The sequence below is a fragment of the Bacterioplanes sanyensis genome, from assembly GCF_014652515.1.
Classification (GTDB): domain Bacteria; phylum Pseudomonadota; class Gammaproteobacteria; order Pseudomonadales; family Oceanobacteraceae; genus Bacterioplanes; species Bacterioplanes sanyensis.
In genome coordinates this window covers 1-180,280 of the sequence record NZ_BMYY01000001.1, presented here as the reverse complement: position 1 = coordinate 180,280, position 180,280 = coordinate 1, and the positions used below count along the sequence as shown (strand labels likewise).

The window sequence follows — 180,280 nt, the reverse complement described above, 5'->3', positions numbered from 1 at the left end:
AGGAATTATTACCCTTCGTTGGCAACCCTCGGCAAAATATACCGCTGGGCATTCAAATGAAGCTGATGGATTACCTCGAACTGGTCGACTGGACTGGCCGCATTATTCGCCACGATAAACGCGGCGCTATTGCCAAAAATACGGCGGCCATTCTCGATCGCTTAGGCATTGATGACCAGCAATGGTTAGAGATGACCCAGCATTTTGAAGACTGTTTTAAAACCTTTGCCGGCGGTGAAGAAAAATTACGCCAAGCCTGTGAAACACTGAATTATCAGCGCCCGCCAGGGCTTAGTCGCTGCCGTTCGTTACTCAACCGATCAGCCTGACGACACCTCCTTCCACTGCATTCAGCATTATCAGGGCAGTCTGAGGGCAACACACACCCAAAATCGCTCAATGATGCTAGCAATTCATTACACTTCCTCTTCTACAGCCACTCTTCCCGCAAAGTCATGTTGCTGAAAATTGGACCACCAACAAGATGTATCCTTAGAAAATTAATAAAATGGGTGTCTCAACAATGCTTTTCTCAACAATCCTCATATAATGGGTGTCTCAACAATCACTCAACAATCCATCAACAATCCTTGGTGTCTCAACAATCCTTCCCAGAGAACTCCAACTCTGTGTCGCCGATTTTTGCTGTAGCTGGCTAGAGCGGCAAACCGGCTTCGTGATCTGAAGCCCTCTGGCGATCCAGAGCGGGCACCGCATTATTCAGAGGTGCCTTAAGTTTTAATGCCGCAGCCATCGGCCTGAGTGAGCAACACTCGGTCATGCAGCCCTTTGCTCAGGTACGCCAGGGGGCCCTGCCCATCGTGCAGTTGCCAGCTGAGCGCCTTGCATGGACGCAATCCCTGTTTAAACAGTTGCAAACCGAGCTGGAAAACAATAGCCCCTTGGAAGTGCTGCACGCTTTAATCACTTTAATAGTGCACGAAGCCCAGCAAGGGCATCACCTAAGTGACAAGCAGCTGGGGCTAGAGACGCGCATAGGTAAAGCATTGCGCTTTATCGAGCAGCACAGCCAACAGGGAATATCACTAAAAGATGTTGCTCAGGCAGTGCATTTAAGCCCGGCTCACTTGGCGACAAAAATGAAAAACACCACAGGCTACAGCGTCGGCCAGTGGATTAATAAATACCGCTTAACTACCGCGTGTGAGTACCTGATCAACACAGATAACACCGTTGAGCACATTGCCTCGGAACTAGGCTGGAAAGACGTAACCCACTTTATTCGTCAATTTAAAAAAGCACATCAAATAACGCCGGCGGCTTGGCGCCGCCAGCAACGAGCCCATTAGCTGGCTCAATTAGCTGGCTCAATTAGCTGGCTCAATTAGCTGGCTCAATTAGCTGACTTAGCCCATCAGCTATTTTCGATCACGCCTTGTTTCATATCGTGCAATACATCACGCAAGCGAGCAGCCTCTTCGAAGTTCAAATCTTTGGCGGCCTTAAACATTTTGTCTTCCACTTCGGTGATGCGCTTCACCAGTTCACTGGCGTTAAGGCTGCGCCAATCATCACTGTACCCGGCTGCATCTTCCGCCACCTTGCGGCCCTTGCCGCGCCCGCGACCTTTGCCTTTTTTACCCGGCGGTGGCGCAGCTTCCAAGATATCCTCGACGGACTTTTTCACCCCTTGCGGCGTAATGCCATGCTCTTCATTAAAGCGTACTTGCTTTTCACGCCGACGATCGGTTTCATCCATGGCTTTTTGCATGGCATCGGTTATGCGATCGGCATATAAAATGGCTTTACCGTTCAGGTTACGGGCAGCACGGCCAATGGTCTGAATCAAAGAGCGCTCAGAGCGCAAAAAGCCCTCTTTATCAGCATCAAAAATCGCCACCAATGAGACTTCTGGAATATCCAAGCCTTCACGCAACAAGTTAATACCGACCAATACGTCAAACTCGCCCAAGCGCAAATCACGGATGATTTCGACCCGCTCGACCGTATCAATATCCGAGTGCAGATAGCGCACACGCACTTTTTGATCGTGCAAAAACTCGGTTAAATCTTCCGCCATGCGCTTGGTTAATACGGTAATTAAAACCCGCTCACCTTGTTCTACACGCTGGTGGATTTCATGCAATACATCATCGACTTGGCCCGTGGCTGGGCGCACTTCCACTTGTGGATCAATCAAGCCTGTCGGGCGTACAACCTGCTCCACCACCTGATCTTGATGATCATGTTCATATGGGCCGGGCGTTGCCGAGACAAAAATACACTGAGGTACAATCGACTCCCATTCTTCAAAACGCATGGGGCGATTATCCAGCGCCGATGGTAAGCGAAAGCCAAACTGCACCAGGGTTTCTTTGCGTGAGCGGTCGCCGCGATACATGGCACCTATTTGCGGAATCGTCACGTGCGATTCGTCAATAAATACCAAGGCATCATCGGGAATGTAATCAAACAGCGTGGGAGGTGCCTCACCTTCACCCCGGCCTGATAAATAACGCGAGTAGTTCTCGATGCCCGAGCAATAGCCCAGCTCTTGCATCATTTCCAGGTCGTACTTAGTGCGCTGCTCCAGCCGCTGGGCTTCTACCAACAAATTATGGTCGCGGTAATACTGCAGCCGCTCATCCAACTCTACTTTAATACCGTCAATCGCATCTAAAATACGCTGGCGCGGTGTAACGTAGTGCGTTTTGGGGTAGATCGTTACGCGTGCCAAACGATTCAGCACTTCACCGGTGAGTGGGTCAAAGCTGGAAAGTTGCTCCACTTCGTCATCAAACAACTCAATTCGAATCGCTTCTTCATCCGCTTCGGCCGGAAACACATCAATCACCTCACCGCGCACTCGATAGGTGCCGCGATGAAAGTCCATATCGTTACGGGTGTACTGCAGCTCGGCCAAACGTCGCAAAACACTGCGTTGATCGATCTGATCGCCACGCACCAGATGCAGCATCATTTTTAGATACGAATCCGGGTCACCCAAACCATAAATCGCCGATACGGTGGCAACGATGATGGCGTCTCTGCGCTCCATCAATGCTTTGGTGGCCGACAAGCGCATTTGCTCAATGTGCTCATTTACCGACGCGTCTTTATCAATAAAGGTGTCCGACGATGGCACGTAAGCTTCTGGCTGGTAGTAGTCGTAGTAAGAGACAAAATATTCCACCGCGTTGTCGGGGAAAAACTCTTTAAACTCGCCATACAACTGCGCTGCCAACGTCTTGTTGTGAGCCATCACAATGGCTGGCCTGCCGCAGCGCTGAATCACATTGGCCATGGTGTAGGTTTTGCCAGAGCCTGTGACCCCCAGCAAGGTTTGCTTCAGCAGACCACCCTCGACGCCTTTGACCAATTGTTCAATGGCGTTGGGCTGATCACCGGCCGGCGCATACTTGGATGACAGCGCAAATGCTTTACTCATCAGGTTTCCAGTGCTATCACATTTGGTTTAAGATTATACGGTTTTTTTGCTGGCAGCCGAGAGGTTATAGCAACCTGATTGCGGCCGCTGCAGACAATTGATCTGACGCTCATTGTTTGCCAGGGCTGTGGCTGTCTCACTCACTGCGTCATGAGGATACATATTTTGGACCTGCAATTGTCTGATCGCGTTCAACAGATCAAGCCATCCCCCACTCTGGCGGTGACCAATCGCGCAGCAGAGCTGCGTGCGGCTGGCAAAGACATCATTGGTTTAGGTGCCGGCGAGCCGGATTTTGACACCCCGGCGCACATTAAGCAGGCCGCCATTGACGCAATTAATAATGGCTTCACCAAATACACCGCCGTCGATGGCACACCGGCGTTAAAGCAAGCCATCATCGCCAAGTTCAAGCGCGACCAAGGCTTAAGTTACGAGCCTAACCAGATTTTGGTGTCGTGCGGTGGTAAGCAAAGCTTCTTTAACATGGCCCTGGCGCTGCTAAACCCAGGCGATGAAGTGGTGATTCCAGCGCCGTACTGGGTGTCTTACCCGGACATGGTGAAAATCGCCGAAGGCGTGCCGGTTATCATCGAAACCGATCAGCAGGCGCGTTTTAAAATCACTCCAGAGCAACTGGAAAACGCCATCACAGCGAAAACCCGCTTGGTGGTATTGAACAGCCCCTCTAACCCGTCAGGCGTTGCTTACAGCGAAAGCGAGTTAAAAGCGCTGGCCGAGGTGCTGCGCCAGCACCCGAATGTGATCATCGCCACGGACGATATGTACGAGCACATTTTATGGGCCGAAGGCGGTTTTCATAACATCGTCACCGTATGCCCAGAGCTGTATGACCGCACGGTGGTGATGAACGGCGTATCCAAGGCCTACAGCATGACTGGCTGGCGCATTGGCTATGTTGGCGGCCCAGCCAAGTTGGTGGGGGCAATGAAAAAGATTCAGTCGCAAAGCACCTCTAACCCGACGTCCATCGCCCAGGTAGCCGCGCAAGCAGCTCTGGAGGGCGATCAGGCGTGTGTTGGCGAAATGCTCAAAGCCTTTAAACAACGTCACGATTATGTGGTCAGCGCATTGAATGAGCTGCCAGGCGTAGACTGCGTTGAAAGCGACGGCACTTTTTATGCTTTCCCAAGCTTTAAAGGCGCCATGGCCAACGCCGGCATTGAAACGGACGTTGAGTTCGCAGAAAAAATGCTCAACGAAGCCGAAGTGGCGCTGGTGCCGGGTTCTGCCTTTGGTACGCCAGGCCACATGCGCTTATCCTTTGCCACTTCGATGGAGGTGCTGGAAAAAGCCATCGCTCGATTGGCCAAAGCGCTGGGTTAAACCACACAAAAAAGCCGCTGCGCAAATAAAAAAGCCGCTTCGTTTGAGCGGCTTTTTTTAATCACCAATTTTTTATCAGCCAGCTTTTACCAAGCTTTTTTTACCACCCAAGGGTTTCTTTGATAAACGGAATGGTTAAGCGCCGCTGTGCAGAAAGCGAGGCTTGATCGAGTTTTTCCAACACATCAAACAGGCCCTGGGTCTCTTGTGGCCCTCGCGTTACCAAAAAACGCGCCACTTCATCCGTGAGGTTCAGCCCACGGCGATGCGCTCGCAGCAACACCGCTTGAATCAAATCCTGTTGCTCCAGTGGCTCCACCTGATACACCATGCCCCAACTCAAACGCGAGGATAAATCCGGCAACGCCACGCCGACGCGATTCGGGCCTGCATTGGCTGCGATCAGCAAGTGGCTCTGGCGATCGCGAATGCGGTTAAACAGGTGAAACAGCGCCTCTTCCCAATCGGCGCGCCCCGTCACGGCTTGCAGGTTATCGAGCGCGACCAGCGGTAACTGATCAAGGCCATCCAGCACTTCTGGGCTGTATTCAGCCAACTCATCCAGCGGCAAATAAACGCTTTGATGGCCCAAGCCCTCAGCATAGTGACAGGCGGCTTGTAAAAGATGACTGCACCCCACACCGCGATTACCCCATAAATACAAATAGGGCTCGCCATTGATCGTCCATTGCTGCTGCAGCGACTGTACGATTTGGGCGTTAGGGCCATCGTAATAATTGGCGAAGCGGGCATCGTCCCGCAAAGATACCGACAGGGTTAACTGCTGGTGATGGGTTATCGACTTTGCCATTGCACCACCCCTGGTTGCTCGGTTTGCTGAAGGCGTTTATCCAGCGACAAAACTCCCCACACTTGCGGCCAAGGAGCAGCCAGCTGCAGCTCCAGTTGCAACTGTGGGCCATTCGCTGCCAACACCTGAACCTCATCGATGGCGACATTGGCTTTTAAATATCGCAGCAGCATTTGATAATCGGCAAAACTCGCCACACCATCGACCGCCAACGAAAAGCCGCCACTGGTTTGCACCTGACGCCGCACGGCATAGCGAGCAGCAAAATAGCGCGCTACCTGATCCGCGACGCCTTGCATGGCGGCACCCGCATCGTTGGCCACCACACTGATCGGCCGCCATTGCTGCTGATGCCAGAGCTGGCCGTCGTAACGCCACTGGCCATTACCGGCTGCGGCTAAACGCCCAGCCAAAATGGCATCGTGGCGGTAGCGCTGACTGGCATCAATGATGCGATCTCGAAATGAACCCCACACCGCCTCGACGGGCAGCGCAATTTCATCTTCCAAATCCAGGGTTGGCCACAATACCGGTAAACCACGCTCATGCATGGCGCGATCAGCTTGTACTCGCCACAACGACACATCCTGACCCAGCAGCATGCGCAGTGGCCCTTCTTCAACGGCTTGCCATACCAGTAGCAGCGGGCGCGTTTGCCCCCACACTGGTTGACCGGCATCAATCAGCAGCTGGTCGATCAAGTTGCTGGCAAACTGCACCTGTAATAACAAAGCATCGTCAACCGGATCGCGACGATAGCTAAAGCTTTCCACCAGTTGCTGCGGCGACGGCGATGCCTGCTGCAACAGCTGCACGCTATCGCGGCTGCCCGACACCTTCACCAGCACCTGCTGTAAGGCTTGCTGCAACCCTTGGTTGCGGCTGTTTTCGGTTTGATCCTGCACCATCACACTGACCTGATACAGGTCACTGACGGTCACGGCCTGGGCAGCGGCAGTCCAAAGCCAGCCACACCAAAACCAACACGTGAGTAGCGCTGCGGTTCGCACGCATTTGCTCCCAGCTGCTCAAAATGAGCGGCTATTTTGCCACGGCGTGTAAATATAACCAGTGTCTTTATCACATCCCCCATCAACGGCTGCTTAAGAGGAATATTTGACCAACTCGTTAGCTTTAAACCCTTAATGCCGACGCGGCCTGGCATCCAGGCCATAAAGTGCCAACACTGGCGACGAATCCTGCCAGTCGGGATGCAGGGGGGCGGACAAATCGTTAGAATACTCGCCAATTTTGGCTCCGCTGTTGCAGACACCAGGGCCAGCCCAGGTTAACCGTGCCCGCTTCGGGCCATGCCATGAGTACATCCGCATGAGTGAAAAACAGTCCCTTAGCTACAAAGACGCTGGCGTTGATATTGATGCTGGCAATGCCTTGGTTGAACGCATCAAGGGCGTTGCCAAACGCACCCGCCGCCCAGAAGTAATGGCCGGCCTCGGTGGCTTTGGCGCACTGTTTGAACTGCCACAAGGCTATCGTCAGCCAGTGTTAGTTTCTGGCACAGATGGCGTGGGCACCAAGCTGCGTCTGGCGATGGATCTGAACAAGCACGACACCATTGGCATCGATCTGGTGGCCATGTGTGTGAATGATTTGGTGGTCGCCGGGGCTGAGCCGCTGTTCTTCCTCGACTACTATGCCACTGGTAAGCTCAACGTCGACGTGGCCGCAGCGGTGGTCGAAGGCATCGGCGTTGGTTGCGAGCAAGCCGGTGCCTCGTTGGTGGGCGGCGAAACCGCAGAAATGCCAGGCATGTACGAAGGTGAAGACTACGATCTGGCCGGTTTTTGTGTCGGCATCGCTGAAAAAGACGATTTGATCGACGGCAGCAAGGTGCAAGCCGGCGACAAGCTCATTGCTCTGGCCTCCAGCGGCCCACATTCCAATGGCTATTCCTTGATTCGTAAAATCATCGAAGTGGCCGACGCGGATTTAAGCGCCGACCTCGATGGCCAAAGCATCGCTGATGCTTTAATGGCGCCGACGCGCATCTACGTGCGCTCAGTGCTGAAGCTGATTAACGCCAGCGACGTGCACGCCCTGTCACACGTGACTGGCGGCGGCTTCCAAGAAAACATCCCGCGCGTTTTACCAGAAGGCTGCAAAGCCATCATCGACACCAACAGCTGGCAATGGCCCGCCGTATTCGAATGGCTGCAACAGCAAGGCAATGTCGACACCCTAGAAATGTTCCGTACCTTTAACTGTGGTGTTGGCATGATCATCGCCGTGCCAGAAGACAAAGCCGACGCCGCCGTTGCCTTGCTCAACGCCGAAGGCGAGCAATCTTGGATCATCGGTGAGCTGGCCGCGCGCCAGGGCGATGAGCCAGCGGTTGAATTCACAGGGCAGCGTGCATGATCGAAGAGCGCAACGCCGAGCAAGAGCAAAAACCGCGTCTGGTGATACTGATTTCTGGCAGTGGCAGCAATATGGAAGCCATTGCCGATCAAGTGCGCAAAGGCGACATCGATGCTGAAATCGCCGCCGTGATCAGCAATCGCCCCGAAGTGGCCGGCCTGCAAAAAGCCGCGGATCGCGACCTGGAAACCCAGGTGGTGGATCATACCCAGTTCGCCAGTCGCGATGAGTTTGATGCCGCACTGATGCGCATGATCGATCAATACCAGCCCGACCTGGTGGTATTGGCCGGCTTTATGCGTATTTTAACCCCCGACTTTGTGCGCCGTTATCAGGGCCGAATGCTCAACATTCACCCGTCGCTGCTGCCCAAATATCAGGGTTTAAATACGCACCAGCGCGCGCTAGAAGCCGGTGATGCCAAGCACGGCGTGACCGTGCACTTTGTCACCGAAGAGCTGGACGGCGGCCCCAATGCCATTCAGGCGGAAGTGCCCATCTTCGATGGCGACGATGTCGATAGCCTGCGTTCGCGCGTGCAAAAGCAAGAGCATGTTATCTACCCCATCGCCGTGAAGTGGTTCGTGCAAGGACGACTCAGCACCGACGGCAAGCAAGCACTGCTCGATGGAACACAGCTTCCAGCCAGTGGCGTGGTACTCGGCAGTTAATGTCCGTCGCCAACTAAGCGATGCGCCGATATAGTGGGCCCTCAAGGAAGTCTTTGAGGTGCCCATGCGTCACACCATCGCAACCATCGCGTTTTCTCTAATGACGGGCCTAGCCAGCGCTGACGCCCGCCATGAGACCAGTTCAGAAGCCAATGAAGCGCTTAATTCTGAGCCCGCTGCAGCGCACGAATCTGAGTCCAGCTCAGGCCAAAACACAGGTATAGCCCCCTACGAAGCGCACTACTCTACCGAGTGGAAAGTCGGCTGGTTCAGCATCGACATCGATGCCAAGCGCCAGCTCAAGCAAACCGATGACGGCCTGTGGCAACTCAGCTTTAAAGCCGAAACCGGCGCCGCCGCACTGACTGAAACCTCCACGCTGCGCTATCACGACGGTCGCTTTTGGCCACAGGACTACCGTTATCGCGCCAGCGGCTTATTCAACGAGCCTGACCGCAGTCTTAGCTTTGACTACGACCAGCAACAGGTGATCGATGGTGAGCGCGACGACAAAGTCTATGACAACGGTTGGATCGCACTCGAAGAGCAAGGCGAGCCCCAGGCCCCCCACGACAACTTGAGCTACATGCAGCAAGCCGCTATTGATCTGGCCGCCGGCAAGCAGACCTTTGCTTACGCCGTGTTTGAAAAAAACAAAAGCAAGCCATTTCGCTTTGAAGTGGTGGGCGAAGAAACGCTAGATACCGCCATCGGCCCACTGAACACCGTGAAAGTGCGTCAAATACGGCGCAGCAATAAACGCAAAATCTACGCCTGGTTCTCCAAACAACATCACTACACCTTGGTGCGCCTGGTGGATCGCAAGAATGGCGACAAGCGCTATCAGATCGACATCGAGCGTCTAGAAATGCAGCCTACAGCCACCACCACGGCGGTAGAACACTAGGGTTTTTCCTGCCTGACAGCTGACGCGCCAGCGGCCCTCGGTTACACTGCGCCACCGCACAGACTTGCCATAGGATTCCAGCATGCGACTCAGTGACCGCGATATTGAACAACGCCTCAGCGATAACAGCATTGTTATCGAACCGGCCCCAGCGCCCCAGGCCATTGCCGGCATCAGCGTAGATTTGCGACTGGATCATCGTTTTCGAGTGTTCAGCAACAACTCGGTGACGCACCTGGATTTGTCCGGTGACCGCGATCAGCTGGAACGCGACATCGACCGCATCATGAGCAAGGAAATCGAAATCACCGATGGCAACTCCTTATTCATACACCCGGGCGAGCTGGTGTTGGGGGCCACGCTGGAGGCCGTCACCGTCCCTGACGATTTGGTTGGCTGGCTCGATGGCCGCAGCTCACTGGCACGCTTAGGACTGATGGTGCACGTCACCGCTGGCCGTATCGATCCAGGCTGGGACGGCCAGATCGTGCTTGAGTTTTACAACAACGGTAAATTGCCCCTGGCACTGCGGCCAGGCATGGTGATTTGTGCCATGTCATTTGAAACCCTAACCAGCCCGGCCATTCGCCCCTACAACAAGCGTGATGACGCCAAGTATCGTGGCCAAAAAGGCGCCGTCTTTAGCCGTATCGCCAAAGACTAACCACGACATTTCGCTAAAACCGTTCAAAAAACCAACAACATCAATAAGTTAGAAAACTTTTTTAGAAAAAAGTGTTGACAGTAACGGGGCTGATAAACATAATGCGTCCCGTTCCAACGAAGTTCCCCGATAGCTCAGTTGGTAGAGCAGTAGACTGTTAATCTATTGGTCGCTGGTTCAAGTCCAGCTCGGGGAGCCACTTCTTATTTTTCCTTTTGTTTCAACTCCTTACGATTTGTTTACGGGCAAAGCCCTGCTAAACTCGCCGCCGTTTCCGGCCTCAGGAGTTCGAAGTGCCTCAATTTCTGCCTTATGTGTTAACCGCTGCCTTGGTGGCTTTGTCTGGCTGCAGCCTAAATGCAAGCAATCCCCAAGCGACTGCCACAACACCGGTTATCAACACCCAGCAACAGCAGCAAAGCCGCCAGCAGTTTGATCAGTACTGGCAGCAATACCAGCAGCTGCGTTATGAGCACAATCCATTACTGCGCAGTCAACTGAGCACCCAAAGCGACTTCGACTGGGATGACTTATCTGACCAAGGCTTCGAACAGCGCCTGCAAGACTGGCAGGATCTGCGCCAGCAACTGAATGACTTGCCGCGAGCAGCCCTGACGAACCAGCAGCGCCGCCGCTACGATGCTCTGCTAACCGAGCTTGAGCAGCGCTTGCTGAGTGTGCCCTTTCGCACCCTGGCACTGGATTTAACCGGCCCGCAAGCTTGGCAGCGCGTGATTCCCCACACATTGACCGAGCATCATCCGGTGGCCAGTATTCGTGACGCCCACGACTACATCGACCGCCTACAGAGCGCTGCCGCTCTGCTAGGGCACTGGCAACAGCTATGGCAAGCCGCCGAGCCTGCTTTCTTGCCGCCACGCACTGCCTTTGATCAGGCTCTGGCCGACATCGACGCGCTGCTGACGGGCGCGCCCTTTACAGGTAAAGAAGACTCGCCGCTGTGGGCCGACATCAACACCAAGATCGTCGCCCTGCCCATCTACCCCAGCTCCGAGCGGGTATTAAAGCAGCGCGCACAGAAAGTACTGGAAAACGAGTTACAACCTGCCTTACAGCAGCTGCGCAACACCCTGACTAAGTTGCGCAACCAAGCCACTGACGCACCGGCTCTGAGCCAGCATGAAGATGGCCTGCGCTACTACCAGCTACTGTTGAGTCGCTACAGCGATAGCCACTGGGATGCCCAGCACTGGCACGATCAAGCACAGCAGCGTGTACGCGCCCGCCAGCAAGAATGGCTACAAGGCGGCGAGTTAACCGAAGGCCAAACGTTTAGCCAGATACTGGCAGCAGCGCCGCGCATTACTGACCCGCAAGCCGCCGTCGTTAAACAACGCGAGGTTTTGCGCCAAGCCGCGACTGACTTGGCCGTGCGCTTGGCCGACGTCAAACTGCCGCCCTTGGCCGTCAGTGCCGTTGCCTCCAACGCCCAGCCATGGGCCGATATTACCAGCTACCGGCCTGGCCACTATCGCATCAACCCCAAAGCCTTAAACCAGCTCAGCGAGGCGCAGCTGGCCGGCTTAAGCCTGCGCCAAGGCCTCGCCAGCCATTGGCAGTATTACTTCAGCCAGCAACCCCAAGCCGACTACTTGCTGGCCTCTCCGGCCACCGTTGCCGGCTGGCAAGCCTATGCCGCCCGCCTGATGCTGTATCGCAACCAACAATGGCGCCGTGCCGTGGTGTTAGCGGAGTTAAATGATGCCTGTATGGCGGTGGTGGATACCGGACTGCATGCCTTGCAATGGTCATATCAACAGGCCGAGAACTATCTAAGCCGCAACTGCAACCTGTCAGAAGCCCAGCGCCAGCAGCAGCTGATGGAAATTCAAGACCAACCCGGGCGCGCCGTCGCCGCTTTGGCCGGCCTACAACACTGGCAGCAGCTGGGCGAGCAAGCCGAAAAAGCCAGCTGGCTAGAACAGCTGTTGCAGCAAGGCCCACTGCCATTAGATGACTTGCTCACCGACGCCCAGTAACCCGAGCCAGTAACAAGCGGCGGGCTTTAAGCCCGCCATGCTGCTTATAAGCGAATGTTAACGCCCACCATCCAATAAGTGTCGTCACCCGGCGTGGCACTGGTGCTCACCGCCGTGCCGCCACTGCTGTCGGTGGCTTCGATTTTGCGATTGCGCAGCGTGCCAAGCTCTGCGTTGAGCCAGAAATGCTCGCGCCAACGAAACTCCGCGCCTAAGCCAATGCGCCAATTGGTGTAGCGCACATCAAAGCTGTCATCAGGCAATGCATCGTGTTTTTCGCGCCATACGCCACCCCCCGGGCGGGCATGCAGGTAGGTTGAAAAGTCGCGGCCCCAACGGGTTTGAATACGAGTTTGCGGAAAGCCGATCAGCATCTCGGTGCCGCCAGCACTTTTCAGCGCCACCCCCAGCACCGGCCGAGGATTAAAATTGCCAAACTCGCGATCGACAATGACGCCAAACTGCCAAAACCCCATGCCCTGCATGCCACGATAGACGCGACCGACCAGCTCTAAATCAGCGGCCAAGTGGTCTGAATCAACGCCGTCTAAATCCGTCATCAACCCAGGCTCAAAGCGCACCATAAAACTGGTGCCGCTGCCGCGGCGTTGCTCGTAGCGAATCGGCACCGACAGCCAGTAGTACTCTTTATCTGCGGCCGTCACGCCTTCCCAGCGAAACTCAGTGCGATCGAGGTGAAACGCCGTGGTGACTTGCTCTTCACCGCGCTGCCCCTGCTCGATGGGCAGCGTCAGGCTGATGGTACTGCTGCCAAACTCAGTGCCCGCGCCACTGTCCGGCGAGCCACCCGCCTCATTCAACCAGTGCAAGCCATTCGCTTGCGCCGGCACGGGCATAAAGGCGGCTAAGGTAGCGGCGACACAGCAAAGGCGCAGCCGATTATTCAGTAATGTCTTCATAAGCTTCCTGAACACTGTTATAGCTGGCCAGCGCGGCCGTGGCTTGGTCATTATTCCGTACTTTTTCCAGCGCGGTCAGAACGTCCTTAACCTGATCCAATCCGGCCAGCAGCTCGCTATCGGCGCCGGCGGCTTGCTGTTGCTGCTGATAATCCTCGATAAAGGCCATGGCCTGTTGCTCGGCTTCTCGTTGGGCGACATTGGCTGGGCCATCCATATTGCGCAGCACTTCAATCACATTGGTGAACTGCGCCTTCAACTCAGAATCTGCCTGCACCTCACGGCTCATGACTTGCTGGCTCAAAAAAGACTGGGCTTCGCTGACCGCCGAGACTTTCTGTTCAACGCCCCCCAAGGCCTGATAATCAGCCGCACTGATCAATCCCCCCTCATACAAGCGCTGAGTCAGAGCAGCAATTTGATCGCTGCGAATGGTGCCACCGAAAAACTCGGCGCTGATTTGGCTGAGTTGCTGACTTTTGTAGGACAGCGACACCTGATCGGCGTAGCTGCTGGGCAAACGCTCAGCATAACCTTGCTGCGACCAAGAGGCTTTGGCCGCCGCCACTCGCTCGCGCCCCGCTTGAGCGAGATCGGCGGCCGAGGGGCCGCTTTGTGAATCGTTTGTGGTCTGAGGTTGACCACTTTGCGGTGCTGTTGTTTGGGTGGTAAGGGGCAGATTTGAAGTCGTATTGACGTCCATGAGCTCGATCCTGATCGCCTATCTAACTCTGCTACAGCAAAAGCTAAGCCAAATGAGCAAAAGCTAAGCCAAATGCGACCATTGGCCGAGAAACGCGCCATCGCTCCATTCTCGGCGGCAACGGCGGTAAAGCTTTACCGCCGCAGCGGCTAATCGTTACTGTCGTTTTTGTCGTTAGAGCGACTGATATGGCGGCGCACACTGTGCACCCCCCAATACACCACGCCCAACACCACGGGCAGTGAAATGCCTTTCATCACATCGGTATTGAGGCCAATGCCGTAGGCTTTCATGGCATCAAAGCCAATGCCGAGCAGCGACAGCATGTAGTAGCCGATGGCCACCACGGATAAGCCCTCAACGGTTTGCTGCAAACGCAGTTGCAACTGGCTGCGGCGGTTCATCGACGACAGCAAGTCTTGGTTCTGCTCTTGAATGGATAAATCGACCCGCGTGCGCAGCAAGCTGGTGGTGCGACTGACGCGGCGTGATAAATCCTCTAGCCGGTCGCGCACCGAGGTGCAGGTTTTTATGCCCGGGGTTAAGCGCCGCTCCAAAAACTCCCTTAGGCCTTGCATGCCCTCAATTGGCCGCTCTTTTAGCTGAGTTAAGCGGTCTAACACCAGATCGTGATAGGCCAAGGCCGCTGCAAAGCGAAAATTGGTATCGCTGCGGTGCTGCTCGACTTTGGCCGCCAACAGCGACAACTCTTGCAGAAGCTCGCGCTCGTCACGCTCGGAGTTGATGTCAGAAATTTGCTGATTAAGCTGCGCCAGACTGGCTTCCACTGGCCCCAAGGCGTGGCCCATGCGCCGTGCGATCGGCAATGCCACCAACGACATCAAGCGATAAGTTTCTAGCTCAAACAAGCGCTGCACCAAGCGCCCGGCCTGATACGGTGTGAGCTGACCACGGTTGGCCAACATGCGGCCAAAGCCGTCACTGTGCAAGCGAAAGGCCGTCCACACTTGAGACTGATCATCGGCCACGTGCGCACCCGAGACCCGCTGACCTTCAAACCACTGGTGCAGCTGCTGCTCTGACGGGGCGTAATCAACCACGGCCAAATTCACTGCCACCAACAGCTCGCCTGGCATCGCGGCCAGCCAGTCTTTAGGAATAAAATTCAATGCTTCTTGCGCAAAGGGCTCCACCTGGCGACAAATAAAGGTGAAGTTGGCAAACTCCAGGTGGCGCTCCCAACGCAGCTCAAAACCACCAAAGTCCTGATATAAGCAGGACGACTCCGGACCCGGCGCAGGCACACTAAAGCGCCGACACAAGTCCACCACATGGGCATGCAGCGCTTCGCGATTGTCATCCAGCAGCACGGTAAAATGCGCCACTTGGCAGTTGCTATCGATGATAGGCGACGGCCGATTGTGCAACTCTTCGTACAGCGATGAGCGCCATGGGTGCACTTTTAAGGCAATGGCCGGTGCAGCAATGTCCGGGCTTTGCGGCTGACTATCGAGCAACGAGGTGTTCATGACGGCATCCTAAAAATATGGGCTAAAAGCTCGGAAATACGTAGGGCCAGCATTCTAGCCAGCATTCGATGTTAGAACCAAGCGCCAAAACCAAACACTAGGGCCAAGCTCATGCCTGGGTGAAAGACACAGCAAAACACTGTTGACCGTGCTTTCAAGCCTTGCAGTTTGCTGGCCGCGCTGGCGCAATAACGGTTTTTATCATTGAGTTAGCATGAAGTATTCCTGGTCACACCCACCTGCACACACACTTGAGCTCAGCGTCGGGCCTGAACACATCGATGTGCTCGGCCATGCCAATAACTGTGAATACCCGAAATGGATGGAGGCCGTCGCCTGGTCCCACTGCCACGCACTGGGGTTGCCTTTTGAACGCTGGCAGCAAATTGGCTTTGCCTGGGTCGCCCGCCATACCGAAGTGGAGTATTTAGCGCCAGCACTGCAGGGCGACCAGTTGATCGCCGGCACCTGGATTGGCGACAACGACGGCCGCTTAAGCATGACCCGTCACTATGAAATTTTACGCGCCAGCGATGGCAAACTGCTGGCCCAAGGCTTAACCCGCTGGGTATGCATCAACCTCAGCACACAAAAGCCAGCGCGCATGCCAGCCGAGTTTAAGGCAGCGTTTCCAGCCTCTGAATAAGGCCCGCCGCCAGCTCTTCCAGGCCGTCGTTACGACCCGGGCTGAAGCCAAAGCGAGCAATCACTAACTCATGCTCGGGCAATACCATCACATATTGCCCATCATGACCGCGCGCCCAAAACACCTCAGGTGGCAGCTGGTTAAAACGGCGGTTGCCGTCGGCTTGGATGCCGTTAAGCCAAAACCCCATGCCGTAATGCTGATCTGGGTTGTGTGTCACGGCGGTGGTGGCCATTTTCATCCAATTGTTCGGCAAATTATTGGCTCGCCCATGCCAGCCATCCAGCCACCACTGACCTACTTTCAGCCACTGCCGTGCCGTCATGTAGCCATAGGAAGACGCCACCACAGTGCCACTCGGGTCACGCTCCATCACCGCGCCAGTAATGCCCAGCGGCCGCCACACCTGCGACTGCAGCCAGGCATCCAGAGGCTGGCGCAACGACTGCTGCAGCAACGCCATGGCCAGGTTGCTATCGCCACTGGAATAGGCCCAGTGAAAGCCAGGGCGATGCAGCTGTGGTTGGCTGGCGACAAAGGCCGCCATATCAGGCTGGTGATACAGCATATTGGTCACGTCATCACCCGGCTGATACCACTCGCTGAACTCCAAGCCGCTGCTCATTTGCAGCAAATGACGCAGCGTCAGCTCGGGCGGCAACTGGGCGAAGAGTGTGTTTGCCGGCGTATCTGGATGCAGCTCGCCGCGCTCAACCTGCACACCCACCCAGCTGCTGAGCAGGCTTTTGTTCATCGACCAACCAAGCAAGGGGGTCGTCACCGACACAGGCTCCCGGTAGCGCTCGACCAGTAAGTTGCCTTGATACGCAATGGCGATGGCCATGGTTTGGCGACGCTCGTCGGCAGGCTCAGCAAAGGCTTGATTCAATAGTTGTGTCAGCCAGGCCGGTGTTGGTTGCGGCTCATGCCGCCACAACGGCACTTGGCTTCTAGGTTCTAATGACTGCGGCTCATTGCTGTGCACCAAAGGACCCGTCATTAGCGTGCATCCACGGCCACTGCGGAATTGCGCCTGGCGCTCATAGCCCAGCACGGTGGCGGTCACCTGATGGGCAGCTGGGTCAATGTGGTAGTCGATCCAGTCAGATAATGGCTGCAGTGCCGGGGCAATGGCTTGCTGCTGTAACCAATCCGCCGGCAGTTGCTGTACCCACAGGCCAGAGCACAGGGTTTTAGCGGCATAACCTGCGACCACGGTGCGCCCCAAACTCAGGTACAACAGTGGCCCGCCAAGCAGCACCAGCACAAACAGCAGCAGTAAAAAGCGTTTTATCGAGCGCATGGCGCTGCCTCCTGCTGGGCCAACACATCGGCTAACGATAGCTTCAACGCCGCCGCCCCCTGCTCCACCAGCTGCTGACGCCAGTCACTCAGCTGGGCATCGGCTTGCGGGCGCAACTCGGCCAGGGTTAGGTCCTGACACAGCAAAGCCATGCTGATATGGGCAAGATCCGGCACCAGCACCCAGCCCTGCTCTTGTTGGCGCGTTACTAGCCCTAAGCGCTGCAACAGCCGCAGCTCATGCTGGGCGTAACGCAAGCTGTCTTCATCAGCGCACTGGTGGTCATTTTGGAGCTGTGCCAATTGGCTCAGCACCTGCACCCTGAGCGACAAGCGGTCGGTGGTTGTGGGCGAGGCTTTTCCCTCAGCGTCCTTAGCCAAGGCGTAACTCAGCTCGGCGCCAAACAACAGCAAGCTCCAGGACAAGTACACCCACAATAAAAACAAAGGCACGGCAGCAAAAGCGCCGTAAATAAGCTGATAAGAGGGAAACATGCCCATGATTTCAGCAAATAAAAACTTGCCCAGCTCGAACACCGTGGCGACCAATAGCGCTGCCAGCAAGGCCGCACTGAGCGGTACCCGACAGTTCGGCACCAGCATGTACAAACAGCCAATCGCCGCCGTACTCAGCAACCAAGGGATGATTGAGGCCAGCTCCAGCCAGGCTCCCACGTCTTCGGCCCACAGTGGCAGGGATGCCAAAAACGAACTGGCCGCAAAGGCGGCGCCAAACAGCATGGGTCCGAGGGTTAGCACCGCCCAATAGCGGAAAAAGGTATTGAGGCCGGTGCGCGGTCGCTCCACCTGCCAAATGCGATTGAACTGCAACTCAATGGTGCGCAGCAGCATCAGCGCCGTGACAAACAAAAACAGCGCACCGACCCAGGTCAGCTTGCGCGCCTGGCTGCTGAACTGCTGCAAATAACCAGAAATCACATCACTGCCTTCGGGCATGACGTAAGCCAGCAATTGCTGATTGGCCTGCTCGCCCCAGTGTTGCAACGCCGGAATGGCACTGAGAATGGAATAAGTCACGGTAATGACGGGCACCAGGGCAAACAGCGTGGTGTAGGTGAGCGCACCGGCGTCTCGGCGACGCTCGGTGGCTTCAAAGCGCTGTAAGGTGGCGGTGAATATGCGTCGATAACGGGCCAGTAGCCGGGACACGTCTTTCATGTCATTCCTTGTTAAACTAGGGCGTCAATTTTCCAACCGCAGGAAGAAGCATGAGCGAAATCCGCATCTATCACAATCCTCGCTGCAGCAAGTCACGCCAAACCCTGGCCTTGTTGCAAGAACGCGGCATCGAGCCCGACGTGGTGGAGTATCTTAAGCAGCCACCGTCTGCCGCCGAACTGGCCGACGTCATTAACAAACTGGGCATCGCTCCACGCCAGTTGCTGCGCACCAAAGAGGCCGAATTTAAACAAGCGGGCCTAGACAGCGATGCACTCAGTGACGACCAAATCATCGCCGCCATGATCGAACACCCCAAACTGATAGAACGGCCGATTGTCATTAACGGCAACAAGGCCCGCATCGGTCGCCCACCGGAAGACGTACTGGAGATTCTCTAACATGGCCACGCCCTATGTGCTGGTGCTGTATTACAGTCGCCAGGGCAAAACCGCGCGCATGGCGCAGCACATTGCCCGAGGTGTTGAACAGATTGACGGCATTGAGGCACGACTGCGCACCGTGCCCGATATTTCCGCCAACTGTGAAGCCACAGAGCCAAGCGTGCCTGAGCAAGGCGCCGTGTATTGCAGCCTAGAAGATCTGCGCGATTGCCACGGCTTAGTGCTCGGCAGCCCCACCCGTTTTGGCAATATGGCAGCGCCGCTAAAGTATTTTATCGACAGTACCAGCAGCCTATGGCTGACCGGTGCCCTGATCGATAAACCGGCGTCTGTGTTTACTTCCACCGCCTCCTTGCACGGCGGCCAAGAAAGCACCCTGCTCAGCATGGCCATGCCGCTGCTGCATCACGGCATGCTGTTCTCAGGCTTGCCTTACAGCGAAGCAGAGCTGCTCAGCACCAACGCCGGTGGCACACCTTATGGCGCCAGTCACTGGGCTGGCGAGCAAAGTGAGCGTGACCTCACCGAGCAGGAGCTGGCGCTGTGTCTAGCCCAGGGCAAGCGCATGGGCCGCTTAGCCAAAGCCTTGAGGACAGAAGCATGAGCCGCAACACCTTGCTGGCCTACCGAGCACAAATCACCTTTTTTGTAATCATGGTGTTGTACCCGCTTTACAGCACCTTGAGCAACGCACCGGCCAGTGCCGACAGCGCCGCCGACTATGCCGTGGGGGTATTGTGGTGGCTGTTTAAAGTGTTGCCCCTGCTGCTGTTTATTCCCGGCCTCTGGCAGCGCTCACACAAAGCCAGCGCTTGGCTGTGCTACCTCGCCATTTTGGCTTTTGCCGTGTTGGTGGGCGTCGGCGCCAGCCCCATTATGATCATCGCCGCCTTAGGGCTGTTTTTAGCCAGCATGCTGTTTACCCGCTGGGCCAAGGCCGATGCAGCCCAAGCCAGTGAAGCCCAAACCAATGAAGCACCGTCAGGTTCAGATGAAGCCAACCCAACACGTGATAGCCATTGATAACGGAGAACATGATGCAACTGAACGTTTATCTATCCGGTGAAATCCACAGCAACTGGCGTGACGCCATCGCTGAAGGTGTCAAAGCCGCCGGCCTTAACGTCACCTTGACCGGCCCCAATACCAATCACGCCGCCAGCGATGACTGCGGTGATGCCATTTTGGGCGCGGAAGAATCCAACTTCTGGAAGGACCACAAAGCCGCCAAAATCAACGCCCTGCGCACACGCAAGTTGATTGCCGACGCGGACATCGTGGTGGTGCGTTTTGGTGATCAGTACAAACAGTGGAATGCCGCGTTTGATGCAGGCTACGCTGCAGCCTTGGGTAAATCCTTAATCGTGCAGCACGACCCTGCGCTGACCCACCCGCTGAAAGAAGTTGATGCCGCCGCACTCGCCGTGTGTGAAACACCACAGCAAGTGGTGGAAATCCTTAGCTACATTCACCGCGATCAGTGAATGGGAAACAATAAGGGCAGCCAATGGCTGCCCTTAACGTGCTTGGCGTTACGGCGACTACTCGGCTTCGTCGTCCCAATCACCATCGGTATCGTCATCGGCGATTTCCGTCACCACAGGCTCACCGCACTTCACGCACTTGCCTTCGATGTACACCACGCCGTCCAGCTCATATTCACGCGGCTCTTTCATGCCCAAATCGGCCTGCATGCACTCGTTGCACCAGGTTTGGCTTAAAAAAGCTTGCTGGTCTTCTTCATCGCGGGCGTAAAAATCACGTTCGGTCGCTTCCATAAATCTTTGATCTCTTAGTGTGCGTTAACGCCGGCATTGTAACGCCCAATCCGCATAATTGCGCCCCTTCTGATGGCTAAGCCATATTTTACAGCTGCGCTGCTTTGCAAGGCGGCAACGACAGGCAACGACTTGCTAAAAAGTCGCCCAACTTTACTGACCTGACAATTTCTTATCTAATGTGTGGCCTTCTACAACCCCTTACCCACTTTACAGGAGTGCCCATGGCTGCCCTGCTACCCGACGTTGACCCAGACGGCCTGCTCGAATATTCCGTGGTTTTTACCGACCGCTCTTTGAACCATATGTCGCAGCAATTCCAGCAAGTCATGCGCGATATTTCAGCCACCTTAAAAGACGTGTATAACGCCGCTCATGTCGTTGTCGTGCCCGGTGGCGGCACCTATGGCATGGAAGCCGTTGCCCGCCAGTTCGCCCATGGCGAAGACTGCATGGTCATTCGTAACGGTTGGTTCAGCTACCGCTGGAGCCAGATTTTTGAAATGGGCGATATTCCCGCCTCCTGCAGCGTGATGAAAGCTCGCCGCACCAGTGAGCATGCCACGGCTCCTTTTGCCCCAGCCCCAATTGACGAAGTCGTGGCTGAAATCGAAGCCCAGCGCCCAAGCCTGGTGTTTGCCCCGCACGTTGAAACCGCCTCCGGTATTTTATTGCCAGACGATTACCTTAAAGCCATCAGCGATGCGGTGCACAAGGTCGGCGGCTTGTTTGTACTCGACTGCGTCGCCTCGGGCACGCTGTGGGTAGATATGAAAGCCATCGGCGTCGATGTGCTGATCAGCGCGCCGCAAAAAGGCTGGAGTGCCTCACCTTGCTCGGCCTTAGTGATGCTCAGCGAAGCCGCGACTCAAAAGATGGAACAGCGCCAAAGCAGCAGCTTTGCTTGCAACCTCAAGCAGTGGCACATGATCATGCAGGCCTACGAAAATGGCGGCCACGCGTATCACGCCACCATGCCCACCGATGCCTTGCTGAAGTTCCGCGATACCATGCTGGAAACCAAAGAATACGGCTTTGATAAAGTCCGTGATGAGCAACTGGCACTCGGTGCAGCCGTGCGGGAAATGCTAGAGAGCAAAGGCATTATCAGTGTGGCTGCCGACGGCTTTAAAGCACCGGGCGTGGTGGTCAGTTACACCGACGACCCGGCGATGCAAAATGGCAGCAAATTTGCTGCATTGGGCATGCAAGCCGCAGCGGGCGTGCCTTTGATGTGCGATGAAGGCGAGGATTACCGCTCTTTTCGCATCGGCCTGTTTGGCCTCGACAAGCTGCACCACGTTGAGCGCAGCGTTGCCAATTTAGAGCAGGTCATTGACCAGCTACTGAGCGATTAAGCACTCAGTGAACTGACAATGTCGGCGCAGGCTTGCGCCGGATCCGCCGCCTGAGTGATCGGGCGGCCAATCACCATATAACTTACGCCTTGCTCCTTAGCTTGCTGTGGCGTTAACACCCGGCGCTGATCGCCCTGCGCGCTGCCGGCTGGTCGAATCCCGGGCGTCACCGTCAAAAACTCAGTGCCGCAAGCTTCACGAATCAAACCCACTTCCTGGGCCGAGCACACCACGCCATCCAGCCCAGCTTGCTGCGTTAAACGCGCCAGGCGCTCCACCTGCGTCAGCGGCTCAACATCCAAGCCAATGCCGGCCAAATCGACCTGCTCCATCGAGGTCAACACGGTGACGCCAATCAGCAGTGGCTGATGGGATTTCTTCTCCAGCTCGTCACGCGCCGCCGTCATCATGCGCATGCCGCCCGAGGCGTGCACATTCACCATCCACACGCCCAAATCCGCCGCTGCGCCCACCGCTTTGGCACAGGTATTGGGAATATCGTGAAATTTCAAATCGAGAAACACATCAAAGCCCAGCTGCTGCAGTGCTTCGACCACCTTGGGGCCAGCGCTGGTAAACAGCTCTTTGCCGACTTTAACGCGACACTGTTGGGGATTCAGTTGTTTAGCAAGAGACAGTGCAGAATCGGCACTGGAATAATCCAAAGCGACCACCACAGGGGAGGTGCAGGAGGATGAGGTCATAGTTTCAGCCTGGCAACGGGCGGCTGAGGCACGAACGAGCCCAAGGTCGACCAGCTTTTGCAGCTGGGGCAGCGCCAGTGAGGTTCGGTTGCCTTAAAGCCGCAGTGATTACATACGAACCTAGGTTCGCTCTCTACAATGCGGCGCAGGATACCATAGACCACCAGCAGCTGCGATTTATCCAACTGTTGGCGATGACGCATCACCAGCTCCACCAAGGCAAAAAAGCCCTGATTGGAAGGCTGCGTGGTTAACTCCTGCAGCAACTGGCTGATGGCAGCCGACGCATCGCCTTGCTCTGCCTCACATTCGAGCTGAGCAATTAGGGCCGGTACGTAGTGGGTGTCGCGCCAGTGTTGGCCCAAATAGCGCTCTAATCCATCGAGGTCCTGCAGTTGGCGAAAGCAATCCACCATCGGCTCCAGCGTATGAATAATCGCCTGACCATCGACATCCACGGCGCGCAAATAGCAGCGCACCGCTTCGCGCAACTCACCCTGGACATGCGCTAAATCGCCTTGCACCACCCAGGCTCGAGCGCAATGCGGATCCACCTTAAGGGCACGCTTACACAGCTTGTGCAGTTCGAGAAAATCATCTTGCTGGCGCGCTTGCTCAGCCATTTCGCATGCGGCATGGGCAACCCGGCGCGCAATCGTGTCATCGCTGGGGAGTTTTTTGCGCTGATGCAGATCGAGAATTTGCTGCCAATCGCCTTCTTCTTCATACAGCTCAACCAGAGCAAAAGCGGCTTTCTCTTGCACCCGTCCTTTGCTATCGAGCAGCTCTAAAAACAAGCGCTCAGCCCGATCGAGCAAACCGGCATGGGCGTAATCCACCGCTAACTCAAGCTCCAGCGCCTGCATCGAATGCTTGGGCAAATCGGTGCGTGCGAACAGCGACTGGTGAAGATGAATGGCGCGGTCCGCCTCGCCTTTTTCACGCAGGCTGCGGCCGAGTTTGAGCAGCAAATCGAGGGCATCGTCATCGAGCTGTGGAACATTGAGAAAACGCTCCAGCGCAACGTCATTAGCTTCTGCTAACAACAGCTCAACATTGGGAATCCAGTCGGGTTCAGGAGGTTTGCTCTGGCGTGCAAATCGATACCCAAAGCCCCAGCCGATGGCAACACCGGCCAACAGCAACAGGTATACCAGGGCGGAATCCATCATAATCCAGGTTTGGACGCTCGCTCTTGCAGCTGTTTGACTTCACGCCGCAAACGGCGCAATTCAAATACTTGCTTGGCTTTGCCGAGAGAAGATAACAAATAGCCGGCGATGGCGCCCAGCAGCAACACTGCCCCAAGCCACAATGACAAGGGCGCTTCAATAACGGCACCGGTCAGTAAATCCACTGCCACCGCTTCACTGTTGTTGGCGGAAAAGGCAATGGCATACACCAACACCAGGACAAACAGCACAATGCTGATGCCCACTTTGAGTTGTCTCATAACGTTCTCTTCAGGCTTCGACTTCCATGGTGTGATTGACCTGATCACGCAGTTCTTTGCCGGGTTTGAAATGTGGCACGAACTTGCCTTTCAGCTCAACCGTCTCACCGGTTTTTGGATTACGCCCTATCCGTGGCGCCCGGTAGTGTAACGAAAAGCTACCAAAGCCACGAATTTCTATGCGATCGCCAGATGATAATGTCTGCGACATATGATCCAACATAGCCTTCACCGCCAACTCCACATCTTTGCTCGACAGCTGTGGCTGACGCGATACGATTCGCTCGATTAATTCCGATTTAGTCACTGGATGTCCCTCCATGCGCCCATGGTCTGAGAATAAATCCAGTTAAATCATGCAGTTAGCCTGAGAGATTTGCAAGCAATCAGTGTCTAAAAAATCAACAGGGCAGGTTTTGACCTCTAAACCCCGTAAAACCGAGCGTTATAAGCACTTTTCCCTCTATAAAAGATGGCATCAAAGAGTGATTGAGAAGATTTTTGGCACGAAGAAAGCTAATTACACCCCCACTGAACGCTTGAGGGACTCCACTCGGCGACCGCCGCATTGCTTCAATGGTGCTTTTCGAGGAACACACATCAGGGACGCGGGTATCGCATGATGGCCTGGAACCAGCATCGACATGGGCGATGGCTTGAAGGATGGCCAGCATAACATGATGGCATGGAGCCAGCATCAACATCGCCATCGGCGATGGCCCAAAGGGTGGATAGCACGGACGCTATCCATACAGCAACGCCGGGAGCGTTGATGAACGCACGCAAGTGCGGCCCAAAGGGTGGATAGCACGGACGCTATCCATACAGCAACGCCGGGAGCGTTGATGAACGCACCTCAGTGCGGCCCGAAGGGTGCCCGCCAGGGATGGCGGGCATAGCATGATGGCATGGAGCCAGCATCAACATCGCCATCGGCGATGGCCCGAAGGGTGGATAGCACGGACGCTATCCATACAGCAACGCCGGGAGCGTTGATGAACGCACGCAAGTGCGGCCCAAAGGGTGGATAGCACGGACGCTATCCATACAGCAACGCCGGGAGCGTTGATGAACGCACCTCAGTGCGGCCCGAAGGGTGCCCGCCAGGAACGCGGGCATAGCATGATGGCATGGAGCCAGCATCAACATCGCCATCGGCGATGGCCCGAAGGGTGCCCGCCAAGGATGGCGGGCATAAAAAAACCCGCCGAAGCGGGTTTTTTCTAACAACCGAACTTATTGCTGGTTCAGCTGCTCTTTGATCAGGTCGCCGATGGTGGTTGGACCAGTCGCTTCCTGCTCAGCTTTCACGCGCTGCTCTTTCAGAGCGGCACGATCTTCAGCGCTGTCTTTGGCTTTCACAGACAGGCTGATGGTGCGGTTCTTACGATCAACAGAAGTGATCAGGCCTTCAACCTCATCGCCTTCGTTCAATACGTTGCGCGCATCTTCAACCTTGTCACGGCTGATGTCTGAAGCACGCAGAGTCGCTTCAACACCGTCGGCCAGTTCAACAGTCGCTGCTTTCGCATCGATTGCAGTTACTTTACCGGTAACCAGCGCGCCTTTGTCGTTTTCTGCCACGTACTCAGAGAACGGATCGCTTTCCAGCTGCTTCACGCCCAGTGAGATACGCTCACGCTCTGGGTCGATAGACAGGATAACGGTTTCCAGCTCGTCACCTTTCTTGAAGTTGCGAACTGCGTCTTCACCGCTGTCGTTCCAGCTGATGTCAGACAGGTGAACCAGACCGTCAATGCCGCCGTCCAGACCGATGAAGATACCGAAGTCAGTGATTGACTTGATCTTACCGCTGATCTTGTCGCCTTTGTTGAACTTGGTACCGAAGTCTTCCCAAGGGTTAGTGGTGCACTGTTTGATACCCAGAGAAATACGACGACGCTCTTCGTCGATGTCCAGGATCATCACTTCCACTTCGTCGCCTACTTGAACGACTTTGCTTGGGTGGATGTTCTTGTTGGTCCAGTCCATTTCAGACACGTGAACCAGACCTTCAACGCCTTCTTCCAGCTCCGCGAAGCAGCCGTAGTCAGTCAGGTTGGTAACACGAGCTTTAACGCGCGCGCTTTCTGGGTAACGCTGAGTGATGTTCACCCAAGGATCGTCGCCCAGTTGCTTCAGACCCAGTGAAACGCGGTTGCGCTCACGGTCAAATTTCAGCACTTTAACGTCGATTTCGTCACCAACTGCAACGATTTCGCTTGGGTGCTTGATGCGCTTCCACGCCATGTCGGTGATGTGCAGCAGGCCATCAACGCCGCCCAGATCAACGAAGGCACCGTAGTCAGTCAGGTTCTTAACGATACCCTTAATAGACTGACCTTCTTGCAGGCTCGCCAGCAGCTCTTCACGCTCTTGAGAGTTCGCAGCTTCCAGCACGGCACGACGAGAAACAACAACGTTGTTACGCTTGGCGTCCAGCTTGATAACTTTGAATTCCAGCTCTTTGCCTTCCAGGTGTGCAGTGTCGCGTACTGGACGTACGTCAACCAAAGAACCTGGCAGGAAGGCACGGATGTTTTTCAGGTCAACAGTGAAGCCACCTTTAACCTTACCGTTAATGATACCGGTAACCATTTCGTCAGCTTCGAAGGCTTTTTCCAGCTCTTTCCAGCTTTCTGCGCGCTTGGCTTTTTCACGAGACAGTTTGGTTTCGCCGAAGCCATCTTCAACAGCTTCCAGAGACACCTGAGTTTCATCGCCAATGGCTACTTCCAGTTCACCACTTTCGTTCAGGAACTGGCTGCGTGGGATCACGGCTTCTGATTTCAAGCCAGAGTTCACCGTTACCCAGTCGCTGTCGATGTCGACAACGGTACCGGTAACGATTGAGCCCGGTTGCATGTCCAGTTCTTTTAAGGATTCTTCAAATAAGTCAGCAAAGCTTTCGCTCATGGATAATTCCTGTCTCAGTCAGTGCCCAGGGACGGACCCTGCGCGCAGTCCAAATGGTCAGACATTTGGAGTTAGTTAAAGTCAAAGCTGAATGCGCTCGCTGTGCTGACCAACGCATTCACTTTATCTCAGATCAGTCCTGCCTGTTGTACCCGGGCCATCAGTTGATCGCAGACCTCGTCAATGCTAAGGGAGGTGCTGTCGATGACGACGGCATCGTGGGCAGGCTTTAATGGCGCGACGCTGCGGTTGCTGTCACGCTCATCGCGAGCTCGGATGTCTTCGATAAGGGCGGGCAAACTAGCACTTATTCCCTTTTCAGTCAACTGGCGAAAACGCCGTTGCGCGCGCTCCTCGGCACTCGCCGTGAGGAACACTTTGACACCGGCATCCGGGAACACCACGGTGCCCATATCACGGCCATCGGCAATCAAACCGGGGGCTTGGGCGAAGTCACGCTGACGTTGCAACAAGGCATCTCGTACCGCCGGCAAAGCCGCTACCTGAGAAGCCAAGCTACCGACTTCCTCGGTACGAATGGTCGTCGTTACTTCTTCACCGGCAAGAATGACAGCCACGCCGTCTTTGCCCGGTTCAAAGGTCACGTCCAAATTCGCCGCCACCTGAGCGACTCGTTGTTCATCGGTTAACTCCACCGCTTGGCGCTCAGCGGCCAAGCCAGTGATGCGGTACAAAGCACCGCTATCGAGCAGGTGCCAACCTAACGTCGCCGCCAAGCGTGCGCATACCGTGCCTTTGCCAGCGCCGGATGGGCCATCGACGGTGATTACCTTCATGCTTCCTCCTCGACCACAGCAACCGACATGCCGCAGCCATTGGCCAACTCAACAAAGTTAGGGAACGAAGTCGCGACGTTGGCGCAGTCCAAAATGCGAATCGGCGCACTGCCACGCAGCGAGGCAACAGCAAAACTCATGGCAATGCGGTGGTCGTGATACGTGACAATATCGCCACCGCCAAACTGACCGTCAGCGCCCATGCCTTGAATCACCGCACCATCATCCGTGCCTTTGGCATCGACACCCAGCGTCACCAAGCCATCGACCATGGCTTGAATGCGGTCGCTTTCTTTAACACGCAGCTCTTCTGCGCCGGTCAAAATGGTTTCACCCTCGGCGCAGGCGGCGGCCACAAACAACGCCGGGAACTCATCAATCGCCAGCGGCACCTGATCTTCAGGAATATGAATGCCCTTCAACTGGGCGCTGCGAATGCGAATATCCGCCACCGGCTCGCCGCCCACTTCGCGCTCATTGAGCACCTCAATGTGGCCGCCCATGGCTTTAAGAATATTGATCACACCGATGCGAGTCGGGTTAATGCCGACATGCTCCAAGGTGATATCTGAGCCTGGCATGATGCTGGCCGCCACCATAAAGAAGGCTGCTGAGGAAATATCCGCCGGTACGTCGATGTCACATGCCGTCAGCTCGCCGCCACCTGTGACCGTCGCCGTTGAACCCTCGACCTGCACCTCATAGCCAAAGCCTTTTAGCATGCGCTCGGTGTGGTCACGCGTTGGCGCCGGCTCAGTGACCGAGGTTTCACCCTCGGCGTACAAGCCTGCCAGCAGCAAACAGCTTTTTACCTGGGCGCTGGCCATCGGCAAGTCATAGTGAATGCCACGCAGCTCGGCACCGCCACGAATGCGCATCGGCGGTCGGCCACCGTCAGCGGTGTCCACGCTGGCTCCCATCAGCGCCAACGGGTCAGCGACGCGGCCCATTGGGCGCTTGCTTAACGATTCATCACCGGTCATTTCAACGCTGAATTTCTGACCCGCCATCAAGCCTGCCAGCAAGCGCATCGAAGTGCCAGAATTGCCCAAATACAAAGGCCCTGGCGGTGGTTGCAAGCCATGCATGCCAACACCGTGAACGGTGACGCGGCCGCGATGCGGACCTTCGATCACAACGCCCATATCGCGAAACGCCTGCAAGGTCGCCAGACTGTCTTCGCCTTCCAGAAAACCGCTGACTTCGGTCACGCCCTTGGCCAGCGAGCCCAACATAATCGAACGGTGAGAAATCGACTTATCGCCCGGCACACGGAACTGACCGCTCAGTGCCTGCCCCGGCGTGGCAACGTAGGTAATAGTGGCTGTTTTCATAGGCTCAACATAGGCCCTGCGGGCCAGCATTTTAGAAAAGTGGTCACGCGCGACTTTGGCTCGGGTCAATACGCCCATTACCTGGGTCTGATCGTCACGCTCGATGCTCTGTCTGAGTTGGCTAAGGTCGTGCTGAAACATATCCAACACCGCCAGAATTTGCTCGCGGTTGGCAGAAAAGATATCCCGCCACATGATCGGGCTGCTGGCCGCAATGCGGGTAAAATCGCGAAAGCCGCCAGCGGCGTAGTTGAAAATTTCTTGGTTTTCATCGCGACTGGCCAAGGTATCGACCAGGTTGTAGGCCAGCAAATGCGGCAAATGGCTCGTGGCAGCCAGCACCTCATCGTGATGACGCACTTCCATCTGCTCAATATCAGCACCCGCCAGCTGCCAGGCAGCAATCACGGTTTGCAGCGCCTGCGCATCGGTATGAGGCTGCGGGGTAATGATGACTTTGTGGCGCTGATACAAACTGGCATCTGCGGCTTCAACACCACTGCGCTCAGAACCGGCAATGGGATGCCCTAGTACGAAGCGATCGAACTGAGGACCAAACGTCGCTGCCACATCGTCGGCAACGGAGCCTTTCACCGAACCGACGTCGGTCAAGATGGCACTGGCCTTCACCACCGGCTGCAACTGCGCCAACACCTCACGCACGGCCTTAATCGGCACCGATACAATAATAAAATCGGCATCCGCAGCGACTTCGGCCAGCTGCTCGCTGTAATCGTCAATAATGCCGACGTGCTGCGCCTGCTGCATGGAATCGAGATTGCGATCAAAGCCAGCGACCGACTGCACCGCCCCGGCTTCGCGCAGAGCTTTTACCCAAGAACAGCCGATTAAACCCAAACCAATAACGGCGACTCGTCCTAACTGCACCGTCACACCGCTTCGCCTTGTTGCAACACCTCAGTCAGCATGTCGATAAAGCGCTTGTTTTCCGCTTCTGTGCCGATGGAAACACGCAAGTATTCCGGCATGCCATAACCGCCTAACGCTCGCACGATAACGCCACGACGCAGCAACGCCTGATTTATCTCAACGGCGTTTTGCAAACGTACGCAAATAAAGTTGCCCACCGATGGCAAATAATCCAACCCGAGCTGCTCAAATGCACCGATCAGCTGTTTCATACCGAGGCGATTGGCAGTGATGCTGCGCTGCACATGGGCTTGGTCTTTCACCGCTGCCACCGCCGCTGCTTGCGCGGGCGCATTGACATTGAACGGCGGCCGCACACGATTTAGTAGCGCTGCCATTTCGCTGCTGCTAACACCAAAGCCCACCCGCAAGGCAGCCAAGCCATAAGCTTTAGAAAAGGTGCGCGTCACCAGTAAGCGTGGAAAATCCGCCAGCAAGCGCACGCCATTTGGGTACTCCGCCTCATCGACGAACTCAAAATAGGCTTCGTCCAAAATGGTGATCACATGCGCTGGCAACTGCGCCAAAAACCCACGAATCTCGGCCTCAGATAACCAAGTACCAGTGGGGTTATTAGGGTTGGTAATAAAGACCAAGCGTGTCCGTTCGTCGACCTGAGCGGCCATGGCATCCAGGTCATGGCCAAAGTTTTTGGCGGGTGCCTCGCGCACCTCTGCCGAAACGGCCGTGGCGTTTAAGCCATACAGCGAAAAGGCATGCTCGGAGACAACGATGTTATCGCCCGGCTGCACAAAAATACGGGTAACAAAATCCAGCAAGTCACTGGAGCCGTTGCCCAACGTGATCTGCGCAGCCTCCACCTCTAACTGCTCCGCCAAGGTCTGGCGCAACTCAAAACCGCCGCCATCCGGGTAACGACTGAGCGAGCCAACGTCTTGCATCGCAGCCAGCGCCATCGGGCTTGGGCCAAGGGGGTTTTCGTTACTCGCCAGCTTGACGATGGAAGCCGGATCAAGCCCCATTTCCCGTGCCAAGTCAGACACAGGCTTACCGGGCTGATAAGGGTGCAGAGCTTTCGCTCCGGGGGTGAGCAAATCAGTCAGAGTCGTCACAATACTGCCTTTGGATAAGAGCCCAGCCATTTAAAGTCGACGGCTTTGCTTTGAATTTCTGCCAGCAAGGGAACGATGCTTGCGTCGTCGCGATGCCCTTCAAAGTCGATAAAGAACACGTAGCTCCAGGTTCCGCTGCGCGATGGCCGGGTTTCAATGCGTGTCAGGCTGATGCCCTCACGATGAAACGGCTCTAACACGTGATAGAGCGCACCGGGTTCGTTGCGGCTGGCCACCAAAATAGAAGTTTTATCGTCACCGCTGGACTGCGTTGGCTGCTGTCCAACGATCAAAAAACGCGTGGTGTTGTCTGGCTGATCTTCAATGTTGGCGTGCACCGGCTTCAGCGCATACAGCTCAGCCGCTGCTTCACTGGCAATGGCAGCCGCGCCCGGCTCTTGGCTGGCACGGCGCGCCGCTTCCGCATTCGATGCCACCGCAATGCGTTCAACATTGGGGTAGTTTTGATCGAGCCACAAACGACACTGGGCCAAAGACTGGGCGTGCGAATAAATCCGCGTCACGCTCGTCTCAGGGCTCGAGGTGAGCAGGTGGTGATGAATGCGCAGTGTGACTTCGCCGCAAATCAGCAAATTGGATTCCACAAAGCTGTCGAGGGTATGGGTCACCACCCCTTCGGTGGAGTTTTCCACTGGCACCACGCCAAAGTTGGCGGCGCCGCTTTCAACTTCACGAAACACATCAGCAATGGAGATTTGACCGACACAGCTGACGGCATGGCCAAAATGCTTGACCGCCGCTTGCTGGGTAAAGGTACCCTCAGGCCCCAGATACGCCACGGTAAGCGGCTCTTCCAGTGCCAGGCATTGCGACATCACCTCGCGGAACAAGCGCGCCATGGACTCATCGCCCAACGGGCCGCCGTTGCGTGCCATGATCTTGCGCAGCACTTGGGCTTCGCGCTCAGGGCGATAAAACACCACCGACTCACCAGGCGAGCAATATTTTTGCTTCACCTCAGCGACCTGCTGAGCACAGCGGGCGCGTTCGTTGATTAACTGCTGAATCTGTTGATCAATGGCATCAATTTGATCGCGCAGGGCGCCCAGCTCATCCGCTTCACTCATGTTCTTTACCCATAACGGCGGGCAAAGTCGCCCATGAAATCGATCAAGGCATCCACCGCGGCTTCAGACACTGCGTTGTAAATGCTGGCACGCATGCCGCCAACACTGCGATGCCCAGCTAAGTTGAGCAGGCCTGCAGCGGTGCTTTCGGCCAGGAAGGCGGCATCTAAGCTGTCATCGGCCAAGGTAAAGGGCACATTCATAATGGAGCGATTAGCAATGGCCACCGGGTTGGCGTAAAAGTCGTTGCCATCAATAAAATCGTACAACTTCGCCGCTTTGCGGCGATTGACAGCCCCAATAGCCTCAAGACCACCCTGTTGCTTCAACCACTGAAACACCAAGCCGGCCAAATACCAGCTGTACGTCGGCGGCGTGTTGTACATGGAGCCGTTATCCGCCGCCGTCTGGTAATTCAGCATCGCCGGCGTGTTTGCGTGGGCTTTGCCTAGTAAATCCTCGCGCACGATGACCACGCACAACCCTGCCGGGCCTATGTTCTTTTGTGCACCGGCGTAGATCAGGCCGAAGCGCGACACATCCAAAGGCTCAGACAAAATCGATGAGGAAAAGTCAGCCACCAAAGGCACATCACCGGTTTGCGGAATGTAGTCAAAACTCACACCGCCGATGGTTTCATTGGGGCAGTAATGCACATACGCCGCATCGCTACTGAGCTGCAAATCAGCCTGAGCCGGCGCCGACGCGAAATCCGTGCTAGCCGCCACATTGACGTCGCAGTAGCGCTTGGCTTCGGCAATGGCCTTTTTCGACCACTGCCCAGTGTTGATGTAATCCGCCTGCGCTTTGTCGCCCAGCAAGTTCAGCGGCACCATCGAAAACTGACTGCTGGCACCGCCTTGCATAAACAGCACTTTGTAGTTGGCCGGCACCTGTAACAGGTCGCGCAAGTCTTGCTCGGCCTGCTCAGCCACCGCAACAAATTCCTTGCTGCGGTGGCTCATTTCCATGATCGACAGACCTTTGCCGTGCCAATCTGCCATTTCTTGCTGCGCCTGTTCCAACACGGCGGTCGGTAGTGCCGCAGGGCCAGCGCAAAAGTTATGTGCGCGCGTCATTGTGTTACTGCTCCGTCTGGTTATCCGCTGCTGGGCTATCCCCATCAGTACCATCAGCGCCTTCAGCTGGCGCAGCATCCGGGTCTTCTTCAGACCCAATGGCGCCGTCATCGGCTTCACAAATACGTTCAACACCGATCAGTTTTTCACCGTCAGCAATGCGAATCAGGGTCACACCTTGGGTGTTGCGGCTCAGTTGTGACACACCGTCGGTACTGGTGCGCACCAAGGTACCCTGGTCGCTCACCAGCATGACCTCATCACCACTGAACACCTGCACAGCGCCTACCAAGGCGCCATTGCGCTCGCTGCAGGCCATGGCGATCACGCCCTGAGTGCCACGCCCTTTGGTCGGGAATTCTTCCACATCGGTGCGCTTGCCAAAGCCACGCTCGGAAGCCGTTAACACCGAGCCACCTTCTTGAGGAATGATCAGCGAGATCACACTTTGGCCATCGCCCATACGAATACCACGCACACCGCGTGCCGTACGGCCCATGGCGCGTACATCGGATTCTTTAAAGCGCACGGCTTTGCCGGCATCGCTGAGAATCAACACATCCTGGCTGCCATCGGTAATGGCTACGCCGACCAGCCAATCGCCGTCATCCAGCTCACAAGCGATCAAACCGCTGGAGCGTGGGCGCGAGAACTGATCCAAGGTGGTTTTCTTCACCGTGCCTTTGGCGGTGGCCATAAACACGTAGCGGTCAGCGCTGTATTCCGGCACCGGCAAAATAGCAGTGATGCGCTCACCTTCTGACAGGTTCAGCAAGTTCACAATCGGACGGCCTTTCGCCGCGCGACTGGCTTGTGGAATGTCGTACACCGTCAGCCAATACACCTTGCCAGCATCAGAGAAACACAAGACGGTTTCGTGACTGTTCACCACCAACAAGTGTTCAACAAAGTCTTCTTCTTTCACCGCCGTTGCCGAGCGGCCTTTGCCACCACGGCGCTGAGCCTGATAGGCAGACAATGGCTGGGTTTTGGCATAGCCACTGTGCGACAGGGTCAACACCAGATCCTCCTCTGGGATCAGGTCAGCCATGGTTAAGTCACGTTTCACCGCGATGATTTCAGTGCGGCGCTCGTCGCCGTATTCAGCACGAACGGCTTCTAATTCTTCGCGAATCACCTGCATCAGGCGCTCAGAGCTGGCCAGAATGTCTAGGTATTCGGCGATTTCTTCCAGTTTTTGCTGGTACTCTTCGATCAGTTTTTCATGCTCAAGGCCGGTCAGTTTTTGCAAACGCAAATCAAGAATGGCCTGAGCTTGGCCTGGCGATAAGTAATAGCGGCCATCGCGGAAGCCATATTGCTCTGGCAAATCATCTGGACGACAGGCGTCTTCGCCGGCGCGCTCCAGCATATCCAGCACATCACCTGGTTCCCAAGCCGTGGCAATCAAGCGCTCTTTGGCCTCAGCACCGGTGGGTGAGGATTTAATCAGCTCGATGACCGGGTCGATATTGGCCAGCGCCAACGCCAAACCTTCGAGGATGTGGCCACGCTCACGTGCTTTGCGCAGTTCATAAATGGTGCGGCGAGTCACCACCTCACGGCGGTGCTTAACGAAGGCTTCCAGCAGCTGCTTGAGGTTCAGCGTTTTCGGCTGACCGTCGACCAGCGCCACGGTATTGATGCCAAACACGGTTTGCAGCTGGGTCTGGGCGAACAAGTTGTTCAGCACCACCTCGGGCATTTCGCCGCGACGCAGCTCCACCACCACGCGCATGCCGTCTTTATCGGATTCGTCGCGCAGCTCGGTAATGCCTTCGAGCTTTTTGTCTTTGACCAGCTCAGCGATTTTTTCAATCAAGCGCGCCTTGTTCACCATGTACGGGATTTCGGTGAACACAATGCTGACTTTGCCGCTGGCGTCGTTTTCTTCGAACTGATGACGGGCGCGCATGTAAATGCGGCCACGGCCAGTGCGGTAAGCCTCAACAATGCCATCGCGGCCGTTAATAAAGGCCCCCGTCGGGAAATCCGGACCCGGGATGTATTCCATCAACTGGTCGATGTCGAGATCTGGGTTATCGATCAAGGCCAAGCAACCGTTCATAACCTCAGTCAGGTTATGTGGCGGAATATTGGTCGCCATGCCCACGGCGATACCCGAAGAACCATTCACCAACAGATTGGGGACGCGCGTTGGCAGCACTTCTGGAATTTGCTCAGTGCCGTCGTAGTTGGGCACCCAATCGACGGTTTCTTTGTCGATATCGGCCAGCATTTCGTGGCTGAGCTTGGCCATGCGCACTTCGGTGTAACGCATCGCAGCAGCGGAGTCGCCGTCGATAGAACCGAAGTTACCTTGACCGTCCACCATCAGGTAACGCATGGAAAAGTCCTGCGCCATCCGCACAATGGTGTCGTATACCGCCGAGTCACCGTGTGGGTGGTATTTACCGATCACATCACCGACCACACGGGCGGATTTCTTGTACGGTTTATTCCAGTCGTTGCCGAGTACATTCATGGCATGTAGAACCCGGCGGTGCACCGGTTTCAAACCATCGCGAACATCTGGCAACGCTCGCCCCACGATCACGCTCATGGCGTAATCGAGGTAGGACTGTTGCAGTTCGTCCTCAATGTTAATTGGCAGAACTTCTTTGGCTATGTCACCCATACGTTTTCGGCCTGTTTGTGCGAATCACCGGACGTCTTCTAGCGGCTGTGGTGATACGGTCCTTGTTGATGCTCCAGCAGCGCCGAGAGGCACTGCCAGCTTGTGCAATGAAGCCCGGAATCATACCACAAATCAAATAGATACCTAGGTGGCACAAAACATCTCAATGGCTGGTGAAAGCAGTAAGATGGCTGCGCTTAAACAGCACCATGGTTATACTGGCCGCTACGTTAAAGGATGCAGGTATTATGCAAGCGGATCTGATTATTCATGCCCGCTGGCTGGCCACCATGGCCGAGCCCAGTCAGCCCATCACAGAACACCAAGCTGTGGTCATTAAAGACGGCACCATTGTGGCCGTTGAAGACAGCCACAACTGCCAGTGGCAGGCCTTAGAAACACTGCAACTCGACCAGCAAATTTTGCTGCCCGGATTTATCAATGCCCACGGCCACGCGGCCATGAGCTTGTTCCGCGGCATGGCCGATGACCAACCGCTAATGACCTGGCTGCAAGAGCACATCTGGCCCGCCGAAGCGCGCTGGGTCGATCACGAGTTTGTGCGCGACGGCAGCCGCTTGGCCATGGCCGAAATGCTGCTCTCCGGCACCACCACCTTTGCCGATATGTATTTTTATCCGGCCGCCTGCGCCGAAGCCGCCATTGAAGCCGGTATGGGTGCGGTGATCTTCACCCCCATTTTGGATTTTCCCACCAACTTTGCGCAAAACGCCGATGAATACATTCGCAAAGCCATCGCCTGTCGCGACGACTTTCGCACCCACGAGTTACTGACCTTCGGGCTCGGCCCACATGCGCCCTACACGGTATCGGATGAGCCACTGCGAGAAATCACTACCCTCGCCGACCAACTCGACATGCCGGTGCAAATTCATTTGCACGAAACCGCCTTTGAAGTTGAGCAAAGCCTGGAGCAACGTGGCTGCCGACCCAGTCAGCGGCTGGCAGACCTGGGCTTTTTAACCGAGCGAGTCAGCTGTGTGCATATGACTCAGATCGATGCCAGCGATATTCAGTTGCTGCAGCACAGCGGTGCTTCTGTGGTGCACTGCCCAGAGTCCAACTTAAAACTGGCCAGCGGTTTTTGCCCAGTGCAGCAGTTGCTCGACCACCGTATCAACGTCGGCATCGGCACCGATGGCGCCGCCAGCAATAACGATTTAAACCTGCAAGGCGAGATGAAAACCGCCGCCATGCTGGCCAAGGCCGTGGCCAACGACGCCGCCGCCCTGCCCGCCTGGCAGGCATTGCACAGCGCTACATTAGGCAGCGCCAAAGCACTGGGCATCGAACAACAGACCGGCTCAATCGAGGTTGGCAAGCGCGCCGATCTGCAAGCCATTGCCCTTGATCAACTGCCACAACAGCCGCTGTTCGATCCTATTTCGCAACTGGTGTACACCGACGCCAGCCGTCACGTGCGCCATGTCTGGGTTGCTGGTCGCAGCAAAGTGCGCGATGGCCAGCTCACCGCTTTTGATGGCGACACACTGTTACAGTTAGCTAAGCAATGGCAACAGCGCATTGGCGCTCAATGATTCGTGGAGACAAACATGACCAATACCGCAGAAAATCGGCCTAGTACCGATAACGGCAATGTCGACGCCGCTGAAATTGCCAAATTTGAAGCCTTGGCCAGTCGCTGGTGGGATAAAGAAAGTGAATTTAAGCCGCTGCACGACATCAACCCGCTGCGCGCCAACTTTATCGATGAGCTCGCCCACCTGGCCGGCAAAAAAGTACTCGACGTCGGCTGTGGCGGCGGCATTCTGAGCGAAAGCATGGCGCAACGCGGTGCCGAGGTAACCGGCATCGACATGGGCGAAGCGCCACTGAGCGTTGCCAAACTGCACGCGTTGGAATCCGGCGTTGCCGTCAACTACCAGCGCATCGAGGTCGAAACCTTGGCAGCCGAGCAGCCTGCCAGCTTCGACGTAGTCACCTGCCTAGAGATGCTAGAGCACGTGCCAGACCCAGCGTCTGTGGTCAAAGCCTGCTTTGAGCTGGTTAAGCCAGGTGGTCAGGTGTTCTTCTCTACCATCAATCGCAATCCTAAGTCCTACTTATTTGCCATCATCGGTGCAGAGTACGTGCTGCGCTTGCTGCCTGCTGGCACCCACGACTACCACAAGTTCATCAAGCCCAGCGAACTGGCGCACTGGTGTCGTGAAGCCGGCTTGGATGTCACCAAGATGACCGGCATGACCTACAACCCGCTGACCAAGGTTTATAAGTTGGATGAGAGCGACGTTAGCGTTAACTATCTCATGGCCAGCCAAAGGCCAGCGCAATGAGCACACTGCCACGCCCCGCAGCGGTATTGTTTGATCTTGACGGCACCTTGGTAGACACCGCACCGGACTTTTTCGGCGTGGTTAACGAGCTGCGCCAGGCCAGCGGCTTTACCGCCCTGGCCGACGACGTGATTCGCGCGCAAGTCAGCAATGGCGGTGCAGCCCTAACACACCTGACCTGGGAAATAGACGACCAACATCCAGAGTTTGCCCAACGGCGCCAGCAGCTACTGGATCGCTATGAGCACCAGGTCGGCCGCTCCTGCACATTGTTTGATGGCTTTGCCACCGCGTTGCAACAATTGCAGCAACACGGCATTGCTTGGGGCATTGTCACCAACAAACCCAGACGCTACACCGAGCTGCTGCTAGAGCGCATGCCTCTGGGCTGCGAGCTGGTCATTTGCCCAGACGATGTCAGCCGCGCCAAACCTCACCCTGAGCCACTGCTGCTGGCAGCCGAGCGCCTTGCCATTCCACCCCAGCAATGCTGGTACCTTGGCGATCACGAGCGCGACATCGAAGCCGGCCGCGCCGCGGGCATGATCACACTGGGTTGCCGCTTTGGCTATTTATCTGAGCCAAACGCAGCCGACCACTGGGGCGCAGATGCCGTGTTGGAGCACGCCTCTGATCTGACCACTCTGTTATCCATCTACTCTCAAGAGACAACATGACTGCCACACAACCTTTATCTGGACGCAACATTCTAGTGACCGGCGCTGGCTACGGCATTGGCCGTGAAGCGGCTCTTACCTATGCTCGAGCCGGCGCCACTGTGCTGCTGCTGGGCCGTACCCAGGAAGCCCTCAACGACACCTACGATTTGATTGAGGCAGAAAATCTGCCGCAGCCGGCGGTGTTGCCATTTGACCTGGAAAATAATGATGAAGAGGCGTTTCGCGAACTGGCCGACTTGATCGAGCAGCATTTTGAACACCTCGACGGCGCTTTACTCAATGCCGGCGTACTCGGCCAACGGGCGCCACTAGAAAGCTACGACTGGAACACGTTTCAGCGCGTGATGCAGGTGAACGTCAACGGTCAATTTCTTCTGCTCAAGCACACAGTGCCACTGCTGCGCAAAGCGCCCGCCGATGCGTCCATCATTTTAACGACCAGCTCCGTTGGCCGCGAAGGTCGCGCATACTGGGGTGCTTACAGCGTTTCTAAATTTGCCACCGAAGGCTTAATGCAAGTGCTGGCGCAGGAGCTGGAGAACACCAGCCAAATTCGCGTTAACTGCATTAACCCAGGCGCCACGCGCACCACCATGCGCGCTGCCGCCTTTCCAGGCGAGGATCCATCCACCGTGGCCGCACCGGCCGATATCATGGAGTTGTACCTGCACTTGATGTCGCCCGACTCGATTGGCACCCACGGCCAAGGCTTGGACGCTCAACCCAAGCGCGCACCAAGCCAAGGGTAAGCCTCCTGGGCAGATCCTTGCCGCCGGCGGCAAGGTCTGCCGAAGAACGGGCAACGAATGAGCGCACCGCAATAAAAACGCCAGAAATTCGTTGCCAGAGCCGCAAAGCCAAGTCATCAATTTGACTTAAAATACAAAAACACTTCTGTCAAAAAGCCAACTTTTTGCCGCCAGATTTAATCTACCCCCCCTAACCTTTTGATTTTAATAGAATATTTCTGCCTATCGAAACTGGCACAGAACTCGCTTATCAGTGCTCAGAACCCGATCAGTATGAGGTGACTCATGGTGAGTCCATTACACAGCGACAGTCGTGCAGAGCTTCATGACGATAAAATCGTCACCAGCATTGGCGAGCTAGCGCCGCGCCCAGACTTACAGCCCGAGCTTTTGCTGCGTCTGACTGGCAAGCTGCAGACCACATTAGAGTTGCGCCAACTGCTGGAAATTTTCTTTACCGAAATCCAGCAAGCCGTACTGATTGATGGCATGACCTTCCATCATGCTCGCCAGGAGCTGACACTCAGCCAAGGCAAGCAAAGCGTGCACAGCATCAGCTATCGCCTGCAAACCCAAGGCGACTATATGGGCGATTTGAGCTTTCAGCGCAGCACCCGCTTCCGCGAGCACGAGCTGGCTAATATTGAAGGGCTCATCACCACGTTGGTGTACCCAGTGCGCAACGCGCTGCGCTACCACTCAGCCGTAGCAGCCGCCTTTCGTGACCCATTAACCGGTGCCGGCAACCGCGCAGCACTGGACCGTACCTTAAAACGCGAAATCGAGCTCGCTAAGCGCCACGAGCATCAGCTATCTCTGCTGATGCTGGATTTAGATTGGTTCAAACAGATCAATGACCAACACGGCCACAGCTGCGGTGATCGGGTGCTGCAGCAAACCGTGAAGTGCATCAGTGCGTCGATTCGACAAACGGATATGTGTTTTCGCTATGGTGGTGAGGAGTTCATCATCGTGCTGTCCGGCGCCTGCGCTGAGGGCGCACAGACCATTGCCGAGCGCATCCGCCAGGGCATCGCGGGCCTGACGTTAAGCGGAAGCCAAGGCCCCATCACGCTCTCTGCCAGCCTGGGCTGTGCCACTTTGCGCGGCGATGACGACAAGGACAGCTTGCTGCATCGCGCCGACGAAGCGCTGTATGCCGCCAAAAGCGGAGGACGCAACCGGGTCATCAGCGCCTGATGCCCGGTTGAAAACGTTAGCGAGGGGCTTTGGTCCGCCTCTTTGGCTTGGCTTCTTGGCGTACTTTCTGACGCTTTTGCACGCGCTGAAAACGTTCCTTTTCTTTGCCCGCCAAGCGTCGAGTAGCCTTACGCTCTAAACCCACCATGTCGGCCAAATCGTTGATTTCACGCTGCTGCAACTCGACCCAGGTGCCGACCGGAACGTTGGCTGGCATAAAGATGCAACCGTAGCGCACGCGCTTCAGGCGACTGACCTCTACCCCTTGGCTTTCCCACAAGCGTCGAACTTCGCGGTTTTTGCCTTCCATCAGCACCACGTGAAACCACTTATTCTGGCCTTCGCCGTCAAAGAACTGCACGTCGGTAAAGCGCGCCATGCCATCCTCTAGCAATACGCCTTCTTTTAACCGCGCAATCATGTCGTCATCAACATTGCCACGCACCCGCACGGCATATTCACGGTCCACGCCGCTGGATGGATGCATCAACTTGTTCGCCAACTCACCGTCGGTGGTGAACAACAGCAAACCAGTGGTATTGATATCCAAGCGGCCAACGTTGATCCAGCGCTCACCGCGGGTATGAGGCAAATGATCGAACACCGTCGGTCGGCCATCTGGGTCTGTGCGGGTGCAGACTTCGCCTAATGGCTTGTTGTAAGCCAGTACGCGTCGCGTGCGACCCGCATCGGCCAATTTAACCGTACGACCGTCCACACGGACGACGTCTTCGCGCCCAGCACGGTCGCCCAGTTGTGCCTTAACGCCGTTGACCGTGACTCGACCATCCGCGATCCAGCGTTCCGCCTCCCGGCGGGAAGCAATGCCAGCGTCGGCCAGCAGCTTCTGAATTCTCTCGTTCATGCATTACTCATTTTGGTTAGGGGCCGACTCGTCGCCATCTTGGTCGGACGCATCGGTGTTGTTATCGGTGGCAGGCTCATCCTCTTTTGCCTGCAAACGCGCCAAGGCTTGCTGCAAATCTGGCGCTGCGGTGGCATCTTCATCATCGTCACGCTTAAACACACCGGCTTCGACCTTGGCCACCAAGGCGGCGGCGGTGTTGAGATCTTCTTCGGTTTCCGCCAGCACATCGGCACCGCGCTGCTCCACCTCTTCTTCGCTGCTGAACTCATAGCTGCCCGGTGTGTCTTTGCGCACGTCAGCATCATCACCCAACTGCAACTTGCGATTGGCATCATCCAGTTCGCGAATGTCTTGCAAGCTGGGCAGCTCTTCTAAGCTTGCTAGCCCAAAGTAATCGAGAAACTGACGCGTGGTGGCGTACATGGCCGGCCGGCCGGGTACATCACGATGGCCAACCACTCGCACCCATTCCCGCTCCAACAAGGTTTTCATAATGCTTGAGCTGACCACCACGCCACGCACATCTTCGATGTCGCCACGGGTAATGGGTTGACGATAGGCAATCAAGGCCAGAGTTTCCAACAGCGCACGCGAATAGCGCTGTGGTTTTTCGTCCCACAGGCGCGCCACCCAAGGCGCCACCGCCGGGCGCACCTGCAGGCGATAGCCAGAGGCGACTTCAACCAGCTCCAAGCCTCGCGGCTTCAGTTGCTCGCGCAGTTCCGCTAAGGCTTCGCGCAGCTCTTTCGGCGTGGGCACTTCGTGCTCTTCAAACACCGACTGCATGCGCTCCAGCGATACCGGCGTGCCTGCCGCAGCCAGTACCGCTTCGATAATACTGGCCAGAGGTGGCCGATCATGACTCATCGCTGCCGTTCTCCATTATGCTGGCCTCTATTTCGCCGGCCTCCATGTCGCTAGTCTCGGTGATACTTGCTTTGGCACGCACATAAATCGGCCCCAGCACTTCTTGTTGCACCAACTCCACCAACGACTCTTTGACCAGCTCCAAAATAGCAAGAAAGGTGACCACCACACCCAGCTTGCCTTCTTCCACCTCGAACAGGGTTCGAAAGGCAACAAAGTGGCCACCTTGCAATTGATCTAACACCTGTGACATGCGCTCACGGGTAGACAGCTGCTCGCGCTGCACTTCGTGGTGCTCAAAGCGTTCTGCACGGCGCATGATGCCAGCCATGGCCAACATCAGCTCGCGCATATCGATATCTGGATGAATGCGTTCCTGAATGCGCTCTGGGCCATCCACTTGCGACACAAACACGTCGCGCTCCAAACGTGGCAACGCATCCAAGTCTTCGGCGGCGGTTTTGAAGCGCTCGTAATCTTGTAAACGGCGAATCAGCTCAGCGCGCGGGTCTTCTTCCTCCTCACCATCGGCGTCTTTTTGCCGCGGTAGCAATACCCGGCTTTTGATTTCCGCCAGCATGGCGGCCATCACTAAATACTCGGCCGCCAACTCCAGTTGCATCGCTTTCATCATATCGATGTAGGCCAGGTACTGGTCGACAATGTCGGCGACATGAATTTCCAAAATGTCGAGGTTTTGCTTGCGAATCAGGTACAGCAACAGATCCAGAGGCCCCTCAAATTGCTCAAGGATCACTTCCAGCGCATCGGGCGGAATGTACAAATCCAGCGGCAGCTGGGTCATCGGCTGCCCTTGCACCAGTGCAAACGGCATTTCCTGCTGGCCTCTTGCCTGCTGGTCTCTTTCCTTTTGACCTAGCGCCTGTTGAACCTGCGCCTGATCTGGGGGCTGCTGAGTGCTCTGCGGCTCTGCTTCCGTCGTCATTCCGGCTCCTTCAGAAGACGTCCTGCACCTGATTCAGTGGTCGACACTTAGCTGCGGCTCAACGAATAAATACCAACCGCTTCGCGCAGCTGTTGCAGCAATGGGCGACTGATGGCTCGTGCTTTGTCAGCTCCCATTTGCAGAATGTCTTCCACATCTTGCGGGCGTTCCATCAAGTCGTTGTAACGCTCACGCGGCTCGGCCAACTCTGCATTCACCAGCTCAAACAATTTGGCCTTGGCATCACCCCAGCCAATGCCATCGGCAAACGCCTGGCGCATTTCAGCCGTTTGCTCACTGCTGGCGAAGGCTTGCCAGATCTGGAACACAGTTGAGTCATCCGGATCTTTCGGCTCACCTGGCTCTAGCAAGTTGGTTTTGATTTTATTGATGTGTTTGCGCAGCTGCTTTTCGGTTAAGAACAGCGGAATGGTATTGCCATAGCTTTTGCTCATCTTGCGACCATCCAAGCCTTGCAAGACCGCCACATGCTCATCCACCTGATAGTTGGGCAAAGTCAGCAATGGCTGTTTTTTGCTGGCAAACAAATGATTAAAGCGTTGTGCCATGTCGCGCGCCATTTCGATGTGCTGGATCTGATCCTTACCTACCGGCACCTGATCGGCGTTGAACATTAAGATGTCAGCCGCCATCAACACTGGGTAGTTAAACAAGCCCATGGTAATGGCCTTATCGGCGTCTTCGCCTTCTGCCAGGTTGGCATCCACGGCGGCCTTGTAGGCGTGGGCGCGGTTCATCAAACCTTTGGCGCACACACAGCTGAGCAGCCAGTTGAGCTCGGGAATTTCGTGGATGTCCGACTGGCGATAAAACGTCGCCTGCTCAGGATCCAGCCCCAGCGCCAACCAGGTGGCAGCGATTTCTTTGGTTGACTGGTGCACGGCCTTGGGGTCTTGGCACTTAATCAACGCATGAAAATCGGCCAAAAAGAAGAATGACTCGCTGTCACCCGTCTTGCTGGAGGCGATGGCCGGACGAATGGCACCCACATAGTTGCCTAGGTGCGGCGTTCCGGTGGTGGTAATTCCGGTAAGAACCCGTTTCTTACTCATGATGATGGCTAGCCTTGCTGTTCACAAAGCTGGCCATGATACCGGAAGGCGATACTCAGAGAAACGCCGACGCGTCGCCTGCGCCCTGACGCGTCACGACGGCGGTTTCTTCGGTCATGTCGACCACAGTGGTGGCCTCAAAACCGCAATAGCCGCCATCGATCACCAGCTCCAGCTGATGCTCCAAGGTTTGGCGAATGTCGTACGGGTCCGACAAGGGCAAATCATCGCCTGGCATAATCAGCGATGTGGTCATCAACGGCTCGTCCATCTCTGCCAACAAGGCCATGGCAATGGGGTTATCGGGCACGCGAATGCCGATGGTGCGTTTTTTCGGGTGCATCAACAGGCGCGGCACTTCACGCGTGGCAGGCAAAATAAAAGTAAACGCGCCTGGGGTATGGGCTTTTAATAAGCGGTATTCGCTGTTATCGACTTTGGCAAAAAACGATAACTCGGATAAATCACGACACAACAAGGTAAAGTTGTGCTTCGAACCTAACTGGCGCAAACGCTGCACCCGCTCGGTGACGCGCTTATCACCAATTCGACACGCCAAGGCATAAGCACAATCGGTGGGAATCACCGCCAGACCACCCTGGCGTAATATTTCAGCCGCTTGCTTGATTAAGCGCGGCTGCGGGTTTTCTGGGTGTATTTGAAAAAACTGACTCAAAACGAACTCCTAAAAACGTCAGGCACTGCGAAAATGCTGCCAGACGGGCTCGATGTCTGCCGGAAATGCCGGCATCACACCAAGGTCAATACCAAAGCGATTAGGACCATGAAAATCACTGCCGCAGGAGCCGAGTAATTCGAACTCTTGAGCCAGCGCCACCATGCGCCTTTGCTGATCAGCATCCATATTGCCATAACTGACTTCCAGCGCGCGGCCACCGGCATCAATAAAATCAACGATACAAGCTTTTAATTTGGTGCGGGTCATTTTGTAGATATGCGCATGGGCCATCACCGCAATGCCACCGCCATCGACGATCCAACGCACGGCATCGCTGAGCGCTGGCCAATTAGCTTTAACATCACCTGGCTTGCCCGCGCCGAGGTATTTTTTAAACGCCACCGCCATCGACGGCACTAATTGCTGATCGAGCAAATACTGAGCAAAGTGTGGCCGCCCTACCAGCTCACCGCCGGCATATTCCTGTACTCGCGACAGCGGAATATCCACCTTCAAACGCCGACTTAAACGCTCAGCAATCACCACTGAGCGCTGCTTGCGTGCCTCCAGTTGTGCCGCCACCGCCGCCTGCATGGCGTCGCTATCCGTGTCCATATCCAGACCGACAATATGAATGGTGGCGCCGCCCCAAACGCACGACAGCTCAATGCCAGACACCAGGCGTATTTCATGTTCTGCCGCAGCGGCTCTCGCCTCGGCCAGACCGTCAAGGGTATCGTGATCGGTGAGCGCCAAAGTGGTCACACCCTGGCCAGCGGCACGCGCCACCAGTTCAGCCGGTGGTAATTTGCCGTCAGAGGCGGTGGAATGACAATGCAGGTCGAAGGCTGAAGTCAAAGCTGACACTTCCTGATTTCGCAATATAGAAAGTCATAGTATATCCTGAGCGCCATTCAGGCGAGCGGGTTGTCTACCCACCATGATCGCCGCTGGGCTTACTTAAAAGCCATAAACATAAGCGCTGATAACCGATATAAAAAAGGATCAATAGCATGAGCATGTGGTACGCCATTATCAGCGAGGATGTCGCTGACAGTCTCAGCCAACGCCAGAGTGCCAGACCCGCGCACCTGCAACGCTTAGAGCAGCTCAAACAGCAAGGGCGATTGCTGGTAGCAGGGCCCCACCCAGCCATCGATAGCCTTGAGCCTGGCGAAGCCGGTTTCAGTGGTAGCTTGGTGATCGCTGAGTTTGATAGCCTAACCAGCGCCCAAAAGTGGGCAGATGAAGACCCTTATGTCGCAGCCGGCGTCTACCAAGCCGTGACGGTAAAACCGTTCAAAAAAGTCTTACCGTAACCCCACGGAGAGGAACATCAGGTGAAATATCTAATCAGTTTTGTGGCCGCGATGCTGTTAACCACTGCGGCACAGGCCGTCGAGAAACGCTACGTTAAAGACGAGTTATGGTTGCCGCTGCGCACCGGCCCAGGGCAGGAATATCGCATCATCAAATCGCTGCAAAGTGGCGAGCATTTAATCCTTATCGAACAGCCAGAAGATTCCGATTACACCAAGGTCAAAACCGACAAAGGTGATGAAGGCTTTGTGCTGACGCGCTTTTTGGATGACGAGCCGGTGGCCAAAGAAAAATTAATTCTGGCGCAGCGCGAGCTGGAATCGGTACGCGAGCAACTGCAGCAAGCAGAACAACAGCGCGACGATTTACAGCAACAACTGAGCAGCACCAGCAACAGCTCTGAATCTCTGCAGCAGCAAAATATGGAACTGCAACAAGAGCTCAATCGCATTACCGCGATCTCTGAAAATGCGCTGGCGCTGGATGAGAAAGCCAAAAAACTTACCTTGCGCAACCAGGATTTAGAAATTCAGGTAGAAGCCCTGACCGCCGAAAACGCTCAACTGCGCGATGACAACCGCTACACCTATTTAATCTACGGTGGCGGCTTGGTCGTTATTGGCATTTTTGCCGGTCTGGTTCTGCCGGCCCTGCGCAGCAAACGCAGCAGCAGCTGGGTATAAGCTTCAGCGCATATCTCAAAGCCCGGCAGATTCAGTCTTTGCCGGGCAACTCACAATGCCCCAAGGATTGCTCAAACTGAGCCGCATCACGCAAGCGGCGCTTAAGGTCGGCTGCATCTGGAAACCCGCCGTCTTCACGCCGACACCAAATGCGCCTATCGTCGACCCAAACCTGAAACTCGCCCTGCTCACCTGGCTTTAAATGAACGCCCGCCAACTGCCCTTTAAATGTGCTGAACAGCTCCTGAGCATACCAACCTGAACGCAATGACCATTTACAGCCTTCACAAAAGACAATGGTTACCGTACTTTTGCTGTGACTCACTGTTAATCTCCGGAGGATTCAAGATGCGCCAGTATATCGCATCCGCCCTGCTACTGACTGCTGCCATGGTCAATGCAGAAAACACACCCGTGGTGGTCGAGCTGCAAACCACGGCAGGCAACATCGTATTGGAGCTAGACCGAGAAAAAGCGCCTATCAGCGTTGAAAACTTCCTCACCTATGTCGAAGCCGACCATTACGACGGCACGATTTTTCACCGAGTCATTGCCGACTTTATGGTGCAAGGCGGTGGCTATGACGAAAAAATGAGTAAAAAAGCCACCTTACCGCCGATTAAAAACGAAGCAGACAATGGCCTAACTAACGTACGTGGCAGCGTTGCCATGGCGCGCACCGCCGTGGTAGACAGCGCCACCAGCCAGTTTTTTATCAATGTTAAAAACAACGATTTCCTCAACCATGGCGTGCGCGATTTTGGCTATGCCGTATTTGGCAAAGTCACTGCCGGCATGGAGGTGGTCGACAGCATTGCTGCCACCACCACCGGCATGCGCGATCAGCCAGTTGAAAATATCGTGATTAAAGATGTGATTGTTAAAGGCGCCGCTGAATAATTCAGAGATGCCTAAAAGAGATGCCTAAAAGAGGTGCCTAAAATAGGCATCGCGAGCTGGCTGATGTAGCGGTTGAGTTATATCAACCGTTCTCTGACTTACGTGCTGGCTGAGTTATATCAGCCGCTCTCCAACTTATGTACTGGTTGAGTTAAATCAGCCGCTCTCCAACTTATGTACTGGCTGAGTTAAATCAGCCAGTACAGTAACAACGGCAAGGTCACAAACGATATCAGCGTCGACATCACCACCATGCCGGCCACCGCCTGAGGGGCGCGCTGAAAGCGCTCAGCAAACAAATAATTAAACACCGCCACCGGCATAGACGCCTGAATTAACACCACGCCCCGCTCACTGCCTTCTAAGCCCAGCAGCCATACCACCAGCAACCCCACCAGCAAACCACCACCGATGCGCATCGCGCTGTAAAACAGCGCCTGACGCCACTGACGTACCTGCAAACGCCTAAGCGATACGCCCAGGGTAATCAGCATCAAAGGAATGGCCATGCCGCCAATCAGCTCGACCGAATTAAACACAGGCGCAGGCAACTGCCAGTCAAACCACAATAACCCCAGCGACAAAAACACCGAGTATAAAATCGGCATTCGCAGCAGCCCTTTTAAGCCGCCGGCTTGGCGCCCGCCAGCCAACAAAATGCCGACCGGAAAATGCGCCAGCGATAGCACCATAAAAAAAGCCAACGCCAACGCCAGCCCCTCCTGACCAAAGGCCAGCAAGCACACAGGCAAACCCATATTGCCAACATTGGGAAACATAAACGATGGCAAAAAAGCGCGCACGTCATGGCCGAGTAAGCGCGGAATCACGCTGCCCGCTAACGCCATCAAACCAGCCACCAAAATGCACGCCAGCGCTGTGCGCTGAAAAGCTTGCTTATCCAACTCCACCGACGCCATCACCGACAGCATCAGGCAGGGCGCCCCCACATACAGCACCAGCCGTGAAATAAAATCCGGATCAAACCCGTGGCCACTGCGGGCCCAGAAAAAGCCAATGCCAGCACACGCCAACACAGGCGCCATGATGGAGAAAATGTCATATAACATGAAAAACTCGAACATTGATTGCCTAGCAACGGCCTTCTCGCCGCCTCCGCCCAGCATGGTAAAGTCGACACCTGCCTCTGTCTGCTGAAATATGCGCGGTGTACACTAAAGGCGAATACGCAACGCATCAGACCAGACCTTATTGTGAGCTCCCAAACCCCTTCGACCATCGGCCCAGCACAGCTCGACTGGCGCGATGATGGCCAGCCTGTCGCCCGCCAGTTTGGCGATACCTATTTTTCTGTCGACGACGGCCTCAACGAAAGTCGCTATGTGTTCATGCAGCACAACGGCCTGCCACAGCGCTTTGCCGCCAGTGATTGTCCGCGCAACTTTCGTATCATTGAAACCGGCTTCGGTACCGGGCTTAACTTCTTGGCCACTTGGCAAGCCTTTGCTGAGCACGGCCAAGGTTATTTGCACTTCACCAGCATCGAAAAGTACCCCCTCGACCGCGAACAGCTGCACCGAGCATTGGCGCTGTGGCCTGAACTCAGCGAGCTGGCCGAGCAACTGCTCGCCCAGTACCCCGTTGCCGTTACCGGCGTGCATCATTTGCATTGGCCGCAGCAGCGCGTCCGGCTCACGCTGGTGTATGGTGATATCGCCGATGCCTTACCAGAGCTGCAAGGGCCGGTGCATGCCTGGTATTTGGATGGCTTTGCACCGGCCAAAAATCCACACATGTGGAACGACGAGCTCTTCAAACAACTGCGTCGCCTCAGCCACGCCGGCACCACATTGGCGACCTTTACGGCCGCAGGGTTGGTTAAGCGTGGCTTGCGAGGTGCAGGTTTTGCGGTACGCAAAGTCGCGGGCTTTGGCCGCAAACGCGACATGCTGTGCGCCACCTATCAAGCCAGCTGCGGTCCGGAGCGGCCCGCCAAATTGGCATTAAAACCCTGGCAACGCACACCGACACAGCACACAACCGTCCGCCAGGTCACTGTGATTGGCGCAGGCTTGGCCGGCTGCAGCACTGCCAGAGCGTTGGCAGAGCGCGGTTATGGTGTGACCTTGATTGATAGGCTGGGCGTTGCCCAAGCGGCCTCAGGCAACCCCCAAGGCGGTCTGTACATCAAACTTGCCGCCGGTGACAACGCCGTGCACAGTGAGTTTTATCGCAGCGCCTACGGCGCGGCCTTGGCCAGCGTCGAACGCACGCTAGGCCCAGCCGCCGACAATCCGCACTGGCGTCAGTGCGGCGTCTTACAGCTGGCCTACAGCGATAAAGAGCAACAGCGCCAACACAGCTTTATGCAGCGTCAGCAGCCACCGCCTGAGCTGCTCTATGCCGTTGACGCCCAGCAAGCCAGCCAACTCGCCGGCATCAGCCTACCCGCCGGCGGCTTGTTCTTTCCCAAAGCCGGCTGGGTCAGCCCTGTGGCCTACTGCAACGCTCTGATTCAACATGCCAACATTAGGCTGCACCAAGGCGATGTGCAGACCTTAACGGCCAGCGCCAGTGGTTGGCAGATAGAAACCAAAGATGCATCTTGGCACAGCCCCCACGTCGTTGTTGCCAACGCGTATGACGCACGGGCACTGCTGCCGGACGCCTACTTGCCCATCAAGCGCATTCGCGGCCAATTGAGCCTGCTCAACGCTGACAGCGTGCCATCTCCGCAGGTGGTGTTGTGCGCTCGCAGCTATATGCCGCCGGCCCATGCAGGGCAGTTATGCTTGGGGGCCACCTACAATCTGCGCGATGATGACCCAGATGTACGCGATCAAGATCACTTGGCCAACCTGGCACATTTGAGTGATTTTGGCATCACCAGTGACACGGCCGAGATCTGTGGCGGTCGCGTTGGTTTTCGCTGCACTACACCCGATTATTTGCCCATGGCAGGGCCGGTGGTGGATAGCCAGGCCACCCTGCAGCAGCTCGCGCCAATGGTGAACAACGCCAAGCACATACCGCAAAACGATATGCCTTATCTACCTGGGCTGTGGCTTAACATTGGTCATGGCTCGCGCGGACTCGCCTCTGCAGCTTTGTGTGCCGAGCTTATCGCCGCGCAACTCGACGGCGACGGCTTGCCTGTTGCCACCAGCGTCGCGGAGGCACTGGCACCGTGTCGGTTTTTGCTAAGGGATATGATTCGAAGAAAAGTCAACGCTCAAGATTGGGGGCTTAGATCACCCGCTTGATGGACTGGCGGCGACGCATGTCTTCACGGGCCTGCTCGCCGTTTTCGCGGATCTCGCGCATCAGTTGCGACATTTCCTGACAGCAGCGGCGAATGTCAGCCAACTGCGCCTTCATCGCGTCAATGTCAGCAATGGCTTCATGCACTCGACGCCTGAGCCGCCGTTGCTCAATTTCAGTAATTGGCTTCATGTCGCCCCTCCATTGCTCAAGACGCTGAGCACCAACACAACTGCTTCCAACTGCTTAACTCGGCTGTCGACCGTGCTGGCGCACCACCTCAGCCATTTCAATGTGACAGCTACCGGCATCGGGGTCAAACAATAATACCGCTTTGCCCTGCTGCAGCTGCACTAACACCTGCTGCTTTTTCTGCTCCCAACTGACGTCGTAGTCGCCATAATCTGTGCCTTCGCGGCCAACAAACTCAGCCAATACGCCATCTAGAGCGTCTGCACTCAAACGCTGATAGGGAATCTCGATCACGCCATGGTCGGGCACATCATCAAACGGCAAAACCAGCCTCCCGCTCCCATTCACAGCTCATCCGCAGCTCAGCATCAGAAGGCTCATGACCGGCCTCGACCGCCCAGCTAAAGGTATGCTTACCCGCCAGTTCGGTTTCCAAGTGCACCGTCGCCGATACCCAGTACATGCCCTTGAGCAAGTTCTCAAACTGTGACAGCCAATGCTCCCATTCGTACTCAACCGCCTTATAGGAGGCAGCGAAGTGAATCAACTGTGAGTGATAAGTGCCACTGAACAGGTCTTCGCCCGGCATAGAAAACATTTCCCGGCACAGAAGCGTCCATTCGTCATCAACGCCCAACGGCAGGGTCTGGATGGCACGCCAGTTGGTGCGTCTTTGCAACCGGGCGGTAAATTCATCGCTGCTGGGAATATTACGGATCACGCCGTAAACCACGGATTCCTGATCAAATTGTGACACACTGGGTTCCTTATCCTGCCCGCGTACGGGTGACTACAAGCGGTATCGCCATGCGACCCTGCCTGCATGATAGCGAAAACCTCATAGCCAGCAAACCGAAGAGTCGTCAGTGGCCCCCAAAAAAGAAAAACCCCCGCAGAGCGGGGGTTAAATACCGAGGTCAGTACTATTTGGTGACGACATCAAAGATGCGTTGTTTAACGTAGCGCCCTGGGGCGTCCTCGATGGCTTTTAACTCACCCGTGCCAGGCTGACGCGCCGGCACTTCATCCATATCGCCTTGCTTTAACACCCATTGTTGCCAATCCAACCACCAAGAGCCTTCGTGGTTCGTGGCGGCTTGGAACCACTCCTCAGGGTCGTCAGCAATTTTTTCATTGGTCCAATAACCATATTTATTGGCCTCAGGCGGGTTCACAATGCCAGCAATGTGACCTGAGCCACCTAATACAAAACGGTTTTTGCCGCCCATTAATTTTGCCCCCGTGTAGGTGGCTTGCCACAGAGCGATATGATCCTGCGCGGCTGAAATAAAGTAGGTGGGCACTTTAATTTGGCGCAAGTCCAACTTAACGCCATCCAGCTCAATGGCATCCTTCTCAATCAGCAAGTTGTGCAAATACATATTGCGCAAATAGAAGGAGTGCATCGCCGCAGGAAGATTGGTGCTGTCAGTATTCCAATACAACAAATCAAACGCCGCCGGCCGCTCGCCCTTCAAGTAGTTATTGATAAAGAATGACCAAAACAAATCATTTTCACGCAGGGTATTAAAGCTGAACGCCATTTGTCGGCCATCGTAATAGCCCAAAGCATTCATTTGCTTTTCAAGAGCAGAGATAGCGGTTTCATTAATGAAAACACCAATTTCACCCGGCTGAGAAAAGTCCGTCAGGGTAGCCATAAAGGTGGCAGCTTTAATGGGCTCTTGTTTTTTCTTTTTCAGGTAAGCCAGTGTGGCTGCCAACAAAGTACCGCCCAAGCAGTAGCCAATGGCATTCACTTCTTTCTCACCGGTGGCTTTTTCGATCGCGTCTATCGCCGCCAGTGGACCTTCTTGCATGTAGGCGGTGAAATCTTTATCACGCAATGAAGGACCAGGATTCACCCAAGAAATCATAAACACCGTATGGCCTTGGTCTACCAGCCATTTCACGAATGAGTTTTTATCCCGCATGTCGAGAATGTAGTACTTGTTGATAAATGGCGGAATGATCAACAAGGGGCGTTTAAAGGTTTTTTCGGTGCTGGGGGTGTACTGAATCAGCTGCATTAAATCATTCTGATACACCACCTTACCCGGTGTCGTCGCCAAATTGCGGCCTACTTTAAAAGCACTGGTGTCTGTCATGGCAACATTCAGTGCACCCTTGACACTGGCTTCCATGTCTTCCGACAACTGTTCTAAGCCCTTCACCAAGCTACCACCGCCGGTTTCCATGGCTTTGCGGATCACTTCGGGATTCAGTGCAGCAAAATTGGTGGGGGAAACGGCATTGACGTACTGGCGGGTAAAATACTCAACTTTCTGCCGTGCATGATCGCTCAAACCATCGGTGTCATGCACCATTTTCATAATGGCTTGCGACTGCAGCAAATACAGTTGCTTAAGAAAATCAAAGACTGGGTTGTCTTGCCATTGCTCGTCTTTAAAGCGACGGTCAGAACGTTCAGGCACCACCACGGGCTCGGCTTCTTTGCCCATAAAACGCAGTAAGGTGCTTTGAAACAGCTCTTGTTGCTTTTTCATCAGCTCCATTTGATCGGCCACAATTTTTTGTGGGTTCGACATCATGGCTTCACCCAGCTCACGAAAAGCATCGGTAAAATCATTCATTACTGATGCCGCGGGATCGTCAGCTGAGGTTTGTTGACTAATCACCTTTTCCATCACACTGCTGTATTGCTCAGTGGCTCGCAGCGCCATATCGTAAAAATCTTTAATCGCGGTATCTACCGCTTCCTTTTGCCCTACGCTCATACATCACCCTGAAAAGTTCACCCATAAAAAAGGCCACCCGAGGGTGACCTTTAGTGCAGTGAGACCCGGCAGTTGGGTTGACCGGGTGCATCACACGGCACCTGCCACCAACAATCAGGCGGCAGTTTTCTTAGCAGAGGACGCTTTGGTTGCAGCGGTAGTTGCGGTTGCGGATGCCGTTGTACGCGCTTCTTCCATGATGCCTTCAACCTGAGTTTTAAACTCCATTGCCATATCAGACATGGCTTTCGCATCTTCCATGATTTTTTTATTCAGAGCAGTCGCCGCTTCAGCCTGAGAGGCAGTGTAAGCGCGCAGGCTGTCAGTATCTTTAACATCAGCGGCTTTTTTCATCTGATCCAGACCCATTTCAGCGTAGGCTTTAATCGCGCCCAGTTGAAAGTCTGTCATCTTCTCCATGTTATCCACGAGCAGAGTATTGAACTTGCTCATAGGTGCGTACATGGTCTTAGCCTGCTCCGCAAAGGCGTTCAAAATATTCTCTTGCATGGTCTAGCTCCTTCAAAGGTTCTATTGCCGAAATCGGTCATCCGATGGTAGCCGAGTATATCTTACAGTTCGATGACGACCGCCACCGAAAGTAACGACAGCTTGACTAAAATCATGCTTTGTTACTAGCCCTTTAGAATGGACGGGAAGATCAGTAACATTGGCAGTTAAAAATGTCCTGAATTGTCGTATTTATTAGACGACTTTATTCATTTTTATCACCGCCTTTAGAACCAGACATCATACTGAACATCATCTTCTGCATCTGATTCATGGTATTCATTCCCTCTTGCATCATCGGCTGATACAAAGACATGGGGTCATAGCCGTCTTCGCCAGAATGCATACGTTTTAGCATCTGGTCAAACAGCTCGCGCTGAAATTCAGCTACGTCCGGCAAACCAAGTACTCGACGAAATTCCTCGGGTGTCATATCGAAAGTTATATTAATTTTCATAGTAATCCCTATAAAGAATATATGTGACGGCTCCTTCCTTTTTACACCCCTGCCTTTCCTTTTTACACCCGTGCCTTTTCTTTTTCCGGTATTTTTTGACTCTCTTGCCCCTAAAGGCGCTTCGGTAAGCCCAGCGCCACCAAGGCGGCTATAAACGCTAAACCCGCGGCCGCAGTAAATACCCACTCACCCCCTAGGCTTTGCCAATAAAGCCCACTCAGCCAGGCACCTATCGCTCCGCCCAAGCCAAACCCTAGGCTGGAATAAATCGCCTGCCCAGAGGCCAACAAGTTGCCGGGGAAATAATGCTGAAGGTAGCGCATCGACACCGCGTGCATGGCAGCAAAGCTAAATGCATGCGCCAACTGCACCATCACCAACCACCACCAGTTTTCTACCTGTAACGCCGTTAACCACCAGCGCAATGCCGTCAAAGCAAGCGCCAGCACAAACCAATTACGCCAGCTAAAGCGCAGCATAAAGCGATGAAACTGCCAGAAGAACACCACCTCAGCCAATACCCCCAAGGCCCACAGCAGGCCCACAGGCGTACGACCGTAGCCCGCCTGCTCTAAATAAATAGAAAAGAAGGTGTAGTAAGGGCCAAAACTCACCTGCAACAGCACCGTCATCAGCAGGAATAACCACACTGGCCGCTGACGCAACGTCTGCCAAACACTGCCCTGCCCATGAGCAGACGGCTGGCGCTCAGTCTGACGTGCCGGCAAACTCCAGGCATTGAGCCAGATCACCAACATAAACAGCCACATAAATAGGGGCAGCCAAGCCAGCGACACGCGTTCTAATACCGCTCCCATCACCACCACGGCAACGATGAAGCCGATGGAGCCCCACACCCGAATGCGACTGTAAACATCAAGGCGATCTTTCACCGCCTGCAGCGTCAACGCCTCGTATTGCGGCAGCATGGCTGCCCAGAAGAAGCCGTAAGCCAACATAACCGTCGCCATGGCAGCAAAGCTTTGCGCCCAGATAATGGCGCTGAAACTGACCAAGGTCAGCAACCCCGCTAGGCGAATCATCGGCAGCGGCGATGTCTGACGGCGGCCCACCATGGCCCATACATTCGGCGCCAAGATGCGCACCAGCCCAAACAAGGCCATCAGTGTGCCGATATCACTGGCATCGAAGCCACGGTGCTCTAGAAACAACCCCCAAAACGGCGCAATGCAGCCGAGCAAGGCAAAATAGAGGGCATAAAACAAAGACAGGCGTTTAAACGGCAGCCAGTCGGCTGCCGCATCATGGACTTGGGTGCTCACTCGTGGCCAGGTGCCTGAGCTGCAATGACGGGGGTAGTGACGTTAACATCGGCATTTTGGCCTCGATGGCGCAGCCAATGGTCGGCCAAGACGATGGCCATCATAGCCTCGGCAATGGGCGTTGCACGAATACCCACGCACGGGTCATGACGACCTTTGGTCACCACCTCAATTTCGTTGCCATTGGCATCAATGGAGCGGCCGGGGATCACCAGGCTGGAGGTCGGTTTTAAAGCAATGTGGGCAATAAGGTCCTGGCCCGTGCTAATGCCACCCAGCACACCGCCAGCGTGATTGCTTAAAAATCCCTCGGCCGTCATCTCATCGCGATGCTCGGTGCCTTTTTGCGCCACCACATCAAAGCCATCACCGATCTCGACGCCCTTCACCGCATTGATGCTCATCAGCGCGTGGGCCAAATCGGCATCCAAGCGATCAAAGATAGGCTCGCCCAGACCTGGGAACATGCCACTGGCGACCACGGAGATTTTGGCGCCCACCGAGTTACCCTCTTTGCGCAGCTCGGTCATGTAGGTTTCCATCGCCTCGACCTTGCTGGCATCGGGGCAAAAGAAGGGGTTGTTGTGCACTTCCTGCCAATCGAACTGCTCGATTTTAATCGGCCCGAGTTGCGACAAATAACCGCGCACTTCAATGCCCTTAGCGGCGAGAATTTTTTTAGCGATGGCACCCGCCGCTACCCGCATGGCCGTTTCGCGTGCCGACGAGCGGCCACCGCCGCGGTAATCGCGAAAGCCGTATTTGTGGTTATAAGCGTAATCGGCGTGGGCTGGGCGAAAGGTGTCAGCGATGTTGGAATAGTCTTTCGAGCGCTGATCGGTGTTTTCAATCAGCAAGCCGATCGGCGTGCCCGTGGTTTTGCCCTCAAACACGCCCGACAGTATCTTGACTTGATCCGGCTCGCGACGCTGGGTGGTGTAACGCGAAGTGCCGGGCTTGCGCCGGTCCAAGTCGGCCTGCAGATCGGCTTCGCTTAGCTCAATGCCAGGTGGGCAGCCATCAACAATGGCGCCCAGCGCCAAGCCGTGACTTTCGCCAAAGGTGGTCACGGTAAAGCTTTTACCAAAGGTATTTCCGGACATACGATAACCCGCTTATCAATAATTATTCGGTGGTTGCCAACGCATCTAACTGACGGGCATGTAACACAAACACACCATGGCCGCCGTGCTCAAAATCTTGCCAATCAAAGGCGACGTCTGGGTAGGCCTCGGCCAGTGCTGGCCAGCTATTGCCGACCTCCACCACCAGGACGCCGTCATCGTTCAAGTAGCGGCGTGCCTGAGCCAGCATGATGCGGACTAAGTCCAAACCGTCAGCGCCGGCGGCCAGTGCCATTTCTGGCTCGTGGTGATATTCCGCTGGCAAACAGGCCATATCATCGGCGTCGACGTAAGGTGGGTTCGACACAATGATGTCGTAGCGACCTTCGGCAGCGGCAAATAAATCCGACTGCAACACCACTACCCGGTCTTGCATGCGATGACGCTCTATATTGGCCTCGGCCACTTCCAGGGCATCAAACGATAAATCCAGCAGCTCTACCTGGGCTTGGTCGAACTCATAGGCGCAAGCCAAGCCAATGCAGCCGCTGCCACAGCACAAATCGAGTATGCGCTGCGGCTGGCGCTCGGTGGGCCAATGGGGCGCAAAGCGCTGCTTAATCAGTTCAGCAATGGGAGAGCGTGGTATTAACACCCGCTCATCGACCCAATAGGGGTGCTCGCAAAACCAGGCCTCGCCGGTTAAATACGGGGTAGGAATGCGTTCATTAATGCGTTTTTGCAACAGGCTGGCGACCTGGGTGCGCTCTTCTGTGGTCAAGCGAGAGGTGCGCCACTCAGACGGCATGTTCCACGGCAGGTGCAAGGCATGGCTGACCAGCACCAGGGCGTCATCCCACGGGGTGTTGGTGCCGTGGCCAAAATACACATCGCTGGCAGCCAACTGACTGGCTCCCCAACGAATGAAATCCTGCAGAGTGTGAAGTTCGGCAACGGCCGATTGAAGCTGTGTGTCGGTAATCATGCAAGGCGCCAGCGGCCGGTTAAAAGGGGGCTTAGTGTAATACTTTCGCCGCCTGGCTTCACCCCGGGCGCTTACCATAAAGGCTGGTGGTGCCCGCTTCGAGTGCATCCAGCGCATCGGCGGCCACCAGCTGGCCCAGGCGAATCATTTCATCCGCGCGATAAAACTCGTACATTTCACAGGCTTCGGCCGGCATAGACACCAGCAAATCGGGCGGGTAACCGGCCAGTTTGAATTGGCTCAGCGACGACTGCATGATCTCGAACATCTGGTTGATCACTTCCAGCTTGCTGAGGTTTTCATTGGCTTGCTCGCTGGATTTGCTATCCAACCATTGGCTGGCCTTGCTGATAACGCTGTCGAACCAGTCCTGTTTTTGCTCGGCGCTGGGCTGCTGACTGGCCTGAAACGCCGGCGGCACCGGCGTATTGGCATTGAGGTCGACGGCAATAATCAGCTCAGCATGAGCCGATACACACGGAATGATGGGCAGTGGATTCAACACACCGCCGTCTACCAACAAACTCGGCCGGCCGTTACCACTGTCGAAGGGTACGGGCATGATCAAACTGGGAATCGCCGCCGAGGCGCGAATGGCATGATTAAGATCGCCGCGCTGAAACCACACTTCTTTTTTACGCGTCAGGTCGGTGGCAACGGCGGTAAACGGCAGCGCCATGTCCTCAATTTGCTGCCCTTCTAGCATTTCGCCGAGTTGGCGAAACACCCGATCGCCGCGCACAGCACCGCTCGACAGCAGCGACAAATCGACCAAGCGCAGCACGTCCAAATAACTCAGGCCACAGACCCATTCACGCAGCTGCTCTAGCTTGCCGGCACAATAAAAGCCGCCAACAATGGCCCCCATCGACGAGCCAGACACAGCAACAATGTTGTAGCCACGCCGTTCCAGTTCATCGATCAAACCAATGTGGGCATAACCTCGGGCGCCACCGCTGCCCAGCGCCAGGGCGACTGTTTTTTTTGCCATCAGCGTCGCCCCGGCCAAAACACAAAGCGCAGCGCCGGCTGCAAACGCTCACCCGGCGGCAGGGTCAAAGCCCCTAATCCGGTCACGTTGATATCGTATTGGCCATCAAACACGGCCGCACGCAGTTGCTGCGCTAAGCGCTCAGAGCAGCGCATGTTTTCCGCCATATCCGTGGCATCGTAGCAATGCACCACCAGATGCAAACGCTGCTTAACTCCAGGAGCCAAGGCTTTTAGGGTATCCACCAACACCTGACTGGCATCTTCATCAAAGCGCTGATTGCTGACGGCAAATCCCGGCAGCCAGCCATGACTATCGGCTAACACCTGTTCAATGCGACTGCGTTCTAAATCATCTCCGGCGACGGCATCGCCGGTAACGATATGGTCGACGTTCACCATGACCTGTCGCGTTGCCCGACGCACAGCGTACACCACCCAAATGTCGTTCAGCTCTGCCGTGCGCGGCGACATCACCACCATCAGCGACTGGTCTTTTTCACGCCCAACCAAACGGCTGTTAGAAAAGACCTCGTTGGCCCAAAAATGACTGCTGCCACAATCCAGCCCTTGGCATTGATACAATACTTGCTTTCCATCCAGCTGCTGCTGATAAAACTGCACCACTTCCTGCAATTCGATGCCGCTCGGCATGGTCCACACCCGGCGCTGCAGTTGACCGGTTAAGCGCACCTCGCGCTCGCCGAACGTAGTCGCCTGCGAGCGTTTCAACTCCGACAACACCAGTCGGTAATGGGAGGCTTGGGTGCTCTGCTCATCGGTGAGGCGAGCGCCTGGGTAGGCAGGCAATGCCAAACTGGCGGCGGCACTCAACAGCCCCAGCCACATAACAAAAATATGCAGTAACGACGGACAGCGGCGGTTTTTCATAGGCAGAAGAAAATCCTTGACGACAGTCAGCGCAGATTAGCACGAGCTGTCACGTCAGACAGCAGGGTTTCTGTGCGGTTCAGTCAACGCAAGCGGCCACGGGCAAAGCGTCTCAGCCCCGCCTGATGGACCAGGCTGGTATGAGTATGGGCATGGCAAATGGCGATGGCCAGGGCATCGGCGGCGTCGGCCTGCGGCGTGCCCGGCAGCTTTAGCAGTTGGCGCACCATGATTTGCACCTGCTCTTTGCTGGCGCTGCCCTTGCCCACCACCGATTGCTTAATGGTACGAGGCGCGTACTCCGCCACTTCCAGTTGCTGGCGCACTGCAGCCACAATGGCCACCCCGCGCGCCTGACCGAGCTTAAGGGCCGAATCAGCATTGCGCCCCATAAAGGCCTGCTCAATGGCAAACTGCTGTGGACAGTAGCGTTCGACCAGTTCCGTGATGCTGCTGAACAGTTTATCCAAGCGCTCAGGCATAGGGCCATCGCCCAAGCGAATGCAGCCACTGGTAACATATTCCAACTGTTGCCCCACTGCATTGACCACACCAAACCCGGTAATGCGTGAGCCCGGGTCAATGCCCAATATCAGCACCGTTATTGCCCCATGCGCTTATCGATACTGTCGCTGGGCGTCAACTGCCACTGGCGTCCGTTATCGGCGTTGGTAACGGTCACTTGCTGCCAGCCACTGGGCAGCATGACCTGCAAACACGGCGAGGTCATCACTTGCGCCTGCATCATGCCCGGCTGAGGGCGGCGTTCACGGTAGGTCAGCGCTAAGCTATCGCCCTGCCCCTCTTGTGCGACGACATCAATGCCATAGCCGGCCGTCGGACGCTCACCCAGGGCAATGGTTAATGCCCGCTGCTTAACCGTGACACCGACCGGATCGGCGCAATGGTTGGTCTGACTCATGGGCAGACGCAGCGACTGTGCCGGTACCGTCGTGCAAGCACTGAGCAAAGCAATGACAAAAAAAACAGCAAGGCGTGACATGACAGAGCCTCCGTGGCGTGGTCTGTGGCGAGAATAGGCCCGCAGTATACAGAAAAGCCCGACGACGCTGCAGCATCGCCGGGCTGAGTGGGCCGTGACCGCCTGTTACTGGTGTTTAAATACCAGCTGCTCGTTTTCTACCTGCGCAACGATATGGCTGCCCGGAGGAAACTCGCCAGCCAGAATGGACTGCGCCAACGGGTTTTCAATGCGCCGCTGAATGGCACGCTTCAATGGCCGAGCGCCGTACACTGGGTCGTAGCCCACCTCAACCAACTGATCGAGGGCGGCCTCGTTCAACTCCAACGTCAGTTCGCGCTCCGCCAAGCGGCCTCGCAACAAATCCAGCTGAATGTCGGCAATGCCGCGAATCTGCTCTTTTTGCAGCGGGTGGAACACCACCGCTTCATCAATGCGGTTGATAAACTCCGGCCGAAAATGGCCACCGACAATCTCCATCACCGCATCGCGCATGGCTTCATAGGGTTGGTCCGCAAACATGGTTTGAATGACGTCCGACCCCAAGTTGGAAGTCATCACCAGCACGGTGTTTTTAAAGTCAACGCGCCGGCCCTGACCGTCCGTTAGCTGACCGTCGTCTAACACCTGCAGCAGAATGTTAAAAACATCCGGATGCGCTTTTTCGACTTCATCAAGCAAAATCACCGAATAGGGCTTGCGACGCACCGCTTCGGTGAGATAGCCACCCTCTTCGTAGCCCACATAACCAGGAGGCGCACCAATCAAACGCGCCACTGAGTGCTTCTCCATGTACTCCGACATATCAATGCGCACCATGGCGTCTTTGCTGTCGAACAGGAAAGTCGCCAGTGCTTTGCACAGCTCAGTTTTACCAACCCCGGTCGGCCCTAAGAACAAGAACGAGCCGTTAGGCCGGTTGGGGTCACTCAACCCCGCGCGTGAGCGCCTTACGGCATTGGACACCGCACTGATCGCTTGGGCTTGACCGACCACCGCTTGTTGCAACATATCTTCCATTTGCAGCAGTTTCTCGCGCTCGCCTTCCAGCATTTTGCTCACCGGCACGCCCGTCCATTTAGACACCACTTCGGCAATTTCATCCTCAGTGACCTTGTTGCGCAGCAGAGAAAACTCCTGGGTACCGCTGCTTTCGGCTTCATTGGCAGAGGCCAGTTGTTTTTCCAGCTCCGGAATGCGGCCGTATTGCAGCTCCGACATTTTTTGCAAATCGCCGGCGCGACGGGCCGTTTCCAGCTCTTGCTTGGCTTCTTCTAACTGCTCTTTGGCTTGCGAGGCACCTTCCAACAAGGCTTTTTCTTTTTTCCACACCTCTTCCAAATCGACGTAGGCAGTGCCAGCTTTGTTGATCTCTTCATTTAAGTCGTTGAGACGCTTTTTGGCGGCGTCGTCTTTTTCTTTGCGCAGTGCTTCGCGCTCGATTTTCAGCTGAATCAAACGCCGTTCTAACTTGTCCATTTCCTGCGGTTTGGAATCGATTTCCATGCGAATCACCGACGCCGCTTCGTCTACCAGGTCGATGGCTTTGTCCGGTAAACGGCGATCCGTGATGTAGCGCTGCGATAACTTAGACGCAGCAATGATGGCGCTGTCGGTAATTTGCACCCCGTGGTGCACTTCGTAGCGCTCTTTTAGCCCGCGCAAAATAGCGATGGTGTCTTCAACGCTGGGCTCATCCACCAGCACTTTTTGAAAACGACGCTCCAGGGCGGCGTCTTTTTCCACAAACTCGCGATATTCATCCAAGGTGGTGGCGCCCACGCAATGCAGCTCACCGCGAGCCAAGGCAGGCTTCAGCATATTGCCGGCATCCATGGCGCCATCCGACTTGCCAGCGCCGACCATGGTGTGCATCTCGTCGATAAAGAGCACAATGCGGCCTTCTTCTTTGGCCACGTCTTTTAATACCGCTTTCAGGCGCTCCTCAAACTCCCCTCGGTATTTGGCACCGGCCACCAAAGCGCCCATGTCCAACGCCAGAATACGTTTATTTTTCAGGTTTTCTGGCACTTCGCCGTCGATGATGCGCTGGGCCAAGCCTTCGACCACAGCGGTTTTGCCCACGCCCGGTGGGCCAATCAATACCGGGTTATTTTTGGTACGGCGCTGCAACACCTGCACCGTGCGACGAATTTCATCATCACGACCAATCACCGGGTCAAGCTTGCCGGCTTCGGCGCGCTCGGTCAGGTCGATGCAGTATTTATCCAGCGCCTGGCGATTGTCTTCAGCATTGGCGTCGCTGACGCTTTCGCCGCCACGCATGTCTTTGATTGCAGCAATGACTTTGTCTTCGTCTAAGCCCGCTTCTTTTAAGGCTTTGCCAGCGGCACCGCGGTCTTGCAGAGCGACCTGCAGTAACACCTCACTGGAAACGTACTGATCACCCAGTTGCTGTGAAGCCTTATCAGCCAAGTTCAAAATGCGGCCCAGCTCAGGTGCCAATTGCACGTTGCCGTCCGGCGAGCTGACCGTGGGCAAATCGCTGAGTGCCTGGCGCAAGGTGCGCTCTAACGCCGGCACTTGCACGCCCGCACGGCGCAGCACATCTTTTACCGAGCTGCTGGGCTGCTCCAACAGGCACAGCAGTAGGTGCACGGTGTCTATTTGGTTGTGGTCATGCCCCAGCGCCAAGCTCTGACTCTCGGCCAGAGCGTTTTGCAAGCTGGTGGTCAGTCGATCCATTCGCATGGCGGTGTCTCCTGTTATTCATCTCTTAGGGTGAGATATGTGGTTACATGAGAAAAATTCAACAAAATAAAAATTTAAATTCTGAAAACTAATAGTATTCATCGAGTTGGCTGGGCGCGCCTTCGTTGGCGTACAATCCACAGCCACTCCATTTGCACGGTTCGATGCCAATCAAATGGGGGCTGACGCCAAGATTCGCAAGCACAACCCACGGTCATTTAGTCACACACTGCGCCCTAGGAACCGAAACGTGAACCACTCTCTGCGCCTCGGCGCTGCTTATTTGCTCGCCGGTGAAGCCTTACTCGCCATCATGGCGGCGCTGATCAAGCACTTATCGAGTGACCTGAGCACAGAACAACTGCTGTGGTTTCGCAATGTCGCCGGGCTTTTCGTGCTGTTGCCGCTGGTGGTGCATCACGGCCGCGACCTGCTGCGCACTCAAGTATGGCATTGGCATTTGCTACGCGGGGTGGTGGGCGTCAGCGCTATGTATTGCTACTTCTGGGCACTGGCCCATATGCCGCTGACGGAAGCCTTTCTGGTGAAATTATCCAGCCCCTTGTTTATGCCACTGCTGGCCTGGTTATGGCTGCGCGAGCCTGCCGGACGCCGCAGCTTGGTGGCGCTGTTGGTAGGGTTTGCAGGCGTAGTGACGATTCTTCGCCCAGGCAGTGATGCCGAGTTCACTGCCGTGGCCCTGATCGGTTTATTGGGCGCCGTATTGGCAGCGCTGGCTAAAGTGAGCATTCGCCGCATGTCGGCCACCGAACCCAGCGCTCGCATTGTGTTTTACTTCGGTGTGATAGCCTCGCTGATCTCAACGCCCGGTGCAGTACTGAACTGGCAACCCGTGAGCCCACAGCAATGGTGGTTGATTCTATTGCTGGGGCTGATCGCCACCTTGGGCCAGCTGGCATTGACCAAGGCCTACCGCCTGGCACCGACGGGCAAGGTTGGCGTCTACGCCTACAGCGCGGTTATTTATGGAGCACTGATGGGCTGGCTGATTTGGCAAGAAGTACCGTTATGGACCACCTGGGCAGGTGCCGTGCTGATCATCAGCGCTGGCATCATCAACCTGCACCAGCAGCCAGCCGTGGCGGCTACGCAGCAAACCCGTAGCAAACCCGTAGCAAAAGCGTTGCAAAAACGTGATTCGCGATGAGAAGGTTTTCACAGCTTCAGGCAAAAATACGATAAAGCATTGCGACTAAAGTCTAACAGCGTCGAATATCGGGTTATTATTTCCTAAAAATTAAATATACTGATATTCGATTTGCATTATTTAGGTTTTAGTCATCAATGTCCCGCATAGATTCGTTGCAAACATTTGTCGCCGTTGTTCGCTCGCGCAACTTCACCAATGCCGCTGACGCTCTGGGTGTTACCCCATCGGCGGTGAGCAAGCAAATCAGTGGCTTGGAAGAGCGCCTCGGCGTGCGCCTGCTTAACCGCACCACACGCTCGGTGAGCCCGACCGAAGCGGGGCAACTGTTCTACCAACATTGCGAGAGCATCCTCGAATCGATTACTGAAGCCGAAAAGTTGGTCACCGACTTTGATGTTACACCGCGTGGGCGCTTGCGCATCACTGCTATGTCTAACTTCGGCCGCCGTGAGCTGGCGCGCATTTTTAGCGACTTCTCTGAGCAGTACCCAGACATCAGCTTTGAGCTGCATATCTCGGATCGGCCGGTAGACATTGTCAAAGAAGGCTATGACTTCGCCCTGCGCATTGGCAGTTTGGAAGACTCCCGCCTGATCGCCAAACCGGTGGCTGAGCAAAAAATTGCCGTGTGTGCGTCGCCGGCTTACTTAGAGCAATGGGGCCGCCCGGCCACCTTAGAAGACCTGCAACAACACCGTATCTTGGTGGTAGCCAACGCGGAATATGCCCGCATTAACTGGCTGCGCCAGTTTGAAAAAGACCATGGTTTCACCCTGTCGACCATTGAGCGCAAGCTAACGGTGAACGACATCGACCTGGTGTACGAGGCTTGCTTAGCGGGCATGGGCATTACCGCATTGCCCACCTACATCGCTGAAAAGCACCTGCAAAATGGTGAACTGGTGGAGTTGTTTGGCGAGGTCGACATTCCAGTGCGCACCATCAAGGTGGTGTTCCCGCAAAATCGCTATTTGGCCAATAAGAGCCGTGCATTTCTCGATTTCATCACCGCCTACTTCGACGCTCAGCAGGCGGGCTGAGTTTTCAATCGTCTGCGTCGCCGCTGTGATGCGGCGCGCAGCGCTCAAGAAAAACCCTGGGGATGCGCGCGATCTTGCGCTCGTCGTAATCAAAAAAGACAATGCCGATTTTGGCCAACGCCACCACGCGTTCATCCGCTTGGTTTTCGACGCGATAGATAAAATCGCAGCCGTACTTGTTGAAATCCGTCAACCCCAAATGGAACGTGAGCACCTCACCAACAAACGACTCGGCCTTAAACGACACCACCAAATCGGTAACGATCAAGCCAAGGCCGGCGATATTGAACTCACCAAAGTCATGCTCGCGTAAAAAGCGCAGCCGCGCCTCGTGCAGCAAAGACACCATGCGATCGTTGCCCACGTGGTTGCCGTAGTTAATGTCAGATACCCGCACGTCCAGTTGAGTGCTATAGATAAAAGCGTCGGGCAGTTCAAGATTGACTCGGGCCAAAACAGTCTCCTGCAAATGATAAGAGGTACTTTCCGCGACCGACTGGTAACTACCGAAGTGAACGATCAAGCCGGAATTCTTGCACGGTTATGCGGTCGTAACCGAGTTGGCGTGGAAAATAGCGACGCAACTAGGCGACAGCGCCTAGGATGACAGGCATTGGTAGATCCCGTAGCATCGTGGGTAGGCATGATAACGATGCTCTGCGGTCAGCACAAACAGCACCCACAATAAGGAACATGGCGACCATTATGCATTTTTTACTGAAATCTTTATCCACCAGTCTACTGCTCAGCATCGCCCTGTGCAGCCAGGCACTGATTCCCGATGTCGCCCCCGGCACTGCCTTTGAACCGGTGAATCCAACCCGCCAGCACGCGCGGGTAACGCAACAAATCATGACCCATTTACTGCGCGGTCACTACGATGACCAGCGCCTGGATGACCGTTTATCGGAACGCGTGATGGACATCCTGCTTGATCAAATGGATCCGTCCCGCAGCTACTTAATTGCCTCCGATGTCGCCAGTTTTCGCCGCTATCGCCATCAGCTCGACGATGCCCTGAGCCGCAGCGATTTGCGCCCGGCCTTCTTTATGTACAATCGCTTGCAGCAGCGCGTATCTGAGCGCCTGTCTTTTTTATTGCGTGAGCTGAAAGACAACGGCGACAAGTACCGTTTTGACGGCGATGAAACCCTAGAGCGCGACCGTGAAGACGCCCCTTGGGCGACCAGCAAAGCAGAGCTGGATGCCCTGTGGCGCAAGCGCCTGCAAAACTCCATGTTGAACTTAAAGCTGGCAGGCAAAGAGCAAGAAGAAATCATCGAACTGCTGCAAAAGCGCTATCAAAACCAGCTCAATCGCATTCATCAAAATACCGCCGAAGACGGCTACCAGCTGTTTATGAATGCCGTGGCCCATGCCTTTGATCCGCACACGCAGTACTTTTCACCGCGCAACACTGAAAACTTCAACATCAACATGTCGCTGTCGCTGCAAGGCATCGGCGCCGTGCTGCAAAGTGAAGACGAATACACCAAGGTAGTGAAACTGGTGCCCGCAGGCCCAGCTGACAAAGCCGGCACATTGAAACCAACGGATAAAATCATTGGTGTTGGTCAAGATGAAGACGGCAGCATCGTTGATGTTATCGGTTGGCGCTTAGATGAGGTCGTCGACCTGATCCGCGGCCCCAAAGGGACCGTGGTGCGACTGCAGGTCCTACCCAGTGATGGCACCCAAGCTCCCAAAGAAATCGCTATCGTGCGCGATGAGGTCAAATTAGAAGAGCAATCGGCACAGAAAGACATCATTGAGATCCCTGGCCAAGACGGTAACGTCACACGCTTAGGGGTGATTGATATCCCGACCTTTTACATCGACTTTAAAGGCCGCATGGAAAACAAGCCGGATTACCGCAGTACCACGCGCGATGTTCGACGCTTATTGGGTGAGCTGGTAGAAGAAGGCATCGATGGCTTGGTGATTGATTTACGCAACAACGGCGGCGGCTCACTCGAAGAAGCCGTCACCCTAACGGGCCTCTTTATCGAAGAAGGTCCAGTGGTCCAAGTACGCAGTAGCCGTGGCCGCATTGAGGTGCTACCCGACAGCGACCCAGAAGTGTTCTACAACGGGCCAATGACGGTGTTGGTAAATCGTCTCAGTGCTTCGGCTTCAGAAATCTTTGCCGGTGCCATTCAAGACTATGGCCGCGGCCTAGTGGTGGGTGGACAGACCTTTGGCAAGGGCACCGTGCAATCTCTGCGTTCGCTCGGTCACGGCCAGCTGAAAATCACCCAGGCTAAGTTTTATCGGGTATCTGGCGATAGCACCCAACACCAAGGGGTGATCCCAGATATTTTGTTCCCATCTTTGTTCGACAAAGACAAAATTGGCGAAAGTGCGTTGGAGGAGGCCCTGCCATGGGACGCCATTCGCCCAGCCGATCATCAGCGCTTTGGCAGCCTGAAAGAGGCTTTGCCGGCACTGCGTCAATCACATCAACAACGCATTGAAGACAACCCAGACTTTCGCTATCTACGCCAACAAAAAGCCCTGCGCGAAGAGCTGGCTAACCAAACCGAGCTGACGCTCAATGAGAAACGTCGCCGACAAGAGCAAGATGACATAGAACAGCGTCAGCTAGCGTTAGAAAACGAGCGCCGCAAAGCCAAAGGCATGAAGCTGCTGGCAAGCCTAGACGAGCTCGAAGAAGAAGCCGATGACAGCACCTCTAGTGTCGAGGGCAGTGGCGCACCACCAGAAGCCAAAGCAGACACAGACAAAGCCAGCGATAGCAAAGAAGCACAACAAGAAAATGCCGTGGAGGACGCACTGCTGACCGAGGCAGGCCGTATTCTAGCCGACTACATTCGCCTAAATCAGAGCAAGCAAGCGGCATTTACCGCCCATCGCGAGCAGCAGCCATAAGGCTGCTGCATCAGCAGGTTAAGCCTTTGAAAAACATCACAAAAAAGTGTTGACAGGGAAAAGTAGCAAACGCATAATACGCGCCACTTGAGAGGCACAGCCCTTGAGAGTAATTTGGCTATGTAGCTCAGTTGGTTAGAGCACAGCATTCATAATGCTGGGGTCACTGGTTCAAGTCCAGTCATAGCTACCAAATTCTAAAAACCGGTAAGTATTAACTTGCCGGTTTTTTTTGCCTTATCAGCACGCCCTTTCGCCAGCGCCAGCATAACAGTGGCTACGGGCGAACATCCGCACTTGTGCTCCAAGACTTTCATCTCAGCTGCCGCCCGCCATAGCCTCAACAGTATCATTTTGCTGCCGTTTTGGGGTGAGAGATAACAGCACCCTCGAATTGACCGTCACAGATACTAGCAGTAGCTTGATAGACGACTGACAGTTCCTTGCAATCATGCCATCACAGGCCTGATGCAGAGCAAGTATGGTCAAAGCAAAGCAAGGTTAAGCTAAGCGCTCAATACACCAAGGAATCACCATGCTCGACTGGGTCACCTACTCCTCCTTTACTGAAATTGCGGCGCTGATGATGTTGGCCGCCGTGGTCGGCTTTATCGGCATTTTGCTGCGCCAACCCCTCATCGTCAGCTTGATCGCAGTTGGCTTACTCGCCGGGCCATCCGGCCTAGATGTGGTGCACTCCACCGAAAAAATCGAACTGTTATCCCACCTTGGCATCGCCGTATTGCTGTTCTTGGTGGGGATTAAGCTCGACGTCAAACTGATTCGTTCCATTGGCGGCGTCTCAGTAATGACCGGCCTCGGCCAGGTGCTGTTTACCTCCTGCGTCGGCTATGCCATCGGCTTAGCCCTCGGCTTGGATCACATTACCAGTGTGTATGTGGCCGTAGCGCTGACCTTTTCCTCCACCATCATCATCGTCAAATTGCTGTCGGATAAAGGTGAAATTGACTCTCTACACGGCCAAGTCGCACTGGGCTTTTTGATTGTCCAAGACTTAGTCGTCGTCATCGCCATGGTGGTGTTGGCGACCATTGGCATCGGCGGCGGCAAAGGCGGGGACTCGCAATCACTAGGTCAAGTCGCATTATCCGCCACCGCCCTGCTGGCCTTTGTGGTGATTTTTGTGCGCTACCTAGCTGACCCGCTCACACGCATGCTGGCACGCGCACCTGAGCTTTTAATGATTTATGCCATGGCCCAAGCCGCGGTATTTGCAGCCGTGGGCAAACTCGTAGGCCTGGGTATGGAAGTCGGTGGTTTGCTGGCCGGGGTGGCGCTAGCGTCGACCCCCTATCGCGAAAGCATCGCTGCACGCCTGGCGCCACTGCGCGATTTTTTATTGCTATTTTTCTTTATCGCGCTGGGCTCAGCGTTAGATTTATCTGCCCTAGATACCCATATTGTTAGCGCCCTGGTTTTTTCGTTGTTTGTATTAATTGGCAACCCGTTAATCGTACTCGCCATCATGGGAGCGCTGGGCTATCGCAAACGCACGGGCTTTTTGGCGGGCTTAACGGTGGCGCAAATCAGCGAGTTCTCACTCATCTTCATTGCCATGGGTATCAGCCTTGGACATTTAACCTCTGACATTCTCGGCCTGGTGACCCTAGTCGGCATCATCACCATTGCCGCCTCGACCTATATGATCACCTACTCGCACCATTTGTATGACTTCCTTGGCCGCTGGCTGGGGTGGTTTGAGCGCGAGGGCGCACCGCGTGAAAGTCATCTGGAACAAACCGAAGACCAAGGCTATGACATCATCATCATCGGCCTCGGTCGCTTAGGAACAGCCCTTGCCAGTCAGTTAACCGAGCAAGGCATTCGCGTTATGGGTGTCGACTTTAATCCCAAAGCCATTCGCCAAAGTAAAAAACTGGATATTCGCGCCGAGTACGGCGATGCCACCGATGCCGCTTTTTTATCTGAGTTACCACTGGGCAAAGCCCAGTGGCTGGTCGCTACCATGCCACAGCACCACTTGGGGCTAACGGCCGAAGACACACGCAAAACCCTGTTACAACAAGCCAGAGCTGCAGGCTTTGCGGGGCGCTTGGCGATGGTCTCGCACCACTCACAGGAAAGCGCTGAGCTGCTAAATCTAGGAGTCGACCTCGTGTTAGAGCCCTTTACTGATGCCGCGCAAAGAGCTGCAGAAGTGCTGCAACAGCAGTTAACAGCACCAGACACACTGCCGCCAGTTACTCCATCACAGCCTGACCATTCAAACTCTGCCACTGCTTCGCAAGGGAACAAGCCATGCTGAACTTCAATCACATCTTATGCGTCATTGACCGCGACTTTGACCCAGACAGTGCGGCCTTTCGCCGTGCCTTATCTCTGGCCCAAGGCCAACAGGCAGATCTCACGCTATTGCTGGTGCTGCCGGATTTAAGCCAGTTAATCAGCGTCGATGCCGAACAACGTCGCGAACTGGTAAAACAGCAATGCCAGCAGCATATCGAACAGCAGTTGCAACGCGTTGATGACGCCAGCCAGGTTGCAGTGAAAGTAGCCATCGGCAAGCGCTACGTGCAAACCATCCAGGCAGTGCTGGCCTATGGCTATGACCTAGTGATTAAAGTGGCACAGTCGCCGTCCTGGCTTGATCGTTGGCTCGGCAGTGACGACATGCACCTGCTGCGTAAATGCCCGTGCCCTGTTTGGCTGTTGCGCCCAGACGATAAGGACGATTACCAGAATATTGTCGCTGCGGTCGATTTATCCGCCCACGAAGACGAAGCTCGCGACCTCAATGATGACATCGCCAGCCTAGCCAGCTCGGTGTGCTTATCTGATTTCGCTGCACTTCATATCGTCAGTGTTTACGATGCGCCCGAGGCAGGCTTCGTCAGCATGTGGGCCGATGATCCGGAACGCGCGCAACAACGCCTATTGGATCAGGCATACCAGCAGCACGAAGTCTCCATGCAAGGCTTAACCACTCGCCTACGCGAGCGTTTGGGCAGTGATACTTACCAGTACCTGCAACCCAGCACTCACCTGCGGCGTGGCATTGCCAGCCAGCAATTGGTGGAAGAAACCCAAGCACAGAAGGCTGACCTACTGGTGATGGGCACCGTCGCCCGCAGCGGTGTACCTGGTGTGATTATCGGTAACACAGCCGAAACCGTACTGAGTACAGTGAACTGCTCGGTATTGGCGATTAAACCGCGAGGTTTTATCTCACCCGTCACCCTGTAACACGACTTTCAGCCCTGATCGCAAGCAGGTTCAAGCCTGCTGCCCTTCAGCCACTATACTGAGGAGATATGCTTTCAAGGGGGCTTTATGCTCACGCGCTTTGCCTTGCTATGGCTACTCAGCACAGGTGTTCATCTTACGAGCCAGGCCGACGAGCTGACCGTTGGCTTGGGCAGCTACGATTACCCACCGTTTTATTATCAACAAGGCGATCAGCTTACCGGTGCCGCCATCGATATTGCCGAAGCACTGGCGCAGCAGCTGGGCCACACACTCAAGTACCAGCGCATGCCCTTTGCTCGCGTACAACGTGAGCTGGCCTCCGGCGGTTTGGATATGGTGGTATTGTTTTTTCGCACCCCAGAGCGTGAGCAATACGCTCTTTATGTCGATGAGCCACATCTAGTGGAGGCGAGCTATTTGCTGGTTAATCCACTGGCGGGAGATTTCCCAGCCAGCTTTAACGGTGACTTTGGCGACTGGCGCAACTACGTATTTTTGTCTGTACGCGGCTACTTTCATGGCGAAGGCTACGCCAAGGCTGACTTTCTACGCAAGGTAGAGGTCAATAATGAACAAGAGCTATTACAACGCCTAACGGGGGATCGCCCTTTGGTCGGCTTAGGCAATAAAGCCACCCTGCTTTATCACGCTAAGGCCCTCGGCCTGACGGATCGCTTTCGCTTTATTGAACCCGCGGTCGATGTCGGCTACGACCACATGGCCTTTTCTCGCCAGCACCCCAAAGCAGAGTCATTGGCGCAGGCTTTCAACCAAGCGTTAAAAGCGTATAAGAAAACGCCGCAATATCAGCAGATACTGCGGCGCTATCAGGTAAGTAGTGGAGTCAGCCGGTAAGCCGGGTTCTGTCGTGGACAATCATTCGTCTAGGCCTGCAATCACTCGCAGGCTCCAGCAACCTACCCGTTCCCAGCGCGGGCCACGCCTATAGGGAACCTATTTGGTCTTGCTTCGGGTGGGGTTTACCGTGCCACGAGCTGTTACCAGTCGCGCGGTGCGCTCTTACCGCACCCTTTCACCCTTACCTGTGCTTTGCCTTAGCAAAGCCATCGGCGGTCTACTCTCTGCTGCACTTTCCGTAGGCTCGCGCCCCCCAGGCGTTACCTGGCACCTTACCCTGTGAAGCCCGGACTTTCCTCCCCCTGCAATGCAGGCAGCGATTGTCTGGCCAACTCCGGCGGCGGACTATACCGGCAATGCCTGCCGCCGTCTATCTTTGCTCCACCCTGCATTTTCTCAACCTGGCATTTGCTCAACCCGGAGTGATCGGTGGCGGGTCCACATCCGCCGTCGGCTCCGGCACAGGTTTGTGCTCACGACTCAGATACACGCCAGCAAAAATCAGCGCCACGCCGGCCCATTGCCCAATCGTGAGCTGATCCCCCAGCAACAGCACAGCAAATAAAACCCCAAATGCCGGGATGAGATTCACATAGCCCGCCGCTACCGTAGTTTTCACGTGACTCAGTGAATAGTTATACAGGCCATAGCCACCCAGGGTAACGATCACCCCCAAGTACAACAAGGTCGCCCATACCTCCATGCTGATGGCCGCAGGCCAAGGCGACAGCAGCGCCAATGGCAAGAAGAACACGCAGCCAATCAAAGATTGCATGGCGGTCAAAAACAGCGCCGAGTAGCGACTGGTCAAATGCTTAATGAGCAAGGTGTAGGCCGTCGCCGCCACCATGGCCAGCAACTCCAGAAAGTTGCCTAACAGCGGGTTCGGCGCTTGCTCGGTGCTGGCGCCGCCGACCGTCATCCAAATCACGCCGACCAGTGCCACTGCAAACCCCAGCCATTGGCGCATCAGCACTTTTTCAGTGAACAGCCACCAGGCCGATACCGCCACCATTAAGGGCAGCAATGCGGTAATCATGCCCGCCTGGCTAGCACTGGTGTACTGCAGCGCCCACGATTCAAAAATAAAGTACAAACAAGGCTCCATCAGCGCCATGGCACCCAAATACTTCCAGTCTCCGGCGCGGTACTCAAAGCCCTTCAGCACCCAGCGAGCCATCAGGGTAAAAGCCGCCAGACCGATGCACATGCGCAAAAATACCGCCACCATCGGCGACAACTCGGTCACCACCAGCTTCATAGCGACAAAACTGCTGCCCCAAATGGCCATGGCCACCAGCAGCACCAAGTGAAAGCGCAAGGGATGATGATTCATAACAACCTCAAAGGAGAAAGCCTGACAGCCGCTGCCAGGCCAAAGAAAACCGCGGACTTTTATCAGGCCTTGCCTTGCAGTTCCAGTGCTTTTTGATACAGGGCTTTTTTATTTTCACCGGTCAGCTGGGCAACAATGGCCGCCGCCTTTTTCGGGGGCAGTTCGGGCAACAGCAGCTTAAACAGCGCGTCGGTATCAATGTCGGTGGCCGGCGGCGGATTGTCATGGCCACTGACCATGACCACAAACTCACCTTTTTGCTGGTCAGCGTCGCGCTGGATATCCAAGCTCACCGAGGCCAAGGTCCCGCGATAAAAGGTTTCAAACGTTTTGGTTAGTTCACGCGCCACCACCGCCGGGCGTTCACTGCCCAGCTCGGCCTGCATGACCTCCAGGGTTTCTAAAATGCGATGCTTGGATTCATAAAACACCAAGGTGCGGGCTTCGTACTGTAAGGCCCGCAGTTTTTCTTCACGCGCGCCGCGCTTGTGTGGCAAGAAGCCTTCAAAGGTAAAGCGGTCGGTGGGCAGACCGGCAGCGCTCAGCGCCGTAATAATGGCGCTTGGGCCAGGCACAGGCACCACGGTCACATTTTGCTCGCCCAATGCCTGCACCAAGCGGTAACCCGGGTCTGAAATCAGCGGTGTCCCGGCATCAGAAACCAAGGCAATGGAGCGCCCTTGCTGCAGGTGCTCCAACACTTGCTGAATGCGATCGCTCTCATTGTGATCGTGTACCGATAACAGCACTTTGCGCAGCCCCAGGTGCTGCAGTAATTTCTGAGTGTGTCTGGTATCCTCGCAAGCGACGATATCGACCCCGGCCAACACCGCCTGCGCGCGGTCGCTAAGGTCGGCCAAATTGCCAATCGGAGTGGCCACCACATACAGGGTGCCGGCATTAATCACTTGAGCGGAAGTCATGCGAGGAAACTCTTTGTTAGCCGGGAGCGGCCCGGTCAGAAACCCATGGTCGACGGCACGCCGTCTGTTGTTGCTGGCCGTGTTACCGACCATCGTACTATTGCCCGGCTGCGCCACCTCACCGAGTGTGGCGCCAACGACCAGCGTCGAAGCCGAGCCATCGGTGGATCAGCAGCTGGACGCCGTCGCCCAGGCGCTGAGCAGCGGCGAGTTTGGCAATGCCGCGGTGCAATTGCAACTGCTACAAAGCAGCGAACTGAACTCAGCTCAAAGGCTGCGCTGGCATTTATTATCCGCTGACTATGCCTTGCATCGCAGCGATGCCGATGCTGCTGCCGAGCACCTCAATTATTTACGCCATCACAGCATTCGTTTAAACGACGACCAACAGCAACGCTTGGGGCTGTTCAAAGCACGCTGGCACGAGCTGCAAGGTAAGTTCTTTGAAGCCGCACGAGAGCGCGATTTTATCAGCGAAACTTTAAGTGAAAGCTACTGGCAGCAAAACCATGACGCCCTGTGGCAGAGCTTGCTGCAGTTGAGTGAACTGGAGTTGTTGTCTTGGGCGGAGCGCTACCCTGACAGCCGCTTCGGGCAATGGCTGCAGCTCGCCGCGATCAGCAAAAACTCGCAGCTCACCCTAGATGAGCACCTGCAACACGTGGAGCAATGGCGCCAACAATACCCAATGCACCCAGCCGCCGTTACCTTACCTGGCAGCTTGGCATTGCTGGCCGATTTAGCCGCCAATCGACCGCAACAAGTCAGCTTACTGCTGCCGCTCAGTGGCCCGCTGTCCAAGTCGGGCAAGGCTGTGCGCGACGGCTTTATGGCGGCTTATTACGACTCGCTCAGTAAAGGCTTCGCCACGCCGTATGTACAGGTGTTAGATAGCCAGACCGTCGGTGATATTGATACTGCGTATCAACGCGCTTTGATGAATGGCTCACAACTCATGGTCGGCCCCTTTAACAAGCTCAATGTGCAAGCCTTGCAACAGCGGCAACAATTGCCCCTGCCCACACTGGCACTTAACTACGGCGACCGCGACCAAGAAGTCATCGCCAAAAACCTCTATCAATTTGGCTTGGCACCCGAAGACGAGGCCCGCCAAATTGCCGCTCAAGCCTGGCAAGACGGCCATCGGCGGGCACTGGTGCTCACCCCACAAGGCGATTGGGGCGAGCGCATCTATCAAGCCTTTGAAGCCGAATGGAAAGCCCTGGGCGGCAGCATTGGCGAACACCGCGCCTACCCCAGACTGCAAGACTACAACCCAGAGATTCGCGCCCTGCTCAACGTTGATGACAGTCAGGCACGCTTTAAGACCATACGCCGCTTGCTGCGCCGCCCAGCTGAGTTTGAACCACGCCGCCGCGACGATGTGGATTGGGTGTTTATGGTCGCTTTGCCACAGCAAGCGCGGCAGATAAAACCCACCTTGGCGTTTAACTTTGCCGCCGATTTGCCCGTTTATGCCACCTCACACTTGTATTCAGGTCATCCGCAACCGAGCAAAGACCGCGATTTAAACGGCATTCAGTTTTGCGACATTCCCTGGCTATTGGAAGATTCAGCCTTGCATGATGAGGTCGAAACCAGCCTGCCCGACGGCCAGGGCGCCTACGCACGCTTGTACGCCATGGGCGTGGATGCCTTTCGCTTGGTACCGCGCCTGACGCAGCTGGAGGCCTTCCCCAACAGCCAATTATTCGCCAGCACTGGAGCGCTTAATTTGGATGCCCAACGGCGCATTCACCGTCAAACACGCTGTACGCGCTTTCGCTCAGGTCGCCCGGAGCAGCTCGCCGTTACGCCCTAATGATGTCCACGCGATAAGGAGGTCGCCGTGTTCGATTGGATTAAAAACAACCGTCGCGCTTTTGGCGAGCACATAGAGGCTGCGGCGGAAGCGTTTTTACGCCAGCGCGGGCTCAAACCGGTCACCCGCAACTATCAGATTCGTGGCGGTGAAATCGATTTGATCATGCGTGACGCTGAGGTACTGGTGTTCGTTGAAGTGCGCTACCGCAAGCAAGCCAGCCACGGCAGCGGCGCCGAAAGCATTACCGCCAGCAAACAACGCAAATTGCGCTTAACCGCCGAGCACTATTTGCAACAACACCATGGCCAGCAGCTGCCGGACTGTCGCTTTGATGTGATTTCTGCCAGCGGCGAGCCGCTGGTGTTTGAGTGGTTAAAGAACGCTTTTTGAGCATTGTTTAGCCAATCGCTGTGCTCTGAGCCGCATTTCCACCTGCCGCAAGCGCGCGATCACCGCAATGAAGCTTTCTGCGCCTGCGCTTTTTATTTAACATAAGCCCCTTGTTTACTCTGGCAGACTTCAGGAGTCTCTCTTGCAAGACCGCATCATCAGCCATTTTGGCGCCAGTATCGAAACCAAAACTCTGTCTGCCGAAGAGCTGCCACCTTACATTGAGCAAGCCGCTCAGCTCATGGTTGAAGCCTTGTTGCAAGGCGGCAAGATTCTCAGCTGCGGCAATGGTGGCTCGGCCGGTGACAGCCAGCATTTTTCGTCGGAGTTGTTGAACCGCTTTGAACGTGAGCGACCATCACTGCCGGCCATTGCCTTAACCACAGACACGTCGACGCTGACGTCCATTGCCAACGACTACAGCTACAACGAAGTGTTTTCCAAACAAATTCGTGCCCTCGGCAATCCGGGCGATGTATTGCTGGCAATCAGCACCAGTGGCAACTCTGCCAATGTGGTGCAAGCGATTCAGGCAGCCCACGAGCGGGAAATGATCGTCGTGGCACTCAGTGGCAAAGACGGCGGCCACATGTCGTCGTTGTTGACCGGCGCCGACGTGGAAATCCGCGTCCCCGCCGACGTGACCGCTCGCATTCAAGAGGTGCACCTGCTGGTGATTCACTGCCTGTGCGACTTGATTGACTGTGCCTTGTTTGGCGAGGATTGAGGCACATCTAAATCGTTCGGTGCCCGCTCTGGATCGCCAGAGGGCTCGAGATCCCGAAGCCGGTTTGCGCTCTAGCCAGCTACAGCAAAAATCGGCGACACAGGGCTAGAGTTCTCTGGCGTTCCCCTTAAAGCGCGGGCGGCAGGCCCTCACAACGCCGTTGGTGATGTTGAAAAGGGCTGGCCATTTCCTGCCCTCGCCGCTTTATTCTGAACCCCTGACGCACTCGCGCAGAGCAGCGCGGAACTGTTCAGAGCTGCCTTACTCCTCCTCACCCTTACGGATCAAAAACTGGTATTCACCGTCGCTTTCCTGGCTGGCCAACAGCTCGTGGCCAAGAAAGTTACAAAACTTAAGAAAGTCACGTTCGGTGGAAGGATCGGTGGCCACCACCGCGATCACTTCGCCTATCGCCATATCATTAATTTGGTTATGCAGCATCATCACCGGCTCTGGGCAAAACAAGCCGCGGGTGTCGAGCTGCTGATCCGCCTGCTGTAAATCAATGGTCATTCGATCTCCTTAAAACATTTAGCCACGGGCTGTAATTTGGCCATTGGCAATCACTCGCCACAGCGGCCATAGCGCCAATGCACACAAACCCGCTGCCACTACAAAGTGCCCATCATACCCCAGCTGACTGGCACTGACGCCAGACAGAGCCGACGCCAACAGGCCAGCCACAATCACCAAACAGCTTTGCAACGCATAGTCAGCGGCTTCATGCGAGGGGCGGCAAAAATCCATCATCACCGTAAACAACGCCGCCGTGGCCATGCCGCCGGCCATATGTTCTAGGCCCACCGCCAGGCTGATGTGCAACCAATCGGGGGCTGGTTGGCCATAGATCCCGAGGTAACTCAACAGGGCAAAGGCCTCCAAGATTAAAAAGCCCAACAGCGCTGTCTGGCGCCCTAGGTAGCGAATTGACCAGCCGCCTAACACCGCCCCCAACAAGCCGGCCACAAAGCCGTAGGTTCCCAACAACCAGCCCAAATCTTCCAAACTCAGGCCGGCATCAATCAGCAGCGGCCTGACCATTTGCGTGCCAAAGGCATCGCCGGCTTTGTAGCTGATCACCATCAGCAGCCACAGCCCAATGCCAGGTTGTTGCATCAACTGTCGCCATTGCTGCCATACCGAAACCTGAGTGGGCTGATGGGGTTGCGGCTGAAACGACCACAGCGGCAAAGTTGCCAAGGCCAACAGCGCCGCTAACAACAATACGCTGGCTTGCCAGCCCCAGTAACTCAACGCCACTACCAAGCCGCCACCCGCTATGATCATACCGCTGCGATAGCCCGCCACTTGCAACGCATTGCCTAGGCCGCGTTGCAGATAACTGATGTTCTCCACCGCTAGCGCATCGGTGGCGATGTCTTGAGTGGCAATGCATAAGTTCAGCAGTAGCAATAACGCCACCAACACCAGCATGCCGTCGGCTATCCAATACGACAGCGGCTGGCTGGCCACCACCAACAGCAAGGCCACGGCGCTGTAGTTCATCGCTAATATCCAGCTGCGCCGGTATTCGCCGCCATATAAGCTCACACGATCGAGCCAAGGCGCCCACAAGGCTTTTAGCGCCCAGGGCAGCGCCACCAGCGACAATAAGCCAATCACGGTTAAATCCAGCCCTTGCTGGCGCAGCAAGGCCGGCATGGCCTGACCAAAAAAACCGTGCGGCAAGCCTTGGGCCACATACAAACCGGCCAGGGCGATCCATTTGTTCATTGGCTGTTTCTCTGACTCATCTTTTTAACTCAACTCTCTGGCGCATGGCGGCGACGATCATAGCCCAGCCAACCTTTGCCTTCGAAGCATTAATCCGTGACACAGATTGGCGCGCCGGTATGTTTATGGTACAAAAGTACAACTTTGAGCCTAGGCGAATCCTTTGCTGACCCATTAGCAAGCTGCCTTATGCTCAGCACAATAATAAACAGCCTGACGTTGCCATCGGTGCCTATGGTGCTGAGTTAAGGCTAGGTACAAGCAGGACACGGCCATGAATGACAATGCCTATTTTTCAGCGCTCAGCCAGGCGCTGCAGCGCGCAGATATCGCTCGACCGGTGTTGGTGATCGATAAGCAGCGATTGGATCACAACATTGATCACCTGTTAGATATCATCAACCAAGGCTTCGCCTATCGCATCGTCGCTAAATCACTGCCGTCAGTACCTTTGCTGGATTACCTCATGCGCCGCACAGGCAGTAATCGGCTGATGTGCTTTCATCTGCCGTTTATGATGCAACTGGTGGAGCAGTTTCCAGCAGCAGACATTTTACTTGGCAAGCCCATGCCGGTGGCGGCGGCTCAGCGCTTTTATCAATGGCACCAAGGGCGTGCGGAATCCCTGTGCTTCGACCCAGATATGCAGCTGCAATGGCTCATCGACGGCCCAGAGCGATTGGCACAATACGAAGCGCTGGCACGCTCGCTCAACACCACACTGCGCATCAGCTTGGAAATCGATGTCGGCCTGCATCGCGGCGGCTTTCACTGCGATGAGCATTTTGACCACGCCGTGCAGCAAATTACCGCCAGCGAGCATCTACAGCTGGCGGGCCTGATGGGTTACGAAGCACATATCACCAAAATCCCCGGCTGGCTGGGTGGCCCAGAGAAGGCCCTGGCTCAGGTTCAATCCAGCTACCAAGGCTTCTGTCAGCGCATCACCCAACTGCTGGGTGAACAGGCGTTAGACGACTTATGTTTGAACACAGGAGGCAGCACCACCTACCCGCTGTATCAGCACACAGGCCCGCAAAACGAGCTGTCGGTGGCCTCAGCGCTGGTAAAACCGACGGATTTTGACGTCGACACCCTAGAGCACCACAGCCCGGCAGCTTTTATTGCCACGCCGGTATTAAAACGCTTCAGCCAGCCTGAAATCCCCATGGCGCCTAGCATTTCAAGTGTTTTACGCCGCCTGGGGCTGCTGCGTAGGGAAGCGTGCTTTATTTACGGCGGCAATTGGCTGGCCAGCCCTTGTTACCCCAAGGAGGCTAAGCGCTCGTCGGTGCTCGGACACTCCAGTAACCAGGAAATGTACGAACTGCCAGACCATTGCCCATTGGCGATGGATGATTTTATGTTCTTCCGCCCCAGTCAAAGCGAGGCGGTATTGCTGCAGTTTGGTGAGCTGGCGGTGTACGACGATGGCGCCATTGATGAGTGGTGGCCGGTGCTTAACTACCCGCCCTCCGAGCACCCGGCGCCCGCCGCACCCAAGTTCGCCCAACGCCCCACCGCTACTGAAAAAGGATAACTCTGTGACCGTCATTCTCGCTCTCGCCCTAGTGTTGGTGCCCGCGTTGCTGGTGCTGTTGTGTCAGCGCATTGCATGGCTGGATAAAGTCGGCGTGGTGGTGCTGTCGTTTGCTAGCGGCATTTTAATCTCAGGCCTGCTGCAGCCGGCCAGTTGGTTAGCCGATGGACAAGTGTTGGCACTGCAAAGCCAGGTGTCGGAGGTGGCCATCGCCCTAGCGCTGCCACTGCTGCTGTTTTCCATTGACGTCAAAGCGTCGCTGTCGATGGCCGGCGATACCGGCAAAAGCATGTTGATTGCCTTGCTGGCCGTCATGATCACCAGCGCCGCTGGCGCGCTACTGTTCCAAGATCATATTGCTCAGATTTGGCAAGTAGCGGGCATGTCCGTCGGCGCCTATACCGGCGGTGGCCCTAATATGGCGGCGATTAAAACCGCCATTGAAGCCGACGAAGCCATCTTCGTCACCATGACCACCTACGACATTTTGTTATCAGCGCTGTTCTTGTTGTTTGTAATGACCTTGGCCAAGCCAATTTTTTCCCGCTTCTTACGCCCGTTCGATAGCCACGGTGAGCATGCTTACCACGACGATAATCCGTTCTCACACATGGCCGATGAAACCGCAGGTGCCTATCGGGCGTTAGTGAGACGTTCAACCCTGTGGCAAACCGTGCAAGCATTGTTACTAGCAGGTGTGGTGGTGGCTGCAGCCGTATTGCTGGCAGGATTGTTCCCCGCTTCGATGCAATCGACGTTAACCATCATCGGCATTACTACGCTGGGTCTGGCCGCCTCTTTTATTCCTTATGTACGTGCCCTGGCCAACAGTTTTCAGCTGGGTATGTTTTTGATTCTGGTGTTCTGCTTCACCATGGGCACCATGACAGATACCAGCATCATTACTCAGCTGGATATGAGCCTGTTTGCCTACATTGCTTTTATTTTAATTGGCTCCATGCTGCTGCAAGCGCTGTTGTGCCGCTGGTTAAACATCGATACCGATACGTATTTAATCACCGCCTCGGCGGCCATTATGTCGGTGCCCTTTATTCCGGTGATCGCTGGCGCACTGAAAAACCGCGACATTATTTTGCCCGGCTTTGCCGCCGCGATTTTGGGGTATGCCATCGGCAATTACCTCGGGGTGATGGTGGCTTATGCCACCCGTGCGCTGTTGTAACCACGACTTCCCGACGGTGCCACAGCGCTTTACCATAGGCCCCTTTTTTTGAGGTGGCCTATGTCGTTGACCTATTTGTTAGACGAGCCCGAGCAGCCCTGTGACAGCGCTATTATCTGGCTACATGGCTTAGGTGCCAGCGCCAACGATTTACAACCCTTAATGCCATTGCTGCGCCGCCAACCGGGCTTGGCGGGGCTGCGTGGTATTTTGCCGCAAGCGCCCATGCGCCCTGTCACCATTAACGGTGGCCTGGCCATGCCAGCCTGGTACGACATTTTGGCCGCCACCCCTGAGCGGGTGATTAACCAGCAGCATTTGTTGGAAGCCGCAGCGCAAGTGCAAGCTTTGGTTGACTCTTGCGAGCTGCCAGCTGAACGCATCGTCATTGCGGGGTTTTCCCAGGGCGGTGCGGTGGCTTACCAAGCCGCATTAACCAGTACCGTCGCCGTTGCTGGACTGGTGTGTTTGTCGACGTATTTGGGCGGCAAGCCAGACGCTCCAAGGCAAGATATTCCGCTGTTGGCGATGCACGGCAGCCTGGATGAGGTCGTGCCGGAGAGCCTAGGGCTGAACAGCGCCGATTGGTGTTGCCAGCAAGGCCTGATGGTGGACTATCAAAGCTACCCGCAAGGCCATGAAATCGGCATCAGCCAAATCAAAGACCTGGCAAAATGGCTGGCGACTCGACTGACACCCTTGCAGCCAGCACCCTAATACCTGAGGCCAGCGCCCTAATACCTGAGGCCAGCGCCCTAATACCTGAGGCCAGCACAGTAGCGCCCTGACGCTAAAGAGCCTTTCTGCTATTCTGTGCCGCCGTTTTCCACCCCTATTCGGAGGCCGCCGTGGTTACCCTATATGGCATTAAAAACTGCGACACCATGAAAAAAGCACGCACCTGGTTGGAGCAGCACAACATCGAGTTTGCATTTCACGACTACAAAAAAGACGGCCTGCCTGAAGCCTTAGTCGACCAATGGCTGCAGGAGCTGGGCTGGGAAGCGCTGATCAACCGCCGCGGTACAACATGGCGCAAACTGCCAGAAGAATTACGCGATGCCATGGATACCGCCAGCGCCCGTGCCGTGATGCTGGACAACCCATCGATTATCAAGCGCCCTTTGCTGGAAACCGGCAATGGCAAGCATTTGGGCTTCAAAGCCGAGCATTATCAACAACTGTTTAACCTGTAAAAGGACACCATTATGACTGCATTTGCCCTGGCCATTGGCGTTGGCAGCAAGAACTCGAACGGCGACTGGCTGGAAGTGTTTTATCAGCAGCCTTTGCTGCACCCAGCGGATGATCTGATCGCTGCAGCGAAAAGTGCCCTCGACTATCAAGGTGGCAACGAGGCATTAGAAGTCGATGGCGGCGAACTGCTGGCTTTTGCCGAAGCCATTGAAGCGACTTACCCAGAGCAAGCAGCCCTGGCACGCGCCTGCACCGAAAGCGAAAAGCCGGTGGTGGTCACCGTATTGGCCAGCGATGAGCAAGCCAGCTCAACGCCTGAGGTCTACCTCAAGCTGCACCTGTTGTCGCACCGCTTGGTTAAGCCGCACGGCATTAACCTGACCGGCATTTTTGGCCTGCTGCCCAATGTGGCCTGGACCAACAAAGGCGCCATTGACCTGGCCGACCTGCCGCAAGCACAGCTGCAAGCGCGCTTACAAGGCGAGCTGCTCAGCGTGAACAGCGTCGATAAATTCCCACGCATGACCGACTACGTGGTGCCAACCGGCGTGCGCATCGCTCACACCGCGCGTGTGCGTTTGGGCGCTTACATTGGTGAAGGCACCACGGTCATGCATGAAGGTTTTGTTAACTTCAATGCCGGCACTTTAGGCACCTCGATGGTGGAAGGCCGTATCTCTGCCGGCGTGATGGTGGGTGACGGCTCCGATTTGGGCGGTGGTTGCTCAACCATGGGCACCTTGTCGGGTGGCGGCAACATCATCATTTCTGTCGGTGAAAAATGCCTGCTGGGCGCCAATGCCGGTGTTGGCATTCCGCTGGGCGATCGCTGCACCGTTGAAGCCGGTCTGTACATTACCGCCGGTACCAAAGTGCAGGTGCTGGATGATCACCGTGAGGTCGTGGAAACCGTTAAGGCGCGCGATCTGGCTGGCAAGTCTGACCTGCTGTTCCGCCGCGACTCCACCACAGGTGCGGTGCAATGCGTCACCAATAAAACCGCCATCGAGCTGAACAACGAGCTGCACGCCAACAACTGATGGCCAAAGCCACACCACAGCTGTGGTGTGGCTGTCATAACTGGCAATGCCACCCGCCAGACGCTATACCTTAGGGCACGTCTAACAGCCTCCGGACTCGCCTTAAGCACCTATGGATAGCACCCTGATTTTCGTTTGCTGCATCGTTATTCTGCTGATGCAACTGGGCTTTCTCGCTCTTGAAGCCGGTCAGGTGCGTGCCAAAAATATCGTCAATGTCGCCTACAAAAATCTGTTTGATTTAGCCATCAGCCTGCTGCTGTTTTGGTTATTGGGTTACGGCGTCATTTTTGGCTGGGAAGAGGAAGAAGCCCTAATCGGCCAACTCTTCGCTCATCAACTGGATGGCCCGCAAGAGCCGCTGTTTTTCTTGCTGCAGGCCCTGTTTTGCGCCACCGCCGCCACCATTATTTCTGGTGCCATTGCTGAGCGCGGCTCCTTGAGCGGTTTTTTGTTGATGGTGGCATTAACCGGCGGCTTAATCTACCCCGTGGCCGCCTTGTTGGTGTGGGGACAAAGTCAGATTCCCATTGCCTCTGGCTTATACCATCTGGGTTTCCGTGACCTTGCCGGAGCCACTGTTGTCCACGGCGTGGGCGGCGCTGTGGCCTTGGCGGCTATTATTCTGATTGGCCCGCGCTTAGGCTTTGCTCGTGACAGCAAACCCAAACCCAGCCAACCATTGTTTGCCATCTCTGGCACGGTATTAATGTGGATTGGCTGGGTCGGCTTTAACTGCGGCGCCTTGTTGTTATTGTCATCACAGACCTATCAGGTGGCGGTAAACACGCTACTCGCTGGTGGCGCGGGCTTTATCTGTGCCAGCTGGTTGAGCTTGCGTCAGTTTGGCTTTGTTCATCTTGGCTGGGCTTGCAACGGCATCATCGCCGGGTTGGTGTCGGTCACCGCCGCCGCCGACGTCATCCATGCTTGGCAAGCCGTTGTGATCGCCGTTATTGGCAGCGCCATCGCCATGTGGGGTACTCTGTGGCTGGAGAAATATGGCATCGATGACGTGATTGCGGTGGTGCCAACCCATTTATTCGCCGGTATTTGGGGCACTTTGTGTGTTGGTTTGTTTGGCAATTTGGAGCTGCTGCAAACCGGCCTGACTCGCCCGGTTCAAGTCACAGTGCAAGCCATTGGTAGCCTAGCGCTGGTGCTGTGGGCCTTTGGCTGTGCTTGGGTGTTCCTGACGCTGTTCAATCACATGGTGCCATTGCGCGTTAGTCGGCAAACCGAGCTGGATGGCCTTGATCGGCATCTGCACGGAGTGGATGCCAAACTGCTCGATCGCGCGCTGATATTGCAGCATAGCGACGCACCAACACAGACGAGCCCGCCACCTAGGGCAACCAAGACCGCCGATGACACGCCAACAACAGCAGCGATCACGGAAGCCCCCAGTACAGCCATGAGCGGCAGCCACCGCAGCCTGCGTCAGCAGCACAGCGAGCCGGCCAGTTTATCCGACCTCACTCACCCCAGTGCTGCGCAAGAACAGGTTTTTAACCTGCATAGCAGCCTTGAACAGGCGTTAGACTTGTGTCTGCCCAACATACCGGCGCATATTTGTCTCACCCGTGAGCTGTGTTCCAAGCCAGCGTGGATTTATGCCTGCCCAAACCAGCTCACCCAGGTCATTATCAACCTGATTAATAATGCCATTGATGCCATGCCTGCCAACGGCATGTTACGCCTAGTAAGCCAACAACAGCCCGGCAGTGTGTGGCTAGATATTATCGACACCGGCAGTGGCATACGCAGCTCCGACTTACCGCGTTTGTTCGATGCCGACTTCACCACCAAACCTCAAGGCAAAGGTGAGGGCCTAGGGCTAAGCATTTGCCGAGAGCTGGTGGAACGCTTTGGTGGCCGCATTGCAGTCATGTCACAGCCGGGCAAAGGCAGCCGCTTTAGGCTGATTTTCCCTGCAGCTGAGCCACCAGCTGACCTAGGGCCTGCAGCGCCTGAGCCGTCGCCTCGTTCCAGTTAACGGCACAGTTGAGCCGAATACAGCTGCGAAAATGATCGCTATTGGAGAATAAGTCTCCCGGCACAATGCTAATCGAATGCTCCGCCGCCAAGTGATAAAGCTCCATGGCATTGACGCTCGGCGGCAACCCTAGCCATAAAATAAAGCCGCCACGCGGCTCATTTACGCGCGTAGCAGCTGGAAAGCCGCGGGCGATGCCATCCAAAAACTGTTGGCAGTTATCCGCCAAACGACGCCGCAGTTGGCGCAAGTGGCGATCATACTGACCATTTTGCAAATACGAGCACAGCGCATGTTGTGACAAGCTGCTGGCAGAGAAGGTTGTAAACGTCTGATTTTCAATGACCTGGCGATACCAGCGCCCAGGTAAGCACCACCCCACACGTAACCCGGCTGCTAGGGTTTTAGAAAACGACGAGCAATACAAAACTCGGCCATCGTCATCAAAAGACTTTAATACCGACATCAAAGGTGGCTCCTGACGCGCGCCCGGAAAGCCCAGCTCGCCGTAGATGTCATCCTCCAGCACCGCAATATCGTATTGTCGCGCCAGAGCCACCAGTCTGCGCTGCTGCTCCGCCGGCATGGAGGCACCGGTCGGGTTGGAATAACGCGCCGTTAAAGCAATGAGCTTGATCGGCCAGCGCTGCAATGCCAGCTCCAAAGCATCAATACTCAAACCTGTGTTTGGATCGGACGGAATTTCGATGATTTTAAGCCCCAAAAGACCAGCAATTTGCAAGAAGCCGTAATAGCACGGCGACTCCACCGCAATGACATCCCCTGGCTGCATGGTTGCCCGCAAGCACAAGGTCACAGCCTCGGCGCAGCCATTGGTAATGACGATATCGTCCTGATGACAGCGCACATCGACATCGCGCATCCGAATGGCGATTTGCTGGCGCAACCCCGCTAAACCCGGTGAAAACTGATATTCGACAATTTGCCGAGTGTTAAACCGGCTGACCTTGTTGATATGGGTTTGCAGTGGACGCAGCGGCAGCATGTCAGGCGCAGGCACGGCAGCACCAAAGTTAATCTGCCGTGGCTCATTCAGCCGTGCCAACATGCGATTGACCAGCTCAGCTTTGGTAAAGGTCGCCGGCTGCTCGCTGCTCGTCAACGGTGCCGATGGCGGCAACATCGCTTGCCGTGCCCGCACAAAATAGCCCGACTGTGGCCGCGCACGCAGCCAGCCTTGATCTTCCAGCCAGGCGTAGGCTTGGGTCACAGTGGAAATGCTCACACTCATATGACGGCTCATATGGCGAACGCTCGGCACTCGCTGACCGACGCTGTAAACGCCGGCGTCGATGTCTTCCATCAGTTGATGGGCCAGTTGTTCGTATAGCGGCGTATCCAGTTGTCGGTTCAGCATGGGTCTTCCCTCCGTACAGATGAGAATATTAGCGCGGATACCAGCAACTGAACCGGTACAGTTGTCACTCAGATTACCATCACAATGATTTGGCCTTATTGCTACGCTCGTCATCTCAACCCAGTTACACTGCGCGTCCCTTGAGCCACGACCGTGAGTGCCGGACCATGCAAGACAGCCACTGGAAGCCTTTTACTCTCAATGAACTGCACACTGTTGTGGGCGATTGCTCAGGTTGGTTTGTCGATGGTGGCGAAGCATTGGATTTATTCCTAGGCCAGAAGACGCGTGAGCATGGGGATCTGGACATAGGCGTGCTGGCGCCGTGCGTGCCGGAGGTGCTGTCCAGACTCACGCGGCCGATATCTGACAACATAGTTTTCAGGTCTTCATTGCCAATCGCCAGCTACAGCCGTTAGCAACAGAGATTGATCCGCAGGATTACAACTACTGGGTCAGCGATGGCCAGCACTACAAGCTGCAGATTCTGGTATACGCCGTTCAAGATGAGCGCGTGCACTTTCGCAGAAACCCTGAAATCTCCTGGCCATTAGAGGCGTTAATTCTGGAAAAAAACGGCGTCAAGCTCATCAACCCGTTGGTGAGTTACGCATTCAAAGTCACCTGTTCTGCGCCGCAACCCAAAGACCTGCAAGATATTGCGCAGCTGTCGCACTGGCTGGGCCAGCATAGCGAATAGGCATAGCGAATAGATTGTTCCCTGCTGTGACTGCAATGTATCGTCAACGGCCCGTGACCGGAGCTGGCTTGACCGAGTAAACTGGTCAACCTTTATGCAATCGGTGTGATCTTATGTTCTGGCGCGGCGCAAAAAAATGGCTTTTGGTCACTGGCGTGCTGGCGAGCTTGCTTATCATTTGGAGCTGCACCAGCTTGCCACGCAATCAAGCCCTCACCCAATCCGCGCACTACAGCGATGGCCAGTTTCGCAATACGGTGGCAGAAACCGAGCGCTCGGTGACTGAGGTCATTGGCATTTTCTGGCATGTACTAACCGCCGATGAAATCATGCCAGTGCCCGACCAGCCCATTCCGGTGCAACCGCTCAGTCGTGAATGGTTTGAACAGTTACCCAGCGATGAAGACGTGGTGGTGCGCCTCGGCCACTCCAGCATTTTAATGTCGCTGGGCGGCGACATCTGGTTGTTTGACCCCATGTTTTCACGCCGCGCCTCCCCCGTTCAATGGGCTGGGCCCGAGCGCTTTCACGCACCGCCGCTCAGCATTGACGAGCTGCCCAATATCAAAGGCGTGCTGATTTCGCACAATCATTACGACCATTTAGACCAGGCCACCATTGAGCAGCTAGTCGCCAAAACCGAGCATTTTTATGTGCCGCTGGGGCTAGGCCAGTATCTCAGTGACTGGGGCGCAAGCGCTGAGCAATACAGCGAATACGACTGGTGGCAGCAACGCCAAAGCGGCGATACCACTGTTATCGCCACGCCAACGCAACACTTTTCCGGCCGTGGCCTGCATGACCGCGACGAAACCTTGTGGGCGTCTTGGGTCTTGATTCACGCTGACAAGCGCTATTACTTCAGCGGTGACAGCGGCTACTTTGACGGCTTTAAAACCATTGGCGAGCGCTTCGGGCCATTTGATTTAACCATGCTAGAAAACGGCGCTTACAACGAGCGCTGGCGCTACGTGCATATGTTCCCGCAAGAAAGCGTGCAAGCGCACCTAGATTTGCGCGGCAAGCGCATGTTACCCATTCACAACAGCACCTTTGATTTGGCCATGCACCCTTGGTACGAGCCACTGGAACAAGTTAGCCAAGCCGCCTTTCAACATCAGGTCGATCTGATTACGCCGCGCATTGGCGAACCCGTGTACTTAAACCAGCCGCAACGCTTTGCCGCTTGGTGGCGGCCGATGATGCCGGATGGCAACGTGCCGGATACCGAGATACCAGGCAATAACATGCCAGCTGAGCAAGTGGCCGTCAGTGGCTTGTCGAACAGCGACGAAGACCGTATAAAGCCCGCTTTGTGACAACGATCAAGCAGTGATGAACAAAGCCAAACGCACCGAGATTTTTGCCCGCTTGCGGGCTGAAAACCCTGAGCCGAAAACCGAGCTGGAATACAGTTCACCGTTTGAGCTGCTGGTGGCGGTAGCGCTGTCGGCCCAAGCTACGGATGTCAGCGTCAATAAAGCCACGCGCAAATTATTTCCCGTGGCCAATACCCCCGAGACAATACTGGCACTGGGCGAAGACGGGCTAAAAGAATACATAAAAACCATCGGCTTATTTAATAGCAAAGCCAGCAACGTCATTAAAATGTGTCAGCTGTTGCTAGAGCGCCACCATGGCGAAGTGCCGCAAACGCGCGAAGAACTCGTCGCGCTGCCCGGAGTTGGGCGCAAAACCGCCAACGTGGTGCTTAATACGGCCTTTCGCCAACCCGCCATGGCCGTCGACACGCATATTTTTCGCGTGTCTAACCGCACCAAAATCGCACCGGGAAAAAACGTCGATGAAGTCGAGCAAAAACTCATGCGCCTAGTGCCAAAAGAGTTTTTGATGGACGCTCACCATTGGCTGATTCTGCACGGGCGCTACACCTGTGTGGCACGCAAGCCCAAATGCTCGGCCTGCTTGATCGAAGATTTATGTGAGTTTAAGGACAAAACCAGCGACTAACCCTGACCAAGCCAACGGCATTCAAAACAGCTCAATTTCGCCGTTCACTTGCTGTCGAGCGTTACACTCCATGGTGACCAGCTCGCGTAACTCCTGCAGTTGGCTGTCTGACAAAGCTCGAATGTTCAGCCCCATAAACTGACGCTGCTCCACCAAGTATTGTTGATAACAGTCTTTATGTGCCGGCCCCTGCCCTGGCACAGTCATGGGCTGACGTAGCAATACGGGTTGAGCGCAAAAACTGCAGTTCATTGAATACTCGCATCCCAAAAAGCGCGCAGATTACTCCCAGCTAGGAGCTGATACCATAGTCATTTATTAAAGGTTTTGTCATGTTTTTGTAACAAAGCCATAAACTCAGTTTTTGTTCGACCTGCCGATGATCTGCCGATACAGCAGCCTAGTGAATCGGCCTTCTTATATTTCCATTTATTCCCTTGGATGTACCCCGCCGAACCCACTGAGCATGCTCGACACCATCAAGCCTGTGAGCGTAAATCACTGCTAGTCTTATAACCATTGAGCGATCATCCGAGGAGTCCCGCATGGCAGGCTTGCTTAACCGCTATAGCATTCGCACCAAGCACACATTAATTTCCGTATTGGTGGCAGGAGGCCTGATACTCACCGGGCTGCTAGCAGCATCTGGGCTGCAGCAGTTGGCGCAGCTGGGTCAGCTGTTAGAGCAACAGCAAAGCATCGCCACCCAAATGATGGCGCTGCGACGCCATGAAAAAGACTTCCTGAGCCGTAAGGATTTGAGCTACGTCGAGCGCTTTGATCAGTCCGCCGAGCATGCTGATCAACAACTCAACATCCTACAGAAGAAACTCAAAGCTGAAGGCGTCACCTTGCCGGATGTGGCGCAATTACAACAACAACTAAAGCGCTACCGCCAAGCTTTTGATGCGTTGAGTGCAAAGCAGCAGACCATCGGCTTGCATTCAGAAGATGGACTGTACGGTAGCCTGCGCGAAGCGGTCCACGGAGTGGAAGAGCTGGCCAAAGCCGAAGGGCAATATGAGGTGCTTTACCATATGTTGATGCTGCGCCGTCATGAAAAGGACTTTATGCTGCGCCGCGATCAAAAGTACTTACAGCGCTTTGATAAGCAGATCGGCGAATTTAATCGGGCACTGATGCAAAGTTTCAGTACCCAAGAGGACGCCATTCGCACTGGCCTGCGCAATTACCAACAGCGCTTTCGCCAACTGGTGCAAGAAGAAGTCGCCATTGGCCTCACTCCCGACGATGGCTTGCGCGGGCAGATGCGCACAGAAGTACAAAAAACAGAGCAATTATTCGACAGCTTGAATGAGCACCTCAATACCATTGCCAGCGAGCAAGAAGACATTATTTATCAGCGTTTGCTGATCGCGGTAGCGGTGATTATCAGCTTGATAACCGGCCTTACCCTGCTGGTATCACGTGCCATTCATCGACCCATTACTTATCTTACTAATAAGGTACAAAGCATCGCCGCAGACCTCGACTTAACCCAGTTGGTGGGGCATCGCTCGGGCGATGAAATCGGTGTGCTATCGGACTCATTTGACGCCCTCATTCGGTCGCTGCGCGATACCGTGCAGCAGGTAAAAAGCAGTGCTGGCACGATGAACCAAGCGTCCGAGCACATGGCTGCCGTCACCGCATCCGTCGGCAGTGCCACTCAGCAGCAACAAGATGAAATCGGTCAGGCCGTTACCGCCATGAACGAAATGACCAGCACCATTCAAAACATCGCCAATAATGCCAACCAAGCCGCACGCGCCGTCACCGAAGTGCATGATGATATTTCTCAAGGCAAAGCCATCGCCGACACCACCCGAGATGAAATACAGCAGTTGAGCGAAGACATCGGCGCCGCCACGGCAGCCATTCATAAGCTCAGTGAAGACAGCGAGTCCATTGTCAGCATCTTGGCCGAGATCAGCGCCATCGCCGAGCAAACAAACCTGTTGGCCTTGAATGCCGCAATTGAGGCGGCGCGCGCAGGCGAACAAGGCCGTGGCTTTGCCGTGGTGGCCGATGAAGTTCGCAGCCTGGCTGGGCGCACGCAAGAATCCACTGAACGCATTCGCACCACGCTCACTGAGTTCCGCTCTGGTACCGAGCAAGTTGTCACCACCGTCGACACCTCACGTGAGCGCAGCCAAACCGTGATCGATAAAGCGCAGCAATCCAGCCAAATTCTCGACACCATTCACAGCAATATGAGCAGCATCAACGACCTCAATACTCAGGTGGCCACCGCCGCCGAGCAGCAAAGCTACGCCAGCGATGAGATCAACCGCAACGTGCATCGTGTCGATGAGTTAGCCAGCACCCTCACCGCGGAGGCGCAACAAGCTGCACAGGCCGGCAATGAGCTGTCCGCTCTGGCCCGTGAGCTGGGCCAGGCCGTGGATAAATTCAGGGTATAGTCAGGCTACCGGGTAGATCACTCGGTCCTGATAGCCAGTGATGACTTCGATGCTGCCGCTCCAAGCCTGATCAAGCTCTGGGTCGCTACTGTCGACGATTAATGGCCGCCCCTGCAAGCTGGTCAGCTTGGTTTTGGTGGCCATGACATCGAAGTTCGCTTTTCCGATGGCGCGAATGACAGCAGCACTGAACTGTTGATTACCGCGACCAAAAATATGGCCTTGGCCACCCATGGCACTGATAAGCGCCCGCCGCTTGGGGTAGCGCTGTAGCCAATATTGAACATCCTGCTCGGTTAAATCCTGTGCCAACAGCTGGCCATCGAGCACAGCATCCACGCCCAACAAGGTGCCCTCAAGGCCCAGCTCGGTCATAACAGCTTGGGTGGTTTTGCCCGAGCCGATCAAATACAGTACATCGTCTTCCATGTCACTGACGTAGCCAGCGGCCATATCCGCCAGCACCAGCTCCTGCGATTCTACTCCACCTTGCTTAACCGCTTGCACAAATTGACCCGTTTGCAGCACCCGCATGTCGCCAAAATGCTTGGCGCGAACCTGCTGCGCGCGATAGCCGTCTTCGTCTAGGTCGCGCACTTCCGCTTCGCGAATATCGACCAGCTGACCGGTTAAAAAACGCTGCAATATTTCTCCGCACGCGCGCGGTGTAATGCCAAAAACGCCGGAGTGAATTTTCACCCCAGCGGGAATACCCAGCACCGGCACCTGCTCGCCAACAGTACGACACACATCACGCGCGGTGCCGTCACCGCCAGCAAACACCAGTGCATCAACCGAGTGCTCTAATAACAGTGCTGCCAGCTGTTGAGTGTCTGCCGCCGTGGTCGGCTCGGCCGGTGTGAAGCCTTCCACCAACTGATACTGAAAGCCCATTGCCTGCAGTACATCAGCGCCCATTTCACCACGGGCGGTTAGCCACTGGCACTGACTTGTCAGTTCACGTAGCGGCTCTAATGCGAGCCGTGTTCGCAAGGCGGCTTTTTTTTCAGCGCCACGCGCCAACGCCTCAGCCACGGTGGCTTCACCATCGCTGCCTTTTAATGCCACTGCACCGCCGATACCGGCCAGCGGGTTAATAATCAGTCCAAGTTTTACCATTACAACCAGTCACTTAATTTGATGCCAAAACCGATGCGTTCCTGATACACGTTGTAGTCAATTAAGCTTTCACCATAACCGTTAAAATACTGTACAAAGCCTTTAATGCGCGGCGTTAAAGGAAAGCTATAACTGATTTCTACCGCACCGCGATTTTCTTTCCGCTGCAAATTATTACGCATCATGACGGTAAAAGAATGCTCGTCCATAACGCGTAAATAATGCAGCTCGCCGTGGCCTAAATAATCGTCGATATCTGGGTTATCGTTATCAGAAGGATCAAAAGGGTCGCCTTCTTTGCCTTCTGGCCAGCGCCACCAAGCCCGCCCGAACCAGATATTTTTGCCCGAAAGTTTGGCGCCTTCGAAAATAATACGATTCCAACTGCGCGACAATGAGCTGGTCTGACCGTTGGACTGGTGATTAAACGATACACCAACGTGCTCCAGCCATTGATCCTGCAACTGCCAACTAAACATCAACTCAGGTTCATGATTGGTTTCGCGAAAGGGCTTGGAGATATCTGAGTTATACGCCTGCCAAAATGAACGATTGGTATAGCCCACTTCAATGGTGCTGAATTTGCCCAGCAAGCCTTCTGCCAGCAAATATTTGATACTCAACTGGAATACCGCCTCAACGTGATCGAAGCCTTCTTCCTGCAAGCGTGCTTCGTCATTGCCAGCACGATCCAGCAAACGCTTAACTTCGCGGTCATTAGGGCGCGTCTGATAAGTAAAAGGCATCACATAATTAGGCCGGTGCGGCAGTAAAACATAAGGGTTATCTGCTGCTGCACGCTCCACTTGGATTTTTTTCATCAGCATGGGCAGCTGACGCACGGTATCTGGAAACTCTTGCTCATCAATGACTTCGACCACCTCCGGCCGAGTTTTGAAGGTTGCATCGTCTACCGCTGGGGGTGACGACGTATCGGCTTGCACAGTGCTGGCAAACAGCATACTTGCCAGCATTAGAACTGTGGCTTTCCAGCCTTGCAACATAAACAGCGCTCCACGGTAAATCTGATCCCGCCAAGCAGCTCAGTCAATGCCGCGGGCAGCGACGCATAGTCTACTGTCCAGGCTAGGTATGTCTACCTCAGTATTATGGCTGAGGCTCAAACCGTGCAGAGCCCCAAAACCGCGGCTAAACAGCCAGCCGATCGGCCTCTAAATAGGGAGTACGCCCAGCTTGGTATTCATTTTTGCAATGTGGGCACTGGCGTACATCCTTGCTAAAGATTTTATTGTGCAAGTGAATGGCCTTGTGCTCTGACTCCCAGCAGTAAGAACAGTAAGGCTGACCGTAAGGGCGGCCTTCTAGGGTTTTGTAATAGCCATCACCGCGACGACGCAAAATCTGCTTAAAACTGAGGGTATGCTCCAGCTTGCGTAGCTCTTCGTCTTTGCCATCGACGGCCTCTTTTAACAAGGTCAGCTGCAACTTAGCTTCGGAAATAGAGCCGGATAAATCCGCCAGCTGGCGGCGCATATCATCGCGCGATAGCACATAACCGGCTTCGCGAATGGCTTTGCCGACGTCCTGTGCGGTTTGCAAACTGCGTAACACAGCACCCACGCTTCCAATGTTGGCCATAGCTTCTCCCCTGACAATATTCTGACTTCTTCAATGTTGGATTCAACTCCATCGGAGAAAGCGCCGATTTAATGGCGCCCCACTCGGTAAAATCCTGCATAATCGGATGCCAGCAAAAACAAGGCCAGCTATGCCGGCTTTAACTGGGCAGACTCAGGCAGCGGCAGTCGCTGCGCCAACACTACGCTGACCAGCACCAACACCATGCCCAGCCATTGCGGCGCACTGAGCTGCTCATTCATTAACAGCAGCCCTGCCGCGACGGCGACCAGCGGATTAATCAGGCCTAAAAACGCCAACTTCTCGACCGCCACGGTTGCCATGGCTCGAAACCAAACAAAATACCCCACCCCCACACTCACTGGGCCTAGCCATAGCATGGCCGTCACCGAAGCGACATCCCACGCTGGCCAAGGGCGATTCGCCATCAATGCCAATAGCAGCAACAGACCGCCCGACACCACCAGTTGTGCCGCCGTCAGCGGCAAAGCGGCAATGCCACGGCCTTTGCTCGGTACCAACAAAATGCCCCAAGCCATGCTGTGAGCCGCCAGCAGTGCCGCCATCACCCCCAACCAATCTGGCTGTTGTGGCGCTTGCCACACCAACAGGGCCACACCAGAGGTGCCTAACAAAGCAGCGCCTAACCGCGCCATCCCGGGAAACTGGCCAGTCAACCAACGCAGCAGCAACACCTGCAAGGGCACGGTGGAGACCAAGGTCGCGGCCATACCACCCGGCAAGCGCTGAATCGCCGTAAACAACAGCAAGGTAAACAGCCCAAGGTTCAGCACACTTAACAGCAACACATCGGCCCAGCGTTGACGCCAGACCCAGCGCGGAACTAGGGGCAATAACACCATACCCGGCACTAGAATCCGCAGCGCCGCCAGCCACATGGGGTCGATATGAGAAAGCCACCGCTGGGTGACGGCGTAGGTTGTGCCCCACATCAGTGGTGCCAAAACAGCACTCCAGGCGGTGTGCATAGGAACTCCTTAAGCTTCTAGCAATTATCTTTGGATAAAGTATCTTTATATAAAGATAAATGATGGCAGCGAGACAGGCAATTATCTTTATGTGAAGATATTGATAGAAAAACTCAATCGCGCTCACTCGCCCTCACTCGCCACACCCGCGAGGGATTCTGGCGCGGCCAGACAAGCTACGGAGCAGGGAGAACAACGATATGACCGATCACGTAGACACTATTTTGGCGCAGTGGCGCCGCGAACGTCCGGATGTGGATGCCTCACCCGTCGGGCCACTGGGACGGATTTCGCGCCTGGCTCAATACTTAGGGCAAAATATTGCCGCCCATCATCGCAGCCTAGGGCTCAATAGCGGTGAGTTTGATGTGCTGGCGACCCTGCGCCGCAGCGGCGCGCCTTACCGGCTAACCCCAACGGCGCTGTTGCAATCAGCGCTGTTGTCATCGGGCGCCATGACCAATCGTTTAAATCGTCTGGAGCAGGCTGGGCATATTCGACGCATTCCCGACCCGCAAGACAGACGCAGTCTGCTGGTTGAATTGACCGAGCAAGGGCAAGAACTGATCGACCGAGCTTTTGAGGCGCATATAGAAAATGAGCGGCAACTGCTGCAACAGCTTCCCCCCCAGCAACTGCAACAATTGGATGATATTTTACGCCAGTGGCTCACGCGGCTAGAGAATGAGTAGCAGCAAGTGCACAACCATCAAGTAAAGCGGCTACTCAGTATTTGCCAATGCTGTGAGCCCGTAACTCCCAACGTAACCCCAAAATAAAGGCTCTATCAAAACGGAAACGAGATGCGACCATCAGATAATTTCAGGCTTTTACCCACCCAAGGCCAAGTCGCCTCAACATAATCGAGAACGTGCACCGAGTGGATCAGAAATTCCGAGGTAACTTCTATACTCTTTATCGTCAGCATAAAAATCGTTTGCTTCACAGCGGCCACCCAACTCGGCATGATGCGCGCCTTTCAAGACACGGTAACATTTGAGTAATGCGATGAATGAGTTTTCGTTTGAATACAAAGCCCTGGCCTCCGCCGCCTTTCTGCTGGTGGCACTGCTGCTGCGCTGGGCCAGTGTTAAGTTCCTATTAAAAATCCCGACCACGGAGTCAGGCAGCAACCGGCGCTGGATCAACCTGGCGCGCAACATCACCACCACCGCCATTGTGGTGGGGCTGATTATTATCTGGCTGTCTGAGCTGCGCTTTGCCGCACTCTCCATCGCTACCTTTATGGTGGCGCTGATCATTGCCACGCGTGAGTTTATTCAGTGCTTTTTAGGGGCTGTTTATCAGGCCAGTTCGCGCATCTTTAGCATTGGCGATTGGATCAAGGTGCAAGGCCAATACGGTGAAGTGGCCAGCAGCGACTGGCTGACCACCAAGTTGCTGGAGGTGGATATTGAATCCGGCAGCTATGCATACACAGGCCGCACTTTGATTATTCCTAACAACCAGTTTGTGACCGGTACCGTGCAAAACTTGAACTACATGCGCCGCTATGTGAACCACACCTTCTCGATCATTCGCGATGCCGATCACGTCAATTTGATTCCCATTAAGTCCTTCATTAAGGAAAGAGCGCGCGAGTATTGCCAGCCATTTGAAGACGTTGCCAGGCGCTACAACGCCATGCTGGAGAGTCGCATGGGAGTGGCGCTATCTGGGCCGGATGTCAGTGTCAGCGTCACCACCACCAACCTGGGCAAGAACCAATTTAATATCACGATTTTCTGCCCTACCCATGAAGCCGCGGGCATTGAAGAAAAGCTCACCGACGAAGTGCTGGACTATTGGTACAAAGAAATGGAGAAAAGAAAGGACAAAAGCAAAACCACAACGACCAGCGACAGCAACTTGGTCGATAACGAATCGAACCCAACACACTGAGGCGCCAACGTCTCAGTGTGCCTTGCGATACGCCAGTGGCGACACGGAAAAGTAGGCTTTAAAGCGTTGGCTGAAATGGCTTTGACTGGAAAACCCACACGCCAGTGCGACCTCAGCCAGCGACCATTCGGTTTGCCGCAACAGCTGTGCCGCCCGCTGTAAACGCTGCGCCATCACGTATTGGTGCGGCGGCGTGCCCATACTGACCTTAAACTGGCGGGCGAAGTGATATTCGCTCAATTGTATTTGCCCGGCCAGCTCGGCTAGGGTTAACGGCTGCTCTAGGTAGCTGTCGATGTAGTCGAGAATGCGGCGCAACGCATAAGGCGCCAGCCCGCCTTGGCTAGCCTCCCACTGCATCTGCCGATGGCCATGGCAATAGTGCTTCAACAAATGCACCATCAACATATCGCTGGCACTGGCAAGCGCCAGTTGATCGGCATTGTCGCGCCAATTCAGCGGCATGATCAGCTGCTGACACAATTGGCTGATCCAGCGGTCTTCGATAAAGGTCAGATCCTGCAGCGCCAGCGAGCCCATGTCTTTGTCTTGTATTTTCTCCGCCAGCGCTCTCAGCTGGGTATCGGAGAAATACAAGTGCAAAAACTGAATAGGGCCATTCACTTCCCAGTTAGAGTCATGCTCACTCGGCATCAGACATATGCGCCCTGGCCCACCACCGCTTTGGCTGCGCTGAGCGTACAAACGCCGTATGCCCTGCCCGCCAGTCAAATAGCAACTGAGGGTGTGGTGCCCGGGGCGTTGGTAGCGGGTTAACTCGCTTTCCTGACGCTGCCAAATAGCGGCCTTGGTGCCGTTCCCCAGGCTGACCTGCTGTTGCAGCTGGGCTTGAGTCTGCGCTAAGCAGTCAAACACCTGTATTTCAGAAGAAGTCGTAGCCACCCGCTCACCCTCATATACCAGCCAAACATGCTAATACCAGCGACTGATGGCAGCAATCTTTTTGCACAGCAAAGCCATTGCGCAAGAATCTGACAAAGCCGCACCTTTATGCAAGAAAAGCTGCGCCCAAACCGTCATCATACCCTGTGCCCACCACAGAAGGAGCCGTAACCTGTGAACGCCGGATTGTATGTGATGACTGTCATCATTTGGGGAACCACCTGGATCGCCATCAAGCTGCAGCTGGGCGAGGTGGCGGTTCAGGCCTCGATTTTGTATCGCTTCAGCCTGGCCGCCGTGGTGCTGTTTGCCGTACTGCTGCTGTTGCGCCGACTGCAACCGATGACCGCCCGTGATCACGGCTTTTGCCTGCTGCAGGGCGCCTGCCTGTTTAGCCTTAACTTTTTCTGTATTTATAACGCCACCAGCTACATCAGCAGCGGTTTGATGTCGGTGATTTTTTCCATGGCCACAGTGATGAACGTCGTTAATAGCCGCTTATGGTTTGGCCTTAACCCCAGCATCAAAACACTGGCCGGCGCCACCATCGGCCTGACCGGCATCGCCACCCTGTTCTGGCCGGAGGTGACCGGCGACGGTTTTGATCAACACGCCTTACTTGGCATCGGCTTGGGCGCCATGGGCACCTATTTGTTTTCCAGTGGCAACATGATTTCTGTGCGCCACCAACGCCGTGGCTTAAGGCCACCGACGACCAACGCTTGGAGCATGTTTTATGGCGTTGGCTTAATGGCACTGATCATTGCCGTGCAAGGTGTGCCGTTAACCGTTAGCAGCGAGCCGGCGTACATCGGCGCACTGCTGTACCTCGCCATTCCCGGCACCGTCATCGGCTTTACCGCATATTTAATGCTGGTTGGGCGCATTGGTGCAGACCGCGCTGCCTACGCCACGGTAATGTTCCCCGCCGTTGCCCTGACCGTATCGACCCTGTACGAAGGCTATCAATGGACGCCTTTGGCCGCGCTGGGTTTTGCTCTGGTGGTGATGGGCAATGTCATTATTTTTGCCCGCTGGCCAACATGGCGAACCGCCGCAAGCCGTTAGTTTTGATAATTAGCTGGGGTCAGAGCTTAAGCTCTGACCCCGTATCCGCTGTTTCCGCTAAATCCCATGACCTCCTGAGGTTATCACTTACGCTGGGCGGGCAACTGAAAACGTCCATCGAGGCAGTTTCTGCTGGGCGAAAAGTGAGCGGGGGCGCCCTCGACAAGCGCAGCTTACTTGCAGTAAGTGAGCATTTTTTTGAATTTTTCAACGCAGCAGAAACAACGCAGATAGCTTTCAGCCTGCTTTGCGCTGCGCAGGCCGTGATTCCTGAGTTGCCAATGCTGTGGTCGCCGCAATGCTCCAAGGCTGTGGTGCCTTGAATGGTTACGGTAGTTTTTTACCGATTCGTATTTAGTTCCGCCACACCCTATGCCCTCCTTGAGGGATCTTATCCCTCATGCCGGGCAGGCGAACTCCCTGCTTTGCGCTGCGCAGGCCGTTCTTCCTTCGTTAACAATGCTGTAGTCGCCGCAACGCCAACAGCCTGCATCCCGGCAGGATGTTGGCTGGTGCTGCCATCCGGGCAGCCCCTGCGTGCACAGCCATTGCCAACTCAGGCGGCCTGCTAAGGCACGGAGAACCTAAACGCCAGACCGTGAGCTTAGCTATTTAGAATGGTTAACTTGAAGGAGGGTCTGGCTTGTACTCTTCAATCAACCGACGCGTTAGGGGTGGGCTGAATTGACTCGTTAGATAACTGTTTTTTTGCGCTAAGTAATATTGGCAAAATGTGTTTTCTACTTAAATAGTGGTGTGTTGCCGACCCATATTTGCTGCCGTAACTATTCAATAGCAGAACAATTTCAAGATCCCTTTCTGGAATAAACTGGATCAGAGCCGTATAACCATAGTCTGTACTTCCGCCCATCTGGATGACAGACTCACCACTTATTTTTCGTACAGCAAGGCTTCCTAACATCCACCGCTCATTTCCTTCACTTAAAGCTAAATTTGGAGAATCAGAAGGAAAAATGGATCCAGACCTGAGCGCCGCGAACCAAGTAGCTAGATCATCAATTGATGACACCATACCTCCAGCACCAATGAGTGCCCAGGTTAGCTCTCTTTCAAAGGTTGTACCGCCCTGCTCTTCTCCGCCGTATCCACGAGCGACACTTTGCAAAGGTATATTAGGGTCTTGATAAAAACCAGTTCTATTTAAGTTCAACGGCTCTAGAAAATTACGGCGTATATACTCTTGAAATGGTTGATCACTTACTTTCTCAACAATCGCGGCCAAAAGAGTATAAGCCGCATTAGAATAAGCAACCTTCTCTCCTGGCTTTGCAATCATGGGCATACTCAGTATTCTGGCCTCCGCTTGCACCTTACTCATAAATTCAAAATCAGAATCGTTATGAAAGTTATCCAGGCCACTAGAATGCGTTAAAATCTGGCTAATTGTAATAGCCTTTACCTCATCAGGCGCATTGGGGTAGTAAAGACCAATTGAATCAGAGAGGCCTAGTTTTTTCTCCTGAGAAAGTTTAATCACAGCTGCTGCAGTAAATGTTTTTGCAATGGAACCTATGTCTGAAACTGTATTTCTACCATTTTTAATCGAAGACTTTATATTTCTATAACCATAGGCACTTTTATATATTACACTATCGCTTTGAGTGACCAAAACCAAGCCATCAAAAGTACCTGCATTGTGCTCTTTTTCTAGCTCATCGCTTAATTCAAATAAAACCTGGCTCTCTGCATGCTCCATAAGAGGCTGTACATTACGGCTCTCAGGTTTGCTAGTGCAACCTATGAGCGTAAATACTAGTAGAAAAAAGCTTAATTTATACACAGATATTCCTTAGTTAATTCGTAGCCCAATAGTGCTAGCACCTATTTTCCAGCTAGAGCCATTGAAGACCTGCCTTCCAAGCCATTGGTTTGTGATTGAAGGCTTCTTTTCCGTCAAACTTCCTCTTGGAAAAACGCACCAACCTGATATCCATGCCTCACAGTTCTTGCGTTTAAAAGCTCACTCACTGATTTATCAGTCATTTAAGCTACCACCCTGTAGGGATACAGGCAAGCCAACTGAAAGCTAGGACTAGCAGAACATCCACTCAAAGTCTCTTTTTAACATCCCCCCCCCCGATGTCCTCCTTGAGGGATCTTATCCCTCACGCCGGGCGGGCGAGCGTCTGAAAGACGTACATCGAAGCAGCTTCTTCCAGGCGAAAAGTGATCGGGGGGCGCCCTCGACAAGCGCAGCTTACTTGCAGTAAGTGAGCATTTTTTTGAACTTTTCAACGCAGCAGAAACCACGCAGATAGCTTTCAGCCTGCTTTGCACTGTGCAGACCCTATTTCCCTCGTTGCCAAGGCTGTGGTGCCTTGAATGGTTACGGTAGCTTTTTACCGATTCGTATTTAGTTCCGCCACACCCTATGCCCTCCTTGAGGGATCTTATCCCTCACGCCGGGCGGGCGAGCTCCCTGCTTTGCGCTGCACAGGCCGTGATTCCTGAATTGCCAATGCTGTGGTCGCCGCAACGCCAACAGCCTGCATCCCGGCAGGATGTTGGCTGGTGCTGCCGTCCGGGCAGCCCCTGCGGGCACAGCCATTGCCAACTCAGGCGGCCTGCTAAGGCGCGGAAAACCTAGGCGCGAGAGCGAGTTTAAAAATTAGAGCGACGGTCACGACAGTGCTACACCTAAACAGCCGACACATTCTGTCGCCTAACAGCCTTGCCAGTAGAGTTGCCCAATGATAGCTTAACATCAATAATATCAACAAATTGGAATCTAAATGCCCGAGCTGCGAGGCCAGTAGCTGAAGGGGTAGATAGTAGGCAAGCACGTTTTTCCAGGAGGGAGTATGAAAAAAATCCAGATATCCAGTTGTAAATCAATAGGTTGACAGAGATAGCTCGAATGGCTCTAGCTGGAAAAACAGGCACGCACACTATTAAACTGTTATCTATAAAGGGGAATATCTTGGCAGAGGATAGGAAATACCCAACACCGGAACAGTTTTTTATCGATTTCCCTTTGTATGAAAAAGTCGAATACGAAGATCCGGATCTTGATAAAGGATGGGAGGTCAAATATTACGATGGGACCTTTGATTCTTATTGCCCGGGCTGTAATGCGCACAGCATTTTCAGGCGTTATTGGCCCAATGGAAGGCATATCAGCTACGGAAACGAAAAATGGGTGAACGTAGGAATTTTCTTTGTCCACGTAGCATGCACTCGAGATACTAGTCACAAGCTCACTTTCATCTTTCTTGCGAATGGAACGACACTCCAGAAAATCGGCCAAACGCCTTCCGTTGCAACTCTCAACGTCTACGATATAAAAAAGTATTCGAAAACCCTCAGTGGAAATTATTATGGGGAGTTCACTAAAGCAATCGGGCTTGCGGCGCACGGAGTCGGGATTGGTTCTTTTGTTTATTTAAGAAGAATCTTCGAATCTCTAATCGAAGAGGCACATTCGCAAGCTCAACAACTTGAGTCTTGGGACGAAGGCGCGTTTCAGAGCGCCAAAATGAACGAAAGAATAAAGATGCTTGAAGAGCTCCTTCCAAAGTTTTTGGTCGAAAACCGAACCATGTATGCAATATTGAGCAAGGGAATACACGAGCTGGGCGAATCAGAATGCCTAGATGCCTTCCCTATAGTGAAAGTTGGGATTGAGCTTGTTCTTGACGAGAAGCTCGAAGCAAAACGGAAACAGCAAAAGTTAGACGATGCCAAAAAGGCCATTTCAGCATTAGGAAGTAAGGTCGGTAGATAACAAATGCAGGCACGGCGACACCCACTACATTGCGCCTGCGGCTCCATTCCGCGGGCGCGCATGCTGCAAGCGTTAGGTTCCTGAGATGAATCCGCTATTCGAATCAATCGATGCCCAAGAAAAGGGTATGAACGCTTGGATCGGAACTCTGTTGACGGTTACATTAGCAATGATCGCGTTTTTAGTAGCGCTACCACCTGGCTCTCAGCGCGCAAAATTGGTGCTGGATGCTTACACTGCTGGCTGGTCATTCACCATACTTAGTGTTGTCCTCTGCGTTATTGCATTGTTCAGGCCGGTTGCCCTAGCTCAGCTGAAGCAGTACACAGCTGAGAATATACACCACCTATTACGTGTGAAGGATGAGCCGGGCTATAAGGTGCCTTGGACTTTCCGCGGGCACCGACTTGGCCTACAAATGAGAATTATCCATCGCTGCCAAAGGGGCGCAATCTACGCATTTGTGCTGGCGCTTCTTTCTACCGTTGCTTACGGGTATCTTCGTGCTAACGGAACCTAACAAGGCCATCAAGCATCGCCGTCCGCAGTGCGGACGGCTGGACCTCAAAAACCTGGCGGTTTTTTCGGCCGCTTATGGCAGGCGTTACATTCTTAAAACATAAAGGAGCAGTGTTTGAGATTTATATTTGTAGATGCAGAGAATATTGGCCTCAAGGAAGTAGAAGCTATAAGCGCATCTATCTCCGACAAAGTTCTTGTTTTCTCAAAAAATGATGCAGTAAAGGAAGTCTGCGAGAGGAAGTTATTTCTTTATATCTCAAGCTATCCCAAAGGTTCTAATCAGGCAGATTTTTACATTATTGGTAATTTGGTAGGAATGATTGCATCTCTCACAGAGCAGCAGCGAGATATTTGTCAGTTTGTACTCTATTCTCAAGATAGTTCACTGGTTACAGCTTTTACATTTCAGTGCAAACTCCACAAAATAAAGCATCGAATCGCACTGGAACCTAAATCACAGGCCCAAACACACCCAAAAACACAAGTTATTGAATCCGAAAAATCTTTACAAAGCCTTGAGCAAAGGATATTTGAGCATTTCAAGACCGAGCAAACTACAGAGTCTGTTCGCAAAAAGATCAAACAGTCCAAACCAGTCTTTACAAGGGCGCTGAATAATTTAATCAAGGAAAATAAAATTCAGCGAGTATCTAAACGCAAGAAAACATGGATTCATGCAAATCGTACATAATAAATAAGCAAACGAGCCCCACCTGCTCTCTCTGCTCTAAGCGTGGTGTTGCGCCTAGGTCTTCCGCGCCTTAGCAGGCCGCCTGAGTTGGCAATGGCTGTGCCCGCAGGGGCTGCCCGGACGGCAGCACCAGCCAACATCCTGCCGGGATGCAGGCTGTTGGCGTTGCGGCGACCACAGCATTGGCAATTCAGGAATTACGGCCTGCGCAGCGCAAAGCAGGGAGCTCGCCTGCCCGGCGTGAGGGATAAGATCCCTCAAGGAGGGCATAGGGCTTGGCGGAAAAAGCAAATACGGGGTCAGAGCTTAAGCTCTGACCCCAGCTAACAACAAGCTGGGCATCTAAACACAAACGAGCCCCCCTGCTCTAAGCGCGGTCTTGCGTCTAGGTTTTCCACGCCTTAGCAGGCCGCCTGAGTGGGCAATGGCTGTGCCCGCAGGGGCTGCCCGGACGGCAGCACCAGCCAACATCCTGCCGGGATGCAGGCTGTTGGCGTTGCGGCGATCACAACATTGGCAACTCAGGAATTACGGCCTGCGCAGCGCAAAGCAGGCTGAAAGCTATCTACGTTGTTTCTGCTGCGTTGAAAAATTCAAAAAAATGCTCACTTACTGCAAGTAAGCTGCGCTTTTTTTATTACTTTTCGCCTGGCAGAAACTGCCTCGATGAACGCTTTCAGTCGTTCGCCCGCCCGGCGTGAGGGATAACCTCAAGGAGGGCATAGGGCTTGGCGGAAAAAGCAAATACGGGGTCAGAGCTTAAGCTCTGACCCCAGCTAACAACAAGCTGGGCATCTAAACACAAACGAGCCCCCCCTGCTCTAAGCGCGGTCTTGCGTCTAGGTTTTCCGCGGCAACAAGCCAAACACCCAGCCCAGCCGCACAGTCACACTAAAAACACCTCCCCCTCAAACCGCCCACTGGCGATCCACTCCGGCACTGCGCCCTGCCAGCGGCTGGTATTCAACACATACGCCCGCATGTTCAATTTACTGTACAACTATATGAGTGAAGACTATACTTGTTCCATTAAATGTACATGTGGAGGTTCTTATGAAAATCGTATCATTTACTGAAGCTAGAAATGGTCTTAAAGCTGTTTTGGACGGTGTAGTCAATGACGCTGATACAACGGTTATTACACGCCGTGATTCTGAAGATGCTGTGGTTATGTCTTTAGACTACTACAACAGTCTTATGGAGACCGTTCACTTACTACGCTCTCCTCAAAATGCTGAACACCTACACCGTTCGATAACACAGTACCGCGCTGGTAAAACAACAGCACGAGAGTTAATTGATGAGTAGTAGTCAACGTTTACTGTCGTGGACTGATGACGCTTGGGATGACTACCTGTATTGGCAAACTCAAGACAATAAAACACTTAAGCGCATCAACAAACTCATCAATGATGTTAAGTGCTCTCCATTTGAGGGCATCGGTAAACCAGAGCCGTTAAAAGAGAGCTTATCTGGTTTTTGGTCTCGTCGTATTGATGACACTAATAGGCTTGTTTACGCAGTCGATGATCAAGCGATAACGATAATCTCATGTCGTTACCACTACTAAAACAGGTTCAATGATCTGGAACACAAACGAGACACCCATCCCTGCCCCCATTCCTGCTCTACCCACCCCTGCTCTAAGCGCGGTCTTGCGTCTAAGTTTTCCGCGCCTTAGCAGGTCGCATGAGTCGTTAATGGCTGCGCTCACTCGCCCGCCCGGCGTGAGGGATAACCTCAATGAGGGCATAGACCGCTACGCACTAAAACAACGATCAGCTCCCCGCTTGCGACTGCTCGCGATAGCGCCCCGGTGCTGTGCCTGTCCAACGCTTAAATGCACGCTGAAACGCGGCCGCCGAGCCAAAGCCCAGCAAATAGGCAATTTCGCCCAGCGTCAAACTGGTATCACGCACATAGCTTTCTGCTAACTTGCAGCGTGTCTCATTAAGCACTTGTTGAAAATTAACGTCTTCGACGCTGAGTCGTCGCCGAACCGTCCAAGGCGCCATATTCAAACGCTGGGCCACCGATTCTAACGTTGGTGTTTGACCATTCAGCAAGGGGCCAATGGCTCGCTCTACCTGTTCGCGAAAACTCAAACCCAAGCGCACACGCTGTAATTCACGGTCAGCCAATTGCTTTAACCCTTGAAACGTCGAAGCACAGCGATGCAACGAGGGTAAATCCAATGCCCAATCATGCAACACCACAGCATTGCGCTCTGCTCCAAACACAGCATCGCAAGGAAAAAATTCACGATAAAGTTCGCCATAGCTAGGCCGCTCAAATTCAACTTCAACTCGGGCGATTACGTCATCGCGTCCGGTTAACCAGCGCAACATGCTGACCCAACCTGCTAAAACAGAATCGACCACAAACAGGTTGTAACTGTTGTAGGGGCTAATCGAATAAAAATGGGCAATGCCTTGGCCTTGTTCCAGCAAAAACTGCGAGCGTCCACGCGAGTTAAAGCTGGCCAATAATTCGTATTCGGTTAAACAGCGGCACGCCGTTCGCACATCCGCCGCACTGAGCGCCAACAGGCCCGCCAACCCCAAATGCGATGCACAGGTCAGCTTGCCCATGACCAAGCCAAGCTGCGGCGCCTGACTGGCTTCGATCAAAGCATGACCTAAGCGCATAAAGCGCGGAATACTAATGCGCGCATCCGGCGATGCTAGGCGCACCGCGTCGAGTTGGTATTGTTGCAAAAGTGGCTGCGGATCGGTGCCCAGCTGCTCAGCAGCACGCACCATTAACTCAACGTAAGCAACCGAAATATCACCGAGTTTCATGCGTCAAAATGCTTATCGTCGTCATCCGCTTTCTGCTCTTGAGCGGAAGACGCATCCTGCACGGCTTCAACACCTTTAAGATCACATAAAAATTGATAGGCCAGTGACAGCATCACCAATGAAATCAAGCTGGTGATATACACACCAAAGCTGGCTAAATAGGCCAGCAGACCAACCTCAGCCTGCAGCGCTAGCAAAATAAAAAACGGCGACCCCATTAACATGGGAATTAAAAACACCACTATAACCAAGCGCGAGCCATTGCCACGGCTTAATTGCCAAGCGTCCTTTAACGGGCTGTGCTGGCCCAATGCCAATGCTGGCAAGGTAATGGCCAAGCGCGATAATACATACAGCGCCAGCATTACAGTCACAACCGCCACTGGTACCAAGCCTTGCTCACCCAGTATTGACAAGCCAATTACCATCACCAAGACGGCAGACACCGCAACCAATAAACCGATTACGATCGAGCGCAATAAATAGCGCCATTCATCGCGGCGAAAGCCATGTAACGCATTGGCTTCCCATTGTTCTTTCGGCAATAAAGTAAAGCGGTGACAGGCCGTTGCCATAAGAATACTCAATAGCAGCGATGCAATCACAAATAGCATCTGTGCTGGTTGAAATAACACCTCGCCATTTTCCTCTACCGGCGGGTAAAGATACTGTGACAGCCAATCCACCGCCGCCAACACCACAATAATGGGCAAAAACATGCGCAGCACTTGCTGCCGCTTTTGCCATAACAGGTCGAAGGCTTCAGAGGTCAGATCAACAACGGGAAGGTCGGGCTTTAAGCCCAGAGGGGATGTCATACACAGCTCCTATTTGGCACGCCTGCGCCATGCCATTTCATTTGCTGATATTGTCGACGAATAGCCGTGGCAGTCAATGCAGCAAAAAAAAGCCGCTGGGTTTGCAGCGGCTTTTTTCTCACGCATGGCAAGTTTAACCCGCCGGCGGCACGTCACCGTGGCGAGCACGATGGCGGGCTCGCATACGCTCTGGCCGCAACAAGAAGGTGGCCAAGGCAGGCAACAGCACCAAAGCGCCCAGCATGTTCCACAGGAACATAAAGGTCAGCAAGATACCCATGTCCGCTTGGAACTTAATGGGCGACAGCATCCAGGTGCCCACACCCAACGCCAAAGTAATACCGGTAAAGCTCACGGCCTTGCCGGTGGATTTTAGCGTTTCTAAGAAGGCTTCCTGCATGTTTTTGCCGGCAATAATCATCACTTCCAGACGGTTATAAATATAAATGCCGTAGTCGACACCTATGCCCACGCCCAGTGCAATCACCGGCAATGTTGCTACTTTCACGCCAATGCCTAAATAAGTCATCAAGGCTTGCGACAATACCGACGTCAGCGCCAGTGGAATAATGATACAAGCCACCGCGGTAAATGAGCGGAAGGTAATAAAGCACAATACAAACACCACCACATACACAAAAATCAACATGGTATGCTGCGCTTCGGCAATGACTTGGTTGGTGGCTGCTTCGATGCCGGCATTACCAGAGGCTAGCTGAAAGCGCACAGGCACAGAATCGATCTCGCCGTTGGCAATGGCTTCTTCGATTTGCGGAATGCGCATTTCAAAGTATTTTTGCTCCACGTGATCATCGTATTGGGCTTTAAACTCTTCAACGGCAGCAACCGCCGTTTCCAGCGTTTCTGCTTTGTGATCATTGAGGTAAATAATTACCGGCGCCATTGAGCAATCTGGATTAATTAAGCCACTGGGCGCACGTTGGATCGAGGTGTTTAAAATGGTCTGGTTACGCGACAGCGCCGACCAATTTAAATTGCCCTCGTTCATGGCTTTGGTGACCAGCTTGGACACCGACACCAACGACACCGTCGACTGCACACCCGGCACGTTTTCCATATGCCACATAAAGCGGTCGATGGCGTCCATGACTTTGTAATCGTTGCACTGCTCCAGCGGTGTTTCCACCATCACCACCAGCACGTCTGAGCTGGTCGAATAATTCGACACCATAAAGTCGTTATCGAGGTTATAGCGCGAGTCCGCACGCAACTCTGGTGCGCCTTTGTCTAAGTCGCCGATTTTTAAATCTTGGCTGACCTGAAAACCAATGACCGCCATCACCGCAGCAATAACAATGGGCACAGGTGCTACTTTGCGGTTGGCAAATTGGGAAACAAAGCGCCACAGCACAGGGTCTGCACGCTCGGTTTTTTCTGCATGACGCACGCCCGAGCGGCTAATGCCCAGATAAGACATCACAATCGGCAACAGTACCAGGTTGGTGACAATAATCATCGCCACACCCACCGACGCCGAAATCGCCAGCTCCTGAATCACGCCAATATCGATAAACAGCAGCGTTAAAAAGCCGATGGCATCGGACATCAATGCCAACATGCCTGGCACGTACAAACCACGGAAGGCCTGGCGCGCAGCTTGCTCACGGTTGGCACCTTTACCGCTTTCAATGGCAATGCCATTAATGATTTGCACACCATGGCTGATGCCGATGGCAAACACCAAAAAGGGCACCAACACCGAATACAGGTCAATGCTAAAGCCCAGCAGTGCTAAAGCACCCAACTGCCAAACAACGGCAATCAGCGAGGCGATAATCGGCACCACTGTGCCCTTAGGGCAGCGCGAATACAAATACAACAGCACCGCTGTGGCGATCATGGCCGCTAAGAAAAAGAACGCAATTTGGCCGGCACCATCGAGCAAATCGCCGAGTTTTTTCGGCGTGCCTGTGATGTAGATGCGGTAGTCATCGCCGCCAAACTGGCTGCGAATTTTTTGCTCTAAATCGTGCGAAAACTGCTGATAGCTGAGTTTTTCACCGGTTTCAGGGTCGTATTCAACCAGCGGCACATCAATGATCGACGACTTAAAGTCATTCGATACCAAGCGCCCCACTTGGCCGGATTTCAATACATTTTGGCGCACCTGCTCCAAGCTTTGCTCTGAGCCATCGTAGGTGCTGGGAATGACTGGGCCACCTTGGAAACCTTGTTCGGTCACTTCGGTCCAGCGGGTGTTGGGCGTCCACAAAGACTGCATACCAGAGCGATCAACGCCGGGGATAAAAAACACCTCGTCGTTAATTTTGCTCAAAGTTTCCATATAGTCTTTGGTGAAAATATCACCATTCACGGCCTCGACCGCGATTTTGACGTTGGCCACCCCGCTTTTCATGTCATCTTTGTGCACCAGATAATTCTGGATGTATTCATGATTGAGCGGAATGTATTTTTCGATGCTGGAGTCGAGCTTGACCTTGGTCAGGCCATAGGCAAACAACGCTGTTAACAAGGCCAACAACACCAGCACAACGGGGCGGTTACCAAATAGAAACCGCTCAAGCATGGGCTCGGTGTCGGGCGACAGAATGTAGTGCTCTGGCTCGCTGTCGAAATAATGTTTTTGTTCACTCATGGATCGTTACTCTCCCGCCGCCATGCTGATACTGGTGTCCAACAGCTCTCCGCTGGCCGACAAACGCTTCACACCGTTCTCGCCCACCAGCACAAAACCACCTTCGCTGGTTTGCGCAACGCCGGCATAGGCCTTACGACCTTCAATAATAATGGAGCGGATTTTTTCACCTCGGTGCGCCAGCATCACCACCGAGCCACCGTTACCGACCAGCACTGTGCGGTCTGCGCTGCTCACGCCACCGAGCAGGGTTTGCTCACTGCCGGTGCTTAGCTCACGCCAACTGATGCCAGCATCGGTGGAATGAAACACATGGCCACGCAATCCAAACAGCCATTGCTGATCGTCTTTGCTGACCAAACCAAATAATGAGCCTTCGTAAGGTGCCAACATGGCGCGCCAGTTAGCGCCCAAATCGTCTGAGCGCACCAGCGTGCCAGCCTCACCGACCACCGTCAGGGCCATGCCGCCAACAGGCACGATGGCGTTTAAATGCATGCGTCCTGGGTTAGGAATACGGGCGGAGATGTCGCTCCAAGTTTGGCCGCCGTCGGCGGTGTAAAACGCCATGCCATAAGCACCCACGGCAAAACCACGACGAGCATCGTAAAACCAAACGTCGAGGAAGGGTTTGGTGGAGCCGGTTTCCTGGTCGTAAAGGGCGTCTTCTAAGGCGAAGGTGGCGTTTTCGAGCTGAATTTCTGCTTCTTCAATGGCAACGTCATCACCGCTGGCCTCGGCTTGCGCCAGGGCAGCTTCACGCTTGGTTTTAAGCTCACGCGCCGCGGCAACAATGGCATCGTTGGCACGGAACCCTTCAAACTGTTTAATCCAGTTGGCGCCGCCATCGTCGGTGTGCAAAATCACACCGTCATGACCCACCGCCCAGCCATATTTGCCGGATGAAAAATGTACCGCCGTCAGCGTTACCTTGACCGGCACCTGACCTTGCTGCCAGCTGCGACCGTTATCATCAGAGTAAATAACGTGGCCATGAGCGCCCACCGCCACCAAGCGCTGGTCAGCTCGCACCACGTCCAACAACAACTCTTTATGAGCCAGTTGCGTCGGCATTGCCGGGGTATTCAGAGGATCCTGCCAAGTGGCTTGCGCTAGAGGCGCTAGCAACAGACAGATGGCCAGGCTGATCATCAGCTGTGACCATGACCTCGACTTTGCTGCCGAGCGGCTTTTGCCACCGTGGTGACGGCCACCGTGATGACGGCCACCGTGGTGACGGCCACCCAAATATCGGCCGCAGCGATCACGCTGAACCAAGTCAGAAAACATAAAGAGCTCCGTTATTATACTAATGTCGGAAGGCGGCTAGCATAGCCTAAGCCGAAAGGCTTGCCTAACCACCTAATGTTACAGAGTGTAAGTGATCAATAGGCCGACAAAGCCCGTCACAACGGGCTTTAGCCGTGACCCTTTCCACCTCTAGGCAACGACCAAAACGGCCATCGCGAGGCCATTATCGACGTCCACGCCTACGTAGTTCTGCGGGGGTAAAGTAGCGTTCACCCGGTGGTTCTTGGCTGTAGTCGATGGTGCCTTGTTCTTCGTTATCCAGTCCCTGCAAATGGTAACGCCCAGCTTTTAAATCGTGGAACACGTCCATGGTGGTCCAAGTCACGGGCAGCTCGTAATAGGTTTTGATGTAGGCCATGCTAACCCGCCATAACTCGCCGGCGGCATCGTATTGATCGGCGACCGCAATGCCCCAAGTATCTTCATCGAGGTAGAACACCCGGCGCTGATACACATGGCGGCGCCCTTCTTTAAGCGTGGCTTCCACCACCCAGACGCGGTGTTTTTCATAGCGGGTGTAATCCGGATTTAAATGGCCGGGCTGAATTAAATCGTCGTAGCTAACGTCTTTGGCGCTAAGACGATAATTATTATAGGGAATATAAATTTCGCGCTTGCCGACCAACTTCCAATCGTAGCGATCCGGCGCGCCGTTAAACATATCAGTATCGTCGGCGTAGCGCAGGCCATCAGCCGCGGCAATGGGCGTATCGTAAGCCAAGTTGGGCGCCCGGCGCACACGCCGCTGGCCAGCGTTGTAGCCCCAAGCCTGGCGTGGCTCGTCCACCTGATTCAAGGTTTCGTGCACCAATACAGCACCACCCGCCAAGCGCGCCGGCGCTTTGGTAAACGACAAGTAGTAGAACAATACGTTATCGAGGTCTTCGATGGTGCGATCGCGGCGATAGTAGTTGAATTCCACCTCTTGCTGCACGGTTACCAAGGAATAATCACCGTCTTTGTGCACTGCTAATTCGGAGGCACGGCGGGTCAAATAAATACCGCGCCAGCGGGTGACGTGGTTCCAAATCGCTTCCAAGCCGGTTTTGGCAATGGGAAATGGAATGCCGCCATAGGCGTATAACAAAGCGTTGCCATCACCGCCTAACTCGGCGCGAATGGCATTTTTATAGGTGTTTTCGTATACCCACTCAGGCGCAGCAGCGGTGCGGCGAGTTTTGTAGATCGGCATACGAAAGGTATCTGGATATTTACGAAACATCGCCTGCTGCCCCTCGGTGAGGTGGTCGGCGTATTGCTCCATATTGGCGGCGGTTATTTCAAACAGCGGCCGATCTTGCGGATAGGGGTCGACATGATGTTGACCTGGCTCTTGGTATTCCAACGGCGGCAAGGTTAAGCCACCACGCCAGGGCGGAATGTCTTTGCCATTGCCAGCGCGCTCGCCGCCCAATGGCATTAACTCTCCTTTTAGCCGGTCTGCTTCCTTAACCGAGACGGCAGCCCAGCTCGGTGAGGCAAGAACAACCAACGCTAAGGCGCCGGCCGCGATCCAATTATTTTTTTTCATTATGCGACCTCTTACATCCGCTCAGGCGGGTTCAAGAACCTTCGCAGCATAAAGAAAGTTGGGTTATTGCTCAAACGGCAATGCTCTTGTGAGACGGCCAGAACGAATGCTCTGACCAAGTAACGCCGGCTACCCAACACGGGCAGCCGGGTAACAGGTGAGCTTAGCTCAGGCTTTTGCTCACCACTTCGTACACGTCTTTCGACAACTCAGGCTCAGCCTGAATGCGCTCTAACTCAGCTTTCATGGTCGCGCCAAGCTCCGGCACCAAGCGCTTCCAGCGCGTCAGTGGCGTCAGCAGGCGAGAGGCCATTTGCGGGTTAAGGCCATTGAGCTTGATCACCGCATCGGCCAGCAAGGCATAGCCACTACCATCGGCTTGGTGGAAGGACACCAGCGCTTGGTTAGCAAAGGCCCCCAATACCGAGCGCACCTTGTTGGGGTTACGCCAGTCGAAGGCTTCGTGCTGTTGCAGCTGCTGAATAGCGGCCACACTGGCACGCTTAGAAGAGCCAGCCTGCACCGACAGCCATTGGTTGATCACCAAGGAATCGTGCTGCCATTGCTGATAGAAGCTGGCTAAAGCTTCATCCGCCAACGCCTGATCTTCACCGTTAGCCAGCACCACCAGCGCCGCCATTTGGTCGGTCATGTTGTCTGCGTCACGCAGCTGCTGTTGCGCTGCCGCTACGCCATCGGCACTGACGTGTGCCCAATAGCTCAGCACCAGGCTCTTCAGTGAGCGCTGTGCCATTTGCTGTGGCTCTGGCTGGTAAGCCTGCTGCGACTGCAGTTGCTGATAGCGCTCTGCCAAGTAGGGCTTGAGGGTATTGGCCATGGCCGAACGCACCTGTTCACGCGCGTTATGGATACCGACTGGGTCCACCTCAGCACTGAACTCGGCAACGTAAGATTCCGACGGCAAAGTCAGCAAGTAGCTGAGCATGGCTTTGTCCAAGCTGTCGTCTTGCAGCAAGGTGATCAATGCCTGTTGCTCGGCCTCGCTCAAGGCAAACTCGCCCACTCGCGCCTGTTCAATCCATTGCAGCATCAGCTTTTGGCCAGTATCCCAGCGGTTAAAGCCGTCGCTGTCGTGTTGCAGCAAGAACAATAACTGCTCAGCGCTTTGCTCATGGTGCAACTTCACCGGCGCGCTGAAATGGCGCAGCAGTGACAATTGCGGCTCCTCACTCACGCCGTGGAAGACAAACGTTTGCTCAGCATCACGCAGGTGCAATACCTGGCTGCTGTCTGTCCAAGCCGAGGCTGGCTCAACTTGCACTGGCATGTCGTTGCCTTGGCTGTCGATCAAGCCCAGTGCAATCGGAATCCACAGCGGTTTTTTATCGCTTTGCCCTGGGGTATCTGGCGTGTGCTGACGCAGGGTAAGCGTCAGAGTTTGCGCACTGGCGTCATACTCACTGCGGGCTTCCACCACCGGCGTGCCGGCTTGCTTGTACCACAGCTTAAACTGGCTCAAGTCGATGCCATTGGCATCTTCCATCGCCGCGACAAACTCATGAATGGTCACCGCTTGGCCATCGTGACGCTCAAAGTACAGATCCGAGCCTTTGCGGAAACCGTCCTCGCCCAACAAGCGGTGCAGCATGCCCACCACTTCGGCACCTTTTTCATAAATGGTGACGGTGTAGAAGTTGGAGATTTCAATAAAGGAATCAGGCTGCACTGGGTGCGCCATCGGGCCGCCGTCTTCGGCGAACTGCACGGTGCGCAACATGCGCACGTCTTCAATGCGCTTGACCGTGGCTGAATTCATATCGGAGGAAAAACCGGCGTCGCGGAATACGGTAAAGCCTTCTTTCAGGCTCAACTGGAACCAATCACGGCAGGTAACGCGGTTGCCCGACCAGTTGTGGAAATACTCGTGCGCCACAATGGCTTCAATGCGCTGGTAAGTGCTGTCGGTGGCGGTGGCCGGGTTGGCCAAGACGCAAGAGGAGTTAAAGATGTTAAGACCTTTGTTCTCCATCGCGCCCATGTTGAAGTCATCCACCGCGACGATCATAAACACATCCAGATCGTATTCGCGGCCGTACACTTCTTCGTCCCAACGCATGGAGCGCTTCAGGGCATCCATGGCGTATTCGGTTTTATCGATGTTTTGCGGCTCAACAAAAATTTGCAGCGCCACTTCACGACCGCTCATGGTGGTGAAGGTGTCTTCTAATACGCGCAAATCGCCTGCCACCAAGGCAAACAGGTAGCAAGGTTTTGGGAATGGGTCGTGCCAGCTAACGCGGCGACGGCCATCTTCCAGCACCTCATCGGCGGTCTTGTTGCCGTTCGACAGCATTACCGGCCATTGACCGTCGGCAGCCACCACGTGGGTAGTAAAGACGGACATCACATCAGGGCGGTCCAGGTAGTAGGTAATGCGGCGGAAGCCTTCTGCCTCACACTGGGTACAGTACATACCGCCGCTGCGATACAAGCCTTCCAAGGCGGTGTTTTTGTGTGGGTAAATGCGGTTACGCACGCTTAGCTTGTGACTCTCACCCAAGCCATTGACCGTCAGCGTTTCTTCACCCAACTGGTATTGGCCTTCGCTCAGTGCCTGACCGTCCAGCTGCACGGCTAACAGTTCCAGCTCTTGGCCATCTAAGGTCAAGCTGCCATCACCTGCCACCTCATCGTTGCGGCGTAAGTCCAGCACCGCGGTAACGTCGGTGTAGTCGTCAAATAATTCGACCGTCAGTTCGGTATGTTCGATCCAGTACGCTGGCGCGCTGTAGTCGCGCAGGTACTTAGTGACCGGTTGTGCATCTCGCATGCTCACTCTCCTATTATTTTAATCAACGCTCACCGTTAGGTGATAAGCGCTGTATTTGCGTAAATTGATAACGCCTGTATCTAAGATCAAGTACTGGCCTTTAAGCCCCAGTAAGCGACCACTCACTTCAGGGGTTTTATCCAGGTTATGGCTGACCACCTTGGTGGGGTACTGCTGCACCGGATAACGCACCTGCCAGGGCGACTCCAACAACCACTGAATATCATCGCCATGCTGCTGTTCCAGCTCTGCTAATGGGCCCTTAAGCTGTTGCTTCAGCTCAGCGGCCAACGCGGCTAAATCCACCGCTTCAGCATCGCCTTTTAGCAAGGCTCGCCAGTTGGTTTTATCCGCCACTTGCTGGCGCAGGGTGTCCTCAAGCAAGCCGGATAAACGCCGGCTGCTCACCCGAGCAATCGCTAAGGCCTGGCTGGCGCCTTGGTCGAGCCAGCGCGTCGGTACCTGAGTCGCCCGCGTGATGCCGACTTTAACGCCGGAAGAGTTGGCCAAATAAACGATATGGTCGCGAAAACAGACCTGCTCGGCCCACTGTTCATCACGGCAGGTGCCCTGGTGAAAGTGGCAGGTTTCGGGTGCCATCATGCAGCGATCGCACTGCGCCAGCGAAATAAAGCAGGGGTAGCAAAACCCCTGGGAGTAGCTTTTTTTCGTCTGGCGTCCGCAATGCTGACAATGAATCTGACCGCGATAGCGCAGCTGCAGGGTTTGCCCCAGCAAGGGGTTTAACGCCAGCACCGGCTGGTCATCCAGTACCAGCTGATAATCAGCCACGCCGTCATCGCTGACGCCAATGCTCAGCTTGGATAGGTGTCCTTGAAAATCAGCCATCAGTGCAAATTCAGCGGCTGTACATCATCATCATCCGACTTGGAGCTGCACTGGCCGCCGATGTACCCCACCCGCTGCTCAGCGGGCAAGTCGTTGGCTTCTTCGTAATAGAGAATGGCTTGCATGCACAGTTCACGCTGGTCATCGACCAGCTTGCGACCGTCGGGCCAACGCCCCGTCGCCACGGCATTTTTTAAGTTTTCATACACCTCTGGGGTGAGAGACTGTATCAGTTGTTCCAAAGTCATGGATTTGCCTCTTGTGAAGGTCGTAACGGCCACAGCACGGCTGCCGCCAAGCCAAATATCAGTCCGCCTATGTGCGCACCGTGGGCGGTGCCACTGAGGCCGGGGAACAGAGTGTCGGCAAACAAAGTTAACAGCAACCAACCCAGCATCAGGGGTAACAAGCCAGATGGTAACTGATACGGGCGGCCACGCTTCTGGCGCCAGCCAACCCAACCTAATAGCGCTAAGGTAATGCCCGAAGCACCGCCAAACGCCGGCCCGGCATACCACCACTGCACCACATTGCCGACCAGGCCGCTGGCAAACACCAGCGCTAATAACGCCCAGCCGCCATCGAAACGCTCAATGCGGCGGGCCAGAATCCACCACCAAAAGCTGTTCATCACAATATGCAGCAGTGAAAAGTGCAGAATCGCCGGCCGCCACAAAGGCCATAGCCCCATCTCTAGGTAGGTGGCCAGCGCCCAACGCTGTTGCGGCCAGGCGTCAACGGCGGTGCTGAGCCACGGCTGCCATGCATCACTCAATTGCATCCAAGCGTACACCAGCCACAACAGCAACAAGCCCACACTGCTCAGCGGTGTGCTGGTCAGTTGCAATAGCCACTGCCAAGGGCGCGCATCATGGACGGGCTTGGCTTGTTGCAGCTCGCCGTCTTGCCACTGCTGCAACCACAACTTGACCCGCTCGGCATCATCGGCGTCGGCCAGCAACAGATGCTGTTGGCCTTGCTCTATGATCACCCGATGGGGAATGCGCTCCGCCCACAGCTGCTGGGTCAGCGGCGACAGATCAATGTGTCGGTCTGCAACGAGTACTCGAACTGCCATTAACGCTCGCTCTTTGCCACGCGAACCCAGGTAAATTTGCCGCGCTGCAAATGGTGTTCAGTGTCCATGCGATAGGCGACCAGGCGGCCGTATTTGACCGCGCTGTAATCCAAACAGCCAATATTGGGCACGATGGGTTCGGGAATCCCAGCCATCCAGTAATGGCCAATAAACAGCGGTTTTTCCTCGGGGCCGTAATACAGCAACTGGGCCTTTTCGGCATCGCTCAGATGGGCATGTTGCAAATCATCGGGCAAAGGGTCGGGCTGAAACAACACATCGCTGTAATACTCAGGCTCATGTTGCCAGAACTTGGTGCGAAAGAACTGCCGTACCATGCCGTCTTTGGCGGTCATCGAACGACCGTTCGGTAATTTCAATGAGGTGCCGCGCAGGATGCGATCAAGAAAACGGTATAAAAAGCTGGAGGTGTCCACCGACTCCGGCAGCATTTCCTTGCTCAGCTGGTTACCACCATAGCGCGCCACAAACTCGTCGATCATGGCTTGATCCCAACAGGCATGAATTACCCGGAAGTGATCATATTCAAGGAACAACGGCAGCTCGACAAACCAATCGAGAAACTCCTGAAACTCCGCCGGATGGTCGGCAAACTGCTCAATGGTTTGCGCCACGATAAAAGCGTTGCGTTCCGTATGCGGGCGCAAATAGGGCTGACCCATGTCAGCGGGCGCGGGGGTGCAATAAGTGACGACATTGTATTCGTGATTGCCCATCACAATGTCGGCATGGCCAGCGTCGACCATGTCGCGTACCACATGGCACGCCAAGCGAATATTGGGGCCGCGATCGACAATGTCACCCACGAATACCGCACGCCGCTTAGGGTGTTGGTAAACGCCCGCCACTTTGCTGTAGCCCATTTGCTCCAGCAGGGTTATCAGGGTGTTGCCACAACCGTGGATGTCCCCGATCAGGTCATAGCCCTGATGCATACTTCAGTCTCCGACGCTGCTGTTCCAGCCCAGCTTAGTGCGGCAAATTTCGTAAAAGTTGTGCTGCTTGGGATGGATCAGTTTCAGCTTGTGGGCCTTTTTGCGAATAGTAACACTGTCGCCCGGCGCACACGGCGTGTGGGTTTGGCCATCACAGCTCACGGTGGGGTAAATATCTTGGCTGGCATCGATCACGATTTTAATTTCGCTTTTACCATCCACCACAATCGGCCGACTCGACAAGGTATGCGGGAACATGGGCACCAATACCAAAGCATCCAAACGCGGGTGCATAATCGGGCCGCCGCCAGATAAGGCATAGGCGGTGGAGCCTGTCGGTGTCGAGACAATCAAGCCATCGGAGCGCAGGTTATAAACAAACTGGCCTTCGATGTATAAATCAAAGGCGATCATGCGCGCAGACTTGCCCGGGTGCAGCACCACATCGTTGAGCGCAGCGCCACTGGCAATCGGGTTGCCTTCACGCTTGACCTCGGCATCGAGTAGAAAGCGGCGCTCTTCAACGTAATCGCCATCCAACACCGCCTGCACTGCTTCGCACATTTCATCATCTGGGCTGATGTCGGTTAAAAAGCCCAAGCGACCGCGGTTAATGCCCAGTACCGGCACATTGTATTTCGCCAGTGCACGGGCGGCGCCCAGCAAGCTGCCATCGCCACCGATGACGATCACCAGATCGCAAATTTCGCCCAGCATATTGACCTTAGACACCTGCATACCATGCCCAGGCATCACTTCGGCGATACGATCATCGAGAATGACGTGGTAGCCTTCGTCAATTAAATACCGGTTCAGGCGCTTGACGGTCTCAATCACCTTATTGCTGTTTAAACGGCCGATAATGCCAATGTTGCGGAATTCTTCCATCACCTGTTCCATGCCGGGCAGAGAATGTGACGCCCATGATACAGGAGTTTATGACACTTGATAGACCAGCTACGCCGCTTGGCCCCCGACTACCTGCAGTTAACCCAAGCGCAACAACAATGGCTTTGGAGCATACAGGGCCCTGCCCTGCTCGATTGTGACTGGAGTCCAGCTCATCCTGACTGGTGGCAACCGCCCAGTGCTTATCCGCCGCAGGCGGCCCATTTTACCAGCCCACGTTTAGGCTTTCGCTTTGAGCAACTGTGGCAGCAATACATCGAGCTCATGGACTGGCCGGCGCAGTTCAACCTGCAAATCCGCTCGGCCGAACGCACGTTAGGTGAATTGGATGCGCTGCTAAAAACGCCCCAAGGGGTCATACACTTGGAGCTGGCACTGAAGTTTTACCTTGGCTTCGGTGACGATTGGATCGGCCCCAACCGCCGTGATCGCTTGGCCGATAAAATCCGCCACACCCGCGACCACCAGCTGGCCATGGCCCAGCAGCCTGAAACGCGTACCGCCTTAGCTCCCGAGTGGCAGCCATCACATAGCCAGGCACTGATGCGCGGCTGTTTGTTTCATGCTGCTAACCCGGCTTTTCGCGGTGCCTTGCCAGCCGAGGTCAATGCCGAGCATTGGCACGGTTATTGGTGCCACATACAAGACGCCCCCCAGCTACTACCGCAAGGCCAGTGGTATATTTTGTCCAAGCCTGATTGGATCAGCCCGATCTGTGCGCCTTTGGCCGTCGACCGCGACACCTTGCTGCACTACTGCCAGCGCCACTTTCAATCGCTCGACGGCGGCCTGTGCGCCGCTTTGCTGCAGTACCACCAAGGCCAATGGATTGAACAGCAGCGTTGGATGCTGATGGCCAATGACTGGCCACGCTCAGGCTAACCCGCACTCGGCAAACTGAGCCCGGCGCCACGCCGGCCCTGCAGGCCACCGGTATGCAGCAGCAAAGCACGTTTGCCAGGCTCGTTACAGGCCTCAAACGCCTGCATCATTTTGGCGGTGTAGACTGGGTCTAAAGCAATGCCTTTGGCATCGTAGCGCGCGATCAGCTGGCGCAGCGCGTCACTGATGCGACCAAAGCCGCCGCCGTGAAAATCCTCCAATAAGCGCCAGCGCCCCGGCATACTCTGTTGCCAGCGGCGCTTGAGCTCGCCTTGATCGGCTACCACATTAACCGCCATAAGCTCCGTCGATGCAGGCAGCGCTTGTGCTAAGCCTTCCGCCGTGGTGCCCGTGCCCACTGCTAGCCACACTTGGTCATAACCTTCGACATAGGGGGCCAATGCCTCACACCCCAATGCTTCACACCCCAGTCGCCCAGCCTCACCGCCGCCGCCTTCGGGTATCACAATGGCCTGATACTGCTGCTGTAAGTGCGCTAGATAGTTGCTGTCATGGCGCTGGCGATACGTTTTTTTATCGGCAAACACCAACCGCATGCCCAGTTGTTGGCAGTCCTGCAAGGTCGGCGTCAGCGCACACTCAGCGTAACCTCGCACCACAGCCATGGTTTCAATGCCCAGCAAGCGCCCACAACCAGCCAACGCGTGCAAATGATTCGAGTGCGGGCCGCCAAAGCTCAGCAGACGAACGGGCGGTGAAGTCAGTTGTTGTAAGTGGCCCCAAAGCTTCCAGGGCTTATTGCCGCAGATAACGTCATCGGCGGTGGCCAACCACAGCATGTCGGCATGAGGAGTGAGTGCAAGGTGTGACATAGGGGCAGAGAGCAAACGCTGCAACGGCTGCAGCCAAGAGGGGCAATGCGGCATGATTAAAAGCGCTTTTTAACGCCAGCGTTTGGATCCAGTGGGATGCCAAATTCGTCTTGCTGTGGCGCGTTTTCTTTTGATAACTCTTTGGCCAAGTTGTCTTCGGCCTCGTACTTTTGGCCGTGGTAGAGATTGCTGGTGCGCTGGGTCAAGGCACGAATTCGCTCGTTCTTTTCTGGGTATTGAAGATCGCACTCGATCAACAACTTTTTGGCCGCTTTAAAGTAACTGATGGCCGTCACCGCATCGCCCCGCTGAGCCGCCAAATCGCCTTGTGCGGTAAAGGTATCGACTTCTTTCTCTAGCAAGGTCAGACGTAAATAGCGACGGTACTCCATCGCCGCCGCCTCGGAGATCACCTTACTCTTCACCATCGGTCCCAAGGTTTTTAACACCTGTGAGAACTGTGCTTTGGCATAGCGAATTTCACGATCGCTTTTTAACACCCGACGATGGCTTTTGGAGGATTCAATCTGCTGTTTATAATGCTCGATATCCAAGTCTTCGCTAATATCGTCGCCTTGCTCGGCTGGCGGCAACTGCTGGCGATAACGCTCATAAAGGTAAGCCGCTCGCTCTAGCATTAGGGTCTGAATTTCTTTGTGATTGTCGACCTGAATCAGAAAATCCAACGCCTCGACCAAATCATCAGCACGCTGGCGAATAGCCTTAGCCTGCAAGCGTTTGACATGATTTTGCTGCTGTCGCCGGCCAGCATATACCAAGCCCACCAATATCAGTGCTACCGGTAATGCAATGGCTATGATTAACCCAACCGCCGACATGCTATCTCTTCTCCACCCAATCAATCAGCGACATCATTGTGACGCTTAACTGCGTTTAAGCATAGCCGATAACTGACCTTAAGCGCTTAGCACGGCATGCCAACTGGTCTACAGTAAGGCCAGACAAGCCCGCCCTCGGCGATGGAAAACATCATGCCAATTGTGCCGCACAGGCCGCACAACTGCGCTAGTCGGGCTTGACCCGCCCCGGGGGTATGCCTATAAAGTGTCGCTCTCAGGGCGTACTGCCATGGTAACAAACACAGGTTTAACAACGGAATATGGGCAAATCGCTGGTAATTGTGGAGTCGCCGGCCAAGGCGAAAACCATTAACAAATATCTGGGCAAAGACTTTGTCGTTAAGTCCAGTGTCGGTCATGTGCGCGATTTGCCCACTTCAGGCTCTGGCAGTAAAACCGACCCCAAAGAGCGTGCTCGACAAGCGGCGCTGACACGCAAAATGTCGCCGGAAGAAAAAGCTGCACATAAAAAGCGCAAAGCCAAAGAGCAGCTCATTGCACGCATGGGCGTCGATCCTGAGCACAACTGGCAAGCCAACTACCAAGTCTTACCCGGCAAAGAAAAAGTCGTTGAGGAACTGCAACGTCTGGCCAAAAATGCCGACCACATTTATCTGGCAACGGATTTGGACCGCGAAGGGGAAGCCATCGCTTGGCATTTGCGCGAGCTGATTGGCGGCGACAACCAACAGTATCGTCGTGTGGTATTTAACGAAATCACCAAAAATGCCATTCAGTCCGCATTCGAGCAGCCTTCTGAGCTCAACATGAATCGTGTGAATGCTCAGCAAGCGCGGCGCTTTCTCGATCGTGTGGTGGGCTTTATGGTATCGCCCCTGCTGTGGTCAAAGGTCGCGCGCGGTTTATCTGCTGGGCGGGTGCAAAGCGTCGCAGTACGGTTAATTGTTGAGCGTGAACGTGAAATTCGCGCGTTTATTCCCGAAGAATACTGGGAAGCGTTTGCCAACCTCACTACCAAACAAGGCGAGGCCTTACGCGCGCAGGTGACGCGCCATAATGGCAGTGAGTTCCGTCCGAGTAACGAAGAGCAAGCGCAAGCGGCGGTCAACGCATTGCAAGCGGCGAAATACAGCGTCGCTAAACGTGAGGACAAACCCACCAGCTCCAAGCCTGCGGCACCGTTTATTACTTCGACTTTGCAACAGGCAGCGAGTACGCGCCTGAGTTTTAGCGTTAAAAAAACCATGACGCTGGCACAGCGTCTGTATGAAGCCGGTTACATCACCTACATGCGAACCGACTCCACCAATTTGTCGCAGGATGCCATCGACAGCGTGCGCGGTTACATCGAAGACCAATTAGGTAAGGACTACTTGCCGGAAGAGCCGCGTCGCTACAGCGCCAAAGAAGGCGCACAAGAAGCGCACGAAGCCATTCGCCCCTCCGACGTTCATGTGCGAGCAGCAGATCTGTCGAGCATGGAGCCAGACGCCCAGCGCTTATACGATTTAATCTGGCGCCGCTTTGTTGCTTGCCAAACCACAGATGCACGCTTTACCAGTACCAGCATTGTCTTCAGTGCTGGCGACTATGAGTTGCGCACACGCGGTCGTGTGATTCGCTTCGACGGCCATTTGAAAGTGTTGCCGCCGCAAGGCAAAGGCGACGATGATTTACTGCTGCCAGACGTGCAGCAGGGAGATCAGCTCACATTGGAGCAGATCGAACCCAAACAGCACTTTACTAAGCCAGCGCCGCGCTTCTCTGAAGCCGCCTTGGTAAAAGAATTGGAAAAACGTGGCATTGGCCGGCCATCAACCTACGCCTCTATCATTTCTACCATTCAAGAGCGTGGTTACGTCAGCCTCAAAGGTCGACGTTTTTATGCAGAAAAAATGGGCGATATTGTCACCAGCCGACTCACAGAAAGCTTTGCTGATTTAATGGACTTCGGCTTTACCGCCAGCATGGAAGAAAAACTGGATGACATCGCCGATGGCGACGTCAACTGGACCCAAGTACTGGACGATTTTTACGCTGGCTTTCATTCGCAATTAGAGCAAGCAGAAAACGACGACGGCATGCGCCCGAACACGCCAGTGGACACCGACATCGAATGTCCGGCGTGCAGTCGCATCATGCAAATTCGCACCGGCTCAACCGGCGTATTTTTAGGCTGCTCAGGTTACAGCCTGCCGCCCAAAGAGCGCTGCACCCAAACGCTAAACCTGATTCCCGGCGAGGAAGTCATCGAAGCCGATGAAGATGAAGAAGCCGAAAGCCGACGCTTAATGGACAAGAAGCGCTGTCGCTTGTGCGATGCCGCCATGGATAGTTATTTGCTCGATGAGCAGCGCAAGCTTCACATCTGCGGCAACAATCCTGATTGCGCTGGATTTGAAGTCGAGTTTGGTCAGTACAAAATTAAAGGCTATGACGGCCCTACCCTTGAATGCGATCGCTGTGGCAGCGAAATGCAACTCAAGTCGGGGCGCTTTGGCAAATACTTCGGCTGCACCAACAGTGAATGTAAAAACACGCGTAAATTACTAAAAAATGGCGAGCCAGCGCCACCCAAGATGGACCCGATTCCGATGCCGGAACTGGCTTGTCAAAAGGTCGATGACACCTATGTGTTACGTGATGGCGCAGCAGGTTTATTCTTGGCCGCCAGTCAGTTTCCGAAAAATCGTGAAACGAGGGCACCGCTGGTTGCAGAGCTGATTGCTCATCAAGCAGAGCTGCCGCAAAAATATCATTATTTGCTCGACGCTCCGCGCTCAGACGAGGACGGTAACCCCAGCGTTATTCGTTACAGCCGCAAAACCAAAGAGCAATATGTGATGTCGGAGGTTGAAGGCAAAGCCACCGGCTGGAGTGCTTATTTTGTCGACGGCCAATGGCAGGTTCAGCAAAAAGCGAAGGCCAAGCCAAAAAGCAAGGGCAAAGCGGCCAAGAAATAATTAGCACCCCTGACTGATAAAGGCCGGCCATAAAATCGGAGTTTTTGCCGATGGTTCGGCCTTTTTAGCATTGCTAGGCTGTTTCTCCCAACCACGGAGGATAAGCCATGCAATGGATCAAAACCGCCCTTCTTAGCCTATTACTAGCGACTCAATTGGCGACTGCAGAGCCTGATGCTCAGCCACAAGCCATCAATATCAACACCGCCACGGTGGAGCAACTGGCGCAATTAAAAGGCATCGGTGAAGCGAAAGCCCAAGCCATCGTCGCTTATCGCCAAGCCAATGGTAAGTTTTCCAGCCCAGAAGACCTCACCAAGGTTAAAGGCATCGGCCCTTCCACCTTGCAGACGAACTTGGCGCAACTAACAGTGGAGTAACTGAGATTATGCAGCGGAGTAGCTAAAGCGATGGCGCGGGTAATTGCTGTAACCAGCGCCAAACATCTTCTGCATTAAATGGCCAGTCTAAGCACTGGCCACTGTTTTCTTCCATCAACACAGGAATGCGTGTTCCAAAGGCGTCTACCAAAGACTCTTTTTCCGCAATATCCTGCTCAAACACATCATGGGGAATCTTTCCTGCCAACGACAAGATAACCTCACGGGCTTCATCGCATAAATGACACCCTTGGGTGCCCAGCAATACCAAACTCACTGTACTCATCCAACTGACTTAATAAACCGCCGACTTTAACCGAGGGCATAGCCCTTGCCCAGCAGCCGCTCGACCAATGTCGGCTGGGCAAGCGTCAGCGCCGTTATGCTGAGGTGGCTTGGCGTTCGGTTAGCGCTTGATCGAGACCGTCACTGAAGGCTTGCCATACCGGCATGCGGGACTCTTCCGGTAACAGAGCTGACATCATGTCGCGCATGGTTTGAGCTGGCTCCGCCAATGGATTGGCTTTGGCCAGTGCTTGTTCATAAGCCTCACTGTAGGCCGCCAAAGGGGCTTGCAGGCCTTCCAAGGCTTGGGTCGGCATTTGTGGTTTTGCCACGGGATAAAGCGACTGCTTGCTAACACTGGCTTGCTGACGTAAATCCAAACTCAAAGAGGCCAGCTGTTGGCCATCAAAGCCCAGTTGCATCGCTTGCTCTAAAGCGCCGCCCAGATCGCCGGCAAAAAACTGCTCGGATAGCGAATTCACATCGGCAAACAAGGCATCCAACGCCTCCTTTTCGGCACCGCTTAAGCTGCCTTCTACCGTCATTTGATAGCCCAGTTCAGCACTGCTAGACATGGATAGTCCACTGCTGGAACGACTGGCAGAAGCCGCGCTGGATTGAGAAAAACTGACCGTTACGCGATCGCCTTCACGGGTCATGACTTCTAAACTCATTTGATTACTGACAGATAAGGCAGCGCGCTCCTGCACGGGTGCTGATTGAATCAGCTGCGCATTGGGGTTTTCAGCCAGTTGCTCCAGCCCTTGGTCTACCAGCGAACGTCCGGCCCCGATTTGCTGTTTCAGCTCGTCATCCAATAACCCCATGCCATCCAGCATTTCTTGGGCTTGCTGGTAGCCTTTCTCGATGCCGCTGCGTGCTGCTTCAAGCCGCTGCTGAATGCGTTCATCGGACGCTCCTTGAGCTTGCAGCTGCTGCAGGCCCCGCTGCACAAAGTTGAGAATGTTGGCTGCCGTTTTATCCGCACTTTGCGGCTCAGTGCGCACCATTCCCGCGACCTGTTGACTCTCAGTCGCAGCGGCATTGGAGCCACTCAGCCGTCCATTATTGGCGGTATTCTGGGCTGTATTTGGGGTTGGCCTAGCATAGGCGGATGGGGGAATCTGAATGGCCATAAGCACCTCCTGATGCGTCGCTGCTCTCTGTCTCGGCTTGTATCGGCCACCCCTGCCCACCTCTTGAACATAAGAGTGGAGGAAAACTAAAAAAGCGAGGATTGACCTCGCTTTTTTAGTTTAGCCGCTGTGCAGGTAGGTAGCTTAGTAGCTAATGGCACCTTGCTTGAACTCATCACTGAGATCCGTTGGCCAGCACACCTGATGTTGCTCGATGGTGCGCAGCAACTCGTCGCTGCTGCAGTTCATTAACTGCACATGCTGAAGCGTGCGATAAGCTGCCTGAATCGCTGCAGGCTCCAACGCCATAATTTCACTCGCCGAAAAAACGCCCGCCTGCTGTAGGGCTTGGCCAGCACTCTGAGTATCAGCGGCATTGACCAGATGCTCTACCAAGGGTTGGATCAAGTTGAGAGATTGGCTCATCACAGACTCCTTAATTTGTGTCGTTATAGACACAATGGCTTGTGATCGACGCATTTACCACAGCTTCAGGAAAAGACAGCTGTGACTATCCTTCAACAGCCTCCGCTGCATCACCTTGCTTGGCAGCACTTTCGCTGCGTTGGCGGCTAATGCGGTATTCCACCGGCGTTTGCTGCGTCCAGCGCTTAAAAGCACGATAAAAAGTACTAGGCTCAGAAAAGCCCGTCAGATAAACAATTTCATCAATGCTTTCGTCGGTATCAGCGAGCAACCGTTTGGCCAAGTTACAGCGGTAATCCGCCAGCAATTGGTTAAAGTTGGTGCCGGCCTCGGACAACCGGGTACGCAGTGTGCGAGCCTTCATGTTTAAACGCCCGGACACCGACTCCAACGTCACCGGGCCGCTCTCCAGCATTTCGCCAAAGGCCTTGTAAACCTGGGTCACCACGTCCTGGCGCTCAAGCCGGGCAACATGCTCACTGGCTAGGCGCTCGTGCAGCTGCAGCAGTTCAGGCTCGGCCAGTGATGAGGGTAAGTCCAGCAACTGACGATCAAAAAAGAGACGGTTCTCGTCGGCCGCAAAGCTCACCTCACAGCCAAACAAGCGTTGATGCTCAGCAATGTCAGCCGGCTGCTCGTGACTGAACTCGATGTGCGCCGGAGCAAATGCATCATCGGTGACAAAGCTAAAGAAACGTACCAAGCCCAAGGCCAAGCATTCGTTTAAATGGCGCAAGCCAGAAACACGGCCACTGCTGCTGTCGACCTGTATGTAAGCCAGCTCACCGGCTTCGCCGATGGTCGACTGCGAGGCATCGCTGAGCAGGCGCTGATAGTTCAGGGCACGGGTCAGGCCATCGCCAAAAGTAGCGCTGGAAAGAAACAGATATTGCAACACCTGGCCACTGTAGACCGGCATGTGCTCGCCCAAGTGCAGTCCGATATCAGCGTCTTGCGTCTCTTGTTCCATCACTTGCCAAAACAGCAGCTGCGCTTCATGCGGCGTGCGTACATGACGGTCTTGCAGCAACTCAGGCGTCACACCCAGTCGCTTCATCATGCGCTGCTGATCCAATCCCATGCGCTGCATGGCCTGAAAAGCCAGCTGGATCATAATGCCTGAGTCGCGCAGTTCCGCCATTCCGCCTGACATAAGTGCCTGAATTTCCTACCTGAAAGGGCCTTGATTGTGCCAGATAAGCGCACCAGAGCAAGCTTCGATTGGCTAACCTGACGGTTCAAACGCTATTGCGTAGCCAATGGTCCTCAGCGCTGCTTACCTAAACTAACTCGCATCTCTTTTGCACGGAATGTCGATCTATGTCACTGGCTAGCCCAATGCAGTACCAACACCCTCCCAAACTCTGGTCACAGTATTTGCGCGCCCTGCTGGCACGTGGCCATGGTACGAAACAGCCGCTACTGCCGCAGCTGGAAGCAGCGCTGATTCGCCAGCGCCCAGACGCTGACAAAGTGGCTGCCTACGCCAAGGTGTGCGGTTTTCGCCAGTCAGAGCTGCTGCCCTTCACTTACCCACACATACTGGCTTTCCCTTTGCATTTAGAGCTCATGCTGCATCGTGACTTTCCGCTGGCCCCCATGGGCCTGGTGCATATTCGCAACCAGATCACCCAATACCGACCCATTCACCCGTCAGAGCGCCTTGACCTAAGGTGTTTCATAGGCGCCAGTCAACGCACTGACAAAGGCTTAGAGTTCGACGTTATGACCGAAGTACGCAGTCGCGGAGAGCTGCTGTGGGAGAGTGTCAGCACCAACTTGAGCCGCCAGCAAAAAACCAGCCATGCCAAACCGCGCCAGCAGGCCCCAGATCTGCCCCAGCACGAGCATCAACAACATTGGCAGCTTCCAGCAGACCTCGGACGTAGCTATGCCAGAGTCTCGGGTGACTCGAACCCGATTCACTTGCATCCGCTTAGCGCCCGCCTGTTTGGTTTTCGCCGGCCCATCGCCCACGGCATGTGGACCAAAGCTCGCACAGCCGCCGCCCTCAGCCATCTTATTGATGGCCGCAGTGGACACCTCACCGTGCAGTTCAAACAACCCATATTTTTGCCATCTGACGTGACCCTGCATTGCAGCTTAGAGAGCGGGGCCGCGACTTTAGAAATACGCCAGCGAGATGAGCAGCGCGTACACATGAGCGGCCAATGGCAGCCGCTTTAGGGGCTCATTGACGGGTTGTAGCGCCATATCTAAATCGTCGAAGCGGATATGGCGGTGTCTGGTAAGGCAAAAAAATGAACGTCAGATCGCGGAAATGCCTTGCCAGCAACAGCCTCGCGTGTCGCACCTATGGCTGCAAGCCGCTGCACGCCAAAGTCCACCATCAGTAAGAACCAACGTCGATTTCGCCCCACAGTGCGATTTTTATCACCCAAAGACACGAGTAACCCCGTGGTGTCCTTGCCGCTTGAGTGATCACAACAGCCGCGGCAGGTGACGAGCGAGGAACGGCGCTGCTATCATCGCTGAGCTGCTGTTAATGCGGCCAACAATAACAACAAATCTCACTGACAGGATGCGCTATGTTACGTTTATCCGCTTGCCTCGTGCTGTTGAGCACTCTGGCATTGACCCCCAATGGCCATGCCGAAGGCGGGTTTATCAGCTTGCAGTCCGGCATTACCGACTCCCAGGACATGGATCAGTTTGGTACGCCAATAAAGATTCACTTTGGCCCCAACATTACCGATCAGTTAGCGCTGGAGTTTGGCCTGCTGGACATGGGCAAGGCGAGCTACGATGACCCTAGCATTGACTTCAGTGAAGCCGACCGCGACAACGCACCGAACTTCAGCAATGCCACCCATGGGGAAGTCAGTCGCCAAGGTGCCAATGATGATGAACCTGCCTCCAGCACCTACACCGGCATTCGCAACATTCGCCCACAAGGCTTTCTCGTCATGTTGCGCTATCGCTTTGCGCTGCTGGACGATCTCGACTTTTTCGTCAAAACCGGCGCCAACATCTGGTCAGGTGATTATGAGCAGGTCGAGATCACGGCGCAGGTCAATGAGGATGGCAGCCAAACAGTGACCAAGCGCACCGGACGAAGCGGCAATGCCTCTGCCGTCGATCAAATCACAGGCGGTGGTTTTTTATGGCGCATCGGCAGTGGCTTATCGGCTCGAGCAGAGTTGGAAACCACCGCCTTGGATAGCAAGGACTTTGAACGGGTTCGCTTTCAGCTGGTCACACTGGGCGTACACTACGAGTTCTGATCCCCGTTCCACTGAGAAGTTGGCTTTGCCTGCCGAATGGCTTAATACGCCCGCCCGTGCGGTGCCACCGGCGTTAAATGTCATACCTAAGTGTGAATCGGGTCACGGGGATTGAAAATTTTCGTCGACCGGTTACAACAAGACGCATTATGTGACAGATTTTGTCACCTTCGATAACTATAATGGTTATTATTAGCCAATACGGTGGCAAAACACGCCACCATCGGTCGCCCAACCACAGTGAACACAGTTCGACGCCTATGAACACGGAACCAGGTTACATATCAACGGCCTTGATTCGGCCGCTACTGGACGTCGCCGGCCCAGCTTTTTTTGATGCTGAGCACGACGAAGACGCTGCGATCCAGCGCGTCCTCAAACATTTGCGCGATCCGGATGGCCGCGTCAGCATTCATGATGCCGACCAGTTGATTAATCGCATCATTCGCCAGACCGGCGACGAAGCCTTGTGCGTTCAGCCCGCCCATAAGTTCAGCGCTCACGGCAGCTGCCAGTTACAGCACTTATTTTTGTGCTGCAACACCCTGCGTGAAGCCCTGTACTACATGGAAAAGTTCGCGGCACTGTTAAGCGACCAGTTGGAAATTCAGGTGACGCGTACCCGCGACAACATCATCAAGGTCAAGCTGCCGGTACCTGATAACTTTATTCTGGCGGCCGAGCGCCACCGCAGTGAAATCATCATCAGTACGCTGCTGAACTGGCTGCGCCAACTGTGCGGCCAAGACCTCGCCATTGAGGCCATCGCCCTGCCGTTTCCTGCGACCCAGTACAGTCAGCATTATGAACGCCAGTGGCGCAGTCAAATTGAGTTCAACAGCGATGAGTGCTCCATTCAGTTCCACAGTCGTTGGCTAGACGAAGGCCTGCACAATACCAACCCGCACATCCTTAACATGATGAAGCGGGAAGTCGAGGAACAATATCGCAAGCTTGCGCGTTCAGGCTCCTTAGCAGAGCGCATTCGCAAAGCGCTGGCACAAAACAAAGTGCGTTTAAATGCCAACCAGCAGGAGGTAGCGGACTACTTCCACATCAGCGCTCGCACCCTCAATCGCCATCTGCATAAAGAACACACGTCGCTTAAGCAGATCGTAACGCAAGTGCGCATTGAAACGGCCAAACGCATGCTGGTAGATAGCAATGACAGCATTGAGCAGATCGCCCTGCACATTGGCCTTTCTGGCCGTCGCACCCTAGACCGCATTTTCATCAAGGAAATGAACCAGAGTCCGGCGCAGTATCGCCAAAATCATCGCCATATGCCGACCACCGAAGCACCGCACTTGGTGGTGAACAGCTAACGATAACTGCCAAGCCCACGTCCCAAAGTGTGGGCTTGGTGGTTAAATTAAGCCTTTCAGCCTCGCTGACTGTAACGCCGTCACCGTCATGGCGTCGGTGATCTTCCCTTCGAAAACCCACTCCAATGCCTCACTGGCCGGTAAGCGCTGCAACTGCAGCTGCTCGGTTTCTTCAGGCTGGGCCTGGCCTAGTTGCAGCTCTGTTGCCACATACAAAAACCCCTCTTCATCCGTTACCGAGTTGCTTAAGTGCAAGCGTTGCAGCAACTGCCATTGCTGCGCCTCTAGCCCGGTTTCTTCTTTAAGTTCGCGCTGTGCGCAAGCCAACGGCGTTTCGCTGAGTGGCGCGCCGCCCATGGGCAGTTCCCAATGGTATTGGTCAACCGCAAAACGGTATTGACCTACCAACCAGGTATATCCCTGTTCATCGATCGGCAAAATGCCTACCGCTCGGGTTTTAAAGCGCACCACGCCATAAATACCTGGGTTGCCAGCCGGGTTGATCACCTCGTTGTGCTCTAATGCCAGCCAAGGGTTTTCATACACCTGCTTACAGTGAGTAACTTTCCATGGATTTTTTTCGCTCATGAGACCTCCTCATTTATTGTCCGGGCTGTGCTGGCGAATAAAGGCCATTGCCCTGCGCTCCATCCAATACACCTGATCCTTACCACGCTCAACAAACCCCACGTGACCACCATGGGCCGGTAGTTCAAGATGAAGCCATGGCGAAGACTGAGCAATGGCCCGCGGATAGCAAGATGGCGCCAAAAAAGGGTCGTCTAGCGCGTTCACCAAAAGTGCGGGGTGCTGGATGTGGCTCAAGTAAGGCAAACAGCTACTGCGCGCCCAGTAATCGAGGGCGCTGCTGAAGCCGTGCAACGGCGCCGTATAGCGATCATCAAACTGACGGAAGTTGCGAATTTGGTGAAAGTCATCCACCTGCACCTGACCAGGAAAGCGCTGCGCCTTTTCCGTCATTTTGCCACGCAGGTCGCGCAGAAAACGCCACATAAAGATGCGATTACGACGCTTGGCCAGTTGCTCAGCACTGGCTTTGAGATCGCAGGGCACTGAAAAAGCCACCGCCGAGCGCACGGCAGTGGCCACCGAATCACGTCCTAAATACAGCAGTGATAAGTTGCCCCCCATGGAAAAGCCGACCAAGTGCACGTGTTGGTAGCCCTGATTCTGCGCATGGTGAATCACAGCGGCCAAATCTTCCGTCGCACCACTGTGATAACTGCGAGCCAGACGATTAGGTCGCCCACTGCAGCCGCGAAAATTCCAACTCAGGGCGTCGTACCCCTGACGATTGGCCTCACGCACAACACCGGCCACATAAGGCCGACGCGAGTGCCCTTCTAAACCGTGGGAAACAATCACCAGCTGCTTGCCGTAGCCACAGCTCCAATCGAGATCGAGAAAATCACCGTCACTCAACTCCAGCGTCTCGTGCTGTAAATGGCTGGTGGCTAAACGGCGAAACAGGGTCGGATAAATGCTCTGCATGTATCCATTAGCAAAGCCCAGCGGGGGGCGATAAGTCGACGATATCAACGGCATTCAGACTCTCCACAATGGCGAGCATGATAACGCCGAGAGAGCCAGGAGCCAGTGGCGGATTCGCCAACTTAGGCGCTGACAGCCTTCCAGAGACGAGGCAAATTAGGCGTTGGAAGCGAAATGACTATCAAGATATTGGCGAATGGCATCTGGGCTATACAGCCAGCGCTCGCGCTTGCCATCGGCAATGCGTAAACAGGGGACTCGAGGCTGACCACCACCGCGGACCAGCTCATTGCGGAAGGAGTTCACTCGATCGACGTCTTTTTCAACCACCCGCAGACCGAGTTTTTCACAGTGACGCTTCACGTAAATAGAAGAGGGGCAAGAGCGGCAAAAGTACAACTGCATGCGCCGCGATTCACGATTCAATCGGCATTGCTCGCGGTCATCTCGCACCACAGGCCGAACGGGCACAACGCGGTCCATCAGATTCAGTGCGATTCCTTTCAGCTGCTGGGTCAAATTCATAGTGATTGCCATAATTTTGCCGTGCGCCATCAACATTGCAAACGTGTGAACGGAGCGGCATTTTAGGCAAGCAAAATAAAATATCCAGCTTTTTTGCGAAAAAATTCACATTGTCTCGACCAAAGGCGCAGACCAGTGTTGATGGGGGCTACAGCGCAATATGCGGCACCGAAATTGCTACTGCACGAGCCATACCTAAGAACAAATCATTAAGAGTTATAAGCGATATTTTTTATTACTTTATGAACTAAAGCGACGGCGATTTACACCGTCGCCAGTAGCCCCCGCTCACTGAGCACCAAGAGCGCCAACATCAGCAAGATGACGAACGTCAGCACCCAACGAGTAAACCGACACACTCGACAACCGGCGCGGCGTTTCATCAGTCGAGCCAACGGTTGCGATCAAACGAAGGAATGTCGCTCCAGCTTTCCCAATGCATCCACACCGCTGTGGCTTTGCCAACAATGTTGCGCTCGGGTACGAAGCCCCAGCTGCGGCTGTCAGCGCTGTTGCCACGGTTGTCGCCCATCATAAAATAATGTCCCTCCGGCACGCGCCACTTGCCTTCAGGCCCAGCCCACATGATCTCTTTATTACTGAGCGTGTCGCGCGCGCGCACCCATTGGATGTCCGCTTCGTGCTCACCCAGTTGCTCGGTTACACGAAACCGTACTGGGTTGTAGACGGGCACACCGCCTTCTTCTTTGGTGACGACCGGCTCTCCATTGATCAGCAGCTGGCGGTTGCGATATTCAATGGTATCGCCCGGCAACCCCACTACCCGTTTAATAAAGTAGCGCGGGTCTTCCGGCGGGAAAAATACCATCACATCGCCTCGCTCAGGCATGCCAATGGGCACCAACTCATTGCCAAACACCGGCATGCGCAAGCCATAGTGAAACTTGCTGACCAGAATAAAATCACCCTTGATCAAGCCAGGCTCCATCGACCCTGAAGGAATCTGAAACGGCTCTGCCACAAACGAGCGCAGCACAAACACCAACGCCAGCACGGGAAAAAACGACTTCGACTGTTCAATAATGAAGGGCTCTTTAGGCGGCTCATCTAAACTCATCGCATTGTTGGAACGACGTTTGGCCAGCCACAGTTTATCTACCAAGGCAATCAAGCCAGTCACCGCTGTGGCAACCATCAGTACCAGAGGAAAATCGATATCCATAATCTCGTCGTTCTCACCGTCATCTGTTAGCGTGGACCGCATTCTAACCGCCTCCAGCCGCGCTGGCGAACTTGCCACGTCAATGCGGCCGGATTTGGCCAACCTATTGTGAAAACGCCCAAAGCGAAGACGCCTACACTGACTGCACTATGACACGTATCCGCACCCCTGCCGGGATCGAGCTGGCTTATGAGCGCTTTGGCGCCCCTCATCACCCCACCGTGATTCTTATCATGGGCTTGGGTGCGCACATGCGTATCTGGCCGGATGCGTTGTGCCAGGCATTGGCACAACAGGGTTTTCAGGTGCTGCGTTTTGATAACCGCGACGTTGGTCACTCATCCAGCTTGGCCGCCCACGGCACGCCCAGCTTGTTGCGCACTTGGCTGCACACCAAGCTAAAACGCAAGCCCGAGATTCCCTACACGCTGAAAGATATGGCACGCGACGTCATCGCCTTGATGGACGCTCTGGAAATCGACAGCGCTCATGTTGTGGGCGCATCCATGGGCGGCATGATTGCCCAGATTCTGGCCGCCAAAAAACGCAAACGCATTCGCAGCCTGACGTCGATCATGTCCGCCAGCAGCAGCCCGCGCCTGCCCGGCCCAAAATTAAAGGTGCTATTGCAACTGGCGCGCCGACCTCCGCCCAACGATCGCGAGGCGGCGATTCGCTATACCATGCGCATGAATCGTTTGATCGGCAGCCCTGGCTACCCGCTGGATGAACAGCAACTGCGGCAATTGGCGGAAACCAGCCTGGAGCGTGCCAACGATCCCTCTGGCTTTAAGCGCCAATTAGTTGCGGTGACCAGTGCCGGCGACCGGCGGCGCCTGTTGGCGAAAATCAAAGCACCAACCTTGGTCATACACGGCCGAGACGATCCGTTGATTCCCTTGCGCATGGGCCTTGAGACGGCGGCCGCCATTCGCAAAGCCAAACTAAAAGTCATCGATGGCATGGGCCACGATTTACCGCCACGGCTATTACCTAAGCTCACCCGCCTGCTCAGCAAGCACCTCATCAAGGCTGAAAAAAAGTGGCAGCAAAAACAACGCGCCAAAGCCATCAAGCCCACAGCAGCCCTGCCCTGCGATCAAAAACGACTGGGCGGCTGATAGCCAGAAAACTGCCGGGCAATGTCGGCGGCATAGTTATCTGTCATGCCAGCAATAAAATCGATGGCGCGCATGTACGCTTGATACAGACTCCAATCCGCTTGCGGTGCTGAGCGCCCCATCAACTCCAATACGCGATGATTGCGAAAGGTCGCCTGACCTTCCAAAACCCGCTCACGAACGGCACTTAAAAATGCTTCCAATAACGTACCCAAGGTGGAGTAGGAGCCGATTTCAACCGCCAACTTGCGGCCATCACGAAAAATGCGCTCACGCGCCAGTTGCTTGGCACCGCTGACTACTTGCTGCACCGCCGGCGGACAATAATCAATGATGTCGCCCTGCAGTTGCCCCTGCAAAATGGCCGTTTCTTGCTGCACAAAGGCTTGGCTAACCGCCATTACCAGCGCCTCCATTGCCTGACCACGCAGCATCTGCAAGCGTCGGCGATCGTTATCCGCGCGCTGCAGCTCAGCCAACAGAGCTGACCAATGCTCCGCCAATACGGGCTGCAGCAACTGCTCGACTTCGTCATAGCGCAGCAAGCCCATCTCGATGCCATCTTCCAAATCAATCAGGCCGTAGCAAATGTCATCGGCGGCTTCGAGCAAATACACCAACGGATGACGCGCCCAGCGCCCTGGCGACAGCTCCAACATGCCTAAGGCATCGGCGATTTCACGCAGCAAGGGCAGCTCAGCCTGATAGCAACCAAACTTGCGCGCTTTGCCTGCTTGCACCTGATCAACGCCCCATGGGTATTTCAAAAACGCCCCCAAGGTGCCATAGGTCAGGCGCATGCCACCATCAAAGCGATGCGCTTCCACCTGAGTGACCAGGCGAAAGCCTTGTGCATTGCCCTCAAAGGTTTGCAGGTCTGCCTGCTCCAACGCGCTCAGTGAGTGTAAAAAATGTTGGTTTTCAGGCGCTCTAAACCAGTGGCGAATGGCATCCTCGCCGGTGTGGCCAAAAGGCGGGTTGCCGATATCATGGGCCAAGCAAGCCGCCTGCACCATGGCACCGACATCTCCCGGCTCTAGCCCCGCCGGTAAGCTCGACACCAGCGCCTGGGCTACCCGCGTTCCCAGTGAGCGGCCGACGCAGCCGACTTCCAAGCTATGAGTCAGACGGGTGTGCACATGATCGTTTTCCGACAGCGGGTGCACCTGGGTTTTGCGGTCAAGGCGCCGAAACGCTGAAGAAAAAACGATGCGATCATAGTCTTTATGAAACGGTGATCGACCCAGCTCCAAATCCAAACGCCCCTGCGGCTCACCAAAGCGCTGTGGCGACAGCAATTGCTGCCAGCTCATCGCCTCCATGATTGACTCCTTGCTGACTGATAAAGTGCGATCAATCAAAACGTAAGCGGCCCATCCGTGCAACGCTGAATCTCACTTCCTTGGTCTCTCGCTCTCTGTCACATACCACACTTATCGTTTAACTTGTGCCAACTATTCTGTTAATTCATCCTCGTAACCTATACAGGAGCCGTCATGAGCGACTCAGCTTTATTTACTCCACTGCAGCTCGGGCCATTGAGCCTGCCCAATCGCATTGTTATGGCGCCCATGACACGTAGCTTTTCACCCGGCAATGTCGCCAACGAGCAGAACGCAGCCTACTACGCTCGCCGCGCCGAAAACGGCGTTGGCCTAATCATTACCGAGGGCACCTGTGTAGGCCATGCCGGCGCCAATGGTTATCCTCGCGTGCCCTTTATTTATGGCACCGAAGCCTTGCAGGGGTGGCGCAACGTCGTCGACGCCGTGCATGCCCAAGGCGGCAAAATCGCGCCACAACTTTGGCACGTCGGCGCCGTTCGCAAAGCCGGCACTGAGCCAGACCCAGAAGTGCCAGGCTATAGCCCCTCAGGCCTGCTAGCGCCTGGCAAGGAGCATGGCGTAGCGATGAGCAAGCAAGACATTCGCGATGTCATTGAGGCCTTTGCCCAAGCCGCTGCGGATGCCAAAGAGATCGGCTTTGATGCAATCGAAGTGCACGGTGCTCATGGCTACCTTGTCGATCAGTTTTTCTGGGCCGGCACCAATGAGCGCGATGACGAATATGGCGGTGATTTGGTGCAACGCACCCGCTTTGCGTGCGAAATCGTCAGCGCCATTCGCGACCGTGTTGGTGAAGACTTCCCGATTATTTTCCGCTTCTCTCAATGGAAACTACAGGACTACAACGCCCGCCTAGCGCACACGCCAGAGGAACTAGGCGCTTTTCTAAAACCACTGGTCAATGCCGGCGTGGATGTTTTCCATTGCTCAACACGCCGTTTCTGGGAACCTGAATTTGAAGGCTCAGATATGAACCTAGCGGGTTGGACCAAGGAGCTGACGGGCAAACCCGTCATCACGGTAGGCTCAGTGGGCCTGAGCGCCAGTTTTATCGATGAAGACAAACGCGACATGATCGACAGCTCAGATGTGGCTACCGCTTCTATCGTCGAGTTGCAAAAGCGTTTAGCGAACGGCGAGTTCGACCTAGTGGCCGTTGGCCGCGCCTTGCTGCAAGACCCGCAGTGGGTCAATAAGGTAAGAGAAGATCGCCTCGATGAGCTGCAAGACTACAGCAAAGACGCCCTGACCGAGCTGGTATAAGGCCGAGCGGCCCTAGCGGGCCGCGTACTCTCAAGACATGCCGTTGGCGAAGTCGGTGAGGCCCGCCGTCAGCTGCTCACGCAAAGGCGCCAATGCCGTAGCATAGGTCGTCAGTTGATCAATGGCGTAGCGTGCCCGCTTATCTAAGTAGGCATCGCTTTCCCGTTCTTCTTGGCCCTGCCATAAGTCGTTGGCATCGCGCAAAATCAGATGCTCTGGCAAGTACAACAAACGCGAGTTTTTGTAGCCACTGCCACGCAGCTCGGCAATCACAAAGGCTCCGCCCGCCGATGCAGACACCGCCGTTAGCAACACCGGCTTATGCGCCAATTCCTTTGAGCCCAGCCACAGCAACAAATTCTTCAATGCCGCCGGCACCATGCCATGCCACTCCGGCACCACAAACACAAAACCATCGGCGGCTTGCGCTTTGCTGCGCGCGTCTTCAACTGCGGTATTTTCTGCGGTATCGCCATCCCAAAACGGCAGTGGATCACGCTGTAAATCAATCAGGCTGGCCTGCCCGCCTAGATAGTGTTGGTTAAGCACATCGCTAATACGACGGCTATTGGAACCGGCACGCTGACTGGCGCTGATAATACAAATCTGGCTCATGTTAAAACTCCAAAAAAACAAAAGGGGCCAAGAGGCCCCTAAAGTATCAGAGTCAGACGCTGGTACCCAGCATGACGACTTAGCTGGCCTGTCGGCGCGGTTTGTTGCGGTTAAACTTCTTCTGACCGTCAAACTTGCGCGGACCTTTACCGCCCTCTTTGCCGCCTTCACGGCGTGGTGAGCGACCTTCAGGCACTTGTGCCGGGTTATAAGGCTTCAACGACAGCGACTTGCCACACACACGCGCACGCTTCAGCGTTTGCAGCGTTTCAGGCGGCATACCGGCGGGCAAATCAATCACTGAGAATTGCCCCAGGATTTCAATATGACCGATGTATTTGCTGTCCAGCTCGGCTTCGTTAGCAACGGCGCCCACCAGATTGCCCGGACGCAGGCCATCGTCGTAACCCACCGCGACCTGATAGCGCACCATATCGACGTCTTTCATGCCTTTTAGCGGTTTTGGCTGCGCTTCTGGCAGCGCTTTGCGATTGCGTTCACCGCGCTCGCCGCGTTCACCACGCTCAGGGCGATCGCGCTCTGGACGCTCACGACGCTCTTGCTGGCGGGCATCGGCTTTTTCATCCAAGAACAACGGCTTATTGCCCTGCACCAACGCGGCCGCGGCGGTGGCCAAGTCCAATGCATCCAGTGGGTGCTCGCGCAGCAGCTCTTCGATCATTTCGCGAAATACCGTATTTTGCTCGGGCTTCACGGCGTCCATCAAACGGCCCATAAAGCGCTGACGGCGCTTGGCGTTGACGTCTTTCGCCGTTGGCAACGGCATTTCTTCAATGGTTTGACGGGTGGCTTTTTCAATGTCACGCAACAAACGCTTTTCACGACCACGAATAAAGGCAATGGCTTCACCGTCGCGGCCAGCACGACCGGTACGACCAATACGGTGAACGTAGGACTCGGTATCCGATGGAATGTCGTAGTTAATCACGTGGCTGATGCGCTCCACATCCAAACCACGCGCGGCCACATCGGTGGCGACCAGAATGTCTAACTGACCGCGCTTGAGTTTTTCAACCGCCTTTTCACGCAGCTGCTGCGGAATATCGCCGTTCAGTGGCGCACAGCGAAAGCCTTGTGACTGCATGTATTCCGCCACTTCTTCCGTCGCTTGCTTGGTGCGCACGAACACCATCATGGCGTCGAAGTCTTCCACTTCGCAAATGCGCAATAAGGCATCGTTTTTGTGTACGCCGCCAACAAACCAGTAGCGCTGGCGAATGTTGGCATTGGTGGTGGTCTTGGTTTTGATTTTGACCTGAACCGGATCGTTCAGGTGCGTTTCTGCGACCTGTTGAATTTCACGCGGCATGGTGGCTGAGAACAAGGCTACCTGACGCTGGCGCGGGGTGTGCTCAAGAATCCAGTTCACATCATCGATAAAGCCCATGCGCAGCATTTCGTCAGCTTCATCCAATACCACGGCTTTGATGTCCGCTAGGTTCAAGGTGCCGCGACGCAAGTGGTCCATCACTCGGCCCGGTGTGCCGACCACCCATTGAGGGCCGCGCTTCAATTCGCGCAACTGGCCGCCAAATTCAGCGCCACCGTAGACTGCAGCAACGCCAACGCCAGACATATATTGGCTGTAGCTTTTCACTGCTTGCGCCACTTGCTGCGCCAGCTCACGCGTGGGTGCCAGCACCAGCACTTGCGGTGATGGTTGATCCGGTTGCGTACGAGCTAACAAAGGCAGCGTAAAGGCTGCTGTTTTACCGGTACCGGTTTGTGCCATACCCAAAACATCGCGACCTTCCAACAAAGGTGGAATGCTGTCTGCTTGAATGGGGGAAGGCGCTTCATAACCCAGAGTTTCCAGGGCACGAAGAATAGAAAAAGGTAAGCCCAGGCTTGCGAAGCCTGTGGTATTTGCGTCGGTCATGAAAGATCCTGCTGTGTTGTACGGAGGTGGGGCGTGGCCGTTCTCACACTCTGCGCTACACGGCGGGCCCGACTCGAGGGTTTGCAAAGGCGCGGAAGTGTAACGAAAAACGCCAAACAATGCCCGCTTTATTTTGCTTACTGTGTCAAAGTCAGGTTGTGAAGGTGACGGAGCGTTGATCTTTACGCGTCGACACAAACACCCACTTACCTGCTAGTCTGTCAACAGCGCCCAACGATCAATGACTATGAACATAAAATCGCGCATCTTGCTATCGGCCGTAGCTTTGCAATTGATTGGCTTTGCTGTGCTGATTTATCGCAATAATGCTCACATTACAGATACGGTAGTTGCAGATAGCCACCGTCAGTTTCAGCAGTCGTTGACCATGGCCGTTCAGCACTTCGACGACAGCTCCGATCGTATGCAGCGCATGGCTGCCGGTTTGGCGCGTTCCGGCGAGTTACTGCACCAGCAACGACAACTACTGAGCCGCAGTGCATTGGAAAATCAGTCGCGTCAGTTGCTGCTGCGCACCTTTGATGATTTTGACCAAGCTATTGGTGGCGGCATTTGGTTTGAGCCGTTTGCCCTAAAGCCGGACCTGCGCTACTTCGGCCCTTATGTTTACCACTCGCCCGACAATGGCCTGCAGTTCAGCTGGGAGCTGAGCAACGCAGACTACGACTATCACAATCAGGCTTGGTATCAGCAAGCATTGCCACCCGGTTGGGATCGCCGCATCAACCGCTCATCGGCCTTTTATTGGACCGCGCCTTATATCGACCAAGCTGGCAGCGAATCGCTGATGATGACGGTCGATGCTTTGATGTACGACAGTAACCAGACGTTAATCGGTATGTCGACGGTGGATTGGTCGCTGCAGCGTGCCCGTAATTATGTCAAACAGCTGGCACCGACGGCCAACAGCCGCAGTTTCATGTTTCATGCCGACAGCCGTCTCTCGGTGCTCGATAACGGCCAAGCCGAGTTTGCCACCCTCGACACACCCGAGCAGTGGCAGCAGCCGTTGTTAAAAATGAGCCCAGGCCAAGTTCAGCACCTCGATGTCAATACAGACACCCCCAGCTACATTTATGCTGCCATGACACAAACTGGGTTTGTGGTCGGCTTCAGTGTGCCGCGCCGCGATCTTTTAGCGGCTGCAGAGAACTACTCAGCACCGACACTGCCGATGAGTGCTTTGATTGCCGCCCTGTTTGCCGGTGCCATGCTTTTGATCCTACGACTATTGTTTGGCCCCTTCGACACCATCTTGGCACTGCTGCGCTCGACCATCGCCTCCAACAAAGACAGCACCGCCATTGAAGTACGGCCGATTAGCTATCGTGGTCGCAATGAGTTTGCTCCCATCGTGTCGACCTTCAACACCCTGGTCGAACAAGTGCAGTCGTATAACGAGGAGCTCAACGCCACCAACACAGCGCTGCTGGAGCAACAGCAGCAGGTACAGGAGCTGAATAGCAACCTCGAACAAAAAGTGGCCCAACGCACACGAGAGCTGGAACAAAAAAGTAACGAAGCGTTGGAGTCACTGCATCAGCTGAAACTTACTCAAAATCAGCTGGTGCATATGGAAAAGCACGCCGCACTGGGCGATATGGTGGCCGGCCTTGCCCATGAAATTAACACGCCACTGGGCATTGGCGTTACCGCTGTCAGCGCCTTGGAAGACTATCTAGAAGAGCTGAAAAGCCAATACCAACAAGAGCAGTTAAGTAAAACTGGGCTCAAAGATTTCATTAACTTTGCCGAAGAAAGCATCGACATCACCAGCGAAAACCTGCGCCGTGCCGCCGATATGGTCAGCCGCTTTAAGCAGGTCGCGGTCGATCAGGCCAGCGAGCAGCGGCGCGACTTTGAAGTGGGTGACTACTTGCAGTCCATCGCCAGCTCGCTACGTCCAAACTACAAATACCGACCGATAAAGGTTGAGTTTGATGTGCCCGATAAGATCATCGTCGCAAGCTACCCTGGCGCGCTAGCGCAAGTCATCACCAACCTGATGATGAACTCGCTCACCCATGCCTTCGATCCAGAGCAAAGCGGTCACATACGCATTCACGCCAGCCGCCAAGACGACACCTTAATGATTCGCTATTGCGATGATGGCAAAGGCATGGAGGCCGAGGTGCTGCAACGCCTATACGAGCCGTTTTTCACCACCCGCAAAGGCAAAGGTGGCAGCGGCTTGGGCGCTCACATCATTCATAACTTGGTGACCGGCCAATTGCATGGCCGCATTGAAGTCGAATCGACGGTCGGTCAAGGCACCTGCTTTCATATCTATTTACCGTGCAGCCCACCAGGGCCTGGGTTATAGCTCAGGCCACCGGCCGCAACCAATGCTGCAACTCGGCTGCGGGCAAAGGGCGGCTGAAATAAAACCCTTGATACGTTTCACAGTGATTGGCTCGCAAGAACTGCAGCTGCTCAATGCACTCCACACCCTCTGCCAGCACCTTTAAGCCCAAGCCTTTGGCGAGTTGAATAATGGTGGTCGTGATCACCTGGCCGTCGTCTTCATCCAGACCGATAACAAAGCTGCGATCAATTTTTAACTTATCCACCTTATAGCGGTGCAAATACGCCAGCGAAGAGTAGCCGGTACCAAAATCGTCCACCGCCAGCGACACCCCCAGCGCTTTCAAGCCGGCAATGGTATCCAACACCGCCGGCGTCGGCTCCAACAAAGCGCCTTCGGTAATCTCCAGCTCTAGCCAGCCCGCATCTAGGTGATAACGCTGTAACAACAGCTGCAGTGTTTCGACCAGCCCGCCAGCCACAAAAGTGGGCTGCGTAATGTTGACCGCAACGGTCAACGGCTTGACGCCCTGCTGCTGCCACACCGCGACTTGCTGACATGCCAGCGTCAGTGCACAGGTATCTAGCTCGGGCATCAAGCCATTGTCTTCTGCCACCGGCAAAAAGCGCCCTGGCGGAATGGTGCCATCTTGCGGATGCTGCCATCGCATCAGTGCTTCCAGCCCGATCACCTGACCGGATTGCATACAAACTTGCGGCTGATAATACAGCTGCAACTGACCGCCCAGCTGCAAAGCATGCCGCAGCTGACTGCCCAGCTCTAAGCGATCGCTGGCAGCACGGGTCATTTCATCCGAATAAAACTGGTAATGATTGCGACCGCGTTGCTTGGCCTGATACATGGCCACATCGGCATTGCTTAGGAGTTGCGTGACACTGTCCCCATGATCGGGCGATAGGGTAATGCCCATGCTGACACCAATCATCAAGGCTTGCCCCACGCCCAAGTCGAAGGGCTGGTACAGTAGCTGCTTGATGTCATCGGCGACGCTAGCTACCTGCTCGCGGCCCGCCACTTGCTCGAGCAAAAACACGAAGTCGTCGCCGCCTTGGCGCGCCAAGGTAGCGCCGTCGCGTAGCAACGGCTGCAAACGCTGGGCAAACTGCTTAAGCAGTCGGTCACCCGCTGGGTGGCCAAGGCTGTCATTGATGTGCTTGAAGTGATCTAGGTCGATGGCGATCAGCGCTACCTTATCGCCTTCATGGGCGCGACTCAGGGCTTGCTGTAAGCGCTGAATCAGCAGGCTGCGATTGGGCAAACCGGTGAGTGAATCGTAGTAGGACAACTGTTCCAACTGCTGCTCAGAGCGGCGCAACACCGACATATCGTTAAACACACCCACGTAGTTACCAATGCGACCTTGGCTGTCTTGCACGGCGGTAATGGTCAGCCACTGAGGATACACCTCACCATTGCGGCGCCGGTTCCATACTTCGCCGTGCCAGCGGCCATGCTCGCTTAACTGCTGGAACATTTGACGATAAAACGCCTGATCATGACGGCCCGACTTCAACACCGCTACCGGATGTTGCAGCACGTCTTCTTCGCGATAACCTGTGATACGGCTGAACGCTGGATTGACCGCTTCCACCAAGCCGTTGGCGTCGGTAATCACAACGCCCTCATTGGTCGACTCCAGCACCTTCGCCGCTTGCAGCAGGTGACGCTCGCGCGACTCTTGCTCAGTGATATCCTGAATCGAGCCAAACCGGGCAATCACCTGTCCATCGCCGTCACATAACACCTGCGCTATACCATGGAGTGTTCGCTGTTCACCGCGCTGGTTAATAATGCGATAGGTCATATCCGTGATACGAGCGTGACGAATACTCGCCGCTAAGGTTCGCTTAACACGCTGGCTGTCTTCTGGATGCAGGCAGCGAAAAAAATCCTCCATCACGGCGGTGCGGGTGTCTTCAGCAAAGGCAAAGATGCGTGCCAGTTGTGGCGAGATGGAGATGCGCCCAGTGCTCATGTCCTGATACCAACTACCAATGGCCGCCAGCTGCTCAGTGCGCTGCAATAGCTGCTCACTCTGGCGTAGCCGCTCCATTACCGTGAGTCGGTCGAGCATCAAATAGCACAGCTGCGCCAGGGTCGACAGCAGTTGTCGTTGCGAATGGGTGAGTACAGGGCGTTGGGCATCAAAAGCAAACATTAGACAACCGCCGTCGGCTGAGCGCCCGACCACAGGCACCATAACAACGGCCTGCGCGGCAAAGCAGTCCAGCACCCAATGCTGTCCCTGACCGACCTCCGGAGCTGGCAATACTCGCACACTCGACTGGCGGACAAGCTGGCACCATAGCGCGTGCTGCTCATACAAACGTTGCATGCGCTGATAAAGTGCTTCTGGCTCAGCCGCAGATACCACACAACGCGGCGGCGTATCCTCGCCTTCCGCTGCCGGACACAGAAACAGTACCGCTTGCTCAGCGCCCAAGCGGTGACGAAAGTGTTTAAGCACCAGAGCGATATCCGCTTCCACGGTTTCCGTACGTGAGGTTAGAAAGATGCGAGTGGCATGTTCCAGCAGCCCCTCAAGTCTGTGCTCAGTAGTGGCTGCCGGTGCTGCTGGGTTTTCGGCCTGGGTATCAGCCATAGCCACCTATATCAACCATGAATACTGGAAAGCACATAAGCATGTAACATCACCCGATCGGCATCATTGATCTGGCTAAACTGAACACCAATACTGCACTGTCCATCTTCTTCTTGATATGAGCGCACTAGGCCATTGATGCTGATGATACGCTCCACTCCGCTCACCTCCAGCTGCGCAGTGAGGCGTACCTGATCACCGCTGGCCACGGGTAGCTGCTTGGCGCAAATACGGGCTCCGCCCATGCTAAGATCAGTGACCATGGCAGAGCACTGGCGCTCCAACTCTGGGCCATGATGAATGGAAACAATGAGCTTAACTCGGGCACGCACGCTTTTACGTACTTCACCAGTAATGACTTCATCCGGCATGGCTAAGTGAATATGCGCATAAGGCGCACGGGAGACATGCACAATTTCGCTGCGAAATGCACAAGCACTGTTAACCTGTTGAGCAAATAACCGCACCGCCAATTTCATGCCCAACTTCAACGCCATGGGAGAGCCGTTAATGGTCGGCGTGGTCACTATGATGCTGTGATGTGGCCGATAACCCAACAACACGCTGCGGTCGCGTTCATTAGAATATCCCTCAAACTCCAACTGCATTGGCTGGCCGGGCAATAACTTTAACTCTTCGAATAGGGCCACAGTGCGTTCCGTCTCACTTAAGCTAGTTAGCTACATTGCTCAGACCATGTGCCAATTAGACACAAAGGCCTTTAAACAAGCCATATACGCCACAGATGTCTTGGTGGCAAAATATACCACTATCGAGCACCAGCGGATACTGGCCAACCCAAACACAGCGATGCCTGCTTGTCAGCTGTGGTTATGGCCGTGCATCATGACCGTTCGGAGCATTGCAAAGATCAAACTATGTGGCAGCAAGACGATCTATTACACCTCATCACCACCCCCATGCCATTTGGCAAATATCAGGGACGACTGCTGATCGACCTGCCTGAAGCCTATTTATTATGGTTTCGTCAGCAAGGCTGGCCGACTGGGCAATTGGGCGAGTGGCTGGCGTTGACGCTGGAAATCAAAATCAATGGCCTAGAAGACCTGCTGACACCTTTGCGTGAGGGTCGCAATCAAAACCTAGTCATGATGACAGCAACAGAGAGGCAGCAATGACGGTTCGCATTGGCATCTTAGAAACCGACCAGCTGTATGCCGATTTGGTGGAGGACTATCAATCCTACGGCTGGATGTTCCGGCGTTTTTTCGATGCCTTGGGCGGCCAGTTCAATTACCGCCATTACCATCTGCTCAACGGCGAATGGCCTGAGCGCCTAGACGAATGTGATGCTTGGTTAATTACTGGCTCAAAGAGCGGTGTGTATGACAGCGAGCCTTGGATTGCAAAATTGGAGCAATGGATTCGCCATGCTTATGAGCAGCGCCAGCGCTTGCTCGGCGTCTGCTTTGGCCATCAGCTACTCGCTCATAGCTTGGGCGGTCATGCCGGGCGCAGTCATCGCGGCTGGGGCATTGGCGTCCACACCACTCGCATTGAGCACCGTCCATTGTGGCTCAGTGACGAACAACAGCACATTCGCTTGCTGTACAGCCATCAAGACCAAGTCGAGCGCCTACCGCGCGAGGCCAGAAGACTGGCCAGCAGCGATTTTTGCCCCAACGCCGCGTTTTTTATTGGCGATCAAGTGCTGGGCTTGCAAGGCCACCCAGAATTTACGCGCGACTACTTAACCCGTTTGCTGCCTCGCAGAGTCGATAGCATTGGAGCAGAAAAACTAGAACGCAGTTTTAATGGCTTAGGTCAACCGACCGATGAAGAGCGAGTTGGCCGCTGGATGATTCGCTTTCTAACCCAACCCACCAGCTCATAAATGATGCGGTTGCAAATCCAATGACACCAGTCGCCGCCCATGCAGTACCAGCTCGCCTTCGTAGCGCTCTGCACCGCCGGAGGCAAACTCAAAGCGGTAACGGCGCTCTAAGTTCCAGCGCCCAGGATCCAACCAGCGCCCCGCCAACAACCGGATGCCACACATAACTAGGGTATCGTCCAGCAGCTGTAAGCCCAGCTGCCGGCAATGACGACGGACAATAAAGAGTGCCAACATTTTGGCCTGCTGCTGACGCTGCCACCCCCAATAGCCAACGCCCAGTAGTAACACAGTGAACAGCAACGACCAGCTCATAAGCTGGCCTTGCTGGCTGCGTTTTGACTACTGGCGATGATGTTCAACAAAGTCATCGACCACCGCCTGTTCTTCGTGCAAATCATCCGCTTCCGCCTCGTGCGGCAAAATCAAATTGAGCAGAATGGCAACCAAGCCACACAAGGCGATGCCTTGCAATGTCCAATCTTTCGAGCCTATCGCCATCCCCCCAATACCAAAAACCAAGGTAGTCGCCACAATAACTAGGTTACGCTGGGCGGCCATGTCTACCCGCGCCTTTACCAGAATGTTCAAGCCCACACTGGCAATGGAGCCAAACAGCAGCACCAAAATACCGCCCATGACAGGGGTAGGAATGGTCTGCAAGAAGGCGCCAAACTTAGCGATAAAGGCCAAGGCAATGGCAAATATGGCCGCCCAAGTCATCACCACTGGGTTAAAGGCACGCGTCAACATGACAGCGCCTGTCACCTCGGAATAGGTGGTATTTGGTGGTCCACCAAACAAGGCCGCCGCCGACGTTGCCACACCATCGCCCATTAAGGTGCGATGCAAGCCAGGCTTCTCGACGTAGTTTTTACCCGTCACACTGCCGATCGCCAAGACATCACCAACGTGCTCAATCGCGGGCACGATGGCAATGGGCAACATAAACAAAATGGCGTTCAAGTTAAAAGTTGGCATGACAAAATCAGGCACAGCCAACCAGCTCTGCTGCGCCACCGGCGTCATATCGACCATGCCAAACCACCAGGCCAGAAGGTAACCCACGCCAACGCCGGCCAAAATCGGTACTAGGCGGAACAGCCCCTTGCCCAATGTCGACACCAGCAAAGTCACCAACAAAGCGGCCATGGACACAATGATGGCGTCGGTATACGGAAACAGCTCCGCACTGCCGTCACCGGTTTTTCCCATCGCCATGTTCACTGCAATCGGGGCCAGTCCCAAACCAATCACCATAATGATCGGGCCAGTGACCACAGGTGGCATCAAGCGATGGAGAAAGCCCGGCCCACGCCAAGCCACTAACAACGCCAACACCATATAAACCAGACCAGCACAAAAGAGCGCGCCCATGGTGGCTGCCATCCCCCAAGTTTCGACGCTGTACGAAATCGGGGCGATGAACACGAACGACGATGCCAAGAACACTGGCACTGAGCGCTTGGTGATCAGTTGGAACAACAAGGTACCCAAACCGGCGGTAAACAGAGCCACGGACGGGTTCAAACCGGTAATCAACGGCATCAGTACCAAAGCACCGAAAGCCACGAACAACATTTGCAGACCCGCCAGCGCCGTGCGCCAGCTGGCTGCGGAAGAAGAAGACGTCATACTCAGCCCCGCTTATTTGGTGCCAAAGATTTTGTCGCCGGCGTCGCCTAATCCGGGAATGATGTAGCCGTGTTCATTGAGGTGGCTGTCGACTGAGGCCGTGTAAATATCGACATCCGGATGCGCCTGCTGGACTTTTTTAATGCCCTCGGGCGCCGCCACCAACACCAACGCACGAATGCTGGTGCAACCGGCTTTTTTCAGCAAATCAATGGTAGCGATCATAGAGCCGCCCGTGGCCAGCATGGGGTCAACCACCAGCGCCATGCGCTGATCAATGTCACCCGCGAGCTTGTCAAAGTAGCTGACCGGCTCTAGGGTTTCTTCATCGCGATAGAGGCCAACCACGCTGATTTTGGCGCTCGGCACCAGCTCCAAAACGCCGTCCAGCATGCCCAGACCGGCCCGTAAAATGGGCACCACGGTAATTTTTTTACCCAAGAGGCGTTCCGCCTGAATATCACCGCACCAGCCGTCGACTGTGTAGTCTTCCAGCTCCAGATCTTTGGTCGCTTCGTAAGTCAGGAGATTACCGACTTCACCCGCCAGCTGGCGAAACGTACGGGTGCTGATATTTTTGGCGCGCATCAGCCCCAATTTGTGTCGGACTAGTGGATGACGAATTTCATGAACGCTCATTGGCTTCCCCCTGCTGTTCTTATCGACAAAATTTGGCGCGCGATTCTCGCACATACGTGCCTAGGGACGAAGCTATCCGAGTAACCATACGGTCAAATTTTCCGGCATAATGAGCCAGATCACGCTACCACAACTGTCATTCCTGTCACGGAGCCTGCTATGCGCCGCGCTTGTGCCCGCCATATTCTGGTAAAAACCAAAGCTGAAGCCATCGAACTGAAACAACAATTAGCCAAAGGTGCCGATTTTGGTCAGCTGGCCAAACGTCATTCTTTATGTCCGTCAAAAGCCAATGGCGGCAGCTTAGGCGAGTTCAACCGCGGTGACATGGCCAAGGCCTTTGACGATGCCGTGTTTAAAGGCCCATTGCTACAGATACAAGGTCCCGTGCGCACCCGCTTTGGCTATCATCTGATCGAGACCATTTATCGAAGCTAAGCGCCGCTCGTGATACACTCGCGCGCTTTATTTTGATTTACCCTCTTATTTACCTACAGGCGCACAAGCATGGCCGAACTCGGACGCTTTAATTCCCTGACCGTGGTCGAGCTGGCGGCTCAGGGCGCCTACCTCGACGACGACGATCAGCAACCGATCTTATTGCCCAACAATCAATGCCCAGATGGCATCCAAGTGGGCGATGAGCTGTCGGTGTTTGTTTATCTGGATTCCGACGATCGCTGGATCGCCACCCGCCAGCGCCCTCGCGCGCAAGTCGGACAAGTGGCCAACCTGACGGTTAAAGACGTCAACAATACCGGTGCCTTTCTCGACTGGGGGCTCGCCAAAGATTTGCTGGTGCCGTTTGCTGAGCAAAAACAGCGTTTGCAGCCCGAGCAAAGCGTGCTGGTTTACGTCACCAGTGACAATACCGGCCGGTTAATTGGCAGCACTCGCTTAAATCGCTTTATCAAAGACGAAGCCAAAGCCGCTTGGCCTGATGCTCCGGACCCGTATCGCAATGGCGACAAGGTCAAATTGATCATTGCCTCACGCACCGACCTGGGTTTTAAGGCGGTGGTCGATGATGAGTTCTGGGGGGTGTTGCACCATGGCGATATTCGCAGCGCCATTCGTACCGGCCAGCGCCTAACGGGTTACATCAAGCGCGTGCGTGACGACGGCCGCCTCGATTTAACCCTAGAGCCGGTCGGCAAAGACAAAGTGAACGTGCTGGCAGAGCGCATATTACAGCGCTTAGCCGATAATCAAGGTTGGCTGTGGCTGCACGATCAAAGCACACCGGAAGAAGTCGAGCAGCAGTTGGGCATGTCCAAACGGGCATTCAAAGCCACCATTGGCCGCCTCTACAAACTGGGCAAAATCCGCTTTGAAGACAAGGCCATTGCCCTAGCAGATGCTGCGCCAGTCGCGGGGCGTGCACCGCAACCGCCGCGCGCGCCCAGCGCCAAAGCGAAAGCCGCTGCCGCCGAACTGGCACAGCAAAGCGCCAGCAAACCCAGTGGCAAAAAAGTGTTCAGCAATCGCCCCAAAAGCGCCAACACGCTTTCTATTTCATCTAAAAAACGCAGTTAAATCAGGATCTTATTGTGATTACCACCGCCAACATCACCATGCAATTTGGTGCCAAGCCGCTGTTTGAAAACATTTCCGTCAAATTCGGAGACGGCAACCGCTACGGCCTGATTGGTGCCAACGGCTGCGGCAAATCGACCTTTATGAAAATTCTCGATGGCTCCCTAGAGCCATCCGCAGGCTCCGTCAGCGTTAGCCCCGGCGAGCGCTTGGGCAAACTGAACCAAGATCAGTTCGCCTTTGAAGAGTACATGGTGCTGGATACCGTGATGATGGGTAACCGCGAGCTGTGGGCCATTCGCCAGGAGCGCGACGCCATCTACGCCAATCCAGAAGCCAGCGAAGAAGACTACATGCGCGCCGCCGAGCTGGAAGGCGAATTTGCCGAGTTAGATGGCTACACCGCCGATGCCCGTGCCGGAGAGCTGCTACTCGGTGCCGGTATTCCGCAGGAATATCACAATGGCCCCATGGCGGAAGTGGCTCCTGGTTTAAAAGTGCGGGTGTTATTGGCCCAAGCACTGTTCTCTAACCCGGACATCCTGCTGCTCGACGAACCGACCAACAACTTGGATATTCATACCATTCGCTGGTTGGAAGGTGTGCTCAACGACATGAAGTGCACCATGATCATCATTTCCCACGACCGTCACTTCCTGAACTCAGTCTGTACCCACATGGCGGACATCGACTACGGCGATATCAAGATTTATCCGGGTACCTATGATGACTTTATGATCGCCTCCACGGCGGCACGTGAGCGCTTGCAAGCGGATAACGCCCGCAAGAAAGCGCAAATCGCTGAGCTTAAGCAGTTCGTTAGCCGCTTCTCGGCCAATGCCTCCAAAGCCAAGCAGGCAACGTCGCGCGCCAAGCAAATCGATAAAATCGAGCTGAATGACATCAAGCCTTCGAGCCGTCAAAGCCCGTTTATTCGCTTTACCCAAGAAAAGAAACTGCACCGACTGGCGTTGGAAATCACCGAGCTGTCACATGGCTACGACGGTGAAACCCTGTTCGCTAATACCGATTTGATGGTAGAAGCCGGCGAAAAGATCGCCGTCATCGGTGCCAACGGCGCCGGTAAAACCACCTTTTTGAAGTGCTTAGCCGGCGTACTGGAGCCCAACCATGGCACCGTCAAGTGGGCAGAAAATGCCGACGTCGGTTATTACGCCCAGGACCATGAATACGAGTTCGAGGGCGGCCAAAACCTCTATGACTGGATGGAGCAATGGAAAACCCCAGAGCATGACGACCAAGCCGTGCGTGGCAGCTTAGGGCGTTTGTTGTTTAACCAGGAGCAAATCAAAAAGTCCGTTAAAGTCTGCTCGGGTGGTGAAAAAGGCCGTTTATTGTTCGGCAAGCTGATGATGGGTAACCACAACGTCTTGTTAATGGACGAACCCACCAACCACATGGACATGGAATCCATCGAGTCACTCAACTTGGCGCTGGAAATGTACGAAGGCACCTTGGTGTTCGTCTCCCACGATCGCGAGTTTGTGTCATCTCTGGCAACGCGCATTATCGAGATCAAAGATAATAAGATCGTCGACTTCCACGGCAGCTACGACGAGTACCTGAAGTCGCAAGGCTTGGAATAAGCCGTTCGATCGCTCTTCAGGTTAACCAGCCGGGCACTGCCCGGCTTTTTTGTGGGCCCTTGATTTTCACTCACCCAAGCGACAATATACGATCCATATATAAAACATAACGGATCACATAATGGGAATCGTAAAAATCCATGATGAGCTGCACGATGACCTGCGCAATGCCAGCCAGGCCATGTCACGCTCCATCAACGCCCAGGCCGAATACTGGCTGCGCCTTGGCATGCTGGCCGAGCTCAACCCACAGCTCACCTACCCAGAGCTCACCCGTTTGCTGCTCAAACACCCACAGGCCTCATTACAGGAGCTGTTAAAGCATGTCAGTTGAACTCAAGACGCCACAGCAGCTGCAGCACATGCGCCATGCCGGCGAGCTATTGGCACAGGTGTTTGCCATGCTCGATCAACACATGCAGGCCGGCATCAGCACTATGGAAGTCAACAATCTGGTGGAGCGCTTTATTGTTGATGAGCTGAAAGCTCGGCCTGCCAGCAAAGGACAATATGACTACCCCTATGTGTTGAACGCCTCACGCAATGAAGTGGTCTGCCACGGCATGCCGAGCGACAAAGACATTTTGCGCGACGGCGACATCGTCAATATCGACATTACTTTGGAGAAACACGGCTACATCGCTGATTCCAGCAAGATGTATTGCATCGGCGCCATTTCAGATGCTGCACAGCGCTTGGTCGATACCACTTATGACGCATTGTGGGCGGGCATTGAAGCGGTCAAGCCCGGCGCACGCTTGGGCGATGTCGGACATGCCATTCAACGCTTGGCGGAACGCGCGGGCTACAGCGTGGTACGTGACTATTGTGGCCATGGCATCGGCCAACAAATGCACCAAGCGCCCGAGGTGTTGCATTACGGCAAGCCCAATACCGGCTTAGTGCTGCAGCCCGGAATGACCTTCACCATCGAGCCTATGATCAATCAGGGTAAGGCCAGGTTGAAGCATATGAGCGATGGCTGGACCGTCATCACCCGTGATAAACAACTGTCTGCCCAGTGGGAGCATACGCTGGCGGTGACCGATACTGGGGTTGAAGTACTCACCCAAAGGGCAGACGAGTTGCGCCAAGCCAGAGGCTAACAACATAAAACTCAACAGCCCAGACCTCAGTACTGGCAAGGCCTACGGCCGACTTTTGTGATCGCAATCACGAGGTACATTGTTACGCTTTGTGTCAGATCAAGTCCAACTCAACCAGTTCACATCCTGCAGCTAGCGCGTCTTTTTTCCAACCAAAGGCGTGCTATAGTCGAAGCACTTAAAGACTCAAGGATTCACAATGCATCGTGTCACTCGTGAGGAGTATCCGCTTGATTCTCTGCAACGCATGGTCAACGGCGTTACTTTCTTCAAAGACCTGATTCAAAACGACAGCTCACAGTTTGAACTCTTAATGAGTGTGTCGCAGTTTGTTACCGCCGAGCCAGAAGAGGTCATTCTGCACCGTGGTGACGACGCCAACACGCTGTTTTTTTACTGCGCGGTCGCTTAGCCGTTTTGGCTGACGACGACAGCAAAGAAGTGCTGAACGAAATCAACCCAGGTGAAATGTTTGGCGTCATGGCCATGTTGCTGAATCACCGCCGCTCGGCCTCCATCCGTGTCGAAGGACGCAACGCCTTGCTAGCTGGCATCGACTATCAGCACTTTAATGACATCGACGACTTCAGTACCTTCACGCTGGCGACCAAGATCAGCTTTTTCCGCATGCTCTCTAATAACCTGCGCTGGACGCTAGAGCGCAACAAAATGGAACTGCCAGATCACCCGCTAGTAGGACGACTGCGCAAATTGCCGCTCTATACCGGCCCCAAAAACACCCTAGAAGAGCTGCAAGCATTGAAAAACTTGGCGCAAGAACTGGCCAAGCTACTGAATGACTGGAACGCCAGCATGAACAGTGCCAGTGGCGATTGGATGAGCTTCTAGCCCAACGGCGTGGATTATTCGCCACGCCACCTTGAATACGACGATTTGTTCCTTCATTGACTGCGGTCAGACCATTACAATACGCGCGTTCTCTTGCCGTAATGAGTGCCCCATGCCCGATTTTCTACCCTATGTGCTGGTCTCCCTGGCGCTGGTCGGCCTGCTGGCCGTTGTTCTCGAAGAAGTTATTCATATCAATAAAGCCCAAGTGGTACTGTTCCTAGGAGCGCTGTCTTGGGTGCTGCTGTTTATCTTCACACCGGACGCCGCTCACCATGAGCGAGTGCAGGCAGGTCTGGAGGAAAACATCGCTGAAATCGCGAGTTTGTGGTTATTTTTGCTGGCTGCGATGACGTTTGTTGCCTATCTCAACAAAAAAGGGCTGATTGAAAGCGTTATTTACAAGCTGCTGCCTAGGCAGATTTCAGAGCGAAAACTGCTGCTACTGGCGGCCTTGTTTGCCTTTGCTTTTTCTTCACTGGCCGACAACATCACGGCCACCTTAATCTCCGTCGCCTTAATTTTGTCCTTACGACTGCCCGCTAAGAAGACTCTGCGCTTTGCCACCGTGATGGTGTTCTCCGTGAACTCGGGCGGTGTTGCCATGATTACTGGTGACGTCACCACCTTGATGATTTTCTTAGCCGGTAAAGTCAGCATTACCAACCTGTTGCTGCTCTCGGCGCCGGCCCTGCTGGCAGTATTAGTGCTGGCAGCGCTGCTGGCTCGACCGCTGAATGCTGTGGCCACCATTGACCGCCAACCTACCGCCGTGCAGCGTGTTGATGTGGTCATCGCCGTGGTCTTCCTACTGACGATTCTGAGCACCATCTTATGCAATGTGGTGTTTGATATTCCGCCGGTACTGAGCTTTCTCACTGGATTGTCAGTCATGTTTTTAGTGGCGCGCGCCTTTGGTGAAGACACGGAAAACCACCCCATTCTGAACTACATCCGCCAGATCGAGTTCGACACCCTGTTGTTTTTCCTCGGCATTCTATTGCTGGTCGGCTCCCTCAAAGAAATAGAAGCGCTGGATACCTTCGTGCGCTTGTACGAGTTTCTGCCCGCTTGGGCGGCCAATTATCTGATGGGGTTATTATCGGCGATGATCGATAACGTGCCGTTGACGGCAGCGCTGTTAAAAGCCGACGTTAGCATGAGTCTGCAAGAGTGGATGAGCCTGACGTACGCTGTCGGCGTTGGTGGTTCGCTGCTGATCATAGGTTCAGCCGCCGGTATCGTTGCCATGAGCAAAATTCCGGCGCTGACCTTTGGCGCCTACTTACGCTACTTCGCTGCCCTACTGATCGCTTACAGCGTCGGCTATGGTGCCGTGTTGGTGCTCGGACAGTTTGTCACCCACTGAGCGGTAGCGCTCATAAATAGACTGCAGCGGCTTTAAATAGGGCCGCTGCTGGTTGATCCAATCTTGCAGTTCACTGGGCATGGCCTGCGGCCAGGGAATATCAAACTGCGCTGGCTGGAATAACGGGGCCAGTAGCGCCGCCGCCGTTAAGTCAGCACGACTGAACTGCGAGCCGACCAAAAAGGCGTTTTCTTCATACCCTTGGCCAAGCTCTTTCAGCGTTTGCTCCAGCCGTTGGCGAGCAGCCAAAGCGGTGCGTTCATTGATGCGCATCCAACGTCGCATGGTGCTTTCGACCTTGCCAAACCCCAGGCGCAATAACACGCCAGTGTACCAAGGCTGACGATACGTCAGCATGGGAATCATCAACGATGGCTGTTGCAGCAGATAGTGGTAGCACAGTAGACGCACATCGGGCCCGGTTTCATCATCCAGACGCTGTTCCCATTGCCGGATCTGTTGCTGCTTGCGCGAACTGTCTGGAATCAAGCTGCGCTGCGGATAGCGCTGGTCGAGATAATCCAAAATAGCGGCAGAGCCCTGCACCTTTCGACCCTCATCCAGCAATAACGGAACGTGACTGCCAGATGCTAGGGATTGAACCCTGCGAGCATGCCGCCCTGGCAGTAAGTCCACGGTTTGATAACCGAGACCTTTATAATCTAACGCCCAGCGCACTTTTTCGCAGAAGTGCGACACCGGGAATTGATACAGCTTCATATTCTGCTGCCCTAGCCTATGGAGCCAACACCATAGCAGACACACACAGGGACGCAATTGAGCAATAACTTACCAGTCGCGTATGCGCTCGTAGTTGCTTTGTGCCGTAACATTACCCAGTTCGGCGGCGGTCTTCCATGCGTGACGAGCACGGCGATAATCCTTCATATGGTAATAAGTACCACCGACCTCCAGCCAACCGATGCTGTCTTTTGGGTTGCGCTTTAAGTAGCGTTGCCAGAAGGCAGCAATTTTGTGCCACTGACGACCGTGGTTGACCAGAAAACGGTCGTATTGGCGATGTACCCGCAAATTATCGGGTGCGATTTTTAGCAAGTGTTCAAACTCGGCTTCGGCACGCTCGGGTTGGCGTATATCCCAGTAATAGAAGGCCAATTGCAAGCGGGCATCGGCATCGTCACCACTGAGTTCCAGCGCCAGGTTCAGCTTTTTATGACGCACCTCGGCACTGTGGACGGATAAGTTTTGGCGCATGTGGTACATCATGTCCTCGACCAGTGAAGCCGCTTGCTGGCGATATTTCTCCTTCCACGGCTCAGTGAGCACCACCGAGCGCATCGCCTCCGCCGCCGGTAAATACTGCTCAAGACGCCTGTGCGCCTGAGCTAAATAGCGACGACTGACGTTGTCATATGGATTGGCATCAACACTGCGCTGAAGCCAGTCGACCGCTTGATCGTACTGGCCTAGATGATGATGGGCTCGGCCGGTGTAGCGCAGGATTAGGTGCTCTTCAAAGCCGGTTTCGCTCGATGCTTGCAATGCCTGACGATATTGGCGGTCCAGCAGTTGGCGATTCATCATATCGGCTACGATCTCGCCCGCTACGAGCTCCAAGCGTGGATTAAGATGCGCCTGTTCATTTGCCTGCTGGGCAAGGTTGAGCATCGCTTGATAACTGCCACCCCAGCGCGGTCGCAAGGTGCGCAAATAACGCCGATACAAGGCCTCACTGGCAGGCAAACGCGCCACGCCGCGTTGAAACAAGGCTTGGCTGTCGTCATCACGCCCCATCAGCTTATAAATCCAAACGCCGGCTGTATAAGCGGGCAAAGCCTGCGGATTACGCTGCAATATACGCTCAATATCTGGCTCTGCGAGTGTTAGCCAGTGCTCCATGCGCTGCATTTGCTGGCTACTGGTTTCAGCCGAGGTTGCGTGCCCTCTGGCAGCAAACGCTTGGTGATACAAACTATGTAAACGGGCAAGATAAGGTTGGTAATGTGCCGGAGAATGACGAATCCAAGCTGCCAGCGGCTGCTTAAAACGCTCATCCGTACCGATCAAATGATGATAAAGCCACACCTCCATGCGTTCATGGCCAATGTCACGCTCACGCAGCCGGCTCACGGTGGCTAAGCCTTGGTTCAAGCGATCGAACTCGCCTGCCAGCAAAAACTGACGCAACTGCTGCAAACGCATGCTGGCTTGAGCCCACTCTCCAACCGCAGCGCCTCGATGAACGCTGAGTGTTTGCTGGTGCTGACTGGCGCCACCCATCTCAGCCTCGACCGCTTGGCTGTGCGTAGGCGCCTGCACCTGCACAACATCTGACTTTTTTGGCGGTGGTCGATCACCAAAGTGAACCTTGCCGTTGTCATCCACCCAGCGATAAATACCGGCGTGGCTAGCAGTCACCCACAGCAACAGTAGGCTAATGCGTAGCAGAAACATCCTTGTTAACTCTCCAATCAGGGGGTGCGGATTTCGATCTCAACGCCAGCGCCGTTGATGCTATCGAGAATGGGCACTTCTTCGGCGTGTTCAGTTTCATCCCAATACAGACGCCCCGAAAGGCTCATGCCAGGGATGTCGTCAGTACGTTGAAATAAGTCAGGAAGTGGCGCCATATTGGTAGGAAGCTGGTGATTAGGCACCGCCAGCTCAGCAGGCAAGGAGAGGTTTAAGGGCCGGCGCGTGCTCACTTTGGTGTCTTTGGTGTCTTTCGCTGGCTGATCGCCCTCAGCGACGGAAGGCTCAGCGCCGGCATCACCTTTCACTTCCATTGCCGCCGCCACCGGTTGCGCTGGAGCACTCGGCTCGCTGAGGGTTTTACTGCCACGCAGAATGGGCTCACCCGGCTCGCTGCAACCAATGCAAATCAGTACCAATAGCCAGCTCACTCGCACTCCACGTAATCGCATTCGTTTAACTCGTCACCATCCACTTCTTCATGCCGTACTAGGGTGACCTTCAAGCTCACCTCCCCGACACTGTCGTGATCAAACATCACCTGCCCCGCTTGTTGAGGCACGACTTGTATTGACGGGGTTCCCAGCGTCTCCAGCTCTTTACCATTGTCTGACTGAATAACACTGCTAATGGTGTAGCTATCATCTAGGTTTTCTTGCACCGACAGCACTAGGCGATAACCGCCTTTACCGCGTTGCTCGTAGCGACTGCTATCACCTTCGAGGATGACGTAGGAAGCTTGCGTCATCAGTCGCTCAGCAAAATACAGCTCAGCATCGACTTGGTAGACAGATAACCCCAATGCTGTATTGGCCAAGCCTGCAGACAATAGCAACAGCCACTTCCAAAAGGCGTGCATAACAGTTATTCCATGGTGATAAACGCGGCCGCTACTCTAACCGATTACCCACTTTTGTCACAGCCCAAGCGGCGCCAGTAAAGCCTGAGACTGTGATCTGTTTCCATGCTGCGACAGGTTTGTTCGCTAGCCCTAGCAAACGCCAGCGGTTGTTGTTGAGCATCCACCAAAACTGGCCATTGGGCGCGCAACCAAGGCGGAATGCCCCAGCTCTGCCACCACAGTTTCAGGCGTTTGCTGGGCCGACCTTGCGGTTTGAAGTGGTTAGCCTGAAGCGCTTGGGCTGGCACCACACAGGCACCGGCTGGCATATCACCTTGCAAACACAGCTCACCTTCGCCCCAGCGGTTCGGCAGGGCTGTCAAAGGTGCAAGGTCTGTCGCGGGAGGGGGCAGCAGATACAGGTAGTTTTGATAGCGGGCCCAAGTGTAATCGCCCAAAGTTCCACTTGGCTGCTTATCGGCAGACGCTTGCAGCATGGCCAGCCAAGCTTCCAACCTAGCTTGGGATGGCAGCGCCAAGCCTTGTTGCTGCCACCATTGACGCAGTAAATAGCTGTGCAAAGCCGGCGGCTGCTGCCATAGCTGCGTTAAATCCAGTCGCTCATTGACCGTCCCCGGCCAAGGGCTAACCGACAACAACGGCAAGAGCTGCTGCTGCAGCAATTGCTCCAGCGCATCGGCATCTTGCTGTAGCCGCTCGATCGTGCGCAGCGCCGCCGGCTTCGCCTTAGCAAAGCGCTGCCAAATAGGCGGCAGTCCATGATGTCGCCACCAGTTGCGGCTGTATTGAGTATCGATGTTCGACTCGTCTTCAATCCAGGTCAACTGGTGCTGTTGGGCATAGTCATGCAATTGTTGGTGCGACAGCCGCAGCAATGGCCGCAGCAGTTTGAAGCCGTGTTGCTGATGACTGCGGTGCATCGCCCCCAGTCCCCTCACACCTGTGCCTCGCAACCAGCGCTGGGCAAAGGTTTCTAACTGGTCATCACAGTGATGACCAAGCAGCAGACCATCAGCGGCTTTCAGCTGCTGCTTAAACGCCGCATAGCGGGCCTGGCGCGCCGCGCCTTCTAACCCATCGCCGCCAGCTTGAACGACAACCCGAGCGCCCACAAACGGCACCTGCCAAGCCGCGGCCTGACGTTGGCAAATAGCCAGCCAATCATCGGCGTTAGCGGATAAGCCATGGTGCACGTGAATGGCGTGCAGCCGCGAACGCAGCGGCGAATGCGCCAGCCAATGCAGCAAAACGGTGGAATCCAAGCCACCGCTAAAGGCAACCCACAACCGCCCCTCGGGCAGCTGTGCTCGCATCCACTGCTCGGCCTCTGCCCAGTCAGCGTCTGCCAACTTACTGGAACACCAACTCGACGGCATCTTCACCGTAGGCATATTTCAGCTCCAACAGTTGCTCATCCGTGGGGTTGATACGCCATTGATCTCCCAGATGCACATCGCAACGCGCCACATCATTACAGTAATCCAGCACCACTGGACAGCCGTCCGGCAACCGGTGCAACTGATGCTCCAGCTGCTGACAAAAGCCGTCGTTGACGGCCGAAGCCGCCACGCGAATGCGCAATGCCTGCGCATAGCGCAACCGGGCCTGACTGATTTCCATGGCACTGCGGCCGGTGGCCTTTAAGCCCCCAGAATAATCGTCATAGCTCACCTGAGCTTCAAGTATCAGTACCTTGTCTTTGGCCACCACCTCACGTACCTGCTCGTACACGTCGGAGAACAGCGCCACTTCAATGCGGCCACTGCGATCATCTAAGGTGGCAAAGCACATGTTTTCACCGCGCTTGTTTTTCATCAGCCGCATATCGACGACCAAGCCGGCCAGCTTCTGCGGCGCTTTGCCTTCTTGGATGTTGACCAAACGAGTAGGCGCTAGCTGGCGAACCTCTTGCTCATATTCATCGAACGGATGTCCCGTCACAAATAAGCCGAGGGTATCTTTCTCACCCGCCAAACGCTCCTTTAGCGGCCACTCACGCAGGTGTCGGTAGCGTTCGTAAGGATCGGCATCAACCTTGGTCTCTGCTTCGACGACACCGAACAAATCCATCATGCCAGCGGCTTCATTGGCGGCATTTTGACCGGCACTTTTTAGTGCATCTTCGATACTGGCCATCAACACGGCACGGGGAGCAGAGTACTCTAGGTTATCGAAGGCACCACAGCGCACCAGTGCCTCTAACACCCGTTTGTTAATGCGACCGTGATCAATGCGGTCGCAGAAGTCGAACAAATCACGATAAGGGCCGTCTTCTCGGCCAGCGATAATGGCCTCGATGGGCCCCTCGCCTACGCCTTTAACCGCCCCCAAGCCATATACAACGGCACCAGCCTCGTTCACGGTAAACCCGTAATAGCTCTGGTTTACATCCGGCAGCACCAGCTCGATGCCCATCTCGCGACATTCTTCGATAAAGGTCACGACCTTATCGGTGTTTTGCATGTCTGAGGTCAGCACCGCCGCCATAAAGGGCGCCGGATAGTGAGTTTTCAGATACAAAGTCTGATAAGACACCACGGCATAGGCGGCGGAGTGCGACTTGTTAAAGCCGTAGCCGGCAAACTTCTCCACCAGATCGAAGATTTTCATCGCCAGATCGGGGTCGATGTTCTGACTCTCAGCCCCTTGACGGAAGATTTCGCGCTGTTTGGCCATTTCCTCTGGCTTTTTCTTACCCATTGCACGGCGCAGCATGTCAGCGCCGCCTAGGGTATAACCGGCCAGGGTCTGGGCAATTTGCATCACCTGCTCTTGGTAGACGATCACACCGTAAGTGGGCTCTAGAATCTCTTTCAGACTGTCATGTTGGTAGTCGGGGTGAGGATAAGCCACCTGGGCCCGACCGTGCTTACGGTTGATAAAATCATCCACCATGCCCGACTCCAGCGGGCCAGGGCGGAACAGTGCCACTAGGGCGATCATGTCTTCGATGTTATCTGGCTGCAGGCGGCGGATTAGATCCTTCATGCCGCGCGATTCGAGCTGGAAAACTGCCGTCGTCTTGGCTGCTTTAAGCAAGTCGTAAGACGGCTTATCGTCCAGCGGAATGGCATTGATGTCGAGGGGCTCAAGCCCTTCTTTGGCACGCAGGCGATCAATGGTCTCTAACGCCCAGTCGATGATGGTCAGGGTACGCAAACCCAAGAAGTCGAACTTCACTAGACCGGCTTCTTCAACATCATTTTTATCAAACTGGGTAATCAGTCCCGCACCGCCAGGTTCACAGGCCGTGGCAGAGAAGTCGGTGAGCTTGGTCGGCGCAATGACTACGCCACCGGCATGCTTGCCAGTCTGACGCGCAATGCCCTCAAGCTTAAGCGCCATTTCCCAGATTTCTTGGGCTTCTTCGTCTTCGTTGAGAAACTCCTGCAGCGCTGTTTCACTTTCCAGTGCTTTCTCCAACGTCATACCAGGATCGCCGGGAATCAGCTTGGATAACTTGTCGGCCAAACCAAAGGACTTGCCCTGAGCCCGCGCCACATCGCGCACCACCGCGCGCGCCGCCATGGTGCCAAAGGTCACAATTTGCGATACGGCTTCACGGCCATAGTTATCGGCCACGTATTCGATCACCCGCTCGCGGTCTTCCATACAGAAGTCGATATCGAAGTCGGGCATGGATACCCGCTCAGGGTTTAGGAAGCGCTCGAACAGCAGATCGTATTCAAGTGGATCTAGATCGGTAATTTTCAATGCATAGGCGACCAAAGAACCGGCACCCGAACCACGCCCTGGGCCAACGGGAATGTCTTCATCCTTAGCCCACTGGATAAAGTCCATCACAATCAAAAAGTAACCGGGAAAACCCATTTGAATGATGATGTCGAGCTCAAACTTCAAACGCTCATCGTAGGGTTGGCGTTTGTGCTGATACTCTGGGTCCGATTTATCGAGAATTTTTTCAAGACGCTCTTCCAAGCCTACTTCAGAAATGCGACGGAAGAACTCGTCTTCGGTCATATCCGTTGGAATCGGGTAATCGGGCAAGAAGTAGGTGCCAAGCTGTACCTCAACGTTACAGCGTTTGGCAATTTCTACCGTATTCTCAATGGCGGAGGGAATATCATGAAACAGCTCAGCCATTTCCGCGCTGCTGCGAAAATATTGCTGCTCGCTGTATTCGCGTGGCCGGCGCTTATCGTGCAGCGCAAAGCCTTGACCGATGGCCACTCGGGTTTCGTGAGCTTCGAAGTCTTCCGCTGCCATAAAGCGCACGTCATTGGTAGCTACCAAAGGCATATTCAGCTTGGGTGCCAGCATGATCCCAGCTTTGACAATGGCTTCATCACCTGGACGGCCCGTGCGTTGCACTTCGTAATAAAAGCGATCACCAAAGGCCTCGACGTACTCACGCGCCAGTGCTTCGGCATCTTCCAGGCGACCTTTCATGATGCGCTGGCCGATGTCGCCATCTCGCGCCCCCGATAGCAAAATCAGACCGTCGTTATCGTCTAACAGCCACTCTTTTTTTACCTGTGGCATGTCGTGGTGCTGGTTTTCCATAAAGGCGCGAGAAATCAGCTCACGCAAGACCAGATAGCCGTGTTGGTCTTGACATAAGGCCGTTACGCGATAGGGCTGATGACGATCGTAGGGGTTTTCTAACCACAGATCTGCCCCCAAAATGGGCTTAATACCTTTGCCCAAAGCTCCTTTATAAAACTTCACCAAGGCATAGAGGTTAACCTGATCGGTCAGTGCAACGGCGGGCATTTGTTCAGCAGCCGTTTTACCTACCAGTTCTTTCACTCGGATGGTGCTGTCATACAGAGAATATTCGGAGTGAACACGTAAATGCACAAAAGTGGCGGACATAACAGCTCGGCTAAAAACACAAAGGCCGGTATTCTAACAGCCTAAAGGATTCGCAGCATCGCCATCTGCCGGGTTTGACAAGCCAGCAGGGGCGGCGTCAGGTATGATAGCGGCTACTATCAGAAGGATCGTTTTGAGCGGCAGCAGCGGATGCGCCAGAGAAAGAGAGAACTTCATGCATCGCACCATGTTTGATACCCCCATCATCAGCCAGCTTTTGCGAGCTGGCTCGTCCCTGTACTTGCGCCTAAAGGGGTGGCGCATAGAAGGCAATATTCCAGATGATTTAAAAAAGTGCGTGATGATCGCCGCACCTCACACCAGCAACTGGGATTTACCCTACATGCTGATGATCGCATTCGTGATGCGCACCCCCGTGTACTGGATGGGCAAAAAGTCCATTTTCAAGCCACCGTTCAAACGCCTGATGATGTGGATGGGCGGTGTGCCAGTCGATCGCTCCAAATCAAACAACATGGTGGATGCCTCGGTCACTACCATTAAAGAAAATGACCGACTGTTTTTGATCGTGCCTCCCGAAGGCACACGCAGCAAAGTCAGCGATTGGAAGACCGGCTTTTATCACATCGCCAACGGTGCCCAAGTACCCATTTTGATGGGCTTTCTGGATTATCAGCGCAAGACCGGCGGTGTTTTAGGCACCTTCAAACCAACGGGTGATGTAAAGCAAGACATTGCCTCAATACGCCAGCAGTATTCGCACATTGGTGGGCGCAAAGCCGATCAGTACGAGGTATAAAGCGACGTCGGCTGCCGACCTAAAGTCAGCGGCAGCCCTGACTTAGTGGCCCCGTGGGCTTTAACCAAAGCGCTGTTGCAAATAGCTGATAATGTCGCCGGACTCGTACATCCAGACGTCTGGCTTGCCAGCCTCGCTGATGCGCAAGCACGGCACTTTTACCTTACCGCCTTGTTGCTCTAACTCAGAGCGAGATTGAGCATCGTTCATGGCATCGCGTGTTTCGATGGCCAGGCCAAGCTTGTGGATGGCGCGGCGAGTTTTAATACAAAAAGGACACGCGGTGAACTGATACAACGCCAGCTGACGGGTCTCGGCATCGACTTGGGCCTGCTCAGTGGCAGAACGTTTTTTACCGGGCAGACGGGTCATAATATCCACCGCAGCGATACTGTAGCCCAGGGTATTACGAACAACTTTTAACAACATTTCTCACACTACTGGCAAACACAAAGACGCGATTATACCAGCCCCGGCAGATAGCCGTTAGCCGCAAACGTATCTGCTAGGTGAGGGCAGTATCTACCTTTTGTGCTTAAACTGCCACTTCGCGAAAGACCTCGAATGTGTAGCGACTAATAACAAGAGTTGGGAGCAATATCGTCGTTTATTTCGCCGTCCACTTCCTCTGGGTCAACGCCATTGTGCTCCAAAATCTGGCGCACGCTTTCGATATGCTGCAACACCACCTCGTAGCGGTCGCCGTATTCAAACTTGGTCACCTCAATGGCTTTGGGCATGTAGGTAAACGCAATTTTCAACGCCTGCAAACTGTCAGCATCCATTTTATCGGACATTTTTCACCTCTTTGATTCGCCATGTAGGGTAGCAACCAGACGCCGTGGGCCACCCTGGTTGCGGTGCTCGCATAAGTATATGCCTTGCCAGATGCCAATATTCAACCCGCCATTTTGTATGGGCAAACTGATGCTGGCTCCCAATAAACTGCTTTTTAGGTGGGCCGGCATATCATCACTGCCTTCATACACGTGGCGATAATAGGGTTCGTTTTCAGGAACGGCGTGATTAAAAAAACTCTCAAAGTCTTGGCGCACCGTAGGGTCAGCATTTTCATTGATGGTCAGAGAAGCAGACGTATGCTGAATAAATACATGCAACAGCCCAACGTCAATCGTGGCCAACTCAGGTAATTGCTGCAGCACTTCGTCTGTAATCAGGTGAAAGCCGCGCGCCTTGGCCGCCAACTGCAGCTGTTTTTGCATCCACATACATTTGCTCCGCGCCTGGTTGAAAGACAGACCATAAAAAAGGAGGCCGCAGCCTCCTGATGTATCCTACTTAGCGCATCATGGGTGGCATACCACCGGGGGGCATGCCGCCACCGCCCATACCACCGCCGCCCATGCCTCCCATGGCGCGCATCATTTTCTTCATGCCGCCTTTGGCGGTCACTTTCTTCATCATCTTTTGCATTTGCTTGTGCTGTTTGAGCACACGATTTACGTCCTGAATCTGTGTGCCCGAGCCTGACGCAATGCGTTTTTTGCGCGAACCGTTGATCTTGTCAGGGAAGCGACGCTCATTCGGTGTCATTGAGCAAATGATGGCTTCCATTTGCTTAAACTGACCTTCTGCCGCATTGGTTTGCTTGGCCATGGCGCCCATATTGCCCATGCCAGGCAGCTTTTCCATCATTGAAGACAAGCCGCCCATTTTTTTCATTTGCTGGATTTGATCGAGGAAGTCTTCCAGATCAAAGCCTTTGCCTTTTTGAATCTTCTTGGCCAGCTTGTCGGCTTTGGACTTGTCGATCTTGCGTTCGGCTTCTTCGATCAGGGTAAGCACATCACCCATGTCCAGAATGCGCGAGGCAACACGATCCGGGTGGAATGGCTCTAAGGCATCGGTTTTTTCACCCATGCCCATAAACTTAATCGGTTTGCCGGTAATGTGACGCACCGACAGCGCCGCACCGCCACGGGCATCACCGTCGGCCTTGGTCAGCACCACGCCGGTCAACGGCAAGGCCTCACTGAAGGCACGCGCAGTATTGGCGGCATCTTGGCCGGTCATGGCGTCGACCACAAACAGGGTTTCAATCGGCGTAATGGCCGCATGCAGGTGCTTGATTTCCGCCATCATGTCTTCATCGATGGCCAAGCGACCCGCGGTATCCACCAACAACACATCGGCTTGCGCGCGACGCGCGGCATCAATGGCACCGTTGGCAATATCAACCGGATCTTGGTCGCCGGTCGACGGGTGGAACAACGCGCCCACTTCGCCCGCCAAGGTTTCCAACTGCTTGATGGCCGCTGGACGATAGACGTCAGCCGACACCACCATGACTTTTTTCTTCTCGCGCTCGGCCAAGTATTTGGCCAGCTTGCCCACCGTGGTGGTTTTACCCGCCCCCTGCAAACCTGCCATTAACACCACGGCAGGCGGCTGAGTTGCTAGGTTAAGGCCTTCGTTGGCCTCACCCATGACGCTCATCAGCTCTTCATGCACGATCTTAAGGAACACCTGACCTGGGTTCAGGCTTTTTAATACTTCTGTGCCGACGGCGCGCTCTTTTACCTGATCGGTAAAGGCTTTCACCACCGGCAAAGCGACGTCCGCTTCCAACAACGCCATGCGCACTTCACGCACGGTGCCTTTAATGTTCTCTTCGGTGAGCTTGGCCTGGCCCGAAATGCTTTTCAGCGCATTGCCAAGGCGGTCGGTAAGACTTTCAAACATCTCTTGTGACTCATGCCCGATAAATAAGCCGCCCAGTATACCGGCATGTCTGCTCAACTGCGACCGCCGCGCATGTCGATGCTTTCCCCCTTCTCTGCCATGTGCGACACTGCGTGGCTTGCGAGTGGTTCGCATTAGTTTATGGAGAATCTAATTTCCGTTATGACAGGGTTCATGTTTGCCGCACCCGCGGCAGGTTTGTATCTGTTCAGCGCCTTTCGCCAGTGGCTGACACTGCGCGGCCAGCGGCCCGCTAACCGTGGCCTGGTGCTAACAGCCGCAATGGTCGCCTCACTGCTGCATCTGGGCTACATCGGCACCGATATGCTGATGGGCGATAGCATCAATTTCGCTTATTTTGAGGTCGGCTCGTTGGTGTGCTGGGTGATTAGCCTGCTGTTGATTTTTTCCAGCTGGCGCAAGCCTGTCGACAACTTGTTTATTGGCCTGTACCCCATGGCCGCGGCCATTTTGCTGGTGGCGGCCGCCTCCGATCAGCACCTTCCCCTCAAAGACGTCAGCTACGGCTTGGCCTGGCATATCTTGCTGTCGATATTGGCCTACAGCGTCTTTACCATTGCCGCCGTGCAAGCAGTGCTGTTGCACCTGCAAGATCGCAGCCTTAAGCGCCACCAAACGCGCGGCTTACTGCAATCCTTGCCGCCCTTGCAGACCATGGATTTACTGCTGTTTGAAATGATCTGGCTGGGCATGCTGTTACTCACCGCCGCGTTTGCCATCGGCTGGCCGTTTGTGGTCGACCTGCAGCAACAGCACTTGCAGCATAAGGTGGTGCTGGCATTGATTGGCTGGGCAGTATTTGCGGTGTTGCTGGTGGGCCGTTATCGCTACGGCTGGCGCGGCACGGTGGCCAGTCGTTGGACGCTGGCCGGCACCGGTTTATTGGTGCTGTCGTATTTTGGCTCGCAATTTGTTCTGCAGATCCTGCTGCAGCGCTATTGACAGTGCACTAACGCTGCCTATGATGACGGGACCTTAGTCCATACAGGATCCCGTCTTGAACGACGTTCCCTTAAGTGTGCTGTTCAGCATACTTGGCCTCCTTATTATCTGCTCCGGCTTTTTCTCCAGTTCTGAGACCGGCATGATGTCGCTCAACCGCTACCGGTTGCGCCACCTGGTCAAAAGCAAACACCGCGGCGCCGAGCGCGCAGCTGCCCTGCTGGAAAAACCTGACCGCCTGATTGGCACCATTCTCACCGGTAACAACCTGGTGAACTTTGCCGCCGCCGCCCTGGCCACCATCATCAGCCAGCGCCTGTGGCCCGACAACCCAGATTTGGCGGTGTTCGTGAACACCATTTTGTTCACCCTGGTGGTGCTGATTTTTGCCGAGCTGACGCCGAAAACCCTGGCCGCCATCGCGCCGGAGAAAATCGCGTTTCCGGCGGCGCCTGTGCTGGCCGGCTTGCAGTGGATGCTGTACCCGTTCGTGTGGCTGGTGAACACCATTGCCAACGCCCTGTTGCGCTTGATTCGTGTCGACGTCAACAACCCAACGCCCGACAACCTCAGCACCGAAGAGCTGCGCACCGTGGTGCGTGAAGCCGGCGCCATGATCCCCAGCCGCCATAAGCACATGCTACTCAGTATTCTCGATCTGGAGAAGATGACGGTTAACGACATCATGGTGCCGCGCAGCGACGTGGTGGGCATCGATTTAGACGACGATGAAAGCAGCATTTTGGAGCAACTGCGCAGCACTCAGCACACCCGCATGCCGGTGTATCGCGGTGAGCTGAACCAAGCGGTCGGCGTACTGCATACCCGTAATGTAAGCCGCTTTCTCACCACCGGCGAAAGCCTGCGCGAAGGCATTATTGAAGCCTGTCGCGACCCGTATTTCATCCCAGAAAGTACGCCGCTGCACACCCAGCTGTTTCACTTTCAAAAAAACCAGCGCCGCATTGGCCTGGTGGTGGATGAATACGGCGATATTCAGGGCATTTGCACGCTGGAAGACATTCTTGAAGAGATTGTTGGTGAGTTCACCACCGATGTCGCCGCTGCCAGCTCGCCCGACATTCACCCGCAAGCCGACGGCAGCTATCTGATTGAAGGCACCGGTTTTGTGCGCGACATCAACCGTGCCCTAGGCTGGGAGCTGCCCACCGACGGCCCCAAAACCTTCAGCGGCTTGATTGTAGAAACGCTGGAGTTCATCCCAGACTGCCCAGTATGTTTGCAGCTGATGAACTACCGCATTGAGATTGTCGAGATCGCCGACAACACGGTGCGCAGCGCCCGCGTGACCATCGCGCGCTAGCAGCAACGACGCCACCTTTGTTTTGCCCCTGCTGACCACGACCACAGGGGCTGAACCGCTGCCAAAATCCCGCTACAATGCGCGATTCATTTGAACAACTGGCAGTCAAATTCCATGACCGACACAAGCGCACGCAAAATTCTGGTAACCAGTGCCCTGCCGTATGCCAACGGCTCGATCCACTTAGGACACATGCTGGAATACATTCAAACTGACATTTGGGTTCGTTTTCAAAAGTCGCGCGGTCACATGTGTACTTACGTGTGTGCTGACGATGCGCATGGTACTGCCATCATGTTGCGCGCCGAAAAAGAAGGCATCACGCCCGAACAGCTGATCGCCAATATGCAGGCCGAGCACGAGCAAGATTTTGCCGATTTCCAAATCAACTTCGACAATTTCTACTCCACCCACTCGGATGAAAACCGCGAGCTGGCAGCGCAAATCTATTTAGCCTGTCGCGACAAAGGCCATATTGCCACGCGCAAGATCAAACAGCTTTTCGACCCGAAAAAAGAGCTGTTCTTGGCCGACCGTTACGTTAAGGGCGAGTGTCCTAAGTGCGGAGCTGGCGACCAATACGGTGATAACTGCGAAAGCTGTGGCGCCACCTACACGCCGGCGGAGCTGAAAAATCCGTTTTCGACCATCTCGGGGGCGACGCCCATCGAAAAAGAATCTGAGCACTTTTTCTTTAAACTGCCAGATTTCGAAGCCTTCTTAAAAGAGTGGACGCGCAGCGGCACTCTGCAAGAAGAAGTCGCCAACAAACTGGCCGAGTGGCTCGATAGCGGCCTGCAGGAGTGGGATATTTCCCGTGATGCGCCCTACTTTGGCTTTGAAATCCCAGACGCACCGGGTAAATATTTTTACGTTTGGCTGGATGCGCCCATCGGCTACATGGCCAGCTTTAAAAACCTATGCGACCGCCGCGACGATTTGAACTTTGACGATTACTGGGCCAAAGACTCAGACGCCGAGGTCTATCACTTTATCGGTAAAGACATCATCAACTTCCATGCGTTGTTCTGGCCCTCGATGCTGTCGGCAGCCAACTTCCGCACGCCTACCGCCGTCAATGCCCATGGCTTTGTCACCGTGAACGGAGCCAAGATGTCGAAGTCGCGTGGCACCTTTATTAAGGCGCGCAGCTTTTTAAATCACTTAAACCCGACCTATTTGCGCTACTACTTTGCCGCCAAATTGGGCAGCAGCGTCGATGACTTTGACCTGAACTTGGAAGACTTCATCCAACGCGTCAACACCGACCTGGTGAACAAGCTCATCAATATTGCCAGCCGCACCGCCAACTTTATTAAAAAATCCGGCGGCCAACTCAGCAACGAGTGCGCAGAGCCACAAATGCTGCAGGACTTTATTGATCGTGGCGATGTCATTGCTGAGCACTACGAAAAGCGTGAATACAGCCGTGCAATGCGTGAAATCATGGCCCTGGCCGACCGTGCCAACGAGTACATCCAGGAAAAAGCCCCGTGGGCGATGAACAAAGAAGAAGGCCGCGAGCAAGAAGTGCTGGAAGTGTGCTCCGTTGCCATTAACTTGTTCCGCCAGTTAATGACCTATCTTGCTCCGGTGCTGCCGGAATTGGCGGAAAAAACCTGCCAATTCTTGAACCTGGAATCACTCAACTGGAATGAACGCCAGCAACCCCTGCTGGGCCACAGCATCAATAAATTCAAACCCATGCTGGGCCGTGCGGAAATGGATAAAGTCGAGGCGATTTTGGCCGACACCCGTGCCGAGCAGGAAAAAGAAGCCAAGCTGAATCAGCCCAAAGATGCTGCGCCGGCCAAAACAGAGAAAAAACCCAGCAAGCCGGGCAAGCGTGAAGACGGCTCCGAAGCCATTGCCGACGAAATTCAGTTTGATGATTTTGCCAAAGTCGATTTACGCATTGCTCGCATTGCCAACGCCCAGCATGTGGAAGGTGCAGACAAACTGCTGCAACTGACCCTGGACATCGGCAATGGCGAAACCCGCAATGTGTTCTCGGGCATCAAATCGGCCTACCAGCCAGAAGACTTGATCGGCAAACTGACGGTCATGGTTGCCAACCTGGCGCCGCGCAAAATGAAGTTCGGCCTGTCTGAAGGCATGGTGCTGGCCGCAGGGCCGGGTGGCAGCGAGATTTGGCTGCTCGAACCGCATGACGGCGCCCAGCCTGGCATGCGCGTGATGTAACCTCTTATGCGCCGGCAGGACGCCGGCGCACTCTCCTTTTAGGACCTGTCATGAGTTTTTTTTCTCGCTTCCTGATACTGCTGTTATTGCCAGGCACGGTTTGGGCACAAACCTTTTTATGGCAAGTCAGCAAAGACGAGCAGCGCATCTGGCTAGGCGGCACCATTCACTTACTCCAAGCCAGTGACTACCCCCTGCCTAATGAATTTGAGCAAGCGTTTCAAGCGGCCAAAGCGGTGGTATTTGAAACCAACATTAGCGCCCTAAGCGACCCAGACGTCGGCCGCCGCATGCAGCAACGCATGCTGTTGCCACCGGGCCAATCGCTGCCCGCCATGCTCACAAATGAAGCACGCCAGGCGTTGATTCAATACGTTGAGCAGCGTGGCCTCAGCATGGACCAACTGCGTGATTTCAGCCCGCAGTGGGTGGCCATGCTCATCACCGTGCAGGAGCTGCACCGCCTGGGCATGAGTGAAGAAGGCGTGGATGCCTTTTTTGATCGTCGCGCTCGCCAACAAGGCAAGCCGATTGGCGAGCTGGAAACGGTTGATGAGCAAATTGAATTTATTGCCACCATGGCCAGTGGCCGCGAAAGCGAGCTGATTCTGCAAACCCTCAGCGACCTGCGCCAACTGCAACAACAAATGAATGGCCTGCGCCAAGCTTGGCGCAGCGGCAATCGAACACAGCTTCGCCAACTGGGGCTCGACCCCATGCGTGAATATTACCCCAAGGTCTATCAGAGCTTGGTAGTACAGCGTAATCAGGCATGGATGCCACACATAGAAAAGCTGCTGCAGCGCCAGCCCGATACCCTAGTGCTGGTCGGTGCACTGCACCTGGTGGGCCCAGATGGCTTGCTCGACCAGCTGCAGCAGCGCGGTTATACCATCGAATATTTTGGAGACTGATCCATGCACCTGTTTGCAACCTTAATGCTGTCCATTTTAATGGTGTTTTCCAGCGTGCCCGATGCCGAGGCCAAGCGCCTGGGCAGTGGTGGCCTTGGCAAAAGCCAAAAAACCACGCCGTATAAATCCAACGATCAACAAACTACCAAGCAGCAAAACCAGCAGGCGATAAACCCTGCCAAATCGAACAGCAAGATGCCGGCTATTTTAGGCGGCTTATTGGCCGGCGGCTTGTTTGCCTACCTGCTGGGCAATGGTGCGTTTGAAGGCATGCAGCTGATGGATTGGCTATTAATCGCCGGCGTGATTTTGGTATTGGTCAAACTGCTCAAAAAACCACAGCCACAAGCACGTTACGCCCATGATGGCCCCCCGTTGCAAAGCGCCAGCGATTTTAATCACCCTGCCAGTGCCAGCAGCGATATAGATTTACCGGCGGGCTTTGAGCAAAGCGCGTTTTTAGAGGCGGCCTTGAGCCACTATCGCACGCTGCAACAAGCCTGGAATGATGGCGACATGAGTGTGATTAAAGAATACATGGCGCCACAATTGTGCGAAGCGCTGGAGCAACAACGCCGCAGCTTGATGGTACCGCCGCGCACCGAAATCCTGGACCTCAGCGCCGACATCGTGCGCGCCGGCCGCCATGGCCAAACGGCTTACATCAGTGTGCTGTTTAAAGGGCGCTGCAAAGACGAGTTGGAGCGCAGTGAAGACGGTATTTTTGATGTTTGGCACTTAGAGCGGGCATTGGATGAAAGCAACGCCCCTTGGATGGTAGTCGGCATCGAAGCCGAATAACCTATAGAAGAATGCGGCCTTAGCGCCGCATTTTTTTCACCTTTTTCAGCGCCATATTACGCTTTAGCACCGATAAATGATCAATAAACAAGGTGCCTTTTAAGTGATCGATTTCGTGTTGCATCACCACCGCTAAAAAATCGTCACGGGTAACGCTGATCGGATTGCCATCACGGTCCAGTGCATTCACCGTCACTTGCGCATAGCGCTCAACGTCGGCGGAATAGCCCGGAATCGACAAGCACGCCTCCGGCCCCACGGCCGAGCCATCGCCTTCGTCAATGCTGGGGTTGATCAAAATCAGCGGATCGTTTTGATCCTCCGATAAATCAATCACCACCACCGCCAACGACTCACCCACTTGCGGCGCCGCCAAACCGATGCCGTTTTCTGTGGCATACAGAGTGTCTAGCATATCGTCGATCAGGGTTTGCACCTGCGCCACGTCTTCAACGGGCTTCGCCACCTGCGCCAGCACGGGATGCGGTGCGGTTAAAATCTCTCTAATCATGGTTGTACCTACATAAAAATGCGGATCATACCGGAAGACCGTAGCGCTGTGCTGCAACGGATTGTTACCACTGGCTAAACAACCACAGTCAATTCCCCAATAAAGTGGCTACTGGACCTTAACGACGAATATGGTTAGCATCCGCCACTCGACTCATCCTCCAACCAGACTGGTGGCTTTATGTAATCTCCCGCTTCAACACATCGATGCAGAGCCTCTGTAGGCCGCATGACGTCTGAAGTTTTTGGAGATTATATGATGAATACACGAGTTAAATACCCGCGCACACCGCATTTGCCCTGGTCGCCCGGCGCCAGCCATGACGATGTTTATCTGGCCGATATCAGCCATTTTATTGGTAAACACGTCGTCATTACCGAGAAGATGGATGGTGAAAACACCTCCTTGTACCGCCATGGCCTACACGCCCGGTCGCTAGACAGCCGCCACCACCCGTCTCGTGATTGGGTCAAAGCACTGCATGCCCAAGTTGGCTATCGAATTCCTGCGGGCTGGCGAATTTGCGGCGAAAACTGCTATGCCCAGCATTCTATTGGCTACCACAACCTAGACAGCTACTTTTTGGCCTTTTCCGTCTGGAATGAGCACAACCTGTGTTTGTCGTGGAAAGAGACGCAAGATTTTTTGCACGAGCTTGGCCTAACGCCAGTGCCGGTGATATTTGAGGGTCTATTTGATGCCAAAACCGTGCAGCAAATTCGCGTCGACACCCGAGCCTCTGAAGGCTATGTCGTACGCAGCGCCGGTGAATTTGCCTTTGCTGATTTTGCCAACAACGTTGCCAAATGGGTGCGCAGCAATCACGTACAAAGCGAGCAACACTGGATGCATCAAGCCATTAAAGCCAATGGTTTAAGGAGCTCATCATGAGCCGCCCGAATATTAAGCAACAGCGTTTAAGTGAGTGGTTTGAGCGCCTTGCGGATGGCCAGCACACCAACATGATCGAAGCCATTGAAGTGCTGTCTGACGATTTGCCCTGGTTACGGCGCTTAGCGGATACGCCACAAGACCCGCAATGGCATGCGGAGGGCAATGCTTTTATCCATACGCAAATGGTGTTGGATGAGCTGTATAAAATATTGCCCACCAAAGCCTTTACCCGCGAAGAAACACTGCTGCTGGTATTGGCGGTGATTCTGCACGACATTGCCAAACCCGAAACCACCCGTGATAAAGAAATAAACGGCATTGACCGAGTAGTGGCCAGCGGCCATGAAGAGCTAGGAATGGCTTATTTGGCCCCGCGTATTGCCCACTGGCCGCTGCCACATCGACTGAAAAAACACTTATTGGGCCTAGTGGGTGCCCATCAAAAGCCCAAGCTACTGGTGGTAAAAGACGGCGCTCGCCATGACTATTTTAACTTGGCTCGACAGGCACCCCTGCACTTGTTTTATTACCTAGAACTGGCCGATATGCGCGGCCGAATTTGCGATGACCTTAGCGCACAAGTTGAACTGCTAGAGCTGTTTAAGTTGTATGCCAAAGACTTTGGCTTTTGGCACACCGACGTTGAAAACGCGTGGCTTAAGCAAGCCGAGCAAGCCTTGCCAATGCACAGCGACAAGGCAAAACGCTATTTAAGCCAGCACAGCCTGCTGTGTTTTTCGCAAGGGAAAATCTCTCAGCCCGAAGAAGGCATTGCTATGGGCTTTGGCCAACGTGACAGTCATGGCCACTTAGAAATTCTGGTAGGCATCAGCGGCAGTGGCAAAAGCAGCTGGATCAGCAAACACAGAGCTGACTGCCAAGTCATCAGTTTGGATGAGCTACGCCAGCAGATTAACGGCGACCGACAAGACCAAAGTAACTTTGGCAGCATTATTCGCGAGGCAAAAAAGCGTTTAAAAGCGGCACTGGCGAGGGGCCAGCATGTGATCTGGGATGCCACCAGCTTACGGCTAGATTTTCGCACGCCGCTGGTGGATATTGCCCTCGCCTATAAAGCCAGAGTCAGCCTTATCTGCTTTTGGATTCCACTGCAGCAGCTGCAGCAACAAAATGCTTGCCGGCAGTATTCTGTGCCTGATGAGGTATTGCAAAAGCAGCTCTACAACTGGCAATGGCCGCTTCCCAGCGAAGCCCATGAGTTAATGTATATTGGCGGGGATGGCGAACAATTAAAGTAAATATACGGGTCGGTTCGTTGGGTTGACCGGCTCGGATACGACCTAGATCGGCATAGCCAGGGTCGTCAGGAAGATGGAGGGGCTTTTCATTAAGGCGTGTAAACCACAGATAAGAAAAAGCCCCGACAGCGTTAGCTATCGGGGCTTTAGGATAAGAGCTTGACGATGATATGGATTCAGGTGGTTCCACAGCTCTATTGTCGTCAAGCAAACTTGTATGAAGCGGGTCGTCTTACGCGTTCTGCGACATGACTTCAAATAAGGTTGGATACATGATTTTGAGAATTCTCTTTGCGAACCGGCGGTGCCTGTTCGTATTTCTTGGCTTGTGCTGAAGTTTCAGCCGCCCACCCTAGTTTGGGTGTTATATGGTCAAGCCTCACGGGCAATTAGTACAGGTTAGCTCAACGCCTCGCAACGCTTACACACCCTGCCTATCAACCAGGTAGTCTTCCTGGGCCCTACAGGGAACTCGAAG

General features: G+C 54.7%; 172 protein-coding genes, 2 tRNA genes, 1 rRNA gene, 1 other RNA gene and 2 pseudogenes. 81 read left to right on the top strand and 97 right to left on the bottom strand.

Annotation, left to right across the window (positions count from 1 at the left end):
* Positions 1–329: pseudogene (locus IE090_RS17790) on the top strand (transposase); the annotation flags it as partial.
* Positions 330–779: 450 nt separating this feature from the next.
* The gene (locus IE090_RS00880) at positions 780–1,310 is read left to right on the top strand and encodes a helix-turn-helix domain-containing protein (protein ID WP_189386458.1); all 531 of its coding nucleotides are present in this window, start codon (positions 780–782) and stop codon (positions 1,308–1,310) included.
* Positions 1,311–1,375: 65 nt separating this feature from the next.
* Here the strand turns inward: IE090_RS00880 and uvrB are convergent, their stop codons facing one another.
* Positions 1,376–3,409, bottom strand: a complete 2,034-nt coding sequence (uvrB, locus tag IE090_RS00875; protein WP_189386457.1) for an excinuclease ABC subunit UvrB — start codon at positions 3,407–3,409, stop codon at positions 1,376–1,378.
* A 162-nt stretch (positions 3,410–3,571) separates the two neighbouring features.
* On the opposite strand from uvrB, the gene IE090_RS00870 reads away from it, so the two are divergent.
* Positions 3,572–4,756, top strand: coding sequence for a pyridoxal phosphate-dependent aminotransferase (locus tag IE090_RS00870; protein ID WP_308428480.1), 1,185 nt, complete (start codon positions 3,572–3,574; stop codon positions 4,754–4,756).
* Between the two features lie 100 nt (positions 4,757–4,856).
* Here IE090_RS00870 and hda read toward each other — a convergent pair whose 3' ends face one another.
* Both hda and IE090_RS00860 read right to left on the bottom strand, forming a co-directional pair.
* Entirely contained in the window at positions 4,857–5,567 is a 711-nt protein-coding gene (hda, locus tag IE090_RS00865) for a DnaA regulatory inactivator Hda (protein ID WP_189386455.1), read from the bottom strand.
* A complete protein-coding gene (locus IE090_RS00860) occupies positions 5,552–6,577 on the bottom strand; it encodes a DUF2066 domain-containing protein (RefSeq protein WP_189386454.1) in 1,026 nt (341 codons plus the stop codon). Before IE090_RS00860 ends, hda begins: the two co-directional genes overlap by 16 nt.
* 319 nt (positions 6,578–6,896) lie before the next feature.
* On the opposite strand from IE090_RS00860, the gene purM reads away from it, so the two are divergent.
* The 6 genes from purM (at position 6,897) to IE090_RS00830 (ending at position 12,188) form a co-directional block, all read left to right on the top strand.
* Entirely contained in the window at positions 6,897–7,946 is a 1,050-nt protein-coding gene (gene purM / locus IE090_RS00855) for a phosphoribosylformylglycinamidine cyclo-ligase (protein ID WP_189386453.1), read from the top strand.
* The gene (gene purN / locus IE090_RS00850) at positions 7,943–8,617 is read left to right on the top strand and encodes a phosphoribosylglycinamide formyltransferase (protein ID WP_189386452.1); all 675 of its coding nucleotides are present in this window, start codon (positions 7,943–7,945) and stop codon (positions 8,615–8,617) included. Before purM ends, purN begins: the two co-directional genes overlap by 4 nt.
* 64 nt (positions 8,618–8,681) lie before the next feature.
* A complete protein-coding gene (locus tag IE090_RS00845; RefSeq protein ID WP_189386451.1) occupies positions 8,682–9,524 on the top strand; it encodes a DUF3108 domain-containing protein in 843 nt (280 codons plus the stop codon).
* Positions 9,525–9,606: 82 nt separating this feature from the next.
* A complete protein-coding gene (gene dcd, locus IE090_RS00840) occupies positions 9,607–10,188 on the top strand; it encodes a dCTP deaminase (protein ID WP_189386450.1) in 582 nt (193 codons plus the stop codon).
* A gap of 123 nt (positions 10,189–10,311) precedes the next feature.
* A tRNA-Asn gene (locus IE090_RS00835) sits at positions 10,312–10,387 on the top strand.
* A 94-nt stretch (positions 10,388–10,481) separates the two neighbouring features.
* Positions 10,482–12,188 carry a DUF885 family protein gene (locus tag IE090_RS00830; RefSeq protein ID WP_189386449.1) on the top strand — a complete coding sequence of 569 codons (1,707 nt, stop codon included), beginning with the start codon at positions 10,482–10,484 and terminating at the stop codon, positions 12,186–12,188.
* 44 nt (positions 12,189–12,232) lie between these two features.
* On the opposite strand, the gene IE090_RS00825 is transcribed toward IE090_RS00830, so the two are convergent.
* The 3 genes from IE090_RS00825 to IE090_RS00815 all read right to left on the bottom strand — a co-directional run bounded on the left by IE090_RS00825 (position 12,233) and on the right by IE090_RS00815 (position 15,301).
* Positions 12,233–13,108, bottom strand: a complete 876-nt coding sequence (locus IE090_RS00825) for a hypothetical protein (protein ID WP_189386448.1) — start codon at positions 13,106–13,108, stop codon at positions 12,233–12,235.
* Positions 13,089–13,811 carry a hypothetical protein gene (locus tag IE090_RS00820; RefSeq protein WP_189386447.1) on the bottom strand — a complete coding sequence of 241 codons (723 nt, stop codon included), beginning with the start codon at positions 13,809–13,811 and terminating at the stop codon, positions 13,089–13,091. The genes IE090_RS00825 and IE090_RS00820 overlap by 20 nt, the downstream gene beginning before the upstream one ends.
* 149 nt (positions 13,812–13,960) lie before the next feature.
* Entirely contained in the window at positions 13,961–15,301 is a 1,341-nt protein-coding gene (locus tag IE090_RS00815; protein WP_189386446.1) for a DUF3422 family protein, read from the bottom strand.
* A 214-nt stretch (positions 15,302–15,515) separates the two neighbouring features.
* On the opposite strand from IE090_RS00815, the gene IE090_RS00810 reads away from it, so the two are divergent.
* Positions 15,516–15,947 (top strand): acyl-CoA thioesterase, encoded by a 432-nt coding sequence (locus IE090_RS00810; RefSeq protein ID WP_189386445.1) that lies wholly within the window; start codon positions 15,516–15,518, stop codon positions 15,945–15,947.
* Here IE090_RS00810 and IE090_RS00805 read toward each other — a convergent pair.
* Entirely contained in the window at positions 15,919–17,250 is a 1,332-nt protein-coding gene (locus IE090_RS00805; RefSeq protein WP_189386444.1) for a serine hydrolase domain-containing protein, read from the bottom strand. The two genes, IE090_RS00810 and IE090_RS00805, sit on opposite strands and share 29 nt — an antisense overlap.
* On the bottom strand, positions 17,238–18,428 hold the full coding sequence (locus IE090_RS00800; RefSeq protein WP_189386443.1) for a YihY family inner membrane protein: 1,191 nt from the start codon (positions 18,426–18,428) through the stop codon (positions 17,238–17,240). The genes IE090_RS00805 and IE090_RS00800 overlap by 13 nt, the downstream gene beginning before the upstream one ends.
* Before the next feature lie 50 nt (positions 18,429–18,478).
* On the opposite strand from IE090_RS00800, the gene arsC reads away from it, so the two are divergent.
* Genes arsC through IE090_RS00780 form a run of 4 tightly spaced genes read left to right on the top strand, consistent with a single transcriptional unit; the run spans position 18,479 to position 20,316 of the window.
* Positions 18,479–18,829, top strand: a complete 351-nt coding sequence (arsC, locus tag IE090_RS00795; RefSeq protein ID WP_189386442.1) for an arsenate reductase (glutaredoxin) — start codon at positions 18,479–18,481, stop codon at positions 18,827–18,829.
* 1 nt (position 18,830) lies between these two features.
* Positions 18,831–19,436 carry an NAD(P)H:quinone oxidoreductase gene (gene wrbA / locus IE090_RS00790; protein WP_189386441.1) on the top strand — a complete coding sequence of 202 codons (606 nt, stop codon included), beginning with the start codon at positions 18,831–18,833 and terminating at the stop codon, positions 19,434–19,436.
* Complete coding sequence (locus tag IE090_RS00785) at positions 19,433–19,855, top strand: DUF2069 domain-containing protein (RefSeq protein WP_189386440.1); 423 nt, start codon at positions 19,433–19,435, stop codon at positions 19,853–19,855. Before wrbA ends, IE090_RS00785 begins: the two co-directional genes overlap by 4 nt.
* A gap of 14 nt (positions 19,856–19,869) precedes the next feature.
* A complete protein-coding gene (locus tag IE090_RS00780) occupies positions 19,870–20,316 on the top strand; it encodes a YtoQ family protein (RefSeq protein ID WP_189386439.1) in 447 nt (148 codons plus the stop codon).
* Positions 20,317–20,373: 57 nt separating this feature from the next.
* Here IE090_RS00780 and IE090_RS00775 read toward each other — a convergent pair whose 3' ends face one another.
* Entirely contained in the window at positions 20,374–20,610 is a 237-nt protein-coding gene (locus tag IE090_RS00775; protein ID WP_189386438.1) for a hypothetical protein, read from the bottom strand.
* A gap of 224 nt (positions 20,611–20,834) precedes the next feature.
* On the opposite strand from IE090_RS00775, the gene IE090_RS00770 reads away from it, so the two are divergent.
* Positions 20,835–21,968: an aminotransferase class V-fold PLP-dependent enzyme gene (locus IE090_RS00770; RefSeq protein WP_189386437.1), complete on the top strand. Its 1,134-nt coding sequence runs from the start codon at positions 20,835–20,837 to the stop codon at positions 21,966–21,968.
* Here the strand turns inward: IE090_RS00770 and pyrF are convergent.
* The 11 genes from pyrF to gyrA form a co-directional block, all read right to left on the bottom strand.
* Positions 21,965–22,672: an orotidine-5'-phosphate decarboxylase gene (gene pyrF, locus IE090_RS00765; protein ID WP_189386436.1), complete on the bottom strand. Its 708-nt coding sequence runs from the start codon at positions 22,670–22,672 to the stop codon at positions 21,965–21,967. The two genes, IE090_RS00770 and pyrF, sit on opposite strands and share 4 nt — an antisense overlap.
* Positions 22,669–23,844, bottom strand: a complete 1,176-nt coding sequence (locus tag IE090_RS00760) for a tetratricopeptide repeat protein (protein ID WP_189386435.1) — start codon at positions 23,842–23,844, stop codon at positions 22,669–22,671. Before IE090_RS00760 ends, pyrF begins: the two co-directional genes overlap by 4 nt.
* Positions 23,841–24,125, bottom strand: a complete 285-nt coding sequence (locus IE090_RS00755) for a lipopolysaccharide assembly protein LapA domain-containing protein (RefSeq protein WP_189386434.1) — start codon at positions 24,123–24,125, stop codon at positions 23,841–23,843. The genes IE090_RS00760 and IE090_RS00755 overlap by 4 nt, the downstream gene beginning before the upstream one ends.
* A gap of 10 nt (positions 24,126–24,135) precedes the next feature.
* Entirely contained in the window at positions 24,136–24,432 is a 297-nt protein-coding gene (ihfB, locus tag IE090_RS00750) for an integration host factor subunit beta (protein WP_189386433.1), read from the bottom strand.
* Between the two features lie 929 nt (positions 24,433–25,361).
* A complete protein-coding gene (rpsA, locus tag IE090_RS00745) occupies positions 25,362–27,041 on the bottom strand; it encodes a 30S ribosomal protein S1 (protein ID WP_189386432.1) in 1,680 nt (559 codons plus the stop codon).
* Between the two features lie 128 nt (positions 27,042–27,169).
* Positions 27,170–27,838 (bottom strand): (d)CMP kinase, encoded by a 669-nt coding sequence (gene cmk, locus IE090_RS00740; RefSeq protein WP_189386431.1) that lies wholly within the window; start codon positions 27,836–27,838, stop codon positions 27,170–27,172.
* Positions 27,835–30,066 (bottom strand): bifunctional prephenate dehydrogenase/3-phosphoshikimate 1-carboxyvinyltransferase, encoded by a 2,232-nt coding sequence (locus IE090_RS00735; protein ID WP_189386430.1) that lies wholly within the window; start codon positions 30,064–30,066, stop codon positions 27,835–27,837. Before IE090_RS00735 ends, cmk begins: the two co-directional genes overlap by 4 nt.
* A complete protein-coding gene (gene hisC, locus IE090_RS00730) occupies positions 30,063–31,175 on the bottom strand; it encodes a histidinol-phosphate transaminase (protein WP_229815303.1) in 1,113 nt (370 codons plus the stop codon). Before hisC ends, IE090_RS00735 begins: the two co-directional genes overlap by 4 nt.
* Entirely contained in the window at positions 31,172–32,263 is a 1,092-nt protein-coding gene (pheA, locus tag IE090_RS00725) for a prephenate dehydratase (RefSeq protein ID WP_189386428.1), read from the bottom strand. Before pheA ends, hisC begins: the two co-directional genes overlap by 4 nt.
* Before the next feature lie 5 nt (positions 32,264–32,268).
* Positions 32,269–33,342, bottom strand: coding sequence for a 3-phosphoserine/phosphohydroxythreonine transaminase (gene serC, locus IE090_RS00720; protein ID WP_189386427.1), 1,074 nt, complete (start codon positions 33,340–33,342; stop codon positions 32,269–32,271).
* A gap of 4 nt (positions 33,343–33,346) precedes the next feature.
* Positions 33,347–35,980, bottom strand: coding sequence for a DNA gyrase subunit A (gyrA, locus tag IE090_RS00715; protein WP_189386426.1), 2,634 nt, complete (start codon positions 35,978–35,980; stop codon positions 33,347–33,349).
* Positions 35,981–36,228: 248 nt separating this feature from the next.
* Between gyrA and IE090_RS00710 the strand changes: the two genes are divergently transcribed.
* From IE090_RS00710 to IE090_RS00690, 5 genes are all read left to right on the top strand, one after another.
* A complete protein-coding gene (locus tag IE090_RS00710; RefSeq protein WP_189386425.1) occupies positions 36,229–37,539 on the top strand; it encodes a TRZ/ATZ family hydrolase in 1,311 nt (436 codons plus the stop codon).
* Positions 37,540–37,554: 15 nt separating this feature from the next.
* A complete protein-coding gene (gene ubiG, locus IE090_RS00705) occupies positions 37,555–38,295 on the top strand; it encodes a bifunctional 2-polyprenyl-6-hydroxyphenol methylase/3-demethylubiquinol 3-O-methyltransferase UbiG (protein ID WP_189386424.1) in 741 nt (246 codons plus the stop codon).
* A complete protein-coding gene (locus IE090_RS00700; protein WP_189386423.1) occupies positions 38,292–38,972 on the top strand; it encodes an HAD-IA family hydrolase in 681 nt (226 codons plus the stop codon). The genes ubiG and IE090_RS00700 overlap by 4 nt, the downstream gene beginning before the upstream one ends.
* Positions 38,969–39,724 (top strand): YciK family oxidoreductase, encoded by a 756-nt coding sequence (locus IE090_RS00695; protein WP_189386422.1) that lies wholly within the window; start codon positions 38,969–38,971, stop codon positions 39,722–39,724. The genes IE090_RS00700 and IE090_RS00695 overlap by 4 nt, the downstream gene beginning before the upstream one ends.
* A 285-nt stretch (positions 39,725–40,009) precedes the next feature.
* Complete coding sequence (locus tag IE090_RS00690; RefSeq protein ID WP_189386421.1) at positions 40,010–40,924, top strand: GGDEF domain-containing protein; 915 nt, start codon at positions 40,010–40,012, stop codon at positions 40,922–40,924.
* Between the two features lie 16 nt (positions 40,925–40,940).
* Here the strand turns inward: IE090_RS00690 and rluB are convergent, their stop codons facing one another.
* From rluB to IE090_RS00660, 6 genes are read right to left on the bottom strand one after another with little or no spacing between them, the layout of a single operon-like run.
* Positions 40,941–41,789, bottom strand: coding sequence for a 23S rRNA pseudouridine(2605) synthase RluB (gene rluB / locus IE090_RS00685; RefSeq protein ID WP_189386420.1), 849 nt, complete (start codon positions 41,787–41,789; stop codon positions 40,941–40,943).
* Positions 41,790–41,792: 3 nt separating this feature from the next.
* Positions 41,793–42,659, bottom strand: coding sequence for an SMC-Scp complex subunit ScpB (scpB, locus tag IE090_RS00680; RefSeq protein ID WP_189386419.1), 867 nt, complete (start codon positions 42,657–42,659; stop codon positions 41,793–41,795).
* Positions 42,649–43,605: a segregation and condensation protein A gene (locus IE090_RS00675; protein ID WP_189386418.1), complete on the bottom strand. Its 957-nt coding sequence runs from the start codon at positions 43,603–43,605 to the stop codon at positions 42,649–42,651. Before IE090_RS00675 ends, scpB begins: the two co-directional genes overlap by 11 nt.
* Positions 43,606–43,652: 47 nt before the next feature.
* On the bottom strand, positions 43,653–44,678 hold the full coding sequence (gene trpS, locus IE090_RS00670; protein WP_189386417.1) for a tryptophan--tRNA ligase: 1,026 nt from the start codon (positions 44,676–44,678) through the stop codon (positions 43,653–43,655).
* 55 nt (positions 44,679–44,733) lie between these two features.
* Positions 44,734–45,354 (bottom strand): L-threonylcarbamoyladenylate synthase, encoded by a 621-nt coding sequence (locus IE090_RS00665; protein WP_189386416.1) that lies wholly within the window; start codon positions 45,352–45,354, stop codon positions 44,734–44,736.
* 18 nt (positions 45,355–45,372) lie between these two features.
* On the bottom strand, positions 45,373–46,215 hold the full coding sequence (locus tag IE090_RS00660; RefSeq protein WP_229815301.1) for a PHP domain-containing protein: 843 nt from the start codon (positions 46,213–46,215) through the stop codon (positions 45,373–45,375).
* Positions 46,216–46,376: 161 nt separating this feature from the next.
* Here IE090_RS00660 and IE090_RS00655 point away from each other — a divergent pair, with 161 nt between their 5' ends.
* On the top strand, positions 46,377–46,676 hold the full coding sequence (locus IE090_RS00655) for a YciI family protein (RefSeq protein ID WP_189386855.1): 300 nt from the start codon (positions 46,377–46,379) through the stop codon (positions 46,674–46,676).
* 21 nt (positions 46,677–46,697) lie between these two features.
* Positions 46,698–47,360: a TIGR04211 family SH3 domain-containing protein gene (locus IE090_RS00650; RefSeq protein WP_189386414.1), complete on the top strand. Its 663-nt coding sequence runs from the start codon at positions 46,698–46,700 to the stop codon at positions 47,358–47,360.
* A 31-nt stretch (positions 47,361–47,391) separates the two neighbouring features.
* Here IE090_RS00650 and IE090_RS00645 read toward each other — a convergent pair whose 3' ends face one another.
* Positions 47,392–47,685: an Rdx family protein gene (locus IE090_RS00645; RefSeq protein WP_189386413.1), complete on the bottom strand. Its 294-nt coding sequence runs from the start codon at positions 47,683–47,685 to the stop codon at positions 47,392–47,394.
* Between the two features lie 23 nt (positions 47,686–47,708).
* Here IE090_RS00645 and IE090_RS00640 point away from each other — a divergent pair, with 23 nt between their 5' ends.
* Positions 47,709–48,260, top strand: coding sequence for a peptidylprolyl isomerase (locus IE090_RS00640; RefSeq protein WP_189386412.1), 552 nt, complete (start codon positions 47,709–47,711; stop codon positions 48,258–48,260).
* 188 nt (positions 48,261–48,448) lie between these two features.
* Here the strand turns inward: IE090_RS00640 and IE090_RS00635 are convergent, their stop codons facing one another.
* The gene (locus IE090_RS00635) at positions 48,449–49,330 is read right to left on the bottom strand and encodes an AEC family transporter (protein ID WP_189386411.1); all 882 of its coding nucleotides are present in this window, start codon (positions 49,328–49,330) and stop codon (positions 48,449–48,451) included.
* Positions 49,331–49,474: 144 nt separating this feature from the next.
* Here IE090_RS00635 and mnmC point away from each other — a divergent pair, with 144 nt between their 5' ends.
* Complete coding sequence (mnmC, locus tag IE090_RS00630) at positions 49,475–51,484, top strand: bifunctional tRNA (5-methylaminomethyl-2-thiouridine)(34)-methyltransferase MnmC2/FAD-dependent 5-carboxymethylaminomethyl-2-thiouridine(34) oxidoreductase MnmC1 (RefSeq protein WP_189386410.1); 2,010 nt, start codon at positions 49,475–49,477, stop codon at positions 51,482–51,484.
* Here the strand turns inward: mnmC and IE090_RS00625 are convergent.
* The 14 genes from IE090_RS00625 to clpB all read right to left on the bottom strand — a co-directional run bounded on the left by IE090_RS00625 (position 51,468) and on the right by clpB (position 64,286).
* Positions 51,468–51,674 (bottom strand): hypothetical protein, encoded by a 207-nt coding sequence (locus tag IE090_RS00625; RefSeq protein WP_189386409.1) that lies wholly within the window; start codon positions 51,672–51,674, stop codon positions 51,468–51,470. The two genes, mnmC and IE090_RS00625, sit on opposite strands and share 17 nt — an antisense overlap.
* Positions 51,675–51,728: 54 nt before the next feature.
* The gene (locus IE090_RS00620) at positions 51,729–51,998 is read right to left on the bottom strand and encodes a YheU family protein (RefSeq protein WP_229815298.1); all 270 of its coding nucleotides are present in this window, start codon (positions 51,996–51,998) and stop codon (positions 51,729–51,731) included.
* Complete coding sequence (locus IE090_RS00615; protein ID WP_189386408.1) at positions 51,988–52,431, bottom strand: hypothetical protein; 444 nt, start codon at positions 52,429–52,431, stop codon at positions 51,988–51,990. The genes IE090_RS00620 and IE090_RS00615 overlap by 11 nt, the downstream gene beginning before the upstream one ends.
* Before the next feature lie 166 nt (positions 52,432–52,597).
* Positions 52,598–54,412 (bottom strand): PHA/PHB synthase family protein, encoded by a 1,815-nt coding sequence (locus IE090_RS00610; RefSeq protein ID WP_189386407.1) that lies wholly within the window; start codon positions 54,410–54,412, stop codon positions 52,598–52,600.
* A 114-nt stretch (positions 54,413–54,526) separates the two neighbouring features.
* Positions 54,527–54,922, bottom strand: a complete 396-nt coding sequence (locus tag IE090_RS00605) for a phasin family protein (protein WP_189386406.1) — start codon at positions 54,920–54,922, stop codon at positions 54,527–54,529.
* 205 nt (positions 54,923–55,127) lie between these two features.
* A complete protein-coding gene (locus IE090_RS00600) occupies positions 55,128–55,379 on the bottom strand; it encodes a DUF6489 family protein (RefSeq protein ID WP_189386405.1) in 252 nt (83 codons plus the stop codon).
* A 110-nt stretch (positions 55,380–55,489) separates the two neighbouring features.
* Positions 55,490–56,662 (bottom strand): MFS transporter, encoded by a 1,173-nt coding sequence (locus IE090_RS00595; RefSeq protein ID WP_189386404.1) that lies wholly within the window; start codon positions 56,660–56,662, stop codon positions 55,490–55,492.
* Positions 56,659–57,765 carry a chorismate synthase gene (gene aroC, locus IE090_RS00590; RefSeq protein ID WP_189386403.1) on the bottom strand — a complete coding sequence of 369 codons (1,107 nt, stop codon included), beginning with the start codon at positions 57,763–57,765 and terminating at the stop codon, positions 56,659–56,661. The genes IE090_RS00595 and aroC overlap by 4 nt, the downstream gene beginning before the upstream one ends.
* Before the next feature lie 22 nt (positions 57,766–57,787).
* The gene (prmB, locus tag IE090_RS00585) at positions 57,788–58,711 is read right to left on the bottom strand and encodes a 50S ribosomal protein L3 N(5)-glutamine methyltransferase (protein WP_189386402.1); all 924 of its coding nucleotides are present in this window, start codon (positions 58,709–58,711) and stop codon (positions 57,788–57,790) included.
* Between the two features lie 58 nt (positions 58,712–58,769).
* A complete protein-coding gene (locus IE090_RS00580; protein ID WP_189386401.1) occupies positions 58,770–59,702 on the bottom strand; it encodes a patatin-like phospholipase family protein in 933 nt (310 codons plus the stop codon).
* Positions 59,702–60,592 (bottom strand): DUF4892 domain-containing protein, encoded by an 891-nt coding sequence (locus tag IE090_RS00575; RefSeq protein WP_189386400.1) that lies wholly within the window; start codon positions 60,590–60,592, stop codon positions 59,702–59,704. The genes IE090_RS00580 and IE090_RS00575 overlap by 1 nt, the downstream gene beginning before the upstream one ends.
* An 83-nt stretch (positions 60,593–60,675) precedes the next feature.
* Entirely contained in the window at positions 60,676–61,191 is a 516-nt protein-coding gene (gene ruvC / locus IE090_RS00570; protein WP_189386399.1) for a crossover junction endodeoxyribonuclease RuvC, read from the bottom strand.
* A gap of 2 nt (positions 61,192–61,193) precedes the next feature.
* Positions 61,194–61,595, bottom strand: coding sequence for a protease complex subunit PrcB family protein (locus IE090_RS00565; RefSeq protein ID WP_189386398.1), 402 nt, complete (start codon positions 61,593–61,595; stop codon positions 61,194–61,196).
* A gap of 105 nt (positions 61,596–61,700) precedes the next feature.
* Positions 61,701–64,286: an ATP-dependent chaperone ClpB gene (gene clpB, locus IE090_RS00560; RefSeq protein WP_189386397.1), complete on the bottom strand. Its 2,586-nt coding sequence runs from the start codon at positions 64,284–64,286 to the stop codon at positions 61,701–61,703.
* Between the two features lie 250 nt (positions 64,287–64,536).
* On the opposite strand from clpB, the gene IE090_RS00555 reads away from it, so the two are divergent.
* Both IE090_RS00555 and IE090_RS00550 read left to right on the top strand, forming a co-directional pair.
* Positions 64,537–65,454: a DMT family transporter gene (locus IE090_RS00555; protein ID WP_229815296.1), complete on the top strand. Its 918-nt coding sequence runs from the start codon at positions 64,537–64,539 to the stop codon at positions 65,452–65,454.
* Positions 65,455–65,591: 137 nt separating this feature from the next.
* Positions 65,592–66,497, top strand: coding sequence for a LysR family transcriptional regulator (locus IE090_RS00550; protein WP_189386395.1), 906 nt, complete (start codon positions 65,592–65,594; stop codon positions 66,495–66,497).
* Between the two features lie 4 nt (positions 66,498–66,501).
* Here IE090_RS00550 and IE090_RS00545 read toward each other — a convergent pair whose 3' ends face one another.
* The gene (locus IE090_RS00545) at positions 66,502–66,951 is read right to left on the bottom strand and encodes an acyl-CoA thioesterase (RefSeq protein WP_189386394.1); all 450 of its coding nucleotides are present in this window, start codon (positions 66,949–66,951) and stop codon (positions 66,502–66,504) included.
* Positions 66,952–67,190: 239 nt separating this feature from the next.
* Here IE090_RS00545 and IE090_RS00540 point away from each other — a divergent pair, with 239 nt between their 5' ends.
* The 5 genes and pseudogenes from IE090_RS00540 to IE090_RS18035 all read left to right on the top strand — a co-directional run.
* Positions 67,191–69,386 carry a carboxy terminal-processing peptidase gene (locus IE090_RS00540; protein WP_189386393.1) on the top strand — a complete coding sequence of 732 codons (2,196 nt, stop codon included), beginning with the start codon at positions 67,191–67,193 and terminating at the stop codon, positions 69,384–69,386.
* Between the two features lie 116 nt (positions 69,387–69,502).
* Positions 69,503–69,579: transfer RNA gene (locus tag IE090_RS00535), tRNA-Met, on the top strand.
* 342 nt (positions 69,580–69,921) lie between these two features.
* The gene (locus IE090_RS00530; RefSeq protein ID WP_189386392.1) at positions 69,922–71,673 is read left to right on the top strand and encodes a cation:proton antiporter; all 1,752 of its coding nucleotides are present in this window, start codon (positions 69,922–69,924) and stop codon (positions 71,671–71,673) included.
* Positions 71,667–72,611, top strand: a complete 945-nt coding sequence (locus IE090_RS00525; protein WP_189386391.1) for a universal stress protein — start codon at positions 71,667–71,669, stop codon at positions 72,609–72,611. Before IE090_RS00530 ends, IE090_RS00525 begins: the two co-directional genes overlap by 7 nt.
* A gap of 87 nt (positions 72,612–72,698) precedes the next feature.
* A pseudogene (locus IE090_RS18035) lies at positions 72,699–73,382 on the top strand (substrate-binding periplasmic protein); the annotation flags it as partial.
* A gap of 68 nt (positions 73,383–73,450) precedes the next feature.
* On the opposite strand, the gene rnpB reads toward IE090_RS18035, so the two are convergent.
* From rnpB to rsmI, 3 genes are all read right to left on the bottom strand, one after another.
* Positions 73,451–73,808: RNase P RNA component class A (gene rnpB / locus IE090_RS00515), an RNA gene on the bottom strand.
* 76 nt (positions 73,809–73,884) lie between these two features.
* Positions 73,885–74,808: a DMT family transporter gene (locus IE090_RS00510; protein WP_189386390.1), complete on the bottom strand. Its 924-nt coding sequence runs from the start codon at positions 74,806–74,808 to the stop codon at positions 73,885–73,887.
* A gap of 62 nt (positions 74,809–74,870) precedes the next feature.
* Positions 74,871–75,731: a 16S rRNA (cytidine(1402)-2'-O)-methyltransferase gene (rsmI, locus tag IE090_RS00505; RefSeq protein WP_189386389.1), complete on the bottom strand. Its 861-nt coding sequence runs from the start codon at positions 75,729–75,731 to the stop codon at positions 74,871–74,873.
* A 13-nt stretch (positions 75,732–75,744) separates the two neighbouring features.
* Here rsmI and IE090_RS00500 point away from each other — a divergent pair, with 13 nt between their 5' ends.
* From IE090_RS00500 to IE090_RS00490, 3 genes are all read left to right on the top strand, one after another.
* A complete protein-coding gene (locus IE090_RS00500) occupies positions 75,745–77,553 on the top strand; it encodes a penicillin-binding protein activator (protein WP_189386388.1) in 1,809 nt (602 codons plus the stop codon).
* Positions 77,554–77,580: 27 nt separating this feature from the next.
* The gene (locus IE090_RS00495) at positions 77,581–77,946 is read left to right on the top strand and encodes a YraN family protein (protein WP_229815286.1); all 366 of its coding nucleotides are present in this window, start codon (positions 77,581–77,583) and stop codon (positions 77,944–77,946) included.
* Positions 77,947–78,088: 142 nt separating this feature from the next.
* The gene (locus tag IE090_RS00490; protein WP_189386387.1) at positions 78,089–78,673 is read left to right on the top strand and encodes a phosphoheptose isomerase; all 585 of its coding nucleotides are present in this window, start codon (positions 78,089–78,091) and stop codon (positions 78,671–78,673) included.
* A 261-nt stretch (positions 78,674–78,934) separates the two neighbouring features.
* Here the strand turns inward: IE090_RS00490 and tusA are convergent, their stop codons facing one another.
* Both tusA and IE090_RS00480 read right to left on the bottom strand, forming a co-directional pair.
* Positions 78,935–79,186 carry a sulfurtransferase TusA gene (tusA, locus tag IE090_RS00485; protein WP_189386386.1) on the bottom strand — a complete coding sequence of 84 codons (252 nt, stop codon included), beginning with the start codon at positions 79,184–79,186 and terminating at the stop codon, positions 78,935–78,937.
* Between the two features lie 18 nt (positions 79,187–79,204).
* Positions 79,205–80,407: an MFS transporter gene (locus tag IE090_RS00480; protein ID WP_189386385.1), complete on the bottom strand. Its 1,203-nt coding sequence runs from the start codon at positions 80,405–80,407 to the stop codon at positions 79,205–79,207.
* Between the two features lie 274 nt (positions 80,408–80,681).
* On the opposite strand from IE090_RS00480, the gene IE090_RS00475 reads away from it, so the two are divergent.
* From IE090_RS00475 to IE090_RS00450, 6 genes are all read left to right on the top strand, one after another.
* Positions 80,682–81,947, top strand: coding sequence for a DSD1 family PLP-dependent enzyme (locus IE090_RS00475; RefSeq protein WP_189386384.1), 1,266 nt, complete (start codon positions 80,682–80,684; stop codon positions 81,945–81,947).
* A gap of 4 nt (positions 81,948–81,951) precedes the next feature.
* On the top strand, positions 81,952–83,130 hold the full coding sequence (locus tag IE090_RS00470; RefSeq protein WP_189386383.1) for a DUF819 family protein: 1,179 nt from the start codon (positions 81,952–81,954) through the stop codon (positions 83,128–83,130).
* A 60-nt stretch (positions 83,131–83,190) separates the two neighbouring features.
* Positions 83,191–83,847, top strand: a complete 657-nt coding sequence (locus IE090_RS00465) for an alpha/beta hydrolase (RefSeq protein ID WP_189386382.1) — start codon at positions 83,191–83,193, stop codon at positions 83,845–83,847.
* A gap of 131 nt (positions 83,848–83,978) precedes the next feature.
* A complete protein-coding gene (locus IE090_RS00460) occupies positions 83,979–84,326 on the top strand; it encodes an ArsC family reductase (protein WP_189386381.1) in 348 nt (115 codons plus the stop codon).
* 12 nt (positions 84,327–84,338) lie between these two features.
* Entirely contained in the window at positions 84,339–85,367 is a 1,029-nt protein-coding gene (gene dapD, locus IE090_RS00455) for a 2,3,4,5-tetrahydropyridine-2,6-dicarboxylate N-succinyltransferase (protein WP_189386380.1), read from the top strand.
* Positions 85,368–85,479: 112 nt separating this feature from the next.
* A complete protein-coding gene (locus tag IE090_RS00450) occupies positions 85,480–87,363 on the top strand; it encodes an ATP-binding protein (RefSeq protein WP_189386379.1) in 1,884 nt (627 codons plus the stop codon).
* Here the strand turns inward: IE090_RS00450 and IE090_RS00445 are convergent.
* Positions 87,284–88,741: an aminotransferase-like domain-containing protein gene (locus IE090_RS00445; protein ID WP_189386378.1), complete on the bottom strand. Its 1,458-nt coding sequence runs from the start codon at positions 88,739–88,741 to the stop codon at positions 87,284–87,286. The genes IE090_RS00450 and IE090_RS00445 overlap by 80 nt on opposite strands.
* A gap of 167 nt (positions 88,742–88,908) precedes the next feature.
* Here IE090_RS00445 and IE090_RS18030 point away from each other — a divergent pair, with 167 nt between their 5' ends.
* The 4 genes from IE090_RS18030 (at position 88,909) to nth (ending at position 91,412) form a co-directional block, all read left to right on the top strand.
* Positions 88,909–89,160 (top strand): nucleotidyltransferase domain-containing protein, encoded by a 252-nt coding sequence (locus IE090_RS18030; RefSeq protein ID WP_373296350.1) that lies wholly within the window; start codon positions 88,909–88,911, stop codon positions 89,158–89,160.
* Between the two features lie 95 nt (positions 89,161–89,255).
* On the top strand, positions 89,256–89,441 hold the full coding sequence (locus IE090_RS00440) for a hypothetical protein (protein WP_189386377.1): 186 nt from the start codon (positions 89,256–89,258) through the stop codon (positions 89,439–89,441).
* Positions 89,442–89,554: 113 nt separating this feature from the next.
* Positions 89,555–90,760, top strand: coding sequence for an MBL fold metallo-hydrolase (locus IE090_RS00435; protein ID WP_229815283.1), 1,206 nt, complete (start codon positions 89,555–89,557; stop codon positions 90,758–90,760).
* A gap of 16 nt (positions 90,761–90,776) precedes the next feature.
* Positions 90,777–91,412, top strand: coding sequence for an endonuclease III (gene nth / locus IE090_RS00430; RefSeq protein ID WP_189386376.1), 636 nt, complete (start codon positions 90,777–90,779; stop codon positions 91,410–91,412).
* A 21-nt stretch (positions 91,413–91,433) separates the two neighbouring features.
* Here nth and IE090_RS00425 read toward each other — a convergent pair whose 3' ends face one another.
* Entirely contained in the window at positions 91,434–91,664 is a 231-nt protein-coding gene (locus IE090_RS00425; protein ID WP_189386375.1) for a DUF2175 domain-containing protein, read from the bottom strand.
* 293 nt (positions 91,665–91,957) lie between these two features.
* Here IE090_RS00425 and IE090_RS00420 point away from each other — a divergent pair, with 293 nt between their 5' ends.
* Complete coding sequence (locus IE090_RS00420; protein WP_189386374.1) at positions 91,958–93,835, top strand: methyl-accepting chemotaxis protein; 1,878 nt, start codon at positions 91,958–91,960, stop codon at positions 93,833–93,835.
* Here the strand turns inward: IE090_RS00420 and IE090_RS00415 are convergent, their stop codons facing one another.
* The 4 genes from IE090_RS00415 to IE090_RS00400 form a co-directional block, all read right to left on the bottom strand.
* Positions 93,836–94,954 (bottom strand): ATP-NAD kinase family protein, encoded by a 1,119-nt coding sequence (locus IE090_RS00415; RefSeq protein ID WP_189386373.1) that lies wholly within the window; start codon positions 94,952–94,954, stop codon positions 93,836–93,838.
* Positions 94,954–95,958, bottom strand: coding sequence for a phospholipase A (locus IE090_RS00410; protein ID WP_189386372.1), 1,005 nt, complete (start codon positions 95,956–95,958; stop codon positions 94,954–94,956). The genes IE090_RS00415 and IE090_RS00410 overlap by 1 nt, the downstream gene beginning before the upstream one ends.
* 145 nt (positions 95,959–96,103) lie before the next feature.
* Complete coding sequence (locus IE090_RS00405) at positions 96,104–96,553, bottom strand: hypothetical protein (protein WP_189386371.1); 450 nt, start codon at positions 96,551–96,553, stop codon at positions 96,104–96,106.
* Positions 96,554–96,681: 128 nt separating this feature from the next.
* Positions 96,682–97,542 (bottom strand): DMT family transporter, encoded by an 861-nt coding sequence (locus IE090_RS00400; protein WP_189386370.1) that lies wholly within the window; start codon positions 97,540–97,542, stop codon positions 96,682–96,684.
* 200 nt (positions 97,543–97,742) lie between these two features.
* On the opposite strand from IE090_RS00400, the gene IE090_RS00395 reads away from it, so the two are divergent.
* Both IE090_RS00395 and IE090_RS00390 read left to right on the top strand, forming a co-directional pair.
* Positions 97,743–98,234, top strand: coding sequence for a MarR family transcriptional regulator (locus IE090_RS00395; RefSeq protein WP_189386369.1), 492 nt, complete (start codon positions 97,743–97,745; stop codon positions 98,232–98,234).
* 316 nt (positions 98,235–98,550) lie between these two features.
* Positions 98,551–99,444: a mechanosensitive ion channel family protein gene (locus IE090_RS00390; RefSeq protein WP_189386368.1), complete on the top strand. Its 894-nt coding sequence runs from the start codon at positions 98,551–98,553 to the stop codon at positions 99,442–99,444.
* A gap of 12 nt (positions 99,445–99,456) precedes the next feature.
* Here the strand turns inward: IE090_RS00390 and IE090_RS00385 are convergent, their stop codons facing one another.
* Positions 99,457–100,347, bottom strand: a complete 891-nt coding sequence (locus IE090_RS00385; protein ID WP_189386367.1) for a helix-turn-helix domain-containing protein — start codon at positions 100,345–100,347, stop codon at positions 99,457–99,459.
* 195 nt (positions 100,348–100,542) lie between these two features.
* Between IE090_RS00385 and IE090_RS00380 the strand changes: the two genes are divergently transcribed.
* Together IE090_RS00380 and IE090_RS00375 are read left to right on the top strand one after the other, a co-directional pair.
* Positions 100,543–101,415 (top strand): DMT family transporter, encoded by an 873-nt coding sequence (locus tag IE090_RS00380; RefSeq protein WP_229815281.1) that lies wholly within the window; start codon positions 100,543–100,545, stop codon positions 101,413–101,415.
* Entirely contained in the window at positions 101,391–101,738 is a 348-nt protein-coding gene (locus IE090_RS00375) for a hypothetical protein (RefSeq protein WP_189386365.1), read from the top strand. The genes IE090_RS00380 and IE090_RS00375 overlap by 25 nt, the downstream gene beginning before the upstream one ends.
* Positions 101,739–102,067: 329 nt before the next feature.
* Here IE090_RS00375 and IE090_RS00370 read toward each other — a convergent pair whose 3' ends face one another.
* Entirely contained in the window at positions 102,068–103,216 is a 1,149-nt protein-coding gene (locus IE090_RS00370; protein ID WP_229815278.1) for a serine hydrolase domain-containing protein, read from the bottom strand.
* Between the two features lie 1,077 nt (positions 103,217–104,293).
* Here IE090_RS00370 and IE090_RS00365 point away from each other — a divergent pair.
* From IE090_RS00365 to IE090_RS00345, 5 genes are all read left to right on the top strand, one after another.
* A complete protein-coding gene (locus tag IE090_RS00365; RefSeq protein WP_229815276.1) occupies positions 104,294–105,160 on the top strand; it encodes a hypothetical protein in 867 nt (288 codons plus the stop codon).
* Between the two features lie 127 nt (positions 105,161–105,287).
* On the top strand, positions 105,288–105,680 hold the full coding sequence (locus IE090_RS00360) for a hypothetical protein (RefSeq protein ID WP_189386364.1): 393 nt from the start codon (positions 105,288–105,290) through the stop codon (positions 105,678–105,680).
* Positions 105,681–105,794: 114 nt separating this feature from the next.
* A complete protein-coding gene (locus IE090_RS00355) occupies positions 105,795–106,373 on the top strand; it encodes a hypothetical protein (RefSeq protein WP_189386363.1) in 579 nt (192 codons plus the stop codon).
* A 1,053-nt stretch (positions 106,374–107,426) separates the two neighbouring features.
* Positions 107,427–107,681 (top strand): type II toxin-antitoxin system Phd/YefM family antitoxin, encoded by a 255-nt coding sequence (locus IE090_RS00350; protein ID WP_189386362.1) that lies wholly within the window; start codon positions 107,427–107,429, stop codon positions 107,679–107,681.
* Positions 107,674–107,943, top strand: a complete 270-nt coding sequence (locus IE090_RS00345; RefSeq protein WP_189386361.1) for a Txe/YoeB family addiction module toxin — start codon at positions 107,674–107,676, stop codon at positions 107,941–107,943. The genes IE090_RS00350 and IE090_RS00345 overlap by 8 nt, the downstream gene beginning before the upstream one ends.
* A gap of 208 nt (positions 107,944–108,151) precedes the next feature.
* On the opposite strand, the gene IE090_RS00340 is transcribed toward IE090_RS00345, so the two are convergent.
* The 11 genes from IE090_RS00340 to IE090_RS00290 all read right to left on the bottom strand — a co-directional run bounded on the left by IE090_RS00340 (position 108,152) and on the right by IE090_RS00290 (position 122,013).
* Complete coding sequence (locus tag IE090_RS00340; RefSeq protein ID WP_189386360.1) at positions 108,152–109,174, bottom strand: AraC family transcriptional regulator; 1,023 nt, start codon at positions 109,172–109,174, stop codon at positions 108,152–108,154.
* Positions 109,171–109,992: a hypothetical protein gene (locus tag IE090_RS00335; protein ID WP_189386359.1), complete on the bottom strand. Its 822-nt coding sequence runs from the start codon at positions 109,990–109,992 to the stop codon at positions 109,171–109,173. Before IE090_RS00335 ends, IE090_RS00340 begins: the two co-directional genes overlap by 4 nt.
* A 133-nt stretch (positions 109,993–110,125) precedes the next feature.
* Positions 110,126–112,609, bottom strand: a complete 2,484-nt coding sequence (locus tag IE090_RS00330; protein WP_189386358.1) for an efflux RND transporter permease subunit — start codon at positions 112,607–112,609, stop codon at positions 110,126–110,128.
* Between the two features lie 6 nt (positions 112,610–112,615).
* Positions 112,616–113,899: a WD40/YVTN/BNR-like repeat-containing protein gene (locus tag IE090_RS00325; RefSeq protein WP_189386357.1), complete on the bottom strand. Its 1,284-nt coding sequence runs from the start codon at positions 113,897–113,899 to the stop codon at positions 112,616–112,618.
* Positions 113,900–114,083: 184 nt separating this feature from the next.
* Positions 114,084–115,451, bottom strand: coding sequence for a DUF1329 domain-containing protein (locus IE090_RS00320; protein ID WP_189386356.1), 1,368 nt, complete (start codon positions 115,449–115,451; stop codon positions 114,084–114,086).
* A gap of 163 nt (positions 115,452–115,614) precedes the next feature.
* On the bottom strand, positions 115,615–118,242 hold the full coding sequence (pepN, locus tag IE090_RS00315) for an aminopeptidase N (protein ID WP_189386355.1): 2,628 nt from the start codon (positions 118,240–118,242) through the stop codon (positions 115,615–115,617).
* A gap of 18 nt (positions 118,243–118,260) precedes the next feature.
* Positions 118,261–119,091, bottom strand: a complete 831-nt coding sequence (locus tag IE090_RS00310) for a DUF2797 domain-containing protein (RefSeq protein WP_189386354.1) — start codon at positions 119,089–119,091, stop codon at positions 118,261–118,263.
* Positions 119,091–119,339 carry a YeaC family protein gene (locus IE090_RS00305; RefSeq protein ID WP_189386353.1) on the bottom strand — a complete coding sequence of 83 codons (249 nt, stop codon included), beginning with the start codon at positions 119,337–119,339 and terminating at the stop codon, positions 119,091–119,093. Before IE090_RS00305 ends, IE090_RS00310 begins: the two co-directional genes overlap by 1 nt.
* Positions 119,336–120,169 (bottom strand): rhomboid family intramembrane serine protease, encoded by an 834-nt coding sequence (locus IE090_RS00300; protein WP_189386352.1) that lies wholly within the window; start codon positions 120,167–120,169, stop codon positions 119,336–119,338. Before IE090_RS00300 ends, IE090_RS00305 begins: the two co-directional genes overlap by 4 nt.
* Positions 120,169–121,125, bottom strand: a complete 957-nt coding sequence (locus tag IE090_RS00295) for a metallophosphoesterase (RefSeq protein ID WP_189386351.1) — start codon at positions 121,123–121,125, stop codon at positions 120,169–120,171. The genes IE090_RS00300 and IE090_RS00295 overlap by 1 nt, the downstream gene beginning before the upstream one ends.
* A gap of 3 nt (positions 121,126–121,128) precedes the next feature.
* Positions 121,129–122,013 carry an NAD(+) kinase gene (locus tag IE090_RS00290; protein WP_189386350.1) on the bottom strand — a complete coding sequence of 295 codons (885 nt, stop codon included), beginning with the start codon at positions 122,011–122,013 and terminating at the stop codon, positions 121,129–121,131.
* Positions 122,014–122,070: 57 nt separating this feature from the next.
* Here IE090_RS00290 and IE090_RS00285 point away from each other — a divergent pair, with 57 nt between their 5' ends.
* The gene (locus tag IE090_RS00285) at positions 122,071–122,916 is read left to right on the top strand and encodes a DUF1853 family protein (protein ID WP_189386349.1); all 846 of its coding nucleotides are present in this window, start codon (positions 122,071–122,073) and stop codon (positions 122,914–122,916) included.
* On the opposite strand, the gene IE090_RS00280 is transcribed toward IE090_RS00285, so the two are convergent.
* Both IE090_RS00280 and IE090_RS00275 read right to left on the bottom strand, forming a co-directional pair.
* Entirely contained in the window at positions 122,913–123,803 is an 891-nt protein-coding gene (locus IE090_RS00280; protein WP_189386348.1) for a 1-aminocyclopropane-1-carboxylate deaminase/D-cysteine desulfhydrase, read from the bottom strand. The two genes, IE090_RS00285 and IE090_RS00280, sit on opposite strands and share 4 nt — an antisense overlap.
* Before the next feature lie 2 nt (positions 123,804–123,805).
* Positions 123,806–124,588, bottom strand: a complete 783-nt coding sequence (locus IE090_RS00275) for a hypothetical protein (protein WP_189386347.1) — start codon at positions 124,586–124,588, stop codon at positions 123,806–123,808.
* 281 nt (positions 124,589–124,869) lie between these two features.
* On the opposite strand from IE090_RS00275, the gene topA reads away from it, so the two are divergent.
* Together topA and IE090_RS00265 are read left to right on the top strand one after the other, a co-directional pair.
* Complete coding sequence (gene topA, locus IE090_RS00270; protein ID WP_189386346.1) at positions 124,870–127,533, top strand: type I DNA topoisomerase; 2,664 nt, start codon at positions 124,870–124,872, stop codon at positions 127,531–127,533.
* A gap of 107 nt (positions 127,534–127,640) precedes the next feature.
* Positions 127,641–127,913, top strand: a complete 273-nt coding sequence (locus IE090_RS00265) for a ComEA family DNA-binding protein (protein ID WP_189386345.1) — start codon at positions 127,641–127,643, stop codon at positions 127,911–127,913.
* Positions 127,914–127,935: 22 nt separating this feature from the next.
* Here the strand turns inward: IE090_RS00265 and IE090_RS00260 are convergent, their stop codons facing one another.
* The 4 genes from IE090_RS00260 to IE090_RS00245 all read right to left on the bottom strand — a co-directional run bounded on the left by IE090_RS00260 (position 127,936) and on the right by IE090_RS00245 (position 130,913).
* Entirely contained in the window at positions 127,936–128,199 is a 264-nt protein-coding gene (locus IE090_RS00260) for a glutaredoxin family protein (RefSeq protein ID WP_189386344.1), read from the bottom strand.
* A gap of 94 nt (positions 128,200–128,293) precedes the next feature.
* Positions 128,294–129,334 carry a DUF5610 domain-containing protein gene (locus IE090_RS00255; protein ID WP_189386343.1) on the bottom strand — a complete coding sequence of 347 codons (1,041 nt, stop codon included), beginning with the start codon at positions 129,332–129,334 and terminating at the stop codon, positions 128,294–128,296.
* Positions 129,335–129,478: 144 nt separating this feature from the next.
* The gene (locus IE090_RS00250; RefSeq protein ID WP_189386342.1) at positions 129,479–129,760 is read right to left on the bottom strand and encodes a hypothetical protein; all 282 of its coding nucleotides are present in this window, start codon (positions 129,758–129,760) and stop codon (positions 129,479–129,481) included.
* A gap of 85 nt (positions 129,761–129,845) precedes the next feature.
* Positions 129,846–130,913 carry an AraC family transcriptional regulator gene (locus IE090_RS00245; protein WP_268247102.1) on the bottom strand — a complete coding sequence of 356 codons (1,068 nt, stop codon included), beginning with the start codon at positions 130,911–130,913 and terminating at the stop codon, positions 129,846–129,848.
* A gap of 167 nt (positions 130,914–131,080) precedes the next feature.
* On the opposite strand from IE090_RS00245, the gene IE090_RS00240 reads away from it, so the two are divergent.
* The 3 genes from IE090_RS00240 (at position 131,081) to IE090_RS00230 (ending at position 134,330) form a co-directional block, all read left to right on the top strand.
* The gene (locus IE090_RS00240; protein WP_189386341.1) at positions 131,081–131,947 is read left to right on the top strand and encodes a MaoC family dehydratase; all 867 of its coding nucleotides are present in this window, start codon (positions 131,081–131,083) and stop codon (positions 131,945–131,947) included.
* Between the two features lie 362 nt (positions 131,948–132,309).
* The gene (locus IE090_RS00235) at positions 132,310–133,005 is read left to right on the top strand and encodes a hypothetical protein (protein WP_189386340.1); all 696 of its coding nucleotides are present in this window, start codon (positions 132,310–132,312) and stop codon (positions 133,003–133,005) included.
* A 260-nt stretch (positions 133,006–133,265) separates the two neighbouring features.
* Positions 133,266–134,330, top strand: coding sequence for an AraC family transcriptional regulator (locus IE090_RS00230; RefSeq protein ID WP_189386339.1), 1,065 nt, complete (start codon positions 133,266–133,268; stop codon positions 134,328–134,330).
* A gap of 42 nt (positions 134,331–134,372) precedes the next feature.
* Here IE090_RS00230 and IE090_RS00225 read toward each other — a convergent pair whose 3' ends face one another.
* The 4 genes from IE090_RS00225 to lepB form a co-directional block, all read right to left on the bottom strand.
* Positions 134,373–134,918 carry an NUDIX domain-containing protein gene (locus tag IE090_RS00225; protein WP_189386338.1) on the bottom strand — a complete coding sequence of 182 codons (546 nt, stop codon included), beginning with the start codon at positions 134,916–134,918 and terminating at the stop codon, positions 134,373–134,375.
* Positions 134,919–134,927: 9 nt separating this feature from the next.
* Entirely contained in the window at positions 134,928–135,896 is a 969-nt protein-coding gene (locus tag IE090_RS00220; protein ID WP_189386337.1) for a YheT family hydrolase, read from the bottom strand.
* A gap of 102 nt (positions 135,897–135,998) precedes the next feature.
* The gene (locus tag IE090_RS00215) at positions 135,999–136,379 is read right to left on the bottom strand and encodes a glutaredoxin family protein (RefSeq protein WP_189386336.1); all 381 of its coding nucleotides are present in this window, start codon (positions 136,377–136,379) and stop codon (positions 135,999–136,001) included.
* A 370-nt stretch (positions 136,380–136,749) separates the two neighbouring features.
* Positions 136,750–137,550, bottom strand: a complete 801-nt coding sequence (lepB, locus tag IE090_RS00210; protein ID WP_189386848.1) for a signal peptidase I — start codon at positions 137,548–137,550, stop codon at positions 136,750–136,752.
* A gap of 149 nt (positions 137,551–137,699) precedes the next feature.
* Between lepB and IE090_RS00205 the strand changes: the two genes are divergently transcribed.
* On the top strand, positions 137,700–138,671 hold the full coding sequence (locus tag IE090_RS00205) for an alpha/beta fold hydrolase (RefSeq protein WP_189386335.1): 972 nt from the start codon (positions 137,700–137,702) through the stop codon (positions 138,669–138,671).
* On the opposite strand, the gene IE090_RS00200 is transcribed toward IE090_RS00205, so the two are convergent.
* On the bottom strand, positions 138,650–139,993 hold the full coding sequence (locus IE090_RS00200; RefSeq protein ID WP_229815272.1) for a deoxyguanosinetriphosphate triphosphohydrolase: 1,344 nt from the start codon (positions 139,991–139,993) through the stop codon (positions 138,650–138,652). The genes IE090_RS00205 and IE090_RS00200 overlap by 22 nt on opposite strands.
* 174 nt (positions 139,994–140,167) lie before the next feature.
* Between IE090_RS00200 and IE090_RS00195 the strand changes: the two genes are divergently transcribed.
* A complete protein-coding gene (locus IE090_RS00195) occupies positions 140,168–141,280 on the top strand; it encodes an NADH:flavin oxidoreductase (protein WP_189386334.1) in 1,113 nt (370 codons plus the stop codon).
* Between the two features lie 30 nt (positions 141,281–141,310).
* Here the strand turns inward: IE090_RS00195 and IE090_RS00190 are convergent, their stop codons facing one another.
* Positions 141,311–141,895, bottom strand: a complete 585-nt coding sequence (locus IE090_RS00190) for an NADPH-dependent FMN reductase (RefSeq protein WP_189386333.1) — start codon at positions 141,893–141,895, stop codon at positions 141,311–141,313.
* A gap of 79 nt (positions 141,896–141,974) precedes the next feature.
* Entirely contained in the window at positions 141,975–143,795 is a 1,821-nt protein-coding gene (locus IE090_RS00185; protein WP_189386332.1) for a DEAD/DEAH box helicase, read from the bottom strand.
* A gap of 247 nt (positions 143,796–144,042) precedes the next feature.
* Here IE090_RS00185 and IE090_RS00180 point away from each other — a divergent pair, with 247 nt between their 5' ends.
* Positions 144,043–146,139 carry an ATP-binding protein gene (locus IE090_RS00180; protein WP_189386331.1) on the top strand — a complete coding sequence of 699 codons (2,097 nt, stop codon included), beginning with the start codon at positions 144,043–144,045 and terminating at the stop codon, positions 146,137–146,139.
* A gap of 1 nt (position 146,140) precedes the next feature.
* Here IE090_RS00180 and IE090_RS00175 read toward each other — a convergent pair whose 3' ends face one another.
* Both IE090_RS00175 and IE090_RS00170 read right to left on the bottom strand, forming a co-directional pair.
* Positions 146,141–148,744, bottom strand: a complete 2,604-nt coding sequence (locus tag IE090_RS00175) for a putative bifunctional diguanylate cyclase/phosphodiesterase (protein WP_189386330.1) — start codon at positions 148,742–148,744, stop codon at positions 146,141–146,143.
* A gap of 11 nt (positions 148,745–148,755) precedes the next feature.
* Positions 148,756–149,394 carry a flagellar brake protein gene (locus IE090_RS00170; protein ID WP_189386329.1) on the bottom strand — a complete coding sequence of 213 codons (639 nt, stop codon included), beginning with the start codon at positions 149,392–149,394 and terminating at the stop codon, positions 148,756–148,758.
* Between the two features lie 183 nt (positions 149,395–149,577).
* On the opposite strand from IE090_RS00170, the gene IE090_RS00165 reads away from it, so the two are divergent.
* Positions 149,578–149,883, top strand: a complete 306-nt coding sequence (locus IE090_RS00165) for a DUF3820 family protein (RefSeq protein WP_308428471.1) — start codon at positions 149,578–149,580, stop codon at positions 149,881–149,883.
* On the top strand, positions 149,880–150,599 hold the full coding sequence (locus tag IE090_RS00160) for a glutamine amidotransferase-related protein (RefSeq protein WP_189386327.1): 720 nt from the start codon (positions 149,880–149,882) through the stop codon (positions 150,597–150,599). The genes IE090_RS00165 and IE090_RS00160 overlap by 4 nt, the downstream gene beginning before the upstream one ends.
* Here the strand turns inward: IE090_RS00160 and IE090_RS00155 are convergent.
* From IE090_RS00155 to upp, 3 genes are read right to left on the bottom strand one after another with little or no spacing between them, the layout of a single operon-like run.
* Entirely contained in the window at positions 150,594–150,914 is a 321-nt protein-coding gene (locus IE090_RS00155; RefSeq protein ID WP_189386326.1) for a DUF3301 domain-containing protein, read from the bottom strand. The two genes, IE090_RS00160 and IE090_RS00155, sit on opposite strands and share 6 nt — an antisense overlap.
* Before the next feature lie 27 nt (positions 150,915–150,941).
* A complete protein-coding gene (locus IE090_RS00150) occupies positions 150,942–152,234 on the bottom strand; it encodes a uracil-xanthine permease family protein (RefSeq protein ID WP_189386325.1) in 1,293 nt (430 codons plus the stop codon).
* A 12-nt stretch (positions 152,235–152,246) separates the two neighbouring features.
* Positions 152,247–152,873: a uracil phosphoribosyltransferase gene (gene upp / locus IE090_RS00145; protein ID WP_189386324.1), complete on the bottom strand. Its 627-nt coding sequence runs from the start codon at positions 152,871–152,873 to the stop codon at positions 152,247–152,249.
* A 159-nt stretch (positions 152,874–153,032) separates the two neighbouring features.
* Between upp and IE090_RS00140 the strand changes: the two genes are divergently transcribed.
* The 8 genes from IE090_RS00140 to nhaD all read left to right on the top strand — a co-directional run bounded on the left by IE090_RS00140 (position 153,033) and on the right by nhaD (position 159,340).
* Positions 153,033–153,311: a peptidylprolyl isomerase gene (locus tag IE090_RS00140; RefSeq protein ID WP_189386323.1), complete on the top strand. Its 279-nt coding sequence runs from the start codon at positions 153,033–153,035 to the stop codon at positions 153,309–153,311.
* 69 nt (positions 153,312–153,380) lie between these two features.
* The gene (locus tag IE090_RS00135) at positions 153,381–154,409 is read left to right on the top strand and encodes a CvfB family protein (protein ID WP_189386322.1); all 1,029 of its coding nucleotides are present in this window, start codon (positions 153,381–153,383) and stop codon (positions 154,407–154,409) included.
* A gap of 14 nt (positions 154,410–154,423) precedes the next feature.
* Positions 154,424–156,016 carry an ABC-F family ATPase gene (locus IE090_RS00130; RefSeq protein ID WP_189386321.1) on the top strand — a complete coding sequence of 531 codons (1,593 nt, stop codon included), beginning with the start codon at positions 154,424–154,426 and terminating at the stop codon, positions 156,014–156,016.
* Positions 156,017–156,137: 121 nt separating this feature from the next.
* Positions 156,138–156,350, top strand: a complete 213-nt coding sequence (locus IE090_RS00125) for a ParD-like family protein (RefSeq protein ID WP_189386320.1) — start codon at positions 156,138–156,140, stop codon at positions 156,348–156,350.
* Positions 156,340–157,122 carry a type I methionyl aminopeptidase gene (map, locus tag IE090_RS00120; RefSeq protein WP_189386319.1) on the top strand — a complete coding sequence of 261 codons (783 nt, stop codon included), beginning with the start codon at positions 156,340–156,342 and terminating at the stop codon, positions 157,120–157,122. Before IE090_RS00125 ends, map begins: the two co-directional genes overlap by 11 nt.
* Positions 157,123–157,321: 199 nt before the next feature.
* Positions 157,322–157,534, top strand: coding sequence for a hypothetical protein (locus IE090_RS00115; RefSeq protein ID WP_189386318.1), 213 nt, complete (start codon positions 157,322–157,324; stop codon positions 157,532–157,534).
* Positions 157,535–157,539: 5 nt separating this feature from the next.
* Positions 157,540–157,971, top strand: a complete 432-nt coding sequence (locus tag IE090_RS00110; RefSeq protein ID WP_189386317.1) for a cyclic nucleotide-binding domain-containing protein — start codon at positions 157,540–157,542, stop codon at positions 157,969–157,971.
* 112 nt (positions 157,972–158,083) lie between these two features.
* On the top strand, positions 158,084–159,340 hold the full coding sequence (gene nhaD / locus IE090_RS00105) for a sodium:proton antiporter NhaD (protein ID WP_189386316.1): 1,257 nt from the start codon (positions 158,084–158,086) through the stop codon (positions 159,338–159,340).
* Here the strand turns inward: nhaD and IE090_RS00100 are convergent.
* The 6 genes from IE090_RS00100 to dnaE all read right to left on the bottom strand — a co-directional run bounded on the left by IE090_RS00100 (position 159,275) and on the right by dnaE (position 167,471).
* The gene (locus IE090_RS00100; protein ID WP_189386315.1) at positions 159,275–160,060 is read right to left on the bottom strand and encodes a glutathione S-transferase family protein; all 786 of its coding nucleotides are present in this window, start codon (positions 160,058–160,060) and stop codon (positions 159,275–159,277) included. The genes nhaD and IE090_RS00100 overlap by 66 nt on opposite strands.
* Before the next feature lie 69 nt (positions 160,061–160,129).
* The gene (locus tag IE090_RS00095; RefSeq protein WP_189386314.1) at positions 160,130–161,755 is read right to left on the bottom strand and encodes a DUF4124 domain-containing protein; all 1,626 of its coding nucleotides are present in this window, start codon (positions 161,753–161,755) and stop codon (positions 160,130–160,132) included.
* 17 nt (positions 161,756–161,772) lie between these two features.
* The gene (locus tag IE090_RS00090) at positions 161,773–162,225 is read right to left on the bottom strand and encodes a hypothetical protein (protein ID WP_189386313.1); all 453 of its coding nucleotides are present in this window, start codon (positions 162,223–162,225) and stop codon (positions 161,773–161,775) included.
* On the bottom strand, positions 162,201–162,632 hold the full coding sequence (locus tag IE090_RS00085) for a hypothetical protein (protein ID WP_189386312.1): 432 nt from the start codon (positions 162,630–162,632) through the stop codon (positions 162,201–162,203). The genes IE090_RS00090 and IE090_RS00085 overlap by 25 nt, the downstream gene beginning before the upstream one ends.
* Positions 162,633–162,676: 44 nt before the next feature.
* Positions 162,677–164,026 (bottom strand): tRNA lysidine(34) synthetase TilS, encoded by a 1,350-nt coding sequence (tilS, locus tag IE090_RS00080; RefSeq protein ID WP_189386311.1) that lies wholly within the window; start codon positions 164,024–164,026, stop codon positions 162,677–162,679.
* Positions 163,986–167,471 (bottom strand): DNA polymerase III subunit alpha, encoded by a 3,486-nt coding sequence (gene dnaE / locus IE090_RS00075; RefSeq protein WP_189386310.1) that lies wholly within the window; start codon positions 167,469–167,471, stop codon positions 163,986–163,988. The genes tilS and dnaE overlap by 41 nt, the downstream gene beginning before the upstream one ends.
* Before the next feature lie 175 nt (positions 167,472–167,646).
* Between dnaE and IE090_RS00070 the strand changes: the two genes are divergently transcribed.
* Entirely contained in the window at positions 167,647–168,231 is a 585-nt protein-coding gene (locus tag IE090_RS00070; protein WP_189386309.1) for a lysophospholipid acyltransferase family protein, read from the top strand.
* 60 nt (positions 168,232–168,291) lie between these two features.
* Here IE090_RS00070 and IE090_RS00065 read toward each other — a convergent pair whose 3' ends face one another.
* From IE090_RS00065 to ffh, 4 genes are all read right to left on the bottom strand, one after another.
* Positions 168,292–168,660, bottom strand: coding sequence for a glutaredoxin family protein (locus IE090_RS00065; RefSeq protein ID WP_189386308.1), 369 nt, complete (start codon positions 168,658–168,660; stop codon positions 168,292–168,294).
* A gap of 146 nt (positions 168,661–168,806) precedes the next feature.
* The gene (locus IE090_RS00060) at positions 168,807–169,028 is read right to left on the bottom strand and encodes a penicillin-binding protein (protein ID WP_189386307.1); all 222 of its coding nucleotides are present in this window, start codon (positions 169,026–169,028) and stop codon (positions 168,807–168,809) included.
* A 3-nt stretch (positions 169,029–169,031) separates the two neighbouring features.
* Positions 169,032–169,460, bottom strand: coding sequence for a secondary thiamine-phosphate synthase enzyme YjbQ (locus tag IE090_RS00055; RefSeq protein ID WP_189386306.1), 429 nt, complete (start codon positions 169,458–169,460; stop codon positions 169,032–169,034).
* A 70-nt stretch (positions 169,461–169,530) separates the two neighbouring features.
* The gene (gene ffh / locus IE090_RS00050; protein ID WP_189386305.1) at positions 169,531–170,934 is read right to left on the bottom strand and encodes a signal recognition particle protein; all 1,404 of its coding nucleotides are present in this window, start codon (positions 170,932–170,934) and stop codon (positions 169,531–169,533) included.
* Positions 170,935–171,108: 174 nt separating this feature from the next.
* Between ffh and IE090_RS00045 the strand changes: the two genes are divergently transcribed.
* The 5 genes from IE090_RS00045 to IE090_RS00025 all read left to right on the top strand — a co-directional run bounded on the left by IE090_RS00045 (position 171,109) and on the right by IE090_RS00025 (position 177,138).
* Positions 171,109–171,897, top strand: coding sequence for a cytochrome C assembly family protein (locus IE090_RS00045; protein WP_189386304.1), 789 nt, complete (start codon positions 171,109–171,111; stop codon positions 171,895–171,897).
* Between the two features lie 55 nt (positions 171,898–171,952).
* Positions 171,953–173,221 (top strand): HlyC/CorC family transporter, encoded by a 1,269-nt coding sequence (locus IE090_RS00040; protein ID WP_189386303.1) that lies wholly within the window; start codon positions 171,953–171,955, stop codon positions 173,219–173,221.
* Between the two features lie 114 nt (positions 173,222–173,335).
* Positions 173,336–175,423 carry a methionine--tRNA ligase gene (gene metG / locus IE090_RS00035; RefSeq protein WP_189386302.1) on the top strand — a complete coding sequence of 696 codons (2,088 nt, stop codon included), beginning with the start codon at positions 173,336–173,338 and terminating at the stop codon, positions 175,421–175,423.
* 50 nt (positions 175,424–175,473) lie between these two features.
* Positions 175,474–176,337, top strand: coding sequence for a TraB/GumN family protein (locus IE090_RS00030; RefSeq protein WP_189386301.1), 864 nt, complete (start codon positions 175,474–175,476; stop codon positions 176,335–176,337).
* A gap of 3 nt (positions 176,338–176,340) precedes the next feature.
* Positions 176,341–177,138, top strand: coding sequence for a Tim44 domain-containing protein (locus tag IE090_RS00025; protein WP_189386300.1), 798 nt, complete (start codon positions 176,341–176,343; stop codon positions 177,136–177,138).
* Between the two features lie 19 nt (positions 177,139–177,157).
* Here IE090_RS00025 and def read toward each other — a convergent pair whose 3' ends face one another.
* Positions 177,158–177,649, bottom strand: a complete 492-nt coding sequence (def, locus tag IE090_RS00020) for a peptide deformylase (protein WP_189386299.1) — start codon at positions 177,647–177,649, stop codon at positions 177,158–177,160.
* A gap of 255 nt (positions 177,650–177,904) precedes the next feature.
* On the opposite strand from def, the gene IE090_RS00015 reads away from it, so the two are divergent.
* Both IE090_RS00015 and IE090_RS00010 read left to right on the top strand, forming a co-directional pair.
* Positions 177,905–178,540 carry an RNA ligase family protein gene (locus IE090_RS00015; RefSeq protein WP_229815267.1) on the top strand — a complete coding sequence of 212 codons (636 nt, stop codon included), beginning with the start codon at positions 177,905–177,907 and terminating at the stop codon, positions 178,538–178,540.
* Positions 178,537–179,802: an AAA family ATPase gene (locus IE090_RS00010; protein WP_189386298.1), complete on the top strand. Its 1,266-nt coding sequence runs from the start codon at positions 178,537–178,539 to the stop codon at positions 179,800–179,802. The genes IE090_RS00015 and IE090_RS00010 overlap by 4 nt, the downstream gene beginning before the upstream one ends.
* A gap of 368 nt (positions 179,803–180,170) precedes the next feature.
* Here the strand turns inward: IE090_RS00010 and IE090_RS00005 are convergent.
* A 23S ribosomal RNA gene (locus IE090_RS00005) occupies positions 180,171–180,280 on the bottom strand; the annotation flags it as partial.

Excerpts from the sequence above, each read along its gene's own strand:
- purN (WP_189386452.1), top strand. The coding sequence starts at position 7,943 with ATGATCGAAGAGCGCAACGCCGAGCAAGAGCAAAAACCGCGTCTGGTG.
- IE090_RS00290 (WP_189386350.1), bottom strand. The coding sequence starts at position 122,013 with ATGGAAGAATTCCGCAACATTGGCATTATCGGCCGTTTAAACAGCAAT.
- IE090_RS00375 (WP_189386365.1), top strand. The coding sequence starts at position 101,391 with ATGGCGAACCGCCGCAAGCCGTTAGTTTTGATAATTAGCTGGGGTCAG.
- IE090_RS00115 (WP_189386318.1), top strand. The coding sequence starts at position 157,322 with ATGCATCGTGTCACTCGTGAGGAGTATCCGCTTGATTCTCTGCAACGC.
- lepB (WP_189386848.1), bottom strand. The coding sequence starts at position 137,550 with ATGGATATCGATTTTCCTCTGGTACTGATGGTTGCCACAGCGGTGACT.
- IE090_RS00325 (WP_189386357.1), bottom strand. The coding sequence starts at position 113,899 with ATGTTTTCTGACTTGGTTCAGCGTGATCGCTGCGGCCGATATTTGGGT.
- IE090_RS00200 (WP_229815272.1), bottom strand. The coding sequence starts at position 139,993 with ATGGAGGCGATGAGCTGGCAGCAATTGCTGTCGCCACAGCGCTTTGGT.
- IE090_RS00030 (WP_189386301.1), top strand. The coding sequence starts at position 175,474 with ATGAGTTTTTTTTCTCGCTTCCTGATACTGCTGTTATTGCCAGGCACG.
- IE090_RS00775 (WP_189386438.1), bottom strand. The coding sequence starts at position 20,610 with ATGGAAGCGACCGAACGTGATTTTTACGCCCGCGATGAAGAAGACCAG.
- map (WP_189386319.1), top strand. The coding sequence starts at position 156,340 with ATGTCAGTTGAACTCAAGACGCCACAGCAGCTGCAGCACATGCGCCAT.
- IE090_RS00180 (WP_189386331.1), top strand. The coding sequence starts at position 144,043 with ATGAACATAAAATCGCGCATCTTGCTATCGGCCGTAGCTTTGCAATTG.
- IE090_RS00800 (WP_189386443.1), bottom strand. The coding sequence starts at position 18,428 with ATGAAAGACGTGTCCCGGCTACTGGCCCGTTATCGACGCATATTCACC.
- aroC (WP_189386403.1), bottom strand. The coding sequence starts at position 57,765 with ATGTCCGGAAATACCTTTGGTAAAAGCTTTACCGTGACCACCTTTGGC.
- ubiG (WP_189386424.1), top strand. The coding sequence starts at position 37,555 with ATGACCAATACCGCAGAAAATCGGCCTAGTACCGATAACGGCAATGTC.
- IE090_RS18030 (WP_373296350.1), top strand. The coding sequence starts at position 88,909 with ATGCAAGACAGCCACTGGAAGCCTTTTACTCTCAATGAACTGCACACT.
- IE090_RS00445 (WP_189386378.1), bottom strand. The coding sequence starts at position 88,741 with ATGCTGAACCGACAACTGGATACGCCGCTATACGAACAACTGGCCCAT.
- IE090_RS00400 (WP_189386370.1), bottom strand. The coding sequence starts at position 97,542 with ATGCACACCGCCTGGAGTGCTGTTTTGGCACCACTGATGTGGGGCACA.
- IE090_RS00435 (WP_229815283.1), top strand. The coding sequence starts at position 89,555 with ATGTTCTGGCGCGGCGCAAAAAAATGGCTTTTGGTCACTGGCGTGCTG.
- IE090_RS00305 (WP_189386353.1), bottom strand. The coding sequence starts at position 119,339 with ATGACTTTGGAACAACTGATACAGTCTCTCACCCCAGAGGTGTATGAA.
- IE090_RS00230 (WP_189386339.1), top strand. The coding sequence starts at position 133,266 with ATGAACACGGAACCAGGTTACATATCAACGGCCTTGATTCGGCCGCTA.
- IE090_RS00625 (WP_189386409.1), bottom strand. The coding sequence starts at position 51,674 with ATGAAGCCAATTACTGAAATTGAGCAACGGCGGCTCAGGCGTCGAGTG.
- clpB (WP_189386397.1), bottom strand. The coding sequence starts at position 64,286 with ATGCGAATGGATCGACTGACCACCAGCTTGCAAAACGCTCTGGCCGAG.
- IE090_RS00195 (WP_189386334.1), top strand. The coding sequence starts at position 140,168 with ATGAGCGACTCAGCTTTATTTACTCCACTGCAGCTCGGGCCATTGAGC.
- IE090_RS00260 (WP_189386344.1), bottom strand. The coding sequence starts at position 128,199 with ATGAGTACAGTGAGTTTGGTATTGCTGGGCACCCAAGGGTGTCATTTA.
- IE090_RS00165 (WP_308428471.1), top strand. The coding sequence starts at position 149,578 with ATGGCCGTGCATCATGACCGTTCGGAGCATTGCAAAGATCAAACTATG.
- IE090_RS00640 (WP_189386412.1), top strand. The coding sequence starts at position 47,709 with ATGCGCCAGTATATCGCATCCGCCCTGCTACTGACTGCTGCCATGGTC.
- IE090_RS00540 (WP_189386393.1), top strand. The coding sequence starts at position 67,191 with ATGGCGACCATTATGCATTTTTTACTGAAATCTTTATCCACCAGTCTA.
- pepN (WP_189386355.1), bottom strand. The coding sequence starts at position 118,242 with ATGCGAGATGCACAACCGGTCACTAAGTACCTGCGCGACTACAGCGCG.
- IE090_RS00280 (WP_189386348.1), bottom strand. The coding sequence starts at position 123,803 with ATGCCGCATTGCCCCTCTTGGCTGCAGCCGTTGCAGCGTTTGCTCTCT.
- IE090_RS00065 (WP_189386308.1), bottom strand. The coding sequence starts at position 168,660 with ATGTTGTTAAAAGTTGTTCGTAATACCCTGGGCTACAGTATCGCTGCG.
- IE090_RS00605 (WP_189386406.1), bottom strand. The coding sequence starts at position 54,922 with ATGCAAGAGAATATTTTGAACGCCTTTGCGGAGCAGGCTAAGACCATG.
- IE090_RS00265 (WP_189386345.1), top strand. The coding sequence starts at position 127,641 with ATGCAATGGATCAAAACCGCCCTTCTTAGCCTATTACTAGCGACTCAA.
- IE090_RS00085 (WP_189386312.1), bottom strand. The coding sequence starts at position 162,632 with ATGCACGCCTTTTGGAAGTGGCTGTTGCTATTGTCTGCAGGCTTGGCC.
- IE090_RS00785 (WP_189386440.1), top strand. The coding sequence starts at position 19,433 with ATGAGCCGCAACACCTTGCTGGCCTACCGAGCACAAATCACCTTTTTT.
- prmB (WP_189386402.1), bottom strand. The coding sequence starts at position 58,711 with ATGATTACCGACACACAGCTTCAATCGGCCGTTGCCGAACTTCACACT.
- IE090_RS00580 (WP_189386401.1), bottom strand. The coding sequence starts at position 59,702 with ATGGCAAAAAAAACAGTCGCCCTGGCGCTGGGCAGCGGTGGCGCCCGA.
- IE090_RS00755 (WP_189386434.1), bottom strand. The coding sequence starts at position 24,125 with ATGAGACAACTCAAAGTGGGCATCAGCATTGTGCTGTTTGTCCTGGTG.
- dnaE (WP_189386310.1), bottom strand. The coding sequence starts at position 167,471 with ATGTCCGCCACTTTTGTGCATTTACGTGTTCACTCCGAATATTCTCTG.
- IE090_RS00225 (WP_189386338.1), bottom strand. The coding sequence starts at position 134,918 with ATGAGCGAAAAAAATCCATGGAAAGTTACTCACTGTAAGCAGGTGTAT.
- dcd (WP_189386450.1), top strand. The coding sequence starts at position 9,607 with ATGCGACTCAGTGACCGCGATATTGAACAACGCCTCAGCGATAACAGC.
- topA (WP_189386346.1), top strand. The coding sequence starts at position 124,870 with ATGGGCAAATCGCTGGTAATTGTGGAGTCGCCGGCCAAGGCGAAAACC.
- IE090_RS00635 (WP_189386411.1), bottom strand. The coding sequence starts at position 49,330 with ATGTTATATGACATTTTCTCCATCATGGCGCCTGTGTTGGCGTGTGCT.
- IE090_RS00880 (WP_189386458.1), top strand. The coding sequence starts at position 780 with ATGCAGCCCTTTGCTCAGGTACGCCAGGGGGCCCTGCCCATCGTGCAG.
- nhaD (WP_189386316.1), top strand. The coding sequence starts at position 158,084 with ATGCCCGATTTTCTACCCTATGTGCTGGTCTCCCTGGCGCTGGTCGGC.
- IE090_RS00205 (WP_189386335.1), top strand. The coding sequence starts at position 137,700 with ATGACACGTATCCGCACCCCTGCCGGGATCGAGCTGGCTTATGAGCGC.
- IE090_RS00575 (WP_189386400.1), bottom strand. The coding sequence starts at position 60,592 with ATGAAAAACCGCCGCTGTCCGTCGTTACTGCATATTTTTGTTATGTGG.
- IE090_RS00760 (WP_189386435.1), bottom strand. The coding sequence starts at position 23,844 with ATGATGGATTCCGCCCTGGTATACCTGTTGCTGTTGGCCGGTGTTGCC.
- IE090_RS00125 (WP_189386320.1), top strand. The coding sequence starts at position 156,138 with ATGGGAATCGTAAAAATCCATGATGAGCTGCACGATGACCTGCGCAAT.
- IE090_RS00360 (WP_189386364.1), top strand. The coding sequence starts at position 105,288 with ATGAACGCTTGGATCGGAACTCTGTTGACGGTTACATTAGCAATGATC.
- IE090_RS00565 (WP_189386398.1), bottom strand. The coding sequence starts at position 61,595 with ATGTCACGCCTTGCTGTTTTTTTTGTCATTGCTTTGCTCAGTGCTTGC.
- IE090_RS00300 (WP_189386352.1), bottom strand. The coding sequence starts at position 120,169 with ATGGCAGTTCGAGTACTCGTTGCAGACCGACACATTGATCTGTCGCCG.
- IE090_RS00805 (WP_189386444.1), bottom strand. The coding sequence starts at position 17,250 with ATGCGCTCGATAAAACGCTTTTTACTGCTGCTGTTTGTGCTGGTGCTG.
- IE090_RS00655 (WP_189386855.1), top strand. The coding sequence starts at position 46,377 with ATGTGGTACGCCATTATCAGCGAGGATGTCGCTGACAGTCTCAGCCAA.
- IE090_RS00600 (WP_189386405.1), bottom strand. The coding sequence starts at position 55,379 with ATGAAAATTAATATAACTTTCGATATGACACCCGAGGAATTTCGTCGA.
- IE090_RS00410 (WP_189386372.1), bottom strand. The coding sequence starts at position 95,958 with ATGTTGCAAGGCTGGAAAGCCACAGTTCTAATGCTGGCAAGTATGCTG.
- IE090_RS00010 (WP_189386298.1), top strand. The coding sequence starts at position 178,537 with ATGAGCCGCCCGAATATTAAGCAACAGCGTTTAAGTGAGTGGTTTGAG.
- IE090_RS00175 (WP_189386330.1), bottom strand. The coding sequence starts at position 148,744 with ATGGCTGATACCCAGGCCGAAAACCCAGCAGCACCGGCAGCCACTACT.
- IE090_RS00240 (WP_189386341.1), top strand. The coding sequence starts at position 131,081 with ATGTCACTGGCTAGCCCAATGCAGTACCAACACCCTCCCAAACTCTGG.
- IE090_RS00845 (WP_189386451.1), top strand. The coding sequence starts at position 8,682 with ATGCGTCACACCATCGCAACCATCGCGTTTTCTCTAATGACGGGCCTA.
- IE090_RS00045 (WP_189386304.1), top strand. The coding sequence starts at position 171,109 with ATGTTTGCCGCACCCGCGGCAGGTTTGTATCTGTTCAGCGCCTTTCGC.
- IE090_RS00695 (WP_189386422.1), top strand. The coding sequence starts at position 38,969 with ATGACTGCCACACAACCTTTATCTGGACGCAACATTCTAGTGACCGGC.
- metG (WP_189386302.1), top strand. The coding sequence starts at position 173,336 with ATGACCGACACAAGCGCACGCAAAATTCTGGTAACCAGTGCCCTGCCG.
- IE090_RS00140 (WP_189386323.1), top strand. The coding sequence starts at position 153,033 with ATGCGCCGCGCTTGTGCCCGCCATATTCTGGTAAAAACCAAAGCTGAA.
- IE090_RS00335 (WP_189386359.1), bottom strand. The coding sequence starts at position 109,992 with ATGACATCCCCTCTGGGCTTAAAGCCCGACCTTCCCGTTGTTGATCTG.
- IE090_RS00345 (WP_189386361.1), top strand. The coding sequence starts at position 107,674 with ATGAGTAGTAGTCAACGTTTACTGTCGTGGACTGATGACGCTTGGGAT.
- IE090_RS00510 (WP_189386390.1), bottom strand. The coding sequence starts at position 74,808 with ATGAATCATCATCCCTTGCGCTTTCACTTGGTGCTGCTGGTGGCCATG.
- IE090_RS00465 (WP_189386382.1), top strand. The coding sequence starts at position 83,191 with ATGTCGTTGACCTATTTGTTAGACGAGCCCGAGCAGCCCTGTGACAGC.
- IE090_RS00060 (WP_189386307.1), bottom strand. The coding sequence starts at position 169,028 with ATGTCCGATAAAATGGATGCTGACAGTTTGCAGGCGTTGAAAATTGCG.
- tusA (WP_189386386.1), bottom strand. The coding sequence starts at position 79,186 with ATGACCATTGATTTACAGCAGGCGGATCAGCAGCTCGACACCCGCGGC.
- nth (WP_189386376.1), top strand. The coding sequence starts at position 90,777 with ATGAACAAAGCCAAACGCACCGAGATTTTTGCCCGCTTGCGGGCTGAA.
- IE090_RS00275 (WP_189386347.1), bottom strand. The coding sequence starts at position 124,588 with ATGTCGGCGGTTGGGTTAATCATAGCCATTGCATTACCGGTAGCACTG.
- purM (WP_189386453.1), top strand. The coding sequence starts at position 6,897 with ATGAGTGAAAAACAGTCCCTTAGCTACAAAGACGCTGGCGTTGATATT.
- IE090_RS00405 (WP_189386371.1), bottom strand. The coding sequence starts at position 96,553 with ATGGCCAACATTGGAAGCGTGGGTGCTGTGTTACGCAGTTTGCAAACC.
- IE090_RS00160 (WP_189386327.1), top strand. The coding sequence starts at position 149,880 with ATGACGGTTCGCATTGGCATCTTAGAAACCGACCAGCTGTATGCCGAT.
- IE090_RS00380 (WP_229815281.1), top strand. The coding sequence starts at position 100,543 with ATGACTGTCATCATTTGGGGAACCACCTGGATCGCCATCAAGCTGCAG.
- IE090_RS00155 (WP_189386326.1), bottom strand. The coding sequence starts at position 150,914 with ATGAGCTGGTCGTTGCTGTTCACTGTGTTACTACTGGGCGTTGGCTAT.
- upp (WP_189386324.1), bottom strand. The coding sequence starts at position 152,873 with ATGAGCGTTCATGAAATTCGTCATCCACTAGTCCGACACAAATTGGGG.
- IE090_RS00025 (WP_189386300.1), top strand. The coding sequence starts at position 176,341 with ATGCACCTGTTTGCAACCTTAATGCTGTCCATTTTAATGGTGTTTTCC.
- IE090_RS00820 (WP_189386447.1), bottom strand. The coding sequence starts at position 13,811 with ATGGACGTCAATACGACTTCAAATCTGCCCCTTACCACCCAAACAACA.
- IE090_RS00255 (WP_189386343.1), bottom strand. The coding sequence starts at position 129,334 with ATGGCCATTCAGATTCCCCCATCCGCCTATGCTAGGCCAACCCCAAAT.
- IE090_RS00610 (WP_189386407.1), bottom strand. The coding sequence starts at position 54,412 with ATGAGCGTAGGGCAAAAGGAAGCGGTAGATACCGCGATTAAAGATTTT.
- IE090_RS00090 (WP_189386313.1), bottom strand. The coding sequence starts at position 162,225 with ATGCGATTACGTGGAGTGCGAGTGAGCTGGCTATTGGTACTGATTTGC.
- arsC (WP_189386442.1), top strand. The coding sequence starts at position 18,479 with ATGAGCGAAATCCGCATCTATCACAATCCTCGCTGCAGCAAGTCACGC.
- IE090_RS00415 (WP_189386373.1), bottom strand. The coding sequence starts at position 94,954 with ATGGTAAAACTTGGACTGATTATTAACCCGCTGGCCGGTATCGGCGGT.
- IE090_RS00475 (WP_189386384.1), top strand. The coding sequence starts at position 80,682 with ATGAATGACAATGCCTATTTTTCAGCGCTCAGCCAGGCGCTGCAGCGC.
- gyrA (WP_189386426.1), bottom strand. The coding sequence starts at position 35,980 with ATGGGTGACATAGCCAAAGAAGTTCTGCCAATTAACATTGAGGACGAA.
- IE090_RS00450 (WP_189386379.1), top strand. The coding sequence starts at position 85,480 with ATGGATAGCACCCTGATTTTCGTTTGCTGCATCGTTATTCTGCTGATG.
- IE090_RS00310 (WP_189386354.1), bottom strand. The coding sequence starts at position 119,091 with ATGGCTGATTTTCAAGGACACCTATCCAAGCTGAGCATTGGCGTCAGC.
- IE090_RS00340 (WP_189386360.1), bottom strand. The coding sequence starts at position 109,174 with ATGAAACTCGGTGATATTTCGGTTGCTTACGTTGAGTTAATGGTGCGT.
- tilS (WP_189386311.1), bottom strand. The coding sequence starts at position 164,026 with ATGCCTACGGTGAAGATGCCGTCGAGTTGGTGTTCCAGTAAGTTGGCA.
- IE090_RS00320 (WP_189386356.1), bottom strand. The coding sequence starts at position 115,451 with ATGAAAAAAAATAATTGGATCGCGGCCGGCGCCTTAGCGTTGGTTGTT.
- IE090_RS00530 (WP_189386392.1), top strand. The coding sequence starts at position 69,922 with ATGCTCGACTGGGTCACCTACTCCTCCTTTACTGAAATTGCGGCGCTG.
- IE090_RS00480 (WP_189386385.1), bottom strand. The coding sequence starts at position 80,407 with ATGAACAAATGGATCGCCCTGGCCGGTTTGTATGTGGCCCAAGGCTTG.
- IE090_RS00190 (WP_189386333.1), bottom strand. The coding sequence starts at position 141,895 with ATGAGCCAGATTTGTATTATCAGCGCCAGTCAGCGTGCCGGTTCCAAT.
- IE090_RS00220 (WP_189386337.1), bottom strand. The coding sequence starts at position 135,896 with ATGCCGTTGATATCGTCGACTTATCGCCCCCCGCTGGGCTTTGCTAAT.
- IE090_RS00015 (WP_229815267.1), top strand. The coding sequence starts at position 177,905 with ATGATGAATACACGAGTTAAATACCCGCGCACACCGCATTTGCCCTGG.
- IE090_RS00810 (WP_189386445.1), top strand. The coding sequence starts at position 15,516 with ATGAAGTATTCCTGGTCACACCCACCTGCACACACACTTGAGCTCAGC.
- IE090_RS00525 (WP_189386391.1), top strand. The coding sequence starts at position 71,667 with ATGCTGAACTTCAATCACATCTTATGCGTCATTGACCGCGACTTTGAC.
- IE090_RS00185 (WP_189386332.1), bottom strand. The coding sequence starts at position 143,795 with ATGACCGACGCAAATACCACAGGCTTCGCAAGCCTGGGCTTACCTTTT.
- rpsA (WP_189386432.1), bottom strand. The coding sequence starts at position 27,041 with ATGAGCGAAAGCTTTGCTGACTTATTTGAAGAATCCTTAAAAGAACTG.
- serC (WP_189386427.1), bottom strand. The coding sequence starts at position 33,342 with ATGACGCGCGCACATAACTTTTGCGCTGGCCCTGCGGCACTACCGACC.
- cmk (WP_189386431.1), bottom strand. The coding sequence starts at position 27,838 with ATGAAGGTAATCACCGTCGATGGCCCATCCGGCGCTGGCAAAGGCACG.
- pyrF (WP_189386436.1), bottom strand. The coding sequence starts at position 22,672 with ATGACCTCATCCTCCTGCACCTCCCCTGTGGTGGTCGCTTTGGATTAT.
- IE090_RS00425 (WP_189386375.1), bottom strand. The coding sequence starts at position 91,664 with ATGAACTGCAGTTTTTGCGCTCAACCCGTATTGCTACGTCAGCCCATG.
- IE090_RS00055 (WP_189386306.1), bottom strand. The coding sequence starts at position 169,460 with ATGTGGATGCAAAAACAGCTGCAGTTGGCGGCCAAGGCGCGCGGCTTT.
- IE090_RS00690 (WP_189386421.1), top strand. The coding sequence starts at position 40,010 with ATGGTGAGTCCATTACACAGCGACAGTCGTGCAGAGCTTCATGACGAT.
- IE090_RS00235 (WP_189386340.1), top strand. The coding sequence starts at position 132,310 with ATGTTACGTTTATCCGCTTGCCTCGTGCTGTTGAGCACTCTGGCATTG.
- IE090_RS00350 (WP_189386362.1), top strand. The coding sequence starts at position 107,427 with ATGAAAATCGTATCATTTACTGAAGCTAGAAATGGTCTTAAAGCTGTT.
- hda (WP_189386455.1), bottom strand. The coding sequence starts at position 5,567 with ATGGCAAAGTCGATAACCCATCACCAGCAGTTAACCCTGTCGGTATCT.
- uvrB (WP_189386457.1), bottom strand. The coding sequence starts at position 3,409 with ATGAGTAAAGCATTTGCGCTGTCATCCAAGTATGCGCCGGCCGGTGAT.
- rluB (WP_189386420.1), bottom strand. The coding sequence starts at position 41,789 with ATGAACGAGAGAATTCAGAAGCTGCTGGCCGACGCTGGCATTGCTTCC.
- IE090_RS00100 (WP_189386315.1), bottom strand. The coding sequence starts at position 160,060 with ATGAAGCTGTATCAATTCCCGGTGTCGCACTTCTGCGAAAAAGTGCGC.
- IE090_RS00135 (WP_189386322.1), top strand. The coding sequence starts at position 153,381 with ATGGCCGAACTCGGACGCTTTAATTCCCTGACCGTGGTCGAGCTGGCG.
- dapD (WP_189386380.1), top strand. The coding sequence starts at position 84,339 with ATGACTGCATTTGCCCTGGCCATTGGCGTTGGCAGCAAGAACTCGAAC.
- IE090_RS00250 (WP_189386342.1), bottom strand. The coding sequence starts at position 129,760 with ATGAGCCAATCTCTCAACTTGATCCAACCCTTGGTAGAGCATCTGGTC.
- IE090_RS00420 (WP_189386374.1), top strand. The coding sequence starts at position 91,958 with ATGGCAGGCTTGCTTAACCGCTATAGCATTCGCACCAAGCACACATTA.
- IE090_RS00215 (WP_189386336.1), bottom strand. The coding sequence starts at position 136,379 with ATGGCAATCACTATGAATTTGACCCAGCAGCTGAAAGGAATCGCACTG.
- IE090_RS00070 (WP_189386309.1), top strand. The coding sequence starts at position 167,647 with ATGCATCGCACCATGTTTGATACCCCCATCATCAGCCAGCTTTTGCGA.
- def (WP_189386299.1), bottom strand. The coding sequence starts at position 177,649 with ATGATTAGAGAGATTTTAACCGCACCGCATCCCGTGCTGGCGCAGGTG.
- trpS (WP_189386417.1), bottom strand. The coding sequence starts at position 44,678 with ATGAGTAAGAAACGGGTTCTTACCGGAATTACCACCACCGGAACGCCG.
- IE090_RS00245 (WP_268247102.1), bottom strand. The coding sequence starts at position 130,913 with ATGTCAGGCGGAATGGCGGAACTGCGCGACTCAGGCATTATGATCCAG.
- wrbA (WP_189386441.1), top strand. The coding sequence starts at position 18,831 with ATGGCCACGCCCTATGTGCTGGTGCTGTATTACAGTCGCCAGGGCAAA.
- IE090_RS00390 (WP_189386368.1), top strand. The coding sequence starts at position 98,551 with ATGAATGAGTTTTCGTTTGAATACAAAGCCCTGGCCTCCGCCGCCTTT.
- IE090_RS00550 (WP_189386395.1), top strand. The coding sequence starts at position 65,592 with ATGTCCCGCATAGATTCGTTGCAAACATTTGTCGCCGTTGTTCGCTCG.
- IE090_RS00700 (WP_189386423.1), top strand. The coding sequence starts at position 38,292 with ATGAGCACACTGCCACGCCCCGCAGCGGTATTGTTTGATCTTGACGGC.
- IE090_RS00395 (WP_189386369.1), top strand. The coding sequence starts at position 97,743 with ATGACCGATCACGTAGACACTATTTTGGCGCAGTGGCGCCGCGAACGT.
- IE090_RS00365 (WP_229815276.1), top strand. The coding sequence starts at position 104,294 with ATGGCTCTAGCTGGAAAAACAGGCACGCACACTATTAAACTGTTATCT.
- IE090_RS00710 (WP_189386425.1), top strand. The coding sequence starts at position 36,229 with ATGCAAGCGGATCTGATTATTCATGCCCGCTGGCTGGCCACCATGGCC.
- IE090_RS00815 (WP_189386446.1), bottom strand. The coding sequence starts at position 15,301 with ATGAACACCTCGTTGCTCGATAGTCAGCCGCAAAGCCCGGACATTGCT.
- IE090_RS00770 (WP_189386437.1), top strand. The coding sequence starts at position 20,835 with ATGGCTGCCCTGCTACCCGACGTTGACCCAGACGGCCTGCTCGAATAT.
- IE090_RS00150 (WP_189386325.1), bottom strand. The coding sequence starts at position 152,234 with ATGACGTCTTCTTCTTCCGCAGCCAGCTGGCGCACGGCGCTGGCGGGT.
- rsmI (WP_189386389.1), bottom strand. The coding sequence starts at position 75,731 with ATGACTTCCGCTCAAGTGATTAATGCCGGCACCCTGTATGTGGTGGCC.
- ffh (WP_189386305.1), bottom strand. The coding sequence starts at position 170,934 with ATGTTTGAAAGTCTTACCGACCGCCTTGGCAATGCGCTGAAAAGCATT.
- IE090_RS00295 (WP_189386351.1), bottom strand. The coding sequence starts at position 121,125 with ATGCATCAGGGCTATGACCTGATCGGGGACATCCACGGTTGTGGCAAC.
- scpB (WP_189386419.1), bottom strand. The coding sequence starts at position 42,659 with ATGAGTCATGATCGGCCACCTCTGGCCAGTATTATCGAAGCGGTACTG.
- IE090_RS00825 (WP_189386448.1), bottom strand. The coding sequence starts at position 13,108 with ATGAAGACATTACTGAATAATCGGCTGCGCCTTTGCTGTGTCGCCGCT.
- IE090_RS00330 (WP_189386358.1), bottom strand. The coding sequence starts at position 112,609 with ATGAGTGAACAAAAACATTATTTCGACAGCGAGCCAGAGCACTACATT.
- IE090_RS00095 (WP_189386314.1), bottom strand. The coding sequence starts at position 161,755 with ATGTTTCTGCTACGCATTAGCCTACTGTTGCTGTGGGTGACTGCTAGC.
- pheA (WP_189386428.1), bottom strand. The coding sequence starts at position 32,263 with ATGAGTGAAGCGGATGAGCTGGGCGCCCTGCGCGATCAAATTGATGCC.
- IE090_RS00780 (WP_189386439.1), top strand. The coding sequence starts at position 19,870 with ATGCAACTGAACGTTTATCTATCCGGTGAAATCCACAGCAACTGGCGT.
- IE090_RS00675 (WP_189386418.1), bottom strand. The coding sequence starts at position 43,605 with ATGACGACGGAAGCAGAGCCGCAGAGCACTCAGCAGCCCCCAGATCAG.